The sequence below is a fragment of the Sphingobium sp. EP60837 genome (assembly GCF_001658005.1).
Taxonomy (GTDB): domain Bacteria; phylum Pseudomonadota; class Alphaproteobacteria; order Sphingomonadales; family Sphingomonadaceae; genus Sphingobium; species Sphingobium tyrosinilyticum.
In genome coordinates, this window is the sequence record NZ_CP015986.1 from 683788 (window position 1) to 909850 (window position 226063).

224 protein-coding genes, 3 tRNA genes, 1 other RNA gene and 1 pseudogene (2 of these 229 running past the window's edge) are annotated in these 226063 nt (G+C 62.5%); 100 read left to right on the forward strand and 129 right to left on the reverse strand.

Translation table 11 applies throughout. The features are described 5' to 3' along the window. Together EP837_RS03215 and EP837_RS03220 are read right to left on the reverse strand one after the other, a co-directional pair. Nucleotides 1–1330: the 5' portion of a hypothetical protein gene (locus EP837_RS03215; protein WP_066524407.1), read on the reverse strand. The gene continues 479 nt to the left of window position 1, outside the view; the window shows 1330 of its 1809 coding nt (coding positions 1–1330); its start codon is at nucleotides 1328–1330; its stop codon lies beyond the left edge, outside the window. Between the two features lie 4 nt (nucleotides 1331–1334). Then, nucleotides 1335–1523, reverse strand: a complete 189-nt coding sequence (locus tag EP837_RS03220) for a hypothetical protein (protein WP_066524409.1) — start codon at nucleotides 1521–1523, stop codon at nucleotides 1335–1337. Between the two features lie 82 nt (nucleotides 1524–1605). Here EP837_RS03220 and EP837_RS03225 point away from each other — a divergent pair, with 82 nt between their 5' ends. Further along, complete coding sequence (locus tag EP837_RS03225) at nucleotides 1606–2154, forward strand: shikimate kinase (protein ID WP_066524410.1); 549 nt, start codon at nucleotides 1606–1608, stop codon at nucleotides 2152–2154. Beyond that, nucleotides 2145–3251 (forward strand): 3-dehydroquinate synthase, encoded by a 1107-nt coding sequence (aroB, locus tag EP837_RS03230; protein WP_066524412.1) that lies wholly within the window; start codon nucleotides 2145–2147, stop codon nucleotides 3249–3251. The genes EP837_RS03225 and aroB overlap by 10 nt, the downstream gene beginning before the upstream one ends. Before the next feature lie 178 nt (nucleotides 3252–3429). Here the strand turns inward: aroB and rpmE are convergent, their stop codons facing one another. The 12 genes from rpmE to rpsB all read right to left on the reverse strand — a co-directional run bounded on the left by rpmE (nucleotide 3430) and on the right by rpsB (nucleotide 14894). Continuing rightward, nucleotides 3430–3654: a 50S ribosomal protein L31 gene (gene rpmE, locus EP837_RS03235; RefSeq protein ID WP_037461922.1), complete on the reverse strand. Its 225-nt coding sequence runs from the start codon at nucleotides 3652–3654 to the stop codon at nucleotides 3430–3432. A gap of 245 nt (nucleotides 3655–3899) precedes the next feature. Further along, nucleotides 3900–4382, reverse strand: a complete 483-nt coding sequence (gene fabZ / locus EP837_RS03240; protein ID WP_066524414.1) for a 3-hydroxyacyl-ACP dehydratase FabZ — start codon at nucleotides 4380–4382, stop codon at nucleotides 3900–3902. A 9-nt stretch (nucleotides 4383–4391) separates the two neighbouring features. Further along, the gene (locus tag EP837_RS03245) at nucleotides 4392–5054 is read right to left on the reverse strand and encodes an OmpH family outer membrane protein (protein ID WP_066524416.1); all 663 of its coding nucleotides are present in this window, start codon (nucleotides 5052–5054) and stop codon (nucleotides 4392–4394) included. Continuing rightward, nucleotides 5054–7696 carry an outer membrane protein assembly factor BamA gene (bamA, locus tag EP837_RS03250; protein WP_066524417.1) on the reverse strand — a complete coding sequence of 881 codons (2643 nt, stop codon included), beginning with the start codon at nucleotides 7694–7696 and terminating at the stop codon, nucleotides 5054–5056. The genes EP837_RS03245 and bamA overlap by 1 nt, the downstream gene beginning before the upstream one ends. Before the next feature lie 93 nt (nucleotides 7697–7789). After that, on the reverse strand, nucleotides 7790–8923 hold the full coding sequence (rseP, locus tag EP837_RS03255; protein WP_066524419.1) for an RIP metalloprotease RseP: 1134 nt from the start codon (nucleotides 8921–8923) through the stop codon (nucleotides 7790–7792). Further along, complete coding sequence (locus EP837_RS03260; protein ID WP_066524421.1) at nucleotides 8920–10077, reverse strand: 1-deoxy-D-xylulose-5-phosphate reductoisomerase; 1158 nt, start codon at nucleotides 10075–10077, stop codon at nucleotides 8920–8922. The genes rseP and EP837_RS03260 overlap by 4 nt, the downstream gene beginning before the upstream one ends. Beyond that, entirely contained in the window at nucleotides 10077–10853 is a 777-nt protein-coding gene (locus EP837_RS03265; RefSeq protein WP_066524423.1) for a phosphatidate cytidylyltransferase, read from the reverse strand. Before EP837_RS03265 ends, EP837_RS03260 begins: the two co-directional genes overlap by 1 nt. Nucleotides 10854–10856: 3 nt before the next feature. Continuing rightward, nucleotides 10857–11600 carry an isoprenyl transferase gene (locus tag EP837_RS03270; protein ID WP_066524424.1) on the reverse strand — a complete coding sequence of 248 codons (744 nt, stop codon included), beginning with the start codon at nucleotides 11598–11600 and terminating at the stop codon, nucleotides 10857–10859. Between the two features lie 44 nt (nucleotides 11601–11644). After that, complete coding sequence (gene frr, locus EP837_RS03275; RefSeq protein ID WP_066524426.1) at nucleotides 11645–12202, reverse strand: ribosome recycling factor; 558 nt, start codon at nucleotides 12200–12202, stop codon at nucleotides 11645–11647. Nucleotides 12203–12208: 6 nt separating this feature from the next. Beyond that, nucleotides 12209–12934 (reverse strand): UMP kinase, encoded by a 726-nt coding sequence (gene pyrH, locus EP837_RS03280; protein WP_066524428.1) that lies wholly within the window; start codon nucleotides 12932–12934, stop codon nucleotides 12209–12211. Nucleotides 12935–13092: 158 nt separating this feature from the next. After that, nucleotides 13093–14019, reverse strand: coding sequence for a translation elongation factor Ts (gene tsf, locus EP837_RS03285; RefSeq protein WP_066524429.1), 927 nt, complete (start codon nucleotides 14017–14019; stop codon nucleotides 13093–13095). A gap of 116 nt (nucleotides 14020–14135) precedes the next feature. Beyond that, the gene (gene rpsB, locus EP837_RS03290) at nucleotides 14136–14894 is read right to left on the reverse strand and encodes a 30S ribosomal protein S2 (RefSeq protein WP_066524430.1); all 759 of its coding nucleotides are present in this window, start codon (nucleotides 14892–14894) and stop codon (nucleotides 14136–14138) included. 248 nt (nucleotides 14895–15142) lie between these two features. Here rpsB and EP837_RS03295 point away from each other — a divergent pair, with 248 nt between their 5' ends. Next, nucleotides 15143–15370, forward strand: a complete 228-nt coding sequence (locus tag EP837_RS03295; protein WP_066524431.1) for a hypothetical protein — start codon at nucleotides 15143–15145, stop codon at nucleotides 15368–15370. Nucleotides 15371–15375: 5 nt separating this feature from the next. Here EP837_RS03295 and EP837_RS03300 read toward each other — a convergent pair whose 3' ends face one another. Next, complete coding sequence (locus EP837_RS03300) at nucleotides 15376–16155, reverse strand: CDP-alcohol phosphatidyltransferase family protein (protein WP_066524433.1); 780 nt, start codon at nucleotides 16153–16155, stop codon at nucleotides 15376–15378. Next, nucleotides 16152–16886 carry a phosphatidylserine decarboxylase gene (locus EP837_RS03305; RefSeq protein WP_066528596.1) on the reverse strand — a complete coding sequence of 245 codons (735 nt, stop codon included), beginning with the start codon at nucleotides 16884–16886 and terminating at the stop codon, nucleotides 16152–16154. The genes EP837_RS03300 and EP837_RS03305 overlap by 4 nt, the downstream gene beginning before the upstream one ends. Before the next feature lie 167 nt (nucleotides 16887–17053). Here EP837_RS03305 and EP837_RS03310 point away from each other — a divergent pair, with 167 nt between their 5' ends. Further along, entirely contained in the window at nucleotides 17054–18274 is a 1221-nt protein-coding gene (locus tag EP837_RS03310) for an NADP-dependent isocitrate dehydrogenase (protein WP_066524435.1), read from the forward strand. A 96-nt stretch (nucleotides 18275–18370) separates the two neighbouring features. Further along, complete coding sequence (locus EP837_RS03315) at nucleotides 18371–19984, forward strand: carbon-nitrogen hydrolase family protein (RefSeq protein ID WP_066524437.1); 1614 nt, start codon at nucleotides 18371–18373, stop codon at nucleotides 19982–19984. A gap of 120 nt (nucleotides 19985–20104) precedes the next feature. Here the strand turns inward: EP837_RS03315 and EP837_RS03320 are convergent, their stop codons facing one another. Continuing rightward, the gene (locus tag EP837_RS03320; RefSeq protein ID WP_066524438.1) at nucleotides 20105–21319 is read right to left on the reverse strand and encodes an FAD-dependent oxidoreductase; all 1215 of its coding nucleotides are present in this window, start codon (nucleotides 21317–21319) and stop codon (nucleotides 20105–20107) included. 53 nt (nucleotides 21320–21372) lie between these two features. Between EP837_RS03320 and EP837_RS03325 the strand changes: the two genes are divergently transcribed. Beyond that, the gene (locus tag EP837_RS03325) at nucleotides 21373–21570 is read left to right on the forward strand and encodes a KTSC domain-containing protein (RefSeq protein WP_066524439.1); all 198 of its coding nucleotides are present in this window, start codon (nucleotides 21373–21375) and stop codon (nucleotides 21568–21570) included. Between the two features lie 107 nt (nucleotides 21571–21677). Here EP837_RS03325 and glmS read toward each other — a convergent pair whose 3' ends face one another. The 3 genes from glmS to glmU form a co-directional block, all read right to left on the reverse strand. Next, nucleotides 21678–23501, reverse strand: coding sequence for a glutamine--fructose-6-phosphate transaminase (isomerizing) (glmS, locus tag EP837_RS03330; RefSeq protein ID WP_066524441.1), 1824 nt, complete (start codon nucleotides 23499–23501; stop codon nucleotides 21678–21680). A 93-nt stretch (nucleotides 23502–23594) separates the two neighbouring features. Then, on the reverse strand, nucleotides 23595–24452 hold the full coding sequence (locus tag EP837_RS03335; protein WP_066524443.1) for a metallophosphoesterase: 858 nt from the start codon (nucleotides 24450–24452) through the stop codon (nucleotides 23595–23597). Beyond that, the gene (gene glmU, locus EP837_RS03340; RefSeq protein ID WP_237234883.1) at nucleotides 24449–25741 is read right to left on the reverse strand and encodes a bifunctional UDP-N-acetylglucosamine diphosphorylase/glucosamine-1-phosphate N-acetyltransferase GlmU; all 1293 of its coding nucleotides are present in this window, start codon (nucleotides 25739–25741) and stop codon (nucleotides 24449–24451) included. The genes EP837_RS03335 and glmU overlap by 4 nt, the downstream gene beginning before the upstream one ends. A gap of 158 nt (nucleotides 25742–25899) precedes the next feature. Here glmU and EP837_RS03345 point away from each other — a divergent pair, with 158 nt between their 5' ends. Together EP837_RS03345 and EP837_RS03350 are read left to right on the forward strand one after the other, a co-directional pair. Beyond that, nucleotides 25900–26577 (forward strand): HAD family hydrolase, encoded by a 678-nt coding sequence (locus EP837_RS03345; RefSeq protein WP_066524447.1) that lies wholly within the window; start codon nucleotides 25900–25902, stop codon nucleotides 26575–26577. A gap of 130 nt (nucleotides 26578–26707) precedes the next feature. Further along, entirely contained in the window at nucleotides 26708–27880 is a 1173-nt protein-coding gene (locus tag EP837_RS03350; RefSeq protein ID WP_066524449.1) for a GGDEF domain-containing protein, read from the forward strand. Nucleotides 27881–27941: 61 nt separating this feature from the next. Here EP837_RS03350 and lpdA read toward each other — a convergent pair whose 3' ends face one another. From lpdA to EP837_RS03390, 8 genes are all read right to left on the reverse strand, one after another. Then, nucleotides 27942–29342: a dihydrolipoyl dehydrogenase gene (gene lpdA / locus EP837_RS03355; protein ID WP_066524451.1), complete on the reverse strand. Its 1401-nt coding sequence runs from the start codon at nucleotides 29340–29342 to the stop codon at nucleotides 27942–27944. 113 nt (nucleotides 29343–29455) lie between these two features. Further along, the gene (gene odhB, locus EP837_RS03360; protein ID WP_066524452.1) at nucleotides 29456–30697 is read right to left on the reverse strand and encodes a 2-oxoglutarate dehydrogenase complex dihydrolipoyllysine-residue succinyltransferase; all 1242 of its coding nucleotides are present in this window, start codon (nucleotides 30695–30697) and stop codon (nucleotides 29456–29458) included. Nucleotides 30698–30705: 8 nt separating this feature from the next. Then, entirely contained in the window at nucleotides 30706–33501 is a 2796-nt protein-coding gene (locus EP837_RS03365; RefSeq protein ID WP_066524453.1) for a 2-oxoglutarate dehydrogenase E1 component, read from the reverse strand. A gap of 87 nt (nucleotides 33502–33588) precedes the next feature. Next, the gene (sucD, locus tag EP837_RS03370) at nucleotides 33589–34473 is read right to left on the reverse strand and encodes a succinate--CoA ligase subunit alpha (RefSeq protein WP_066524454.1); all 885 of its coding nucleotides are present in this window, start codon (nucleotides 34471–34473) and stop codon (nucleotides 33589–33591) included. A gap of 98 nt (nucleotides 34474–34571) precedes the next feature. Then, the gene (gene mdh / locus EP837_RS03375) at nucleotides 34572–35534 is read right to left on the reverse strand and encodes a malate dehydrogenase (RefSeq protein ID WP_066524456.1); all 963 of its coding nucleotides are present in this window, start codon (nucleotides 35532–35534) and stop codon (nucleotides 34572–34574) included. Between the two features lie 277 nt (nucleotides 35535–35811). Continuing rightward, a complete protein-coding gene (gene zapE, locus EP837_RS03380; RefSeq protein WP_066524457.1) occupies nucleotides 35812–36924 on the reverse strand; it encodes a cell division protein ZapE in 1113 nt (370 codons plus the stop codon). Further along, entirely contained in the window at nucleotides 36921–37382 is a 462-nt protein-coding gene (locus tag EP837_RS03385) for a PaaI family thioesterase (RefSeq protein ID WP_066524458.1), read from the reverse strand. The genes zapE and EP837_RS03385 overlap by 4 nt, the downstream gene beginning before the upstream one ends. A 4-nt stretch (nucleotides 37383–37386) precedes the next feature. Beyond that, complete coding sequence (locus EP837_RS03390; protein ID WP_062115037.1) at nucleotides 37387–38175, reverse strand: succinate dehydrogenase iron-sulfur subunit; 789 nt, start codon at nucleotides 38173–38175, stop codon at nucleotides 37387–37389. A gap of 134 nt (nucleotides 38176–38309) precedes the next feature. Between EP837_RS03390 and EP837_RS03395 the strand changes: the two genes are divergently transcribed. The 4 genes from EP837_RS03395 (at nucleotide 38310) to EP837_RS21755 (ending at nucleotide 42301) form a co-directional block, all read left to right on the forward strand. Beyond that, on the forward strand, nucleotides 38310–39542 hold the full coding sequence (locus EP837_RS03395; RefSeq protein ID WP_225870585.1) for a glycosyltransferase: 1233 nt from the start codon (nucleotides 38310–38312) through the stop codon (nucleotides 39540–39542). Nucleotides 39543–39627: 85 nt separating this feature from the next. Continuing rightward, complete coding sequence (locus EP837_RS03400; protein WP_066524461.1) at nucleotides 39628–40770, forward strand: glycosyltransferase; 1143 nt, start codon at nucleotides 39628–39630, stop codon at nucleotides 40768–40770. Nucleotides 40771–40835: 65 nt separating this feature from the next. Continuing rightward, a complete protein-coding gene (locus EP837_RS03405) occupies nucleotides 40836–41876 on the forward strand; it encodes a CDP-alcohol phosphatidyltransferase family protein (RefSeq protein WP_225870586.1) in 1041 nt (346 codons plus the stop codon). Further along, nucleotides 41873–42301 (forward strand): HIT family protein, encoded by a 429-nt coding sequence (locus EP837_RS21755; RefSeq protein ID WP_066524464.1) that lies wholly within the window; start codon nucleotides 41873–41875, stop codon nucleotides 42299–42301. The genes EP837_RS03405 and EP837_RS21755 overlap by 4 nt, the downstream gene beginning before the upstream one ends. Here the strand turns inward: EP837_RS21755 and EP837_RS03415 are convergent. Further along, on the reverse strand, nucleotides 42289–43053 hold the full coding sequence (locus EP837_RS03415) for a phosphocholine cytidylyltransferase family protein (protein ID WP_066524465.1): 765 nt from the start codon (nucleotides 43051–43053) through the stop codon (nucleotides 42289–42291). The two genes, EP837_RS21755 and EP837_RS03415, sit on opposite strands and share 13 nt — an antisense overlap. 117 nt (nucleotides 43054–43170) lie before the next feature. On the opposite strand from EP837_RS03415, the gene EP837_RS03420 reads away from it, so the two are divergent. Next, nucleotides 43171–44499, forward strand: coding sequence for a lipopolysaccharide biosynthesis protein (locus EP837_RS03420; RefSeq protein ID WP_066524466.1), 1329 nt, complete (start codon nucleotides 43171–43173; stop codon nucleotides 44497–44499). Nucleotides 44500–45053: 554 nt separating this feature from the next. Here EP837_RS03420 and EP837_RS03430 read toward each other — a convergent pair. Continuing rightward, entirely contained in the window at nucleotides 45054–45602 is a 549-nt protein-coding gene (locus tag EP837_RS03430) for a hypothetical protein (RefSeq protein WP_066524471.1), read from the reverse strand. A gap of 775 nt (nucleotides 45603–46377) precedes the next feature. Between EP837_RS03430 and EP837_RS03440 the strand changes: the two genes are divergently transcribed. Further along, a complete protein-coding gene (locus tag EP837_RS03440; protein WP_156518377.1) occupies nucleotides 46378–46767 on the forward strand; it encodes a hypothetical protein in 390 nt (129 codons plus the stop codon). Between the two features lie 1115 nt (nucleotides 46768–47882). Here EP837_RS03440 and EP837_RS20915 read toward each other — a convergent pair. The 3 genes from EP837_RS20915 to EP837_RS03465 all read right to left on the reverse strand — a co-directional run bounded on the left by EP837_RS20915 (nucleotide 47883) and on the right by EP837_RS03465 (nucleotide 50650). Then, a complete protein-coding gene (locus tag EP837_RS20915; protein ID WP_156518379.1) occupies nucleotides 47883–48146 on the reverse strand; it encodes a hypothetical protein in 264 nt (87 codons plus the stop codon). A 110-nt stretch (nucleotides 48147–48256) separates the two neighbouring features. Next, nucleotides 48257–49069: a nucleotidyltransferase family protein gene (locus tag EP837_RS03460; protein ID WP_066524490.1), complete on the reverse strand. Its 813-nt coding sequence runs from the start codon at nucleotides 49067–49069 to the stop codon at nucleotides 48257–48259. 39 nt (nucleotides 49070–49108) lie between these two features. Then, a complete protein-coding gene (locus EP837_RS03465; protein WP_066524492.1) occupies nucleotides 49109–50650 on the reverse strand; it encodes a M23 family metallopeptidase in 1542 nt (513 codons plus the stop codon). A 226-nt stretch (nucleotides 50651–50876) separates the two neighbouring features. Between EP837_RS03465 and EP837_RS03470 the strand changes: the two genes are divergently transcribed. From EP837_RS03470 to EP837_RS03485, 4 genes are all read left to right on the forward strand, one after another. Further along, entirely contained in the window at nucleotides 50877–53483 is a 2607-nt protein-coding gene (locus EP837_RS03470) for a helicase-related protein (protein ID WP_197486304.1), read from the forward strand. Continuing rightward, nucleotides 53476–53772, forward strand: a complete 297-nt coding sequence (locus EP837_RS03475) for an RNA-binding S4 domain-containing protein (RefSeq protein ID WP_066524494.1) — start codon at nucleotides 53476–53478, stop codon at nucleotides 53770–53772. Before EP837_RS03470 ends, EP837_RS03475 begins: the two co-directional genes overlap by 8 nt. 83 nt (nucleotides 53773–53855) lie before the next feature. Then, nucleotides 53856–54194, forward strand: coding sequence for a ferredoxin FdxA (gene fdxA / locus EP837_RS03480; protein ID WP_066524495.1), 339 nt, complete (start codon nucleotides 53856–53858; stop codon nucleotides 54192–54194). Between the two features lie 303 nt (nucleotides 54195–54497). Beyond that, nucleotides 54498–55025, forward strand: coding sequence for a CarD family transcriptional regulator (locus EP837_RS03485; protein WP_066524496.1), 528 nt, complete (start codon nucleotides 54498–54500; stop codon nucleotides 55023–55025). Between the two features lie 116 nt (nucleotides 55026–55141). On the opposite strand, the gene EP837_RS03490 is transcribed toward EP837_RS03485, so the two are convergent. From EP837_RS03490 to EP837_RS03535, 10 genes are all read right to left on the reverse strand, one after another. After that, on the reverse strand, nucleotides 55142–55375 hold the full coding sequence (locus tag EP837_RS03490; protein WP_066524497.1) for a hypothetical protein: 234 nt from the start codon (nucleotides 55373–55375) through the stop codon (nucleotides 55142–55144). Between the two features lie 287 nt (nucleotides 55376–55662). After that, on the reverse strand, nucleotides 55663–56166 hold the full coding sequence (locus tag EP837_RS03495; protein ID WP_066524499.1) for an asparaginase domain-containing protein: 504 nt from the start codon (nucleotides 56164–56166) through the stop codon (nucleotides 55663–55665). Nucleotides 56167–56235: 69 nt separating this feature from the next. Beyond that, complete coding sequence (gene proC, locus EP837_RS03500; RefSeq protein WP_066524501.1) at nucleotides 56236–57048, reverse strand: pyrroline-5-carboxylate reductase; 813 nt, start codon at nucleotides 57046–57048, stop codon at nucleotides 56236–56238. A gap of 11 nt (nucleotides 57049–57059) precedes the next feature. Next, nucleotides 57060–57566: a YbjN domain-containing protein gene (locus EP837_RS03505; protein WP_066528600.1), complete on the reverse strand. Its 507-nt coding sequence runs from the start codon at nucleotides 57564–57566 to the stop codon at nucleotides 57060–57062. Nucleotides 57567–57675: 109 nt separating this feature from the next. Then, the gene (locus EP837_RS03510) at nucleotides 57676–57975 is read right to left on the reverse strand and encodes an accessory factor UbiK family protein (protein ID WP_066524502.1); all 300 of its coding nucleotides are present in this window, start codon (nucleotides 57973–57975) and stop codon (nucleotides 57676–57678) included. Between the two features lie 47 nt (nucleotides 57976–58022). Beyond that, a complete protein-coding gene (locus EP837_RS03515) occupies nucleotides 58023–58571 on the reverse strand; it encodes a TspO/MBR family protein (protein WP_066524503.1) in 549 nt (182 codons plus the stop codon). Nucleotides 58572–58594: 23 nt separating this feature from the next. Further along, nucleotides 58595–61699, reverse strand: a complete 3105-nt coding sequence (locus tag EP837_RS03520) for an efflux RND transporter permease subunit (RefSeq protein ID WP_066524504.1) — start codon at nucleotides 61697–61699, stop codon at nucleotides 58595–58597. A gap of 12 nt (nucleotides 61700–61711) precedes the next feature. Then, nucleotides 61712–62776, reverse strand: a complete 1065-nt coding sequence (locus EP837_RS03525; RefSeq protein WP_066524507.1) for an efflux RND transporter periplasmic adaptor subunit — start codon at nucleotides 62774–62776, stop codon at nucleotides 61712–61714. Nucleotides 62777–62865: 89 nt separating this feature from the next. Next, nucleotides 62866–63603, reverse strand: coding sequence for a TlyA family RNA methyltransferase (locus tag EP837_RS03530; RefSeq protein ID WP_066524509.1), 738 nt, complete (start codon nucleotides 63601–63603; stop codon nucleotides 62866–62868). Further along, nucleotides 63603–65624 (reverse strand): protein-disulfide reductase DsbD family protein, encoded by a 2022-nt coding sequence (locus EP837_RS03535; protein ID WP_066524510.1) that lies wholly within the window; start codon nucleotides 65622–65624, stop codon nucleotides 63603–63605. The genes EP837_RS03530 and EP837_RS03535 overlap by 1 nt, the downstream gene beginning before the upstream one ends. A 78-nt stretch (nucleotides 65625–65702) precedes the next feature. Between EP837_RS03535 and EP837_RS03540 the strand changes: the two genes are divergently transcribed. Continuing rightward, the gene (locus EP837_RS03540) at nucleotides 65703–67352 is read left to right on the forward strand and encodes an alkaline phosphatase family protein (RefSeq protein WP_066528602.1); all 1650 of its coding nucleotides are present in this window, start codon (nucleotides 65703–65705) and stop codon (nucleotides 67350–67352) included. A gap of 32 nt (nucleotides 67353–67384) precedes the next feature. Here the strand turns inward: EP837_RS03540 and epsC are convergent, their stop codons facing one another. From epsC to EP837_RS03585, 9 genes are all read right to left on the reverse strand, one after another. Further along, nucleotides 67385–68383, reverse strand: coding sequence for a serine O-acetyltransferase EpsC (gene epsC, locus EP837_RS03545; protein ID WP_066524512.1), 999 nt, complete (start codon nucleotides 68381–68383; stop codon nucleotides 67385–67387). Between the two features lie 111 nt (nucleotides 68384–68494). After that, complete coding sequence (locus tag EP837_RS03550) at nucleotides 68495–69826, reverse strand: ATP-binding protein (protein WP_066524514.1); 1332 nt, start codon at nucleotides 69824–69826, stop codon at nucleotides 68495–68497. Next, nucleotides 69823–70533 (reverse strand): response regulator, encoded by a 711-nt coding sequence (locus tag EP837_RS03555; protein ID WP_066524515.1) that lies wholly within the window; start codon nucleotides 70531–70533, stop codon nucleotides 69823–69825. The genes EP837_RS03550 and EP837_RS03555 overlap by 4 nt, the downstream gene beginning before the upstream one ends. A 196-nt stretch (nucleotides 70534–70729) precedes the next feature. Beyond that, nucleotides 70730–71578: a TorF family putative porin gene (locus EP837_RS03560; RefSeq protein ID WP_066524517.1), complete on the reverse strand. Its 849-nt coding sequence runs from the start codon at nucleotides 71576–71578 to the stop codon at nucleotides 70730–70732. A 300-nt stretch (nucleotides 71579–71878) separates the two neighbouring features. Then, nucleotides 71879–73375, reverse strand: a complete 1497-nt coding sequence (locus EP837_RS03565) for a SulP family inorganic anion transporter (protein ID WP_066524518.1) — start codon at nucleotides 73373–73375, stop codon at nucleotides 71879–71881. Nucleotides 73376–73378: 3 nt separating this feature from the next. Further along, entirely contained in the window at nucleotides 73379–74077 is a 699-nt protein-coding gene (locus EP837_RS03570; protein ID WP_066524521.1) for a carbonic anhydrase, read from the reverse strand. Between the two features lie 128 nt (nucleotides 74078–74205). Beyond that, nucleotides 74206–74916 (reverse strand): response regulator transcription factor, encoded by a 711-nt coding sequence (locus EP837_RS03575; protein ID WP_066524523.1) that lies wholly within the window; start codon nucleotides 74914–74916, stop codon nucleotides 74206–74208. Beyond that, nucleotides 74913–75350: a hypothetical protein gene (locus EP837_RS03580; protein ID WP_066524524.1), complete on the reverse strand. Its 438-nt coding sequence runs from the start codon at nucleotides 75348–75350 to the stop codon at nucleotides 74913–74915. The genes EP837_RS03575 and EP837_RS03580 overlap by 4 nt, the downstream gene beginning before the upstream one ends. Before the next feature lie 77 nt (nucleotides 75351–75427). Then, nucleotides 75428–75991, reverse strand: a complete 564-nt coding sequence (locus EP837_RS03585) for a 3'-5' exonuclease (RefSeq protein WP_066524528.1) — start codon at nucleotides 75989–75991, stop codon at nucleotides 75428–75430. Nucleotides 75992–76262: 271 nt separating this feature from the next. On the opposite strand from EP837_RS03585, the gene EP837_RS03590 reads away from it, so the two are divergent. The 7 genes from EP837_RS03590 to EP837_RS03625 all read left to right on the forward strand — a co-directional run bounded on the left by EP837_RS03590 (nucleotide 76263) and on the right by EP837_RS03625 (nucleotide 85304). Then, nucleotides 76263–77363, forward strand: coding sequence for a glycosyltransferase family 4 protein (locus EP837_RS03590; protein WP_066524529.1), 1101 nt, complete (start codon nucleotides 76263–76265; stop codon nucleotides 77361–77363). 10 nt (nucleotides 77364–77373) lie between these two features. Then, on the forward strand, nucleotides 77374–79593 hold the full coding sequence (locus EP837_RS03595) for an amylo-alpha-1,6-glucosidase (protein WP_066524531.1): 2220 nt from the start codon (nucleotides 77374–77376) through the stop codon (nucleotides 79591–79593). A gap of 959 nt (nucleotides 79594–80552) precedes the next feature. Next, on the forward strand, nucleotides 80553–81311 hold the full coding sequence (locus EP837_RS03605; protein ID WP_066524535.1) for a TetR/AcrR family transcriptional regulator C-terminal domain-containing protein: 759 nt from the start codon (nucleotides 80553–80555) through the stop codon (nucleotides 81309–81311). Between the two features lie 107 nt (nucleotides 81312–81418). After that, nucleotides 81419–83155, forward strand: a complete 1737-nt coding sequence (locus EP837_RS03610) for an N-acyl-D-amino-acid deacylase family protein (protein WP_066528604.1) — start codon at nucleotides 81419–81421, stop codon at nucleotides 83153–83155. A gap of 29 nt (nucleotides 83156–83184) precedes the next feature. Beyond that, complete coding sequence (locus EP837_RS03615) at nucleotides 83185–84240, forward strand: hypothetical protein (RefSeq protein WP_197486305.1); 1056 nt, start codon at nucleotides 83185–83187, stop codon at nucleotides 84238–84240. A gap of 285 nt (nucleotides 84241–84525) precedes the next feature. Beyond that, complete coding sequence (locus EP837_RS03620; RefSeq protein WP_066524537.1) at nucleotides 84526–84924, forward strand: hypothetical protein; 399 nt, start codon at nucleotides 84526–84528, stop codon at nucleotides 84922–84924. A gap of 155 nt (nucleotides 84925–85079) precedes the next feature. Then, nucleotides 85080–85304: a hypothetical protein gene (locus tag EP837_RS03625; protein WP_066524539.1), complete on the forward strand. Its 225-nt coding sequence runs from the start codon at nucleotides 85080–85082 to the stop codon at nucleotides 85302–85304. A gap of 62 nt (nucleotides 85305–85366) precedes the next feature. Here EP837_RS03625 and EP837_RS03630 read toward each other — a convergent pair whose 3' ends face one another. Further along, a complete protein-coding gene (locus tag EP837_RS03630) occupies nucleotides 85367–85648 on the reverse strand; it encodes a hypothetical protein (protein WP_066524541.1) in 282 nt (93 codons plus the stop codon). A 127-nt stretch (nucleotides 85649–85775) separates the two neighbouring features. Between EP837_RS03630 and EP837_RS03635 the strand changes: the two genes are divergently transcribed. Further along, the gene (locus EP837_RS03635) at nucleotides 85776–86150 is read left to right on the forward strand and encodes an HIRAN domain-containing protein (RefSeq protein ID WP_197486306.1); all 375 of its coding nucleotides are present in this window, start codon (nucleotides 85776–85778) and stop codon (nucleotides 86148–86150) included. A 790-nt stretch (nucleotides 86151–86940) separates the two neighbouring features. Here the strand turns inward: EP837_RS03635 and EP837_RS03640 are convergent. The 5 genes from EP837_RS03640 to EP837_RS03660 all read right to left on the reverse strand — a co-directional run bounded on the left by EP837_RS03640 (nucleotide 86941) and on the right by EP837_RS03660 (nucleotide 89412). Further along, nucleotides 86941–87017: transfer RNA gene (locus tag EP837_RS03640), tRNA-Arg, on the reverse strand. Between the two features lie 34 nt (nucleotides 87018–87051). Then, nucleotides 87052–87528, reverse strand: a complete 477-nt coding sequence (locus EP837_RS03645) for a DUF1178 family protein (RefSeq protein ID WP_066524547.1) — start codon at nucleotides 87526–87528, stop codon at nucleotides 87052–87054. Continuing rightward, complete coding sequence (locus EP837_RS03650) at nucleotides 87525–88355, reverse strand: carbon-nitrogen hydrolase family protein (RefSeq protein ID WP_066528609.1); 831 nt, start codon at nucleotides 88353–88355, stop codon at nucleotides 87525–87527. The genes EP837_RS03645 and EP837_RS03650 overlap by 4 nt, the downstream gene beginning before the upstream one ends. Nucleotides 88356–88360: 5 nt before the next feature. Then, entirely contained in the window at nucleotides 88361–88618 is a 258-nt protein-coding gene (gene grxC / locus EP837_RS03655) for a glutaredoxin 3 (protein ID WP_066524549.1), read from the reverse strand. Between the two features lie 44 nt (nucleotides 88619–88662). Beyond that, nucleotides 88663–89412, reverse strand: a complete 750-nt coding sequence (locus EP837_RS03660; RefSeq protein WP_380802520.1) for a ComF family protein — start codon at nucleotides 89410–89412, stop codon at nucleotides 88663–88665. A gap of 44 nt (nucleotides 89413–89456) precedes the next feature. On the opposite strand from EP837_RS03660, the gene EP837_RS03665 reads away from it, so the two are divergent. Continuing rightward, nucleotides 89457–90305: a methyltransferase domain-containing protein gene (locus EP837_RS03665; protein WP_066524550.1), complete on the forward strand. Its 849-nt coding sequence runs from the start codon at nucleotides 89457–89459 to the stop codon at nucleotides 90303–90305. 100 nt (nucleotides 90306–90405) lie between these two features. Here EP837_RS03665 and EP837_RS03670 read toward each other — a convergent pair whose 3' ends face one another. Then, complete coding sequence (locus EP837_RS03670) at nucleotides 90406–91374, reverse strand: acylglycerol kinase family protein (protein WP_066524551.1); 969 nt, start codon at nucleotides 91372–91374, stop codon at nucleotides 90406–90408. A gap of 4 nt (nucleotides 91375–91378) precedes the next feature. Beyond that, complete coding sequence (locus EP837_RS03675; protein ID WP_066524552.1) at nucleotides 91379–91876, reverse strand: DUF2141 domain-containing protein; 498 nt, start codon at nucleotides 91874–91876, stop codon at nucleotides 91379–91381. Between the two features lie 136 nt (nucleotides 91877–92012). On the opposite strand from EP837_RS03675, the gene lptF reads away from it, so the two are divergent. Together lptF and lptG are read left to right on the forward strand one after the other, a co-directional pair. Continuing rightward, nucleotides 92013–93224 carry an LPS export ABC transporter permease LptF gene (lptF, locus tag EP837_RS03680; protein ID WP_066524554.1) on the forward strand — a complete coding sequence of 404 codons (1212 nt, stop codon included), beginning with the start codon at nucleotides 92013–92015 and terminating at the stop codon, nucleotides 93222–93224. Between the two features lie 4 nt (nucleotides 93225–93228). Continuing rightward, on the forward strand, nucleotides 93229–94329 hold the full coding sequence (lptG, locus tag EP837_RS03685; protein WP_066524556.1) for an LPS export ABC transporter permease LptG: 1101 nt from the start codon (nucleotides 93229–93231) through the stop codon (nucleotides 94327–94329). Between the two features lie 96 nt (nucleotides 94330–94425). On the opposite strand, the gene EP837_RS03690 is transcribed toward lptG, so the two are convergent. Then, nucleotides 94426–95493, reverse strand: a complete 1068-nt coding sequence (locus tag EP837_RS03690; protein WP_066524558.1) for a fatty acid desaturase family protein — start codon at nucleotides 95491–95493, stop codon at nucleotides 94426–94428. Between the two features lie 142 nt (nucleotides 95494–95635). On the opposite strand from EP837_RS03690, the gene EP837_RS03695 reads away from it, so the two are divergent. Next, complete coding sequence (locus tag EP837_RS03695) at nucleotides 95636–96793, forward strand: hypothetical protein (protein ID WP_066528613.1); 1158 nt, start codon at nucleotides 95636–95638, stop codon at nucleotides 96791–96793. A gap of 51 nt (nucleotides 96794–96844) precedes the next feature. Here the strand turns inward: EP837_RS03695 and EP837_RS03700 are convergent, their stop codons facing one another. Further along, a complete protein-coding gene (locus tag EP837_RS03700) occupies nucleotides 96845–97735 on the reverse strand; it encodes a diacylglycerol/lipid kinase family protein (RefSeq protein ID WP_066528616.1) in 891 nt (296 codons plus the stop codon). 72 nt (nucleotides 97736–97807) lie between these two features. Here EP837_RS03700 and EP837_RS03705 point away from each other — a divergent pair, with 72 nt between their 5' ends. Further along, nucleotides 97808–98689: a metallophosphoesterase family protein gene (locus EP837_RS03705; RefSeq protein ID WP_066524559.1), complete on the forward strand. Its 882-nt coding sequence runs from the start codon at nucleotides 97808–97810 to the stop codon at nucleotides 98687–98689. A 4-nt stretch (nucleotides 98690–98693) separates the two neighbouring features. On the opposite strand, the gene EP837_RS03710 is transcribed toward EP837_RS03705, so the two are convergent. From EP837_RS03710 to EP837_RS03740, 7 genes are all read right to left on the reverse strand, one after another. Beyond that, the gene (locus EP837_RS03710; protein ID WP_066524560.1) at nucleotides 98694–99203 is read right to left on the reverse strand and encodes a DUF2239 family protein; all 510 of its coding nucleotides are present in this window, start codon (nucleotides 99201–99203) and stop codon (nucleotides 98694–98696) included. Nucleotides 99204–99269: 66 nt separating this feature from the next. Continuing rightward, nucleotides 99270–100043, reverse strand: coding sequence for an exodeoxyribonuclease III (gene xth, locus EP837_RS03715; RefSeq protein WP_066524562.1), 774 nt, complete (start codon nucleotides 100041–100043; stop codon nucleotides 99270–99272). A 65-nt stretch (nucleotides 100044–100108) separates the two neighbouring features. Continuing rightward, nucleotides 100109–100435: an iron-sulfur cluster insertion protein ErpA gene (gene erpA, locus EP837_RS03720; protein WP_066524564.1), complete on the reverse strand. Its 327-nt coding sequence runs from the start codon at nucleotides 100433–100435 to the stop codon at nucleotides 100109–100111. Between the two features lie 81 nt (nucleotides 100436–100516). Further along, nucleotides 100517–101239 (reverse strand): M23 family metallopeptidase, encoded by a 723-nt coding sequence (locus EP837_RS03725; RefSeq protein ID WP_197486307.1) that lies wholly within the window; start codon nucleotides 101237–101239, stop codon nucleotides 100517–100519. Between the two features lie 107 nt (nucleotides 101240–101346). Further along, nucleotides 101347–102156: a ferritin-like domain-containing protein gene (locus EP837_RS03730; protein WP_066524566.1), complete on the reverse strand. Its 810-nt coding sequence runs from the start codon at nucleotides 102154–102156 to the stop codon at nucleotides 101347–101349. Further along, a complete protein-coding gene (gene bcp / locus EP837_RS03735; RefSeq protein WP_066524570.1) occupies nucleotides 102153–102614 on the reverse strand; it encodes a thioredoxin-dependent thiol peroxidase in 462 nt (153 codons plus the stop codon). The genes EP837_RS03730 and bcp overlap by 4 nt, the downstream gene beginning before the upstream one ends. Then, nucleotides 102598–105318 carry a bifunctional [glutamine synthetase] adenylyltransferase/[glutamine synthetase]-adenylyl-L-tyrosine phosphorylase gene (locus EP837_RS03740; RefSeq protein ID WP_197486308.1) on the reverse strand — a complete coding sequence of 907 codons (2721 nt, stop codon included), beginning with the start codon at nucleotides 105316–105318 and terminating at the stop codon, nucleotides 102598–102600. The genes bcp and EP837_RS03740 overlap by 17 nt, the downstream gene beginning before the upstream one ends. A 68-nt stretch (nucleotides 105319–105386) precedes the next feature. Here EP837_RS03740 and EP837_RS03745 point away from each other — a divergent pair, with 68 nt between their 5' ends. Then, entirely contained in the window at nucleotides 105387–105578 is a 192-nt protein-coding gene (locus EP837_RS03745; RefSeq protein ID WP_066524572.1) for a hypothetical protein, read from the forward strand. Nucleotides 105579–105644: 66 nt separating this feature from the next. Further along, nucleotides 105645–105980, forward strand: coding sequence for a hypothetical protein (locus EP837_RS03750; RefSeq protein WP_066524574.1), 336 nt, complete (start codon nucleotides 105645–105647; stop codon nucleotides 105978–105980). 20 nt (nucleotides 105981–106000) lie between these two features. Here the strand turns inward: EP837_RS03750 and ypfJ are convergent, their stop codons facing one another. Next, a complete protein-coding gene (gene ypfJ, locus EP837_RS03755; protein WP_066528619.1) occupies nucleotides 106001–106876 on the reverse strand; it encodes a KPN_02809 family neutral zinc metallopeptidase in 876 nt (291 codons plus the stop codon). A 145-nt stretch (nucleotides 106877–107021) separates the two neighbouring features. Here ypfJ and EP837_RS03760 point away from each other — a divergent pair, with 145 nt between their 5' ends. The 5 genes and pseudogenes from EP837_RS03760 to EP837_RS03780 all read left to right on the forward strand — a co-directional run bounded on the left by EP837_RS03760 (nucleotide 107022) and on the right by EP837_RS03780 (nucleotide 111543). Continuing rightward, complete coding sequence (locus tag EP837_RS03760; protein ID WP_066524576.1) at nucleotides 107022–108200, forward strand: patatin-like phospholipase family protein; 1179 nt, start codon at nucleotides 107022–107024, stop codon at nucleotides 108198–108200. Beyond that, nucleotides 108197–108988, forward strand: a complete 792-nt coding sequence (locus EP837_RS03765) for a 3-hydroxybutyrate dehydrogenase (RefSeq protein WP_066524580.1) — start codon at nucleotides 108197–108199, stop codon at nucleotides 108986–108988. The genes EP837_RS03760 and EP837_RS03765 overlap by 4 nt, the downstream gene beginning before the upstream one ends. 91 nt (nucleotides 108989–109079) lie before the next feature. Further along, nucleotides 109080–109330: pseudogene (locus tag EP837_RS03770) on the forward strand (opacity protein); the annotation flags it as partial. 263 nt (nucleotides 109331–109593) lie between these two features. Beyond that, entirely contained in the window at nucleotides 109594–110949 is a 1356-nt protein-coding gene (locus EP837_RS03775) for an amidohydrolase (RefSeq protein WP_066524582.1), read from the forward strand. A 21-nt stretch (nucleotides 110950–110970) separates the two neighbouring features. Next, nucleotides 110971–111543 carry an arsinothricin resistance N-acetyltransferase ArsN1 family B gene (locus EP837_RS03780; RefSeq protein WP_066524583.1) on the forward strand — a complete coding sequence of 191 codons (573 nt, stop codon included), beginning with the start codon at nucleotides 110971–110973 and terminating at the stop codon, nucleotides 111541–111543. A gap of 69 nt (nucleotides 111544–111612) precedes the next feature. On the opposite strand, the gene EP837_RS03785 is transcribed toward EP837_RS03780, so the two are convergent. From EP837_RS03785 to EP837_RS03800, 4 genes are read right to left on the reverse strand one after another with little or no spacing between them, the layout of a single operon-like run. Beyond that, entirely contained in the window at nucleotides 111613–112599 is a 987-nt protein-coding gene (locus tag EP837_RS03785) for a nucleotidyltransferase domain-containing protein (RefSeq protein WP_066524585.1), read from the reverse strand. Then, on the reverse strand, nucleotides 112596–113459 hold the full coding sequence (locus tag EP837_RS03790) for an HprK-related kinase A (protein WP_066524587.1): 864 nt from the start codon (nucleotides 113457–113459) through the stop codon (nucleotides 112596–112598). The genes EP837_RS03785 and EP837_RS03790 overlap by 4 nt, the downstream gene beginning before the upstream one ends. Continuing rightward, the gene (locus EP837_RS03795; protein ID WP_066524588.1) at nucleotides 113456–113740 is read right to left on the reverse strand and encodes an HPr-rel-A system PqqD family peptide chaperone; all 285 of its coding nucleotides are present in this window, start codon (nucleotides 113738–113740) and stop codon (nucleotides 113456–113458) included. Before EP837_RS03795 ends, EP837_RS03790 begins: the two co-directional genes overlap by 4 nt. Before the next feature lie 59 nt (nucleotides 113741–113799). After that, nucleotides 113800–114234, reverse strand: a complete 435-nt coding sequence (locus tag EP837_RS03800) for a hypothetical protein (RefSeq protein WP_066524589.1) — start codon at nucleotides 114232–114234, stop codon at nucleotides 113800–113802. Between the two features lie 98 nt (nucleotides 114235–114332). On the opposite strand from EP837_RS03800, the gene EP837_RS03805 reads away from it, so the two are divergent. The 7 genes from EP837_RS03805 to phoB all read left to right on the forward strand — a co-directional run bounded on the left by EP837_RS03805 (nucleotide 114333) and on the right by phoB (nucleotide 121657). After that, nucleotides 114333–115586 carry an ATP-binding protein gene (locus EP837_RS03805; RefSeq protein ID WP_066524591.1) on the forward strand — a complete coding sequence of 418 codons (1254 nt, stop codon included), beginning with the start codon at nucleotides 114333–114335 and terminating at the stop codon, nucleotides 115584–115586. Nucleotides 115587–115739: 153 nt separating this feature from the next. Further along, complete coding sequence (locus EP837_RS03810) at nucleotides 115740–116798, forward strand: substrate-binding domain-containing protein (protein WP_066524592.1); 1059 nt, start codon at nucleotides 115740–115742, stop codon at nucleotides 116796–116798. Nucleotides 116799–116807: 9 nt separating this feature from the next. After that, nucleotides 116808–118202, forward strand: coding sequence for a phosphate ABC transporter permease subunit PstC (gene pstC / locus EP837_RS03815; protein WP_066524594.1), 1395 nt, complete (start codon nucleotides 116808–116810; stop codon nucleotides 118200–118202). After that, the gene (gene pstA, locus EP837_RS03820; RefSeq protein WP_066524595.1) at nucleotides 118199–119443 is read left to right on the forward strand and encodes a phosphate ABC transporter permease PstA; all 1245 of its coding nucleotides are present in this window, start codon (nucleotides 118199–118201) and stop codon (nucleotides 119441–119443) included. The genes pstC and pstA overlap by 4 nt, the downstream gene beginning before the upstream one ends. Nucleotides 119444–119448: 5 nt before the next feature. Beyond that, nucleotides 119449–120237, forward strand: a complete 789-nt coding sequence (pstB, locus tag EP837_RS03825) for a phosphate ABC transporter ATP-binding protein PstB (RefSeq protein WP_066528620.1) — start codon at nucleotides 119449–119451, stop codon at nucleotides 120235–120237. A gap of 20 nt (nucleotides 120238–120257) precedes the next feature. Then, nucleotides 120258–120953: a phosphate signaling complex protein PhoU gene (gene phoU / locus EP837_RS03830; protein ID WP_066524598.1), complete on the forward strand. Its 696-nt coding sequence runs from the start codon at nucleotides 120258–120260 to the stop codon at nucleotides 120951–120953. A 2-nt stretch (nucleotides 120954–120955) separates the two neighbouring features. Next, nucleotides 120956–121657 carry a phosphate regulon transcriptional regulator PhoB gene (gene phoB, locus EP837_RS03835; RefSeq protein ID WP_066524599.1) on the forward strand — a complete coding sequence of 234 codons (702 nt, stop codon included), beginning with the start codon at nucleotides 120956–120958 and terminating at the stop codon, nucleotides 121655–121657. 208 nt (nucleotides 121658–121865) lie between these two features. On the opposite strand, the gene def is transcribed toward phoB, so the two are convergent. Further along, nucleotides 121866–122396, reverse strand: coding sequence for a peptide deformylase (def, locus tag EP837_RS03840; protein WP_066524602.1), 531 nt, complete (start codon nucleotides 122394–122396; stop codon nucleotides 121866–121868). 31 nt (nucleotides 122397–122427) lie between these two features. Beyond that, nucleotides 122428–123024 (reverse strand): recombination mediator RecR, encoded by a 597-nt coding sequence (recR, locus tag EP837_RS03845; protein WP_066524604.1) that lies wholly within the window; start codon nucleotides 123022–123024, stop codon nucleotides 122428–122430. A 117-nt stretch (nucleotides 123025–123141) separates the two neighbouring features. Here recR and fmt point away from each other — a divergent pair, with 117 nt between their 5' ends. Then, on the forward strand, nucleotides 123142–124050 hold the full coding sequence (gene fmt, locus EP837_RS03850) for a methionyl-tRNA formyltransferase (RefSeq protein ID WP_066524606.1): 909 nt from the start codon (nucleotides 123142–123144) through the stop codon (nucleotides 124048–124050). Between the two features lie 94 nt (nucleotides 124051–124144). Further along, complete coding sequence (gene truA, locus EP837_RS03855; RefSeq protein WP_066524607.1) at nucleotides 124145–124888, forward strand: tRNA pseudouridine(38-40) synthase TruA; 744 nt, start codon at nucleotides 124145–124147, stop codon at nucleotides 124886–124888. Nucleotides 124889–124960: 72 nt separating this feature from the next. Here the strand turns inward: truA and EP837_RS03860 are convergent, their stop codons facing one another. Then, entirely contained in the window at nucleotides 124961–125680 is a 720-nt protein-coding gene (locus tag EP837_RS03860) for a queuosine precursor transporter (protein ID WP_066528622.1), read from the reverse strand. Between the two features lie 87 nt (nucleotides 125681–125767). Here EP837_RS03860 and EP837_RS03865 point away from each other — a divergent pair. Beyond that, nucleotides 125768–125844: transfer RNA gene (locus EP837_RS03865), tRNA-Arg, on the forward strand. Between the two features lie 89 nt (nucleotides 125845–125933). Here EP837_RS03865 and EP837_RS03870 read toward each other — a convergent pair. Continuing rightward, complete coding sequence (locus EP837_RS03870) at nucleotides 125934–126284, reverse strand: antibiotic biosynthesis monooxygenase family protein (RefSeq protein ID WP_066524611.1); 351 nt, start codon at nucleotides 126282–126284, stop codon at nucleotides 125934–125936. A gap of 109 nt (nucleotides 126285–126393) precedes the next feature. Further along, on the reverse strand, nucleotides 126394–127047 hold the full coding sequence (fsa, locus tag EP837_RS03875; protein ID WP_066524612.1) for a fructose-6-phosphate aldolase: 654 nt from the start codon (nucleotides 127045–127047) through the stop codon (nucleotides 126394–126396). Between the two features lie 143 nt (nucleotides 127048–127190). On the opposite strand from fsa, the gene EP837_RS03880 reads away from it, so the two are divergent. The 3 genes from EP837_RS03880 to EP837_RS03890 are packed head-to-tail and all read left to right on the forward strand — an operon-like array spanning nucleotide 127191 to nucleotide 130244. Beyond that, nucleotides 127191–127856: a DUF2490 domain-containing protein gene (locus tag EP837_RS03880; RefSeq protein ID WP_066524613.1), complete on the forward strand. Its 666-nt coding sequence runs from the start codon at nucleotides 127191–127193 to the stop codon at nucleotides 127854–127856. Between the two features lie 45 nt (nucleotides 127857–127901). Next, a complete protein-coding gene (locus EP837_RS03885; protein ID WP_066524616.1) occupies nucleotides 127902–130073 on the forward strand; it encodes a primosomal protein N' in 2172 nt (723 codons plus the stop codon). 15 nt (nucleotides 130074–130088) lie between these two features. Next, nucleotides 130089–130244, forward strand: coding sequence for a DUF1289 domain-containing protein (locus EP837_RS03890; RefSeq protein WP_066524617.1), 156 nt, complete (start codon nucleotides 130089–130091; stop codon nucleotides 130242–130244). A 327-nt stretch (nucleotides 130245–130571) separates the two neighbouring features. Here EP837_RS03890 and ada read toward each other — a convergent pair whose 3' ends face one another. Beyond that, nucleotides 130572–131633: a bifunctional DNA-binding transcriptional regulator/O6-methylguanine-DNA methyltransferase Ada gene (gene ada, locus EP837_RS03895; protein WP_066524619.1), complete on the reverse strand. Its 1062-nt coding sequence runs from the start codon at nucleotides 131631–131633 to the stop codon at nucleotides 130572–130574. 104 nt (nucleotides 131634–131737) lie between these two features. Here ada and EP837_RS03900 point away from each other — a divergent pair, with 104 nt between their 5' ends. The 9 genes from EP837_RS03900 to EP837_RS03940 all read left to right on the forward strand — a co-directional run bounded on the left by EP837_RS03900 (nucleotide 131738) and on the right by EP837_RS03940 (nucleotide 142087). After that, a complete protein-coding gene (locus tag EP837_RS03900; RefSeq protein ID WP_066528625.1) occupies nucleotides 131738–133285 on the forward strand; it encodes a S1C family serine protease in 1548 nt (515 codons plus the stop codon). A 197-nt stretch (nucleotides 133286–133482) separates the two neighbouring features. Beyond that, nucleotides 133483–134037 (forward strand): F0F1 ATP synthase subunit delta, encoded by a 555-nt coding sequence (locus EP837_RS03905; RefSeq protein WP_066528628.1) that lies wholly within the window; start codon nucleotides 133483–133485, stop codon nucleotides 134035–134037. A gap of 2 nt (nucleotides 134038–134039) precedes the next feature. Next, nucleotides 134040–135569, forward strand: a complete 1530-nt coding sequence (atpA, locus tag EP837_RS03910; protein ID WP_066524621.1) for a F0F1 ATP synthase subunit alpha — start codon at nucleotides 134040–134042, stop codon at nucleotides 135567–135569. Nucleotides 135570–135683: 114 nt separating this feature from the next. Beyond that, a complete protein-coding gene (locus EP837_RS03915) occupies nucleotides 135684–136568 on the forward strand; it encodes a F0F1 ATP synthase subunit gamma (RefSeq protein ID WP_066524622.1) in 885 nt (294 codons plus the stop codon). A 24-nt stretch (nucleotides 136569–136592) separates the two neighbouring features. After that, nucleotides 136593–138038, forward strand: coding sequence for a F0F1 ATP synthase subunit beta (gene atpD / locus EP837_RS03920; protein ID WP_066524623.1), 1446 nt, complete (start codon nucleotides 136593–136595; stop codon nucleotides 138036–138038). 149 nt (nucleotides 138039–138187) lie between these two features. Further along, on the forward strand, nucleotides 138188–138442 hold the full coding sequence (locus EP837_RS03925) for an ATP synthase F1 subunit epsilon (RefSeq protein ID WP_066524624.1): 255 nt from the start codon (nucleotides 138188–138190) through the stop codon (nucleotides 138440–138442). A gap of 214 nt (nucleotides 138443–138656) precedes the next feature. Next, nucleotides 138657–140183 (forward strand): CpaF family protein, encoded by a 1527-nt coding sequence (locus EP837_RS03930; protein WP_066524625.1) that lies wholly within the window; start codon nucleotides 138657–138659, stop codon nucleotides 140181–140183. Nucleotides 140184–140281: 98 nt separating this feature from the next. Beyond that, nucleotides 140282–141103 carry a class I SAM-dependent methyltransferase gene (locus tag EP837_RS03935; RefSeq protein WP_066524629.1) on the forward strand — a complete coding sequence of 274 codons (822 nt, stop codon included), beginning with the start codon at nucleotides 140282–140284 and terminating at the stop codon, nucleotides 141101–141103. A 45-nt stretch (nucleotides 141104–141148) separates the two neighbouring features. Continuing rightward, nucleotides 141149–142087 carry a DMT family transporter gene (locus EP837_RS03940; RefSeq protein WP_082919540.1) on the forward strand — a complete coding sequence of 313 codons (939 nt, stop codon included), beginning with the start codon at nucleotides 141149–141151 and terminating at the stop codon, nucleotides 142085–142087. Here EP837_RS03940 and EP837_RS03945 read toward each other — a convergent pair. Continuing rightward, nucleotides 142079–142510, reverse strand: coding sequence for an OsmC family protein (locus EP837_RS03945; RefSeq protein WP_066528633.1), 432 nt, complete (start codon nucleotides 142508–142510; stop codon nucleotides 142079–142081). The genes EP837_RS03940 and EP837_RS03945 overlap by 9 nt on opposite strands. A gap of 86 nt (nucleotides 142511–142596) precedes the next feature. On the opposite strand from EP837_RS03945, the gene EP837_RS03950 reads away from it, so the two are divergent. The 11 genes from EP837_RS03950 to EP837_RS04000 all read left to right on the forward strand — a co-directional run bounded on the left by EP837_RS03950 (nucleotide 142597) and on the right by EP837_RS04000 (nucleotide 153113). Continuing rightward, complete coding sequence (locus tag EP837_RS03950) at nucleotides 142597–142962, forward strand: PRC-barrel domain-containing protein (protein WP_066524633.1); 366 nt, start codon at nucleotides 142597–142599, stop codon at nucleotides 142960–142962. A gap of 152 nt (nucleotides 142963–143114) precedes the next feature. Then, nucleotides 143115–143783: an RBBP9/YdeN family alpha/beta hydrolase gene (locus EP837_RS03955; RefSeq protein ID WP_066528637.1), complete on the forward strand. Its 669-nt coding sequence runs from the start codon at nucleotides 143115–143117 to the stop codon at nucleotides 143781–143783. A 95-nt stretch (nucleotides 143784–143878) separates the two neighbouring features. Further along, nucleotides 143879–144070: a YezD family protein gene (locus EP837_RS03960; RefSeq protein WP_066524634.1), complete on the forward strand. Its 192-nt coding sequence runs from the start codon at nucleotides 143879–143881 to the stop codon at nucleotides 144068–144070. A 172-nt stretch (nucleotides 144071–144242) separates the two neighbouring features. Beyond that, nucleotides 144243–146696: a TonB-dependent receptor gene (locus EP837_RS03965; RefSeq protein ID WP_066524637.1), complete on the forward strand. Its 2454-nt coding sequence runs from the start codon at nucleotides 144243–144245 to the stop codon at nucleotides 146694–146696. A 151-nt stretch (nucleotides 146697–146847) separates the two neighbouring features. Then, entirely contained in the window at nucleotides 146848–147720 is an 873-nt protein-coding gene (gene panB, locus EP837_RS03970) for a 3-methyl-2-oxobutanoate hydroxymethyltransferase (RefSeq protein WP_066524639.1), read from the forward strand. A 74-nt stretch (nucleotides 147721–147794) separates the two neighbouring features. Beyond that, a complete protein-coding gene (locus tag EP837_RS03975; protein ID WP_066524641.1) occupies nucleotides 147795–148493 on the forward strand; it encodes a tetratricopeptide repeat protein in 699 nt (232 codons plus the stop codon). A gap of 10 nt (nucleotides 148494–148503) precedes the next feature. Further along, on the forward strand, nucleotides 148504–149853 hold the full coding sequence (locus EP837_RS03980; RefSeq protein WP_066528640.1) for a PQQ-like beta-propeller repeat protein: 1350 nt from the start codon (nucleotides 148504–148506) through the stop codon (nucleotides 149851–149853). 116 nt (nucleotides 149854–149969) lie between these two features. Beyond that, on the forward strand, nucleotides 149970–151340 hold the full coding sequence (gene der, locus EP837_RS03985; RefSeq protein WP_066524642.1) for a ribosome biogenesis GTPase Der: 1371 nt from the start codon (nucleotides 149970–149972) through the stop codon (nucleotides 151338–151340). Continuing rightward, nucleotides 151327–151536 (forward strand): sulfurtransferase TusA family protein, encoded by a 210-nt coding sequence (locus tag EP837_RS03990; protein ID WP_066524643.1) that lies wholly within the window; start codon nucleotides 151327–151329, stop codon nucleotides 151534–151536. The genes der and EP837_RS03990 overlap by 14 nt, the downstream gene beginning before the upstream one ends. A 90-nt stretch (nucleotides 151537–151626) precedes the next feature. Next, nucleotides 151627–152064 carry an Hpt domain-containing protein gene (locus EP837_RS03995; RefSeq protein WP_066524644.1) on the forward strand — a complete coding sequence of 146 codons (438 nt, stop codon included), beginning with the start codon at nucleotides 151627–151629 and terminating at the stop codon, nucleotides 152062–152064. A gap of 56 nt (nucleotides 152065–152120) precedes the next feature. Beyond that, the gene (locus EP837_RS04000) at nucleotides 152121–153113 is read left to right on the forward strand and encodes an LLM class flavin-dependent oxidoreductase (protein WP_066528642.1); all 993 of its coding nucleotides are present in this window, start codon (nucleotides 152121–152123) and stop codon (nucleotides 153111–153113) included. A gap of 3 nt (nucleotides 153114–153116) precedes the next feature. Here the strand turns inward: EP837_RS04000 and EP837_RS04005 are convergent, their stop codons facing one another. After that, a complete protein-coding gene (locus tag EP837_RS04005; RefSeq protein ID WP_066528644.1) occupies nucleotides 153117–154184 on the reverse strand; it encodes an acyltransferase family protein in 1068 nt (355 codons plus the stop codon). Between the two features lie 247 nt (nucleotides 154185–154431). On the opposite strand from EP837_RS04005, the gene EP837_RS04010 reads away from it, so the two are divergent. Then, the gene (locus tag EP837_RS04010; protein ID WP_066524646.1) at nucleotides 154432–156090 is read left to right on the forward strand and encodes an ATP-binding protein; all 1659 of its coding nucleotides are present in this window, start codon (nucleotides 154432–154434) and stop codon (nucleotides 156088–156090) included. Between the two features lie 4 nt (nucleotides 156091–156094). On the opposite strand, the gene EP837_RS04015 is transcribed toward EP837_RS04010, so the two are convergent. The 5 genes from EP837_RS04015 to EP837_RS04035 form a co-directional block, all read right to left on the reverse strand. After that, nucleotides 156095–157549 (reverse strand): MATE family efflux transporter, encoded by a 1455-nt coding sequence (locus tag EP837_RS04015; protein WP_066524647.1) that lies wholly within the window; start codon nucleotides 157547–157549, stop codon nucleotides 156095–156097. 33 nt (nucleotides 157550–157582) lie between these two features. After that, complete coding sequence (locus tag EP837_RS04020; protein WP_066524649.1) at nucleotides 157583–160282, reverse strand: valine--tRNA ligase; 2700 nt, start codon at nucleotides 160280–160282, stop codon at nucleotides 157583–157585. A 114-nt stretch (nucleotides 160283–160396) separates the two neighbouring features. Continuing rightward, nucleotides 160397–160873, reverse strand: a complete 477-nt coding sequence (locus EP837_RS04025) for a DUF2497 domain-containing protein (RefSeq protein WP_066524650.1) — start codon at nucleotides 160871–160873, stop codon at nucleotides 160397–160399. Nucleotides 160874–160889: 16 nt separating this feature from the next. Next, entirely contained in the window at nucleotides 160890–162356 is a 1467-nt protein-coding gene (locus tag EP837_RS04030) for a TolC family outer membrane protein (protein WP_066524652.1), read from the reverse strand. A 15-nt stretch (nucleotides 162357–162371) separates the two neighbouring features. Then, nucleotides 162372–163004 (reverse strand): protein-L-isoaspartate O-methyltransferase family protein, encoded by a 633-nt coding sequence (locus tag EP837_RS04035; protein ID WP_066524653.1) that lies wholly within the window; start codon nucleotides 163002–163004, stop codon nucleotides 162372–162374. Between the two features lie 191 nt (nucleotides 163005–163195). Between EP837_RS04035 and EP837_RS04040 the strand changes: the two genes are divergently transcribed. Continuing rightward, nucleotides 163196–163269 (forward strand) — tRNA-Cys (locus EP837_RS04040). 19 nt (nucleotides 163270–163288) lie between these two features. Here EP837_RS04040 and EP837_RS04045 read toward each other — a convergent pair. Continuing rightward, a complete protein-coding gene (locus tag EP837_RS04045) occupies nucleotides 163289–164080 on the reverse strand; it encodes a sulfite exporter TauE/SafE family protein (RefSeq protein ID WP_066524655.1) in 792 nt (263 codons plus the stop codon). Between the two features lie 163 nt (nucleotides 164081–164243). Between EP837_RS04045 and EP837_RS04050 the strand changes: the two genes are divergently transcribed. Continuing rightward, complete coding sequence (locus EP837_RS04050) at nucleotides 164244–164918, forward strand: glutathione S-transferase family protein (RefSeq protein WP_082919541.1); 675 nt, start codon at nucleotides 164244–164246, stop codon at nucleotides 164916–164918. Nucleotides 164919–165108: 190 nt separating this feature from the next. Here EP837_RS04050 and ndk read toward each other — a convergent pair whose 3' ends face one another. From ndk to EP837_RS04065, 3 genes are all read right to left on the reverse strand, one after another. Continuing rightward, a complete protein-coding gene (ndk, locus tag EP837_RS04055; protein ID WP_066524658.1) occupies nucleotides 165109–165531 on the reverse strand; it encodes a nucleoside-diphosphate kinase in 423 nt (140 codons plus the stop codon). Between the two features lie 90 nt (nucleotides 165532–165621). After that, nucleotides 165622–166059 (reverse strand): DNA polymerase III subunit chi, encoded by a 438-nt coding sequence (locus tag EP837_RS04060; protein ID WP_066524660.1) that lies wholly within the window; start codon nucleotides 166057–166059, stop codon nucleotides 165622–165624. Further along, nucleotides 166059–167504 carry a leucyl aminopeptidase gene (locus EP837_RS04065; protein WP_066524662.1) on the reverse strand — a complete coding sequence of 482 codons (1446 nt, stop codon included), beginning with the start codon at nucleotides 167502–167504 and terminating at the stop codon, nucleotides 166059–166061. The genes EP837_RS04060 and EP837_RS04065 overlap by 1 nt, the downstream gene beginning before the upstream one ends. 222 nt (nucleotides 167505–167726) lie before the next feature. On the opposite strand from EP837_RS04065, the gene EP837_RS04070 reads away from it, so the two are divergent. The 4 genes from EP837_RS04070 to rsmA all read left to right on the forward strand — a co-directional run bounded on the left by EP837_RS04070 (nucleotide 167727) and on the right by rsmA (nucleotide 173278). Beyond that, nucleotides 167727–169961: an LPS-assembly protein LptD gene (locus EP837_RS04070; RefSeq protein WP_066524664.1), complete on the forward strand. Its 2235-nt coding sequence runs from the start codon at nucleotides 167727–167729 to the stop codon at nucleotides 169959–169961. A gap of 87 nt (nucleotides 169962–170048) precedes the next feature. Continuing rightward, the gene (locus EP837_RS04075; protein WP_066524666.1) at nucleotides 170049–171434 is read left to right on the forward strand and encodes a peptidylprolyl isomerase; all 1386 of its coding nucleotides are present in this window, start codon (nucleotides 170049–170051) and stop codon (nucleotides 171432–171434) included. Then, nucleotides 171412–172449 carry a 4-hydroxythreonine-4-phosphate dehydrogenase PdxA gene (pdxA, locus tag EP837_RS04080; RefSeq protein WP_066524669.1) on the forward strand — a complete coding sequence of 346 codons (1038 nt, stop codon included), beginning with the start codon at nucleotides 171412–171414 and terminating at the stop codon, nucleotides 172447–172449. Before EP837_RS04075 ends, pdxA begins: the two co-directional genes overlap by 23 nt. Continuing rightward, nucleotides 172439–173278 carry a 16S rRNA (adenine(1518)-N(6)/adenine(1519)-N(6))-dimethyltransferase RsmA gene (gene rsmA / locus EP837_RS04085; RefSeq protein ID WP_066524670.1) on the forward strand — a complete coding sequence of 280 codons (840 nt, stop codon included), beginning with the start codon at nucleotides 172439–172441 and terminating at the stop codon, nucleotides 173276–173278. Before pdxA ends, rsmA begins: the two co-directional genes overlap by 11 nt. Before the next feature lie 101 nt (nucleotides 173279–173379). Here the strand turns inward: rsmA and EP837_RS04090 are convergent, their stop codons facing one another. From EP837_RS04090 to ptsP, 9 genes are all read right to left on the reverse strand, one after another. Next, nucleotides 173380–173898 (reverse strand): tetratricopeptide repeat protein, encoded by a 519-nt coding sequence (locus EP837_RS04090; RefSeq protein WP_066528649.1) that lies wholly within the window; start codon nucleotides 173896–173898, stop codon nucleotides 173380–173382. Nucleotides 173899–173975: 77 nt separating this feature from the next. Next, on the reverse strand, nucleotides 173976–175151 hold the full coding sequence (locus EP837_RS04095) for an RsmB/NOP family class I SAM-dependent RNA methyltransferase (RefSeq protein ID WP_066524672.1): 1176 nt from the start codon (nucleotides 175149–175151) through the stop codon (nucleotides 173976–173978). Between the two features lie 111 nt (nucleotides 175152–175262). After that, entirely contained in the window at nucleotides 175263–176720 is a 1458-nt protein-coding gene (gene guaB, locus EP837_RS04100; RefSeq protein ID WP_066524674.1) for an IMP dehydrogenase, read from the reverse strand. 295 nt (nucleotides 176721–177015) lie between these two features. After that, on the reverse strand, nucleotides 177016–178965 hold the full coding sequence (gene ftsH, locus EP837_RS04105; protein ID WP_066528657.1) for an ATP-dependent zinc metalloprotease FtsH: 1950 nt from the start codon (nucleotides 178963–178965) through the stop codon (nucleotides 177016–177018). A 75-nt stretch (nucleotides 178966–179040) separates the two neighbouring features. Continuing rightward, nucleotides 179041–179232: a hypothetical protein gene (locus EP837_RS04110; protein WP_066524676.1), complete on the reverse strand. Its 192-nt coding sequence runs from the start codon at nucleotides 179230–179232 to the stop codon at nucleotides 179041–179043. 143 nt (nucleotides 179233–179375) lie between these two features. Beyond that, on the reverse strand, nucleotides 179376–180323 hold the full coding sequence (gene tilS / locus EP837_RS04115; protein WP_066524678.1) for a tRNA lysidine(34) synthetase TilS: 948 nt from the start codon (nucleotides 180321–180323) through the stop codon (nucleotides 179376–179378). A 6-nt stretch (nucleotides 180324–180329) separates the two neighbouring features. Next, on the reverse strand, nucleotides 180330–181241 hold the full coding sequence (locus tag EP837_RS04120) for a tetratricopeptide repeat protein (RefSeq protein ID WP_066528660.1): 912 nt from the start codon (nucleotides 181239–181241) through the stop codon (nucleotides 180330–180332). A 135-nt stretch (nucleotides 181242–181376) separates the two neighbouring features. After that, the gene (locus EP837_RS04125) at nucleotides 181377–182288 is read right to left on the reverse strand and encodes a helix-turn-helix domain-containing protein (protein ID WP_066524680.1); all 912 of its coding nucleotides are present in this window, start codon (nucleotides 182286–182288) and stop codon (nucleotides 181377–181379) included. Between the two features lie 90 nt (nucleotides 182289–182378). Next, the gene (gene ptsP / locus EP837_RS04130) at nucleotides 182379–184652 is read right to left on the reverse strand and encodes a phosphoenolpyruvate--protein phosphotransferase (protein WP_066524682.1); all 2274 of its coding nucleotides are present in this window, start codon (nucleotides 184650–184652) and stop codon (nucleotides 182379–182381) included. 173 nt (nucleotides 184653–184825) lie between these two features. Between ptsP and EP837_RS04135 the strand changes: the two genes are divergently transcribed. After that, entirely contained in the window at nucleotides 184826–185992 is a 1167-nt protein-coding gene (locus EP837_RS04135; protein WP_066524684.1) for a pyridoxal phosphate-dependent aminotransferase, read from the forward strand. A 45-nt stretch (nucleotides 185993–186037) separates the two neighbouring features. Here EP837_RS04135 and EP837_RS04140 read toward each other — a convergent pair whose 3' ends face one another. The 5 genes from EP837_RS04140 to EP837_RS04160 are packed head-to-tail and all read right to left on the reverse strand — an operon-like array spanning nucleotide 186038 to nucleotide 188658. After that, complete coding sequence (locus EP837_RS04140) at nucleotides 186038–186505, reverse strand: SRPBCC domain-containing protein (protein WP_066524685.1); 468 nt, start codon at nucleotides 186503–186505, stop codon at nucleotides 186038–186040. After that, nucleotides 186502–186993: a VOC family protein gene (locus EP837_RS04145; protein ID WP_066524686.1), complete on the reverse strand. Its 492-nt coding sequence runs from the start codon at nucleotides 186991–186993 to the stop codon at nucleotides 186502–186504. Before EP837_RS04145 ends, EP837_RS04140 begins: the two co-directional genes overlap by 4 nt. A gap of 17 nt (nucleotides 186994–187010) precedes the next feature. Next, a complete protein-coding gene (locus EP837_RS04150; RefSeq protein ID WP_066524687.1) occupies nucleotides 187011–187808 on the reverse strand; it encodes a VOC family protein in 798 nt (265 codons plus the stop codon). Between the two features lie 13 nt (nucleotides 187809–187821). Then, nucleotides 187822–188184, reverse strand: coding sequence for a DUF1428 domain-containing protein (locus EP837_RS04155; RefSeq protein WP_066524689.1), 363 nt, complete (start codon nucleotides 188182–188184; stop codon nucleotides 187822–187824). Nucleotides 188185–188223: 39 nt separating this feature from the next. Beyond that, nucleotides 188224–188658, reverse strand: a complete 435-nt coding sequence (locus EP837_RS04160) for a VOC family protein (RefSeq protein WP_066524690.1) — start codon at nucleotides 188656–188658, stop codon at nucleotides 188224–188226. 137 nt (nucleotides 188659–188795) lie between these two features. Here EP837_RS04160 and EP837_RS04165 point away from each other — a divergent pair, with 137 nt between their 5' ends. After that, a complete protein-coding gene (locus EP837_RS04165) occupies nucleotides 188796–189464 on the forward strand; it encodes a winged helix-turn-helix transcriptional regulator (protein ID WP_066524691.1) in 669 nt (222 codons plus the stop codon). Between the two features lie 94 nt (nucleotides 189465–189558). Here the strand turns inward: EP837_RS04165 and EP837_RS04170 are convergent, their stop codons facing one another. The 3 genes from EP837_RS04170 to EP837_RS04180 form a co-directional block, all read right to left on the reverse strand. Further along, a complete protein-coding gene (locus tag EP837_RS04170) occupies nucleotides 189559–190440 on the reverse strand; it encodes a hypothetical protein (RefSeq protein WP_443019124.1) in 882 nt (293 codons plus the stop codon). Nucleotides 190441–190534: 94 nt separating this feature from the next. Then, the gene (locus EP837_RS04175) at nucleotides 190535–191548 is read right to left on the reverse strand and encodes an NAD(P)H-dependent flavin oxidoreductase (protein ID WP_066528666.1); all 1014 of its coding nucleotides are present in this window, start codon (nucleotides 191546–191548) and stop codon (nucleotides 190535–190537) included. A 131-nt stretch (nucleotides 191549–191679) separates the two neighbouring features. Further along, the gene (locus tag EP837_RS04180; protein WP_066524693.1) at nucleotides 191680–192945 is read right to left on the reverse strand and encodes an aspartate kinase; all 1266 of its coding nucleotides are present in this window, start codon (nucleotides 192943–192945) and stop codon (nucleotides 191680–191682) included. Between the two features lie 151 nt (nucleotides 192946–193096). Between EP837_RS04180 and EP837_RS04185 the strand changes: the two genes are divergently transcribed. From EP837_RS04185 to EP837_RS04195, 3 genes are all read left to right on the forward strand, one after another. Next, complete coding sequence (locus tag EP837_RS04185; RefSeq protein ID WP_225870572.1) at nucleotides 193097–193303, forward strand: hypothetical protein; 207 nt, start codon at nucleotides 193097–193099, stop codon at nucleotides 193301–193303. A gap of 41 nt (nucleotides 193304–193344) precedes the next feature. After that, the gene (ubiG, locus tag EP837_RS04190) at nucleotides 193345–194082 is read left to right on the forward strand and encodes a bifunctional 2-polyprenyl-6-hydroxyphenol methylase/3-demethylubiquinol 3-O-methyltransferase UbiG (protein WP_066524696.1); all 738 of its coding nucleotides are present in this window, start codon (nucleotides 193345–193347) and stop codon (nucleotides 194080–194082) included. A 102-nt stretch (nucleotides 194083–194184) separates the two neighbouring features. Beyond that, nucleotides 194185–195186 carry an alpha/beta hydrolase gene (locus tag EP837_RS04195; RefSeq protein ID WP_066524698.1) on the forward strand — a complete coding sequence of 334 codons (1002 nt, stop codon included), beginning with the start codon at nucleotides 194185–194187 and terminating at the stop codon, nucleotides 195184–195186. Nucleotides 195187–195203: 17 nt separating this feature from the next. Here EP837_RS04195 and EP837_RS04200 read toward each other — a convergent pair whose 3' ends face one another. Beyond that, entirely contained in the window at nucleotides 195204–196019 is an 816-nt protein-coding gene (locus EP837_RS04200; protein ID WP_066524699.1) for an HpcH/HpaI aldolase/citrate lyase family protein, read from the reverse strand. A gap of 97 nt (nucleotides 196020–196116) precedes the next feature. Between EP837_RS04200 and EP837_RS04205 the strand changes: the two genes are divergently transcribed. Both EP837_RS04205 and EP837_RS04210 read left to right on the forward strand, forming a co-directional pair. Next, nucleotides 196117–197088, forward strand: coding sequence for an SPFH domain-containing protein (locus EP837_RS04205; protein ID WP_066528669.1), 972 nt, complete (start codon nucleotides 196117–196119; stop codon nucleotides 197086–197088). Then, on the forward strand, nucleotides 197088–197531 hold the full coding sequence (locus tag EP837_RS04210) for an NfeD family protein (RefSeq protein ID WP_066524700.1): 444 nt from the start codon (nucleotides 197088–197090) through the stop codon (nucleotides 197529–197531). Before EP837_RS04205 ends, EP837_RS04210 begins: the two co-directional genes overlap by 1 nt. Nucleotides 197532–197708: 177 nt before the next feature. Here EP837_RS04210 and EP837_RS04215 read toward each other — a convergent pair whose 3' ends face one another. The 4 genes from EP837_RS04215 to EP837_RS04230 form a co-directional block, all read right to left on the reverse strand. Then, on the reverse strand, nucleotides 197709–199583 hold the full coding sequence (locus EP837_RS04215) for a sulfatase-like hydrolase/transferase (RefSeq protein ID WP_066528671.1): 1875 nt from the start codon (nucleotides 199581–199583) through the stop codon (nucleotides 197709–197711). A 280-nt stretch (nucleotides 199584–199863) separates the two neighbouring features. Beyond that, nucleotides 199864–200679 (reverse strand): ferredoxin--NADP reductase, encoded by an 816-nt coding sequence (locus tag EP837_RS04220; RefSeq protein ID WP_066528672.1) that lies wholly within the window; start codon nucleotides 200677–200679, stop codon nucleotides 199864–199866. Between the two features lie 175 nt (nucleotides 200680–200854). After that, nucleotides 200855–201166 (reverse strand): hypothetical protein, encoded by a 312-nt coding sequence (locus EP837_RS04225; RefSeq protein ID WP_066524701.1) that lies wholly within the window; start codon nucleotides 201164–201166, stop codon nucleotides 200855–200857. A 117-nt stretch (nucleotides 201167–201283) separates the two neighbouring features. Next, nucleotides 201284–202879, reverse strand: coding sequence for a phosphoenolpyruvate carboxykinase (locus tag EP837_RS04230; RefSeq protein ID WP_066524702.1), 1596 nt, complete (start codon nucleotides 202877–202879; stop codon nucleotides 201284–201286). Between the two features lie 286 nt (nucleotides 202880–203165). Between EP837_RS04230 and EP837_RS04235 the strand changes: the two genes are divergently transcribed. The 8 genes from EP837_RS04235 to EP837_RS04270 all read left to right on the forward strand — a co-directional run bounded on the left by EP837_RS04235 (nucleotide 203166) and on the right by EP837_RS04270 (nucleotide 209776). Continuing rightward, nucleotides 203166–203870: a response regulator transcription factor gene (locus tag EP837_RS04235; RefSeq protein ID WP_066524703.1), complete on the forward strand. Its 705-nt coding sequence runs from the start codon at nucleotides 203166–203168 to the stop codon at nucleotides 203868–203870. Next, complete coding sequence (locus EP837_RS04240) at nucleotides 203839–205434, forward strand: ATP-binding protein (protein ID WP_066524704.1); 1596 nt, start codon at nucleotides 203839–203841, stop codon at nucleotides 205432–205434. Before EP837_RS04235 ends, EP837_RS04240 begins: the two co-directional genes overlap by 32 nt. 95 nt (nucleotides 205435–205529) lie before the next feature. Further along, nucleotides 205530–205964, forward strand: a complete 435-nt coding sequence (locus EP837_RS04245) for an HPr kinase/phosphorylase (RefSeq protein WP_066528676.1) — start codon at nucleotides 205530–205532, stop codon at nucleotides 205962–205964. After that, complete coding sequence (gene rapZ / locus EP837_RS04250) at nucleotides 205961–206899, forward strand: RNase adapter RapZ (protein WP_066524706.1); 939 nt, start codon at nucleotides 205961–205963, stop codon at nucleotides 206897–206899. Before EP837_RS04245 ends, rapZ begins: the two co-directional genes overlap by 4 nt. 22 nt (nucleotides 206900–206921) lie before the next feature. Further along, entirely contained in the window at nucleotides 206922–207326 is a 405-nt protein-coding gene (locus EP837_RS04255) for a PTS sugar transporter subunit IIA (RefSeq protein WP_066524707.1), read from the forward strand. Then, nucleotides 207323–207595, forward strand: coding sequence for an HPr family phosphocarrier protein (locus tag EP837_RS04260; protein WP_066524709.1), 273 nt, complete (start codon nucleotides 207323–207325; stop codon nucleotides 207593–207595). The genes EP837_RS04255 and EP837_RS04260 overlap by 4 nt, the downstream gene beginning before the upstream one ends. Nucleotides 207596–207662: 67 nt before the next feature. Next, complete coding sequence (locus EP837_RS04265; protein WP_066524710.1) at nucleotides 207663–208460, forward strand: TrmH family RNA methyltransferase; 798 nt, start codon at nucleotides 207663–207665, stop codon at nucleotides 208458–208460. A 2-nt stretch (nucleotides 208461–208462) separates the two neighbouring features. Beyond that, nucleotides 208463–209776 (forward strand): MFS transporter, encoded by a 1314-nt coding sequence (locus tag EP837_RS04270; protein WP_066524711.1) that lies wholly within the window; start codon nucleotides 208463–208465, stop codon nucleotides 209774–209776. Between the two features lie 283 nt (nucleotides 209777–210059). On the opposite strand, the gene rplS is transcribed toward EP837_RS04270, so the two are convergent. Genes rplS through ffh form a run of 6 tightly spaced genes read right to left on the reverse strand, consistent with a single transcriptional unit; the run spans nucleotide 210060 to nucleotide 213925 of the window. Beyond that, a complete protein-coding gene (gene rplS, locus EP837_RS04275; RefSeq protein WP_066524712.1) occupies nucleotides 210060–210428 on the reverse strand; it encodes a 50S ribosomal protein L19 in 369 nt (122 codons plus the stop codon). 4 nt (nucleotides 210429–210432) lie between these two features. Further along, entirely contained in the window at nucleotides 210433–211170 is a 738-nt protein-coding gene (trmD, locus tag EP837_RS04280; RefSeq protein ID WP_066524714.1) for a tRNA (guanosine(37)-N1)-methyltransferase TrmD, read from the reverse strand. Further along, the gene (locus tag EP837_RS04285) at nucleotides 211167–211439 is read right to left on the reverse strand and encodes a hypothetical protein (RefSeq protein ID WP_066524717.1); all 273 of its coding nucleotides are present in this window, start codon (nucleotides 211437–211439) and stop codon (nucleotides 211167–211169) included. Before EP837_RS04285 ends, trmD begins: the two co-directional genes overlap by 4 nt. A 15-nt stretch (nucleotides 211440–211454) precedes the next feature. Then, a complete protein-coding gene (gene rimM, locus EP837_RS04290) occupies nucleotides 211455–211949 on the reverse strand; it encodes a ribosome maturation factor RimM (protein WP_066524719.1) in 495 nt (164 codons plus the stop codon). Nucleotides 211950–211954: 5 nt separating this feature from the next. Further along, nucleotides 211955–212425, reverse strand: coding sequence for a 30S ribosomal protein S16 (gene rpsP / locus EP837_RS04295; RefSeq protein WP_066524720.1), 471 nt, complete (start codon nucleotides 212423–212425; stop codon nucleotides 211955–211957). 48 nt (nucleotides 212426–212473) lie between these two features. Further along, nucleotides 212474–213925 carry a signal recognition particle protein gene (ffh, locus tag EP837_RS04300; protein ID WP_066524721.1) on the reverse strand — a complete coding sequence of 484 codons (1452 nt, stop codon included), beginning with the start codon at nucleotides 213923–213925 and terminating at the stop codon, nucleotides 212474–212476. Between the two features lie 369 nt (nucleotides 213926–214294). Here ffh and dapF point away from each other — a divergent pair, with 369 nt between their 5' ends. The 4 genes from dapF (at nucleotide 214295) to ispZ (ending at nucleotide 218117) form a co-directional block, all read left to right on the forward strand. Beyond that, nucleotides 214295–215095, forward strand: coding sequence for a diaminopimelate epimerase (gene dapF / locus EP837_RS04305; protein WP_066524722.1), 801 nt, complete (start codon nucleotides 214295–214297; stop codon nucleotides 215093–215095). A gap of 2 nt (nucleotides 215096–215097) precedes the next feature. Next, on the forward strand, nucleotides 215098–216432 hold the full coding sequence (mtaB, locus tag EP837_RS04310) for a tRNA (N(6)-L-threonylcarbamoyladenosine(37)-C(2))-methylthiotransferase MtaB (RefSeq protein WP_066524724.1): 1335 nt from the start codon (nucleotides 215098–215100) through the stop codon (nucleotides 216430–216432). Next, nucleotides 216425–217366: a signal recognition particle-docking protein FtsY gene (gene ftsY, locus EP837_RS04315; protein ID WP_066524727.1), complete on the forward strand. Its 942-nt coding sequence runs from the start codon at nucleotides 216425–216427 to the stop codon at nucleotides 217364–217366. Before mtaB ends, ftsY begins: the two co-directional genes overlap by 8 nt. Nucleotides 217367–217469: 103 nt before the next feature. Then, nucleotides 217470–218117, forward strand: coding sequence for a septation protein IspZ (gene ispZ, locus EP837_RS04320; protein WP_066524730.1), 648 nt, complete (start codon nucleotides 217470–217472; stop codon nucleotides 218115–218117). 78 nt (nucleotides 218118–218195) lie between these two features. On the opposite strand, the gene EP837_RS04325 is transcribed toward ispZ, so the two are convergent. After that, a complete protein-coding gene (locus EP837_RS04325; protein WP_066524734.1) occupies nucleotides 218196–218759 on the reverse strand; it encodes a urate hydroxylase PuuD in 564 nt (187 codons plus the stop codon). Nucleotides 218760–218968: 209 nt separating this feature from the next. Between EP837_RS04325 and EP837_RS04330 the strand changes: the two genes are divergently transcribed. Both EP837_RS04330 and EP837_RS04335 read left to right on the forward strand, forming a co-directional pair. Next, the gene (locus tag EP837_RS04330) at nucleotides 218969–219580 is read left to right on the forward strand and encodes a superoxide dismutase (RefSeq protein WP_066524738.1); all 612 of its coding nucleotides are present in this window, start codon (nucleotides 218969–218971) and stop codon (nucleotides 219578–219580) included. Between the two features lie 124 nt (nucleotides 219581–219704). After that, the gene (locus EP837_RS04335) at nucleotides 219705–220139 is read left to right on the forward strand and encodes a hemerythrin domain-containing protein (protein ID WP_066524741.1); all 435 of its coding nucleotides are present in this window, start codon (nucleotides 219705–219707) and stop codon (nucleotides 220137–220139) included. On the opposite strand, the gene EP837_RS04340 is transcribed toward EP837_RS04335, so the two are convergent. From EP837_RS04340 to EP837_RS04380, 9 genes are all read right to left on the reverse strand, one after another. Continuing rightward, nucleotides 220123–220476, reverse strand: coding sequence for a hypothetical protein (locus EP837_RS04340; protein ID WP_066524742.1), 354 nt, complete (start codon nucleotides 220474–220476; stop codon nucleotides 220123–220125). The two genes, EP837_RS04335 and EP837_RS04340, sit on opposite strands and share 17 nt — an antisense overlap. Beyond that, complete coding sequence (locus tag EP837_RS04345; protein ID WP_066524747.1) at nucleotides 220449–220997, reverse strand: J domain-containing protein; 549 nt, start codon at nucleotides 220995–220997, stop codon at nucleotides 220449–220451. Before EP837_RS04345 ends, EP837_RS04340 begins: the two co-directional genes overlap by 28 nt. A gap of 106 nt (nucleotides 220998–221103) precedes the next feature. Beyond that, nucleotides 221104–221488, reverse strand: an RNA gene (rnpB, locus tag EP837_RS04350) — RNase P RNA component class A. A 29-nt stretch (nucleotides 221489–221517) separates the two neighbouring features. Further along, nucleotides 221518–222216: an N-acetylmuramoyl-L-alanine amidase gene (locus EP837_RS04355; protein WP_066528679.1), complete on the reverse strand. Its 699-nt coding sequence runs from the start codon at nucleotides 222214–222216 to the stop codon at nucleotides 221518–221520. A 144-nt stretch (nucleotides 222217–222360) separates the two neighbouring features. Next, entirely contained in the window at nucleotides 222361–223227 is an 867-nt protein-coding gene (locus tag EP837_RS04360; RefSeq protein ID WP_066524749.1) for a CheR family methyltransferase, read from the reverse strand. Then, on the reverse strand, nucleotides 223224–224306 hold the full coding sequence (locus tag EP837_RS04365; RefSeq protein WP_066524750.1) for a chemotaxis protein CheB: 1083 nt from the start codon (nucleotides 224304–224306) through the stop codon (nucleotides 223224–223226). Before EP837_RS04365 ends, EP837_RS04360 begins: the two co-directional genes overlap by 4 nt. Nucleotides 224307–224358: 52 nt before the next feature. Next, complete coding sequence (locus EP837_RS04370) at nucleotides 224359–224724, reverse strand: response regulator (RefSeq protein ID WP_066524752.1); 366 nt, start codon at nucleotides 224722–224724, stop codon at nucleotides 224359–224361. Nucleotides 224725–224802: 78 nt separating this feature from the next. Further along, nucleotides 224803–225240, reverse strand: a complete 438-nt coding sequence (locus EP837_RS04375) for a chemotaxis protein CheW (protein WP_066524753.1) — start codon at nucleotides 225238–225240, stop codon at nucleotides 224803–224805. 10 nt (nucleotides 225241–225250) lie between these two features. Beyond that, a protein-coding gene (locus EP837_RS04380) for a chemotaxis protein CheA (protein ID WP_066528681.1) crosses the window boundary here: on the reverse strand, nucleotides 225251–226063 show its end. 1551 nt of this gene lie beyond the right edge of the window; only the last 813 of its 2364 coding nucleotides appear in the window; its start codon lies beyond the right edge, outside the window; the stop codon is at nucleotides 225251–225253.

Consider the following 226063-nt stretch of genomic DNA (forward strand, 5'->3'; position numbering starts at 1 on the left):
TGGCGGCGATGAGATTGGCGGCGTCGCGCGCCTCGACGGCGGTGATCGGCAAGGCTGCGGCAGCACGCGCGGTGGCGATCAATCCGACAAAATCAGGCCTGGCATTGTCGCGCCAAATGGTGCGCATCGCCTGCAACCGTTCTTCGGCCGACGGGCCCCGATAGGCGGTTCGCAGAGCTTCGATCCGGTCGGCGACCTCCGGAGCGGCATCGCCATCCGCACCAAGCTGGCTGTAGAAGCCGACCAGCGCCTTGTTCGAAAAGACACCCAGCCGCGCTGCAGCCTCAGCCCCCGGCAAGCGGCGAACCGCGCTCAACGCAGGCGCGCGCGCCTCCCACGCCCGTACATGCTGACCGGCGGTCGCGTAGAGCGGCTCGGGGATTTCGACGTTGAGGGCGGTCGCCAAGCCAAAGCGCCATGCCGTCAGCCGATCGACCGCGTCCCATTCGATCTTCACCGACCGCCGGGCATTGAAGCCGGTGCCGACGACCTTCTCCGCAAGTCGATAGTCGATGCCGCGAACCACCCCTCGCCGCTGCGCCTGATTGAGCGCAGCGCTGGACGAGCCCTGATCCCCGGACAAAGCAGGGCAGATGGCCCGGGTCATATCCCAGCCCGGCTCTTTGCTGTAGCGCAGCGCGCCGGCCGAAAGAGGACAAAGGCCGGCCGGGTCCGCCGTCGCAAGGTAGGTTTGCATCGCCACCGCATAGAGACGGGGCGTAAATTGATCGGAATCGACGCTTTGCACCAACAGGCGCGCGCTGTCGGCCTCGCCCATGCGAAGCAACAGCCATGCGCGCTCGGCTACCCAATCCGCGCCATTGATGTCACGCGGCGTGTCTGTGGCGGACAACAGAGCGCGGCGCAGCAGGATGGAGGCCCAGCGCGACGTGATTGGCGCGCGCGTTTCCTTCATCAGAGTTGCAAGAAAAAGACCTGATCGGCCACCAAAGGCGTCAGATCCGAAGCCGAGTTGCTCCGGCTTCAGCGGGCCTACGCGGTCCAGCGACCTATGCGCATCTTCGGGCAGGTCATATTTCTGCTTCTGCGCCGCCAGCTCTTCTTCGGACAGAGCCTCATCCGCCGCATTCATCACCGCATTGTCAGCCGGAGCCTCGACGCTCGGCGGCAATGGCTGGATCATCGGCGTAGGGCTGGCCGGACCCGTTGGCCGGGCAGGCTGCGGCCCGGAGGAAGGCGGCGCTTCGGGCGCTTCGCCGAAACCCGGCGGCAGGAGCGATTCCGGAGCTTCCTGCGCGATCACCGGCAGCGCGAGAGCGAGCGTGAGCGTACCCAGCGCCCATTTCGCATTCACCCGGCTTTGACGCATAATTTTATTTGCCCAGCTTTTCGGCGGGAATGGCTTTTTCCACGCGCTGCTGCGGGCGTTCCCCGCCGCGCGACCATAGCAGCGCGACCAGGCCGATAAGCAGGACGATCAGGATGATGGGAATGATGGGAAGGCGCGACCCCCGACGGCGTGAACTGCTATCGAAGGTGCTGAAGGAACGATTGCTTCTCATGGATCCTTGTGCGGCCGAGCCGGAAAGTTGAGGAAAGATGCGATTTGCCTCTGCGACGGGGGGATGTATAGCCCCCTCCGCCATGCAGCGAAACAGCAAATCCGTGTCCCCTCAGTCTAAGCGCGGCCCGATCGTCCTGATCGGCATGATGGGCGTGGGAAAATCGACCGTCGGACGGCGGCTCGCGGCGCGCCTCGGCCTTGCGTTCGTGGACGCTGACGAGGAGATCGAAAGGGCTGCGGGCATGACGATCACCGAAATGTTCGGACGCTATGGCGAATCCTATTTCCGCAATGGCGAGCGGCGCGTAATCGCCCGACTGCTGGATGATGAGCCCAAGGTGATCGCGACCGGCGGCGGCGCTTTCATGCAGGAAGAGACGCGCACGTTGATCCTGGAGCGGGCGACGGCCGTGTGGTTGGACGCCGACATCGACACATTGGTCGATCGCGTCTCCAGGCGAGAGGGTCGTCCCCTACTGAAAGGCAAGGACCCGCGCGTAGTGCTGACCGAACTCGCCGCCGCGCGCAATCCTTTCTACGCACTCGCCCCCATTCATGTGAAGAGCATCGCCGCGCCCCATGAAGTGGCGGTCGAGCGCATCCTGGAGAAACTGGTCGCATGGCATTAGTCCGCGTCGCGCTGGATGCGCGCAGTTACGATATCGTCATCGAACAGGATGCGCTGGGCCGGGCCGGTGAGCACCTGGCGCGATATGCGCGCAACGGGCGGCTGGTGGTGGTGACCGACGCGAATGTGGCGAAGGCGCAGCTGCCGCGCCTGGAGGGCGCATTGCGCGCCGTCGGGATCGCTGTAGAGCCGATCATCCTGCCAGCGGGTGAACAGACGAAGAGCTGGCGGCATCTGGAGCAACTGCTCGACCAGTTGCTGACGCTGGAAGTCGAGCGCGGCGATCATGTCGTGGCGCTCGGCGGTGGCGTCATCGGCGATTTGGTGGGTTTTGCTGCTTCAATCCTGAAGCGTGGCTGTCACTTCATACAACTGCCCACCACCCTGCTTGCCCAGGTTGATAGTTCGGTGGGCGGCAAGACAGCGATCAACGCCCGCGCGGGCAAGAACCTGGTCGGCAGCTTTTACCAGCCCAGCCTCGTGCTGATCGATCCATCGACGCTCGACAGTCTGCCGCGGCGGGAGACGCGAGCGGGCTATGCCGAAGTCGTTAAATATGGACTGATCGACGATCCGGACTTTTTCGCCTGGTGCGAGACTGAAGGCGCGCGCCTGCTGGCAGGTGACCGCGCCGCACGGGAATTTGCGATCGAACGCAGCGTGCAGGCAAAGGCGGCGATCGTCGCCGATGACGAGCGAGAGACGTCCGGACGCCGCGCCCTGCTCAACCTCGGCCACACCTTCGGTCACGCGCTGGAGGCCGACACCGGCTTTTCCGACAGGCTTCTGCACGGAGAAGGCGTTGCGGCCGGAATGGCTCTCGCCTTCCGCTATTCGGCACGCCTCGGGCTCTGTGCTCCCGACGATGCCGAGCGGGTGACGGAACATTTGAAAGCCGTGGGCCTGCCCTACGACCTCGCCAGCGCTCATGTCACAGGTGATGGCGCAGCACTGGTCGCGCATATGCTGCATGACAAGAAGATGGCGGCGGGCACGCTGCCCTTCCTGCTTGCACGAGGCATCGGACAGACGTTCCTGTCGAAGGATGTCGTGCTGGCGGATGTGGCCGCGTTTCTGGATGAAGATCGGGCGGGCTGACAGCGGCGGTTCACTCCGGAGAACCTGAGGCTTTCCCGCTCATCCGTTCGCTTCAAGCGAAGTCGAGAAGCGGCACGCGCTAACCGACGTTCTCACCTGACCTCCAACATTGCGCTTCCTGCAAACAAAAAGGGCGCCCCGGAGGGCGCCCTTCTCATTCGTCCGTCGAACGGAGCGATTACTTCTTCAGCGTCAGGCCGCCGAAACGCTTGTTGAAGCGCGCCACCTGGCCGCCCTGCTCCAGCTGACGCTGACCACCCGTCCAGGCCGGGTGCGACTTGGGATCGATGTCGAGAGCCAGCGTGTCGCCTTCCTTGCCCCAGGTCGAGCGGGTACGGAAGGTGGTGCCGTCGGTCATCTGGACGGTGATGAAGTGGTAATCGGGATGCGTATCGGCCTTCATGAATCTGCTCCGTCGATGGGCCGGTTTCCGACCGGCCATGGATGCGAAAAATAGCGAAGGCGCGCGGTTACATGGGATTTCCCACGAACGCAAGCCTTCTCATCGGCGCAACCTTCGCCTCCGTTCGGGATGAGCTTGTCGAAGCTCATCCACCTTCGTTCAAGACGTGCCCTTCGACAAGCTCAGGGCGAACAGAGGTGGGTTGATGCCCGTTCCATGTGAGGACCCCAAACTGACGGCTCGGGTCAATCCACCGGCGGGTCGGCGATCATCGCGACGAAATTCGCTTCGGCACAAAGCTTGCCATCCACCGAAGCCTTGCCGAGGAACTTGCAGACGCGCCCCCGAATCTGAAGCAGTTCGACATGAAGGTCGAGCAGGCAACCCGGCTCCACCGGATTGCGGAACTTCGCCCCGTCGATGCTCATGAAATAGACGAGCTTGCCCGAGCCACGAAGATCGAGCGTCTCGACCGTCAGCACGCCCGCGGCCTGCGCCATCGCCTCGACGATCAGCACGCCCGGCATGATCGGCCGTCCAGGGAAATGTCCCTGGAAAAAGGACTCGTTGATCGACACGGCCTTGACCGCGTGGATCTTCTCATTGGGTATGAGAGCAACCACGCGATCGACGAGCAGCATCGGATAGCGGTGCGGCAGCGCCGCCATGATCCCACGAATATCGATGGAACCAGTGGCGGCGGGTGCCGCGTCAACTTCCCCCGTCATCGGCTGCTATCAGCGCGAAGTCGGCTGCTGCGACGGGTTGGCGGGAGCCGCGGCGGCAGGCACCGGGGCCTGACCCCGGGCACCACCGGGCTGCCAGCCAGCGGGCGGCGTGATGCCTACGCTGGGCACCAGCGCGTTGAGTTCGGTCACGACCTGCTGAGTGATATCGACGGTCGGCTGATAGGATACGGTAGCATCCGGCGCGAGGATCAGATCCACCTTCGACTTTGTCATGGCGGACTTGAGCGCGTCGGACAGCTTGGCCGAAATCTGCTCTTCGACATAGGCGTTGGCGAGCGCGATCGGCTGACCCAGCCGCTGCAGTTCGGCCTGGCCGTTCTGGCCAGCCTTTTGATAGGCGTCATATTGCGTTTGGATAGCCGGGGTCGGCTTGCCGCCAGCCGCCTTCATCGCGGCTTCCAGGGCCGTGCCCTTCGCCTTCAGGTCGGCATCGATCGCGTTCTTGCGAGCGGTGAAGCTGTCGATCTGTGCCTTGTAAGTGGTCTGGATCTGCGTCCGCGCAGTCGTGTAGGCCGAACTGGTAGCGACGGCGCGCTGCAGATCGACGACAGCGATGCCGGTCTTGGACTGAGCGGCAGCAGGCGCGCTGGTCAGCACGATGGCAGTCATGGGCGCAAGAGCGAGCGCCGCAGCCTTGATAATCGTCTTCATTAGAATTGAGTCCCTACGTTGAAGCTGATGAGCTGAGTGTCGTCCCCTGGTTCCTTGAGCAGGGCCTTGGCGATGTCGATGCGGAACGGCCCGAAAGGCGAGTTCCAGTTGATGCCAAACCCCACGGAAACACGCGGCTTGAGCGTGTCGCCGAGATATACTTCCTCAAATCCGGTGCCATCCAGATAGGCGGCGTCAAAACCCGTTGGTGGAGCATTACAATTACCCAGCGACGCTGCGCGAACGGTGCTCGCGCTGCCCGTGGTGCCTGTTTGAGGAGTTACGGAGCAGTAGCCGGGGAAGTTCGTGGGGATCGGATCGCGCAATCCCGCGACAGCACCAGCATCTACGAAAATAGAAGGACGCAATCCCATTTCACGGGCGCCCGAACCAAGCGGAATTTCGACTTCTGCGCGAGCAAGATAGTAGATTCTACCACCCAGCGCGTCATCCCTGACATTGTTGTCGCCAGTACTGCGAATGAAGCTGCCCGCGTTGTCCGGATCTTCCACTAGGTAGAAACGCTTCACACGCGGCCCGATACCGCGGATATCAAAGCCGCGAATCTGCGGATTGCCCAGGAAGAAGCGATCGGTCAGGCGGACTTTGTCCACCAACTCGCCGGAGGCGTCGCGACGCTCACCTTCAAGGCTGTGGATATAGCCACCTTCCGCAGACAGCGAGAAGATGAAGCCCCCGCCCAAAGGCCAGTATTTCGATCCGTTTAGACGCGTGCGGATATATTTGACGCTGCCGCCTAGGCCAGCGAAGTCCTGGCTGACCACGACATTATGCCCACGCGTTGGACGGATGCGATTATCACGATTATCGTAGATCAGCGAGTAGCCGAGCGAGGATGTCGTCCGCTTTCCAATGGCGTCGCACAAATAGCGCCCAGCCAGGATCGGATCGCAAACCCCATTGGTGTAGTAGGTGTCCTTATCCAGGCTCACATCATCCAGGTTGAGGCTGTAGCGCAGCGCCAACGACATATATTCCGTGATCGGCACGCCAGCCCGGATCTGGAAGCCGGTCGTGGTCTGCTTGTAGGTTGTGTCACGATCGTTATTGTTCAGATAACGGAAGCTGTTGAGGTCGCGGCGATAGATGTCGCCGCCCAGCGCGATATTCTTGTCCATGAAATAGGGCTCGGTGAAGCCCAGTTCAACGGACTTGGAATAGCTGGAATAGTTGACGCTCGCCCGCAGTTCCTGTCCCTTGCCCCGGAAGTTGCGCTGGGTAATCGACGCCGCGACGATGAAGCGCTCAAGCGAAGAGAAGCCGGCCGACAGCGACAGTTCACCGGTCGATTTTTCCTGGACATTGGTTTCCAGCACGATGCGGTCGGGCGCGGACCCGGGCTTCTGTTCGATATCCAGCTTTTCCTGGAAGAAGCCTAGCGAGTTGATGCGGTCCTTCGAACGCTTGACGAGGAAGCTGTTGAACGCGTCGCCTTCCGCCAGACGGAATTCGCGGCGAACCACCTTATCCTGCGTCAGCGTATTGCCGTTGATATCGACGCGTTCGACATAGACGCGCGGCGCATTGGCGATGCGGAAATTAATCCCCATCGTCAGGCTGTCCTTGTCGCGATTGAAGTCCGGCTGCACTTCCGCAAAGGCATAGCCGAACAGGCCCGCCGTCTCGCTCAACGTATCGACCGTGTCCTCGACCTGCTTGGCGTTGTACCAATCGCCCTTCTTCATCGGCAGCGTCTTGGTGAGCGACGCGCTCGACAGGTCACGAATGTCGGACTCGACCTTTACGTCGCCGAACTTGTAGCGCTTTCCTTCCTCGACCACATAGGTGATGATGAAGTCCTGCTTGTCGGGCGTGAGTTCCGCGACTGCCGAAATCACACGGAAGTCCGCATAGCCTTCGGTCAGGTAGAATTGGCGCAGCTTCTGCTGGTCATAGGCCAGGCGATCCGGGTCATAGCTGGTGCCCGAGGAGAAAACGCGGAACCACCGCGACTGCTTCGTCACCATCTGGCTGCGCAGTTCGCCGTCGCTGAACTTGTCATTGCCGATCACGTTGATCTGGCGGACCTTGGACTTGGGCCCTTCCGAAATTTCAAAGACGATATCGACGCGGTTCTGGTCGAGCTGAACCATCTTCGGCTCGACGGTCGCGGCGAATCGACCTTGGCGGCGATAAAGCTCGATGATGCGGGCGACGTCGGCACGGACCTTAGACCGCGTATATATCTGGCGCGGGGCGAGCCTGATTTCCGGCCGGATCTTGTCTTCCTTCAGCCGCTTGTTGCCTTCCAGCACGATGCGGTTGATGACCGGATTTTCCTTCACCTCGATGGTGAGCGCGCCATTGTCATTGCGGATCTGAACATCCGCGAACAGCTCCGTCTCGTAAAGGTCGCGCAGGGCCTGATCGAGAGATTCCTGGGTAAAGGGCTGACCAATGCGCAGCTTGGTGTAGGACAGGACCGTGTCGGGCTCCAAGCGCTGCTGGCCCACGACATTGATGCTACGGACTGTGCCCGCGGTCGGCAGCGCAGCAGCAGGAGCGGGCGCTGCCGGGACGGCGGCTTCCTGCGCCAGCACGGGAACCGCAGACAGGCCGCCGAACATCGTCGTTGCCAGAAGGGCCGCGACAACCGGGCGCTGTCTCTTGCTGCTCATCATCGCTGTCACCCGCTCTACCCTTTTACAAAAAAGCAAATCTTCGTTCACGCCGGGAAAGACGACGCTAAATCGCGTCTCCCTGCCCGATACGGCTTAGCCGATCAAGCCGGACAGGCGTTCCCAGAGACCGAAAGAAGATAAATCGTTGAAAGTAACCAGCATCATCATGGCCAGGAGCACCGCCAGGCCCGAACGATAAGCCCATTCCTGCACGCGCGGACTGACCGGCCTGCGCTGCACTGCCTCCACCCCGTAAAATAAAAGATGCCCGCCATCGAGCATGGGGATTGGCAACAGGTTGATGAACCCCAAGTTAATCGAAATGAGCGCCATGAAGAAGACGAAGCTTTCGATGCCCAGCGTCGCCGCCTGACCCGAAACCTCGGCAATCTTGAGCGGCCCGCCAAGTTCCTTCACCGAGCGGCCGCCGCCCAATATCTGGCCCAGCGTCTCCACCATAGTGCGGATGATCTGGCCCGTCTGCTTGATAGCGACGATGGGCGCGCGCCAGAGCGCGACCGGCTCAACCACGGGCTCCCCCGGAGCGATACCCAGCCGACCGATCCGGTAGCTGTTCCCAAAGCCGTCTCGCTCCTGCACCGCGCCGACGTGGCCCTGCTTCTCGATACTTCTGCCTGCGCGTTCGATCAGGATCTTCACCGGCTCATCGGGACGGATCTGCGCATAGAGCCGGATATCGTCGAATGTCGCCACTTCCCGGCCGTTGAGCGAGACGATGCGGTCGCCTGGCTGAATCCCCGCCGCAGCGGCCGCGCTGCCCGGCTGAACCTGACCGGCTACCGCTGGCGTGCGGCTTTCCCCATGGGCGAAGGCGAAGGCGGCAAGGATCAAGATAGCGAAGAGGAAGTTGATGAACGGCCCCGCCGCCACGATTGCCGCCCGCTGCCACAGCGGCTTGGCGGGGAAGCTTTCCGCACGCTCGGCGGCAGGAAGCTGCAGCCAGGCCGGATCGGTCTGGCTGGAGGCGTTCATATCACCCTTGAAACGGACATAGCCTCCCAGCGGCAGCGCGCCGATCCGCCAGCGTGTGCCGCGGCGGTCCACCCATGCGGCGATTTCCGGACCGAAGCCGATCGAAAAAGCCTCCGCCTTCACCCCGCACCAGCGGCCAACCAGATAGTGGCCCAGCTCATGCACGAAAACGAGCGGTCCGATGACCGCTACAAAGGCTAGGACGGTCAACAGAAAACCGGGGTTCTGGATCAAGCAGTCAATCTTTCCATCACATGTCGCGCCATGCTTCGCGCCTGCGCATCCGCTTCCAGCACATCGTCGATCCCGCTTGGCACAGGCGCGCTATAGCGGTTCAGAACGTCCTCCACAATCATGGCGATATCAAGGAAGCCGATGGCACCTTTAAGGAAGGCCGCGACGGCCACTTCATTGGCGGCATTGAGAATCGCCGGAGCCGCGCCACCTGCTTCCGCGGTGTGCCGCGCCAGACGAAGTGCCGGGAAGCGATCTTCGTCCGGAGCCTCAAAGTCCAGCCGTCCCGCCTGCGCGAGGTTCAGCGGCTGACACGGCGTCTCCATCCGCTTGGGCCAGGCAAGCGCGCTCGCAATGGGGATGCGCATGTCAGGCGATCCAAGCTGAGCTAAGGTCGAACGGTCCCGATATTCGACCATGCTGTGAATAATCGATTGGGGGTGGACCAATATCTCGATCCGGTCGAGCCCGACGGGGAAGAGATGAGCTGCCTCGATCAGCTCCAGCCCCTTGTTCATCATAGTCGCGCTATCGACGCTGATCTTCGCGCCCATCGACCAATTGGGATGCGCCACCGCCTGAGCAGGCGTGATGTCGCGCATCTCTTCCCGGCTGCGGGTGCGGAAGGGACCGCCGCTCGCGGTCAAAATAATCCTTGCCACATCTTCCAAGCGGCTTCCGGCAAGGCACTGGAAAATAGCATTATGTTCGCTATCGACCGGCAGCAGCGTCGCGCCCGAATGCTCCACCGCATCCATCATGAGCGCGCCTGCCGAAACCAGCGACTCCTTGTTGGCGAGCGCAACCGTGCCGCCTGCCTTCAACGCCGCCATTGTAGGGCGCAGGCCCGCACAGCCAACGATCGCCGCCATGCTCCAGTCCGCGCCAGCCTCAGCCGCTTCCACTAGAGCCCCTTCGCCCGCGGCAGCTATAACGCCCGATCCTTCAAGCGCGGCCTTGAGTGCGTCATAGCGCGCTTCATCCCCGATCACCGCCATGCGCGCGCCGAACTGGCGCGCCAGCGCGGCCAGGCCATCGACGTCACTGTGGGCGGTGAGCGCGACGACTTCAAATGCGCCGGGGTCGCGCTGAATGAGGTCGAGCGTCGACATGCCGACAGAGCCGGTCGCGCCGAAGATTGAAACTTTACGCATCAGGAAAATACCAGAAAAAGATAGAGGAGCGCCGCCAATGGAGCGGCGGTGGCAACGCCATCCAGGCGGTCCATCACCCCGCCATGGCCGGGTAGCAGGCTCCCGCTGTCCTTGACCCCCGCGCGCCGCTTCATCGCGCTTTCAAGCAGGTCGCCAAGCTGGGCCGCCACCGCCAGCAGCCCGCTCGCGGCGGCAAGCTGGATCGGCAGGCCCGCGAACCGGTGCAGCACAAAGCCGAGGACCAGCGCGGCAAGCACGCCGCCGCCCAGTCCAGCCCAGGTCTTGGACGGGCTGACCCGGGGAGCCAGCTTGGGGCCGCCGATCGCGCGCCCCGAGAAATAAGCCCCAATGTCCGTCGCCCAGACGAGCGCCAGCGCCCAGAAGGCCAGCAGCAGGCCGAAATTGTCCGGCTCTTGCTGCCGCAGGAAGATGAGCGCCATCACCGGCACGCACACGTAAAAGACGCCCATCGCCAGCCGCAGCGAGCGCGTAATCAATGCAACGAAGAAAAAGGCCGCCACCATAAGCGTGAAGGCTGTCCAGGACACTCCAGCCGCCAACGGACAAAGCAGCGCCAGCGGGACGGATACGGCAAACATCGACAAGCGCCGGTGCTCAGGCGTCGCTCCCGCCAGGTCAGCCCACTCCCCCTGCATCAGCACGCCCGCGATAACGAGCAACAGCCAGAAGAAAAATCCGCCGAAATAGAGTCCCGCCGAAGCCAGAAATACAAGGAGAATGCCGACGATCGTGCGGGTACGAAGCTCGCTCGACATAGATCACAGCCCGCCGAAACGGCGGTCCCTCAAGCGGAAGGCATCAAGGGCCTCGGCAAGCGCCCCCGCATCAAAATCGGGCCAGAGCGTATCGGTGAAATAGAGTTCGGCATAGGCCGCCTGCCACAGCATGAAGTTGCTGAGCCGCTGCTCTCCCGAGGTCCGGATCAAAAGGTCGAGCGGCGGCAGGCCGACAGTATCGAGGCCCGCTTCCACATCGCCGATGCCGATTGCATCCGGGTCGATTTCGCCCGCCTGAACACGCTGAACGATGCTTTGCGCCGCCCGCACCAGTTCGTCCTGCGCGCCATAATTGAGTGCGATGGCGATGATCGGCCCAGTATTGGCCGCGGTCCGCGCCACCGCCCGTTCGATGAGATCGACGAGCGCGGGATCAAGCGCCTGATAATTGCCGATGACGCGCAGCCGGACACCGTTCGCGTGAAATTCGTCCAGGTCGGATTCGATAAAGCGCCGCAGCAACCCCATGAGGTCTGCCACCTCGCTCGCGGGCCGCTTCCAATTTTCAGAGGAAAAGGCGTAGAGCGTCAGGCACTCCAATCCCAACTCGCGCGCCGCGCGCGAAACCCGGCGCACAGCCTCCACGCCAGCGCGATGTCCGGCGATGCGGGGCAGGAACCGCTTCTTCGCCCATCGGCCATTGCCATCCATGATGATGGCGACATGACGCGCGCCATGACCGGACGCATCGCCATGGGCGAGGTCGGACTGGGCTTGGCTTGCCATCAGAAGTGCGCGCGAGCGGTGGACACGGGGCGGAGCGTCCCGGCTCAGTGGCCGAGAATTTCCTTCTCCTTGGCGGCCGTCACCGCATCGATATCGGCGATGGTGCTGTCGGTCAGCTTCTGCACCTCGGTTTCGAGGCGCTTGCGCTCATCCTCGCTGATCTCACCCTTCTTTTCGTCGGTCTTGAGATGGTCCATGCCGTCGCGGCGGACATTGCGGACCGCAACACGCGCGCCTTCCGCATATTTGCTGGCGAGCTTGGCCAGTTCCTTGCGCCGCTCCTCGGTCAGATCGGGGATGGGCAGGCGTAGCGTCTGACCGTCAACGATCGGGTTCAGGCCCAGGCCCGCCGAACGGATAGCCTTGTCGGCCGGGCCAACATTGGTCTTATCCCACACCTGAACTGACAACATGCGCGGCTCGGGCGCGGAAACGGTAGCAATCTGGTTCAGCGGCATGTGCGCGCCATAAACCTCAACCGTCACCGGATCGAGCAGCTGGATATTGGCGCGGCCGGTGCGCAGACCCGCCAGGTCGCCCTTCAGCGATTCGACGGCCCCGTGCATCCGGCGTTCGAGGTCGGCCTTGTCATATTGAGCCATGGTCTTTCAGCGCTCCTGATTTTGCACGATCGTCGCAACACCGTCACCGGCCAGCACCTTGGCCAGATTGCCGGTTTCGCGGATGTTGAACACGACGATGGGAATATTGTTTTCGCGGCAGAGCGCAATGGCGCTCGCGTCCATGACCTTCAGATTGTCGTTCAGCACCCGGTCGAAGCTGATCTGGTCATAACGCGCTGCATCCGGCACCTGCTTGGGATCGGCATCATAGATGCCATCGACGCTGGTACCCTTGAACAGCGCGTTGCAATTCATTTCGGCCGCACGCAGCGCCGCAGTGGTATCAGTGGTGAAGAAGGGACTGCCGGTCCCCGCCGCGAAGATGACGATCCGGCCCTTTTCCATGTGCCGCACCGCCTTGCGCCGGATATAAGGCTCGCAGACCGAGGCCATCGGGATCGCCGACTGGACGCGCGTGTCGTAGCCGATCTTTTCCAGCGCATTCTGCACCGCCAGCGCGTTCATCACGGTGGCGAGCATGCCCATATAGTCGGCGCTGGTGCGGTCGAAGCCCTTCGCGGCGCCCGCCAGACCCCGGAAGATATTGCCGCCGCCGACCACGACGCAGATTTCGAAGCCCGCATCCTTCGCCGCAGCGATCTCGGACGCGACGCGGTTCACGGTCTCTGGCTCGATGCCGAACTGCCCCTGCCCCATCAGCACTTCGCCCGAGAGTTTCAGCAATATGCGCTTGAACGGCGGACGGGTCATGCGGGGCAAAATTCCTCTAGAGGCAGACAAGGAAATGGCGCGCACCTTAGGCAGCGCGCGCCACTCTGTGAAGTCCTTAGCGTCCTTGGGCGGCTTGTCGAGAAGCCTTGCTTCCCGCGCGCCGCCCGAACCGAACGCTTTGTCAGATCACGGCCGGATCAAACGCCCGCAGCCGCGGCGACTTCGGCAGCGAAGTCGCTCGTTTCCTTCTCGATGCCTTCACCGAGCTGGAAGCGGACATAATTTTTCAGCGTGATCGACTTGCCTGCATCCTTCGCCGCCTTGGCGACGACGTCGGCCACCGGGGTCTTGTTGTCCATGACGAACAGCTGCGACAGCAGGGCGTTCTCCTTCGCGTACTTAGCCACGGCGCCATCGACCATCTTCGCGACGATCTCGGCGGGCTTGCCCGATTCGGCAGCCTTTTCAGCGGCGATGGCGCGCTCACGCTCCAGCAGGGCCGGATCGATGTCGGCCGCAGACAGCGCCAGCGGGAAAGCCGCGGCAATGTGCATCGCGATCTGCTTGCCCAGCGGCTCCAGGACGTCAGCAGGCGCATCACCTTCCAGCGCGACGAGAACGCCGATCTTGCCAAGGCCCGGCGCAGCCGCGTTGTGGACGTAGGGGACGACCACGCCCTGGCTTACTTCCACCTGGCCGACGCGGCGCAGGGTCTGGTTCTCGCCGATGGTAGCGATGTTCGACACCAGCTTTTCCGAAATGGTGCCGCCAGCGGGGTGGGCCTGAGCCGACAGCGCTTCGGCGTCGGACGCGCCGCTGTTCAGAGCCACCTGCGCCACGGTGCGGACGAAATCCTGGAACTGGTCGTTCTTGGCGACGAAGTCCGTTTCGCTGTTCACCTCGACGGCAACGCCCTTGGTGCCAGCGACAGCGACGCCAACCAGACCTTCGGCGGCGGTGCGGCTGGACTTCTTCTGCGCGGCGGCAAGCCCCTTGGCGCGCAGCCAATCGACGGCGGCTTCCATGTCGCCATTGGCTTCGGCGAGCGCCTTCTTGCAGTCCATCATGCCCGCGCCCGAACGGTCGCGCAGTTCCTTGACGGCGGCAGCGGTAATCTCGGCCATGTTTCGGCTCCTAAATGTTCGATGGGTTCAAATATGAATGGTTCAAACAAGCAGTAGGGCGCGTTCCGGTGGAGCGCGCCCTAGCCTGTCAATCTTGCAGTTCGAAGACCGCGGGATCAGGCCTGCGCAACGACCTCTTCAACCTCGGGCTCATCGAGAGCGCCCAGGTCAACGCCCGAAGCCTGCTGCGCCCCACGGTTGCCCTTGGTGGCGGCGGCGGCGATAGCGTCGCAGTAGAGGCGGATCGCGCGGCTGGCGTCATCGTTCGCGGGAACCGGGAAAGCGATGCCGTCGGGCGAGACGTTCGAATCGAGGATCGCAACGACCGGGATGCCCAGCGTGTTGGCTTCCTTGATCGCCAGCTCTTCCTTGTTGGCGTCGATCACGAACATGACATCGGGGATGCCGTTCATGTCGCGGATGCCGCCCAGCGACAGTTCGAGCTTCTCGCGCTCGCGGGTCATCTGAAGGACTTCCTTCTTGGTGAAGCCGTGGGTGTCGCCCGACAGCTTCTCTTCGAGGGTCTTCAGGCGCTTGATCGAGCCCGAGATGGTCTTCCAGTTGGTGAGCATGCCGCCCAACCAGCGGTGGTTGACGAAATGCTGGCCCGACTTGCGCGCGGCTTCAGCGATCGGGTCCTGCGCCTGGCGCTTGGTGCCGACGAACAGCACCTTGCCACCGGCTGCGACGGTCCCCGATACGAAATCCAGTGCGCGGCCGAAGAGCGGCACGGTCTGCGACAGGTCGAGAATGTGGATGCCATTGCGCTCGCCGAAGATGTACGGCTTCATGCGCGGGTTCCAGCGGTGGGTCTGGTGGCCGAAGTGAGCGCCGGCCTCGATCAATTGGTGCATGGTGACGACAGGAGCCGCCATAATATTTCTCCTTCCGGTTGATGCCTCTGGGAATCAGGAACTGAAACGCGAACGCCGCAGCACCGGATATGTGCGATTCCCATGTGGAATGGCGCGGCCCTTAGCCCCTACCACGCAGCGATGCAAGGGGTTGACTCGCTGAGAGATTGAGAACATAAAGTGAACATGTGGAACAAACAGGCGCTCCGGCCGGTTTGCTGCCTTCATTCGGGACTTTGGTTCCCTAGCACAGAAAAGTGAGCGGCCTCATGTTCACCCTTGTTGCAGCTACCGTTTTCTTCGCGGCCTTCTTGCTGGCCGCTGGCACGATCCTGGGCATGTTCGCACTCTATCGCGACAAGATGATCGCCGCTCTGCTGTTCGAACCTATCCCGCAGGAGGCGCCGGTTTACCGCCTGCGGATCAGCCGCCGCCGGGCAGAGCCGCGTTCCACCGTCTCCGTCCGCCCGATAGCTGCCGGCATCCTCACCGCCTGATCGGATCAAGCGTTGGCGGCTGGCGCTTGCTGCCGGCGCACCCGCGCATAGGACATCATCCCGAACGGTATGGTGGTCAGATAGATGGCGCATATGAAGAGCAATGTGAGCCACGGATCGGTGATCAGCAGCGCAGCTAGCAGCCCTGCAACTGCAATTGCTTCCAGCCGGATCCGCTTGCGCAAGCGGAGCGCCGACCAGCTATAGGTGGCGATGTTGGATATCATCAGGAAGGCCGTGAAGGCGGTCCATGGCGCGACGACATACCAGGCCCGGAATATCTCCTGCCCCGTCACCAGCCACAGATAGAGCGGCACGAATGCCAGGCCAGCGCCCGCTGGAGCCGGCACGCCGGTCAGGAAACCTGCGGACTTATGGGGCTGCTCGTCCGCATCAATGTTCGCGTTGAACCGCGCCAGCCGCAGCGCGCAGGACAAAGCATGGGCCAGCGCGAAGATCCAGCCGAACTTGGGCATAGCGTGCAACGACCATAGATAAAGGGTCAGGGCCGGCGCGACGCCAAAGGCGATCGAATCAGACAGCGAATCCAGTTCTGCCCCGAATCGGCTTTCTCCACGAAGCAGCCGGGCGATCCGCCCATCCAGCCCGTCCAGAACTCCGGCGATCAGGATGGACAGTACCGCCCTCTCCCACTCGCCCGATATGCCGTAGCGAACGCCGGTCAGGCCAAAGCAGAGCGCCATCGCCGTAACAGCATTGGGCGCGACCATCCGCAACGTGATGCCCCGGCGAAGCCCTCGCGGAATGGTGCGCCGCTGCCTCATTGCTGGATGCCCGAAATGACGCGCATGTCGCCAATCTGGCCCAGGATGGTTTCGCCCGCCACCGTCCTCTGCCCCAGCACCACACGCGGTGCGGTTCCTGCGGGCAGATAGACATCGACGCGACTGCCGAAACGGATCAGGCCGATACGCTGCCCCGCCGCGATCATGTCGCCAGGTTTCACGAACGGCACGATCCGACGCGCCACCAGCCCCGCAATCTGGGTAAAGCCGACCCGCAACCCATCATGCCGCTCGACCAGGATATGCTGCCGTTCGTTATCCTCGCTCGCCTTGTCGAGGTCGGCGTTCAAGAACTTACCGGAGATATAAACGACCGACTTCACGGTCCCGCCGATCGGCGTGCGGTTGATGTGGACATCGAACACACTCATGAAGATCGAAACGCGGACCATCGGCTGATCGCCCAGTCCGTCCGCTCCCGCCATCTCGCGGGGCGGCGGCACGCGCTGGATCAGCGTCACAAGCCCATCGGCAGGCGCGACGATCGCGCGCTCATCCTGCGGCACCGCGCGCACCGGATCGCGGAAGAAGGCGAACACCCAAATCGTCACCATCACCATCAGCCAACCGGGAATCTCCCAGCCCACCAGGAACAGCACCAGTGTGATCGCCGCAGCGATCAGGCCAAATTTCATCCCTTCGGCATGCACCGAAGGGAAGCGCCACTTCACATTGCCGCCCAAAGCGACGGTGATTTCGTCATTTTCCATGGCATCCGTCTTTAGGCACAGTCCCATGCGGTGACAACGGCCGATACCGCCTCTGGTGCCGGTGGACACGGATGCTCGGCAAAAGCCATTGCGCAGTTGAACATTGCCGCCGCTTTCCCTAGGGCGTGTCGCAAATTCCAACCGAACCAAGAAGGCGAAAGAGGCGCATGGCGAAGATCAAGGTCAAAAACCCTGTCGTGGAGATCGACGGCGACGAAATGACGCGGATCATCTGGCAATGGATCCGTGAGCGCCTTATCCTTCCCTATCTCGACATCGACCTGAAATATTACGACCTCAGCGTCGAAAAGCGCGACGAGACCAACGATCAGATCACCGTCGATTGCGCCAATGCGATCAAGCAATATGGCGTCGGCGTGAAGTGCGCCACCATCACCCCCGACGAAGCACGCGTCGAGGAATTCAACCTCAAGCAGATGTGGAAGTCGCCCAACGGCACGATCCGCAACATCCTGGGCGGCGTCGTCTTCCGCGAACCGATCGTCATCAAGAACGTCCCTCGCCTGGTTCCGGGCTGGACCGATCCGATCGTGATCGGCCGTCACGCGTTCGGCGACCAGTACCGCGCCACCGACTTCCTCGTCCCCGGCCCCGGCAAGCTGCGCATGGTGTGGGACGGCGAAAATGGCGAGAAGATCGAGAAGGACGTCTTCACCTTCCCCAGCCCCGGCGTCGCCATGGGCATGTACAACCTTGACGATTCGATCCGCGATTTCGCCCGCGCCAGCATGAACTATGCGCTCGATCGGGGATGGCCGCTGTATCTCTCGACCAAGAACACCATCCTCAAGGCCTATGACGGCCGCTTCAAGGATCTGTTCCAGGAAGTGTTCGACGCCGAATTCGCCGACCAGTTCAAGGCGAAGGACATCGTCTATGAGCACCGCCTGATCGACGACATGGTTGCGTCCGCGCTCAAGTGGAGCGGCAAGTTCGTCTGGGCCTGCAAGAATTACGACGGCGACGTCCAGTCGGACACCGTCGCGCAGGGCTTCGGCTCGCTCGGCCTCATGACTTCGGTCCTGCTCTCGCCCGACGGCAAGACGGTCGAAGCGGAGGCCGCGCACGGCACCGTCACCCGCCACTATCGCCAGCATCAGCAGGGCAAGTCGACCTCGACCAACCCGATCGCGTCGATCTTCGCCTGGACCCAGGGCCTGTCCTTCCGCGGCAAGTTCGACGACACGCCGGAAGTGACCAAGTTCGCCGAAACGCTGGAAAAGGTCTGCATCGAAACCGTTGAAAGCGGCGCGATGACCAAGGATCTGGCGCTGCTGATCGGCCCCGATCAGGCGTGGATGACGACGGAACAGTTCTTCGAACAGATCCGCGTCAACCTCGAAGCTGAAATGGCCAAGTGGAACTGAGAATGCGGAACTGATCCGCTTCTCGGGAATTTCAGTACGGTAACGGAATGAAGGCGGCGCCCCAAGCGCCGCCTTTTTCCATGACGGGAGATCTGAATGACGACCGCGACCAGAAAACGCCTGGAGGTCCGCACCGCGGTCCCATCCGACGTACGCGGCATTCAGCGGCTGATCGCCCGCGTCTATCCCGGCATGTCCAATTATTCGCTGGCCACGCTCCGGGGTCAGATCAACAATTTTCCGGATGGCTGCTTCGTCGCCCTCTACGATAACCGGATCGTCGGCTATTGCGCGACCATGCGCGTCAGCAGGACGATGGCCTTTTCGTTCCATGATTGGGAGGAGATCACGGCCAACGGTTTCGGCACCCGACACAGCGCGGCGGGTGAATGGCTGTACGGCTATGAAATGGCCGTCGATCCCAAATTACGTGGCCTGCGCATCGGCCAGCGCCTCTATGACGAACGCAAGGAACTGGCCGAACAGCTCGACCTGCACGGCATCATCATCGCTGGCCGCATGCCCGGCTACGCGCGCGCTAAACGCCGCGTCGATGGTCCCACCGACTATCTGGACAAGGTGGTCCACGGCAAGCTGCGTGACCAGGTCATCAGCTTCCAGCTCAAGAACCAGTTCGAACCCTTGGGCGTCCTCGAAAATTACCTGCCCGAGGACAAGCAGTCGGACGGTCACGCCGCCCACCTCGTTTGGCGCAATCCTTATGTCGATCCGGATGAAGCCCCCGAAATGCGGGTCCCGCGCGGCGTCGAAAGCGTCCGCCTCGCCACCTGCCAGCTTCAGGCGCGCGCGGTCGAGGATTTCGACGCTTTCATCCGCAACATCGAATATTTCGTCGATGTGGCGGCGGATTACAGGTCCGACTTCATCGTCTTTCCGGAGCTATTCACCCTTCCCCTGCTCTCTTTCGAAACGAAGAAGCTCTCGCCGCTTGAAGCGATCGACAAGCTCACCGGCTATACCCCGCGCCTGACCAAGGAGCTAACGCGGATGGCTCTGGAATATAATATCAACATCATCGGCGGGTCTCACCCGACGCGAGCCGATGATGGCGATATCCAGAATATCGCCTATGTCGCCCTGCGCGACGGTTCGGTTCACACGCAGGAAAAGATCCATCCCACGCCCAACGAAGCCTTCTGGTGGAACATCAAGGGCGGCGATTCGCTGGACGTTATCCAGACCGACTGCGGCCCGATCGGCGTCCTCATCTGCTACGACAGTGAATTCCCCGAACTGGCCCGTCGCCTCGTCGATCAGGGCGCGCGCATTATTTTCGTGCCCTTCTGCACCGACTCTCGCCTGGGCTATATGCGCGTCCGCTACTGTGCGCAGGCCCGCGCGATCGAGAACCAATGCTATGTCGTGATGTCCGGCAATGTCGGCAATCTGCCCAATGTCGATAATATGGACATTCAATATGCACAGAGCGCGATCCTGACGCCCTGCGACCTCCCTTTCGCGCGCGACGGCATCGCGGCGGAATCGACCGAGAATGTCGAAACGCTGACCATGGCCGACGTGAACCTCGCGGACCTCAGCTGGGCCCGCGCGGAAGGCACGGTACGCAACCTGCGCGACCGGCGGTTCGACCTTTACCATATCGATTGGGACAGCAGCCCCGATCACGCTCACGCCCCCAGCGGTGGCCCCGTCCCGGCAGGCGGGCACAATGCGCCGGGCGGTGGGTGATCAGTCGCAAGACGCCTCTCACCGTCACCAACTACCTCAGCAATGCAAGAAGCCGCCCACCACCGTTCGGGCTGAGCCTGTCGAAGCCCCATTCTTCACACCCCGACAAGCCCAAAGCTGCTAAATCCGTCCTCCGGCATCGGGCGACCGGATATGCTCGCGCCGGAATCCCAATCCCACCAGCCGCGCCGGGATCCGCCGCAAAAGCGCAAAGCGATCCAGCAACTTGACCGGCCAGGGCGGCGCGGTCAGCCGCGCATCCGGGTCCAGCAGCGCCCCGATAATCCGGTCATGGGCCATCTTCTGCATCCGCTGGATAATCCGCGTCGGCAGCAGTCGCCGCCGCTGCACCAGAGGCGCGATAGCGTCCACATCCCGCCCCTCGGCCATTGCGCCCGCCATCAAATTCGCCGCCGCCACCGCATCCTGAATAGCTAGGTTGATCCCCACACCGCCAACCGGCGACATGGCGTGGGCCGCATCTCCGATCGCCAGCAGCCCCGGCCGATACCAGCGCGTCAGGCGGTCGAGTGCCACCGACAGCAATTTCACCTGATCCCAGTTCGTCAGGTCCCGCGCCGCTTCCGCCATATCCGGCGCCAGCGTTCCGATCTCGTTCCGAAACGCTTCCAACCCTCTGGCGCGCACGGCATCCGCCTGCCCCTTAGCAAAGACATAGGCGCACTGCCAATAATCGCCCCGGTCGATCTGAACGAACAGCCGCCCGGCTTCGAACACGCCCATGCTTTGATTTTCCGCCGTCTCCCGCTTCGGCAAACCGAACCAGAAAACGTCCATGGGTGCACCGATATCCTCCAGCGGCAGCGCTGCCCCCTCTCGCAACACCGACCGGCGCCCATCCGCCGCAATCACATATTGGGCGGCCACCCTCTCGCCGCCGGCGAGCAGCACGGCATTGACGCGCCCGCTGCCGTCATAGCCAAGCCCTATCGCCTCCGCATTCATGCGCAGGGCAAAACCTGAATAGTGCCGCGCCTCGTCCGCCACGAAATCCAGGAAATCCCACTGCGGCATTAGCGCAATGAAGCGGCTTTCCACCGGCAAACGGCGGAAATCGGCTATGCGCATCCGCCGCCCGGCAATGCGCCCCGACAGTTCGCTGACCTTGTTGTGCGGCCGTTCCAGCAAGCGGTCGCGCAGGCCGAGTTCGCGAAACAGTTCCAGCGTGGAGGGGTGAACCGTATCGCCACGAAAATCGCGCAGGAAATCGCCATGCTTTTCCAGCACAGTGACCGGGACCCCCGCTCGCGCGAACAGCAGGCCAGCCATCATCCCCGCAGGGCCGCCGCCGACGATCACCAGATGAGCGGCCATTGCCCCTCCTGCTTTCAGGAAACATCCGTCCTGCCACAGGGGTTATAACCTGCATGCCTTCGACCGTCATCCGCCGCTTCGATTATGATGCCGCGCAACACCGGCTGGATGTGCAGTTCGTCAGCGGTAGGCGCTATAGCTATCATGACGTGCCGGAAAAGCTGGTCGCCGACATGCGGAAGGCCACGTCGAAGGGCGGCTTCTTCAACCGCCGCATTCGCGACCATTTCCGCTTCACCCGTGAGGAATGAACGAACCGCGTTGGGTCGAGATCGCCTTGAAACCGTTCGCCCTGAGCTTGTCAGAGGGCTTTCTTGGCGAACGGAAAGGCCCTCCGACTGCTTCCGTAGGCTTTACCTCACTCCACCGTCACCGATTTCGCCAGGTTACGCGGCTGATCGACATCCGTGCCCTTCGCGACCGCCACATGATAGGCAAGCAACTGCACCGGCACCGCATAAATCATCGGCGCGATCAGCGGGTGGACCTTGGGCATGGTGATGGTCGCGATGCAGCCCTCGCCCGCAGCCTGAACCCCGTCATAATCGGAAATCAAAATAACCTTGCCGCCGCGCGCCTGCACTTCCTGCATATTGCTGACGGTCTTTTCAAACAGCGGCCCGCTCGGCGCCAGCACGATCACCGGCACCTTGTCGTCGATCAGGGCGATCGGCCCATGCTTCATCTCGCCAGCGGCATAGCCTTCGGCGTGGATATAGCTGATTTCCTTGAGCTTCAGCGCCCCTTCCAGCGCCAGCGGATAGTCCGGGCCACGCCCCAGATACAGCACATCGCGCGCACCCGCGACCAGATGCGCCATATCCTCGATCGACTCGTCATAGGCCAGCGCCCCATTCAGCGCAGCCGGCGCTTCGGACAGGTGCCGCACCAGTTCCTTCTCCGCCTTGGCGTCGAGCCGACCCTTGGCGCGCGCAAGGTTGGCGGCGAACGCGGCCAGCACCGCCAGCTGGCAGGTGAAGGCCTTGGTTGAAGCGACGCCGATTTCCGGCCCCGCATGGGTGGGCAGCAGCAGGTCAGCCTCCCGCGCCATGGTGCTGGTCGGCACGTTGACGACGGCGGCGATCTTCTGCCCCTCCGCGCGGGCATGACGCAGCGCGGCCAGCGTATCAGCCGTCTCCCCGGACTGACTGATGACGATCATCAACCCGCCATCCTCCATCACCGGCGCGCGATAGCGGAACTCGCTCGCCACATCGATATCGACGGGGACGCGGGCGAACTGCTCGATCCAATATTTCGCGACCATCCCCGCATAATAGCTGGTGCCGCAGGCGACGATGGTGACGCGGCGGATCGTTCCCAGGTCGAAATCCGGTATCGGCAGCGAGACCCGGTCCTCCATCCGCTGAAGGTAAGACTTCAGCGTCTGCGCCACCACGACCGGCTGCTCGTAAATCTCCTTGAGCATATAGTGACGATGATTGCCCTTGGAGATCAGCTCGCCAGTGACGCCGGAAATGGTGATGGGTCGCTCGGCGGGGTTGTTGTCCTTGTCGAAAATCTCCGCGCCATCGGCCGTGACGATGACCCAATCGCCCTCCTCCAGATAGGCGATGCGCTGCGTCAGCGGAGCCAGCGCCAGCGCGTCGGAGCCGAGATAGGTCTCGCCCTCGCCATAACCGACCACCAGGGGCGACCCGAGCCGCGCGCCGATCAGCATGTCCGGATGGCTGCGGAACAGGATCGCCAAGGCAAAAGCGCCATGCAGGCGCGGCAGCACTTGGCGGACGGCCTCCTGCGGCGAAGCGCCCTGCTCGACCAGTTCACTCACCAGATGGGCCACGACTTCGGTATCCGTTTCGCTATCGAAACGACGCCCGCGCGCCATCAGTTCCTCACGCAGCGGCTTGAAATTCTCGATGATCCCATTGTGCACCAGCGCCACTTCCTGCGTGGCATGCGGATGCGCATTGTTGGTCGTCGGCGCCCCATGCGTCGCCCAGCGGGTATGTGCGATGCCCGTCGTTCCCGGCAGCGGACAATTCGCTAATTCCTTCACCAGATTGGCAAGCTTGCCTTCCGCCCGCCGCCGCTCGATCGCGCCCTCATAGACCGTCGCAACGCCCGCGCTGTCATAGCCGCGATATTCCAACCTGCGCAGCCCTTCGACAAGTCGCTCCGCCACATCGTCCTTACCGATGATTCCGATGATACCGCACATGAATCCTGAGCCTCAAAGCCATGCAAAGAAAAGAGAAGCGCTGCCTTCCGCCCACCTATGCCATGATCGGCATTCCAGCGACAGGGGCCAGTGTCATTCTGGACGAATTGTCACCAGCCAGACATCCGGCGGTGAGAGCATCCGGATCGGCAGCCCGCTGGTGCCGACGCCAGCCGACACGATCATCGATTTCGCGCCCTCGCGATATAGGCCACAGGCATAGCGCGTACCGAAGCGGGACGGTACATAGACGATTCCGGCAAACGGCAGCGCCACCTGACCACAATGTGTATGCCCCACCAGCGTCAGCAGCGGCCTGTCCGGCAGGGCGGGAAACACATCCGGTCCGTGCGACAGGACGACCTGCGCGCCGCCCAGCTCCTCCATTGCTTGCAAGGTGTCAGGGATGTCAGGCCGGCTCGTATAGATGTCCCGCAGCCCGCCGATCACCAGCGGCCCTCGCCGGACGGCCTCGTTGAGTAGCAACGGGATACCAAGCCGCGCGAACAACTGACGCCATTGCTTGCCATTGATCTTGGCATGACGTTTCGCGTCATGGTTGCCCAGCACCGCCAGCACCCCCAACGGAGCGCGCAGCCCGGCAAAGGGCGCAATGCTCGCTGCTGCGTCGTACGTCGCGCCACCCTTAGGGTCTCCGATATAGTCCCCGCCCAGCAGGATGAGATCGGGCTTTAGTTGGTTTACCTGCCGCACGATCCTTGTCATCCGTTCGGGGCTGTTGTCCGGCCCGGACAGGTGACTGTCCGTCAACAATGCTACTGTCACGGGCTGCCGCATCGCACCCGCGGGATAGGGCAGCGCGATCTCCATGCGCCGCACCACCGGCATGACGCGGGCATTGTCGAAAAGCCACAAGGCAAAGCCGGTCAGCAGCAGGCAGGGCAGCAGCAAGGCCCAGACGCAGCCCCGGCGGCTAAAAAGACGCGTCACTTGGCGGCTTTGCGCGCCTGCATTTTTGCCCGGAAGCGTGCTGCCCAGCCTGGCTTCCCCTCCTGCACAGGACGAACAAGACAGAGCGCGTCGGCCTCTACCTCCTGCGTCACGACGCTGCCTGCGCCCACGATTGCCCCCTCGCCGATCTTCACCGGCGCGACCAGCGCGCTGTTCGAGCCGATGAAGGCGCCTGCGCCAATCTCCGTTTTATATTTGAAGAAGCCATCATAATTGCAGGTGATCGTACCCGCCCCAATGTTCGCGCCGGTCCCAATGCTGGCATCGCCGATATAGGACAGGTGGTTGACCTTCGCGCCCTCGCCCAGTTCCGCCTTTTTGACTTCGACGAAATTGCCGACCTTCGCCTTGGCGCCGATCTTCGCTCCTGGGCGCAGCCGTGCATAAGGGCCGATCTCCGCGCCCGTCCCGATTGTCGCCCCTTCAAGGTGCGAAAAGGCGCGGATCACCACATTATCGGCGACCGTTACACTGGGTCCAAACACGACATTGGGCTCGATCACCACATCGCGGCCCAGCGCCGTATCATAGGCGAAAAACACGGTCTCTGGTGCGATCAGCGTCGCGCCGTCGCGCATAGCCTCACTGCGCCGCCGGTCCTGCCACGCAGCCTCGATCACCGCCTGCTCCGCCCGGCTATTGACGCCAGCCACCTCCCACGCCTCCGTTTCGATGACTGCGCTTTGCGTTCCGGGCAGCATGATGATGTCGGGCAGATAATATTCACCCGCCGCATTGTTGTTGCCGATCTTGTCCAGCAACACGAAGAGATCGGTCGATCGCACCGCCATCAGGCCGGAGTTGCACAGCGTCACCGCACGCTCAGCAGCGTCTGCATCCTTATATTCGACCATCTTGCCGATGATGCCCTGACCATTGGTGATGATCCGGCCATAGGCCCCGGCATCTTCCGGCCGGAAGCCCAGAACCACGGCGCGCAGTTCATCCCCCAGGTTCAGCCGGTCCAGCATCGCCCGCATCGTCTCAGGCCGGACCAGCGGCACATCGCCATAGAGGATCAGGATATCGCCCGCAAAACCAGCGAGCGCGTCATGCGCCTGCGCGACGGCATGGCCCGTGCCCAGTTGATGCTCCTGCACCGCGATCACCGCACCGGTGCCTGCCACAGCCGCTTCCACCTGATCACGGCCAGCCCCGACAACCACCACCTGCCGCTCGGGGTCAAGCTCTGCGATACTGCTGAGCAGGTGCAGCAGCATCGGCCGGCCCGCGACGGGGTGCAGCACCTTGTGCTTGGCCGATTTCATTCGCGTACCCTGCCCGGCGGCAAGGATGATGACGGCGAGTGGGCGGGTGGCGGTCACGGCGGACGCGTCCTCTTCTTGGGTGAAAAGATCGATAAATCTCATCGCTCTCTGCCACGTTTGACTTGCCTTTGCCACCGCGCAGACCGCATGAGCCGCCGATGACCAGCATTCCTTTTGACATAGTAGGCTTCGACCTTGACGGCACCTTGCTCGACACCAGCGGCGACCTGGCGGCTGCCGTCAATTATGCGATCGCGACGGATGGCCGCCCGCCCTTTCCCGTCGATGCGATCCGCCCTTTCGTTGGCAAGGGCGCGAAGGTCATGCTGGAGCGCGCGCTGACGGCGTCCGGCGGCTATGATGATGATCTGCTGGCGAGGATGCTGCCGATCCTGCTCGATTATTATGAGCAAAACCTCGCCATCCATTCCATACCCTATCCGGGTTTGTTGGAAGCGATGACGGCGCTAGAGCAGGCAGGCTTGAAGCTCGCCATTTGCACGAACAAGGCGGAACGCTTCACCATTCCACTGCTTCACCAGATCGGCCTGTCAGACCGTTTCGCCAGCGTCGTGGGCGGCGACACGCTAGGTGTAGCAAAGCCTGATCCTGCCCCCATTCACGAAATGATCGCACGCGCGGGCGGCGGCCGCACCATCTTCCTGGGCGACACGATCAACGACATCGCGGGCGCGCGCAATGCGGGCATTCCCAGTATCGCGGTCAGCTTCGGTTTCCTCGATGGCCCTGTCGAACAACTGAAGGCGGACGCCGTCATCCATCATTTCGATGAGTTGCTGCCGCTCCTGAAAAACTGGCTGGGTGGACCTGCGTGACGGCCGTTAGTCCAACGGACCAACATCTCATCGATTTTGGAAGTATTTGTTAAGTCAGGCCTTATACCGCGTCCCGCACGGCAGCCTTGTGCCCGGCATCTTACCGTCAACCAGATAGAGGGCAGACAGCATGGGCGAGAACTACGCTTTCTTCCTGCCGGTGATGATGGCGAGCTTCGGGGTCGTTTTCCTGATCGTCTGGGGTTGGCATGTGCGTGCGGCAGGCTGGTGGAGCGCGGCTTTTTTCTGCATCGCCGCGGGCTTTTCCGCGCCTGCCGGCTTCGCGGCGATCCCTACACCGCTGGGGAGCATTATCGCCGATCTGCTGTTCGCGACCGGCTTTTTGCTTTTCAGCCAGGCGCTATTGCAACGCTGGCGGCCATCCTGGCTCTTGCCGGTTCGGCTAAGTATCTGGGGCGGTTCGCTACTGCTCTGTGTCATCGCGAATATTGTCGATAATTTGCCCCTTGAGCTGGTTGCATCGGACTTCGGATGCTTCCTCCTTATCGCACTCCCGCTCATCGCCGCGAAAGGCCATTTGCGTGGGGGTGCGGATCGAGCGCTGTTCGCTGCGGCATGTCTTGTCGCCTTGGACAATCTTGTGCGCGGCAGCACCGTCCCCCTTACTCTTTCTGCCGGCAGTGACTTCCTCACCAGCAATTATGCCTATCTGATGCAAGCGCTGGCCTGCATTTTCGGACTGTTTCTAGCGCTTTCCGCGCTGGCGACGCAGGTGATTGATTTGCTGGGCCGCTATCAACGCGAGGCGATGATCGATCCTCTTTCGGGTTTGTTCGACCGCCGCGGCTTTGATGACGCAGTCGCCAGGATCGAAGCGGAAGGTGGGCATGGTGGTAGCCTCATCGTCTGCGACATCGATCATTTTAAAGCCGTCAACGACGAATATGGACACGCACTCGGCGACTCGGTGATCAGCGCGCTGTCTCAACTGATCATCGCGGCCGCACCGCCCGGCGCCATTGCCGCGCGCTTTGGCGGGGAGGAATTTGTCCTGTTCCTCCCGGGCACGAACGCGGCCCGGGCTGCGGAGGTCGCCAACGACCTGCGGGAAAGCTTTACTCGAACGGTGGCGGTTACGCTGCAACTTGCGCATGTGCTGACCGCCAGCTTCGGGCTTTCCACCGTGCAGCGGAGCGACCGATCGATCCACGACGCTATCGCGCGCGCTGACGAGGCACTCTACGAAGCGAAATCACGCGGTCGCAACCGGGTCTGCGTTCGGCGCGCCCTCTCTTCGCCGGCTGCGGAACCCGTCTTCCCTCAGCGGATCGTCAGCGCTTGAAAAAGAAAAGGGCCACCCGAAAGGCGGCCCTTTAACCTCGACTGAGAGGTCGAGACAGCGATCACATGTGGATCGGCTTGCCCGTCACCGCCATCGCGGCTTCCTTGATCGCTTCGCTATGCGTTGGGTGCGCGTGGCAGGTATAGGCGATGTCCTCGCTCGAAGCGCCGAACTCCATAGCCTGCGCCGCCTGCGCGATCATCGTGCCGGCTACCGTCGCGATCACCCACACGCCCAGAACCTTGTCGGTTTCAGCGTCGGCAATGACCTTCACGAAGCCATCAGGCTCATGATTGGTCTTGGCCCGGCTGTTCGCCAGCATCGGGAACTTACCGACCTTGATCGCGCCACGCTCCTTGGCGGCTTCCTCGGTCAGGCCCACGCCCGCTATTTCAGGCTTGGTATAGACGACCGAGGGGATCACATCATGATTCACGATGCCGGTCAGGCCCGCGATATTCTCCGCGACGGCAATGCCTTCGTCCTCGGCTTTGTGCGCCAGCATTGGCCCGGGGATCACGTCGCCGATCGCCCAGACGCCGGGCGCCTTGGTCGCGAAATCATGATCGGTCTCAATTTGGCCGCGAGCGTTCAGTTCTAGGCCGATCTTGTCGAGGCCCAGGCCATCCGTATTCGGGCGACGACCGATCGACACCAGCACGACATCCGCTTCGATCGTTTCCGAAGCACCACCGGCGGCGGGCTCGACCGTTAAGGTGACGCCCTTCTTGTGCGCCTCCGCGCCGGTCACCTTGGTGCCAAGCTTATATTCAAAGCCCTGCTTCTTGAATATCTTGTTCGCCTCTTTGCGAACTTCACCATCCATGCCGGGCAGGATCTGGTCGAGAAACTCGACCACTGTGACCTTCGAACCCAGCCGACGCCACACGGAACCCAGTTCCAGCCCGATGACGCCGCCGCCGATGACGACAAGATGATCAGGGACTTTGTCGAGTTCCAGTGCGCCAGTGGAATCGACGATCAGGCCCTTCTGGTTATCGACTTCAACGCCCGGCAGCGGTGTGACGGATGAGCCGGTCGCGATGATAATGTTCTTGGCGGTCACGGACTTGCCCGCGACGTCAACAGTGTTCGGTCCAATGAAGCTGGCGAGCCCCTTCAACCAATCGACCTTGTTCTTCTTGAACAGGAATTCGACGCCGCCGGTCAGACCCTTCACCGCATCCTTGCGCTGGCCCTGCATGGTGTCGAGGTCCAGGCTCATCTTGTCGATCTTGACGCCCAGCTTGGCGAGCGCGCCGCCGGCCGCTTCCTCATATAGTTCCGAAGCGTGCAGCAGCGCCTTGGACGGGATGCAGCCGACATTGAGGCAGGTGCCGCCAAGCGTGTTGCGGCTCTCGGCGCAAGCGGTCTTGAGGCCCAACTGTGCCGCGCGGATCGCAGCGACATAGCCGCCCGGGCCAGCGCCGATCACCAGAACGTCGTAATCGAAGTCTGCCATAACAATCTCCGTTCGCCCCGAGCCTGTCGAAGGGCCTCACTTCTTCTTTTGTCCTTCGCAAAAAGGACGGGGCTTCGACAGGCTCAGCCCGAACGGAACGATAGGGCTGCCCCTTACAGGTCGATCAGCAGGCGGGTCGGATCCTCGATCGCATTCTTGACCGCAACCAGGAAGGTCACGGCTTCACGACCATCGATCAGGCGATGATCATAGCTGAGCGCCAGATACATCATCGGACGGATGACGATCTCACCGTTGCGGACGACCGGACGGTCCTCGATCCGGTGAAGGCCCAGCACCGCCGATTGCGGGGGATTGATGATCGGGCTCGACAAGAGCGACCCGAACACGCCGCCATTGGAGATGGTGAAGGTGCCCCCCTTCATATCTTCCATGGTCAGCGCGCCTTCCTTGGCCTTCTTGCCGAAGTTGCCAATCGTCTTTTCAATATCTGCGACGCTCAGGCTTTCCGCATTACGGATGACCGGCACGACCAGACCGTTCGGCGCCGACACAGCCACCGAAATGTCGGCAAAGTTGTTATAGACGATCTCGTCGCCCTCGATCTGTGCGTTGACGCCGGGAATGTCGCGCAGCGCCATGCAGACGGCCTTGGTGAAGAAGCCCATGAAGCCGAGGCGAACGCCGTGCTTCTTTTCGAACAGATCCTTATATTTCGCGCGCGCCTCGATGACGTTGGTCATATCGACGTCATTATAGGTGGTGAGGAGCGCCGCGTTGTTCTGGGCTTCCTTGAGACGCTTGGCGACGGTCTGGCGCAAGCGGGTCATCTTGACGCGCTCCTGCTTGCGGCTGGGGCCAGCAGCCGGTGCTTCAGCAGCGGGCGCGGGGGCAGAAACCGAAGCGGTCGCCTTGGCCGTGCCCGCGGCAACGGCGGCCATGACATCGTCCTTGGTCAGGCGACCGTCCTTGCCGGTGCCCTTGATCTTGCTGGGATCGAGACCATGCTCCAGCACCAGCCGGCGCACGGCAGGTGAAAGCGTCAGGTTGCCACCCTCATCGTCGTCTGCGGAGGCCGAAGCGGTAGGCGCTGGCATTGCAGCTTCCGCCTTCGCGGCGGGAGCCGGAGCAGCCGCCGAGGGGGGAGCTGCTGAAGCGCCCTCATTGATCATCGCCAGCAATGCGCCGACATTCACCGTATCGCCTTCTTTGGCGATGATGTCGCCTAGCGTACCAGCGACCGGCGCAGGCACGTCAACCGCAACCTTGTCGGTTTCCAGGCTGACGATCGGCTCGTCGGCTTTGACGGCCTCACCGGGTTTCTTAAGCCACTGGCCAACGGTTGCTTCGGTGACGGATTCGCCCAGGGTGGGAACTTTGACTTCGGTTGCCATGAGCTGTGTCAGCCTTTCTTCTGGCGGCGGATTTCTTCACGAACGCTGTGGCCCAGCGCATCGGCGACGAGGGCGCCCTGCTCGGCGACATGGCGCTTGGCGAGGCCCGTGGCGGGCGAAGCGGCAGCCTTGCGGCCCGCATAGCGCGCGCGCATCGGCGCCTTGCCAGCCTGCGCCAACGCTTCCTCGACATAGGGTTCCACGAAGAACCAGGCGCCATTGTTGCGCGGCTCTTCCTGGCACCAAACCACATCTTCCAGGCTGGTCATGCGTTTGATGCGCGTGGCCAGCGCTTCGGTGGCGAACGGATAGATTTGTTCGATACGAACAATCTGAACATCCGTGTCACCGGCCGCGTCGCGCGCTTCGAGCAGGTCATAGAAGACCTTCCCCGAGCAGAGCACCAGGCGGCGGGTATCCGCATCAGCCGCCCCGTTAGGGTCCGACAGGATCCGCTTGAAGTGCGTCTCGCCCAGGAAGTCCTCGGCCTTGCTCACCGCCAGCTTGTGACGCAGCAGCGACTTGGGCGCCATGATGATCAACGGCTTGCGGAAAGGCCGCAGCATCTGACGACGCAGGACATGGAAATAGTTCGCAGGGGTCGTGATGTTCGCGACCTGGATATTTCCCTCGGCGCAAAGCTGCAGGAAGCGTTCCAGACGCGCCGAGCTATGTTCCGGACCCTGCCCTTCATAGCCATGCGGCAACAGGCAAACGAGACCATTGGAACGCAGCCACTTGGTTTCCGACGAAGCGATATACTGATCGAACACGATCTGCGCACCGTTGGCGAAATCGCCGAACTGAGCTTCCCAGAGCACGAGACTCTTGGGATCGGCCAGCGCAAAGCCATATTCAAAGCCTAGCACGCCATATTCGGAAAGCGGCGAATCCAGCACTTCGAAGCGGCCGTGCGGCACGGTCGAGAGCGGGATATATTTATTCTCGCTGTCCTGATCGATCCAGACGGCGTGACGCTGGCTGAACGTGCCGCGACCGGAGTCCTGGCCCGACAGGCGAACGCCATAGCCTTCCGACAGCAGCGAGCCAAACGCCAACGCTTCGCCGGTCGCCCAGTCGAAGTTCACACCGTTCTTGAACATCTCGGCTTTGGCTTCGATCACGCGCTTCAGCGTCTTGTGGACGTTGAGCCCTTCGGGAACCGTGGTCAGCGTCTTGCCCAGGCTATCGAACAGTTTCTGGCTGATCGCGCTTTCGACATTCTGCCGCGCGGTTTCGGCGTCGGCGGGCTTGTGCAGGCCCGACCAGCGACCCGCGAACCAGTCAGCCTTATTGGCCTTGTAGCTCTTTGCCGCTTCGAACTCTTCCTCAAGCTGGTTGACGAAATCGCCCGTTACCTTGTTGACGAAATCATCATCAACCACGCCTTCCGCCTTCAGCCGAGCCGAATAGACATCGCTGACGGGAGGATGCTGGCGGATCTTCGCGTACATCTGCGGTTGGGTGAAGCTCGGCTCGTCGCCTTCATTGTGACCGAAGCGGCGATAGCACCACATGTCGATCACGATGTCGCGATGGAAGGTCTGGCGATATTCGATTGCCAGCTTGCATGCGAAGGTCACAGCTTCCGGATCGTCGCCATTGACGTGCAGGATCGGCGCCTGGACGCCCTTCGCCACGTCGCTCGGATAGGGAGATCCGCGCGAAAATTGGGGCGAGGTCGTAAAGCCGATCTGGTTGTTGACGATGAAGTGGATGCAGCCGCCGGTATTGTAGCCGGAAACCCCCGAAAAGCCCAGGCATTCCCAAACGATGCCCTGCCCGGCGAAAGCAGCGTCGCCGTGGATCAGCACGGGCAGAACCTGCTCATGCTTGCCCAAGTCGTCACGGAAGGTCTGCTGCGCACGGACCTTGCCCAGAACCACCGGATCGACCGTTTCCAAGTGCGACGGGTTGGGCACCAGCGACATATGCACCTTGATGCCGTCGAACTCACGGTCGGTCGATGTGCCGAGGTGATATTTGACGTCGCCCGAACCACCAACATCCTCGGGATTGGCCGTACCACCGGAAAATTCATGGAAGATGACGCGGAAGCCCTTGGCCATCACATTGGCGAGCACGTTCAGGCGGCCCCGATGGGCCATGCCGTAAACAATCTCGCGCACGCCCAGCGCGCCGCCATGTTTGATGATCGCTTCGAGCGCGGGAATCATGGACTCGCCGCCATCCAGGCCGAAACGCTTGGTGCCGACATATTTGCGGCCCAGGAATTTTTCGTACTGCTCGCCCTGAATCACCTTCGACAGGATCGCCTTCTTGCCCTCAGGCGTGAAGTGGATCTCCTTGTCCTTGCCTTCCAGCCGGTCCTGGAGGAACACGCGTTCCTCGACATCGGCGATGTGCATATATTCCAGGCCAACATTGCCGCAATAATTGGCGCGCAGGATGGCAACGATTTCGCGCACGGTCGCATATTGCAGGCCCAGCGTACCGCCGAGATAGATCTTCTTCTCTAAGTCGGTAAGGCCGTGATATTCGGGCGTCAGGTCGGCCGGAAGTTCACGATGGGTCAGCCCCAGGGGATCGAGATTAGCCGCCAGGTGGCCACGCACGCGATAAGTGCGGATCAGCAGCTGCGCCCGGATAGCATCGTCAGCCGCGCTGACCGCGTCCGCATCTGACACCGCCTTGCCCGATGCCTTGGCGGCGGCCTTCACCGCCACCTGCATCTGCGTCGGGTCAAGCGCGCCGGTCAGATCATCCGTGTCCGTCAGCGGCCAGTTCGGGCGCGCCCAGCTAGGCCCGCGCTCCGTCTCAAAATCCTGGTTTTCGTAACCCATCTCATGCGTCCCATGCCGACCGCGTGCAGTCGCGGAGCGGGGTAACGAGCGGCCGGGGTGCAGCCCGGCCGCCCTGTCTGCTTTGACTTAGCCCTTGAGCACTTCGACGAGCGTCGAGCCCAGTTCGGACGGGCTGGCCGCAACCTTGATGCCAGCCGCTTCCATTGCCGCGATCTTGCTCTCAGCGTCGCCCTTGCCGCCCGATACGATCGCGCCAGCATGGCCCATGCGGCGGCCCGGAGGCGCCGTACGGCCAGCGATGAAGCCAGCCATCGGCTTCTTGCGGCCGCGCTTAGCTTCGTCGATCAAGAACTGAGCAGCCTGCTCTTCAGCATCGCCGCCGATTTCGCCGATCATGATGATCGATTCGGTCGCGTCGTCGGCCAGGAACAGCTCAAGGACGTCGATGAAGTTGGTGCCGTTGACAGGGTCACCGCCGATGCCGACCGCCGTGGTCTGGCCCAGGCCAGCGTTCGAGGTCTGGAACACCGCTTCATAGGTCAGGGTGCCGGATCGCGACACGACGCCAACCGAGCCCTTCTTGAAGATGCTGCCGGGCATGATGCCGATCTTGCATTCATCGGGGGTGAGAACGCCAGGGCAGTTCGGACCGATGAGGCGCGACTTGCTGCCGGACAGGGCGCGCTTCACGCGGACCATGTCGAGCACCGGAATACCTTCGGTGATGCAGACGATCAGCGGGATTTCGGCATCGATCGCTTCCAGGATCGAGTCAGCCGCGAACGGCGGCGGAACATAGATGACCGACGCATCGGCGCCCGTCTTCGACTTGGCTTCCGCGACGGTGTCGTACATTGGCAGGCCGATATGGCTCGTGCCGCCCTTACCCGGCGTGACGCCCGCAACCATCTGCGTACCATAGGCCAACGCCTGTTCGGTGTGGAAGGTGCCGGTGGCGCCGGTCATACCCTGAGTGATGACCTTGGTGTTCTTGTTCACCAGAATGGACATGTCAGTCCCTTTACATTCTGTGGACGTGGCACTTCAGATGGAAGGCAGCATGCCCCAGGCTGCTCACTCACCTGGGGCGCACTGGTGCAGCTCTTGGCTCAGGCGAGCGAGGAGTCGATGCCCTTGCAGGCTTCCAGCAGTTCCTTGACCGCGTCGACCGACACCTGGAGGTTGGCCTTGGCCTCGTCGTTCAGCTCGATCTCGACGATCTGCTCGACGCCGTCCTTGCCGATGATCACCGGCACGCCGACATAGAGATTGTCGACACCATACTGGCCGGTCAGGTTCGCGGCGCAGGGCAGCAGGCGCTTCTGGTCGAACAGATAGGCTTCGGCCATCGCGATGCCGCTGGTGGCGGGCGCATAGAAGGCCGAACCGGTCTTGAGCAGCGCGACGATCTCGCCGCCGCCCGAACGGGTGCGCTGGACGATGGCGTCGATGCGCTCTTTGGTGGAGCGGCCCTGCTTGATGAGGTCGGGGATGGGGATCCCCGCAACGGTCGAATATTCGACGACGGGAACCATCGTGTCGCCATGGCCACCGAGCACGAAGCTGTTCACTTCCTTCACCGACACCTGGAACTCTTCAGCCAGGAAGTGGCTGAAGCGCGCGGAGTCAAGGACGCCCGCCATGCCGACGACCTTGTTGTGCGGCAGGCCGGAGAATTCGCGCAGCGCCCATACCATCGCGTCGAGCGGGTTGGTGATGCAGATGACGAAAGCGTTGGGGGCGTTGTTCTTGATGCCCTCACCCACGGCCTTCATGACCTTGAGGTTGATGCCGAGAAGATCGTCGCGGCTCATGCCCGGCTTGCGGGCGACGCCGGCAGTGACGATGATGACGTCTGCGTCCTTGATGTCGGCATAGTCATTGGTGCCGGTGATCTTGGCGTCGAAACCTTCGACCGGGCCGCACTGAGAAAGGTCGAGCGCCTTACCCTGGGGCACGCCTTCGACGACATCGAAGAGGACGATATCGCCCAGACCCTTAAGTGCAGCGAGATGCGCGAGCGTACCACCGATATTGCCAGCGCCGATGAGCGCGATCTTCTTGCGGGCCATAAACAATCATCCTCCAAGCACGGAAAATTGGAATTGCTGGCTCGCTTAAGCCGATCTCATGAAGGATTCAACCAACTAAAAGCCTCCTAGCGGATTTATCTTTGCAACTTATTCGCAATTGCATTAATGCTTTCAAAGCCCTTGTCGGCCGCGCGCTCCTACCCTGGCGCCGGCCTTTCCCGCAGCGGCCACCTGCCGGACGCTTCCCTTTCCGGGGGAAGCGTCCGGGCCATTTTTGACCGGAATGCGCGAATTTTGGGGACGCCCAAACAAGGCGCTATTTGGGTCCGTGACCCATCGCCAGATAATCGTCCGACTGCATTTCCATGAGGCGCGAGACCGTTCGTTCGAACTCGAACGCCCCGTCCCCTTCGGGATAAAGCCGGACCGGCTCCGCGTCAGCGGACGCAAGTAGCTTCACCTTATATTCGTACAGCGCGTCGATGAGCGTCACGAAACGGGCGGCTTCGTTGCGTTTCTCCGGACCTAGCACCGGAATGCCGACAAGGATCACCGTGTGGAAACGCCGGGCGATCGCCAGATAATCGGGTGCGCCCCGCGCTTCGGCGCAAAGGCGCTTGAACGAGAAGACCGCCACGCCCTTCAGGCTCTTGGGCACATGCAGCGTCCTGCCACCTTGCACCTGTATGTCCTCGGCCGGAACCTTAGCCCTATCCTCCACCGGATAATCGGTCAGGCGGAAAAAGGCCTCCGAAAGGTCCCTGGTCGCCTCTGGCCCGTTAGGCGCATGCCACAGCTTTGCGTCGCCCAATCGGTCAAGCCGGTAATCAGTCGGACCGTTGAGGGTCATCACATCCAGCTTGCTCTTGATCAATTCGATGAAGGGCAGGAAAAGCTGGCGGTTGAGGCCGTTTTTGTAGAGTTCGTCCGGCTCCCGGTTCGAGGTGGTGACGATCGTCACCCGCTTGTCGAGAAGCCCGGTGAACAGGCGCGACATGATCGCGGCGTCGGCCATATTGTTGACGACCATTTCGTCGAAACAGAGCAGCCGTGCTTCTTCCGCCAGAGACTCCACGACGGGTGGAATCGGGTCGCCCTTCTCCGCTTTGCGCGCTTCGGCCAGCCGCGCATGGACGTCGATCATGAATTCATGGAAATGCGCGCGCTTTTTGCGCTGGACCTTCACCGTGTCGAAGAACAGGTCCATCAGCATCGATTTGCCGCGCCCGACGCCGCCCCACATGTAAAGCCCGCGCGGCGGTTCGGGGGGCTTGCGCAGCAATTTCCAGAGCGTCGAGCCGCGCGGGGGGGCTGCTTCCAGTTCCTGCTGCAGACTATCCAGTCGCTGCGCCGCTGCTTCCTGGTCGAGGTCGGCGCGCAATTCCCCTGCCGCGACGAGCGCGCGATAACGCTCGATCACGCTGCTCATTTGGGAGTGAGAACCTTGCGCACCGTCGCCGTCGATGAAGCGACCAGCTTGTCATCCTGATGGATCGTCAGGCGCATGAACATGAGCCGCCCCGTTTCATGCAGCAACTCGACCTCAGCCTGAAGCGGGGAACCCACCTCGCCCGATCCGCAATATTGCATGGAAAGGTCCACCGTCACCGCAGCAGCCTGTTCCGGCCGTCCCATCGCGGTAAGCCCTGCGAAATAGGCATGATCCGCAAAGCCCGCGAGAAAGCCGCCGTGCAACGCGCCCAGCCGGTTGGCATGCGACGGCTGCGTTTCCAGCATCACCGTCGCCCTGCCCTGACCGTTACCGCGCGAATAGCTCCGACCGATCGATGCGTCGAGGAAGGTCCCCGCCACCGGATCGGTCCAGACCAGCCAGCCAGCCCACGGCCCATCGGGCGCGCGGCTCACATGACCCGCATCGTCGCTCACGCGATCAGAGCTGCCGTTCGACCATCATCTTCTTGGTCTCCGCGATCGCCTTCGCCGGGCTCAGGCCCTTGGGACAGACATTCGCGCAGTTCATGATGGTGTGGCAGCGATAGAGGCGGAACGGATCTTCCAGCTCATCCAAGCGCTCGCCGGTATATTCGTCGCGGCTGTCGGCCAGCCAGCGATAAGCCTGGAGCAGGATGGCCGGACCCAAGAACTTGTCGGAGTTCCACCAGTAGCTGGGGCAGCTGGTCGAACAGCAGGCGCACAGGATGCACTCATAGAGGCCGTCCAGCTTCTCGCGATCGGCGGGCGACTGCAGCCGCTCCTTGCCGCTCGGCGGCGGGCTGACGGTTTGCAGCCACGGCTTGATGCTATTGTACTGCGCGTAGAAGTGCGTGAAGTCGGGAACCAGATCCTTGATCACGTCCATGTGCGGCAGCGGCGTGATGCGCACTTCCTTGCCGGCGCATTCCTCGATCGAGGTGGTGCAGGCGAGGCCATTCTTGCCGTTCATGTTCATCGAACAGGAACCGCAAATGCCTTCACGGCAGGACCGGCGGAAGGTCAGCGTCGGATCATATTCATTCTTGATCTTCAGCAGCGCGTCCAGGACCATCGGTCCGCAATTGTCGAGATCGATCTCGAACGTGTCATAGCGCGGATTCTGACCCGAGTCGGGATCATAGCGATAGACCTTGAAGCTCTTGACGTTGCTCGCCCCGTCCGGCGCCTTATGGGCAACGCCCTTACCGGAAATCTTGCTGTTCTTGGGCAGAGAGAATTCGGCCATGGGATAAGATGTCCTCCGTCCGCGCCGATAATCGATCGGGGCGCGCGAGCGAAGCCCTTAGCGCCTCGTCCAGCCATTTGCTACCCTTCAAAGAAGCAAAAGCAAAAGGCTGGCACGCCGCCCTTTCCGCGCCTATGAACAGGCGTCCCAGAGTTGAGCCGCAGTTGCAGAATAACAATCCCATCATCGCCATCGGCAATTACGACTTCCGGCCCAGCGGCACAGTCGTGAAATCCATCGAGATCGCAGCAGCCTGTGCAAAAGCGGGCCTGCCGGTCGAACTATGGGTAGTTCGGGACGAAGGCGCTTTGCGCGCACGCGTACCGGCCGGCGTGCCGGTTTTCGAGACGGGATCAGCGATGCGCCTGCACAACCGCGGTCTTGATCTGGCGCTTAATATTCCCGCCCTCGCCGCGGCCTTGCGCCGCCGCCGTCCTACGCTGTTCCTGAGCGGTGGCAATCACCTCCACCTCGCCGCGCGAATTGCCCTTGGCCTGAGTGGCCGAAGGCGATCCATCCAGTTGGGCGCTCGCGCCAGCAATTCGGCGCATCATGGCAAGGCGACACGATGGCAGGCGCTGATCGGCACTTGGAGCAATCGCCTTAAATTCGGCGGTGCAGACTTTATCGTAGCTGTGTCTCACGCCCTGGCAGCGGAAATTCAAACCGCATTGCCCAAAAAGAGCGTGGGCATTATCGCCAATGGGGTTGATCTGGCGAAAGTCGATCGGCTTGTTTCTGCACCCTTCGCTCATCATTTCCTGGACGAACAGTGCGACCGTCCTCCACTGCTCGTCACCATCGGAAGAATCGTGCGGCAGAAGGGCTTCGATCTGCTCGTATCCGCTCTTGGCCGTCTGGACGATATTGGTGCTCGGTTAATGATCATTGGGGATGGTGACTCAACCAAGATAGCCGCACTCAAGAGCTTGGCCGAGGCAGAAGGCGTTGCCCATAGGGTTGCGTTGCTGGGCTATCAGGACAATCCGTTCGCTATCCTATCCAGAGCCGATCTCTTCGTCAGCGCGTCACGCTGGGAGGGCGCAAGCAACGCATTGATCGAAGCACTCGCTTGCGGGCTTCCGATCGTCGCCACCGATTGTCCCACCGGCAATCGCGAAGTGGTTGAAGCCGGTCCTTACGGGACGCTCGCACCTGTGGAGAACGTGGAAGGACTGGCCAATGCCATTCGAGCCGAACTGAAAACGAAACGCTCAAAAAACGAGCAGCGTGCTGGGGCTCACAGCCGATCGCTTGATCGCTGTTTGGAGAGCTGGGTGAAATTGCTAGAAGCCTGGCCGGAAAAGTTCGTAGATCAGTTCCCTTCCCATTTAGCTGACACTTGTGAGCAACCTTGGGGCAGATGAACTTGCTTGCTAAAACCCCTAACCTTAAGGCGTATGAGTTGTTCCCGGCTCCGGCACGCCGCGCCCCTTCGAGTAAGATTACGGCATGAAGATTGCGTTTGTAACCTATGGCTTCGGACTGGGCGGCACGGATCGCGTATGCTGCCATCTTGCCCAGGGATTTCACGATATGGGAGATGAGGTAACGATTTTAGCCTGCGCCCGTGGGGGTAAGGGCGAACCGGCGTTGAGAGACATCATAAAGGGCGGCCCGCCTGTCGCATTCCTTACAAATCGGAAATGGGGACATCGTCAGGCGCAAAAAATCATGTCGATGCTGGCCTATATACGCTGGCTCAGACGGGAACGTCCCGACTTTGTCGTCGCTACCGGAAATAACATCTGCCGTTTCACGGCACTGGGCTTCAGGCTCGCAGGCATGAAACGCACGAGCCGTCTCATCATTAAAACAACTAATCCGGTTCTACGCCCAAGAAAAAGTCTAGCTGAAAAAATTAGGCGCCGAGCGTTCGGCCGGGCATTTCTCGATGCATCCGCGGTGCTAACATTAAGTGAGGAGGAATCGCTGCTGCTTGCGCGAACTTTCCCGAAGTCGGCCACGCAATTTCGCGCGGTATATAATCCCTATCTCACGGCGGCCTTCGCGCAGGATCCCGCTGAAGGCCACGTCAACGAAGCACCAAGTAGCTGGGACGATAAAAAGACGGTGATGCTGGCCGTTGGCCGGCTTCATCATCAAAAAAATTATCCCCGTATGCTCCGGGCTTTCGCGGCTCTTATCCAGGCGGGAAGAAGCAATTTGATGCTTCGAATCAGTGGCGATGGACCTGACCGCGAAGCCATAATCAGGTTAATTCAGAAGCTGAATATCGCCGACAATGTAGAATTGCTTGGCTACACAAATGATATCCGCGGATTGATGGCAGCAGCAGATGTCCTGCTATTGTCATCAGATTATGAAGGTCTGCCGGCCGTCGTAATCGAAGCGCTCGCCTGCAACTGCCCGGTAATTTCCACCAACTGCTTCCCAATGGCAAAGACGCTGCTGGGGTCTCTGCCACGTTGCGTTGTCGTTGAAGAGGGGAGCGCCGATGCTTTTACGGCCGCTTTAACTCAATGGCTGGACGGAGCACGGGAACGCCCCTCATTACGGCCCTATGCTTTACGCTATTCCACTGCCAGTGCGATACAAAGCCATCGCGCTGCCATATTAGAGAGCTCTCTGTGAAAGTCGCACGAACCAATATTGACCGCCTCGTTTTGCTCGGTACGAATGATACCCTGATCTGGGGCATGACTAACGCTGAACGTATAGAGCGCATGGTGGTAGAGTCCGCTCAAAAAGGTTTGCGCGTTGCGGCTGACAACAGCTTAGCGGTAAATCTTGGGTTCGTATTTGATCCAATATTATTACGTGAGGTCTTACGGAACCCCCATCTAACCTTCGTTCAGAATGGTGAATTGCTAGTCGGGCAGATGCCGCCTAATGAAGTTGATATTCATCCCCTTCAGCAGGGCGGTCTTCAAATAATCGAACTTCGCGACGGGCATAAGGTGTACAATGAACAGCTACGGAAGCTTGAGACGCCCTATGCTGAACGGCTGACCCCGCAGACCCGCCGATCTATTGAGCGACGCAGTTATTATGGCGCGTATAAAGGCGTAACGGATATTTTGACCAAGTATCTTTGGCCTGAACTGGCGCTGTGGTTAACCCGTGGAGCAGCTCAGATCGGAATGACCCCAAATATGATCACCGCCATTGGAGCTATACTGTGCATAGCTGCAACATTCTTGTTTTCGCAGGGGCTCTACTGGACCGGAATGCTAGCTGGCTTTGGCTTCATGGTACTTGATACCGTTGATGGAAAGCTGGCCCGCTGCACTATCACTTCTTCGAAATGGGGAAATATATTCGATCATGGCATTGATCTCATCCACCCGCCATTCTGGTGGTATGCTTGGGCCGTCGGACTCTCAGCATGGGGACAACAATTGTCCGTTTCCATTTTCTGGGCCGTCATGGGCATTATCGTGGGAGGATATGTAGTCCAGCGCTTGATCGAAGGTGTATTCATGCGATCGTTCGAGGGCATGCATATCCATGTGTGGCAGCGGTTCGATACTTGGTTCCGGCTGATCACCGCGCGGCGCAATCCCAATATGGTGATCCTGTTCGTCTCGCTCCTGGCTGGGCGGCCAGATCTGGGGCTGATCGCGCTTGCCTGGTGGACAGTGATTTCGCTGATCGTACATGCGGTGCGGTTGCTGCAAGCTTATGGTGAAAAGCGCGCGGGGCGGCCTATCGTCAGCTGGATGGAGGCGAGAGCATGAATGAAACCATCAGAAGATTCGGATTCCCGCAAACGCTGGTGGCCGAGTTCGATCATTGGGTAGTGCTGCTGCGTCCGGCCCAGCCAACCTTGGGAGCGCTGGTGCTGGCGGCCAAGTCTGACGCCAGGGCTTTCGGGGCTCTTGAGGCGGCGGCCCATGCCGAACTGGCCGAGGTGACCAAGGCGATCGAGACAGCGCTTTCAGAAGCGATCGGTTATGAGAAGATCAATTATCTGATGCTGATGATGGTCGATCCGCATGTCCATTTCCATGTCCTGCCCCGATATGAGGGCAGCAGGGAGCATGCCGGCATCGGCATAGCCGACGCAGGCTGGCCCGGGCAGCCCGACCTTGGCCAGGCGGTCAAGCTGGACAGCGACCAGGTCGCGGCACTGACCGGCTGGCTCAAACCCTATTTCGCGTAGCGGCCTTCCGCCAGCCAGCGGGCGGTGAGCGCGTTGGCGGCATCGACATCCTGCGGGAAATCGACTTCCTGCCACTCCATGCCCTGAATCGATACCGTGCCGACGCGGTTGCCCTTCGCAATCAGATCGATCGCGCGGAGATACCAGCGCTCAACGCCCTCTGGCGTGCGCATCATCTGGTCGATCTGACTGCGGAAGATGGCGGGCCCCTCGCCCCGGAATGCGAGCATGCCGATCGATTCGGCATTGGTGTCGGGAGGCAGCAGACGCTTGCCGATGGCGTGCAGACGGCCGCTCGCGTCGCGGTTCACCTTCATGTCATCGTCATCATAGTCGCTTTTCACATCGACGGTGACGGTGATCGCATCCTGCGCGCCGCCGATCAGCTTCGCGACGATCTCGTCCGAAACGATCGTGTCGCCGTTGAGGATGATGAAGTCCCGGTCCATTTCCTCCCGAGCGATCCAGCATGTGCCAAGATTGTCGGCGACCTGGAAGAAGGGGTTGAACAGCGTCCGGATGCGCGCGCCCGTTTCGCGATAGAGCTGCAGCGCATGATCCTCCACGCGCTCCGTGCGAAAGCCGGTGACCACGACGATGTCGCTCACCCCATTGGCGACCAGCGCCGCCACCTGCCAGCTGATGAGAGTGCGACCATTGAAGTCGATCATGCATTTGGGCACGTCGCGCGTCAGTGGAAGGAGGCGCGAACCCTGGCCGGCGGAGAGGATGATGGCTTTGCTGATGCTCATGGCATGGCGCCTTAATGCGTTTGCCTTGACTAGGGAAGCCGAGGAGATAATTGCCCTTCGCCCCACAAATCCCTAGATAGCGCCCGGCAGGCGGCGAGCGAAAGGCGCAGGACACAAGTGGACAGCAAGGACGGGTCGAGCGGGGCCAAGGAAGGCTTTGCCCGCATCCTGGCAAATACCGGCTGGCTGCTGGGCGGCAAGGGCGTGGGCGCGGTGCTTAGCCTTGCTTATCTGGCGATCGTCACACGGACGCTGGGCGTGGCCGATTTTGGTCGCTTCGCCCTGATCCTGAGCGCCGCGACGATCGTCAAGACGCTGGTTAGCTTCGAAAGCTGGCAGATTGTCGTGCGATACGGCCAACCGCATCTGATGAGCGCCAATCATGATGCGCTGAACCGCGTGCTGCGCTTTTGCATCCTGATCGATCTTGCGTCCGCGGCAGCGGGAGGCGTGATCGCGGCGATTATCCTGGTGGCCTTTGGGCCGATGATGGAGCTGTCTTCCGCGATGGCGTGGCAGACATGGTTCTTCTGCATGGTAATGCTGATCACCATCCGCTCCTCCCCCACGGGCGTGCTACGCCTGTTCGACCGCTTCGATTCAGCGGCGGCGGCCGAAACCATGATACCGATCGGACGCATGATAGGCGCGGCGATCGCCTGGGCACTGATGCCCAATATCACTGGTTATCTTATTGCCTGGGGCGTAGCCGAACTGCTGTGCGCGGCTGTCTATTGGTCGCTGGCGCTGAAGGTGGGCGGGAACAAGCTGGGTGATTGGCGCACAGGGCGGGCGATGGAAGCGCGGCTGGAGAATCCCGGCATCGTCACCTTTCTGACGGCGACCAACATTCAGACCACGCTGGTTTCGACCGGTCAGCAGCTGGCCGTGGTGGTTGTGGGCCTCTTCGCGGGGCCCGCGGGCGCGGGGCTCTATCGCCTGGCGAATCAGCTTGCCCAAGCGCTGACGAAGATTTCCGGCCTTCTCTCGCGCAGCATCTTCGTGGAACTGAGCCGGACCCACTCCAGCCATGGGACGGATGAGCTACGGACGCTCTTCCGGCGCACCAATCGGCTGGCCTATGTCGCAGGGGCGGTGATTATCGCGTTGATCCTGACAGTTGGCCATCCGCTGCTTGGGCTGATCGCTGGCAAGCCGTTCCTGCCCGCCTATCCGTTGCTGCTGTTATTGGGGATCGCGGCGTGCATCGACCTGCTAGGGGTAAGCTATAGGCCGTTATTGATGGCTACAGACCGTTCAGCGCTATCACTGCGGATCACGCTGATCACAACGCTGCTGCTACTCACGCTTCAAGCGGTTCTGCTGTCGATCCATGGCACGATCGGTGCAGCGAGCGCAAATGTGATCGCATCAGCGGCGGGGTTCATCATGATGGGGTTGGCGAGCCGGAAGGCGATGAGGCGGGACGAGGCTCATCAAGGGTGACGGGGCTGTGTTTTAGGTCGATGAGAGGCGTGCCCTTGGTGAATAGCGGATGCCGTCGGGCTGCTCACGATCAAGGCCGGTCGCTAGTTTTCCGTCACCCCCGACTTGATCCAGGGTCCCGCTTAACATTGCAATCAGAACAAGCGGGATGCCGGCTCAAGGCCGGCATGACGGTAGAGTTGTCGGCTAACGACCAGAAATCGCCGTTCAATGTGCTGCCGTTATTTCTTAAAAGCCGACAACGGGATTAGACGTTGCCGCCGCCAGCACATCGCTGCAAATTCACGATCATGAGTGACGCAGAATACGAATGGAAACCCCGCCCTCCAAATTTGCGCGAGCGAATCATTGCGGGCGTTTTCGTGGCGGTTCTTCTTTTTACCCTGGCCAGTGAGTACGCGGGATGGGACCTGTTCGCAGGCTACGAGAAGCAGGCCATAGCCCTGTTGATATTGATTGGATTGATCCTGCTTAGGTTCGCGCCATCGGTTCACCGCCGTTAGCGACCAGTTTTTGCCGCTTAGGTCAGTAATCCGGGTTCCCGATTGCCGCAATTAAACGACTTGGCCATTCGGTAATCGATACGGCACATGCAAAGCAGGATCGGGACTTTCGTGCCACTTTACGAGAAAATCCCAAGCTGCCTTTTCATGTGGGTGCGCCAGCCATCCCAGTTCCTCCCGATTTTTTCGATAGGTTTCGAGTAGCCCAGTTAAGGATTGCGGTACGCGATCAAGCCGGTCCTTGATGAGTCCGACCCACAGGTCAGCCGGAACCGGCAGGCCGTGTTCGACTTGAAAACCGCCCAGTACATCGTCATTCGCTGTGTAATAGCCGACGAAGCCTCCTTGAAAAATACCGCTCTCCGTTCCCGGCTTATGTTGGTTCAACCACTGCCGAAGAGCGGGAATGTCGATGCCCACAACGCCGAAAAGTCGAAACCCCCAAGGCCTGCGTCGCGCATCGGGGGCGAAATAGGACGCGATCTCGGAAGACGATTGTTGCATCCAAACTTTATTCGCACCTTTGAACAGGCGCTTTTCGATAAAGCCTTCTGATTGAAACGCTTGAGACAACTCCGCCCGAAAACTGCGAATGTCCATCGCCTCCACCTATTCTACCGAAGCTGAGCTACGGATAGCTTCCTATGCCGACTGTCCAGAATTTCAAATGGATCGTCCGCAATCGGGGGAAATTCCGCCAAAGCAGACCGTCCCCAATCCACCCCTCAGCGTCGTTCCCAGCCCGCGAAATACCCCGCGCCGCTGATAACCCGCTGGTCGGGTTCGGGATGGGAAAGCGGCCCAGCGGCAGGCGACCATATGCGGTCCATTGGTTTGCGTTCGCTCGATCCCCATTGCAGACGCAAACACCGTGAGGCAGGATACACCAATTGGCGACCGGATCGGTCTTGCTACTTGGAAAATGGCATATGAACGTCAACAAAAAGCTACGATTGATAGAGTGGACGCTATTTGCTGCTTTATTGGTGTCTATAACCGGCGCAGGATTTTTCTATGAGTTATATAAAGAACAGATAGATGAAATATTTTTGGTCGTTTTGATCTTAGTTTACGTTCTGATATGTTACGCTTTTTATAGTTTTTCTCTCCATGCCCTTATAAAACGGGTTAAACACTAGGCGAGCGAAGTGCTGCTCCAACGTCCGAGATCAATTTTACGCTGCACAAAGCAGACAGATCGCTACCCAACCGCCACCGTCGCAGGTGACCCCGCGAAGCATTCCATGCTGCCCTTAACCTGCTGTTCCGTTGAAGGGGAGCTAGCTGCCCAGCGGCAAGCCACCATTTGCGGGCATTCCGTTCCGCTGTATCGTCCCTCTAAAGCTGACATTCACATGATGAAACGCGGGGCAATATGCAGCAGACGAAGCCGAACTTACGAAAAGCCTTAAGGGCATTCATAGCGTTTGTAATCTTTGTCGTGACATGTCCGGCCCCTGCCGCTTCCGCCGCGTCAGACCATTGTATGCGTGCGGGTGAACCCACAAAGCCATTGGTCAACAAGGCTGAGACCGCCGCAGCTATCTTTTTGGCTGTAGAGGGGGACTTTTTCCCAACAGCAGATCGAATTTTTTATCCCGACATCGATGTAGAAGATGATGGCGCGCGCTGGTCCGTCAGTCGGGGGAAATCGCCGGAGGTTAATGCGGAGGGAGATGTCGCGGTCACGCATGGCGGCGGCCAGCTGGCCCTCAGCATCGCTAAGTGCGATGGCCGTATCTCCGATGTTTGGTTCGATAAATAGCGACCACAAGCGGGCATTTACGACGCTGTAGCATCCTGCCAAAATCAGACTCCCCGGAGGGAGGCACGGGCCGCGTTATGTTCCGACTTTTGCTTGGCGAGATGGTCCGGAGAGTGATGTTACCCCTCCTTCCGTTTCAATTCCTGATCGTTGCGCTCAATCTCGCGGGGTACGTGGAGAACGAAACGTTTATATCGTCGATGAGGATGATAGCGTTTGCGTACATCATCTCCGTCTTATTGGAAGCGGTGTACGGCGTACGGAAATGGTGAGACTACTCATCGGTGCTCGCCATGGGCCCTTTACGCTTTCGTAAGGCAACGGTGAGCACCCGACCAGAAGCCACCATTCTGTCGGCTTGAAGGGAGCTATCGCCATTTTATTTTGTTCGAAAACTTACCTGCTGTTAGTTGTCCATTCGCGTCCAGAGCGGGCAAAAAGCGGGCCCGTGTAGACAGAAGATTGCATGCTATTGCGTTCCATTCTTGCGGGGCATCGCTTGATGTCACTTCACACCGCACAACTTTCCCCTCTGCGTCGATATGGAGCGTGTACTTGGTCGTCCCATTAACGCTATTAAAGCGTGGAAACAGATCGCTGTCTTCGGGGGTGATCCAGGAGAATGGGCTCGATCGCGGTATGGGTTTGCTCCGGTCTAATTTTGACGGAGGAATTATCTTTGCGCCTTTCGGCATGTCCGAAGCGAAGGTCGGCAGAGCGGCGAGCCAGATGACGAAGACTGTCGTCGTGAATATACTTTTGTTCATGGCCCAATTTTCCGCTCGGAGAAGGACTTGATATTTAGGTGCTGTGGGCTTGTTGGGCGGGGAGTGTCAACTCCGGAAGGTTGCCCTAACTCTTTGTGCCAATCTAGTCGGAGAGAGGATGCCCTTGAAGCGCGTTGACAGCGGCAGTCATGGCAGCTTCGAAGAAAATTTGTCCGTGAGCCGACAGTCTGTTCACCACCCGGCATCGTCGTTCGGAGCCTGCAAATCGGAGCACGCCGCCTGTAACCTGCTGGTCCGGTGCGGTGCGAAAGCCGCCGAGCGGCAGGCGACCAAGCGCCGTCATAATGATTGGCCGGACGACCTTTAAAAAGCAGGTGCTGGCGCATCTTACCTTTCAGCGCTTAAAACCTGATAGATCGTCCTTAGAATATCATCTCCGGAGTCCGAATCAGATATGAAGCAAGGCTCATCCCATTCGCCTTGAAAAGTAAAGCTGCTGCCTCCGAAACGGTATTCTGCTGAGAAGCCATATTGCTGTATTTCTGGTCGGCCAAACTGATCAAGAATTGTTGCTTTCACCGACGGCATATCGGAAGGTTCAAATTCCAGTGAGTAGTGGCCTGTCGAAAGAGCGAGCAATGATGCGGTCATGCCCTATCGATGCAGCGGTGGCGTTCATTGTGCAAGGTAGTTCGAACGTCTGCTATCGGTCGCCGTCGCATCTATACCCGACAGTCCGCAATCCACCCATTTCCGTCCATTCAGATGGAGTCTCTCACCGAGCTGACAGCGCTTGTTTTCCCGCGCAATATGTCTTCGATCAGCGTTACATCTTCACCTTTGTCGGCGTCGATGCAGGCTTCGGCCTTTTGCATAGCGACCAGTTTGGCGCTTAGGCCAAAACGGCGGCCTATCCGGGCTATGCCGCTGCGCAGTGCCAAGAGCCGCAGCAGGGCGCCGAGCAGCACCAAGGGGCCGAAGGCGGCAAGGATCTTCCATCCCTTTTTGCGGTCCTGTTCGACTTCCTGCCAGAGCGAGATGACGGCATGTGCCTTAGCGCTGCCGAACCAGAAGAGGTTGGCGCCCGACCACCAGCCGTCACGGAATTTGAGCCAAGTGCGGCGGGAGGCGGGGTAGCGCGCGAGCAGCGTCGCGCGCTCCACCATGGCGACGGCGATGTCAGCCCCCTGCCCTTCCGTCAGGAACTGGTCGAGCATATCCGTGTCGAGGAGGACATGGTCCGCCGTGGTCACGAGCAGTGGGAAAGGCAAATCCGGGCGATCGAGCAGGCCAAGCAGCGTGGAGGCAATGCCGCTGTTGCTCGCTTCGAAGCGGACCTGCGGATGATCGCCGAGCCATGCTGTGGCGGGCTCTGCCTTATATAGCTCTGGCGTCTGAGTCAGGATGACAAGCTGCCCAATCGACGGGTGGGCCAGCAAGGCCCGCGCGGGATAGTTGATCATCGGTTCGCCTGCGACCGGAGCCAGCGGCTTCACGGGAACGCCTGCGGCAAGCGCAAGCGGATCGGAACCGGGGCGCGATCCGGCGAGCAACAGGGCGGTGATCTTCGTCATGAGCGGGGGTTAGCGAAGCAACCCCGCGACGGAAAGCGGCTAATTGACAGCCTGAGCCAAGGCCGATGAGGGCGCGCTCGCCTGAGCAATCTTGACGGGGAGCCCGGCACGCAGGCTCTTGAGCTGGCGCAGGCGGTCGCGGAATGCGGCGAGTTCGCGGCCGGCTAGCTGCGCGGTCGTGGTGAACTTGACCGACAGGGGATTGATGGTGCGGCCGCTGCGGTAGAGTTCATAATGAAGATGCGGGCCGGTCGACAGGCCGCTGGAGCCGACATAGCCGATCACCTGCCCCTGCCGGACGCGCTGGCCGTAGCGGGCGGCGATGCGGCTCATATGCGCATAGCCGGTGGCGAGGCCGCTGCCATGTTCCAGGCGGACATAATTGCCATGGCCGCCATGCCGCCCGGCATAGGACACGACGCCATCGGTCGCCGCATAGATGGGCGAGCCATAAGCGGCGGCAAAGTCTATGCCCGCGTGCATGCGCGTATAGCCCAGGATCGGGTGGCGGCGCATGCCGAAGCCCGAGGACATCCGGCCTTGAACCGGGGCGGACAGGACGCCGCGCCGTTCGCCGACGCCCGAAGCCTCGAACCATTGGCTGCGGCCGTCGCTCGTCCATTTCAGCATGTCGATGCCGCGGCCGCTGGGCCGGTGGAGGCCCGCGAAGAGCAGGTCGCCCACTTCCACATCGCCCGTTTCGGCGCGCCGATATTCGGTGATGATGTCGTAGCGGTCCCCGGCGTGGATTGAGCCAAGATCGACCTGTTGGGCGACGACGCGGAGGAATGTCTGGATCGCCTTGGGCGGCGCTCCGGCCGCACGAGCCGATTGGTAGATGCTGTCGCCGATCACGCCCTGGATGCGCAGCGGCGTGTCATCGACGCGGATCGGCGTGCGCTTGACCTGCAGTACACCGCCTACGCGGTTGATCTCCAGCGCGAGATCGAGCCGGGCGCGGAAGGCGAGATGGTCGAGCGGCCGGGGCATGTCGCGGCTGGCGCGACGGCCAAGAATGATGTCGAGCGGCGTGCCGGACTTCATGCCCTTGCCAATGTCGCCGCTGGCCAGGGTCATGACCTGGGCGACGTCGCTGTTGCTTACCCCGGCGCGAGACAAAGCGCGGCCGAGCGAATCGCTGCCCCCAATCTGCGCGCGCAGTTCGATCTGCGGACGTTCAGGGGTTTCGCGCAAAGGCTGCACCGCATCGGTCGGCCCCATGCGCCTGCCGCTGTCCGCGCCCATGGCGAGCGGGGTGATCATCTGGCTGCGCACTTCGTCGAACTGGGGCTGCGCGAGCAAGGGCTGCGGTTCGCCAGGGAGCGGGTGAAAGCCCGGAGAGAGATAGAGGGCGGCAGCGCAAAGCACGAAACAGGTGGCAAGGCCGCGAAACCAGGTGCGGCTGCCGACGCGCTGGCCAAGGTCGGGGACCAGCTCGACATCTTCGGCCCAGTCGCGCAGGCGGGTGCGCCAGTCGCGCGCATCGGCCGGCGCAGCGGCGCCCTTGCCGATGGCGTCCGTCAACCAGAGGGATGCGGACGCGCCCCCCTGTTGAGGACTGAGCTGGCTACCATGAAACACGTTTGAAGGCCCCCCGCGGGCAAAATACGCTCGGCCCCCGCCGCGCGTTCGTGGGCATTGTTGTGAACGCATAGGGTTAAAGTCAAATAAAGACGGATTTTTTAACCCTTAATGCGCGACGAAACGTGCCCTTCAGCCGTTAAGCAACTTGAACTTATCCGATGAAGGAGAATCCGGACCACTTCCCCTTGCTCTTGCCGCGTCCATCCCCGACATAGAGAGGATCATGGCCCAGTTCGCCCGTTCGCCCGTCACAGCCGTGCTGGGTCCTACCAACACCGGCAAGACGCACCTGGCCGTCGAGCGCATGTGCGGCCATTCCAGCGGCATGATGGGCTTTCCCCTGCGATTGCTTGCGCGTGAGGTCTATGACCGGGTCGTCGCGATCAAGGGGGCGAACCAGGTCGCGCTGATTACCGGCGAAGAGAAAATCGTGCCGCCGGGCGCGCTCTATTATCTGTGCACCGCCGAATCGATGCCGGTCGATGGCGATTATGCCTTTGTCGGGCTGGACGAGGCGCAGTTGGGCTCGGACCCCGAGCGGGGGCATGTCTTTACCGACCGCCTGCTGCGCGCGCGGGGCCGGGAAGAAACGATGATCCTGGGGTCTGCCAGCATCGGCCGGGTCGTCAAGGCGCTGGTGCCCGAGGCGGAAATCATCAGCCGTCCCCGCTTTTCCACCCTTTCCTATGCGGGCGCCAAGAAGCTGTCGCGCCTGCCCAAGCGGTCGGCCGTCGTCGCCTTCTCGGCCGAGGAAGTCTATGCCGTGGCGGAAATGCTGCGGCGGTTCCGGGGTGGTGCTGCGGTGGTGATGGGCGCGCTATCGCCCCGCACCCGCAATGCGCAGGTGCAGATGTTCCTGAACGGCGAGGTCGATTATCTGGTCGCGACCGATGCGATCGGCATGGGGCTGAACCTGGACGTAGCCCATGTCGCCTTCGCCTCGCTGCGCAAGTTCGACGGCCGAAGGACGCGGCGGCTAACCGTATCGGAAATGGCGCAGATCGCGGGGCGCGCGGGACGGCATCATAAGGACGGCACCTTCGGGAGTCTGGGCCATGAGGATGGCGACGCGGCCTTCACTCCCGAAGAGATAGAGGCGATCGAGGCGCACCGCTTCCCCCCCGTCGATCAGCTTTTCTGGCGCGAAGGGCAGCCGCGGATGGACAGCGTTAACCGGCTGATCCTGGAACTGGAAACGCGGCCCGATCTCGACCAGCTCCGCGCGGCCCCAGAGGCGATCGACCTCGCGGTGCTGAAGCGGCTGGCCGACGATCCGCTGGTCGTCGATCGGGTCAAGGGCAAGAAGCAAGTCGAACGGCTGTGGGCGGCGTGCGGCCTGCCCGATTTCCAAAAAGTGGGGGCTGAGCATCATGCCCGCACGGTCAGCCGCATCTGGCGGTTCCTGTCTGAAGGAATGGGCCATATCCCGCGCGACTGGTTCGCCCAGCAACTGGCGCGACTCGATTCGGTGCAGGGGGACATCGACACGCTATCGGCCCGGATCGCGGCGGCGCGCACCTGGTCCTACATCGCCCATCGCGCCGACTGGCTGGCGCATCCGGCGGAAATGGCGGAGCGGACGCGGGCGCTGGAGGAAAGGCTGTCCGACGCGCTGCACACGGCGCTGACGCAGCGGTTTGTGGACCGCCGCACCGCCGTTCTGCTGCGCGATATGGGGCAGGATGCGAGCAATTTGCCCGTCGAAGTGGAGCAGGACGGGACGGTCTGCGTCGATGGTGAGACGATCGGGCGACTTGACGGATTTCGTTTCTCGGTCGATCCGGCTACGCGGCATCAGGATAGGAAGATGCTGCTGGCGGCGGCGGAACGCCGCCTTGGAAGGATATTGCGAGTGAAGGCTGACGAATTGCTGGGCGCGCCCGACACAGATTTCGCGCTCATGGACGAGGCGGGACAGGCGCCGGGGATCAGCTGGCAGGGCAATGCCGTGGCGGCGCTGCTGCCCGGCCCCTCATTGCTGACGCCCGAAATCCGGCTGGATCGCGGCCTGTTGGCGCTGGGGCAGGATGTGCAGAAGCAGGTGATCGGCCGCCTCGCCACCTGGGTGGAAGCGCAGAAGGAAAAGCATCTGCTGCCGCTGACCAAGATGGTGGCCAGCTCTGCCGACCCGGAAGTTCCCGCCGTTGTCCGCGCCGTCTTTGCGCAGTTGGCCGACGCTGGCGGGGTTATCGCACGGACAGAGCTTGATTCGGCGCTTGGTCATCTCGACAAGGATCAGCGTCACCTGCTGAGGCGGGCGGGCATCGATATCGGCGTGCTCGACATTTATCATCCGGGCCTGCTGAAGCCAGGCGCGGCGCGCTGGCGGGCGGCATTGCTGGCGGCGCGGATCGCAAAGCCTTGCCTGCCCCTGCCCCAAGCGGGCCTGACGTTGATTCCCGCTGGCGAAAAGCCGGAGCAGATGGGGGCGCGGATCGCCGGTTTCCGGGGCTTTGGCGACCAGATGCTGCGCATTGATATGGCAGAGCGCATGGCGCGCACCGCTCATGAGGCTATCGCCAAGGGCGAATCCTTCACGGCGCAGAGCCCGCAGATCGTGTCGCTGGGATTGAATGAAGCCGCCTTCCTGCAGCTGATGCGCCTAGCTGGCTTCCGGCCGGTCGAAACGCCCGCGGAGGGCGGCGTCAACTGGGCCTTCCGGGGGCGGCAAAAACCACGGCCCGACCAGCAGCAGTCCCGCGGCCCTGCGCGGCGTGGGGCGCCCTCGCGCGGCGCGCCGTCGCGGTCTGGCGCAGCCGCACCGGCCGTAGCGCCTGCGGGCAATCACGCCTTTGCCGGTCTTGCCGAGCTGCTCGGCCGCAATGGCTGACAGCGCGCCTGCCGGCAATCATGGGCCGAGCCTGCGCATCGACAAATTCCTGTGGTTCGCCCGGCTCGCCAAAAGCCGGTCAATGGCGCAGAAAATGGCGGAAGACGGGCACATCCGCCTGAACGGCCGCCGCATCGAACGGGCTCATTCGCCGGTGCGCGCGGGCGATCTGATCACCTTTCCTCATCCAAGCGGCGTGCGCGTCGTGCGCGTCGTGCAGCTCCCCGGGCGGCGCGGACCGGCTCCCGAAGCGCAGACCTGTTACGAGGAACTGAAGCTAGGCAATTAGCCGCGCAAAAATATCCTCATTGACCTTCTCGCCCGCCGGGCATAGCAGGGCCGCCGCTGTCGAAACCCTATGAGTGCTGACCCATGACCTATGTCGTGACCGACAACTGCATCCGCTGCAAATATATGGATTGCGTCGAGGTCTGTCCCGTGGACTGTTTCTACGAGGGCGAGAACATGCTGGTCATCAATCCCAATGAATGTATCGACTGCGGCGTGTGCGAGCCTGAATGCCCGGCCGAAGCCATTCTGCCCGATACGGAGAATGGCCTGGAAAAGTGGCTGGAACTCAACACGAAATTCTCCGCCGAATGGCCCAACATCACCGTCAAGGGCGAAGCGCCTGCCGACGCGGACGATATGAAGGGCGTGGAGAATAAGCTGGAGAAATTCTTCTCCCCCGAACCGGGCTCGGGAAGCTAATCAGCCGCAAGGGGGCTTGCCCCTTTTTTGGAGCGTGGGACCCGCCGCTAAGTTGGCCTCAACATGCGCCCGCGACTATCCCTAGCGTGTCATTCGCACGCTCACTCCCGGATTTTGCGTCTGGGGGTGGCAATTTTGTTACGAATCTGCTAAATAGGCGGCAAGAGGCGGAAACGGTCGCATCCGTCCTGGAGTATTTGCTCATGTCCTGACGGTGGCGCCGCGGAATCCCCGGCTTGTGCCCTATTTGCGCATCTGTGACGCGGCGCGTATTCGTCCCCGGTAGAATTAGAAAGGTTTCAAATGGCTGCCAAGGCGCTGTCCTTTGACGTTGGTGATTATGTTGTTTACCCCAAGCACGGCGTGGGCCGCGTCGTCGAGCTGCAGAAGGAGCAGATCGCGGGCATGGAATTGGAGCTGTATGTGCTCCGGTTCGAAAAGGAGCGCATGACGCTTCGCGTGCCGACTAACAAGGCCGAAGGGGTGGGCATGCGCAAGCTGTCCTCCAACAAGACCCTGGAAGAGGCGATCGAAACGCTGAAGGGCAAGCCCAAGGTGAAGCGGACCATGTGGTCGCGCCGCGCGCAGGAATATGAAGCGAAGATCAACTCGGGCGACCTGGTGTCGATCGCCGAAGTGACGCGCGACCTGTTCCGTGCCGACGACCAGCCGGAGCAGAGCTATTCCGAGCGTCAGATCTTCGAAGCAGCGTCGAGCCGCCTCGCCCGCGAACTCGCGGCAATGGAAGAGACGGATGAGCCGAGCGCTCTCAAGAAGATCCTGCGCATTCTGAACGAAGCCGCGCCCAAGCATGCGAAGGTGGAAGTCTGAAACCCGCTACAGCCGAGCCGACAACGGCAGGTTGATAGACAGAAAGGGCGTCCCGGCCGGGGCGCCCTTTCTTTGTCCTGGCAAGCATCGAAGACCAATTCGCCGGACTACAATCCCTATTCGCCCTTGGCCGCATCCTTCGCAGCGTCGCTGACATCGCTCGCGGCCTGACCGACCTGGGTGGCGGCGCCTTCGACCGCGTTGTCCTTGCGCGTCTGGCTGCTGATCAGGAAGAAGGCGGCAATCGCCACCACTATCACCAACAGCAGCACCGCGATCGCCGTCCCGCCACCGCCGCGCTTTTCAATCACCGTGGTCGTCGTTGCCGGACGCTCCTGATAATCGGCCATGAATGTCCTCCTCATCGTTACGCCACCCGCACGAATAATGCTCATCGGGCGGCTGGGTTCCTGATGAGACTGCGGGCTGGATTTGAAGCGGTTGGCGTCAAGGTGCAGAATTGGGGAGGAAGGGATTGAAGCGAGCGCGATTTTCATCTCTCCGCTCGGGCTGTCGAATGGGTCATTCGCCTCATCTGAATGGTGAAACCCGCTACTTTCTGGAGAGGAAGAAATCCTTCGACAAGCTCGGAGCGAACGGGTCTCAATAAGCGCCGTTGCTGCCATAACTCCGCTCACTATCGACTCCGCAGCACGAAGGCGCCCTTGGCCCGGTCCTTGATGACCTGATCAGCAGGGAACACCGATCCGCTCATGGTGATGTAAACGCCGGGACCCGCCACTTGCGCCGTGGCGAAGGCCATGCCGAGGTTAAAGCTCGCGTCGCTTTCCCCGAAGCGCGCCGGGGCCAGTGCACCGACCAGCACTATCGTCTTGCCGGCGATGCCATCCAACATCTTGGCCGTGTCCGTCATCGTATCGGTGCCATGGGTGATGATGATGTGGCTTTCCGGGGCCGCCATGACGCGATCCCGGATCAGCGCGCGGTCCGCGTCGTCCAGTTCCAGACTGTCCTTGCGCGTGACTTCTTCGATGCGGAAAGGCCGTTTGACTCGCGCGATGTGCAGTAGCTTCGCCATCACCGTTTCGCCGACCTGATAGTCGGACAGGGCATCGAAATAGATTTTATCGATGGTCCCGCCGGTGGTTAGAAGAAGGATCGGCGTGTCGGCGGATAGCATGGCAAGCTCCGGAAGGCTGGAGGATCAGCCCTGCATTTAGGAGCTATCCAGTCCGATAGGAACCGCTGGCTAGCCGCCCCGCGCCATTTCTTCGCCCCGGTCTCTGGCTGCGCTTAACGTGTCGGTGAGGAGCTTTAGGAGCCGATCGTCGGCATCGAGTATGTTCAGTCCCTCGCGCGTCATGCCGCCAGGACTCGCAACGCGGTCCGCCAGCACGGCCGGGCTATCGCTCGCCTGCGCTGCCATATTTGCGGAGCCGTGGACGGTCGCGAGCGCCATGCGGGCGGCCTGGTCCGCTGGCAGGCCGATCGCCTCCCCCGCGCGCGCAAGGGCATCGACGAAGCGGAACAGGAAAGCGGGGCCGCATCCCGACAGTGCCGTGACTTCGTTGAACTGCCCTTCATCGGCGATCCATTCCGCAAGGCCAAGCGGCGCGATGAGCGCGTCGATCGCCGTCCGCGCGGCCTCGGAACTCGCCGCCTCGGCATGCAGGGCAGTGACGCCCTGCCCCAGGCCAACGGGGAGGTTGGGCATGGCGCGGACGATCGGGCCTGCTTTGGGGAATTGTCGCCTGAGGTCCGCCAACGGCGTGCCCGCCAATATGGAAAGGAGCGTCGTCCCTTCTCCGCATTGGGGGGCCAAGGCGGTTGCCACATCGCCAAGCTGATAGGGCTTCATGCCAAGCAACACGGTTGTGCCGGGGGCGAGCGAAGCGGGATAGGTTGTTACGACCTGCACCCCATCCACCACCGCGCGGCCGCTGGGGCGCAGCACGGTGACACGCGCCGGGTCCAGCCCGCAGGCCAGCCAGCGGGTCAGCATTTGCCCTGCCATATTGCCGCAGCCGACGAGGAACAGCTTCTTCGGCCAGATATCATTCATGGGGATGCCCCTCAGGCTTCGCCGCGCGTCTCGATCAGGCTGGCGGAAATGGCCTCGGTCGGGCTCTTTCCGCCCCATAGGACGAACTGGAAAACGGGGTAGAAGCGTTCGCACTCATCGATCGCCGTTTCGACGAGGATCTGCGCCTGGTCCAGCGTCAGGACGCCGCCTGCGCCCAGCAGCGCGCCGTGGCGGAACAAGACGATGCCGCTCGACGACCAGAGTTCGAAATGGCCGAGCCACAGCTGTTCATTGATGAGACCCAATGTCTCGTAAACCGCGGCGCGCTTATCCTCCGTCACGCGAATGTCGGGGAGCGCCAGCAATTGCAGCACCTGATCTTCATCGCGCCAGATGCCGCGCAGTTCATATTGCGCCCAGGAACCTTGGGTGCTTGCGACGATCTCATCCTCGCCGACCTGATCGAAACTCCAGCCATTCGCCTCGAAATAGGCGGCCAGCATGTCGATCGGCGCGGCTTCCTGACCGCCATTTTCAAATTCGTCGCTGTCCATCATCTGCTGGCCATAGAGCATTTCCCGATGGCAGGGAAACCATCCGAATCGGGAAAAGGCGTCAAATTAGGGCATCGTTGCAGAAATAAAACGGACAGGCGGCAAGGCCCACTTATTCTGCGCCCGGCGTCCCGCCCTTGGGTGAGCGAACGGTCTTTGTCACCGGTTCAGCCGACCTCCCCTCCAGCGCGTCGATGCGGGCCTTCAGCAGTTCGACCTCTTCACGGGCCGCCGCGGCCAGCGCCTTCACCGCGTCAAACTCGTCGCGACTGACGAAATCCATGCCGCCGATCCACTGCTTGGCCTTTTCGCGGGCATTGGTTTCAAATTCCCGGCTCATGCCAGCCACCGTTCCAGCGGCGCCATTCACCAGCTTGGCGAGGTCGTCGAAAAAGCGGTTTTCGCTCTGCATGTCCTAATTCCTTGATTGGCGGCGCATGTGAGACGCGCCCTTCATATCTATATTTGGGTCTTGAGTGCGGGCGCCACAAGGGTTTCCGCGTCGGGATTAAGGCGGCCGATCTCATAATTGAGCGCGGATGCAAAGCCCAGCCAGGCGAGATAGGGCAGCAGCAGCAGCCCCGCCACGCGGCGGATGCGCCAAAAGAGGAATGTGGTGAGCGCCACCAGGACGAACAGCAGAAGGATCAAGGCAAGCGCATTATCCACCTGATGCGCGCGAAAGAAGAGCGGCGACCAGAGGAGGTTGAGTAGCAATTGAGCGAAGAATATGGCGATGGCTAGGCCCCGCCCCCGCGCACCGCGAGCATGGATGATGATCGCCAGGGCCAGTCCCATGAAGATGTAGAGGATCGTCCACGCCACGCCGAACGCCCAGCCCGGCGGCATGAAGTCGGGTTTGATGAGGGCGTCGAACCAGCGATTGCCATAGCCGCTATTGGCGAGCTTGCCGGACAGGAAACCCAGGAAGACGATCGCCGGGACCGTGACCAATGCCCAGCGGAGATAATCCAGGCGCAACTGACCTGGGGACGCGATCTCGTTCATCGTCGGCGCAGCTCCACTATTCCTCACTCGGCGGCTTCGGGCGAATCCTTCAAAGCCGTGTCAAGCCGCCGTCCTACGGTTTGCGGTGAAACGGTTCGTCCCGCAACCCGCGAATAGAGGATAGGGATCAGGAACAGTGTGATCAGCGTGGCCAGGGACACACCGAACACCACCACGACGCCGATCGACTGGCGCGCGGCAGCCCCAGCCCCGCCTCGAATGACCAGCGGCACCGCACCGATTACGGTGGCGATCGATGTCATGAGGATTGCGCGCAGGCGGCGGGCGGCGGCCTGGCGAATGGCCTCGGCGACCTCCAACCCTTCGTCGCGCAGCTGGTTGGCGAACTCCACGATCAGGATGCCGTTTTTGGCGGCGAGACCCACCAGCATGACGATGCCGATCTGGCTGTAAAGATTGACCGATCCGCCGGTCAGCGCCAGCCCAAGCACGCCGCCCGCGACAGCCAGCGGGACGGTCGCGATGATCACGCCGGGATGGATGAAGCTTTCGAACTGCGCAGCGAGCAGCAGATAGACGATGAGGATGGTGAGGCCGAAAACCAGCCAGATGGATCCCCCGGTTTCCCGCAGCGATTGGCTTTCCCCGCGATAGCCGATCGCAAGCACCTCTGGCGACTGGCGGGCCTGCGCCTCCAGATAGGACAAGGCTTCGCCCAGCGAATAGCCGGGTGCAAGCGCCGCCGTCAGGGTGATCGCGCGCAGTTTGTTGAAGCGGTTGAGTTGGCGCGGCCCGGCGACTTCGCGCATGGTCACCACCGACGAGAGGGGGACAAGCAGGCCGGTGCGGCTGCGGACCTGGATGCGTTCAAGGTCTGCTTGCGTCTGCCGTCCTTCCCGCTCGGCCTGGATCAGCACGCGATATTCCTCGCCGCGATCGACATAGGTGGTGACGCGGCGCGACCCGAGCAGCGTTTGCAGCGCCTGGCTGATGTCGTTAGCAGACACGCCAAGATCGCCCGCGCGCTGCTGATCCACCTCGATCCGCATCTGCGGCTTGGTTTCCTTATAGTCGCTGTCGAGGTTGACGAGGCCCGGATTGCTCGCCGCCGCCGCCATGATCCGGTCCCGCGCGGCGACCAGCCCTTCATAGGTTGAACCAGCCAGCACCAGGTTGACTGGAAGTCCCCTGCCCCGGCCCAAGCCGGATCGCGGCGCGACATTGCCGCGCACGCCGGTCTGATTGGCGAGGACCTTGTTGATCGCATCGGCCACTTGGGCGGTGGTGACGCTGCGTTCTTCCCAGGGACGGAGGAAGGCGATGATATTGCCGCCGTTGAAATCATCGCTGGCGCCAAAGCCGCCGGGCGTCCGGATGTTCAGCACCTTCAGTCTGCCGTCTTTGAGCAGCGGCTGAAGATCATCCTCGATGCCGCGCATATAGGCTTTCATCCGGTCGAAACCGGTGCCTTCAGGCGCGCTGACCTGGCCGTCCACCACGCCAGTGTCTTCGGCCGGGGCAAGTTCGGTCGGCAGCGTCATGAAAAGCGCGCCAGCCGCGCCCAGGAAAAGGACCAGCGCGACCAGCGCCAAGGCGGGCCGCCGCAGCACGCGGTCGAGCAAGCGTGCATAGCCGCCTTCGAGCCGCTGAAACCGTTTATCGACCCAACGCGCCAGCCGTCCGCGCTCGCTGTGGCGCAGCAGCTTCGAACAGAGCATCGGCGCGAGGCTCAAGGAGATGAAGCCGGAAAAGGCGATGGCAGCGATCATCGCGATGGCGAGTTCGCGGAACAGGAGCCCCGTCTGGCCGGCGAGGAACATGACCGGCACGAACACGGCACAGACGACCAGCGTGGTCGAGATGATCGCAAAGCCGACCTGCCGGGTGCCGCGATAGGCGGCAAGCAGCGGATCTTCGCCCTGTTCGATCCGGTGATAGACATTTTCCAGCACCACGATCGCGTCATCGACGACCAGCCCGATCGCCAGCACGAAGGCGAGAAGCGTCAGCAGGTTGATCGACAGGCCGAGCAGCCACATGACGGCGCAGGTCGCGAGCAGGCAGATCGGCACGGTGATCGACGGGATGATGGTCGCGCGCAGTGATCCGAGGAACAGGAAGATAACAAGGATGACCAGGATCGCGGCTTCGAGCAGAGTGTCATAAACATTGTCGATCGCGCGGCTGATGAAGAGGGATTCGTCTGAGCCGATATTGACGCTCATCCCCTGCGGCAGGTCCGGCCGTAATTCTTCGATCAGCGCCTTGGCCCGCTCAGCGACTTCCAGCGTATTTGCGCCGGACTGGCGAACGATGCCGACGCCGATGCCGGTGCCGCCATTGGAGCGAAAGGAGGTATAGGGATTTTCGGCGGCCTGTTCGATCCGGGCGACATCCCCAAGCTTTACCTGATAGCCGTCCTGCCCGCGCCCAACGACAAGCTGCGCGAACTGCTCGGGCGTTGAAAAAGCACGCTCTACGCGAAGGGTCTGGTTCTGATCCTTCGATTCAAAACGGCCCGCAGGCAGTTCGACATTCTGCGCGCGCAGGGCGTTTTCAATGTCGGCGGGCGTCAGGGCGAAGGCCGCAAGCTTCTCGGCATTAAGCCATATCCGAGTGGCAGGCCGCTCATCCCGGCCGCCATTGACGCGGGCGACGCCGTCAATGGCGGAAAATCGGTCGATGACGTTGCGGTCAAGATAGTCGGCGATCTGGGTGGGGGTCCAGCCGGGGCGGGTAAAGACGATGAACAGGATCGCGCGCGCGTCGGCATCCACTTTGCGGATTTCGGGGGCGAGCGCGTCTTCGGGCAGGTCTTCGGTGACCGATCCGACGCGGTCGCGCACATCATTGGCCGCGGAATCAATGTCGCGCGAAGGATCAAATTCGATGCTGATCGCCGACGTGCCGTCACGCGAGGTCGAGCTGATAGTCTGGATGCCCTGAACGCCTGCTACCGCATCCTCTATGATCTGCGTGATGCGCGTTTCCACGACAGAGGCCGCAGCGCCGGTGTAGTTGGTTTCCACCGAGACGATCGGGGGATCCGTGTCGGGATATTCGCGAACCGACAGGCTGAGATAACCGACCACGCCGACGATGCAGAGCAGCACCGCAATGACCGCTGCGAAGACCGGGCGGCGGACGGAAAGGTCGGAAAGCTGCATCGCCCGCGCCGATCAGGCGCCAGTGGCGGCGCGGTCCGCCATTTTGGCGGTGGGACCCGACTTGTCGCCAGGCAGGCGCACCGGGACGCCGTCAGTCAGCTTCACGACGCCGTCGGTCACGACCTTTGACCCAGGTTGCACGCCACCCAGGATTTCGACCAAACCATTTTGCCGGATGCCGGTTTCCACCTTCACCCGCTTGGCCTTGCGGTCCTGGACCAGGAACAGAAAGCGCTCCTCCCCGTCCCCGATCAGCGCCAGTTCCGGCGCGGCGAGAGATTGGCGCTGGCGGGCGATGACGCTGACGGTCAGCAGCATGCCCGGTTTCAAGGCGCGATCGGGATTGGGCAAAATCGCCCGCACCTTGACCGCGCGTGTGGCCGGGTCGATCACCGGGTCAATGGTGGCGATGGTGCCGGTGAATGGCCGGTCGGGATAAGCGGACGACACGGCCTTGATCGACTGCCCTTGGCGGATCATCGACAGCCGGGTTTCGGGCACCGTAAAATCCAGCTTTATCCGCGAAATATCACTGACCGTTGCGATCGCCGTCCCGGCCGAGACGATCGCGCCAGGCGAGACGGTACGCAGGCTGACCCAACCGGCAAAAGGCGCGCGAATAACCCGATCGCCGATCGAGGCGCGCGCCAGTTGCGCATTGGCGCGCGCCGAATTGGCGGCAGCGACCTGCTGGTCGAGACTGGCGCCGGTCGCGAAGCCGCGTTTCTTGAGCGCCTGTATCCGTTCGAGCTGCTGCGTGGCCTGCAAAGCCTGCGCTTCGGCCGCCGCGAGTTCCGCCCGTTCCTGCCCGACGGCCAGGGTGGCGATAACCTGACCGCGGCTAACGAAACCGCCATCGGCAAAGTTGATCGATGTGATCCGCTCCGTCACGGGCGCGGACAATATGACCTGTTCATTGGCGAGTGCGGTGCCGACGGCCTCCAGTTCATCGGTGAAGGTCGCAAGCCGGATCAGCGCAGCCTCAACGAGAGCGGGCGGGCGCGCTTTCTTCTCCTTTTCCGCGCCGCAACCGGCGAGCGTCAGCGCAAGAAGGCACAAGGTCAGGGATGAGCGCATGAGGAAGGGCTATCGGGCCTTTGCAAAGGATACAATGGGGGCATTTGTCGCGAAATGTAACTGCACTCGGAATAACGAATGCGACGGCATTATCCGCCAAGCGAGGCGTGGATCAAAAACTCGACATTGCCTTGCGGTCCGGTGATCGGACTGGTGGTCAGGCCGTTGACGGTCCAACCCTGCGCCGTCAGCCACTCACGCACTTCCTGACAGACCCGAGTATGAATAACGGGATCTCGCACGACGCCGCCCTTCCCCACCTCTTCCCGTCCCGCTTCGAACTGCGGCTTGATAAGGGCGACCAGATGCGCGCCGGGCCGGGCGAAGCTGATCGGCCGCTCCAGCACCTTGGCAAGCGAGATGAAGCTGGCGTCGCATACGATGATGTCCACCGGTTCCGGGATATGATCGGCGGTCAGGATGCGCGCACTCGTCTGTTCATGAACGATGACGCGCGGGTCCGATCGCAGCTTCCAGGCGAGCTGGTTGGTGCCGCTATCCACGGCATAGACGCGCACGGCGCCGTTGGTCAGCAGGACGTCGGTAAAGCCGCCGGTCGAGCTGCCGACATCGATGGCGGTCATGCCGGTGACGTCCAGCGCGAAATCTTCGATGGCATGGGCAAGCTTGATGCCGCCGCGCGATACCCAAGGGTGATCCCGGCCCTTCACCTCCAGTTCCGCATCCTGCGCGACCTGCTGGCCAGCCTTGTCGATCTTCCTGTCGCCCAGGAAGACGAGGCCGGCGAGGATCAGGGCCTGCGCCCGCGCCCGGCTTTCAGCGAGGCCGCTATCGACGAGCAGCTGGTCGGCGCGAATTTTCGCCATCAGCGAACCAGCGCCGTGAGGGTGGAGACGGTCAGCAGTTGCGGCAATGTCTGCGGCTGTTTCCCCGGCGCGTACCAGAGATAGAGCGGCACGCCCGACCGGCCTTGCGCTTCCAGAAACCGGGTGATCGCCGGATCGGCGTTGGTCCAATCGCCGACCATCACCGTGACCCCCGCCTTGGCGAAGGTTTCGCGTGTCTCGGCGCGATCGATGGCGGCGGCTTCATTCGCCTTGCATGTCAGGCACCAATCGGCGGTGAAATAGAGGAAGACCGGCTTTCCCGCCGCACGCAGGCTGGCGAGCCGGGCTTCGTCGAAAGGCACGGCCCCATCCTGCGCCTGGGCGACGCTGGCGGCACGCGCGGGCAGCAGGACCGCCCCTGCGCCGAGCAGAAGCAGCGAAAGTAGGCCCACGACACGCCCGCCCCGCTTGCCGCGATGCTGGCGCACGCCCAGCCACCAGAGCAACAACGCCAGCAGCAACGCGGCGCCCAGGCCGATCGTCATCGCCGCAACGCCCCGCTGCTGGCCGAGCAGCCAGGCGAGCCCAAGCGCGGTCAGGAACATGGGCAGGGACAGGATCTTCTGGAACGTGCCCATCCACGGTCCAGGAAGCGGCAGACGGGTGCGCAGTGCGGGAATGTAGGCGAGCAGCAGGAAGGGGAGAGCAAGGCCCAAGCCAAGGCCCGCGAACAGCGCAAGCGCGGCGGCGACCGGCAGGACCAGCGCCGCGCCCATCGCAGCGCCCATGAAAGGGCCGGTGCAGGGCGTCGCGACAAAGGCGACGAGAGCGCCCGTCCAGAATGCGCCCGTCACGCCCGCCTTGCCCGCGAGCTTCTCGCCGCCGCCAAAGACGCTCAGTTCGAACAGCCCGGCGAGGTTGAAGGCCACCGCCGTGACCAGCAGCAGCAGCAGCAGGATGACGCGCGGGTCCTGAAGCTGGAACGCCCAGCCCACGGCCACACCCGCCGCCCGGATGGCCAGCAGCAGCGCGCCAAGCGCTAGGCATGTTAGAATGACCCCGGCTGCATAGGCAAGCGCCTCCCGCCGGACGCTCCGCTCATCACCCCCCGCGCGTGCAAGTTTCAACGCCTTGAGGCCCAGGATCGGGAAAACGCAGGGCATGATGTTGAGCAGCAGCCCGCCAAGGATCGCGCCGCCCAAGGCGATCAACGTTGTCCGCAGCACTCGGCTATCCGCGGCATCGACCACGCCGGGATCAGCCGTGAGCAGGAAGCCGACATGGTCGCCGGTGCGCAGAACCGCCTGCACTGCGCCGCCTTTGAAGCCCTGCCCTGCCTCGGTTTCTATCAGCAGGCGATCGCCCTGGCGGCTGACGGTCTGCGGCGCAGCGTAGCGGGTTAAGCCTTCTTTCAGCGGGAACAGATGAACATCAGCCGCCGTAGCATCCGCAGGAAAGGGGACGGACAGCCGCAGCTTCCCATCCTTGATCGCGTAGCTCGCACGGCTGCCAAGCGGCCTAGGTAGATGGGCACGCCAGCCATCGAAACGCGCTTGCGTAGCGGGCGTTATCACGCCATCGCCCGCCACCAGATCGAGCGAAAGGTCCGCGCTTTCCGGCACGCAGATCTTGTCGGTGCAGGCAAGCCATTCCGCCCGCCCTCTTATGGGCAGACGCATGCCGTTCGCGACGTCCGGCGCGATCGTCACCGGCGCCAGGATCGCATAGGGGCCTTCATAGACATGGTTCATCAGGCCCGAGATGAGCAACGTTTCGGGCACCGGATAGCGCAGTTCACCTATGCTGACGCCTTTGGGCAGCACCCATTTGACCGTCATGCCAAGCCCTGCGTCGCCGGGGTTCTGCCAATAGCCATGCCAGCCCGCTTCCGGGGTCATTGCAAAGGCGATGTTGATCGTCCGGCCAGGGGCAGGCGCATCGCTTTCGGGGACCAGCCGCGCGGCAATGTGTGGCGCGCCCGTTCCGAACGCCCCCTGGGCCTCTACGGCGGGCGCGAAAAAGAGCGCCAGCGTCATCAGAAAGGCATGGAAAATCCGCATCGGGCCTCTGGTCGGGTGGATCAGAGCGGGCTAGGTCCGGCTGCACCCGCCGTCAAGGCATCAGAAGGGGTCGGAATGATGTTCAAGAAAGCGCTCGCTGCCCTGATGCTGGCGGCACCGCTGACCGTACTGGCTCAACCGCCTGCTCCGGCGGCCTCGTCAGGGGCGGCACCCCGGCTGATCATCGCCATTTCGGTCGATCAATTTTCCGGTGATCTATTCAATGAATATCGCCCCTATTATAGCGGCGGCCTGAAGCGCCTGAGCGAAGGCGCGGTGTTCCCGAGTGGCTATCAGAGCCATGCCGCGACCGAGACCTGCCCTGGTCATAGCACTATCCTGACCGGCAGCCGTCCGTCGCGCACCGGGATCATCGCCAACAGCTGGATAGACCTGAACGCCGCGCGGGCGGACAAGATGATCTACTGCGCCGAGGATGAAAGCCATCCGGGCAGCAGCAGCGGCAACTATGTCGCCTCGCCAATTCATCTGCGCGTACCGACGCTTGGCGGACGCATGAAGGCGGCCAATCCGGCGACGCGGGTCGTTTCCATCGCGGGCAAGGATCGCGCGGCGATCATGATGGGCGGCAGCAAGGCGGATCAGGTCTGGTGGCTGGGGCCGAAGGGCTATGTAAGCTATCCCAATGTGCCCACCCCGCCGCTGGTCGATCGCGTGAACCAGATTTTTGCGCAACGGCTCGCCACGACCAATCCGGGCTTTGACCTGCCGCAGCAGTGCGGACCGAAGGATTTCCCCGTCGGCACTGGACCAGGCAAGAGCGTCGGCACTGGCCGCTTCGCCCGCCCCGCCGACAGTTTCAGCGCTTTTCGCGCCTCGCCCGAACAGGATGCGATGACGCTCGCCTTTGCCGCTGCGGCGATCGACAGCATGGGATTGGGCAAGCAGGGGCAGACCGACATTATTTCCATCGGACTTTCCGCCACTGACCTCATCGGCCATGCCTCTGGTACAGAAGGCACCGAAAGCTGCATCCAGATCGATCGGCTGGACCGGGAACTAGGGTCGTTCTTCGATCAGTTGGACAAGCAGGGCATCGACTATGTGGTTGTCCTCACCGCAGACCACGGCGGCCATGACCTGCCCGAGCGGCACCGCCAAAATGCGATGCCGATGGAACAGCGGGTGGACCGCGCGCTGATGCCGCGCGCCTTGTCGGAGGCTGTTGCGGCACGGACTGGCATTGGCGGCAAGGATTTGATCCGGGGAGACGGCCCGGCGGGCGATCTTTATTTCGACCATAGCCTGTCCCGTGCGCAGCGCGCCAAGGTAGAGGCGGCCACGCTCGCCCTGCTGCGTGCGCATCCGCAGGTCGAAACGGTGTTCACCAAGGCGCAGATCGCGGCCGCCCCCTCCCCCTCAGGTCCGCCCGAAAGCTGGAGCCTGCTGCAGGAAGCGCGCGCGAGTTTTGATGCGGAACGGTCCGGCGATTTGCTCCTGTTGCTCAAGCCGCGCGTCACACCCATCGCTGACCCCATTAAGGGGGCGGTCGCTACCCATGGATCCCCCTGGGACACTGATCGCAGGGTGCCGATCCTGTTTTGGCGCAAGGGGCTCCGGCATTTCGAACAGCCGCTTGGCGTGGAAACGGCCGATATCATGCCGACCCTCGCCGCGCTGATCCATTTGCCGGTTCCCAAGGGCGAGATTGATGGACGGTGCCTGGACCTGATCGCGGGCGAAGGTGACAGCTGCGAAGGGAATTAGCCAGCAACAGCCGGAATGGGTTGGATTGCCGCTCAGATATTCTCCGCAAACCCATCGCGCAGCGCATGGACGCGATGCGGGGCGGAGACCTCCACTCGGCTGGTTACTTCATATTGCGCCTTCGCCTGGCGCACATTGCTGTCGGCAGGCACGCTGTCCGTCAGCCAGACATTGCCGCCGATCACCGAACGGCTGCCGATGATGATGCGCCCCAATATGGTCGCGCCAGCATAGATGACGACATCATCCTCGATGATCGGGTGGCGCGGCAGGGCCTTTGCCAGTGCGCCCTTCTCATCGGCGGGGAAGCTTCGCGCGCCCAGCGTGACGCCCTGATACAGCCGCACCCTGTTCCCGACGATCGCCGTTTCGCCGATAACGACGCCCGTTCCATGATCGACGAAGAAGCTGTGACCGATCCTGGCGCCCGGATGAATGTCGATGCCGGTGCGAGAATGGGCGATTTCAGATGTGACCCGCGCCACCAAAGGCGCGCCGAGTCCATAAAGCTGATGGGCGAGACGATGATGGATGATAGCCAGCATCGACGGATAGCATATCAGCACTTCGTCAACGCTGCGCGCAGCCGGATCGCCGAGGAAAGCTGCTTCCACATCGGTATCAAGCAGTTCGCGCACGCTAGGCAGGCTGCTGGCGAAAGCGCCGATGATGCGGGCGGCTTCCGCATCGACCTCTGCTGGCTGACTGTCATGCATGGCGTAGAGCAGTTCGAGGCGGATCTGGCCGTAAAGGCGGCTGAGCGCCGTCTGCAAGGTCTGCGTGACGAAGGCGTCCTCATTATGGATGCGCACGAAGCTCGGCCCCAGCCGCAGGGGAAACAGCGCGCCGCAGAGCGACGTCATGATCTTCGTCAGATTGGCCCGCGAAGGAAAGCCTTCCGCTCCATATTCCGCATGATGCTGCTGGGCCTCCCGCCACCGGCCACGGACCGCGCCCAGATCGCTCACCAGGCGGCCGATATCCCAATAGCCTTCCAGAAGCTGATCTTCGCCTTCACCGTCTGCCGTCATATGCGCCTCTTGTTCAACGGGAAACCGGCATAGACCGGCTTGGCGCCATCCGATAAACGAGTTTTGCTTGGACCCTGACAGTTTCTCTTTTGTCGGGTGTGTGGTGGCGGATCAGCGCTTTTCCGCTGCGGGCGGGATATGAAGGCGGATTTCCACGCGCAGACCGCCCTCCGGACGGTTAGTCAGGGTCAACGCCCCCTCTTCCTGCTCCACCGCCTTTGCCACGATGGCGAGGCCAAGGCCCAGCCCGCGCGTATTCCGCTGTCTTGCTTCATCCAGGCGGGCAAAGGGCTTCAGCACTTCCTGCAACTTGTCGTCAGGAATGCCGGGGCCGTCATCCTCGACACAGATCAGCACCTCCCCACTGCGCCGCTCCACGCTCACATCGGCGCGATGACCATAGTGCAGGGCATTTTCGACAAGGTTCATCACCGCGCGGCGAAGCAGCATCGGACGGGCGTCCATTTCCAGATGATCGGGCCCTTCATAGGTGACGTCCGCGCCTTGGTCCTGAAAAGCATCGACGACTGTCGCCACCGTCACCGCCACGTCGGTGCGAACGACAGGCTCGCCATTTTTCTCGCCGACAAGAAAGGCCAGAAGGGAATCGATCATCGCACCCATTTCGGCCAAATCTCCCGCCATGGCCTCCTGCGCTTCGGCATCGCCGATCCCCTCCAGCCGCAATTGCAACCGGGCGAGCGGGGTTCGCAGGTCATGCCCCACCGCCGCCAGCGTCTCGGTGCGCTCCGTGATCAGGCGGTGGATACGCTTCTGCATCGCGTTGAATGCGCGGATCAGGTCTCGCACGTCGCTGGTGCCGCCTTCCGCGACAATCACCTCGTCGCTTAGGCCGATATGCTCGGTGGCCTTCGTCAGGTCCTTCAGCGGCGCGAGCGTCCGCCGGATCAGCATCCCACCCGCCAGCATCAGCGCGACGACGGGGATGAGCGCTAGGCCCATGCGGCCGATGGTGAAGGTCCATTGACCTCCGCTATGCCGCATGCCGAAATAGAGCCAGCTCCTGTCCGGCAGCTGCAACCCGCCATTGATTTGCGATACGCGTCCGGGCGAAGCGAGCCGCAGCCACAGCCGTGACCGTTCCAGGCTGGGTTCCCAAGTAATGATCTGCCGACGCATCCGCTCTAGTTCGGGAGCCAGCGTAGGTGGCGGCGGCGATGCCGGGGTCCAGTGGACATCGTAGCGATCGGTGGTCAGCTGGATAGCCATCGCATGCCGGTCGCCTGCGGGCTGCTCCGCCACGAGCTTGCGTGCGATGACGAGATGCTCGGCGAGCCGCCGCGCTTCGTCATCCTGCAAGGAGAGATGGCCCGCACGCTCATAGATCAGCGTGCCGACCGCAAATTCCAGGGTCAGCGCGAGCAGCAGGATCGCCAGCAGCCGGCCGACCAGACCCAGCGACCGGCTGACATGCAATCTCAAGCGCGGCTGACTTCTGCGTTGAACATGTAGCCGACGCCGCGCACCGTCGTGATCGGCGCTGACTTGCCCTCGGTCGAAAGCTTGCGGCGCAGGCGGCTCACCAGCACATCGATGCTGCGGTCGGAGCTGTCGCCCATGCGCGTGCGCGACAGTTCGATCAGCCGCTCGCGGGCGATGACGCGCTGCGGGTGGCTGAGGAAGGAGCCGAGCAGATCGAACTCCGCGCCGGTGAGGTCCACGATCGCGCCGGTGGGCGAACGCAGCTCACGGCGGGGAAAGTTGACGATCCACCCGTCGAAGCGAGCCTCATTTTCCCGATGGTCGTCGGGCCCGCGCTCCACGCCGACACGACGCAGGATGGCGCGGATGCGGGCAATCAGTTCGCGCGTGCCGAAGGGCTTTGGGAGATAATCGTCGGCGCCCAGTTCCAGGCCGACGATCCGGTCGGTTTCGCTGCCCTTGGCGCTGATGAAGATGATCGGGACGTCGCTGTTGCGCCGGATCTGACGGCAAAGGTCGATGCCGTTGGTGCCAGGGAGCATGACGTCGAGTACGACAAGGTCAACCGGGCCAGCATCGAACGCGACCCACATTTCCGGCCCCGATGAAGCGGGCCGGACCTGATAACCATGTTCCTGAAGCGCCCGCGCCGTCAGCGTGCGCAGCGGCGGGTCGTCCTCTACCAGGATGATCGTGGGAGCGGTCATCCCAGCAATTTCACGCAACGAAAACAGCTCATGTGTCGCGGGATAAGGGGGGCTGATGGAAGGGTCAACCGGACGTTGCCACAGAAACCCGTTGAAACCAGATCAGCAACAATTTGTCATGCGAGGGACAATCCGGGGCTCTCCCCAGCAAGATTGTCATGCCGGGCCCGGCGTAGCGAGGCCCGGCATGATCAACTTAGAAAGCAGCCGTCAGAGAGAAGACCACCTGACCGCGCGCGATCGATTCACCGAAGTCATCGGCATCCTGAACCATGAAGTTCGGACGGATGTAGGTTTCGTCCGAACGCTTGATGTCGGTATCGACATAGGCGACGCCCAGGGTCAGCGGCGTGCCCGGGATCGCAACGTCCGCGCCCACCAGCCAGTCAAGATATTTGCCGGTCGGAGCGACCGAGGTGCCGTTCGGGCCAAGGCCGGGGTTGCCGTCCGAATAGCCCAGATGGGCCTTCAGCGAAACCGGGGTTCCAGGCACAGCGCCGCTCACATCGCCCCAGATATAAAGGTTATCTTCCTTATCGCCCGGACGATCAGGGATGCCGGTCGCATTGCTGGCTGCAGTGCTATACCAGTTGCCCAGAGCCTGCTGCTTGGGCGCATAGGCGACGCCGAGCAGACCCTTGACCGGACCGAATTCGCTCGACAGCTTCACATAGGGTTCGGCGAAGTCGGTCTTGTCCGCGCCCGACGGGTACATGTACCAGGTAAGGCCGACGTCCAGCGTCGCGCCGCCCAGCGGGATGGCGTAACCGGCGAACAGGTCGAGTTCCATGTTGGAGCCGCCGAACTGGCCCCAGCCAGCCAGGTTCGAAGCCCAGGTGCCCGCATAGAGGCCGCTTTCATGCGTGGCGGTGATGCCGCCCTGAATGGCCATGCCCTTGTCGGTCTGCGACACGCCGCGGAAACGGTAGTCGGAAACCAGCGCGACGCTGCCCGATACGGTGACGGGACCTTCGGCTTCTTCCTGAGCGAATGCCGGCGCGCTCGACATCAAGGCGAGGGCAGCACAGGCGATCTGATATTTCATGAAACATTCCCCTTATTGGTAAGAATGTTCCGTCCTGCGTCCGCGCCGGCTCGAAGGTCTGTGCGCCTTCGATTACCCGCGGATTGAGCCCAAGCTATGGTGCGCCTGCACAAAGAGAAATGGGCTTTTGCCGCAAGTGCGAAGGCGACCTGCAGGCTGTGCCGTGCAGGCCACGGTTATTGTCTAAGTGACTTCCAGATGTGTCTAATTGATTTCCAATTTGGGAATGAACGCAAAAAAGAGCCGCCGCGCCATCGGGAACTGGCGCGGCGGCTCACGTCGCCTGGAGGGGATTAGGGATCAGGCGACGAGGTTGCGTAACCGTCCTGTGGCGCCCGACAGCTCAACGCTGACGCCTGTGCCGCGACGGCGGTCGATCCACTCCCGCACCATCTCGGCGCAGGTATGGTCGATATGGGATAGCCGCTCGACATTCAGGATTACCCGGCGCTCGGCGGGAACCGATTCCAACTTTGCCGATAATTTGGGCAGGGTGAGGAAGGTGGCGGTGCCATGCAGCGCCACTTCATGGGCATCGTCGCGATGATCTTCGTCGAGACCCAGCCCAAGACGGCGCGCATGGGGCACGAGTTCGAGCAGCGACAGGCCGATGCCGACCAGGACGCCGGTGAGAAGATCAGTGGTCACCACCATGATCAGCGTCACCGCCCACACTACGGCCGGGAGCGGGCCGTAACGATGCAGCAGATGCTTTACATGATCGACGCTGACCAGCCGCACGCCGGTCACGACTAGAATGCCCGCCAGAGCCGCCATCGGAATCTCGCGCAGTAGCCAGGGCAGCAGCGCGACGAAGCCCAATATCCAGATGCCGTGCAGGATGGCGGACAGACGCGTCTTCGCACCCGCTTGGACGTTCGCGGAACTGCGGACGATAACGCCGGTCATCGGCAGCGCACCGGCAAAGCCGCAAAGCAGATTGCCGACGCCCTGGGCGCTCAATTCCCGGTTGTAGTTGGTGCGCGCACCGTCATGCATCCGATCGACTGCTGCCGCCGACAGCAATGTTTCGGCGCTGGCGATGAAGGCGATCGCGACGGCGGTGGTCAGGATGGCGGGATTCATCAGCTGCTGGAGCAATCCCTGTTCGGGCAAGGAGACCGCCGCAACGATGGACTCGGGCACCACGACACGCGCAACCGGCAGGCCCAGGATGAACGCCACCAGCGTCGCCAGCACGACGCCGACGAGAGCGCCAGGCAGTAACTTCATCGACGCGGGCCGAAGCTTTTCCCAGCCCAGCATGCCGCCGATCGTGACAAGGCCGATCGCAAAGGCCGTCGCGGCATCCTGATTGCTAAGGCCGAAGATCTGCCCCGGCATAGCCAAAAGGTTCGCAAGACCGCTGGACAGCGGCTTGTCATCGAACAGCACATGGAACTGGCCGACCACGATCAGCACGCCGATACCGGCGAGCATGCCATGAACCACCGCGGGCGAGATGGCGCGGAACCAGCCGCCGACCCTCAGCAATCCCGCGACGACCTGGATCGCACCCGCCAGGATCAAGATAGGTCCGAGCGCGGAAAGCCCCTGTTCCCGCACGATTTCGAAGACGATGACGGCAAGGCCCGCCGCCGGGCCGCTGACCTGCAGCGGCGAACCAGCCAGGAGGCCAACAACGATGCCGCCGATGATGCCGGTGATCAGCCCCTTTTCCGGTGGTACGCCGGATGCGACGGCGATGCCCATGCAAAGAGGCATCGCCACCAGGAACACGACGATCGAAGCGGTGAAATCTCGGCTAAACGTGCCGCCGGAAAGCGCTTTCAACATGGCTTACTCCGCCGCCTGGGCGTAAACCGCTTCAGCAGCGAGGCGGCGGCCATGGGGCAGCGCGATCGGCATCGGCTGGCCTTCGCGCAGCGGCAGAAAGCGGCCGGTTTCGCCGTCGAGGCCGAGCACTTGACCTGCATGGATATCGACATACCAGCCGTGCAGCGCGATTTCGCCGCGAGCGATGCCTGACGCGACCGAGGGGTGGGTGCGCAAATGGGCAAGCTGCGTAACGACATTTTCCAGCGCCATGTTGCGCAGCTTTTCAGCGTCGGTGAGATCGTCGGGATAGCTTTCGCGGCAAACTTTCTGTGCGGCATGGCTGTGCCGCAACCAAGCCGCGACATTGGGCATGTTGGTCAGGTCGGCATTGGTGGACAGCGCCTTCATCGCGCCGCAGTCGCTATGGCCGCACACGATGATGTCGCGCACGCCCAGCACCATCACCGCATATTCGACGGTGGACGTTACCCCGCCATTCTGCGTGGCGTGCGGTGGCACGATATTGCCTGCATTACGGCAGACGAACAGGTCACCAGGCTGCGCCTGCATGATATGTTCCGGCACGATGCGGGAATCCGCGCAGGAGATCATCAGCGCCTTGGGGCTCTGACCATGGCTGGCCAGTTGATTGTAGAGCGCGCTCTCGTTCGGGAAGACCTGGGTCTCGAAGCTGAACACGCGACCGATAAGCTCGTTCATGGCTTCTCTATCCTTCTTGTTTCTCGCCGGTCAGGGGGCAGACCGGCCTGATCATGAAGGATAGGAAGTCGCTTTTGCTGCGTCGCAGCGGATTTGTTAAATAGTATGTCTGCTTGGTTTTTTTGGGCTTAGCGCCGTTCGACGGCTGCGCTCAGCATGTAACCCGCGCCGCGCACGGTGACGATCGGCGCGGCCCGCCCGCCCCGGCTCAGCTTTCGCCGCAGGCGGCTGACGAGCACATCCACGCTGCGGTCGGACGAAGGGGCGTCGCGAACGCCAGCCAATTCCATCAGCCGCGCGCGTGCGATCACCGTCTGGGCGTGATCCAGCAACACGGCCAGCAATGAAAACTCGGCAGCCGTCAGTTCGACAAGATCGCCTAGTTCGTCGCTCACCTCGCGCCGGGCGAAATCGACGCGCCAGCCATCGAACCGCGCCTCGCTGCGCGCGCGCAGTCCTATTGCCCGTTCATTTCTGCCGCGCCGCAGCACCGCGCGCAGCCGCGCGGCGAGTTCGCGATGGGAATAGGGCTTCGCGACGTAATCATCCGCGCCCAATTCCAGTCCGACGACGCGATCGACTTCACTGCTGTTGGCGCCGACCAGGATGATCGGCACGTCACTGCGCTCTCGCACGTCGCGGCACAGGTCCATGCCGTCCGGCCCGCGCAGCGCTGCATCGAGCACCAGCACGCCGACCGGCATGGCCTTAAGAGCATTCCATATGTCCGATGCCGAGGCGGCGGGGAGCGCGCGAAATCCGCTTCGCTCCAGATATTCGCGCACTTGATGGCGCAAATCCTGCTGTTCCTCGGCAATCAGGACCAGCGGTGGACTCATCCGCCCTTCACGGCCAGGCTGTTGATCCCGTCCAGTTCGTTCAGCAGGACGGCGCGGTCCTGCTGCGCCACGCTCAGCGCTTCGCCCGAACGGGCGCTGGAATAGCGGGCGATCTCAGCGCTCACCTGGCTGCGTGCGGCTTCACAGGAGCCGGCATGGCTGCCCGCGATGGGTGCGAAACGATGGATGGGCTTGGCGACCGCTGCCAGCGGGCGACCCTGCGCCGTCACCCCGCGGTTGACCACGAGTTCCGCCTGCCAGCGGCAGACCGGCGTGGCGGGGCGATTCGCGAAACGGGGCTCGACCTGCTGGAAGCGCACGGTCGAAACAGTCTCATAGCTTGCCTGATAGGCGGTCGCGGCGTGGCTGAGTTCGGCGGTATGAACAGGCGCGGCGGCCGACAGGGTCGCGGCCGAGGCAATGATGAGGAACATGGGAAGACGTCTCCTTCGCGTGCCAATGCACTGCGAAGGCTCTAGGCGCGACAAATGTCTCCGAAATTTGCCGGATGTTACAAATTATTGCTGAAGCCCATCGACGCCCGCTTACGCATCGCAGCTATCGGCAAGGCAGGCATGGCTTGCGCATCCCCTGCGACATGATCGAGCAAGGCAGACAGCCAGGCGGCATCTGCAGCGGCCCGGTGACGTTCAGGATGACGAAGGTCCGCATATGCGACGGCCGAGGCGATGCGACTTTCGCCCGCGCCATGTTCGTTCAGCAGAATGGACACATGATCGATCATGAACGGAGCTTGCTCTCCGGCGGCTTGGGCCAGCGTTTCCAGCCAATATTGATCGATGGTGCTGTCGGCGACCGCCCGGCGACCGTCCATTGCTGCAAACAGCCGGTCGAGCACGGCCTCCACGGGGAGCCCGTCGCGATAAAGCCTGTCGCGTGTGATGCCGTGCAATGCCTGAGCTTCGGCAGTCCAGTCCCATCCCGCCCAGCTTTCATGAGGACGGATGAGCCAGCTCTGGCTCCGGCCGAATGAAGCGACGCCTACCTCGATTGGGAAGGACCGCCCATGCCGGGGAAGGCACGACGCTTCGAAATCGATCGCCACGATGGTCAAGACATTCTCCTGCTTCTCATGACCGTGTCCGCCCCCTTACCCGGACGCCCAGCCAGTTCGGAACGTCTATGGCGACCGACTATGTCACTTCAAAGTCAGGGCTCATCGGAAACGACACAAGCCGCTCCCCTCCGGCGACGGGCCGAGCTTTCGATCAAATTATCCCGGCAAGAGCGAAACTCATGCAACCGGATCATCATTTGCGTTTTTAACCCACGTCAGTCGCGCCCCGAGGCGATGGTGACGTCCAATCCTGGATGAGGATCGCTGCATGAAAATCGCTCAAATCGCGCCGCTGGCTGAAAGCGTGCCGCCCAAGCTTTATGGCGGTACAGAACGTATCGTGTCTTATCTGACCGAGGCGCTCGTCGATCAGGGGCATGATGTGACGTTATTCGCCAGCGGGGATTCGGTCACCCGCGCGGAACTTGTCCCGGTGACGGAGATGGCATTGCGGCTCAACCCCAATGTGCGCGACCCGATCCCTTATCATGTGATGCTGCTGGAGGCCGTGCGGCGGCGGGCCGACGAGTTCGACGCTCTGCATTTCCACATCGACCTCATCCACATGCCGCTCGTCCAGGACATTATCGGGCGATGCGTGACGACGCTGCACGGGCGGCTGGACCTGCCCGATCTGCCCGCCTTCTATCGCACCTTCCCCCATCATAGCCTCGTCTCGATCTCCGATCATCAGCGTCTGCCGATGCCGCCGGTCAATTGGGCGGGCACTATCTATCATGGGCTGCCATCGGACCTGTTGCCGCCCCGGATCGGCGGGGACGAGGGTTATCTCGCGTTTCTCGGGCGCATATCGCCGGAAAAGCGGCCCGACCGCGCCATCCGCATCGCCGCCCGCTCGGGCAAGCCGCTCAAGATCGCCGCAAAGATCGACAATGTGGACCGGGACTATTGGGAGAAAGAGATAGCGCCTCTGATCAACCTCTATCCCAACATCGACTTCATCGGCGAAATCAACGAGGCGCAAAAGGCTGAGTTCCTGGGAGGCGCCAGCGCCCTCCTGTTCCCCATCGACTGGCCCGAACCGTTCGGCCTAGTGATGATAGAGGCGATGGCCTGCGCCACGCCGGTCATCGCCTTCCGCTGCGGATCGGTGCCAGAGGTCATAGATCATGGCGTCTCGGGCTTCATAGTCGATGGCGAAGACCAAGCTGTCGAAGCCGTCGCTCGCCTTGGCGATCTTGACCGCAGCCGGGTGCGCGCCGCTTTCGACGCACGCTTCACGGCAGAGCGGATGGCAGCCGATTATGTTGGGCTCTACCATGCTCTGCCCGGGGCCCGTACCGACGCGGCGCGGCTTCGACGCGAGCGCGGCGAAGAAAACGGGCTTCACCTGCAAGTGGTCGGATGAGGAGAGTCGCATGACGGCGAGCCAGTTGAAGCCAGAAGCCCTGGCCACCGAACCGGCAAAGTCCCTGTCCCAGCAGCAGACTCAGTTTTTCATTCCGGCGACGGCGTCACTGCATGAGCGGCGTCCGCGGACGTTGAAGCATGGGGACAGCTTTGCGGTCTTCGACCATAGCGGCGACGCGATCGCGGGCCCCGGCAGTCCAGAGGGGCTCTATCATCGCGACACGCGACATTTGTCGCACCTTTATCTGACGATCAACGGTTCCCGGCCCATCCTGCTCAGCTCGGCCTTGCGCGATGACAATGCCATGCTGACCTGCGACCTCACGAATCCCGATTTTGCGGGCGATGACGGCCGGGTCGCAGTGGAACATGACCTTATCCACCTGCGGCGCACCCGTTTCCTTTGGGAAAGCGCGATCCATGAGCGGATCACCATCCGCAACTTTGATACGGACTCCCGGACGGTAACGGTCAATATCGGCTTTGCCGCCGATTTTGCCGACCTGTTCGAAATTCGCGGGATGACCCGGCTGCGCAAGGGGGAAATGAAGACGCCGGTCATCGGCGCGACCGATGCGCTGCTGGCATATGAAGGCCGCGATGCACGCACGCGCGAGACCCATCTCTGCTTCGATCCCCCGCCGCAGGAGTTGACCGAAAGCCATGCGGCGTTCGAAGTCACGGTTCCCGCGGGTGAGCGGCGCACCCTCTATATGCGGATTGCGTGCGAACGGCTCGATCCCCAGCCCGGCCCTTTCTCGCGTCAGTTCCTGAAGGCTCTGCGCGAATCCATGCAGTCGCTGAAACAGGCGCGCGCGCGCGGGGCGACGGTGCGGTCGTCCAACCCCCTGTTCGATGAAGTGACGCGGCGGTCGGTGGCCGACATCACCATGCTATCGACCGACACCGAATATGGGCCCTATCCTTATGCGGGCATTCCATGGTTCAGCACCGTTTTTGGCCGCGACGCCATCATCACGGCGCTTGAGACGCTCTGGCTCGACCCTGCGATCAGCCGGGGGGTGCTAGGCTATCTGGCCGAACATCAGGCAACTGCGTTCGATCCGGCCGCAGATGCCGAGCCGGGCAAAATCCTGCACGAAGTACGCCATGGCGAAATGGCCGAATTGGGGGAAGTGCCGTTCCGCCATTATTATGGCAGCATCGATTCCACGCCCTTGTTCGTCATGCTTGCCGGGGCCTATCTGGAGCGGACGGCCGACACCGCTTTCATCACCAAATTGCTGCCCAATATCGACGCGGCGCTACGGTGGATTGACGAGCATGGCGACCGGGACGGCGATGGCTTCGTCGAATATGGGCGGCTGACCGATCAGGGGCTCGCCAACCAAGGCTGGAAGGACAGCCATGACTCCGTCTTCCATGCCGATGGGTCGATCGCGCGCGGCCCGATCGCGCTCGCCGAAGTGCAGGCTTATGTCTACGGCGCGTGGCGAGCGGCCGAAGCCATCCATTGCACCTTAGGCGACGCGGCCCGTGGCCTGGACTATGGCGCGCGGGCCGACCGCTTCCGCGACCTTTTCGACGCCGCCTTCTTCGACGCGCAACTAGGCACCTATGTGCTGGCGCTCGATGGAGAAAAGAAGGCCTGCCGGGTGCGATCTTCAAATGCAGGCCATGTGCTCTTCACCGGCCTTGCACTGGCGAAGCGCGCGGAACCTGTCGTGCGCACATTGATGGCGCCTGCCTCTTTTTCGGGATGGGGCGTGCGCACCATCGCATCCACCGAGGCGCGCTATAACCCGATGAGCTATCATAATGGCTCGATCTGGCCGCACGACAACGCACTGATCGCGTCGGGCTTTTCGCGCTATGGCTACAGGAAGGAGGCGGCGAAGATTTTCGAAGGGCTCTTCGCAGCGGCCACCTATGTCGATCTCATGCGCTTGCCGGAACTCTTCTGCGGTTTCCCCCGGCGGCGGGCGCAGGGGCCGACATTCTACCCGGTTGCCTGCAGCCCGCAGGCCTGGTCTGCCGCAGCCCCGCTGTCGCTGATCCAGTCCAGCCTGGGCATCGGCTTCGACGTTGCGGCGGCGGAAATTTCCCTGTGTGAACCAGCGCTGCCCCGCTTCCTCGACGAATTGCGGCTCTATGGCCTCCGCGTGGGTGACGCGTCGGTCGATATCGCCTTTGACCGCATGGGCGACAAGGTGGTGGTGAAGCCGCTCGACCGGACCGGCTCGGCGCGGGTGGTTACGATCGCCTGATCGCAATCCTCGCCGGCTGCCGGGAGGCCACCTGGCCATATTTGCTGAGACAGGGACACAGAACCGCACCGAACCGCGCGTTAGTCAAACGCTTGATTCAAAAAGCCCCGCCTCACTGAAAGGAAGGCAGGGGCAAGTTTGGGTCGCAATGCAGGAAACCTGCGAGTACATAAGCTGTGTCGCGGACGATGGTTGCGACCTACCCCTTTTGCCCATATCCTTACGAATTAGGGTTATACCTAAAGTTAGGTAGCGAAAAGCCCCGCGCCTGCCTGCAGCGCGGGGCCTCCCCGGAGCTTTCGCTCTTGGCGCATTCAATGAACCAGACCGCGAGCGCGATCTATCCGGCAGCGGTAGTAATCCGGAATAGATAGATGATTTAACGCCGCATCCATGTTGCAGGGACAGCAGGAACGAAAAATGGGAGGCACGGACGATACGGGGGCAGCCGCGCCGTCATCATGGCAGGGACAAGTATCTGAAATCTTTGCCAGTCCGAGCGGAGGCTTGCCAGTGGCGCGCCAATTACCGTAAGCTGTACGTTAGAATGCGGCAGCCTTTCAGCGGTGGTAGATCGATTTCCCGCCGCACCGTCGCGGTCGCTATCAGACGGTGCCCATAGGAGAAAATCACGTGCCCGAGTTGAGCCTGCCCCGGTTGGGATTCACGAAAATCATCGTGGCCGATGTTGATCGCGCATTCGATTTCTACGCGAGTGCTAGGGGTCGAGGAACGCAGCCGTGTGCGAGCAGGCGCGGGTGACGAAGCTCTAGAGGAGATTATCTCCCACCCGGTCGGCCATGCCGATGCACCGCGCGACGCGCCAGAGCACGGCGTCCGCGTAGCCTTCCTCAAAGATGTAGAGGGACACATGATCGAGATCGTGCAACTAATTTAAGTCCGACGCTGGTCGCGCCCCGATCGGTGGCTGTCCCATTCATAGCACGCAGGAGCAACAATTGGCCGAAATTGCACATGATGAGCCTGTTTTGGCGGCTCCCCGCCGCCGGGGCCGTCCCCGCCGCCTGTCGCGCGAAGCCGTCATCAATGCCGCGATCTCCCTTCTTAGCGAAGTCGGGTTGGAGGGTTTTTCCCTGGCACCTTTAGCCAAGCGGCTGGAGGCTGGCGTGATGTCGCTCTACACCTACTTTCCAAACCGCGAACTGCTGCTCCTTGCCGTTGCGGACGCTATCTACGCGCGGTTCGAACCGCCCGCGCCCGGCGCTGCCTGGCAAGACCAGCTTCGGGGTTGGATGTGGGCCGTCGTTGATCTGTTCGACCGTCACCCTGTCGCTGTCCAACTCAGCATGTGGAACGGCCATGTATCGCCTGCCTGGCTGCGTACCTGGGCTCCGCTCGCCACGCTGCTGAGACAGCAGAAGTTAGAAGGTCAACGCCTCGCTTTTGCGCTAAGCTGGTTTACTACCGCAACCCTTGGCTTCATCTCATCGCAGCGGCAATCGCCTGAAAACCGCCGTGCAGAAACGCTTGCCCACGCCGCAACGCTTGAGCCTTCACTCCAGCAGCTCGCATCGGAGCTTTGGGCGGATTTCGAGTCAGTCGACAGGGATGCCGCACTGACATTCGGGTTCGACAACATCATCAACGGAATGGAGCGCCTCATTCGGTCGGACCAGGTCCCGTTGCCATCTCGTAGTGGCCGTTGGTCGGTGTCGGAACGCGCCGCTGCTGCTGGTCCCAAGATAGAAGGCGATTGACGACAAGCCTCAGTCCATCTATTTCCGTACGGCGCACCGGAATTAAAGCGGGCATCATGTGTCAGGTGCCAGCATCGCGCCTTGAACGCGGAGAGGATGGATTGGCGATGGCGCATGACCTGGTCATTCGTGGCGGCAAGATTGTTGATGGCAGCGGAACAACTATGTTCGACGGTGACGTCGCGATCGATGCAGGTGTTATAGTTGCCGTTGGCACAGTCCCCGGCTGTGGGCGTGAAGAGATCGATGCATCCGGATGTATCGTCACGCCTGGCTTCGTCGATATTCATACTCATTATGACGGCCAGGTCATGTGGGAAAACCGCCTGTCTCCTTCATCAGGACATGGCGTTACCACCGTCGTGATGGGGAATTGCGGTGTTGGTTTTGCTCCCTGCCGAGCCGACCACCGAGCCATGCTGGTTGAGGTGATGGAGGGGGTGGAAGACATTCCCGAAGTCGTGATGACCGAGGGCTTACCCTGGAACTGGGAGACTTTCCCCGATTATCTCAATGCGCTGGACGAACGTCAGGCAGATGTTGATTTTGCAGCGCAGGTCCCGCACTCGGCGATCCGGGTCTATGTCATGGGTAGCAGGGGCGCAGCGCGCGAGCCCGCAACTGCTGATGACCTCTCAGCGATGACGAACATCGTTCATGAGGCTGTTGAGGCGGGCGCGCTTGGCGTGACCACCTCCCAAAGCCATGGTCACAGGACTGTGGCAGGCGAATGGGCGCCGTCCATTGGCGCCGCAGCTGATGAATTGATTGCACTGGCTGAAGGGCTGGCCCGCGCCGAGGCCGGGGTGTTTCAAATCATCCCCAATTCTCATTATGGTTGTGACCCGCACGACGAGATGGCTCTTTTCCGCCGCATCGTGGAGACTTCGGGCCGGCCGCTGTCATTCAGTCTTTTGGAAAAAAAGTATAATCCCAGCTTGCCCCAAGTCATGCTCGAGCTGGTAGAAGAAGCCAATCGCGATGGTCTTCCCATTAAAGCGCAAGTCTTCCCGCGCCCAATTGGCATGCTGTTCGGGCTGGAACTGTCCTTCCATCCCTTCCGTTTTCATCCAAGCTTCCGGGAAATCGAGCATCTGCCTCTGGCTGATAAGGTGGCCCGGCTAGGGGACCCCCTATTCCGGACAAGGTTGCTGAGCGAGGAACCTGTCACGACCAACCCGCTGTATGAGACGCTGGCGCGCGATGTTGGTGATCTTTATCCGATGGGAGATCCACCAAATTATGAGCCTGATTCTGCCGCCCGCCTGGACTTGCGCGCCGCAGCAACTGGCCGCCAGGCTTCGGAACTGGCCCTTGACGCGCTCCTTGAGCGTGATGGGCGCGGCATTCTGATGATGCCCTCTTCCAATTATGTTCAAGGCGATCTTGAAAATGTGCGCCGCATGATCGCTGATCCGCATAGTCTGATCGCTTTGGGCGATGGGGGCGCTCATTACGGTCTTATCTGCGATTCCAGCTTCCCCACTTTCGTCCTAACGCATTGGACCCGTGATCGAAGGGAAGGCCGGTTCCCCCTAGAATGGGCTATCGCCGAACTTAGCCGTAAACCAGCGCTCGCGGTGGGCCTTCATGATCGCGGGCTGGTGAGGCCGGGCTACAAAGCAGATATTAACGTCATAGACATGGACGCACTGCGGCTACACGCCCCTGAAATCGCCTATGATCTACCCGCAGGCGGGCGGCGGCTGAAGCAGCGCGCTGATGGATTTGCGGCTACAATTGTGAGCGGAACGGTGACTTATCGCGACGGGGTGGCGACTTCCGCGCTGCCCGGCCGCCTCGTGCGCGGCGCTCGCCAGGAGCCGGCAATCGCTGCCCTGTAATCTTCATCATAAAGCCCAGGAGTACAGCGATGACTGCTCATCCCATGACGCCTGTAAAACCGCCGACTTATCTTACTGACATTTTCACCGAAGATGAGACCGCCCGTCTGTTTGGCGTTATGCGCAACAAGGGCCCTTGGCGGCTCATCGCAGGCATTTACTTCAAGTCGGTAGAGGAACTGCTTGCCGTCAGCGGCGGGAGCGGCGACAATGAGGAGGAACTTGATCTTTCAGACTTTCTCACGCCTGCATTTCGCGGCTTCTTCGGCAACAACGGAATAGTGTACGAAGAAACGGTTCACGACATATTCTACAGTAAAAAACTACTTGATCTCGTCAAGAGCATGCACGGCGCGCAATATGGCGCTCCCTACCTGTTCCAGTTCAACATGCAGGGTCCATCGCCGGGCTACGACAATGGCCATTTCGATGGCCGCAGCTGGCGCGGCATGGACCCGACGAACACCCCTGCCTGGCTGACGAGCATCATGGCGAAATCCGGGCTATTCGACGCTTGGGAAGTGAAGGCCGGACAGGTCATCACATATCATTATGATTCCGACATTGACGGTGGGTTCACCTATTGGCCGGACGGGCCAGACGCCCCGCCCAGCCGGTTTGCACCCCCATTTCGAAATTCAGGCATCCTCACCGATAACCAGCGCATGTTCCATCGTGGCGAAGCCAGTGGGCCGCGCGACCGGCGGGGCGTTCCCGAAGGGATGGCGCTGCACTCGCTCCTCGAACCCGATGGGGAGGAAGACTGGAAGGTCACTACCGACGGCGTGGTGGTCAATCGCTTCAAGGCGAACGAGATGCGTGCCCTGTTCCATTACAGCGCCCATGTGTTCACCGACATGGCTGATGTGAAACGCTATTATGATCACACGGATGACCTCGACCGTGATCGTGTCTTCGAGATGTTGATCGCAGATCTGAGGGGGCGTGGAGTAGTTTTTGAAGTGCCGACAGACCCGATCGCTGATCGCGCCTTCATCGCGACGCTCACGCGGACTTATGCGATGTCGCCTACCATTTTTCCTGAAGAGGCCCCCTTGGAGCGACGGCGTCGCGTCAGCGCTTAGCTAAAGAGGAAACTATAGACCAAAGTGCCAGGCATTCTCGGCGGCCTGCCCCATGGCAGAAACGCGATCCTCATTCGCGCTATCATGGAGGTCACCGAGCATCCGTTGTAGAGGCTCGAATACGACAAGGATCATGGCACAAGCGCTGGCGTCTGCTGCTTCATATGGAAGCCCAGCGTTGAGTCGCTTTAACGGCGACGTCCAGCCACCTGCCTGTCGGAGCAGTTCCGGCATTGTTTAGCAGAAAATCGATAGACCCAAGGGCTTGGCGACTTCGGTAACGGCATGGGCATGTTGTTGGCGGGCCTCATGTCGATGTTGGGCGGCGGCATGGGTAGCGGCGCGCCGGGGACCGGGATATTCGGAGCGCTTGGCAGCATCATCTCTGGCGAAAACGTGTTCAAGAGCATCTTGGGCAATGCCATGACCGGCCTTCAGGTTCTCGGCGGCGGCATGGGTGGCGGCATGGGCAAATTGTTCGGCGGCGGTGCCAACATCATGCGGGCATCCAACGGCATCATGGTCAACCAGACGCGCATTCGCGGGGGCCTTTTCCGGGCTCCCCGGCTTCGCCAATGGCGGCACGATTGGCGGCTTTCCTGGAGTGGACCGCAATGTCCTGTCCATCAATGGAATCCCCCGCGTGCGGGTGAGCGCAAACGAGCGCATCCGCGTGGAGCCTAACGGTGCGGGCGGCCCACGCGCGGCCCCCGCGATCGGCAACCTTCAGATGACGTTCCCGGGCGTCACGAACGCCAGAGAGGCGCGCGAGGCTGGCAGGCAAGCCGCCACCGGGCTGCAAAACAAACTCGCAGCCGCCAAGAAACAAGGATATTGAAATGCTGCTGATTCACCAAGGCATGGCCCAAACCGAACTGATCCGCACCCTGATCGCGGCGGGTGCGCAGACCATCCTCATTGGCCTGCCGCCAGAAATGGCAGCGGAGGCTTTGCAGGTGGCGGCCTCATCCATCCATGAGCGCGGCCATGATCTTGAATGGTGCGCCACACGGGCGGCGCATCTCGGGCGCGCTGCAGGTCCCAAGCAGGCCAATGATGGATAAGCGATCAGCAGGTGCAGGCAAGCGACATATTCGGATGCCAATCAGCATAAGCCGAAAAGCCTTCAGCGAGCTCCACCTACCGCCGCCAGAGCGAGCAGGCCCGCGATTACTCGTTCCTGCCACGCAAAGCGCAGCGCCGTGTATAGACGCTTGCCGTTTAGGTAGGCGTTGCCCTCGTCATCGAGCCCTATCAGGGACAGCCCGTTTGCCGAGATCATTCTAACATTCTCAGGCCAGTGACGCGGCCAAATGTTGGTCCGCCAGTGTTTGAGGTCGGCGACAACCTCAGCCTCGGACACTTCATGAATCACTAGAGCCGCCTGCTCTCCCGATTGCGTCACCATATAGATCCCCCGTCCGATGCGGCAGCCTATAGCGCGCGCTGTGCTTAAACGCATCCTCTCGGGTATTCCCGACGAACAATTGACTCTGCATCAGTGTGGCGAGACCCTGACCGCTAGGGAGAGCGCTATGAGGTGGCTGAGTCGCTTGTTAGGTGGTGGCACGAAAGAGCCTAAGCCGTCATTTCGAACCTATACCTTGGGCATCGTCGGCGAGAGCCACAAAAATCCCGATGGGTCCTTTCAACAGGCTGAGATTAAGCGCTGTCGGGAAGGCGAAGCGGTGCAGCTGATTGCAGAGCCGCACAATCCCTCTGACCCCCTGGCTGTTGCCGTTCTATCCCGGCGGGGGACCTGCATCGGCTATATCAGCCGGGAGCATAATGAGTGGATCAGCGAGAAGCTCGCCACTGATGGAATAGCATCAGCCTGCATTGACATGATTGTGGGCGGCGGACGCGACAAACCATCCCGGGCCGTACTGCTCGAACTGAAGATGCTCTGACCGAGAGGGGGGCTGCGCGAGGGCCGCCTGCATAACGCTGATGGCACGACTGAATGATCGGATCGCGGCAGCGTGGAACTGCCTGCCATTTCAGTAATTTAATCAAAAAGCCCCGCCTCACTCAAAGGAAGGCAGGGCAGTTTGGGTCGCAATGCAGGCTAACCTGCATAGAGATAAGCGCCTTCGCGGGCATTGGTTGCTGCAAACCAGTTTGCTGCGTCCCGATAGCAACTGGGGCTATACCTAAGTTAGACAGCAAAAGCCCCGCGCTGCTGTCGGAGCGCGCGGGGCTTCTCGCAAGGGGGGTGGCGAGAGGATCCTTTTACGCCTCCGCCGACGAGTCGCCCATTTACCAACGGGCATACTCCTGAAGAAACGCCCACAAAGGAGTGCTACCCACCACTCACCCTACCTTTTTCGACAACCTCTATCGGCAAAAATCGCGGGAGAGCCGCAGAAATTATGGGCTTTCTGGCTGAAAGGCAGATCCGGCAGGTTGTGGTGGAGGGTAAGTAGCCGCCAATCATAGCATGCTGATCAGCGCAAACTGATCCAACACTCTTCCTGCATACTTCACGCAGTCTTCCTAGGCAGCGGAAGCTAAGCGTTTACGGGCTTTTGAAGGGCGATCCGGCCGATCCCATGTGGGATCCATGTGCCATGGAGCCGCCGACGCTCATAAGAAAAATGGCGGAAATGCTGGGGAAAACGCGTCACAAGAATGGCACACGGCTTCGCGGCGACATCGCGTCCGATGCGCCACAAACCGTTGATACTTCAGGAGAAAAAATGGTGCACCCGACGGGATTCGAACCCATGGCCCTCAGATTAGGAATCTGATGCTCTATCCTGCTGAGCTACGGGTGCCCGGTGATGGCTCTATGCTGCGCGGCAGGCGTGGTCAATTCTTCGCTTCAGGGGGCACGACCGGAAACAGCAGCGGCGCGACCTCCACGCCTTCCGAAAGCAGCGCATGCGCTTCTTCGGGCGCCACTTCGCCATGGATGCTCGCTCGGTCCTTCTCGCCATAATGCATGGCGCGCGCCTGTTCGGCGAAGCCTCTGCCGACCCAGGTCGATTCTTCCAGCACCTTTGCCTGCGCCTGTGCGAGGGACTGCATGATCTCGCGCATCCGGGCCTCGTCTCCGGCGAGCGCGACCGGCGCGGTGGGCGCGGCGGCGGGAGGAGCCTCAACGGACCGCTGGTTGCCTTTGGCCCCGACGGCGGGAGCCATCACCGCCTTGGTGATATCCGGATCGCCGCAGATCGGACAGATCAACAAACCGCGCGCAGATTGGTCCTCATAGTCCGCACTTGAACCGAACCAGGCTTCGAACACATGCTCATGGGCACGGCATTTAAGGTCGAAAACAATCACGAAAGCGTCACGTCCACAGGAAGGATGCGCCGGTTGGCGATCGCGGGCACCCGCCCGCGCACCTCCTCTACGCGCGACAGATCAAGTTCCGCAAGGGCAAGGCCAGCCTCCACCCCCATGTCCACCACTATCTCACCCCAAGGATCGACGATCAGGCTATGGCCGTAGGTTTCGCGCCCATCGTCATGCCGCCCCGTCTGCGCCGCAGAGATGACGAAGCAGCCCGCCTCGATCGCGCGGGCGCGCAGAAGGATGTGCCAATGCGCCTGTCCGGTCGGCACGGTGAAAGCCGCTGGCATCAGCAGCACCGTCGCCCCTGCATTGGTGAGCGCGCGATACAAGTCAGGAAAACGCATGTCGTAGCAGACGGAAAGGCCCATCCTTGCCCAGGGCGTATCTACCGCCACCACCCGCTCGCCCGGGCCATAGACCGAGGATTCCCGCCAACTCTCGCCCGTGGCCAGATCGACATCGAACAGGTGGATCTTGTCGTAACGGGCGCGAATGGCTCCGTCCGCGTCGATCATGAAGCTACGATTCGCCCATCGCCCGTCGCTGCGCTCATCCTTCAGCGGCAGCGATCCCAGATGCACCCAAAGTCCATGCTTCGCCGCCGCCTCACGCACCTGCGCAAGGACGGGATCGTCCGCTTCACAACGAAGGGTGGCCGCCGCGCGAGAACGGTCACGGTCCAGATACCCTGCCATTTCGGGGGTGAAGAGCATGTTCGCTCCCTCAGCCGTAGCACGCCCGATCATTTCCGCAATCGCTGCGCCATTGGTGGCGGGATCGATTCCGCTCGTCATCTGGAAGATTGCGGCCCGCATCTTGCTCACAGGCCGAGCAACGGGTCCAGCTTGCCCTGGCGATCCAGCGCCGCCATGTCGTCGCTGCCGCCAATATGCCTGCCGTCGATGAAGATCTGCGGCACGGTCGTGCCGCCATTGGCGCGCTCCAGCATCTCGGTGCGCTGGGGCCCACCCATCGTTATGTCATATTCGTCGAACGCGACGCCCTTGCTCTCCAGAAGCGCCTTCGCCCGCGAGCAATAGCCGCACCATGCCTTTGTGTAGATTTCGACCTTCGCCATTACATACTCCTTGCGGGCTGAAATTGTGGCTGAGCCATGCTTTGTCAATCGATGCCTTCACCCCCCTCCGGCAAGGCCCGCGCCCAGCACATCAGGTGAACGCTGGAAGCGCCGCCCCGTTTCAGCACGCGCGCACGGGCGGCGGCCGTCGCGCCGCTGGTATGCACATCATCGATCAGCAGCACCGATCGTCCCTTCACCTGATGGCCGGGCGCCAGGGCGAAAGCGCCGCGCACCGCCTTTGCCCGCTGCCCCGCGTGCATGCCTCGTAGTGGCTGGGTCGCACGGGTGCGCAGCAACCCATGCTTATCCACTGCCAGTCCCGACGCTCGCCCCAGATGATCAGCGATCAACGCCGCCTGGTTGAAGCCTCGCCACCATAGCCGCCAGCGATGGAGCGGCACCGGCATGATCAGCGGCAGCGCTTCGAAGTCGGGCAGGCGTCTTGCCATATGCCGCGCGATCAGCCGGGCAAGTCCAATGCGCTTCCCATATTTCAGCCGCAGAGCGACCTTGCGCGCGACATCGCCATAGGCAAGCACGGCCCGCGCACTGTCAAAGGGCGGCGGATCGGCAAGACAGGGGCCGCATGCCGCATCCCGGCCGCGGTCGTGGTCGAACGGCACGCCGCAGCGCGCGCAGCAAGGCTCGCTCAGAAAACGCATCCCGCCCCAGCACGAAAGGCAGAAAGCGTCGTCCGCTTCAACAATCGCGCCGCAGCCGGGGCAGCGCCGCGGCAGGGCGTAATCCAGCACGGAGCGTAATGCGCCCTTGAGAATGGTGGCAAGCGGCATGATCTCCCTTGTTCCCGTTCCGCCCCGGATGCACAAGGCCCGCCATGACCCAGCCTGATATCTTCGATCGATCCCTGCGCGCCCTGCGACGGGACCGCATGATGGCCAGATTTGCGGATCACGACTTCCTCTATCGGGCCATGCTGGACGAAATGCTTGACCGGCTGGCCGATGTTCAGCGCGAATTGCCGGAAGCGCTCGTCATCGGATGCCCCGACGCGACCGCCCGCGCCGCGCTGGAGGCGATGGGCAAGCGCGTCGCCTGCGTCGATCCCGGCTTTGCAGCCGCCCGCTTGCAGGGGGGCGTGCAGGCGGAAGAGGATGCGCTGCCCTTTGCGGACGACAGTTTCGACCTGGTGCTTGCCTGCGGAACGCTCGATAGCGTCAATGACCTGCCGGGCTCGCTCATTCTGATGCGGCGGGTCCTGCGACCTGATGGCCTGATGCTCGCCGCCTTCACGGGCGCAGGCACTCTGCCCCGTTTACGCGCCGCGTTAATGGCGGGCGAAGGCGACCGGCCACACCAGCATATTCACCCGCAGGTCGATGTGCGCGCGGCCGGCGATTTGCTGAGCAGGGCTGGCTTCGCCATGCCGGTGGCGGACAGCGAGACGCTGACCGTACGCTATGGCGACATGCTGCGCCTGATGCATGATCTGCGCGGCATGGGGGCGGGCAATATGCTTGCTTCGCACCCCCCTGCCCTGCGGCGCAATACGCTGATCGGCGCGGCCCAACATTTCGCCGCGGCCGCCGATCCCGATGGACGAACGGCGGAGCAGATGGCGATCCTTTACCTGAGCGGCTGGAAACCGGACCCGAGCCAGGCAAAGCCGGCGCGCCGTGGCAGCGCGACCGTATCGCTGGCCGAGGCGCTCAAACGGAAGGATTAAGGCCGCTCGTCATTCCAGCGACCCGAGGGCAGCGAGGCCAAGGCCGGAAGTCGAAATCCCAGTTCCGCAGCGGTGACGAACGAAATCGCTTACAGGGCGCTCAAGCGGCCAGCCGCAGGAACGGCACCGGCTCCGTCGATCGCAGCACGATCGGATTGCCTTCAGACGCCTCGAACAGTTCGCCGTCCAGGATGACGCTACTATGATCGCCTTCGATCCGGATGATGTCGCCCTGCTCCAGATGGACGCCTTGCACCTGCGCCTTGCCGACCCGGCGCGTAATGCTGGCCCAGCCAAGGCGCAGCAGCGCGGGTAGGCTCTGATCAACCGCCATCAGCTTCATGTTGCCCCGGCGGCTGTCGCCTGCCTGCACGCCCAAGAGCAGCCGGTCGAGCGTCGTTACTATCAGCACCGCAAAGCGCCCGGCGAGTTGTCCTTCGCGGATGAGGCTGATGCGCACCGGATGGCTCGACTGCGGAAGGAAGCGGGCGCGGATTCCGAAGATCAGCGACACCAGCACCGCGATCACCGTCAGGAAATGGCTGAGCCCATTGGACAGGCCGAGCGGATAAATCTGGTTCCGGCAATAGAGCATGTAATCGGCTAGGCCAGCGCCGCCCAGAAACATGCCCAGCACCGGACGCGATTCCGCCCGCCCATCCGACAGCGCGATCAGTTCGCGCGCGACCACATGATCATCGACACCGGCCTTGGCGATCTCGACGATCCTTTCCAGCGCCTTGATCGGATCGCCATGAATGCCAAGGTCCAGCGCGATCAGGTTCGTCTTGCCATTGGGCAGCACCGCGATCGGCGGCACGCGCCCGGTGAAATGTTCGCCCTGATAGAGTTCCGTCAGCGCGGCCTGCACCGTGCCATCGCCGCCATTGATGACAATGACGACCGGATCGACGCGAGCGATGGTCTGCAGCGCCCGCCCGATCTGCTCGACATGCTCCACCTCATAATGGAAAATGTCGGGATTGCTGGCGCAATAGCTGCGCACGCGCGGAAGCGTCTGCCGGTTGCCCGTCGACTTGGGATTGGACAGGAGCGCGACGCGGACCATCGGATCAGGACATATATTGAAGTTTGATGGTGATATGGGTCACGCCCGGCCCGACCTTGACCGCAGCCTTGTCTATCGACGGCTTGCCCAGGTTGAAGATGCTGATCGCCGGATTGTTGGAAAATCCGCCACCATCGTGCGAAATGCTGGTCTTGCCGTTGCCGTCGCGATCATGCCGCACCGCGATTGCATAGCGGCCCGGTTCAGGCACCGGCATGCAGAAACGCATGCCGCCATTGCTCGGCCGCACGACAGTATCGATGCGGTTGAGCCAGGCGCCCTTCGCCAGCCAGGCGCTCTTGGTAGCGGGATAGGATTGAACGCGCACCTTGCCGGTCGCGGCGGCAAAGCCACGCACATCGACCAGCAGCGCGGGGCCCTTGACCGATGCGCCGCACCGATCCAGATCGTTGCCGATTTCCTGTCCATGGGCCAACGCCGGAACAGCGGCAAACAGCGCCCCTGCCGACAACAGACCCATCGCAACTTTGAACATGACCATCCAACTCCGTGAAGCTATAGCCGCCCGAGAAAATCGGACGGCGAGCCCCTGTTCGCCCCCGCGAACTTCATTTCCGTGATTCTGCTATGAGCGGGGTTTGCGGCCAAATCATGGTGATGGGACGACCACATAGAGAATGCTGACCGCCACCGACCGATATCTCGCCCGCCTGATTGCGCTACCGATGCTCGGCACGCTGGTCATTTCCGCGATGCTGCTGGTGCTCGACAAGATGCTGAGCCTGTTCGACTTCGTGGCGGCGGAGGGCGGTCCCGTCAGCGTCGTGTGGCGCATGCTCGCCAACATGATGCCGGAATATCTCTCGCTCGGCATTCCGATCGGGCTGATGCTGGGCATATTGCTGGCCTTCAGAAAACTCGCTCTGTCGTCCGAACTGGACGTGATGCGCGGGGTCGGCCTGTCCTACGGGCGGCTGCTGCGCGTCCCCTATATGTATGCCATCGCGCTGGCGCTGCTCAATTTCGGCATCGTCGGCTTCGTCCAGCCGCTGTCCCGCCATGCCTATGAAGCGCTCCGCTTTGAACTGCGATCAGGCGCTCTGGGCGCATCGATCAAGGTCGGAGAGTTCACCAGCCTCGGCAAACGCATGACGCTGCGGATCGAGCGTAGCCTGGATGAAGGCCGGAACCTTCAGGGCATCTTCGTGCGCGCCGTTGGCAAAAACGGTCAGACCGTGGCTGTGACGGCGGCGCAGGGCAGCTTCCTTGCCACCGACGATCCCGACACCATCATCTTCCGCCTGCGCGACGGAGTACTGGTGAATGACGCGCCTCAATATAAATCGCCGCGCATTCTGTCCTTCTCCAGCCATGACCTGCCGATTGACTTGCCGCAGATTGAGCGGTTCCGCGGCCGCAATGTCGATCGCGAAAAGACGATCCCGGAACTGGCGGTCATTGGCCATGATCCCTCCACGCCTGAAAAGCTGCGCAACGAGATTCGCGCCAATTTCCATTTCCGCATGGTCGAAGTGGCAATGATGCTGTTGCTGCCGCTGGCCGCGCTTGCCTTCGCCATCCCGCCCAAAAGATCGACCTCGGCGCTGGGCGTCTTCCTGTCGATCGTCTTCATCGTGACCTATCACAAGATTAACGAATATGGCCAAGGCGTCGGTTCGCTGGGCAAGGTCGATCCGATCATCGCACTATGGGCGCCGTTCCTGCTGACCGCCGCGTTGATCTTCTGGATGTATCATGTCGTCGCGCACCGCCCGGGCGGACAGCCGATCGGCGCGCTGGAATACGCCTTCGCCAAGCTCGGAAAGCAGGTCGCGAAACTGCTGCGCTTCGGCCGGAAGCGCAGCCTGGCGGCGCAAGGAGCAGCCTGACCCCATGCAGTTCGACTTCTTCCCCTCGCGCCAGATCAGCTGGTATATGGTGCGCCTGTTCCTGACGCGAACATTCGCGGTGCTGGCGTTGCTGGTGGTCGTGCTCCAGACGCTCGATCTGCTCGGCCAGTCCGGTGACATCCTTTCTTATCCAGGGAATGGCGACGCGCAGCTGTGGCATTATGTCGGGCTTCGCGTGCCGCAAATCGTCGCGCGCTTCCTGCCCTTCTCCGTTCTGCTCGGTACGCTGATCATGCTCGCCAGCCTCAACCAGAATAGCGAGATCATCTCGATGAAGGCGGCGGGTCTGTCCGCGCACCAGATATTGGCGCCCCTGATTGCGGCAGCGCTTGGCGTGGTGCTGGTGAGCTACGCCTTCAACGAACGGGTCGTCGCCCGCTCCACCGCAGCGCTCAGCGCCTGGCAGGCGGTAGATTATGGCCCCGTGCCACCCAACAGCGGCATCAAGGCCAATCCATGGGTGCGCGACGGCAACAATCTTGTCACCGCCGCAATCGTCGCGGGCCGGGGCACCGCCGTGCAGTTACGCAAGGTCGAGATATTCAATCGCGTCAACAACAGCCTGACGACAATCGTGCAGGCGCCCAAGGGCCATTATGATGCCGCCAATAAGAGCTGGCTGTTGGAAGATGCGCGCCAGTTCGATGTCGCCCGCGGGACCGAACGACGGGTTGGCACTGTCCGTTTCGGCCATGCAATCCGGCCCGACCAGTTCACGTTGGCCAAGGTCGATCCCGACGCCATGACATTCAGCGAGCTGCGCGCCGCCATCAGCGACCTGCGCGACGCGGGTCGTCCGACCGCCGAGCTGGAAGGAAGCCTTTGGCATAAATTGTCCGGGCCGCTCTCTGCGTTGCTGATGCCGATCCTGGGCTCGGTCGCCGCCTTTGGCTTGGCCCGGTCGGGTCAGCTGTTCGTCAGGGCGGTGCTGGGCATGGCGCTGGGCTTTGCCTATTTCGTCGCCGACAATTTCTCGCTCGCCATGGGCAATCTCGGCGCCTACCCGCCCATCCTCGCCGCCTGGGCGCCTTTCTTCCTGTTCCTGCTGGTGGGCGAGACGGTCTTGTTCCGGACGGAAGAATAGACCCTAATTTGCTCGTTACTCAGAAAGCGGGGGGTCGGAGGCCCGCAGCGTACGCCCTTCTAAGATTCCAGCCTGCGCTGGGATGATAGGAGCGGATCAGCGCCGCCCCATCGTACTCCGCGCGATCTTACCAACCAACGGCCACATGCCGGTATAATTCCCCCGGTGATAGGGCGACTCTTCACCCAAAGCGGTGACCAACCGGGCGTGCGCCTTGCCCAGCGCATGATAGGGCACGCTCGGCAAAAGATGGTGCAGCGCATGATAGCGAAGGCCAACGGGCGCCCATATCGCCGCCAGCGGCGAGGGCGGCGGCACATTCACCGAATCCAGATATTGCGCCGTCACGGTCATCGCCTCGCCCTCATTCTCCCAAAGATGGGCGACCAACGTGCGCAGCTGGTTGATGACGGTCATCCCCGAATGCACTGCCATATAAACCAGCAGAGGCTTCCACCCGAGCAGGAAAACGCTTCCGACCAGCATCAGCGCGAACAGGCAGGCTCCCGCCTCCTGCCACATCCATTGGCGGCGAAACGCACCTTCCGGCGCACGGCGGCGATAAGCGGGGTTGATCGACAGCGCGGAAAGCTCGGCCACGACCTTGCGCCGCAGCCCGGGCAGGATCAGGCTGATCGGCGTCAGTAAACCAAAGCGCAGGATCAATCCCACCGGCGCCAGCGCCGCGACCAGGATGAACAGCGGCAACGACCAAGGCTTCATCAGCGCCAACGGCAGATATTCCGGATCATTGGCGGTGCCATAGCGTGTCCGCGCGTGGTGCTGCGTATGCACATCCTCATACATGAAGGATGGGATCATCAGCGGAATCCCCACCATCAGGTTCCAGCCGAGCCGAAAACCGGGCAACGCATCCTTGCGGATATGGGTCAACTCATGGATGAAGCTCGCCGCACGATACAGCGCCAACATCGCGACCAGTCCGCTGACGATCGCGAGCGGCACAGTGTCGATTAGAATTGCACCGGCCAGCCCAGCATAACCGACCAGCGCCGACGCCAGCATGTCCGGCCAGTAGATTTTGGGATTTGCCACCGCATATTCGCGCGCCAGGTCCGCGGCGGCGCGCAGCATCGCCGTATCGTCGGGAATCGCGAAGCGCTTGGCGGCTGCGCCTGCAATGATGGGATCATGCACAGTCATGCGGCGCTCCTATACCGTAATTGCGCTGAAATCGTGGCAGCGGCATGACAGGTCCGCCTTGGTCGCGCCAGAGGGCGAGGTCCCGATTGACAATCGCGAAACAAGCGCCGAACTGCTGCGATCCATTACCGAAAGCTCTGCCGTGGCTCATTCCGATCTGGTAATCACCCCCGTCACCTCCAAGGCCGACCGCAAGGCGTTTGTCGAGTTGCCCTGGCGGCTTTACGCCAATGACCCCAATTGGGTGCCGCCGCTCAAGGATGAAGTGTACGGCCTCATCACCCCGGGCAAAAACCCCTTCTTCGGTCATGCAGAAGCGCAATATTTTCTCGCACGCCGGGGCGACCGGATCGTCGGCCGCATCTCGGCGCATATCGATCATCTGGCGCTCGCCCAGCCCGCAGGACAGGGCATGGGCCCAGGAACCGGCAATTTCGGCCTGTTCGAAGCGGAGGATGCGGATACTGGAAAGGCGCTGATCGGCGCGGCGGAAGCCTGGCTTCGCGCCAAGGGCATGACCCGCGTTCTCGGGCCCATCTCCCTTTCCATCTGGGAAGAACCCGGCCTGCTGATCGAAGGGCATGACCATCCACCCACGGTGATGATGGGCCATAACAGCCCCGCCTATCAGGCGATGGTCGAAGGGTCCGGCTATCAGCCGATCAAGCAACTCAAAACCTATGAGTTGGACATCACCAAGCCCTTCCCTCCGCTTATCCAGCGCATCATCTCCTCGGGTGAGAAGAGCGACCGCATCCGCGTGCGCAAGGTCGACAAGTCGAAATTCGATGCGGAGGCGGCGATCATCCTCCACATCCTCAACGACGCCTGGGGCAAAAATTGGGGGTTCGTGCCGATCACCGACGCGGAGATCGCCTTTATCGGCAAGAAGCTGAAACCGTTGGTGTTTGAAGACCTGATCATGATCGCTGAACTGGAAGGCGAACCGGTGGCGTTCATGATGACGCTGCCCGACCTCAACGAAGCGACCGGGCCGCTTAACGGATCGCTCTTCCCCTTCGGCTGGGCGAAGCTGCTCTGGTGGTTGCGCAGGCCGCAGGTCCGCACCATGCGCGTGCCGTTGATGGGCGTCGTGCAGCGCCTGCAATCGTCCCGCATGGCGAGCCAGCTCGCCTTCATGATGATCGAATATATCCGTCGCAGGGCGACCGCCAACTATGGCGCGACGCGCGGGGAAATCGGCTGGGTGCTCGACGACAATCAGGGCATGAACGCCATTGCCGACGCGATCGATAGCAAGGTGAACAAGGTCTATCAGATCTACGAGAAGGATCTTTAAGCCGATCCATAGCCACCGTCACCCCCGCCTACGCGGGGATGATGGCGCAAATTACCCGGGCACAGCCACATCGATGGCCCCCGGCGCGACCGCGACGGTGACCGGGGTCTTGGCCAGCACCTCGCCATCGATCGAAATCCGCTGCCGGGGCCGCGTCTCGATCCGAAAGGAGCGCCCCCGAAATTCCTCCGTCTGCCCATCACGGTCGCGCAGCTTGAAGAATTTCGCATACCAGTCCCAAGCGAGTCGCGCATGGCTCCTTCCCACCACCGCCTGTATCACCAGTTCACCGCTCTGGACGTCCGCCTGTTCTGACAGTTCCACCCCGCCATGATAGGAACCGTTCAATATCCGTACTTCGGTGGACCACATGCGGCGCTGGCTCTGTCCGTCATCGATCATCAACCGAAACGCGCGAAATCCGATGGAGCATTTGACCGCCCAGATCAGATAGCCGATCCGCCCGAGATAGCGTTTCAGCTTGTGCGGCACTGTCCTGCCGATCATCGGCGACAGCCCCAGAGAGGCCGCGTTGACGAAATAATCATGGTCGATCACGCCAAGGTCGATACGCTGCCGCCGCCCCTTAGCGATCACCTCCACCGCACCTTCCAGATCGAGCGGGAGGCCAAGCGTGCGGGCAAAGCTGTTCGCCGTTCCGAGCGGCAGGACGCCGAACACGCAATTTTTCCCCACCAGTTCATCGACCGTTCCGGACAGCGATCCATCACCGCCGCCCACGATGACCATCGGCGCGCCGCTTGCCACAGCCTGGCGCACCAAGTCCTGCAATCGATCCGGGTCATGCACGGCATGGGCGGCGATCAACCGCACCCCGCCCTGCTCCAGCTTTTCCTTGGCCTGCGCGAATAAAGCCTCGCCCTTGCGGCTGTGGACATTGACGATCAGCACCGCCTCGCGCGGCAGGGGGTTTATTTCCATGCCCCAACAACACGCCAGGGCTTCATCGGCTCCTGCCCGCAACAAATCGGGCATTGCGGTCGTTGAAAAGCCATGGCCCGCATAGCTCACCTCTCCGACGTGCATTTCGGCGCGAATGACTCGAAGATCGTCTCCGCCACCGAAGCCTGGCTGCAACAGAGCCAGCCCGACCTCGTCATCATCAGCGGCGATTTCACTCAACGCGCGCGTGTGGAGCAGTTCCGTGCCGCGTCCACCTGGCTGAACCGCTTGCGAGCCGCGGGCATGCGTCTGCTCGTCATTCCGGGCAATCATGACGTGCCGCTCTATGACGTAATGCGCCGCTTCGCCGCCCCCCTCGGCCGCTACAAACGCTATATCAGCAACGACCTGTGCCCTTGGTATGAGGACGCGGAAGTCGCCATCCTCGGCCTGAACACCGCGCGATCGCTGACGATCAAGGACGGCCGCATCAATCATGAGCAAATGCGCCTCCTGCGGGAGCGATTTGCCCTGGTCGCGCCAGACAAGACGCGCATCCTCGTCACCCACCACCCGCTGTTCGCCATGCCGATCGGCAAGGGTGGCGAACTGAGCGAGGCGGTCGGCCGCCATGAGGACGCGGTCGAAGCGGCTACCGATGCGGGCATCCACATCGCACTGGCGGGCCATTTTCACCGCACCTACGCCGAAGCGGCGCAGAAGATGGTCGCCGACGCGGGCGGCGCGTTGGTGATCCAGGCGGGCACGGCCACATCAACACGCCTGCGCAATGCGGAGCCGCAGAGCTTCAACTGGCTCCATGTGCATCGCAACGACCGGATAGAGCTGCAGGTCGTCGTATGGGACGGAGCCAGCTTTCAGCGCGGCCACCATGTCGAATATCGTCGCGACGCCGCCGGATGGCAGGCGCATGAACTGCCCGACGTCTCGGCCCGCCCCGGCATCCGCGTCGCGCAGGCCGCCCGCGCCTGATCGCTCAGTCGAAGGCGGGGCTCGCCAGCGCCAGCGCATGTTCGCGAATGGCAGCGGGCCAGCCAGCCGTCTGCGCCTCGAACTGCGCACGATCCTTGGCATAAAGCGCTCGGATGGCCGCTTCATAGCCCGGCCGGTCGCCTGCCATCACGGTCAGGAAATGATAAGCCGCGTCCATGGCAGCGCGCGGCGTGACCTGCCCTTCTGAAGCCTTGCGCGCCTGTTCGACTAACCGCCGCAACGTGGCGGACGCGCCACCTGCCTGCGTCGCGAGCCATTCCCAATGGCGGGGCAGCAGCGTGACCTCCCGCGCCTGCACGCCCATCTTGGGCCGTCCTCGCCCCCGCTGCGCAGGTTCGCGCAGGTCAAGGTCGATCTGCCGGCCCGTCAGATCATCGAACAGCAGAAGATTTTGGGCATCATAACCCATCGCCCGCAACGCCGCGCGCACTTCATCCTCGTCGCCGGTGGCGATCCAAAGCTCGCCTGAAAATGCCGTATATGTCCGCGCCACGCCGAATCTCCTTCGACGCAAAGAATATTACCCGGATAATATATAGTCAATAAGACCCGGATAAATTTATTCGCTCAGCTTCACCCAGGTCGGCGCATGGTCGCTCGCTTTTTCCCGCCCGCGGAAATCCTTGTCCACTTGCGCATCGACCAGGCGGTCGGCGGCCGCCGGGCTCAACAGCAGATGATCGATCCGAAAGCCCGCGTCGCGCGGCCAGGCGTTCATCTGATAATCCCAATAGGTCCACACCCCGCCCGCAGGATGGCGGCTCGCGATAGCGTCGGTCCAGCCATCGCCCAGCAAACGCCGGTAGGCCGCGCGGCTTTCCGGCTGCATCAGCGCATCGTTGGCCATGGCCTTCACGGCATAAACGTCCCGGTCACGCGGGATCACATTATAGTCGCCCGCAAGGATGGCAGGCACTTCCTCCGCCCAAATCTGCGAAGCCCGATCGCGCAGTCGCTTCATCCAGCGCAGCTTATAGTCGAATTTGGGTCCCGGCTGAGGATTGCCATTGGGCAGGTAAATGCTGGCAACGCGTACCCCTTTCACATCGGCTTCGATATAGCGGCTATGCTCATCCTCGGGCTCACCCTCCAGGCCGCGACGTATCTCGGCAGGCGTTTCGCCGCGCGCCAATATGGCAACGCCGTTGAACCCCTTCTGCCCATGCCAGATCGCTCCATAGCCAACCTCCTCGATATCCTTGATCGGGAAGGTTTCGTCGGAAGTCTTGATCTCCTGCAGGCAGGCGACATCGGGCTGCGTTTCGTTCAGCCATTCCAGCAGGCGGGGCAGCCGCGCCTTGATGCCGTTGATGTTGAAGGTCGCGATGCGCATGGCCGGTTCTCCTCCCGCGCATCCCTAGAGAGAAGTGCAGCCCTTCGACAAGGGAGGGCCAGAGATTAAATCGAAAAGCTGGACCCGCAGCCGCATCCGGCTGTCGCGTTGGGGTTCGTCACCTTGAACGCCGCGCCGCCCAAGTCGGACACGAAATCCACCGCCGCGCCGCGCACCAAGTCCAGGCTGACGTCATCCACCACCAGCGTCACGCCGTCACGCTCCACCGCCACATCGTCAGCTTCGACCGTCTCGGCCAGCCCGAAGCGATATTGGAAGCCCGAACAGCCGCCGCCCTCGACGGCAAGGCGCAGGATCGCGGGTTTGCCCTGCTTGGCGGCAATGGCGGCGACCCGCGCGGCGGCGGAGGAGGTCAGGTCAATATCGGTCATGATGCCTAGATAGGATCAAGCAAAAGGCCCGGCAACCCATGGGCGCCGAGCCTTTGCAAAAGACGAACGGAGTGGGGTTGATTATTCAGCCACCTTTTCCTGCGCCTTGGTCGGGCCGCCCATGGCAACGGGAGGCTTGGTGTTCATCGCCACCAGAACATCGGGACCGACAACGAAGGGGATCGGGTTGATCGCCTGACCATCGACGCGCACTTCATAATGAAGATGGCTGCCGGTGGAACGGCCCGTCGAGCCCATCAGGCCGATCAGCTGGCCGCGATGCACATAGCTGTTCGGGGCAGCAATCAGCTTCGACATATGGCCGTAGCGGGTTTCAAGACCGCCGCCATGTGAGATCTGGACGAGATTGCCATAGCCGCTCGCCCAACCGGCGCGGCTGACGATACCATCGGCGGTCGCATAGATCGGCGTGCCGACCGGACCCGGAATATCGATGCCCTTGTGCATCCGCGCGCCGCCGTTGAACGGATCGGAACGGACGCCGAAATTGGAAGTCAGGGAAAGCTTCTGAACGGGGCGGCCAGAGGGGATGTTGTTCTCAACCTTGGCGTCGCCGTCCAGCCGCTGCAGGCTGGAGAAGAGATTGGAAAAGCCCACATCGGCCGGGCCAAGCGCGCTGCTGTTGATTTCCGACGCGTCGCCATAAGGATCGTCGGCATTATTTTTGGCCTGAGCCGGGACCGCGGCGCAAAGTGCGCCCGCCATGCCAACTACTCCCGCCATTTTAAACGCAGCCTGGAACCATCGCGCGCTGCGCGCATTCATTGAACGAAGAAACAACATGCCGACCCCGACTTATTCACCGGAGGCTTTAAGCCTCTCGGCGCTCCCCGTGTTGACCAATGCGACCACAAGTCGCCACCCGCATCACCAAAAGGACATCTCGCGCTTCATTGTGCAAGCGCGCTGTAAAAATCCAGCGTTAAACCGGCTTGCCGACGCGCCGAGTCGTTGAACGGAGGCTTCAAGCCCCCGCGAAAATGGCGTTTTACAAGGATTTGGTAATGATTTGCGGCGTTCAGCCCGGCTCGGTTCGTGGCGTGGCTGAACCATGTCGTCCCGGCCAAAACATGCCGAATCTCATCTGTCATAATGCGCTGCAACATTCGGGCTGATTGCCTGTCCCCTGCCCCTTCGAAACGCTCGATCGTGGCCGGTGTGATGTCGAGCGCACGGGCTTCCAGCACCATCGGCACGATCGCCAGCCGCGCCATCGCGTCATGCGCCGTCTCGCTCGCCGCTTGCCATAGCCCGTCATGCGCAGGCAGCGCGCCATATCCGCTACCCAGCTGCCGCAGCCGCCGATCCAGCAGCGCGAAATGCATCGCCTCTTCGGCGCCCACGCGCATCCAGTCACTAGTAAAGTCGCGCGGAAATTCTGCGCCGAACCGCCCGATCAGGTCGAAAGCAAGATCGATGGCGACGAATTCGATGTGAGCGAGCGCATGCAGCATGGCGATCCGCGCTCGCTCGGAACCGATCTTGCCCCGCTTGGGCATCTGGTTCGGCGGCAGCAACAGCGGCGTGCCCGGCCGGGCCGGGCGGTCAGGCATGACCACATCAAAGCGATGCGCAAGCCGCCCCTGCCGCCACGCACGCGCCACCGCGCGGGCCGCCATCAGCTTGGCCCGCGGGTCGGGCGTCGTCAGCACATGGGCGCAGGCTGCACCTACGCTTTCAATCTCATCCGGCAGGATCAAAGCGCCTTCGCCGCCTCCAGCACTTCGGCGGCGTGCCCCTTCACCTTCACCTTGGGCCAGACCCGCTGGATCTTCCCCTCTCCGTCCGCCAGGAAGGTCGCCCGCTCGATGCCCATATATTTACGACCGTAGAGCGACTTTTCGACCCAGGTGCCAAAGGCTTCGCAAGCATCGCCCGGCTCGTCCGAAGCCAGGGTGACCGACAGACCATATTTGTCGGCGAACTTCTTCAGCTTGGCCGGCTTATCCTTGGACACGCCGACCACCGGCACACCCAATGCAACGAACTCACTCGCCAATTCGGTGAAATCCTTCGCCTCATTGGTGCAGCCTGGCGTGTCCGCCTTGGGATAGAAATAAACGACAATGGGCTTGCCGCGATAGCGCGCCAGCGTGAGATCGCCGCCGTCGGCATCCTTCAGCGCTACGTCGGGCAGCGTGTCACCGACTTCCAGCATCATCTTCCTCCACATAGGGCGCGGCCAGCCCCGCCCAGGCATCTCGCACCCTTTGCCGGGCCTCGTCATAGCTTTCAAGCAGCGCGTCCCAGCTTTCGACGCCACAGGCGCGCGCGACCACCGGCCGCGTGGCTTCCGGCGGTTCAGTGGATTTGGGCGACACCAGCCGCGACACGATCAGGAAGCGCGTGATCAGATCATGCGCGGAGATCAGTTCTCCCGGCAAATGTCCCGCGGCCACCAATTGCTCCAGCGCGGCGCGAAGATCGGGGTTGAACGCCATATTGTGCCGGAACTGGGTCACATGGATCAGGAACTCCAGATCGACGAGCCCGCCAGGCACCATCTTGACGTCCAGCTCGCTGGCCGGCGGCTTGTGCTTGGCGATGTCGCCGCGCATCTTCACCGCATTGCGCGCCAGCTCCGGAAAATCGCGCGACCGCTCCAGCGTCTCGGTCAGGATAGCGCCCAGCGCCGCGCGCGCCTTGGTCGATCCGAATATCGGCCGCGCTCGCGTCAACGCCAGATGCTCCCAGGTCCAGGCTTCCTCGCGCTGATATTTGGCGAAGCTGTCCAGGCTGACCGCGAGCAAGCCCTGCGCACCCGAAGGCCGCAGCCGCGTATCCACCTCATATAGCGGCCCCGCAGCCGTCTGCACCGACAGCGCGTTGGTGATCCTCTGCCCCAGCCGGTTGAAATATTGCGTGGCGCCGAGTGGCTTGGGACCATCGGACTCGGTCAGGAAATCGCCGGTGAAGAGATAGACCAGATCCAGGTCCGACGCATGGGTCAGAACACCGCCGCCCAGCCGCCCCAGCGCCAATATGACCATCTCGCCACCTGACACCTTGCCATGCGCAGTTTCAAACTCCGCGATCGTCGCGCTGACCAGCGCCTCGATCGCCGCTTCCGCCACGCGCGAATAGCCCCGCCCCGCTTCCAGCGGATCGCCGCCACGAATGATCTGCGCGCCCAACGCAAAGCGCCGATCATTCACCCGCTGCCGCACCCGGTCCAGCAGCGCCTGATAATCCTCACCCTTTTCGAGTTGAGAGAATTGCTCGGCCAGCTGCGCCACCGGCGGCGGCGGATCAAAGGCCGACGTATCGATCAGGCCGTCGAGCAGTTCCGCTCGCCGCCCCAGCGCATCGGCCAGCGTCGGCGCGTGACTGAGCAGTTCGACCATCAGTTCGGCCAGCCCCGGCCTCGCAGCGAGCAGCTTGAAAAAGTTGATCGCGCTCGGCAACCGCCCGATCAGGTCGTCCAGCCGGTTAAGCGCGCGCACCGGATCGGGCGCGGCGGCAAGCGTGCGCATCAGGCCGGGCAGTAATTCCTCCAGCGCCTCACGCGCTGCCGCGCTGCGCAGCGCCCGAATCTTGCCCGTGCGCCAGCCGCCTATGCGCGCAACCGGCGCTTGCGGATCGGCGAAACCGATCTCGGTAAGCTGCTCCGCCAGCCGTTCCTCATCATGCGGAAGGGACTCGTCCTTCTCCGCAGGGGTCAATTGATCATAATTGGTCCCGACCCAGACGACATGCGGCCGCAACAGGTCAAGCAGCGCCGCGCCATCATCCAACCCATGCAGCCGCGCGACATTGTCCATCGCTTCGGCTGTCTTGGGCAACTCATGCGTCTGCCTATCCTCCACCATCTGAAGCCGGTGCTCCACGGTGCGGAACAGCACATAGGCTTCGTCCAGCCTGCGCGCCACATCCTCATCGAACACCCCCGCCGCCGCCAGCGCGCGCAACGCCTCGCGCGTGTTGCCCGACCTCAGCGCCGGATCGCGGCCGCCATGGATCAATTGGTGCACCTGCGCGAAAAACTCGACTTCGCGAATACCGCCCCGGCCTCGCTTCAAGTCATATCCCGGCCCGAACGCCTGTCCCTGCGCATAATGGTCGCGGATGCGGCGCGAAATATCGGTGATCGCATCGATCGCGCCAAAATCCAGACTCCGCCGCCAAACAAAGGGGCGAATCTGCTGCATGAAATAGTCGCCCAGGGCCAGGTCGCCCGCCGCCGGACGCGCACGGATGAAGGCCGCCTGCTCCCATCCCAGGGCCATCGTCTCATAATAGCCGATCGCCGCTTCCACCGGCAGCGCGATCGGCGTCGCTTCAGGAGAAGGCCGCAGCCGCAGATCAACGCGGAACACATAGCCGTCGCCATCGCGCGCGTTCAGCAATTCGCTGACCCGCCGCCCGATCCGCACCGCTGCGTCAGCCGGGTCCTCCCGCTCGCCATGCGGCAGGCTGGTAGGGTCGTAGAGCAGGATCGGATCGATATCGGATGAATAATTCAGTTCGCGGCTGCCATGCTTGCCCAGCGCCAGCACGACGAACCCCCTGGGCTCGGCTCCAGGATAGCGTTCGGCAAAGGCCGCGCTTATCGCTTGGTCCAGCGCCTGATCTGCAAAGTCGGATAGCGTCCGCGTCACCCGGTCGAGATCCCACGCACCTGACAGGTCTGCCGCCGCCGTGACAAGCGCCAGCGCGCCTTTGCGCCGCCGCAGCGACTGTGCGATGCCGTCTTCCGGCGCAGCCACCGTGTGCGCGGCAGCCAGCGCTGCGTCGAAATCGCCGCTCGACAGCAGATCGGTGACTGCCGGAAAACGATCCATCTGCCTCGCGAGGAAAGGCGAATGCGCCCGTATCCGCCCCGCCACCGCCGTCCAGTCCGTCACGCCATTCTCTCCCGTCATATCGGCGCTATCGCTTGGGCGTGCGATGAACGCCAGAAACTTTTCCCTGATCCGCCCGTTGTACGAGTATGGAAATGCAGCGCAAATCGGTCGGCCGGTCGGCGGACAGGCGGGATGGTGCCCATCGTCGCCTGCTGACGGTCGGCTTGCCCCAGCCTTATGAAGGTGTTGGCAACGCGCTGCGATCCACTTTTCGCGCGGGGCGTGACAGTCTGCCCGACGACATGCTGGATCTTTTAAACCAGCTCGATGGCAACTGATAACCGCAGCATTTTATTTACCAGCCAATATTAGGATCGGCGCGTCATTTTTCAGGATGCGTCCGCATGCACTACAAGGCTTTCGCCGCCATCACCCTGATCGCCGCGCCTATTATCGTTCTGGCGGTTCAGGGTATCGCCCCGCACGCGCCTGTGCAGCCTTCCGCCGCTCCTTCGGCTGTCCTCCCATCACCAGTGCAGGCGCCCCCCGTCGTGCAGCCCGCCCCCATGCCTGTCCCGGCTGCTCCGGAGCCCGATGCCGCCGCCTTCGGTCAGCCTATGCCCGACGCGGGGAAGCCCTTCCTCTCCCCCGGCAACGGCCTCCCGGCAGTCGCCGCTCCTGCTGCAGGCGCAAGCGGCGACGGCGCGGTCGAAGCAACTTCCGACAGCACGCCATCCTGATCTAGCCAGAACCCGCGTGCTTAACGCGCCGTGGCGAAGGTATCACATTGCGCCGGATCACCGGTCGCCAGCCCCTTGCGAAGCCAGATCATCCGCTGCTCGCTCGACCCATGGGTGAAGCTCTCCGGCACCGGTCGGCGGCCCGCCGCCTTCTGCAGGGTGTCATCCCCGATCGCCTGCGCTGCGGTCATGCCTTCCTCCAGGTCCCCTGCTTCCATAAGGCCGGTGCGCTTGGCCCAAACGCCCGCATAGCAGTCCGCCTGCAGTTCGACTCGAACCTGCATCGCATTGCCTTCTTCTTCACCAACGCTCCGCTGCCGTTGCTGCACCTTGCCCAGCGTGCCCTCCAGGTCCTGCACATGATGGCCGACCTCATGCGCAATCACATAGGCTTGGGCAAAATCCCCAGGCGCGCCGAAACGCTGGCGCAATTCGGTGAAAAAGTCGGTGTCCAGATAGACTTTCTGGTCATTGGGACAGTAAAAGGGCCCCATGGCGCTTTGCGCCGCGCCACATCCTGACGCGCCCGCCTGCGAATAGAAAGACAGGACCGTCGGCCGATATTGCTGGCCCGCTTCCTGGAACACCTGCCCCCAAACCCGCTCGGTCGAACCCAACACCTTGAGCGACCAATGCTGGATTTCATTCAGCTTTTGCGGATCGCGATCGACCGAGACATTCTGTTGCGGCCCGCCACCGCCGCCTATCAGGCTCAGCGGATTGACCCCCATCACCGCCAGGATGATCAGCGCCACCACGATTCCGCCACAGCCGAAACGGCTGCCGATGAAGGGCAGCAGCATGCCCAGGCCACCCCCCAGACCGCCGCCGAAACCGCCGCCGCGGCCGCTCTGCACTTCAAAGTTGGAGCTTTCCCGTTCGTCGTCCAATCGCATGGCGCTCTCGCTTTCCTCACCTGACATACCGCATGAGCGGGACGGTTGGAACGGTTGCGATATGGCATTGGTTGCCTCGGTTCGACCGATTGTTACAGCACATTAAGTTGGCACCCGCCGACACATCACTATATTGCACTGCGTCATGGCCGATATCGATCCCACCATCCCCCGTCGCGCGGGCACGCCGCTTCCCCTGCCGCGCGAAGTCGCATTGCTGCTGCAGGGCGGCGGCGCGCTCGGTTCCTTTCAGGCCGGTGTATATCAGCGCCTCGACGAACTCGGCATCGACGTCACTTGGGTTGCGGGCATTTCGATCGGCGCAATCAATGCCGCAATCATCGCGGGCAACCCTCCGCACCGTCGCCTCGGTCGCCTCAAGAAATTCTGGCTCACGGTCTCGGGCGGGCTCCCCAATGTCATCCTGCCCGAAATCGACCATATCCGCGAAGCCGCCCATCTGATGGCGGCAGGAGCCGTCGCGACCTTCGGCGTCCCCGGCATGTTCCGCCCGCGCCTCTGGCCCAGCATGATGATGCCGGAGGGCTCGTCGGGCGCGATCAGCTTCTATGACAGCGCACCACTGAAGGACACGCTCAATGCCTGTGTCGATTGGGACCTGCTGAATGACGGACCCGTCCGGCTATCGGTGGGCGCGGTCGATGTGGAAAGCGGCAACTTCGCCTATTGGGACACGCGCGATCCCCACGGCCCCACCCGCATCGACGCGCGCCATATCATGGCGTCGGGCGCCCTGCCGCCGGGCCTTCCCCCCATCGAGATTGACGGCCGCTGCTATTGGGATGGGGGCCTGGTGTCCAACACGCCGCTCGCCCATGTACTGGAACATCAGACCGACGACATGCTGGTCTTCCAGGTCGATCTCTTCCCCGCCGAAGGTCCCAAGCCGCGCCAGATGACAGACGTTTATTCGCGCGCGAAGGACATCCAATATTCCAGCCGGACGCGTCAGGTCACCGACCAATATCTGCGCCTCCGCCGCGAGCATAAGACGATCAAGACCCTGCTCGACAAGCTGCCGCCGGACTTGAAGGATGATCCAGACGCCCAGCGCCTGCGCCAATATCTGGAGCGCGGCTCCATCAACATCGTCCACCTCATCTACCGCAGCCGCGCCTGGGAAAGCGGCGCGCGCGACTTCGAATTTTCCCGTTCCACCATGCTCGACCATTGGAGCCAGGGCCGAGATTCGGTGGAGGAAGTGATGCACAAGGGCGACCTTATCGCCCGCAACATCATGAATGGAAAAAGCGCCGCTTTTGACCTCGATGCGCCCGATCACCTCAAGGAGAAAAATGCATGAGCAAGTCCCTCGCTGGAAAGACCGCCCTGATTACGGGCTCCACCTCCGGCATCGGCCTTGCCTATGCAAAGACGCTCGCGGCCGAAGGCGCGAACATCGTCATCAACGGCTTTGGCGATCCCCAGGCGGTCGAACAGGAACGGCAGGCGCTCGAACAGGCGAGCGGCGGGAAAGCCCTCTATAGCGGCCATGACCTGACCAAAGCCGTCGAGATCGAGGCGATGATGAAGGAAGCCGCCGACGCATTTGGCGGCGTCGATATCCTCATCAACAATGCGGGCATGCAGCATGTCGCCCCGGTGGAAGATTTTCCGGTCGAGAAGTGGGACCTCATCATCGCGCTCAACTTGACGAGCGCCTTCCACACCTCCCGCTTCGCCGTGCCTTATATGAAGTCGAAAAAATGGGGCCGCATCATCCAGACCGCCAGCGCCCATTCGCTGACCGCCTCGCCGTTCAAGAGCGCCTATGTAACCGCAAAGCATGGCCTTGCGGGCCTGACCAAGACACTGGCGCTGGAGCTCGCCACTTTCGGCATCACCGCCAACTGCATCTCCCCTGGCTATGTCTGGACGCCGCTCGTCGAAAATCAGATTCCCGACACGATGAAGGCGCGCGGCATGACGCGGGAGCAAGTGATGAATGATGTGCTGCTCGCCGGGCAGCCGACCAAGCAATTCGTGACGGTGGATCAAGTCGCCGCCATGGCATTGTTCCTTTGCAGCGATGCCGCCGCCAATATCACTGGCGCCAATATGAGCATAGACGGCGGCTGGACGGCCCAATAAGCAGCGTGGCAAATATGCCACGCCCGGAAGCTTTTGTTTTATTGGACGGAAACTATCCCCTGCGGCTCCATTTTCCTCGGGCAACTTGAAACAAGGCCGTTTCGGCGCGCGCGTTGGGGAAAGCAGCATGATCTTCGCGTCGGCTGCTATCAGTGGGTCAATGGTAAGCAAGGCTGGCCCAACCGCAAGGACTGGATGTACGGCGCTGGCGTGGAAGTCGGTCCCAAGGACATTGGCCTTGGCGGCATCATCGGCAACAGCGGCATCCGCTTGCGTTTTCAGACTGAAACCTATGATTTCGACAGCTTCCGTCCGACCGCTGGCGTAATCTTCCACTTCTAATCCTCCCATAGCGATCAGGGGAAAGCGTCCGTCCTGCACGGGACGGACGCTTTTTCGTTGCCGGAACATCGGCCCATTGCGGCCTGACCCTGAATTTCCCGTTCGCCCAGAGCTTCTCGAAGGACATTCCTCTCTCCAAACCCGTTCGGTCGAACGCGCCTCCGTCATGCCAGCAAAAGCTGGCACCTCGGCCCCCATCAGACACCCCCTTAACAGCCGGAAAATTCCCCCTATGCTCCCCTGCATAACAGGGAGAATAGCCAGTGCGTCACGCGTTGTGGATTATCATGGCCGCCGCCAGCCTTTCGTCCGCCGCCACGGCGCAGACCGGAACTTCGTCCGTTCCGGCTGCTGCCCCTGCGTCCTCCAGCGAAATCGCCGCCACCATCGCGCGCGACATGGATGGCATGATGGCGCTCTACCGCGATCTTCACGCCAATCCTGAATTATCAGAGCAGGAAAGCGCAACCGCCGCCAAGCTCGCCCGCCGGTTGAAGGCCCTGAAGTTCACCGTGACCGAAAAGGTCGGCGGCAACGGCGTGGTTGCCGTGATGAAAAATGGCGATGGGCCCGTCCTCCTCATCCGCGCCGACATGGACGGCCTTCCCGTCACCGAAGAGACCCGCCTTCCCTTCGCGTCGAAGGTCCGCACCAAAACGGCGGGTGGCGTGGAAACCGACGTCATGCACGCCTGCGGCCACGACACGCACATGACCGCCTTCATCGAAACCGCCCGCCTCCTCTCCTCGATGCAGGATCGGTGGCGGGGCACGCTCGTCATGATCCTTCAGCCTGCGGAGGAAGTCGGCCGCGGGGCGCGCCTGATGCTGGAGGATGGCTTATACACGCGCTTTCCCCGCCCCACCCATGCGCTCGCCTTCCACGACGCCGCTAATCTGGAGGCGGGCGTGATCGGCTACACGCCGGGTTACGCCCTCGCCAATGTCGATAGCGTGGACATAGTAGTGCGCGGCACCGGCGGCCATGGCGCCTATCCGCAGACCGCGAAGGACCCGATCGTGCTGGGCGCGCGTATCGTTGGCGCGCTGCAAACCCTGGTCAGCCGCGAACAGGACCCGCTCGACCCTGCAGTGGTAACTGTCGGCAGCTTCGTTGCCGGGGCCAAGCACAATATCATCCCCGATGAGGCGAAGCTGCTGCTCACCGTCCGGAGCTATTCGGACGAAACCCGCGAAAAGCTGATCCGGGGCATCGAACGCATCGCGCGGGGCGAGGCGATTGCCGCTGGCGTGCCTGACGATCGCATGCCCGTCATATCGGTGAAGGATGAATTCACCCCCGCCGCCTACAATCCGCCCGCTTTCGCCAACCAGATGGCCGCCCTTCTCACGACCCATTTCCCCGAAGGCCGGGTGGTTGAGGCCAAGCCCTCCATGGGCGGCGAAGACTTCGGCCGCTACTATCGGGCGGACAAGAGCATCAACAGCTTCATCTTCTGGGTCGGCGGCGTCCCGCCAGACCAGATGGCAAAAGCTGCCGCTGGCCAACTTACCCTGCCCTCACTTCACAGCCCCTTCTGGGCGCCTCAAGCGGACAAAGTCATAGCGACCGCCAGCGAAGCGATGACGGTTTTGGCGCTGAATATATTGGAGCGGTAATCAACGGCGGGGCAGATAGGGATGCTGACGATACGCAAGGCCGTTGTGGAGGATGGCGCGACCCTCGCGGCGATCTATGCGCCCTATGTCTCGCAAACCGTGATCTCGTTCGAAACCGTGCCTCCTACCGCAGAAGAGTTCAGTGCCAGGATCGCCAATTGCCTCCCCGCCTACCCCTGGCTCATCGCCGAGATGGGCGGCCAGACGGTCGGCTATGCCTATGCAGGACCACATATTGGCCGCGCGGCCTATAATTGGTCGGCGGACATATCGGTCTATCTCGCTGCCGATCATCACCGCCAGGGCATCGGCCGAAATTTGTACGACGCCTTGATCGCTCTATTGCGTCATCAGGGCTATCATGCGCTGTTCGCAGGCATAACCCTGCCCAACGAGGCGAGCGTCGCCATCCATAGCGCTATCGGCATGCGGGAAGTCGGCATTTATCGGGAAGTCGGTTTCAAATTCGGCCAGTGGCATGATGTGATGTGGATGGGCATGACCATCTCACCGCCCGCTCGACCCACGGCTCCGCCCACGCCCTTCTCGGCGCTGGCCAACATTCAGGACATCGTTCCCCATCTGGCCGGTTAAGGTGCTTCCGTTTGCCCTGAGCTTGTCGCGGGGGTGCTCACCAACCCCGCCTTAAGGCCCGGCACCATCCTAAACCGGCCGGTGCCCCTTGCGCCATTTCGTCACTAGATGCCGCGCCAGCATCATCGGCGGCATCCGCAGCCAGTGCGAGCGCACATAGAAGGCAAAGCGCAGCAGCTTGCGCGTCTCGCGCCCCCACCCATCCCGAGCGAGCAACCGCCACATCACCACATGATCCCAAAGCGTCAGCCGCTCACCCCGCTCGCGACCATAAAGCACCGCCGCCAGCCGCCGCGCCTGCGCAACATGGCGGCTGATCCCATGCCGCTCCGCCCGCTCTTCCAGCCGCCCCAGGTCCGCCTTCTCCAAGAGGCAATGGATATCCCACAGGTTCCGCAAGCCGCCCGCCATATCCCCATCCGCGAGCAGATGCGCGACCGAATGGCAGACCATGTCCTCGGGCGACAAAATAGATAATCGTTCTGTTATCGAAACGGAATCGGCCAACATCGCCTCGGCATCGGGGCTCTGCCGCGCCGTCAGCGGCAGGATCGTATGATGCACATCGATCATCCGGTCCCGCTCCCGATGGATCATCGGCGGCAGTTCATGCATCCACTGCCGGTAATAGGCATCGTCATAGGCATCCTCCTTTACCCATTCCCAGCCCGCCGCCTTCAATCTTTCCTCTATTTCATTCATCATTTCGCGGGGCGCCAGGATATCAAGGTCGCCAATGAACCGCCCCTCGCCCGCCGTCAGCCCCGCCGCAACATATGCGGTCCCTTTGAGCAACAGCACCGGCGCACCCAGCGCTTCGGCGGCTCGGTCAGCCTCCCACAATGCCTGCCGCGCTTCCCGCTCCGCATCCAGCCGCGCATCCGCCAGTATCGGCCGGACCGCTTGGGGTGCCTGCGCCGCATCAACCCTCACCGCCAGCGTTCCGATCAAGCGCTCCGCCCGCGCCGCCGCGATCAGCGCATTCCACGCCGTCGCATCCAGCCTGGCCACCGTTACAGGCTCCCGCAAAGCGCGCACCAGCGCCGCCCCGCTCATGCAAGCTCCTCCCAAAGCCGTTCGACCATGGCGATCGCCGCATCCCCGGAAGGAAAATCGATCGCCCGCGCCGGAACGCCCTGTACGAAGCGAGTGAGTGCGCCAAAGCCCGCCTCTCCCAGCGCGACATAATTGGTGGACGCTTGAGTCAGCCGCATGAAGACTTCCCCCTGCCCGACCGGCCGCACGTCCGCGCCATGACCAAAACGGGGAAACAGCAGCAGCGCAGGCTGCGCCCCTTCCCCCATCCGCCCCACCGCATCTGCGCGTGGCACGAGATGGCGTATGTCTCCCTTCGCCGTTCCGCCAAGCAACGGCCCCATCCGCTTGTCAGGCGCCTCTGCCGCGATCACCCTGATCGCGCCATTCTTCAGCGATACAAGGCGGGGGAAAGGAAACACTGCCCCGCTAACAAGGTCCAGCAAGGCAAACTCGTCACCCATCAGCCGCCAGCCCCGCTCGCCCAATTGCGCCGCCAGAGTCGATTTGCCGGAACCCGATTCGCCGGTCATCACCAGCGCGCGTCCGTCCTTCTCAACGCTCGACGCATGCAGCAGCAGATGCCGCCGCCACCCCAACGCCATCTGCAGGTTCATGCCCATCTCCGCCGCCAGCAGGCCATGGGCCAGGCTCATGGGCGCGGCATCGGCCAGGCCATGGTCGCCAGTGATGAAGATCGAAGGCCGCACCCACCGCCGCAGCAGGCTCGTCGGCTCCAGACGAACGGTAAAATCAGCCACATCGCCATCGACCTGGGGATAATCGTCATAAAGCGCCGCCAACAGCTCAACCGGCTGCCGCCAGGCGGAGCCGATGCGGAAGGACGCAGGCCCGATCTTCAGGGAAAGCTGATGCCTCATGCGCGCCGCACAACACCAAGGGCCGTCAGTCCGGCCAGATGCGCTTCGATCTCTGCAATCGCCTGCTCCGGTTCGCCCAGGTCATAGCGCCGCTCCAGCCGCGCATGCACCTGCGCAGCCGTTACGGGGGAGTCATCCTCGCCCAGCGCGTCCAATATCTCGGGAACCGGGCTGATCACCATATGCGTCTGCCCCGACGACCGATGGTAGAGGAGCGTGATATCCTCCAGCACGCACAAGGCGGCGTTGCTGTCCTGATGATAACGGCGCTCTGCGGTCACGACCTGCCCTTAAACTATCTGGCGTCGCTCCGCTGTAGCGCGAAGGAGTAAGCAGGTGCCTAACGCGGCATTTGCAACGATGCGTAGCAGGTAAAGCCGCTCGTACCCGACTGGAGCCGCCGAATATAATTCAGATAGGCCTGATTCTGTTCGTAGCTTGTGCCGGGCAGCCGCCCGCCGCGCAGCGCTTGCTTGACCTGCTCACCAGTATAGCTGCGGCCTTGGGCCGGGAATGCCCCTGCCGTCCCCGCAGGAACCAGCTGTCCATTAGGCGCGACATAATTGCCCGCCCGGCCCTGATCCGGCACGGGAATGGTGCAGTTGAGAACGGACGCCGCCGTATTGGCCAGCGCGGGGCGAATGGACACGATCGCCGAAGCAGCGACGGCTCCACCCATCAGCAACTGGCGACGCGAGGGCGCGCCACCATAGTCTTCCCCCGCACCAGCAGCGGCGGGATCGGAAACATGCGGTTCTGGCAATTGCTCGCTCATATCCTCTTGATCCGCTATCGCCCTTGCCAAAGCGTAAAGAATCCACGCTATTGCGCCAGCCATCGCAGCAAAGCGGCCAATAATCCAGCATGGTAACCATGAATCGACTGACCATTTCCCAAATCACCGCTTCGCTTGCCGTGCTGTTTCTGGCGACCGGAAGCGCGTTGCTGACAGGCGCAACCGTCTGGGCGATCGCCCTGCCTGTCCTCGCGGGACTGGCGATCCTCCTGATCACCTCGCAGGGGCCAGCGCCCAAGCCAAGCACGCCTTCGCCTGCTGAGGAGAGCGCGGACATCGTTGTCCACCCCGACTTTGCCGACCTGCTGGAGGGCATAGCCGATCCACTGATGCTGATCGAGCGCGGGCGGATCATCCGCGCCAACCGAGCCGCCCAACGGCTGCTCGGCGCGCATATCGAAGGGGAAGACGCACGCATCGCCATCCGCCACCCCGCCGCCGCCGAACGATTGGCGAGCCTCGCCCCAATGGCGGAGCCGGTGATGCTGGAGCTGGTGGGCCTGGGCACCCGCGATCAGCGTTGGCAGATGCGGATCGCGCCGGTGGGGAGCGACGGCTCCATTCGCCGCCTCGTCCACCTCGCCGATCATAGCGGCGCACATGCCGCCGAAAAAATGCGGGTCGATTTCGTCGCCAATGCCAGCCACGAACTGCGCACACCACTCGCCGGGATATTGGGCTTTATCGAAACGCTGGCCGACCCCGATCTCGGCCGCGACAACGAAACGCGCCAGCGCTTCCTGAAGATCATGGATGGGGAAGCGCGCCGGATGCAGCGACTGATCGACGACCTCATCTCCCTATCCCGCATCGAGGCGGAGAAATATCGTGTCCCCGACAGCCCGGTCGATCTGTCCGGGCTGGTGGCAGAAGTCGTCGGCGTGTTCCGCACCAGCCATGGCGATCGCGGCCGCGAGGTGGAAATGGAGATCGATCCCGCGCTCCCCTCGGTGGCCGGCGACCGGGCGCAGTTGTCGCAACTGCTCCACAATCTGATCGGCAACTCCGTCAAATATGGCAAGGCTGGCACGCCGATCCGCGTCAGCCTGACTGAAGGGCCAAGCGGCATGACCCGGCTCTGCGTCGCCGATGAAGGTGAAGGCATCGGACCGGATCACCTGCCGCGGCTGACGGAGCGCTTCTACCGCGTGGATTCGGGCCGCAGCCGCGCGATCGGGGGCACCGGACTCGGCTTAGCGATCGTCAAGCATATCGTGGAACGGCATCGCGGCCGGCTCGACATTGCCAGCATCTTGGGCAAGGGCACCAGCATCACCGTCCTGCTGCCGCCGATGGCCCCTGAAGAAAAAGTCGCCACATCAAAGCATTGACCAAAAATTTCCGCCTGCAGCCATGGCTCCAGGCCGCTATGTCATAAAAGTGCAATTGGACTGTCACAAAGGCGCGATGTACCGCGGCTACGGCGCGTGCCCAGAGGGGGGCGGCGACTGCGAATCGCGGCCTTTTGACAAAGGAGATTACCCGTGAAGCATTTCGCCTTGCTCGCCGCGACCGCCGCGGCCGCACTCACGCTCGCCGGCTGCGGCGATCAGTCCTCTGGTGGCGGCGCTGGCGGCACCCGTGACCAGATCCGGGCGGTTGGCTCATCCACCGTCTATCCGTTCGCCACGGCGATCGCGGAGATGTTTGTGCAGGGCAATCCCGGCATGAAATCCCCAATCATCGAATCGACTGGCACCGGCGGCGGCATGAAGCTCTTTTGTGCGGGCGTTGGCGCTCAATATCCCGATATCGAGAACGCCTCACGCCGCATCAAGAAGTCGGAGTTCGAGGACTGCCAGAAGAATGGCGTCAAGGACATCATCGAAATCCAGGTCGGCGTCGATGGCCTTGCCTTCGCCGAGGCGAAGAACGGCCCCGGCCTGAAGCTGACGCCCAAGATCGTCTATGAAGCGCTGGCCGCCAACCCCTATGGCAAGGGCCCGAACAAGGCAGAGACTTGGAAGGATGTGGACCCCAGCCTGCCCGCCACGCCGATCAGCGTGTTCGGCCCGCCGTCCACCAGCGGCACCCGCGATTCCTTGGCCGAGTTGATCCTGACGAAGGGCTGCGAAACCGATCCGGCCATGAAGGCGCTCAAGGAAAAGAGCGAGGACGAGTTCAAGGCCACCTGCACCCGCGTTCGCGAAGATGGCAAATATGTGGACTCGGGCGAGAATGACAATTTGATCGTCCAGAAGCTGGGCGCTAATCCCAACGCGCTCGGCGTCTTCGGATACAGCTTCCTGGAAGAGAATAAGGACACGCTGAAGGACGTCACGATCAACGGCGTCGAAGCGACCTACGAAACCGTCTCCACCGGCAAATATCCCGGCGCGCGCGCGCTCTACATCTATGTGAAAAAGGCGCACATGACAGCGATCCCGGGTCTTCAGGCGTTCCTCAACACCTTCGCTTCCAACTGGAATCCCGATGGCGCGCTCACCAAGCGGGGCATGGTCGCTGCGCCGGACGATGTTCGCAAGGCGAGCGCCGAAACGGTCAAGTCGCTTGCCGTTCTCGACGGTTCGCAGCTGAAATAAGAAAGACAGATGACAGGTCCTGCAATCCTCCTGCTGCTGGCGGGCCTTGGCGCAATCGCCTGGGTCAGCGCCCGCGCCCGCGCGCTGCGGCTACAAACCGGAGCCCGGGCGTCCGGCCGCCGCGACGCCGTGCATAGCCTGCCAGGCTATCATGGCTGGTATGTCGCGCTGTGGACACTGATCCCGGCCGCCATTTTCCTGGCGGTCTGGGCGAATGTCGCCCCCGGCCTCATTACCCAGGATGTGCTGAGCAGCCCGGCGGCGCAGAGCCTGCCCACCGATGATTTCTCGCGCTCCGCCATTCTGGGCGAGGCGCGGGCGATCGCGACGGGCAAGCAGGCTGGGGCGTTCAACCCGCTCTCGCAGGGCCTTGTTGATCCTTATAAAGCCGCCACCGGCAAATATGGCATGGCGGGCGCGGCCCTCGCGCTGGTCCTCGCCTTTGCCGGTGGCGCTTACGCCTTCACTCGGGTCCGTCCAGACTTTCGCGCCCGCACGCGGGTCGAGCGGCTCGTCATGGCGATGCTGCTGATCGCCTCGCTGCTCGCGATCATCACTACGCTCGGCATCGTCGCCTCGCTGCTGTGGGAAAGCTTCCGCTTCTTCTCGATGGTGAACCCCATCGACTTCCTCTTCGGCACCAAATGGAGCCCGCAATCCGCCGCCATGGGCTATGGCAATGAGGATGCGTTCGGTGCCGTACCGCTCTTCTGGGGCACGATCTTCATCGGCGCGATCATCGCCATGATCGTCGCCATCCCGCTGGGCCTCATGAGCGCCATCTACCTCACCCAATATGCGCAGCCGCGTGTACGCAAATGGATGAAGCCCATCCTTGAGGTGCTCGCGGGCGTACCAACGGTGGTCTATGGCTATTTCGCCGCGCTCACCATCGCGCCAGCCCTGCGCGACTTCGCCGTCGCCATCGGCATCCACAGCGCGAGTTCCGAAAGCGCGCTGGCCGCCGGTCTCGTCATGGGCGTGATGATCATCCCCTTCGTCTCCTCAATGGCCGACGACAGCATCGCCGCCGTGCCGCAGTCCATGCGCGACGGCAGCCTCGCCATGGGCGCAACCACCAGCGAGACCATTCGCAAAGTCCTCATCCCCGCCGCCCTGCCCGGCGTCGTCGGTGGCGTCCTGCTGGCCGTCAGCCGCGCCATCGGCGAGACGATGATCGTGGTGATGGCTGCGGGCCTGTCCGCCAACCTCACCTTAAACCCCTTCGCCAGCGTGACGACGGTCACGACCCAGATCGTCCAGCTACTGACCGGCGACCAGGAATTCGACAGCGCCAAGACGCTTGCCGCCTTCGCGCTCGGCCTCGTCCTGTTCATCGTCACCCTGCTGCTCAACATCGTGGCCCTGCGGGTCGTGAAGAAATATCGCGAGGCTTACGAATGACCGCCACCCGCACCCCCACCGACTGGAAGTCGGACGCGATGCGCAAGCGGATCGCCCGGCGCTACGCCGCCGAGCGCCGCTTCAAGCTGGCCGGTCTCTTTGCCGTACTGCTCTCCGCCGCATTCCTGGCCTTCCTGCTCTTCACGATGCTGGGCAACGGCCTGCGCGGTTTTACTCGCACAGAGATCGCGGTGAAGATCGACTTCCCTGCCTCTCCGCTGCTGCTCGATCCCGACGCCATCACCGATCAGTCGCTCGCCAACGCGAACCTGCCGATGGTGACGGGCGAGACGGTAAAGAAGGCGCTGGGCGCGGACGCAGAGGAATGGGTTTCCTCCACCGCCTGGACCGTCCTGCGCGACAGGATCAAGGCGGACCCCAAGATCCTCTCGCGCACCGAAACGATCGCGCTGCCCGCTTCCACAGCGATCGACCTTGCCGCCAAGAGCAACGCGTCGCCGGAGGCCGAAGCTGCCGTGGATCGCCTCAACAAGGCTGGCCTGCTCTCCACCGGGATCAACTGGAACTTCCTGTCCGCCAGCGACGGCACCGATCCGACCCAAGTCGGCATCTGGGGCGCGTTCAAGGGTTCGCTGCTGACGATGCTCGTCACCCTGGCGCTCAGCTTCCCGATCGGTGTCGCGACCGCGCTCTATCTGGAAGAATATGCCCGCAAGAACTGGCTGACCGACATCATCGAAGTGTCGATCAACAATCTTGCCGCCGTTCCCTCGATCATCTTCGGCCTGCTGGGGCTATCGATCTTCCTCAACTTCCTGCACCTGCCGCGCTCTGCGGCGCTGGTCGGCGGCATGACGCTGGCGCTGATGACCATGCCCGTGATCGTCATCGCCGGACGCAACGCCATCAAGTCGGTGCCGCCCAGTATTCGCGACGCTGCGCTCGGCATCGGCGCTTCGCCGGTTCAGGTCGTATTTCACCACGTCCTTCCCCTCGCCCTGCCCGGCATTCTCACCGGCACCATCATCGGCATGGCGCGCGCGCTCGGGGAGACGGCTCCGCTGCTCATGATCGGCATGCGCGCCTTCATCGCCACGCCGCCGGGCGGCATCACCGATCCTGCGACCGTCCTCCCCGTCCAGATCTTCCTCTGGTCGGACGAAGTCTCCAAGGGCTTCGTCGAAAAGACCTCCGCCGCCATCATCGTCCTGCTGGTGTTCCTGCTCGCGATGAACGGCCTCGCCATCTACCTGCGCAACAAGTTCGAAAAACGGTGGTAAATATGATGCACGAACCACAAACCCTGGTGCCTGCCACCGAAACCAAGATGACCGCGCGCGATGTAAAGGTCTTCTATGGCGAGAAACAGGCGATCAAGGGCGTCTCCATCGACGTCGATATGGACAATGTCACCGCCTTCATCGGCCCGTCGGGCTGCGGAAAGTCGACCTTCCTGCGCACATTGAACCGCATGAACGACACCGTGGCGAGCGCCCGCACCGAAGGCACGATCACGCTCGACGGCGAGGATATCTACGCCCCCAGCATGGACGTGGTGCAACTGCGCGCCCGTGTCGGCATGGTGTTTCAAAAGCCCAATCCGTTCCCCAAGTCGATCTACGAAAATATCGCCTACGGCCCGCGCATCCACGGCCTGGCCCATGGCAAGGCAGACCTCGACGTCATCGTCGAAAAGTCGCTCCGCCGCGCTGGTCTCTGGGACGAAGTGAAGGATCGCCTCCACGACAGCGGCACCGCGCTTTCGGGCGGCCAGCAGCAGCGCCTTTGCATCGGCCGCGCGATCGCGGTCGAGCCCGAAGTCATCCTGATGGACGAGCCCTGCTCAGCGCTCGACCCAATCGCAACGGCCAAGATCGAGGAACTGATCCACGAACTGCGCGGCCGCTACGCGATCGTCATCGTCACCCACAATATGCAGCAGGCCGCCCGCGTGTCGCAGCGCACGGCCTTTTTCCACCTGGGCGAACTGGTCGAATATGGCGTGACGTCGGACATCTTCACCAATCCGAAGCAGGAACGGACCAAGGACTACATCACCGGACGCTACGGCTGATCGGAGCGGAGAGAAAAGACATGGCTGAACATACGATCAAGGCGTTCGACGAGGAAATCGACAAGCTGCGCGGCCTCATCGCTGAAATGGGCGGCCGCGCCGAAGCAGCCATCGAAAGCGCGATGCTGGCCCTCCAGCGCCAGGACAAAACCCTCGCCGCGCAAGTGGTGGCCGACGACAAGCGCATCGACGCGATCGAGGCGGAGGTTGAAAAGCTGGTGATCCAAGTCATCGCCCTGCGCGCGCCCATGGCCAACGACCTGCGCGACGTGATCGCCGCGCTTAAGATCGTGGGCGTGGTCGAGCGGATCGGCGATTACGCCAAAAATATCGCCAAACGCGTACCGCTGATCACCGCCAATCAGCGCACGCTGGAGCCGGTCTCGCTTCTCCCCTCCATGGGGCAGGTCGCAGCCGAAATGGTGCATGACGCGCTCAACGCCTTCGCCGCGCGCGACGCCGATCTGGCGCTGGCCGTGATCGAGCGCGACACGGTCGTTGATGATTTCTACAATAGCGTCTTCCGCACGCTCGTCACCTATATGGTCGAAAATCCCAAGACCATCAGCGAGTGCGCGCACCTGCTCTTCGTCGCCAAGAATATCGAACGGATCGGCGACCACGCCACCAACGTCGCCGAGATGGTCTATTACGCCGCCACCGGCCAGACCGCGCCGGACCGCGAACGCGGCGGCTCCCAACCGCTGGAGGATTGAGCATGGCGAGAGCCAAGATGCTTCTGGTCGAAGATGACGCGGCGCTCGCAGAACTTCTCATCTGGCATTTCAAGCGAGAGGATTTCGAGGTCGCCCACACCGTCGATGGCGAGGAGGCTCTGCTCCTCGCCCAGGAAAATGTCCCCGACATCGTCCTGCTCGACTGGATGGTGGAAAGCCTGTCCGGCATCGAAGTCTGCCGCCGCCTGCGCCGCATGAACGGCACGGCGAACGTCCCTATCATCATGCTGACGGCGCGCGGCGAGGAAGAAGATCGCGTCCGCGGCCTAGAAACGGGCGCGGACGACTATGTCACCAAGCCATTCTCTCCCCGCGAACTCGTCGCCCGCGTCGGCGCGGTCCTGCGCCGCGTCCGGCCAGCCCTTGCTGGAGAAACGCTGACCTTCGCGGATGTCGAGATGGACACGGTAGGCCACAAGGTCCGCCGCGGCGGCCAGGTCATCCCGCTCGGCCCCACCGAATTCCGCCTGCTCAAACATTTCCTGGAGCATCCCGGCTGGGTCTTTTCGCGCGAGCGCCTGCTCGACAGCGTTTGGGGACAGGATAGCGACATCGAGCTACGCACCGTGGACGTCCACATCCGTCGCCTGCGCAAGGCGATCAACGCGGACGGCAAATATCGCGACATCATCCGCACGGTGCGCTCGGCGGGCTATGCGCTGGATACGGATGGGGTGGGCTGACTTGCCCTGCTCTTGAGGGAAAGGGAGCAGAGCCAGACTTAAATAAGCGGACATTCAGCTTCCCTCTCCCGCAGGCGGGAGAGGGAGGGGTCCGCCGCGAAGCGGTGGGAAGGTGAGGGTCGGTCACGCAGAACACCCTCGTGCAACTGCGCCTAGCCAGCAAGCTGGCAAGCTTCGTATCCTTCTCCCGCCAGCGGAAGAAGGATGTTCAAGCCGCCTTGCGCGCCTTGCTCAGCTTCTTCAGCAGCATATCCCGCTTCAGCCGCGACAGGTGATCGACGAACAGAACGCCCTGCAAGTGATCCATCTCATGCTGCAGGCAGGTCGCGAGCAGGCCTTCCAGCCGCTCCTCATGAATGCGCCCATCGCGGTCCATCCAGCTGGCGCGAATCGTCGCGGGCCGTTCCACCTCAGCGAACTGTTCGGGCACCGACAGGCAGCCTTCATTATAGACCGACAGGTCTTCCGACGTTTCAAGAATTTCGGGATTGATGAACACCATCGGCTTCTTGACCCCCGGTGCGCCCTCTTCGTCCGATTCGGGTTCCTGCAGGTCGATCACGAGCACCCGCTTGGGAACACCAACCTGAATCGCCGCCAAACCAATGCCCGGCGCGTCATACATGGTCTCGAACATGTCATCGATCAGACGCTGCAGATCGTCGTCGATCGCCTCCACCGGTGACGAAATGGTACGCAGGCGCGGATCGGGCGCCTCTAGGATCGGAAGAATGGCCATGACCGTAAAATAATCCGACAGCGCCGAAAATTCAAGCGACCGGGCGCCTGGCCCGCAATGCTTGCGCCAAAGTGCCCTCGTCCAGATAGTCCAACTCGCCGCCCACCGGCACGCCATGGGCCAGTTGCGTCAGCCGCACCGGAAAACGCTCCAGCCGTTCGGCCAGATAATGCGCGGTCGTCTGCCCCTCCAGCGTCGCATTCATCGCCAGCACGACCTCGTCGATCCCGCCCGCCTCAACGCGGGACACCAGCGCATCAATGCTCAAATCCTCCGGCCGCACGCCCTCAAGCGCCGACAGGCGACCGCCCAGCACATGGAAGCGACCGGGGAACAGCCGCGATTTGTCCAACGCCCACAGGTCCGCCACATCCTCCACCACGCACAGCGCCCGTGCATCGCGGCGGGCATCGACACAGATGCCGCAAGGATCAACCGTATCGACATTTCCGCATATACCGCATGTCACGAGCCGGTCATTCACCGCGTCCAACGCGCGCAGCAGCGGCTCCAGCGCGCTCTCGCGCTTCTTAAGCAGATGCAGCACGGCGCGCCGCGCGGAACGCGGGCCAAGGCCGGGCAGGCGGGACAGCGCCTGCGTCAGCGCTTCGATCTCGGGAGAAGCCATGGAACCGAGATAGGGGCTTGCAAGTCCGGGGTCAAAAGAGTTGAGAGACGTCCTTGGAAATACGCCTTAAGCCTATTCCCGAGGCGGCTCCGGCCGGAACCCAACAAAAGGCCCGCCATGCGCATCATCTATATGGGAACCCCCGATTTCGCCGTCCCCGCGCTCACCGCGCTGGCAAAGGCTGGCCATGAAATCGTGGCGGTCTATAGCCAGCCGCCCCGCCCCGCCGGACGCGGAAAGGCGCTGCGCCCCTCACCCGTTCACAGCCAAGCCGAACAGATGGGCATTGAGGTGCACACGCCGCTCTCCCTGAAAGACGCGGAGGTCCAGGCCGCCTTCGCCGCGCTCAAGGCCGACGTTGCGGTGGTCGCCGCCTATGGCCTGATCCTCCCCCGCCCGATATTGGAAGCGCCTCGCTTCGGCTGCCTCAACATCCACGCCTCCCTGCTTCCCCGCTGGCGCGGCGCAGCGCCGATCCAACGCGCGATCCTGTCAGGCGACAATCTTAGCGGCGTCACGATCATGGATATGGAAGCCGGGCTCGACACAGGCCCCATGCGCGCCAAGCATGTCACGCCGATCGAGGACAAGACCGCAGGCACGCTTACGGACGAACTGGCGCAGGCAGGGGCGAAACTGATGGTCGAAGTGCTGGAGGACCTTCCCGCCCATCCGCCCATGCCCCAACCGGAGGAAGGCGTCACCTACGCATCAAAGATCGACAAGGCCGAATCCCGCATAGACTTTACCCGCGATGCACATCAGGTCGAACGACAGGTCCGCGCCTTCAATCCCTTTCCAGGCGCCTTCTTCGAATATCGCGGCGAACGCTTCCGCATTCTCGCTGCTCATGTGGAGGAACATGGCGGCGCGCCGGGCGAATTGCTCGACAACAGCCTGCTCATCGGCTGCGGCCACGGGGCCATCCGTCCCACCCTCATCCAGCGCGCAGGCAAGGGCGCAATGTCACCCGGAGAACTGCTCCGCGGTTATGACATGCCAGCGGGCAGCCGCGTCGATGGCTAGCCCCTCAATAAGCCCCCTCCCTTTCAAGGGAGGGGGAAGGGGTGGGTGCGAGCGCAGCGAGCCCAAACGCCAACAGCTTCACAAACATGATCATATGACCCGCTTCGCCTTCACCGTAGAATTTGATGGCCGCCCCTTCATGGGCTGGCAGCGCCAGGCGCATGGCCCCAGCGTCCAGCAGGCACTGGAAGACGCCATTCACGCCATCACCGGCGAACAGGCCATCATCCACGCAGCTGGCCGCACCGACGCGGGCGTTCACGGCCTCGCGATGCGCGCGCACGCCGACATAGAAAAGCCCCTCACTCCCTTCCGCCTCATGGAGGCGATGAACGCGCGCCTGCGCCCCAATCCGGTCGCCATCCTCGCCTGCGAGACTGTGCCCGATGATTGGCACGCCCGCTTCTCCTGCACCGGCCGGGCCTATATCTACCGGATCGCCAACCGCCGCGCCCCTCTGACGTTGGAAAGCGGCCTCATATGGCGCGTCATCCAGCCGCTCGACACGGACGCGATGCAGGAAGCGGCCCAACTCCTCGTTGGCCGCCATGACTTCACCACCTTCCGCTCGGCCCATTGCCAGGCCGAAAGCCCCCTAAAGTCTCTAGACCGCCTTGATGTCGCGCGCGAGGGCGACCGCATCGCCATCCATGCCGCAGCGCGCTCCTTCCTCCATCATCAGGTCCGCTCAATGGTAGGCTGCCTCGCCCTGGTCGGCATGGGCCGCTGGTCGGTCGAAGACATGTGCGCCGCCCGAGACGCCAAGAACCGCGCTGCACTAGGGCTAAACGCGCCGCCTGACGGCCTCTATTTCGTGAAGGCGCAATATCCCGAATGACGCTTTTCGTTCCGTCCGTGCCGAGTAGGGACTGAGAACGAAGGGGGTGTTTTGGTATCAAGGTAGAGGCGCTTAAAGCCGCGTCCGGAACGGCGTGAAATCCGTTCCCTCATCATAGACGTCCAGCCCTTCGGCCCGCTTCAGCCCATTGACCACCATATAAGTCACCGGCGTCAGAACCGCTTCCCAAAGCACTTTCAGCATCCAATTGGTGACCATCACCGTTAGCACCTGATCCGTCGTCCAGGTGCCATAGAAGGCAAGCGGATAGAAAAGCAGGCTATCCACCCCCTGCCCGACGATCGTCGATCCGATCGTCCGCATCCACAGATGCTTGCCCTGCGTCAGCAGTTTCATCTTCGCCAGCACGAAACTGTTGGCGAACTCCCCCGCCCAGAAAGCCGCCAGCGAAGCGAAGACGATGCGCCATGTGCTGCCGAACACCGCCTCATAGGCTTTCTGGTCAGGCCAGCCTTCCGCCGGAGGCAGCTTCACCACCACCCAGCTCATCAGCGCCATGAACAGCATCGCGCCGAACCCCGCCCAGACGCAGCGCCGCGCCCGCGCATAGCCATAAACCTCGGTCAGCACGTCCCCAAGCACATAGCCCAACGGGAAAAACAGGATGCCTGCGCCAAAGGTAAAGCCAAACAATGTCGATAGCTTCGCCGCCCCAATCAGGTTGGACAGCAGCAGGATCGCGACGAACGCTGCAATGAAGAAATCGAAATAGCGCATGGGCCGCTCGGAGAGCGCCTGCGCATCGATTTTCCGAACCCCCATCTCGGTCATGCGCCCCTGCATATCCGCCCCCCGCGCAAATGCAATGCCGCGCATGATTGCGCGCGCCCGCAACCCTCGCTATCGAAGCGCTCACATGGCCCCGTAGCTCAGCTGGATAGAGCATTCGCCTTCTAAGCGAATGGTCGCAGGTTCGAATCCTGCCGGGGTCGCCACCTATAAACGCCAGCCCAGCAGCAGCATGACCAGCCCCGCGATCAGGATCGCGAAGGCCAGAAAGCCAAAGCCCCAGTCCGGGCCATCCCTATTCGCCATCGAGCGCGCTATCGAACGGCCTTCCCCGCATCAGCAGGTCGTCCGTCACGGTCATCGTGAAAATGGGGTCCGCATCGGGCGGCACTTCTGCGATGGCATCGACAAAGGCCGCACGCGTCTCCGGCTCGTCATAGACCATCTTCTGATCAAACGCCGCGCGCCATGTCGCCTCGTCCGGCCATTCCGCATAGCCGACGAAGCGCCCCTCCGCATCACGATGCAAGCGGGAGCCGTAGCTCCCATATTTTTCGCGGATCAGATCAGTCCCGCGCCGCCACGCCGCGCGGAACTGCTCTTCTTTACCTGGATGCACTCGCCACCAATAGACCGCGACGAACATCGCCTCTCTCCTTCAAGGATGAAAGAATGATGCGCGCGGCCAGAGGTTGCAGCAATCCCTTCCCCTACCCCGTTCGTTTCGAGCGAACGGGTGGGTAGCTGGGCCTAAATCAAAGAACCGACTGCCCGGTCTTCTCCCAATCCGCCAGGAAGCCCGCGATGCCCTTTTCGGTCAGCACATGATTGAACAGCGCCTTGATGACCGAAGGCGGCGCAGTCATCACGTCCGCGCCGATCTTCGCGCTCTCCAACACATGGATCGGGTGCCGCACGCTCGCCACCAGGATTTCCGTGTCGAACGAATAATTGTCGTAGATCAGGCGGATGTCCTCGATCAGCTTCATGCCGTCAAAGCCATTATCGTCATGCCGCCCGACGAAGGGCGAAATGAAGCTCGCGCCCGCCTTCGCCGCCAAAAGCGCCTGATTGGCCGAGAAGCAGAGCGTCACATTGACCATCGTGCCTTCGCTGGTCAGCGCCTTGCAGGTCTTCAGGCCATCAATGGTCAGCGGCACCTTGATGCAGACATTGTCCGCGATCTTCCGCAGCACGGCCGCTTCCTTCATCATCGTCTCATGGTCGAGTGCGACCACCTCGGCCGACACCGGGCCATCGACGATGCCGCAGATTTCCTCGACGACTTCCACGAATTTGCGACCCGACTTGTGGATCAGCGACGGGTTGGTGGTGACGCCGTCCAGCAGGCCGGTGGCGGCAAGTTCGCGGATCTCATTGGTATCGGCGGTATCGACGAAGAACTTCATGGAAATGGCTCCGGAGCGGGGTGTGCGAATCGCCACCCCTTTAGCGGCTGATCCCGGCATTAGCCATTATTGCCAGCAGCAGGCTTTACGGAAACAGGGCTGTAACATTATGACGGCGGCACCTTTCCAAAGGACCCAACTCGATGCACCGCTTCCTGCGCCCACGCCACATCCCGGGCGCGCTCGCCATATTGGTGGCGACCGTTGCCATGCCCGCCGCTGCCGCTACCGGAGAAACGCAGGCATGGATCACTGAATCGCTCGTCATCGCCGCAACGCCTGCCGATACGATCTCGCTGGACCACAGCCAGCGTTTCCGCCGCGACAGTTCGAACGGCGATCAGCAGACCGCTCGCGTCCTGCTGGACCATCGCATCGCCAAGGGGGTGCAGCTTGGCGGCGGTCTCGCCTTCTTCCATTCCGGCCCGGAACAGGAGTTGCGCCTGTTTCAGCAGGCAACGCTCACGCGCGGCATCTTTCTCGCCCGCACGCGGATCGAGCAGCGCTTTTTCGACACCGCCAACCGCGCAAGCTGGCGTCTTCGTCAGCGCGTGCAGGCGTCCCTCCCATTGGGCTCTGCAAAAGGCCCGACCCTCGTCGCCGCCGCCGAACTTTTCTTCCACCTCAACCGCGCGCGGCCCAGCGACAAGACGGGCCTGGCCGTCATGCGCCAGCAGATCGGGCTGCGCCAGCCGCTCAGCAAGGCCATTGACGCCCAACTGCTCTACATGCGGCAACAGACCTTCCGCGACGGCCGCCCGGACGCTGTCGTCCATGTTCCCTGGCTATCGCTCAGCTGGAAAATCTGAACGCGCCGCCTTGCCTCACGCCTCGCAACCGATAGGGAGGGGCAGATGAGTTCGCGCGCCCGTGTCATCCTCCTGAACGCCGCCTTGGGCCCGCTCGATTATCGCGTGCCCCACGGGATGAGCGCCAAGCCCGGCAGCATCGTCGTCGCCCCGCTCGGCCCGCGCCAATTGATCGGCGTGGTGTGGGAAGAAGACGCCTTTCCCGACATCGAAACGGTCGGCGACAACCGCTTGCGCAACATCACCAGCGTCGTCGATGCGCCCCCGGTCCCGGAAACCCTGCGCCGCCTGATCGAATGGACGGCAGATTATTATCTCGCCCCCATCGCCGCCGTGCTACGCATGACGCTCGCGTCGTTGAGCGCGCTCGAAGGCGCCCGCACCGTCATAGAATATCGCGCTACCGGCGACCTGCCCGATCGCATGACCGATCAGCGCGTGCAGGCGATGGAGCGTATCGGCGAGCGACAGGGCCTGATCCGTGAACTGGCGATGATCGGCGGCGTCAGCGACGCCGTCATCCGTGGCCTGGTCAAGGCCGGGGCCTTCGAAGCGGTGGAGGTCAGCGTCGATACGCCCTTCCCCGCGCCCGATCCCGGCCATGCGCCGCCCGTCCTGTCAGACAATCAGGCGGCAGCGGCAGACCAGTTCGTCCAGGCCGTCAACGAACGCAACTTCGCGCCCTTCCTCCTCGATGGCGTTACCGGCTCCGGCAAGACCGAAGTCTATTTCGAAGCCATCGCCGCCGCCATCCGGCAGGGCCGCCAGGTCCTCGTCCTCCTCCCCGAAATCGCGCTGACCGAACCCTTTCTCGAACGCTTCGAAAAACGCTTCGGCACGGTCCCGGTTAACTGGCATAGCGGCCTGCGCCAGACCGAACGCCGCCGCGCCTGGCGCGCCATAGCTGCGGGTGAAGCCGCCGTGGTGGTTGGCGCCCGCTCCGCCCTCTTCCTGCCCTATCCCAATCTTGGCCTGATCGTCGTCGATGAAGCGCATGAGGCCAGCTTCAAGCAGGAGGATGGCGTCCATTATCACGCCCGCGACGTGGCGGTGATGCGCGGGCTGATCGAGAAATTCCCCGTCATCCTGGCCTCCGCCACGCCCGCGATCGAAACGCGCCATCAGGTCGAACTCGGCCGCTATCAGGAAATCAAGCTCCCCTCCCGCTTCGGCGGCGCGGAAATGCCGGGGATAGAGGGGATCAACCTCCTCACCGACCCACCTGAGCGCGGCCGCTGGATCGCGCCGCCTCTCGTCAAGGCCATCGATGAAACAATGGAAAAGGGCGAACAAAGCCTCCTCTTCCTCAACCGGCGCGGCTATGCCCCGCTGACGCTGTGCCGCCATTGCGGCTACCGCTTCCAATGCCCCAATTGCACCAGCTGGATGGTCGAGCACCGCCTGACGCGTCGCCTCGCCTGTCATCACTGCGGCCATGTCATCCCCTCGCCGCGCTTCTGCCCGGAATGCAAGGAGGAGGACAGCCTTGTCGCCTGCGGCCCCGGCGTCGAACGCATCGCGGATGAGGTAAAAGCGCTATGGCCACAGGCGCGCACCGCCATCGTCACCTCCGACACGCTCTGGTCCCCCGCCAAGGTCGCCGAGTTCGTGAAGTCGGTGGAGGCAGGCGCGGTCGATATCATCATCGGCACACAGCTCGTCACGAAGGGCTATCATTTCCCCAACCTGACGCTGGTCGGCGTGATCGACGCCGACCTCGGCCTGGAAGGCGGCGACCTGCGCGCTGCCGAGCGCACCTTCCAGCAGATCGTTCAGGTCGCGGGCCGCGCTGGCCGTGGTCAAAAACCCGGCCGCGTCTTCATCCAGACGCGGATGCTGGAAGCGGAGGTCATCAAAGCGCTCATCGCGGGCGATTCGGAACGCTTCTATGAAGTGGAGACTGAAAATCGCCGACGCGCCAACGCCCCGCCCTTCGGCCGCTTCGCCGCCATCATCGTATCCAGCGAGGATGCCGACGAGGCTGCTCAGGTCGCCCGGCTGATCGGCAAGTCCGCCCCGATGATAGACGGCATGCGCGTCTATGGGCCTGCGCCCGCACCCCTCTCGGTCCTGCGCGGCCGCCACCGCCACCGCCTGTTGATCCACGCCACAAGGGCGATGGACGTGCAGAGCGCCATCCGCGAATGGCTCGGCAATCTCACCTGGAAATCAGGCACCCGCGTCGCCGTGGACGTCGATCCCTACAGCTTCATGTGATGGCCAAAAACGCCCATGGAAAGCCCCTGCGTTAACATCTGCATGCTGGACAAGGCAGGCCGCCTCTGCACCGGCTGCGGCCGCACAAGAGACGAAATCAGACGCTGGCGCGGCATGAGCAAGGCCGAACGCCGCGCAATCATGGAGCGGCTGAAGCAAGCGGACCCGTGACGATAAAAACCGGCCGCGCAGCCCAGAATTGCAGTCCGGGGCCCGATCAATGTCGGTCGCCAGCTCTTCCTAACCGTCACCAGCTCTTCGTCACCCCGGACTCGATCCGGGGTCTCACTCAACTTCGCCAATCAAAGGAAGCGGGATTTCGATTTAAGGCCGGTATGTCGGGAGAGGTGTCCCTAACGGCCATTAGCGGACGTTGCGCAAGCCCCTCACCTCTTCCGCAAGCGGGAGGGGCCCGAGACTTGCCGAACTGCAGGTGAGGCTTAGTCGCAGCGGGATAGGCTGTGCGGCGTCCGCTAACCACCCAAAGCCGACACGCCCTCACCCCCGCCCTTCCCGCTCCAAAAGCGCCTTCTTCCGTTCCAACCCATAGGCATAGCCGCCCAAACTCCCGTCGCTCCGCAAGACGCGATGGCAGGGGATCAGCACCGCCAGCCCATTATCGCCGCAAGCCGTGCCCGCCGCCCGCACCGCACCCGGCTTGCCGATCGCCGCTGCAATCTCGCCATAACTGCGAGTCTCGCCCGGAGGTATCGCGCGCAATGCTTCCCACACCGCCTGCTGAAAAGCCGTGCCGCACACATCCAGCGGCAGATCAATCGGCCGCCCAGGCTCCTCGATCAAGCGGACGACTTGCGCCGCAAGCCCTTCCAACGCTGCGTCCCCGCCCATCAAATCCGCCTTGGGAAAGCGCCGCCGCAAATCCGCTTCATTCTCATCGAAGCTGATCCGGCACAGCCCCTTGGCGGTCGCGGCGACCAGCACCGGGCCAAGGCTCGACTCCACCACGACATGGCGGATCGTGACACCCCGACCGCCATCTTTCCACGCGCTGGGCGTCATCCCCAGATGCCGCTCCGCATCAGCATAGGCCCGGCTGGGCGCATTATAGCCCGCCTCATAGATCGCACTGGTGACGCTCCCGCCCTCCTCCAGCGCCGCTTTCAACCGTTCCGCCCGCAGCGACCTTGCATAAGCCGCGGGGGTAAGCCCGGTCTCCCGTTTAAACAGCCGATGAAAATGATGCGGCGCATAGCCGGCATGTGCTGCGACCTCCTCCAGCGAAGGGGGCGTCTCTGCCCCGCCGATAAAGAGTTTCGCCGCTTCCACTGCCAGTCTGTCCCGCCCCACTTCATCGGGGCGGCAGCGCAGGCAGGCCCGAAACCCCGCCGCCCGCGCCGCCTCCGGATCGGGCAGGAAGATCATATTCTCCCGCCGTGGGTGCCGCGCCGCACAGCTCGGCTTGCAATAGATGCCGGTCGTCAGCACCGCGCCGACGAACTGCCCGTCCAGGGCCCGGTCACGGCGCAGAAACGCGTCCCAGCAAGCATCAGGGTCGAGCGGCATCTGCGTCGAGGCGGAAAGGTCGGTCATCTGGTTCATGCTTATGGAATAGCAGAGCGGCTCCGGCCAGCCTTCCCGCCGCTTGCGTTCAAAGCATTTCTCGATTGCCTAAGTCCGGGCTTCGCATATGAATGCGCCCAACCATGGTCGCTCGTCTTCGCCGCCTCTGCCTTCTGCTCGCGCTCGCTTTGCCCGCTACGGCATTGGCGGAACAGCAGGATATCGCCGCCGCCGCCCGTGGCGTGGTCCGCATCGCCATCGTCGCAACAGATGGCAGCGAAGCCTATTTCGTCGGGCATGGCAGCGGCTTTGCCGTTGCGCCGGACAAGGTCATCACCAATGCCCATGTCGTCGAGCTGACGCGCGAGGAGAAAAATCTCGTCATCGGCGTGATCCCGTCCGAAGGCCGCAAAAGCTATGGCGGCCGCGTCATCGCCTATTCGCCCGGCAATGATCTTGCGCTCATCCAGCTGGAGGAAGGGCATCTTCCCGTTAGCACCTTCTATGCAGGCGCGGTCAGCGATGGGCAGCATGTGACAGCCATCGGCTATCCCGGCACCGTCGATCGCGCGCAGGGCCTCGGCCTCAGGCAAATGGTCGAGCCGCTCAGCACGGTAAAGACCAGCGGCAACATATCCTCCGGCCGCTCCAGCCAGAGCTTCGACACCATCCTCCACACCGCACCTCTCGCCGCCGGGAACAGCGGCGGGCCATTGGTCGACGACTGTGGCCGCGTGCTGGGGGTCAACAGCTTCGGCTCCGTGTCGGATGGCAATGACGCCGAATTCGGGTTCGCGGTCTCATGGCGTGAAGTGGCCTCCTTCCTCCGCCAGGCCGGAGTTTCCTCACTCCACACTGTCATCCCCTGCCGCTCCATGGCGGAAGCCGACGCGGCCGAAGCCGGGCTGTCCCAGCGGGAAGCGCAGCAGAGCGAACAATCCGAACGCGCCAAGGCCGACGCGCGGGAGGCAGCCATCGAAAAAGCTCGCGACACCGCCGAGCGCGACATCATCTCCGCCCGCGAAAACGCCATGGCGGGGGCGGCGGTCCTCCTCGCCTTCGCCGTGCTGGGGCTGGGCGCTGGCGGGCTTTTCTACAGCCAGGGCCGCGAACGCCGCGCCACCTGGTTTCTCGCTGGCGGCGGTCTGCTGCTGCTTGGCGCCTTCGCTCTTTTCTTCCTCAAACCGAGCTTTTCCAGCATCGATGAACGGGTGAAGCTGCCCGATGACGGTCGCGTCACCGGCAACAACGCCTATGCGTGGGAAGGCGACAATATCTGCCGCGTCGATTTTGACCGCAGCCGCCTTACCATCTCCGAAGCCAACGACATCCCGTTCAACTGGACCCAAAGCGGCTGCGTCAATGGCAGCAGTCAATATGTCAGCGCCGGCAGTGAATGGGAACGTGCGACCGTCCCCGATTCCGGCAATATTATAACAGTCAGCCGCTTCAGTCCCGCGACCGGCACATTGCGCATTCAGCGCTGGCTGCCCGATGCCGACACGATGGACAAGGCGCGGGCGTTGCTGAAGGATGGCCCGATCAGGGCGTGCGGCAGCGACTCCGACCTGCTCGGCAGGATCGCGGGACTGCGATCCGGTCTCGCCGCCCTCTTGCCCGCCCAGCCGAATGAACGGCTCGTCTATCATTGCCGCAAGGGCCGCCTCGCTCCTCCTGATCCGTCCAACTGACCGGAATCCGGCGGCAGGATGCGCCGTCAAATCGACTTGATTCCATCCTTATGACGGAATCGCGTTCCATGGCTTGCATAGTCATAATCCCGCTGCTAACCGGCCCGGCAACAGGGGAACGGGACGGCAAGACCGCGCCCCTCTTTTTGCATGACCGGCAATCAAGTGCCAGTAACCCAATGGAGGACGGTAAGCGCGTGGAGACTACCGGCGGCATTCAGGCTAGCCTCAGCGGCCGCTACGCGGTTGCGCTGTTCGATCTGGCTCGCGACGGCAACGCCCTCGATACCGTGGCGAACAGCCTCGGCGCGATCAAGGCGGCGATCGCCGAATCGGCGGATTTCAAGGGCCTCATCAACAACCCGGTGCTGAGCCGCGACACGGCGAGCAAGACTGTTGCAGCTGTCGCCGCTTCGATGGGCCTCGATTCGCTCACGACCAAGTTTCTGGGCGTGCTGGCCGAGAACCGCCGCCTGGCGCAGCTCCCCGCGATCATCCGCGCTTATGAAACCCTGCTGTCGAATCACAAGGGCGAGACCCGCGCCGAAGTGACGAGCGCGCATCCCCTCGACGCAAATCAGGTCACCGCCCTGCAGCAGAGCCTGCGCGCGCGCGTCGGCCGCGAAGTCGCGGTCGATGCCAAGGTCGATCCCGCGATCCTCGGTGGGTTGGTCGTCAAGATCGGCAGCCAGATGATCGATTCCTCCATCCGCACCCGTTTGAATAGTCTCGCCCAGGCGATGAAAGGCTGAACATGGATATCAACGCCGCAGAAATTTCGAAGGTCATCAAGGACCAGATCGCCAATTTCGGCACCGAAGCGCAGGTGAGCGAAGTCGGTTCCGTGCTGACCGTGGGTGACGGCATCGCCCGCGTCCATGGCCTCGACAATGTCCAGGCGGGCGAAATGGTCGAGTTCGCCAATGGCGTGCAGGGCATGGCGCTCAACCTCGAAGCCGACAATGTCGGCGTCGTGATCTTCGGCTCGGACGCCGAGATCAAGGAAGGCGACACCGTCAAGCGCACCGGCACCATCGTCGATGTTCCGGTCGGCAAGGGCCTGCTCGGCCGCGTCGTGGACGGCCTCGGCAACCCGATCGATGGCAAGGGTCCGATCGCTTACACCGAGCGCAAGCGCGTCGAAACGAAGGCTCCGGGCATCATCCCCCGCAAGTCGGTGCACGAACCCGTGCAGACCGGCCTCAAGGCGATCGACGCCCTCGTCCCCGTCGGCCGTGGCCAGCGCGAGCTGATCATCGGCGACCGCCAGACCGGCAAGACCGCCGTCGCGATCGATACCTTCATCAACCAGAAGGGCATCAACGCGGGCGATGACGAGAGCAAGAAGCTCTACTGCATCTACGTCGCCATCGGCCAGAAGCGCTCGACCGTCGCGCAGATCGTCAAGCAGCTCGAGGAAAATGGCGCGATGGAATATTCCATCGTCGTCGCCGCGACCGCTTCGGAGCCCGCTCCGCTCCAGTATCTGGCGCCCTACACCGGCGTCACCATGGGCGAATATTTCCGCGACAACGGCATGCATGCCGTGATCGTCTATGATGACCTTTCCAAGCAGGCCGTCTCCTATCGCCAGATGTCGCTGCTGCTGCGTCGTCCTCCGGGCCGCGAAGCCTATCCCGGCGACGTTTTCTACCTGCACAGCCGCCTGCTGGAGCGTGCGGCGAAGATGAACGACGCCAATGGCGCAGGCTCGCTGACTGCGCTGCCGATCATCGAGACGCAGGCGGGCGACGTGTCGGCCTACATCCCGACCAACGTGATTTCGATCACCGACGGCCAGATCTTCCTCGAAACCAACCTATTCTACCAAGGCATCCGTCCGGCCATTAACGTCGGTCTGTCGGTGTCGCGCGTGGGCTCGGCCGCGCAGACCAAGGCGATGAAGAAGGTTTCGGGCTCGATCAAGCTGGAGCTGGCTCAGTATCGCGAAATGGCGGCCTTCGCCCAGTTCGGTTCGGACCTCGACGCTTCGACCCAGAAGCTGCTGAACCGTGGTGCGCGTCTGACTGAGCTGCTCAAGCAGGCCCAGTTCTCCCCGCTGCCCTTCGAAGAGCAGACCGCGTCGATCTTCGCTGGCACCAACGGTTATCTGGACAGCGTGCCGGTCAAGGACGTGACGCGTTATGAAGAGCTGATGCTCGCTTATCTGCGCCACGACCATGCCGATGTCCTCGCCGCGATCCGCGACAGCAAGGATTTGGGTGATGAGCCCAAGGCCAAGCTGAAGGCCGCGCTCGACAGCTTCGGCAAGACCTTCGCCTAATATTTAGCCGTCACCCCAGCGCAAGCTGGGGTCTCAGGCCGGATAGGTCCGACCTGGGGGCGTGAGATGCCAGCCTTCGCTGGCATGACGGAACAGGATTGAACGAGACGGTAAATGGCCAGCCTCAAGGAACTGAAGATCCGCATCGGGTCGGTGAAGTCGACCCAGAAGATCACCAAGGCGAAGCAGATGGTCGCCGCCGCGAAGCTGCGCAAGGCGCAGGCCGCGGCCGAAGCCGCGCGTCCCTATTCCAGCCGCTTGGAAGCGGTCGTCGCCAGTCTCGCTTCGAAGATCGCGGGCGGTTCGGGCGAAGGCGCTTCACCGCTACTCGCCGGCACCGGCAAGGATGACGTTCATCTGCTGGTGGTCGCCAACTCGGATCGTGGTCTTGCGGGCGCGTTCAACGCCAACATCGTGAAGGCCGCTCGCGCCAAGGCCGAGGAGCTGATCGAGCAGGGCAAGACCGTCCGCTTCTATCTGATCGGCCGCAAGGGCCGTCCGGTCATCAACCGGACTTTCCCCGGCATGATCGTCGCCCAGTTCGAAACCACCGGCGCGAAGGAACCGGGCTACTCGCAGGCTGAAGCGATCGCGCACGAGCTGACCGACATGTATCTGAACGGCAAATTCGACGTCGCGCACCTCTTCTTCTCGCGCTTCAAGTCGGCGCTGGCGCAGATCCCGACCGAACAGCAGATCATCCCGGTCAAAATCCCGGCGGACGCCGACCGCAACGCCATTGCCGCCACGGTGGAATATGAGCCGAGCGAGGAAGCGATCCTCGACGACCTGCTGCCGCGCAACGTGACGGTGCAGATCTTCAAGGCGCTGCTGGAAAACAACGCGTCCGAACAGGGCGCCTCGATGACCGCCATGGACAATGCGACCCGCAATGCCGGCGACCTCATCAACAAGCTGACCATTCAGTATAACCGCAGCCGTCAGGCCGCGATCACCACCGAACTGGTCGAAATCATCTCGGGCGCCGAAGCCCTCTAAGATCACGCACGCAAGGAAGCAGTCATGGCAACCACCAACAATGTAGGCCGCATCTCGCAGGTCATCGGCGCTGTCGTCGACGTGACCTTCCCCGATGCGGTCCCGTTCATCCTCTCGGCGCTGGAAACCAGCAACAACGGCCAGCGCCTGGTGCTGGAAGTCGCCCAGCATCTGGGTGAGAACACCGTCCGCACCATCGCGATGGACTCGACCGACGGCCTGACCCGTGGCCAGGAAGTGACCGACACCGGCGCGCAGATCTGCGTTCCCGTCGGCCCGGCCACGCTCGGCCGCATCCTGAACGTCGTCGGCGAGCCGATCGACGAGCGCGGCCCGGTCGCCACCACCCTCTCCGCCCCGATCCACGCCAAGGCTCCCGAGTTCGTCGACCAGTCGACCGAAAGCTCGATCCTGGTCACCGGCATCAAGGTCATCGACCTTCTCGCCCCCTATGCGAAGGGCGGCAAGATCGGCCTGTTCGGCGGCGCGGGCGTCGGCAAGACCGTGCTCATCCAGGAACTGATCAACAACATCGCGAAGGGCCATGGCGGCACCTCCGTGTTCGCGGGCGTCGGTGAGCGGACCCGCGAAGGCAACGATCTCTATCACGAATTCCTCGACGCCGGCGTTATCGCCAAGGACGCCGACGGCAATGCGATCAGCGAAGGTTCGAAAGTGGCCCTGGTTTATGGCCAGATGAACGAGCCGCCGGGCGCCCGCGCACGCGTCGCCCTGTCGGGCCTCACCATCGCGGAATATTTCCGCGACCAGGAAGGCCAGGACGTGCTGTTCTTCGTCGACAACATCTTCCGCTTCACCCAGGCGGGCGCGGAAGTGTCGGCTCTGCTCGGCCGTATTCCTTCGGCGGTGGGCTATCAGCCGACCCTGGCGACCGACATGGGCGCGCTGCAGGAGCGCATCACCTCGACCAACAAGGGTTCGATCACCTCGGTGCAGGCCGTGTACGTCCCCGCGGACGACTTGACCGACCCGGCGCCGGCAACCTCCTTCGCGCACTTGGACGCCACCACCGTTCTTAACCGTGCGATCTCGGAGCTGGGCATCTACCCCGCGGTCGATCCGCTCGACTCCACCAGCCGCGTCCTTGAGCCGCGCACCGTGGGCCAGGAACATTACGACACGGCCCGCGCGGTCCAGTCGATCCTGCAGAAGTACAAGTCGTTGCAGGACATCATCGCGATCCTGGGCATGGACGAGCTGTCCGAAGAGGACAAGCTGACCGTCGCCCGCGCGCGCAAGATCCAGAAGTTCCTGTCGCAGCCCTTCCACGTCGCCGAAGTCTTCACCGGCATCTCGGGCAAGTTCGTCCAGATCGAAGACACGGTGAAGTCGTTCAAGGCCGTGGTCGAAGGCGAATATGACCATCTGCCCGAAAACGCCTTTTACATGGTCGGCGGCATCGACGAAGCCGTCGAAAAGGCGAAGAAGCTGGCCGCCGAAGCGGCGTAAAAGAGCTTCCCCTCCCGCAAGCGGGAGGGGATTGAGGGGTGGGCAGCGAGCGAAGCGAGCAGCGACATACCCTGACAAGCTGCAACGATTGCTACGCAATCGACCCACCCCAACCCCTCCCTTGAAAGGGAGGGGCTAAGGAAGCGAAAATGGCACTGCATTTCGAACTCGTGACCCCCGAAAAGCTCGTCCGCTCGGAAGAGGTCTATCAGGTCGTCGTCCCCGGCACCGATGGCGACTTCGGCGTGCTGGAAGGCCACGCCCCCTTCATGTCCACCGTCCGCGACGGCGCGATCCAGATCTTCGCCAGCGCCGGTTCGGCCCCCGAAGTCATCCCCGTCCAGGGCGGCTTTGCGGAAGTGAATGAAAAGGGCCTAACCGTCCTTGCGGAGCATGCTGGCTGATCGCAACGACGACAGCTATCCGATAAATATAAGAAGGCCGCGCTCCGCATCGGGGCGCGGCCTTTTTGTTGTGCCACACGCTGCGGTCTCGCCATGCCCTGCCCGGCTCCATTAGCCATTTGTCAAAGTTTCCGCCCTATTCACCATTTCCAGGCATATTTGATCGGTCTCCTCGTGGTTGGCTGGACCGATTGGAACATTCCGGCGGAGAATTATGAGCGCGTTTGGACGGAAAAATGGACCTGCCGGCATTAAGCCGGGATTCGGCGTCGCCCGGCCGATGCAGGGCGGAGCGCCTCGCGAGGAAGTGCGCGGAGGCGAGCAATTTCCGCCGCTCGACATGGCGCCCTTGCCGGCGGAAACGCTGGCCGATCCGCTTTCCGCACCTACCGGCCAGATGCAGCGCAACGCCGACGCGCTGCAGCGGCTCTCCGACCGCGCCAATGCGGAACATGTGCCCGATGCAGGGCCGCAGGGCTTTGAGGCGTCGGTCCACAAGATCAAGGAACAGGTTCTTCCACGCCTCCTGGAGCGCGTCGATCCCGAAGCCGCCGCAACCCTCAGCAAGGATGAGTTGGCGGAGGAATTCCGTCCCATCATCATGGAGGTGCTGGCCGAACTGAAGCTCACCCTCAACCGGCGCGAACAGTTCGCGCTGGAAAAGGTGCTGGTCGATGAACTGCTCGGCCTCGGCCCGCTCGAAGAACTGCTGGCCGATCCGGACGTCAGCGACATCATGGTCAACGGCCCGGAACAGACCTATATCGAAAAAAAGGGCAAGCTCCAGATCGCCCCGATCAAGTTCCGCGACGAGGAGCATCTGTTCCAGATCGCGCAGCGCATCGTGAACAAGGTCGGTCGCCGCGTCGATCAGACCACACCGCTGGCCGACGCCCGCCTGCCCGACGGCAGCCGCGTCAACGTCATCGTGCCGCCCCTTTCGCTCCGCGGCACCGCCATCTCCATCCGTAAATTCTCCGCCAAGCCGATCACGCTCGACATGCTGGCGCAATGGGGCGCGATGAGCCCGCAAATGTGCACGGCGCTGAAGATCGCGGGCGCCTGCCGCATGAACATCGTCATTTCGGGCGGCACCGGCTCGGGCAAGACGACCATGCTCAATGCCCTATCGAAGATGATCGATCCGGGCGAGCGCGTACTGACCATCGAGGACGCGGCCGAACTCCGCCTGCAGCAGCCGCATTGGCTACCGCTCGAAACCCGCCCGCCGAACTTGGAAGGGCAAGGCGCGATCACCATCGGCGACCTCGTCAAGAACGCCCTGCGTATGCGCCCGGACCGCATCATCCTGGGCGAAATCCGTGGCGCGGAGTGTTTCGACCTGCTTGCCGCCATGAACACCGGACATGACGGCTCCATGTGCACGCTGCACAGCAACTCGCCCCGCGAGTGCCTGGGCCGTATGGAAAACATGATCCTGATGGGCGACATCAAGATCCCGAAAGAAGCCATTTCCAAGCAGATCGCCGACTCGGTCGATCTCATCGTGCAGGTCAAGCGCCTGCGCGACGGCTCGCGCCGCGTCACCAATGTAACCGAGGTCATCGGCATGGAGGGCGACGTCATCGTCACCCAGGAACTGTTCAAGTTCGAATATCATGACGAGGACGACAGCGGCCGTATCGTCGGCGAATATCGCTCCATGGGCCTGCGTCCCTACACGCTGGACAAGGCGCGGCAGTTCGGTTTCGACCAGCCGTTCCTGGAAGCCTGCCTCTAACAATCTCGGCTGGCGGAGCTTTACGCCTCGCCAGCCGCTTGCGCTCCGCCATCGCAAACGGCACATCTGTTTCCTCGCCGATAAAGAGAGGATCCCTGATGAACCGTCTCGCGCGCGCCGGTCTGTTGCTGACCGCCATCGCTGTTCCCGCCCTGCCGCTCGCCGCGCAGCATGCCGGTCATGCAAGCCACAAGCCTGCCCAGGCGGCCGATCCGATCGCCGCCGCAGTCGCTGCGCCAAGCCGCAGCGCCGCCAACACGGCCCGCGATAAATATCGGCACCCCGCGCAAACGCTCGCCTTCTTCGGCGTCGCGCCCGGCCAGACCGTGGTGGAATATAGTCCCAGCGGCGGCTGGTACACGGAGATCCTCGCTCCGCTGCTGCGCGAGAAGGGTACTCTCTATGCGCTCCAGCCTTCGGGCCGTTATCTGGACGGTTACCGCAAATTTCTCGCCGCGAAGCCCGATGTCTATGACAGGGTGAAGCTGGTTGCCTTTCCGGAGCAAGCCGCAATGATCCCGGTGGGCAGCGTCGATACGCTGCTCACTTTCCGCAACGTCCATAATATGGTGATGGCTGGAACGGAAACGGCAACCTTCAAGGCGTTCTACGATCTTCTGAAGCCCGGCGGGACGCTGGGCATCGTCGATCACCGCTTGCCGGAGGACCGGGACGCCGCGCTGGAAAAGAGCAGCGGCTATCTCAAGGTATCGACTATCCGCCGCCTGGCCGAGGCGGCGGGCTTCGAATATGTCGGCGCTTCGGAAATCAACGCCAATCCCAAGGACACGGCCGACTGGCCAAAGGGTGTCTGGACCCTGCCCCCCACCCTAACCAATGGCGATGTGGACAAAGCCAAATATGTAGCGGTCGGCGAAAGCGATCGAATGACGCTGAAATTCCGCAAACCCGGGCGATAGCATATCGGCGGTTGCCTCCTCGCGGCGCATGTCTAAAGCGGGCGCGTGCAACCGCCTGCCCCCACGAGCCCCCCGGAGGAGCTTCCGCCGCCTCCCCCTCTGCGGGAGGAACGACCGCTCACCGGCATCGGACTGCGCCTTGTCGCCATGGCCTTCCTGGCAGCGATGTTCGCGCTGGGCAAAGTCGTCGGCACGCGCGGGGTGCATCTCGGCGAGTTGCTCTTCTACCGTCAGGCGCTGGCCCTGCCGATCATCGTCGCATGGGTCGCGCTGACCGACGGATTGCCCTCAGTACGGACCAACCGGCTTGGCATTCATGTCAGCCGGACAGCACTCGGCCTCACCGGCATGGCGCTCAACTTCGGCTCCTACATGCTGTTGCCATTGACGGAGGCGACCACGATCGGCTTCACCATGCCGATCTTCGCCACGCTGCTGTCCGCGCTGCTGCTAAGGGAGGCGACCGGCCCGCACCGCTGGGCGGCCATCCTGTCGGGCTTTGTAGGCATATTGATCATGATCCGCCCGGATAGCGCCCATTTCCCGCCGCTGGGGCTCGCAGTGGCTCTGTCCGCCGCCGTCATGACCGCCTGCATCAGCCTTTTGCTCCGCGATTTGGGGCGAACGGAAAAGGCGGGCGTCATCGTCTTCTGGTTTACGGCCCTATCCATCCCGCCGCTCGGCCTGCTGATGCTGTTCGTCGGACAGGCGCATGATCCGCTGACCTGGGCGCTGCTCGCCGGCGTCGGCATCACCGGCGGCTGCGCACAGCTTTGCATGACCGGATCGCTACGCTGCGCGCCTGTCTCCGTCGTCCTGCCGATGGACTACAGCACCATCATCTGGTCAACGATGCTGGGCCTCATCATCTGGGGCGAATGGCCGATCGGCACCACCTGGATCGGCGCCATGCTTATCATCGCCAGCGGCCTTTATATCGCTTGGCGGGAGCATGCGCGCGCCCGCCGCTTCGCTTCAGCCTAGCAGTTCCGCGTCCAGGCTGATCTCCGCATTCAACAGCTTGGATACGGGGCAATTGGCCTTCGCCTTCCCGGCCAGTTCCTGGAACTGCGCGTCCGACGCTCCCGGAATTTTCGCCTTCAGCGTCAGCTTGCTCGCGGTAATCGCAAAGCCGCCCTCCTGCTGCTCCAACGTGACCACGGCATTGGTCTCCATCTTCTCCGCCGTCAGCCCGGCCTCGCCCAGAATCAGCGACAGCGCCATGGTGAAGCAAGACGCATGGGCAGCCGCGATCAATTCTTCGGGATTTGTGCCCGGCACGCCTTCGAACCGCATCGCAAAGCCATAGGGATGCGCGTCCAGCGCCCCGCTTTGGGTGGTTATCGCGCCCTTTCCGTCCTTAAGGCCACCGCTCCAAACCGCTGATCCGCTACGATTGATCTTCATATGATCCTCCTGCCTGAAGAAACGGGAACCCCGCCGATCCTGCCCGGTTTCCTCTCTATAGCGCATAACGGTACAGGAGCGTGACAATGAGCGGCCCAGAAGCAGAAAATCCCGGCGACCTGATCGCATCGGATCGGGTGGAAGGCACGGCCGTCTATAATCGCGCAGGCGACAGGCTCGGCCACATTTCCAACTTCATGGTGGACAAGCGCAGCGGCCAGGTGCGCTACGCCGTCCTGTCCTTTGGCGGCTTCCTTGGCCTCGGCAACGATCGTTACCCGCTGCCCTGGTCCATACTGAACTATAATAAGGACAAGGGCGGCTACGTGGTGGATTTGGACAGGGAAAAGCTGGACGAAGCTCCCCGCCATCTGCCGGGCGTTCAGCCCGACTATGACGAAGCCTATGGCCGCAGCGTCTTTTCCTATTACGGGCTCATCTATCCTTGGTGAGAGGCGCTGCCCAACCATCTGGCAAGGTCCGCCAGAAGCTGAACCCCTGATGAATCCAATCGCCTAAATTTGAACACATTTGGTCGCTGAACCATTGTCTATTCAAAAACTAGAGTTATGTCTGTTCGAGTAAATTGGACGAGGATCAGGCCATGGATCGATTCGGACATCTGGGTGACGCACGCCTTCCGACCGTGCTGACCATCCCGGGTCTCAATAATAGCGGGCCAGGTCATTGGCAGACCCTATGGGAAGGATCGCGCGGCGATTGCCAGCGGGTCGATCTTGGCAGTTGGGCCAGCCCCAATCGCAATGCCTGGGTCACGCGCCTGGACGCCGCCATCCGGGAAGCGAACGGCCCCATCATCCTTGCCGCCCACAGCCTTGGGTGCCTGGCGGTCGCATGGTGGGGCGCGTTGCAGAGCCAGGCTTATGGCTGGCCGGTGACAGGAGCGCTTCTGGTCGCCCCGCCCGACTGCGACAGGATGGAAACGCCCGAGACGATCGGCGGATTCGGCCCGACGCCGCGCGCGCAACTGCCCTTCCCCTCCTATGTCGTCGCCAGCCGCAACGATCCCTATATCTTCTTCGAACGGGCTCACAGCGTCGCGAAAAATTGGGGAAGCACTTTCGTCGATGCGGGCTTCAGCGGCCATATCAATGCCGAATCGGGCTTGGGCGAATGGGACTTCGGCCAAGCGCTGCTCGACCAGCTGATCGACAATGCCCATGAACAGGCGTCGGTCATGCGCCAGATGCGGCCAGCCATCCCCCTCCAACATAATGAAAGAAGAATGAGCGCAATGCGGTTGATCAGTTGAACTGATGGGGCGCTGCAAGACAAACTTGGGCGCCCTATATATTTGCTTTTTTGTCTATTGAATTAGTTGAGATAAAAGCGGGCACAGAGGTGTTTATGAGTGACCATCGACCGATTGAATTTGCCCGCAATGGCCGCGCAGACGGCCAGCGGCACGATATTTCCGTAAGCATCGACAAGGTTCGCGGGGTGCTTGAAGCGCTGCGTTTCGGGTCGATCACCTTGACCGTGCATGATGCGCGCGTCGTCCAGATCGATGTAACGGAAAAGACTCGCCTCACCGCCTGAACAAAGCGGGGGCAACAAAGGGTCGTGAAATAAGCCGCCGGACAGGCGGTGAATAACAGGCGGCAAGGGGTGGGCCGCTCACTGTCCGTACCATTCCCAGACCATCGGCTTTGACCGGGCGAACCGGAAAAGTCGCGATCAACATTCACCGGACATCCGGAAGGGGAATTCTATGATTGCGCGTTCTCTGTTGCTCGCCACCGTGGCGAGCGCATCCTTTATTGCGTCCAATGCTTATGCAGAGGACGTGCCTCAGCCCGCCACAGATGCTGCCGAACAAGCCAGCAGCCCGCGCGCCGAGGTGATCATCGTCACCGCACGCCGTCGCCAGGAAACCGCGCAGGAAGTGCCCCTGGCGATCTCCGTGATCCGTGGCGACAGCATCGAAGCCACCGGCAACTTCAACGTCGTGAAGCTCCAGCAGCTGGCGCCGACGTTGCAGGTCTATACCACCAATCCGCGCAACACCTCGGTCAACATTCGTGGCCTGGGCGTTCCGTTCGGTTTGACCAGCGACGGATTTGAACAGGGCGTCGGCATCTATGTCGATGACGTTTATAATTCGCGCGTCGCCGCCGCGACCTTCGACTTCCTCGACGTTTCGCAGGTTGAAGTGCTGCGTGGGCCGCAGGGCTCGCTCTACGGCAAGAACACCACGGCCGGCGCGATCAACATCACCACCAACCAGCCGACCTTCGATTTCGAAGGCCGCGCCGAACTGACCGTGGGCAACCTCAACTACAGGCAGGCAAAGGCCGCCATATCCGGGCCGCTGTCGGACACCATCGCTGCCCGCCTCGCAATCGCTTCGACCAGCCGCCGTGGCACGATCTACAATGTGACGACGAACCGCTGGATCAACGAACAGGACAATCTGGGCCTCCGTGGCCAGCTGCTGTTCAAGCCGAACGACGACTTCAGCATCACCTTGTCGGGCGACTATAGCAAGCAGGACCCGGAATGCTGCGGCACCGTGTTCGTTCGTGTCGGCCGCACCCAGCGCCCGCTCAACCGTCAGTATGACGCGCTCGCCGCTGCCCAGAATTATGTCGTTCCCAGCCGCAATCCTTATGACCGGCTGACCGATCTCGACAGCAACCTCAATGCTGGTAACAAGATCGGCGGCGTGTCCGCGCGCATCAAGTGGGACATCGGTCCCGGCACGCTGACTTCCGTCACCGCCTGGCGCTTCTGGGACTGGAAGCCGGAAAATGACCGCGACTTCACCGGTCTGCCGATCGTGTCCAAGTCGCAGAACCCCTCGCAGCAGGACCAGTATAGCCAGGAATTCCGCTACAATTACGAAGGAGACAAGATAGACTTCGTCGTCGGCTTGTTCGGCTTCAAGCAGCGGATCGACACGCAGGGTACGGAGCAGCAGGGCGCAGCGGCGAGCAAGTGGAGCCTGACCCCGTCCACCTCACCCACCAATATCGCCAACAACCCTGCGACGCTGGCCGGTTTGACCGCGAGCAACACGCAGTGGCTCAAGAGCACCAGCGCCGCTCTTTTCGGCCAGGTGAGCTGGCATGTGAACGACGCCCTGACCATCCAGCCGGGCGCGCGGCTCAACTATGACAAGAAGTCCGGCTTCTATCAGCGCGTGGTGACCAACGGACAGGGTCAAGTCATCAGTTGCACCCCGGCTCCGGCCGCAGGCACTGTGCTGGCGGCACAGTGCGGCGTATATCAGCCGCAGGTCAGCGCGCCGTCCGACAGCGCCTGGAACTTCACCTATGACCTGAACGTCAACTACAAGATCGCGCGCGACATCCTCGCCTATGCGACCTATGCCAAGAGCTTCAAGACGCTGGGCATCAACCAGAACGGCTTGCCGCTCAACGCCGACAATACGGTCAACTTCGATGCGGGCACGGTGAAGCCGGAATCGGTCAACCATTATGAAATCGGCCTGAAGACCCAGTTCTGGGATCGCCGGGCGACCTTCAACCTCACCGCTTACCGCACCGACATCAAGAATTTCCAGGCGACGGTGAACGGCGGCCAGTTCGGCACCGTGCGCGGTTATTTGGCAAACGCTGGAAAGGTCCGGTCGCAGGGTATCGAGGCCGACTTCAAGGTCGTCGCCAGCGATCGCTTCACCGCCTATGCCAACGGCGCCTACACCGACGCGAAGTACAAGAAGTTCGTCGATGCGCCCTGCCCGCCTGAACTGTCCGGCGGCACGTTCCAATCGGCTACGGCGACGCCTGACTATTCACAGCCCGGTGTTCCTGGCGCCCTCAGCCCGCGTCAGTGCGACATCTCCGGTCAACGCCTGCCCGGCGTATCGCACTGGGCCTTCTCCTACGGCGCGGAATATAACATTCCGGTCACGCTGCTGGACAAGGAAGGTCAGGCGTATCTGGGCGTCGATGGCAATTATCGTTCGCACTGGAATTCGAACGCCTCGCCGTCGATCTATACGGAGGTGAAGGGCTATGCCCTCACCAACTTCCGCGCCGGCTTCCGTGGCGAAGGCTTTGATGTCTTCGGCTGGGTCCGCAACGCCTTCGACGTCAACTATATCGAAAATCTGCAGGTCGCACCCGGCAACACCGGCTTGATCGCTGGTCAGCCCGGCGACCCACGGACCTGGGGCGGGACGATTAAATTCTCGTTCTGATCCCGTAACGATGTTCACCCCTGCGGGAGCGGCACAGGCCCGCCGCTCCCGTTCTTTTTCAACTCGCTATTTTCTTCATTGAATACCGCTTCGACAAAACTGGACCGGCCCCTGATTTGCGCCCGCGACCCCGCTGGGCTACAGCCAACCCATGTCCACCACCTTCACGCTCGACACTTCCACCAGCCGCGCCAATCCCACCCCCGCGCCGATGAAGCGGCTGACCGTTCCCGCCATTCAGCGCCGCAAGGCGGAAGGCAAAACGGCCGAACCGCTGGTGATGTTGACCGCCTACACCGCCCGGCAGGCGCAGCTTCTCGATCCGCATTGCGACATGCTACTGGTCGGCGATTCGCTCGGTCAGGTCATTTACGGCCTGCCTTCGACGCTCCCCGTCACGCTCGACATGATGATCGCCCATGGCGCGGCCGTGGTGCGCGGCAGCTATCATAGCCTCGTCCTCGTCGATATGCCCTTCGGCAGTTACGAAGCATCCCCTGCCCATGCCTTCGCCAGCGCCAGCCGCGTCATGGCCGAAACCGGCTGCGCCGCCGTCAAACTGGAAGGCGGTCAGGCGATGTCCGAAACCATTGCCTTCCTCACCCAGCGCGGCATCCCGGTGATGGCCCATGTCGGCCTCACGCCCCAGGCCGTAAATGCGCTCGGCGGCTATGGCGCGCGCGGCAAAAGCCAGGAAGAACATGCCAAGATCATGGATGACGCCCGCGCCGTCGCCCAGGCTGGAGCCTTCGCTATAGTGCTGGAAGGCGTCATGGAAGACCTCGCCGTCGCCATCACCGACAGCCTGGACATACCCGTCATCGGCATCGGGGCGTCTGCCCATTGCGATGGCCAGGTGCTGGTCGCCGAAGACATGCTCGGCATGTTCGAACGCACCCCCCGCTTCGTCAAACGCTATGAAAATATCGCCGACACCATCAGCGGCGCGGCCGAGCGTTACGCCGCTGAAGTGCGCAATCGCAGCTTTCCCACCCCAGATCAGGTCTATCGGCCCAAAAAGTGATTTGCGCTAAGCTCCGCCGCCGCTATTGATCGCGCCTTCCGCGAGCTTTTTCTGACGCCTATCTGGAGACCCAAGTGGCCCTGACGCCGCAAAACAGCGAAGCCTTCATGCGCGAGGTCGATGAGGCCGTCCGCCAGGATCAGCTGCTGACCTTCTGGCAGCGCTTCGGCCGCTGGATCGTCGCGGCCGTCGTCATTGGCCTCGTGGCGTTCGCCGGCTGGCTCTACTGGCAGCATCATAGCGCCACCCGATCGCAAGCCGTTTCGGAAGAGATGGACAAGGTGATCGCCACGGCAGTGGGCGGCGGAACGCCCGACGCCAAGCAGCTCGACGCCCTTGCCGACGCCAGCCAGCCCGGCTTCCGCGCCTCGGCCCTTTTGGTGAAGGCTGGGACCGCGGCACGCAAGGGCGACAGCAAGGCTGCCATCGCCGCCTACAAGGCGATGGCGCAGGACAGCTCCCTGGATCAGCCCTATCGCGACCTCGCCCTGATCCGCCAGACGACGCTGGAATTTGAAGCGCTACAGCCCCAGCAGGTGGTCGATCGCTTGAAGCCCCTTGCGGTGGAAGGCGCGCCATGGTTCGGCAGCGCGGGCGAAATGGTCGCGATCGCCTATATGAAAATGCGCAAGCCCGATCTCGCCGGCCCGCTGTTCGCGGCTATGGCGAAGGATGCGAGCGTGCCTCAGTCGATCCGTTCACGCGCGCGACAGATGGCGGGACTATTGGGGATTGATGCGGTCGAAACGCCGGCTGAGCCTGGACAGGGATGAAGATAAGCGCATGGGGATGCACAGCATGACGAAATTTGCGGGCACGCGCCGCGCCCTGACCGTGGCTGCGATGGTCGCCCTCTTGGCGGGCTGCGGCATCATCGGCGGCAAGAAGGGCGGGCCCAAGACACCCGTGGTCGGCAACCGCATGTCAATCCTGACCAACGAACAGGGCGTGGAGGTTGATCCAACCTTGGCTGATGTGCCTGTGTCGCTGCCGGAAGCCTACGCCAATGATCAATGGTCGCAGCCGGGCGGCTCCCCGGCGAAGGCTATGGGCCATCTTGCCCTTGGCGCATCGCCCGCAACCAGCTGGACCACGTCGATCGAGGGCAGCACGCCCAGGGCGCGCCTCGCCTCGTCGCCGGTCGTGGCCAACGGCAAGCTCTATGTCATCGATGCCGGCGCCCATGTCTTGGCATTCGACGCCGCCAGCGGCGCCAAGCTGTGGCAGACCTCGCTCCCGGCCGAGGGTAGCGGCCGCTCCCTGTTCGGCGGCGGTGTCAGCATTGTCGATGACAAACTTTATGCGAGCACAGGCGTCGGCGACGTAGCCGCTCTTAATGCCGCGAACGGCTCGATCCTGTGGAAGAAGCGTCCCGGCGGCCCGCTCCGCGGCGCGCCGACGCTCGCCAACGGTCATGTCTATGTCATGGGCCAGGACAATCAGATTTTCGCTCTGAACCAAACCGATGGCGAAGTGCAATGGACCGATAGCGGAACGCTGCAGGTGACCGGCGTGTTCGGCGTCGCGGCTCCCGCCGCCGCGCAGGGCACTGTGATCGCGGGCTACAGCTCGGGCGAACTGACTGCCTATCGCTATGAAAATGGCCGTACCCTGTGGGGCGACGCCCTTTCCCGCACCAGCATTTCGACGGCAGTCGCCAGCCTCACCGACATCGACGCCAATCCGGTGATCGACCGCGGCCGCGTATTCGCCATAGGTCAGGGCGGCCGCATGGCCTCCTATGAATTGGTAAGTGGCCAGCGCCTGTGGGAAATCAACGTCGCAGGCATTTCGACCCCATGGGTCGCGGGCGAATGGGTGTTTGTCGTCACCAGCGACGCCAAGCTGCTCTGCGTCGCCCGCGCGACCGGCAAGATCCGCTGGATCAGCCAACTGCGCCGCTGGGAAAAGGAAAAGAAGAAGGCCAATGCGATCCGCTGGACCGGCCCTGTGCTGGCGGGGGGACGGCTGATCCTTGTATCCACGCATGGCGATCTGAACTATGTCGATCCGGCGACCGGGGCGGTCCAGAGCACGGTCGATATGGATCGGTCCATGTCGCTGTCGCCCGTCGTCGCCAACAACATGCTCTATATTCTGGCTGATGACGGCCGCCTGACGGCGCTTCGTTAACGCCCATAATGATGTTAGATAAGCGTGCTCCCGCGAAGGCAGGAGCCCAGCTCCGCTGTCTGGACTGGGCTTCTGCCGTCGCGGGAGCAGCGGTATTTTAAAGGAAACGGGCCATAATGCTGCCCACTGTTGCCATTGTCGGACGGCCCAATGTGGGCAAGTCCACCCTTTTCAACCGGCTCGTCGGCAAGAAGCTGGCGCTGGTCGATGACCAGCCCGGCGTCACGCGCGACCGGCGCGAGGGGCAGGCGAACCTGCTCGGCGTCGATTTCACGATCATCGACACTGCGGGCTATGAGGATGAGGATCCTCAGACCCTCCCCGGCCGTATGCGCCTTCAGACGCAGGCGGCGGTTGAAAGCGCTGACGTAGCCCTTTTCCTGATGGACGCCCGCGCGGGCGTCACCCCGCTCGACGAGGAGATCGCCCGCTGGCTGCGCGAAGGCGATCTACCGGTGGTGCTGGTCGCCAACAAGGCGGAAGGCAGGCAGGGCAATGATGGCGTCATGGAGGCATTCAGCCTCGGCCTCGGCGAACCTGTTCCCCTTTCGGCGGAACATGGCCAGGGCATGGCCGATCTGTTCCAGGCTCTCCTTCCCTATGTCGATCGCGAGGAAGAGGAAGTAGAGGAAGCGGAGCCGAGCGAGGCCGACCTGGAGGCCGCGCCGCTCAAGCTCGCCATCGTTGGCCGCCCAAACGCGGGCAAATCGACGCTCATCAACCGCCTGCTTGGCGAGAACCGCCTGCTCACCGGCCCCGAAGCCGGGATCACGCGTGACAGCATCGCGGTCGATTGGAAATGGACGAGTCCGGACGGCGAAGAACGGCCGGTCAGGCTGATCGATACGGCCGGCATGCGCAAGCGCGCCAAGGTGCAGGACAAGCTGGAAAAGCTCGCCGTTTCGGACGGTCTGAACGCTGTGAACTTCGCTGAAGTCGTCGTTCTTCTGCTCGACTCCACACGCGGCCTGGAGGCGCAGGACCTGCGCATCGCGGATAAGGTGATCGAGGAAGGGCGCGCACTCGTCGTCGCGCTCAACAAATGGGACACGGTGGAAAACGGATCGGCCCTTTATCAGGGCATCAAGCAGGCGCTCTCGGACGGACTAGCGCAGATACGCGGCGTTCCCATCATGACCGTCTCGGGCGCCACGGGTAAGGGGCTGGACGACCTGATCCGCGTCGCCTTCGAAACCCGCACCTCCTGGTCGCAGCGCGTGTCCACCGGCATCCTCAATCGCTGGTTCGAACGCGCGCTGGAAGCCAATCCACCCCCTGCTCCCGGCGGCAAGCGGATCAAGCTGCGCTACATTACGCAGAACAAGACACGGCCGCCCACCTTCGTGCTGTTTGGCACTCGCCTCGATGAACTGCCGGAAAGCTATCGCCGCTATCTCGTCAACGGCATTCGCAAGGAACTGGGCTTCGGGGCTGTGCCAGTGCGGCTGACCCTGCGCAGCGCGCGCAATCCTTATGCCACCAAGTGAGCCCCTTCATGTCGATGCCAGAGGCATGAAATGTCCCTGGCCCGCCCTGCGCGCCGCCCGCGCAATGCGCGCGGCCGATGCGGTGACGATCGAAGCCGACGATCCCAACGCCGCTTACGAGCTGGAGGCGCTGACCCAGCAACAAGGCTGGAAGTTCCTAGCGATCGCAACACATCGCTTTGAACTGACGCGATAATCTTGAAGCCCGGTCGTTCCTGACCTGGCGGCTTAACCTGCTGTTTACGCTCGGCTTCTATGGTAAGGCCATAACAAGGAGTGTCGCGGCGTGTCATATCAAGAGGCAGAACTGGTCAATCAGGCCGATCTCGCCAAGTCGAGGTCGGAGCTCGGCAGCGCATTTCTGCGAATTCTCGGCTATTTCCGGGAAGATGGCGACAAGGCTATCAGCGCGATCGAAAAGGCGATCCGCGAACGCAGCGCCGTCGCGCTTGTAACGCCTGCTCATACACTGAAGGGTGAATCGGCGCAGTTCGGCGCTCACCGGCTCAGCAGCATGGCCGAACGGATCGAGATGGTCGCGCGGCGCTGCGTGGAAACACGAGAAGGGCCGGATGAACTGATCGAAATCGTCGTCGGCCTGCGCCCCTGCTTTACCGAGACGATGTCCCTGCTTGATCGGGACTCCAATCCGCTGGTCGCGCGCCGCCCTGCCACTTTCGGCCGCCGTGGTGATGCGCCGCAGGGTTTCGGCCGGGCAATCTAACCCTTTCCGATCATCAAGTATTGAAATAAAACGGATCATCGCCCCATATGCAGGCGATGATCCGTTTTTCCGTTCTGGACCTCGTCCCCGTTGTCGAAGGAGGCAGCGTTAGCGACGCACTGGCCAAAGCAGCGAGCTTCGCCGCGCATGCCGAAAGCCTGGGTTTCCATCGCTATTGGGTGGCGGAGCATCACGGCATGCCTGGCATTGCGTCGGCCGCCACGTCTGTCGTGCTGGCGCATATTGGGCACGCGACATCCACCATTCGGATCGGAGCGGGAGGCATCATGCTGCCCAATCACGCGCCGCTGCTGATTGCCGAGCAGTTTGGCACGCTCGCAGCGCTGTTTCCGGGCCGCGTGGACCTGGGGCTGGGACGGGCACCGGGGTCCGACCAGCGTGTGGCTCAGGCGATGCGGCGGACGCTGTCCGGCGCGCCGGACGAGTTTCCGCGCGATGTTATGGAGCTTCAAGCCTATTTCGCCGGTGACCAGCGCCTCGGCTTTCAAGCGACGCCCGGGGCTGGCGAAACGGTGCCGCTTTGGATTCTGGGATCCAGCCTCTACGGCGCGCAACTCGCGGCGGCGCTGGGGCTGCCCTACGCCTTCGCTTCGCATTTCGCGCCTGGCGCCCTCAACGAAGCGATCGCCATCTACCGCCGCGACTTTCGCCCATCGGCGCAGCTTGAGCGCCCCTATGTCATGGCCGGTTTCAATATATTCGCTGCGGATACGATGGACGAAGCTCGGCTTCTGGCCACATCGATGCAGCAGGCATTCGTGCGTCTGCGGACTGGCCAACCGGGCAAGCTGCAACCGCCGGTCCCAGGCTATCTCGAAAGCCTGCCTCCCGGCGCGCAAGCCATGTTGTCCGATGTTCTGAGCGCCACCAGCATCGGCGATCAGGCCAAGGTGGGGCGCGATATGGCCCGCTTCATCGAACACACCGGCGTGGATGAATTGATCATCGGCGGGCAGATATATGATTTTGAAGCCCGCAAACGCAGCCTTGAAATCGCCATGGCCGCCGCCAAAGCGATAGCTGGTTAGACTTCAGGTCCGCTGCAATCGTCCACCGCTCAGCACCTTGGCCATGCCCGGCCATGCGCGGCTCAGCATCGACCCCAGCAGCAGAACCGCAACCAGCACCAGCAGCGGCTGGATCAACAGATAGGCAGGATAAAGCGGCGAACCTAGCTTGCCGAACAACGCCCCAAGCACTGGACCGCCCAGCCAGATCAAGATGAGGTGCGAACAGAAGAGCAGAAAGGCGAAGGGCTCGATCCGCAGCAGCATGCCGCGGACAGGACTGCCCGCGAGCGCCCATGATAGACGCCAAAAGCAGGCGGCGGCCGCGACTCGAACCGCCAGGTCCAGTACGCCGATTTCTATCGCTGCCCCCTGGGTTGCCTGCAGGGAGAAATGAAGTTGTACCGCCATGAGCAGCAGGAATGGCAGCCCCGCTATAGGCAAGCCCAGCGCCGCCACCCGTTCGGCCAGTCCGATCCGCCGCGCCATCATGCCGATCACGAAGAAGAACAGGATCGCAGGCCGCATCAACACCGGCGGCCCCCAACCCATCAACTGCGCCAGCGCCGCAGCGCCCGCAACGCTCACCAGCAGCCAGGCGGGCGAACGGACGAGCAGCGGCGCTGCGCACATGCATAGGAACAGATCGCGCAGGAACGGCATCTGCACGTTGATGTCAGGATTACGGCTGACGATGAACAGTTCCTGGAACAACCAGTCGAACGACACGGGGACCGGAGCGGAAAGGCCGAGCAGCCACGCCGCGCCGGAAACGAGCAGGATCCCCAGCCCATTCCACAGCACCATCGGCAACAGGATCGTCCGCGCCTTGCGCAGGACATGCGCAAACCAGTTCTGCGTCCGCGATGACCCGCCGACCAGCCATCCCGAAATGACGCCGAGCAGCGGTACGGCGCTGCGCCCGAAAATCTCCATCAAAAGCCAGCGCAAATTTTCTTGTGGCGTGCCGCGGGCGACTTCCAAATCATGGCCATTGAGGCCCGTCCACGCATGAACATACACGACGCCCAAAATGCAGATCACGCGGGCGATAGAGATTGCATCCGATCTGCGCGCTGCATTGGCCGTCATGATATGAGACAAGCGAAAATCCTGATGATGCCGCAATCAACGGGCCGATACGGATGGCAAATGATTCGCGCCAGAGCCGGTGCCGCTGCGCGCGGCGGATAGTGGCTGCGCCGGGGCAAGCAGGTCAAATTGAAAAGAGACCCGCAGTTGGACGCCCTTCCGATAGCCAATTCTTTACCTCTCACAAGCTAAACCCAGGCGAGGCTCCGGCAATATGTGCCGGCGGCAGGGGATTTAAGAGGGGCGTATGAGCCACATGCCAGGAGCAGCTGAATTCACTCAGGCCCATGCTTATGCGCAGCCCGCTCCAGCGGCCGCCATGGGTGCCGTGTTCCAAATCGCCGGTTCCAGCTCAAAGATACTTATCGACGCCGGCTGCATAGCCGCTCTGGCGCACGAAGCCGATCCGTGCATCGCCATGGCGGGGCAAGTGGGCAGCCAAGTCAAGATGCGCGTCGGCAACAGTTGGCTGATCGCCAGCGTACGGTCCATGGCGCTCGATCGACAGGACAGCGGCATGATCGTCGCCGATGTCGATTTCCTCGGCGAAGGCGATGAGGAAAAGCTCACCGGCCGCATCTATCACTTCCGCCGCGGCGTCACCCGCTATCCGGCGCCTGGCACGGAGATATTCCCTGTCTCCAGCGCCGATATGCAGCAAATCTACGCCGCCGACGACAGACCACACGTGCAGATCGGCACGGTGTACCCCACCGCAGACACGCGCGCAGCGCTTTATGTGGACTCCATGTTGGGAAAGCATTTCGCCCTGCTGGGTTCGACAGGTACTGGTAAATCGACCAGCGCCGCACTCATCCTTCACCGCATCTGCAACCTGTCGCCCGAAGGTCACATCGTGATGATCGACCCCCACGGCGAATATGGCGCAGCTTTCGCCCAAAATGGCGCGGTGTTCGACGTCGGCAATCTCGCCCTGCCCTATTGGCTGATGAATTTCGAAGAGCATTGCGAGGTGTTCGTCACCTCCGAAGGGTCCGACCGGACGGTGGATTGCGACATCCTCGCCAAGTGCCTGCTGGCCGCCCGGCAGAAGAATCGGCTGGCGGAGAGCATCGGTCGCCTGACAGTCGATTCGCCTGTCCCCTATCTTCTGTCGGACCTGACCAACATCCTGCAGAATGAGATGGGCAAGCTCGACAAGGGCACCGGTGCACTACCCTATATGCGGCTCAAGACCAAGATCGACGAGATCAAGACTGACCCGCGCTACAGCTTCATGTTCTCTGGCATGCTCGTCGCGGACACGATGCAGGAGTTTCTGGCGAAGATCTTTCGCCTGCCCTCCGGTGGGAAGCCGATCTCCATTATCGATGTGTCCGCCATGCCCTCGGACATCACTTCAGTCGTGGTATCGGTGCTGTCGCGGCTGGTGTTCGACTATGCCATCTGGGCTCGCGACGAGGCACAACGGCCCATCCTGCTCGTCTGCGAGGAAGCGCATCGCTACATTCCCAGCACCACCACAGGCGGCGGCCAGGCCGTGCGCCGCATCCTGGAGCGGATCGCCAAGGAAGGCCGTAAATATGGCGTGTCGCTTGGCCTCATCACCCAGCGCCCGTCCGACCTTGCCGAAGGCGTGCTGTCGCAGTGCGGCACGATCATCTCGATGCGCCTCAACAATGATCGCGACCAAGCCTTCGTAAAGGCGGCAATGCCCGAAGGCGCGCGTGGTTTCCTTGATTCCATCCCTGCGCTGCGAAACCGAGAGGCGATCATCTGCGGCGAAGGTGTCGCGGTGCCGATCCGTGTTGCCCTCGACAATCTCGAAGAAGAACGGCGTCCCGCATCGAGCGACCCCAGCTTCACAGAATTATGGCGTCAATCCGGCGGCGAAGCCGACATTCTCGATCGCACCATCACGCGCTGGCGCAGCCAGGGCCGTTAAGGAGTCATCCCGTGGGCGCCAAACGTCCCGCGGGCTCACTTTCCGCATTGATGCTTTCGCGGCACTCTTCCTCATGGACGGGCACCAGCAGCTTCGCTTTGCGCCAGCCACCCTGCCGATAGACCAGCGCAGCAAGCAGCAAGGATGAGCCGGAGCTGATTGGGAAGCTCAGCCATAGCGCGTCCGCGCCGAGATGCGGGTAGGCCCAATGGTAGAAGGCGAGCCGAACGCCAAAAAGCGTCGTTATCAAGATCAAAAGCGGCTTAACGACCACGCCGTTCGCGCGCATCACGCCGAACAGAATCATAGTGCAGCCAAACAGCATGAAACTCCAGCTAGCCAGCAGTTGCATATGCCAGGCGGCCTGTATCGCCATTTCATTATCGCCGAGAAAAAGCGATAAAATCGGCGCGTGAAACAACAGGATAACGCCGACCATGGTGCCGGTAATCAGCAACAGGTAACCCATGCCGAAGCCGGTGATCCGCCCGATCCGGTCCCAGCGTTCCGCACCGACATTTTGTGCGACCATGGCACTTACCGCGCCGCCCATGGCCATCGAGGGCATTTGCAAATAGGTCCAGATCTGCTGCGCCGCGCCATAGGCAGCGGTGACCAGGAAACCTTCCCGGTTGACTAGCCCAATCATCACCAATCCGGTAGCAGACATGACGATCATCTGCAGGCCCATGGGCAACCCCTTCCCCAATAAGAGGCGGATCTGGGTGGGATCTGGCCACAAATAGGCCAACTCCGGCCCGCGCAGGCGCAGAGGCAGGTCCTTGGCGTAGATGTAGAGAATGACTCCGATCATGCTGATGAAGCCTGCCGCCGCCGTGGCCGCCGCGGATCCGCCGATGCCCATTGCCGGTATGGGTCCAAGGCCGAGGATCAGCACTGGATTGAGGACAAGATCAACGCCGACGCTTACGAACATGAAGATCAGGGGCGTGCGCGCATCACCAGTGCCCCGCAGGCCCATCATGATCATGACGCCGATCAGCGTGGCCGGCATCGCGATGAAGATCACGCGCAAATAGGTGAGCGCCAGCCCGGATGCCTCGGGCGGGGTCGCCAACATGCGCAGCATAGCAGGCGCACCGATCCAGCCTCCCCCCGCCACCACTAGGCCCAGCAGCGTACAAAACCCGACAGCCGAACCAAAAGCTCGCCGCGCCGCGTCCATGTCGCCTCGCCCCGCCGCCTGCGCGATCATGACTGTCGATGCCATGCCGAAGCCGAAGACGATGGAGAACATCAGGAACATGGTGATATTCGCGTTGGCGGTGGCGGCAAGCGCCTGCGCGCCCAGAAAACGGCCGATCCAAATCGCGTTGATCGATCCGTTTAGCGATTGAAGGATGTTGGACGCCAAAGTCGGGATAGCAAAGAGCAGCAGTGTCGATGCGATAGGCCCCTGCGTAAGATCCTTCGCACCGCGCTTTTCAGCCGCCATCATTTCACCCTCCCCTTACGGGGTCACAGTAGCCGATCAGGCGAGCCGGTCCAGCGCCGCCTTCAGCCTTTCCGCCTCAGCGGCTTTTTCCGCATGATCCTCACGCGCCTTCGCCACGGCTTCGGGTTTCGCCTTTTCAACGAAACTCGGATTGGACAGCCGGCCGGACAAGGAGTCGCGCTCCTTCTCCGCACTGGCGAGCGCCTTGGCGAGACGAGCTTGCTCCGCACCGATGTCGATGACGCCCTCCAGCGGCAGGATGAACGTCGCCTCATCGACAACGACCTGCGCCGCTCCACCCTCGACGGCGTCGCCAAAGGACAGGCTTTCAACCCGGCCAAGGCGGGCTAGCGCCGCGCCCTGTCGGTCGATACGGCGGCGGGTCTCCTCGGAAGCATCACGCGCAATGACGCGCAGCTTGGCCCCCGGTGGCACGTTCAGCTCGGTGCGCGCAGTGCGCATCGCGCTGATCAGACGGATGAGCCAATCGATCTCCGCCTGCGCTTGCGCATCGACGGCGTAGAGCGCCTGGGGCCAGCGCGCGACAATCAGCTCGCTCTCCCGCTCGCCGGTGAGATTCCATAACTCCTCGGTAATGAAGGGCATGAAGGGATGCAGCATGACCAATATCTGGTCGAACGCCCAACCCGCAACAGCACGGGTCTCTTCGTCCATCGAGCCCTTGGTCAACTCGATATACCAGTCGCAGAACTGGTCCCAGACGAAGTGGTAGATGGCGTTGGCCGCTGCGTCGAAGCGCAGTTCGGCCATGGCGGTGTCTATCGCCTGCACGGTCGCAACCGTCTCGGCAATGATCCAGCGATTGACCGGCGCTTCGGCATGAGGCGCTTCGTGCGTTGTCGAAGCCGTGACGCCGTTGGATTGCAGGAAGCGCGCCGCGTTCCACAGCTTGGTCGCGAAGTTGCGATAGCCCTCGACCCGCTTCTCATCCATCTTCACGTCGCGGCCCTGGCTTTCCATGGCGCTCATGAAGAAACGCAGCGCGTCGGCGCCGAACTTGTCGATCAGGCCGAGCGGATCGACGACATTGCCCTTGGACTTGGACATTTTCTGCCCGTCCGCGGCGCGTACCAGCCCATGCAGGTAAAGCTTGCGCCACGGCACATCGCTCATGAACTCCAGCCCTTGCATCGCCATGCGCGCGTCCCAGAAGAACAGGATGTCAAAGCCGGAGATCAGCAGATCGTTTGGATAATGACGCTTGAGCGTTTCGGTCTGCTCAGGCCAGCCAAGCGTACCGAAGGGCCAGAGCGCCGAGGAGAACCAGGTGTCGAGCACATCCGGGTCGCGGGTCAGCTTCTTGTTACCGGCGAGGGCCTGCGCCTCCTCCTCGCTTTCAGCGACGTAGGGATTGCCGTCTTCGTCATACCAAGCGGGAATCTGATGCCCCCACCACAGTTGGCGCGACACGCACCAGGGTTGGATATTCTCCATCCAGTTGAAGAAAGTCTTTTCCCACGTCTTGGGCACGATCTCGATCCGCCCGTCGCGCACGGCCTGCATCGGCGCGATGCTCAGCTTTTCGGCATCGACATACCATTGATCGGTCAGCCATGGTTCAATCACCACCCCCGAGCGGTCGCCAAAGGGCGTCTGGATGGTCCGCGGCTCGGCATCGGCCTCGATTTCCTCACCTTCCTTGTTCTTCGTGACATATGGAACAAGCAGGCCCAGCGCCTTCATCTCAGCGACAACCAACTCACGCGCGCCATCGACGCCATCGCGGCAGAAGCGGTGGAGACCCAGGAAACGGTCGGGGATAAGTCCGTCAGCGCTCTGGATAACATTGGCGTCGGCATCGAACATGTTGAGCATGTCGGCCGCCTTGAAGCCCGCCCGTTTGCCCACTTCAAAGTCGTTGAAGTCGTGCCCCGGCGTAATCTTGACCGCACCCGATCCGAGTTCAGGATCAGCATAATCATCCGCGACCACCTTGAACCGGCGGCCGGTAATCGGCTGAAGGATATCCTTGCCGATGACATCCTTGTAGCGGGGATCTTCGGGATGCACGGCGACCGCCATGTCCGCCAGCATGGTCTCCGGCCGAGTGGTCGCAACGACGATATGATCTGCTCCGTTCGCCAGCTTGACGCCATCGGCCAGCGGATAACGGAAATGCCAGAAGCCGCCTTTTACTTCCTTTGTCTCCACCTCCAGGTCCGAGATGGCAGACCGGAAATGCGGGTCCCAATTCACCAAGCGCTTGTCGCGATAGAGCAGCCCCCGTTTGTGCAACTCCACGAAGACCTTCAACACAGCCTTCGAAAAGCCCTCATCCATGGTGAAACGCTCATTGGCCCAATCCATCGAACAGCCAAGACGCCGCAGCTGGCGTGTGATCGCGCCGCCGCTTTCCGCCTTCCATTCCCAGACCTTGGCGACGAAGTCATCGCGCGAAAAATCGGTGCGCTTCTGTCCGACAGCGTTCAACTGCCGTTCCACCACCATCTGGGTCGCGATGCCCGCATGGTCGGTGCCAACCACCCACAGCGCATCCTTGCCGCGCAACCGCTCGTAACGGATCACGATGTCCTGCAGCGTATTGTCGAGGGCATGCCCAATATGCAGGCTGCCCGTCACGTTCGGCGGCGGGTTGACGATCGTGAAGGGCTCAGCGCCGGGCCGCTCGGGCCGGAACAGGCCCTTGCTTTCCCAATGGGCGTACCAGCGGGATTCGATTTCGGCGGGGTCGAAGGTTTTAGGCAATTCGGTCATGGAAAGGCGCCTTAATGCCCCTTCCCTGACCATTCCAGCGCTTTTACCGCTTCATCCAGCGGTCGAACCAAGCGTCAAAGCAAGTCATGACGATCCGTTTCGGCCCGCGCCCGATCAGCGGGCAGTGATCCGGGCGATTTCCTTGGCGACCATATCTTCGACCAGCGCGGGCAGGCGCGCGTCGAGCCACTCCTTGAGCATCGGCTTCAACATCGCGCGGACTAGCCCGTCCAATGTGTTATCCTCGCCATCTTTGGGTGTCACCAGCATGGAAGACAAGGTGGACAGGGAATGACGCGCCGCGACCTCGCTTTCGACCGAAAGAATGGAGTTATCCTCCACCGCCGCTTCGATCCGGGGTGCACGAGACGTCTTATGGGCAGGCATCGGCTCCTCCGCTCCAACCTCGTCAGTCAGTTCCAGCACTTCTTCCACCGCCGGATCGGTGGTTTCTGCTGCCTGCTTGGGCGCAGCGTCGGACTTGCCGCGGCGCGACACAGGCTGCACGGCCTCCTCGCCTTCCTCCGCAATGATGCGCTTGATGGACGAGAGAATGTCCTCCATCGAGGGTTCCTTGCTCATGTCGCCCATGAATGTCCCTGTTAACCTAAGGTTGTTGCCCCAACCCAGCAGGCACATTGGCATTTTGTACAGGCGTGTCAACGGTTCGCGTTGCTTGGGGCTTGGGCGCGGGGTCGAAATCCCAATCGAACCACTTGCCTTTGACCCGGTCGTAATTAACCATGGGGTTATAAAGCGCGCCCGTTTCCAGGCTTAGGTCGTCCGCTTCCGCGTGCCCCATGGCGGCGAGCAGGCTGAAGCCCGCGACATAGGCATTGCGGCGCGCCGAAACCAACTGAACCTTGGCGTTCAGCGCTTCCTGCTCGGCATTCAATATGTCGATGATGGTGCGGCTGCCGACCGAATTTTCGGCGCGCACGCCTTCCAACGATAAATTGGCGGCTTCCACCGCTTTCTGGTTGGATTCGATGCTTTGCAGAGATGCCTGCCAGCTTGCATAGGCGGAGCGGGTCTGAGCGATGATGCCGCGTTCGACCTCGATTTCCTGTTCGATCGCTTGCGATTCCAGCGCCTGGTTCTGGCGCACCTGCGCGCCGGGACGGCCACCCTGATAGAGCGGCAGACGCAGCGTTGCGCCCGCTACCACCTGCTTGTTGGTCTGCGACGGATCGGGATTGCCCGCCTCATGCAGCGATCCCAGATAATGGGTATAGCTGCCCTGCGCGAAACCGGACAGCGTCGGCAGGACGCCTGCCTTCGCGACCCTCACGTCATACCGCGCCGCCTCCCGCAGCTTGCGCGCGGCGATAATGTCGGGATTGTCGGCAAGCGCCACCTGCACAGCCGTTTCTGGGGACGCAGGCAGGCCGGGCAATGGCGGGGGCGGCTGCAGGTCATCGGGCGCAGCGCCAACCAGAGCGATGTAATTTTCCCGGCTGGTGATGAGGTTGGCCCGGGCCGTCTGCAGGTCCGATCGGGCAAGCGCCAGCCGCGACTCGGACTGGGCAACGTCAGTGCGGGTCAGATCGCCCACCTCGAACCGGTCGCTGGACGCCTGAAGGTTGACCTCCAGCGCATTCACATTGCCCATATTGAAGGAGACGATGGCGCTGTCCCGGATAACGTCCATATAGGCCGCGACGACCTGGGAGAAGATCGACGCTTCTGTCCCGCGCAGATTGGCCTGCCCCGCTTCGACGCGGACCTTTGCCGCCTTGACCCCGTTGCGCACCGCGCCGCCCTGATAGATGGGCACGCTGACGTTGGCGGTCCCCGCCAGCGACCGGTCGGGCGCCAGGAAGGAGCGTGCCGGTTTGACGATCAGTTCCTGAAACTCTGCGGTAGTGCCTACGGCGGGACGGCCATCGGCCTTGCGAAGCGGCACATTTTCATCCGTTGCGCGCTGCTGCGCACGCGTACCGGTGAGGGTGGGATTGGATCGATAGGCTTTGGCGAGCGCACCCTGGAGGGTCTCCGCGCTTGCCATGCCAGCGTTAAGGAGCAGCAAAACCGTGGCGGCGGAGTACCGAAGAAACACCTGCTTCGCTGTCATGACCCCCCCGGCCTGTTAAAAAACAAAACGCTCCGGCGCAGAAAAACCGGGCAGCACCACCATCTCCAGATCGGCAAGGCTTGCAAGGCCCAGCACTCCCGAAATTACGCGCCCGCTGCACAGGCGTGTGACGCCGCGCTCCACCAGACCCGTCACGACCCGCGCGCCATCGGCAAGTTGCTGAACGAGCGCGGCGGGCACTTCCTCCACGGCCCCGTCGATGAACAGCAGGTCATATGGCGCGCCTTCAGGAGCGCCCGCGGCGAGCGCACCGCGCACGACTTTGGCAGCGCCGTCCAGAAGCTGCGGCCCGTCTTCGGCCTCCACCGCCGTCACCTTCGCGCCCAGCGCTGTCAGGAGCGCCGCGCTATATCCTGTCGCAGCCCCGATGAGCAGGACGCGATCGCCCTCCTCAACCCGGCCTTCCTTGAGCAAGCGCCCAGTCGCCAAGGGAGGATTAAGCGCGCGGCCGTTCGAAAGCGGAACCGCGCGGTCGATATAGGCCATCGCCCGGCGCTCGGCGGGTACAAAATCTTCCCGCGGCACCTTTGCCATCGCCGCGATTACGCGCTGGTCATCGACATCGCTGGTACGAAGCTGGCTTTCGACCATGGCGGCCCGCATCGATGAAAAATTCTGCTCGGTCACGACACTTCCTCGATTGGCACAACTGTATTGGGAAGGCAACACAGTGCTGACGTTAACGGACCTCTAAATCACGGGGCTTGCAACGCCAAGCGGCTTTCCGCGCCCATGAGCGAGAATCTTGAAGGGGAGCGCCACCCGCGTGCTTGACTTTGAAACAAAAGCCTCACATTTGCGGCGTCCCACATGCGCAAGGCCCGATGGCGGAGTGGTGACGCAGCGGACTGCAAATCCGTATACGCCGGTTCGATTCCGGCTCGGGCCTCCAAGCGCGCCTTTGTCAGCATTCATGCGATCAGGCGCCAGCCGACCACCGCCAGAATAACCGCCAGCAGCGGCTGAAGCACGCGGTCCGATGCGCGCGTCGCAAGCAGTGAGCCGATGATGATGCCCGGAATTGACCCGAGCAGCAGGTTGAGCAGCAGTTCGGAATTGACGTTCCCGATCCACAAATGCCCCAATCCCGCCACCAGAGTTAGCGGGACGGCATGAACGATATCCGTCGCTACCAGCCTCTGCATGCGCATGCGTATGGGATAGAGCGCCAAGAGCAATGTCGCGCCGATCGCCCCAGCACCAACGGAAGTCAGCGTCACCATGCCCCCCAGCAGCGCCCCTGCCGCCACCGTCAGCGCAGGCTGCCAGCGCGTGAAGCTGTCGGCTGTCCCTACGCGCCGCGCCAGCGCCCAGCGGTGGAAACGACCACGGAGCAGCATCGCAACCGCCGTGGCGATCAACACGAACCCAAGGCCCATGGTCACGATGCCGCCCTTGATCTGCTCAACATGCGTCTGCGAAAGAATCAGCAGCATGATCAGGGCGGCAGGCAGGCTGCCAAGGCAAAGCCGCTTCACCACCTCATAGTCAGGCCCGCCGTCAGGGCCGCCATGGCGATGATGGATCGTGCCACCCACGGACTTGGTGATGGCCGCAAACCACAAGTCGGTGCCAACCGCCGTCGCGGGCGCGACGCCGAACAACAGGATGAGGATAGGCGCCATCAATGACCCGCCGCCTACGCCCGTCAGGCCGACCATCAACCCGACGAACAGGCCCGCGATCCCATGCAGCCAATCCATATCATGCCCCCGGCTTCTCGATGCAGGCGACGGCTTACGACCCTGCGCACGGTGCATCCAGCCCTGCCGGAGAGAAATTTTCACCTGCAAAAGAGGCGTATGACCAGATTCGCCGCGCGCGCCGGTCTCGACTTCCCTTCCCGCCCCCGTCTAAAGAGGAGCGATGATGAAGCTGTTCATAGGCAATAAGGCTTATTCGAGTTGGTCGCTGCGCGGTTGGCTCGCTTGCAAGCTGAGCGGTTTGCCGTTCGAGGAAGTCGTGGTTCCGCTCTATGATGAGGTTTGGGAGAAGCGGCGCGAAGGCGATGAGTTCGCGCCGTCCTCGGGTAAGGTGCCGATCCTGTGGGACGGGGACGACACGGTGGTCTGGGACAGCCTGGCGATCATCGAATATCTCAATGAAAAAACGGGTGGCGACAAATTCTGGCCCGCCGACACTGCCGCCCGCGCGATGGCGCGTTCAATGGCGGCGGAAATGCATTCAAGCTTCGCCGCGCTGCGCCGAGAGCACAGCATGAACATCCGTCAGATCTACGCTGCCGTGCCGCCCTCCGAAGCGGTTGCCCAGGATATTGCGCGGATTATGCAGCTCTGGGCGCAGGCGCGCGCACGTTATGGCGGAATCGGCGACTTTCTGTTCGGCGAGTTCAGCGCAGCCGACGTCATGTTCGCGCCGGTCGTGACGCGCTTCATTACCTACCAACTCCCCGTCGCCCGCTTTGCTGACGCCTATATGCAGGCGATCATCGCCCACCCGTGGATGCAGGAATGGATCGGCGGGGCTCAGGCTGAGGAATGGGTGATCGACCGCTTCGAGGCTCCACCGCAAGCGGGGTGAGTTGCTTTAGCTCACTCCCCGTCATTCCAGCGAAAGCTGGAATCTGAGAAGACGCCCGACACAGCCTGAGACCTCAGCTTCCGCTGGAGTGATGAATTGTTGGGAGCGGCGTCTTCTCACCTACAACCGACACAAAAATGGGCCGGAAGGACAATGTCCCGCCGGCCCATTTTATTTTTCTGTCGTTCGATCAGCCGACGATTTCGTCCGACTTGAAGAAATAAGCGATTTCGATCGCCGCATTTTCCTCGCTGTCCGAACCATGGACCGAATTGGCTTCGATCGACTCGGCATATTCCTTGCGGATCGTGCCTTCGTCGGCATTGGCGGGGTTGGTAGCGCCCATGATGTCGCGGTTGCGCTTCACGGCGTCTTCGCCTTCCAGAACCTGGACGACGACAGGGCCCGAAATCATGAAGGCGACCAGGTCAGCGAAGAACGGGCGTTCCTTGTGAACGGCGTAGAAGCCTTCGGCCTGCTCGCGGCTCATGCGGATGCGCTTGGATGCGACGACGCGCAGGCCCGCTTCTTCCAGCTTCTTGGTCACGGCGCCGGTCAGATTGCGGCGCGTGGCGTCGGGCTTGATGATCGAAAAGGTGCGGGTCACAGCCATGAGGCTCAAAAGCTCCGGATTGTTGGAATTGGCGCGCCCTTTAGACCGCGCTGTCCCGCACTGCAAGGGGGCGCGGACAGGTGGAGGCACTTACGGCCCCTGCACCCATTTGCCCTGCTCTTGCCGCCAAAAGCGGGAAGTGACGCCGTCGCGCTTCGAAAGTGAGCGCCAGCTTTCGCGCGCCCCGTCAATGGTGACCGCGTCGAAGAAGTAGAAGGCTCGGTCGAAATCCAGCGCTTCCTCACGCCAGAGGCCATCGGCCAGCGCTATATGTCGGGCGCCATTTGCAGGCACGCAATCCTGCGCCAGCAGCACGGGTTGGAGGGAGTCCTTCCCCTCCCCCGCACGACCATGGGCGATGAAACTCTCCGGCGGCCCGGCCCATAGTCCCGTGGAAATACGCCCCAGCTGCGCCTCATCCTGCGCCACCACCAATAGCCGCTCCCCTAGCCCCAGGATGCGCGCGGCAATGGCGGGCAGCACCTGATCGACGGGATCGCGGCTCAGCTGGTAGAAATCGACTTGCATCAGCGCTCGAACTTGTCGCTCACGAGCCGGTCGATGAGGCGGACGCCATAGCCGGTCGCGCCCTTGTCCCAGGTCGCGCCGGGCTTGTCGGCCCAGACCATTCCCGCAATGTCGAGATGCGCCCATTTGACGCCTTCATCGACGAAGCGCTTGATGAACTGCGCCGCGGTGATCGATCCGGCGTAGCGCGCGCCCATATTCTTCATGTCGGCGATCGGGCTGTCGATCAGCTTGTTATAGGCGTCGGACAGCGGGAAGCGCCACAGTTGGTCCCCGCTCGCCTTGCCTGCGGCGATCAGATCCTCGGCCAGCCCATCGTCATTGGCGAAGATGCCCGCATATTGATCGCCCAACGCGACAATCATAGCGCCGGTCAGCGTTGCAAGATCAATGATAACCTCCGGCGCATAGGTCTTCTGCGCCCAGGTGATGACATCGCACAGCACCAGGCGGCCTTCGGCATCAGTATTGATGACCTCGATCGTCTGACCCGACATGGATGTGACGATGTCGCCCGGCCGCTGCGCGTTGCCGTCGGGCATATTTTCCACCAAGCCGCAGATGCCCACGACGCGCGCCTTCGCCTTGCGGCCCGCAAACGCCTTCATTGCGCCCGCGACCGCACCCGCGCCGCCCATGTCCCACTTCATGTCTTCCATGCCCGCGCCAGGCTTCAGGGAAATGCCGCCCGTATCGAAGGTCACACCCTTCCCGACGAAGACGATGGGCTTGCTTTCCGCTCCGCCGGTGCCGTCCCATTCCATCGCCAGCAGGCGCGGCTCACGCACCGATCCCTGCGCCACGCCGAGCAGCGCGCCCATACCGAGTTCGGCCATCGCCGCCTTGTCGAGAACGGTGATCTTGACGCCCATCTGTTCAAGATGGCGGCAGCGTTCGACGAAGCTCTCCGGATACAAGATGTTCGCGGGCTCTGACACCAGCTCGCGCGTAAAGGCGACGCCTTCGGCCACGGCGGCCAGCCGCTGCCATTCCGCTTCTGCGCCGTTGGCGACCAGGCTGATCTTGGTGAGCGTCGGCTTCGCCTTTTCCGGCTGCCGGGTACGGTAGGTATCGATCCGCCAAGCGCGCAGCAGAGCACCGAAAGCGAAATGCGCCGCCTTCTCGCCGCTTGCCCCGCCAAAAAATTCTACTGCCGCATGGGTAGCGCCGCTCGTCAGCAGGCGGGCCGTCAGCGCAGCGCCCGCGCGCTCCATATCCGTGTCGGCGCCTGCGCCCGTGCCGACCAGCACCACGCGCAGCACCTTGCCGCCCTCCTCCGCGAAGCTCTCAAAGCTCGCCCCTGCCTCGCCCGTGAATCGCGCCGCCACCGCGCCCGCCGCCAAAGTCGCCGCCGCCGCGACCGGCAGGGCGTCGAAACCGCCCTTGGGCACGGCAAAGACCAGGGTGTCGGCGTCTGGACGCACCGGGCTGAACGCGATTTCCATCGAGGGTCCTTCTTCTTTTCTGATCGTCGAGCGCAAGGAACGCGCCAAGTCAGATAATGTCGCTTGCTCCATCTGGCAAAGCCGTTCGACCGATTTCCGGCAAAAGAAGCGTGACGAAAGATTGCGGCGCAGGCAAAGCAATGCGATAGGCGGGCAACGAAGCGCCCCCGAAGAGGCACGATCCCCTTGCAGATTTTCACCCGTTCCGCGCATCTGAAACATATGCTTGCCGCTGGCGTGGCGCTCGTCTGTATGGGCGCAATGCCCTATGCGGCGGCGCAGGATCTGCAGCAGCCACCGGCCCCTGTCAGCACGCCCGACGCCCCCGTTCCCGCCAGCGACGAGCAGATCGGCTTTGCCGCCGACAGCTTGGAATATGACAGCAACACGGAAATCGTAACGGCCAGCGGCAACGTCCAGTTGCTGCGGCAGGGCAACCGCCTGCGCGCGGACAAGGTGGTCTGGAACCGCACGACCGGACAGGTCGAAGCGCGCGGCAATGTCTCTGCGACCGATCCCGAAGGCAATATCGCCTATGGCGACCGTTTCCAGGTTACCGACACGCTGAAGGACGGCACTGTCGAGAATATGCTGCTGGTGCTGCAGTCCGGCGGTCGGCTGGCGGCGGCCCAGGGCGTGCGCGTGAACGGCGTGTATACGCTCCACAAGGCGGCCTATACCGGCTGCAAGGTGGAGGACAGCCACGGCTGTCCCAAGGAGCCGACCTGGCAGATCAAGGCGGTGAAGGTCGTCTATGATCCGGTCGCCGCTCGGGTCAAATATCGCAACGCCAATATCGAACTGTTCGGCCTGCCGCTGATCCCGCTGCCGGGCTTTTCCCATCCGGTGGGCGATACCGGGGGCTCCGGTTTGCTGGTGCCCAATCTCCGGTACGACCGCACCAACGGGCTGGAAGTAGCGCTTCCCTATTATCTGAAGCTCGCCCCCAACCGCGATCTGACGATTACGCCGCACATCTATTCCGAAACGCTGCCGATGCTGGAGGCGAACTTCCGCCATCGTTGGGATCGCGGCGCCTACCAGATCACCGGCTACGCAACCCATGCCAGCCGGTCGGCGGCCAGCAGCACCTTGCCCGGATCGACCACGCCTGCGGGAACGGAAAAAGACTTTCGCGGCTATATCGACGCCAGCGGCGGCATGCAGCTGACGCCGGAATGGAGCATCAACGGATCGATCCGCGTCGCCAGCGACCGCACCTTCCTGCGCCGCTACGACATCAGCCGCGATGACCGGCTGCGGTCGACCCTGGGGGCGCAGCGGATCGGCGAGAACAGCTACTTCTCCATCGCCGGCTGGGCGGTGCAGACGTTGCGCAGCGGCGACCCGCAAGGCCAGACCCCGATCGCCCTTCCCGTCATCGATTATCGTCTCCGTCTGCTCGACCCTTTGCTGGGCGGCCGTATCCAACTGCAAGCCAACAGCCTGGCCATCACCCGCACCGATGGGCAGGATACGCAGCGCGCCTTTGCCGCGTTCGAATGGAACCTGCGCAAGCTGACAGGCATGGGCCAGGAGGTGAACTTCACCACCTATCTGCGCGGCGACGTTTATCACAGCAGCGACAATCTGCTGAACAACATCCCCCGCTATGCTGGTGATCCGGGCTGGAAGGCGCGCGGCATCGCGGCGGCGGCGATGGATGTCCGCTGGCCCTTCATCGGCGAGGCGTTCGGTGGCGTGCAGCGTATCGCCCCGCGCGTTCAGATCGTCGCAGCGCCTCGGCTCGCCAACCTGTCCGTACCCAATGAGGACGCGCGCGCGATCGATCTGGAGGACAGCAACCTCTTCGCCCTCAATCGTTTCGCGGGCTATGACCGGTTCGAGGATTCAAGCCGCATCACCTACGGCCTGGAATATAACCTCTCACTGCCCGGCTTCTCGCTCGACACGGTGGTCGGGCAAAGCTATCGGCTCGACAATCGCGAAAGCATCCTGCCCGACGGCACCGGATTATCGGACCGCATGTCCGATATCGTCGGCCGTACAACCGTGCGCTACAAGGATTTCATCAGCCTCATTCACCGCTTCCGTCTCGACAAGGATGGCCTGTCCGTGCGGCGCAATGAGGTTGATGCCACCATCGGCAGTCGCAAAACCTATGCAATGGTGGGCTATCTGCGTCTGAACCGCAACGCCGCGACCGGCTTGGAGGATCTTCAGGACCGCGAGGAACTGCGGCTGGGCGGCCGCGTCCAGTTTGCCCGCTTCTGGTCCGTCTTCGGCTCGACTGTTGTCGATTTGACCGATGGGAAGGAAGATCCGCTGAGCGTTGCCGACGGCTATGAACCCGTCCGTCACCGGCTTGGCGTCGCCTATGAGGATGACTGCCTGACGCTGGGCCTCACCTGGCGGCGCGACTATCTGGCGGCCGGCGACGCGCGAAAGGGCAACAGCTTCCAACTACGGCTGGCTTTTCGGAATATCGGCATATAAGGATCAGCCTTCCCGCCCTTCCGCTCAGGACCGGTTAAGGCGGATCGGCGCATCAGCGCCGGACCGTATTGGAGAGTTTTGCCGACGATGCAGCCTGTCGTTTCCCCGTCTTACCGCCTTGGCCAGTCCTTCCGGACCAGCGTGCGCGCCCTGCTTCTGTCCTCGATCCTGCTCGGGTCCAGCGTCAATCATGTCGCGGCCCAGACCGTCGGCGACGATGACAAGGTCGCGACGCAGCAGCTCAATCTGCCGAAGGACGTGACCATCTTTGGCAAGAGTGATCCTAATGTTCGCAAGGCGACAGCGATCGTCAACGGCCGCATCATCACCGGCACCGATGTCGATCAGCGCCTCGCGCTTATCATCACCGCCAATGGCGGCAAGGTGTCGGCGGAGGAAAAGGAGCGGCTGCGCGTCCAGGTGCTGCGCAACCTAATCGACGAAACGCTGCAGATTCAGGAGGCCGCCGCCCACGACATCAAAGTCGACAAGGCGGAGATCGACCAGAGCTATGAGCGCGTCGCGGCGAATTTCCGCCAATCCCCCGCGCAATTCGACCAATATCTGCGTACGCAGGGCAGCGCGCCCGCCAGCATCCGGCGGCAGATCGAAGGCGAGCTGGCCTGGAGCCGCCTGCTCCGCCGCAACATCCAACCCTTCGTCAATGTGTCCGCCGACGAAGTGAAGTCGGTCGTCGATCGCATGAACGCTGCCAAGGGTAGCGACGAATATCGCATCGGCGAAATCTACCTGTCGGCCACCCCTGAAAATCAGGCGCAGATTGTCACCAACGCCCGCAATATCATCGAGCAGATCAAGCAGGGCGGCAGCTTCGCGGCCTACGCACGGCAATTCTCCGAAGCATCGACCGCAGCGGTGGGCGGTGACCTTGGCTGGGTTCGCCCAGGCCAGTTGCCCGATGAGCTGGCCAAGGCGGCGACCGAGATGCAGGTTGGCCAGATTGCTGGCCCCATACCGGTTCCGGGCGGCGTCTCGCTCATCTATGTCATGGACAAGCGCAAAGTGCTGACGGCCGATCCGCGTGACGCGCTGCTCAGCCTCAAGCAGCTGTCGATCAGCTTCCCTGCCGGCACTACGAAGGAACAGGCAAGCAGCCGGGCGGCGGCCTTCGCTGCGCAGACCAAGTCGATTAAGGGATGCGGCCAGGCCAATGAACTGGGCGGCAAGGTCGGCGCTGATGTAGTCGATAATGACAATGTGAAGGTGCGCGACCTTCCCCCTCAGTTGCAGGACATCCTGCTGGGCCTGCAGGTCGGGCAGGCCACGCCGCCATTCGGGTCGATCAATGATGGCGTGCGCGTACTGGTCGTTTGCGGCCGTGACGAGGCGAGCGGAGCAGCCGCGCCTAATGCCGAGCAGATCATGGCGCAGTTGGAGGAAGAGAGAGTCAACAAACGTGCGCGCATCTACCTGCGCGATCTTCGTCGCGATGCCGTCATCGACTATAACTGATCCCGCCTCGGCTCGTCCGGAGCTGGCACCTTTCGCGGTGCCGCTCGGCGACCCGGCGGGAATCGGACCTGAAATCGTCGCGAAAAGTTGGGTTATGCGCGAAGCGCGCGGACTGCCCGTTTTCTTCGCCGTTGGGGATGCGGCATCGCTGCGCCGCGTCTGGCAAGGGCCCGTCGCGCCCATCGCTACGCCTGAAGAAGCGGCAGAGCTTTTCGACACCGCCCTGCCCTGCCTTCAAGTCGCCGATGCTGGCGAGATCGTGCCGGGAACGCCAAGCATCGATGGCGCGCGCACCGCCTTCCAGGCACTGGAAGCTGCCGTGGGCCTGGCGCGGACAGGATCGGCGGCAGGGATCGTGACAGCCCCTGTCGGCAAGGAACAGCTATATGGCGTCGGCTTCACCCACCCCGGCCAGACGGAGTTCGTGGCGGAACGCTGCGGCGTAGCGCCGCATAATGCCGTGATGATGCTCGCCGGCCCGACGCTGAAAGTCGTGCCGGTCACCATTCACATTCCGCTTGCCGAGGTGCCGTCCGTTTTGACGATCGACCTCATCCGGGCGCGAGCAATCACCACGGTGAAGGGGCTGCAACGCAATTTCGGCGTGGCCCGCCCGCGCATCGTCGTCGCGGGGCTCAACCCCCACGCAGGAGAAGGCGGGGCGCTGGGCCGCGAGGAAATAGAGATTATCGGGCCCGCGATCGAATCGCTGCGCGAGGAAGGCATGGACATTGTCGGCCCCCTGTCCGCCGATGGACTGTTCCATACCCGCGCGCGCGAAACCTACGATGCGGTGCTGTGCATGTATCATGATCAAGCGCTGATCCCCTTGAAGACGCTGCATTTCGATGAGGGCGTCAACATCACGCTCGGCCTGCCGATCGTCCGCACCTCACCCGATCATGGCACGGCCTTCGGCATTGCCGGGACCGACAGCGCCAATCCCGGCGCGATGATGGGGGCCCTCAAGATGGCGGCGGAAGCAGCCCGGTCGCGGCTCACCTATGGGAACTGAAGCACGGCCGATCTTGCCACCGCTACGTGAAGTCATCGCCGCGCACGGTCTGCAGGCGAGCAAGGCGTTGGGACAGAACTTCCTGTTGGACGAGCAACTGCTCGACCGCATCGCCGCCATTCCCGGATCGCTCAAGGATCAGCCCGCCTTCGAAGTCGGTCCCGGCCCCGGCGGCCTGACTCGCGCGATCCTGCGAGCGGGCGCGCGGCTGGTCGCCGTTGAACGGGACAATCGCTGCCTTCCCGCGCTCGCCGAGTTGTCCGATGCCTTTCCAGGGCAGCTGCGCGTCATATCCGGCGACGCCATGCAGGTGGATGCGCGTGCGGAGGCAGGCGAGAAGGCCCATATCATCGCCAATCTGCCCTATAATGTTGGGACGGCGCTACTGATCGGCTGGCTTTCGGCGGATTGGGAACCGCTACCCTGGTGGTCGTCCCTCACCCTCATGTTCCAGATGGAGGTAGCCGAGCGTATCGTCGCAAAGCCTAACGGCGACCATTATGGCCGCCTGGCCGTCCTGTCCCAATGGCGCAGCGACGCCCGCATCGCGATGAAGGTTCACCGCAGCGCCTTCACCCCGCCGCCCAAGGTCATGTCGGCCGTAGTCCACATAACGCCCAAGCCAGCACCCGAAGCTGTGCAGCTCAAGCATCTCGAACGCCTCACCGCAGCCGCCTTCGGTCAACGCCGTAAGATGCTGCGGCAAAGCCTGAAGGGTCTGCCGGGCGCTCTTGATGCGCTTGAGACCGTCGGCATCGATCCGCAACGACGCGCGGAAACGGTCAGTGTGGAAGAGTTCGTCGAACTCGCGCGGGTGATCGGGCGGTAGCAGCCCGAATCCTTCCTTTATGCGCACGGATTGGAAACAAGTTCTCCAGCCCTTTCCGCTCCATGGCCTACCCAAAAACAGGCCGGATAATGCAGAAAAACTTAGGGCGTCTCAGTCACCGGAACCTTCGGCACCGCCACGCCTTCCTTCGCGCTCAGCACCGTCGCAGGCGGGCCCTTCTCGATCGCTGCAGCCAGCTTGCCCACGGCAGCACAGTCCGACTTGCAGGCATTCCGAGCCTGGACAAGATTCTCCTTCGCCTTCGCGATAGCGCCCTTTTCCACCATCGCTTCACCCTGGCCGACCAATGCGCCCACATCGGACGGATCGAGCAGCAGCGCCTCGCGATAGAGGCGGATCGCCTTGCCCTGCAGCCCCTGTGCGCGCGCGACTTCGGCGAGTTCGACATAAGCTGTGCGGTTGCGCGGATCGACCGCCAGAGCGGTCTCCAGCGCGTCGTTTGCTCCTTCGAAATTGCCAGCCTTGCGCGCAGCCACGCCGGCATGCTGCCATTCGATCGACAGGGGTGAAATCTGCGTGTCGGGCCGCTGTGTCAGCCCGACGCTGGACACGGTGGTCAAAAGGGCGGCCAGGGCGATCGAAGCAGGGGTAAAGCGCATGCACAACTCCAGCCATGTTTCAGGCGTTGATTCTGCCCAACTGTCGTCATTTTGGCTGGGCTTGTCCATCGCCTCTTTCATGCCATGCGCCGCAGCCGCGCGAAATAGAAACCGTCTGTCGCATCATGACCCGGCGTCAGCAGCCGCCCACCGCCATGATCGCGGCCCTGCTCGATCCGGATCTGCTCGGCTTCCCATCCATGATGCCGATCAAGGAAGCCGCGCACCTGCCCCGCCCCCTCCCGGTCCGTCAGCGCACAGGTCGCGTAGATCAGCGCACCACCCGGCGCGAGGAGCGGCGCGGCGAAATCCAAAATCCGCGCCTGTTCCTGCACCAGCCGATCAAGCCGGGCAGGCGTCAACCGCCAACGCGCCTCGGGATTGCGCCGCCATGTGCCAGTGCCCGAGCAAGGCGCATCGACCAACACGACATCCGCCCGCCCGTTGAGGCTTTCCAGCGCACCCGCCTCATGCCCCTGATCAAGCAGCAGCGTTTCGATGAACGTCGCCCCCGCCCGCTCTGCACGCGGCGCAAGGCGGGCGAGCCGCGATCGGATCGTGTCAGCCGCAATCAGCGTCCCCTCGCCCGCCAACGCCGCGGCAAGCGCCAGCGTCTTGCCGCCTGCACCAGCGCACAGGTCGATGACGGTCATGCCGGGTTCTACTGCGCAAGCGGCGGAGATCAGCTGACTCCCGGCATCCTGCACCTCAATCAACCCCTGCTTCCACGCATCGCTCTGCTCGACAGGCCAGCCTTCAGACAGGCGCAGTCCATCCAGCAGTCCATCGATCGCGACAGCGTCGGGGAACAAGGGCGCAACCTTGTCCGGCGTGGCCTTCAGCCGGTTTACACGCAGATCGACGGGCGCCCGGCCCAGCAGTTCCTGTTGTTCGACCGGATTGGCGAGGAGCGGCGCAAGCCATGCAGGCACGGCTCCGCCAGCAGCCCCCGGCTCCTCCGGCGCAATGGGCGCAGGCCCATGGGGCGATCCATCGAACAATACAGCGATCTCAGTCCGCTCACGCGCAAGGCCGATCATCGCCGCGCGACCGCTCTCCGGACGCTCCGCCGTGCGGCGCACCGCATCATAGACATGATCGCGCACCGCTCGCCGGTCGCGCGATCCGGCGTAGCGTCGTTCCTTGAAGTAGCGCGCTATCAGCGTGTCTGCCGCCGGCCCGCCATCCCGTGCCGAAGCGATGATGGCGTCCAGCAGCTCGACCGCAGCCTGGACGCGAGCGGATGGCGTCATGGCGCGAAAAGCCCCTCCCCTTCAGGGGAGGGGACGCGCCTCAAGCGCGGCGCCCAGCCTTGATCCCCCGGCCCAACCCCGCCGCTGAAAGGAAGGGGCTTAAGGAAGAGATTAACGCGTCGGATAATTGGGAGCCTCTCGCGTAATCGTCACGTCATGCACATGGCTCTCCGAAAGCCCTGCATTGGTGATCTGGACGAAGCGCGCGCGTTCCTGAAGATCCTTGATCGTGCGGCTGCCGGTATAACCCATCGCCGCCTTCACGCCGCCGACCAACTGATGAATGACATCCTTCGCCGGTCCCTTAAACGGCACCTGGCCCTCAATGCCTTCGGGCACCAGCTTCATCTGGTCCTTGATATCCGCCTGGAAATAGCGGTCCGCCGAGCCACGCGCCATCGCGCCGACGCTGCCCATGCCGCGATAGCTCTTATAGGCGCGGCCCTGGTAGAGGAAGGTTTCGCCCGGCGCCTCGGCCGTGCCCGCCAGCAGCGATCCGACCATGACGCAGCCAGCACCGGCCGCCAGCGCCTTCGCCACGTCGCCGGAGGTGCGCAGGCCACCGTCCGCGATGACTGGAACGCCCTGCTTCGCGGCTTCATTGGCAGCATCCATGACGGCGGTAAGCTGCGGCACGCCCACGCCTGCCACCACGCGGGTGGTGCAGATAGAACCAGGTCCGATGCCGACCTTTACGCAATCCGCCCCAGCGTCGATCAACGCCTTGGTGGCCTCTGCAGTGGCGACATTACCCGCCACCACCTGGACATGGTTGGACAGGCGCTTCACCGCCTCGACAGCGACGGCGACCTGCTTGCTGTGACCATGCGCCGTGTCGATGACGATCAGGTCGCATTCGGCATCGATCAGCGCTTCGCTCCGCTCCAGCCCCTTGTCGCCCACGGTCGTCGCCGCCGCGACGCGCAGGCGGCCGGAGCCGTCCTTCGTCGCCTGCGGATAAGTGACCGCCTTCTCGATATCCTTGACGGTGATCAGGCCGACGCAATGATAATCATCGTCCACCACCAACAGCTTCTCGATACGGCGCTGGTGCAGGAGCCGCCTCGCCTCCTCCTGACCCACGCCCGCCTTGACGGTGGCCAGATTGTCCTTGGTCATCAGCTCGCTGACCGGCTGAGCCGGATTTTCGGCGAAGCGTACGTCGCGATGGGTGAGGATTCCGACCAGCTTGCCCGAATCCTCGACCACCGGAATGCCGCTGATCCTGTGGCGGTCCATCAGCATCTGCGCGTCTGCCAACGTGGCGCGAGGCGTAATGGTGATCGGGTTCACCACCATGCCGCTTTCGAACCGCTTGACCGCCCGGACCGCCGCTGCCTGCTCCTCGATCGAAAGGTTGCGGTGAAGCACGCCGATGCCGCCGAGCTGCGCCATGACAATCGCCATGTCCGCTTCCGTTACCGTATCCATTGCGGACGACAGGACCGGAATGTTGAGCTTGATCTGCTTGGTTACAAAAGTGCTGGTGTCCGCCTGGCTGGGCAGCACATCGGATTCGCCGGGCTGCAACAGCACGTCGTCAAAGGTGAGGCCGAGGCGGATATCCATGTGAAAGCCACTTTCTGCTGCGCGTGTCGGCGAGGACCGCTGGGGATTCGTGGCGGCCCATGTAACCATTAACCAGCGAAACGGCCAGACCCTTGGGGGCATTTTGTTGGCAAGGTGCGGATCAGCGAGAAGCTAACGCCTGCAACCCACCTCCGTTCGTGCTGAGCCTGTCGAAGCCCGCGGCCAAAGGTCGAGACGTCTCGTGCCCTTCCGCAGACTCGGGGCAAAGCGGGGTAGAGCGTAAACTCACTGAAAAAGGGCGGAACCTCCCGGCTCCGCCCTCTGTCTCGTCCTATCAGATCCCTGCAGGCGAAGGTTCCCCAAACGGCCCCTTGCGCTTGCGCGTCTTGGGAATTGAGGAGCCCGCCGCCGGGATCACCGACGGCTTGATCGTCGTCCCGTCGTCGCGAGTAATTTCGCCCTTATCGAGCAGCGTCTTGATCTCTTCACCGCTCAGCGTCTCATATTCGAGCATCGCGTTGGCGAGCAGGTGCAGCTGATCCTCATGACCTTTAAGGATTTCCTGAGCCCGCGTATAACCCTGCTCGACCAGGCCGCGAATTTCCTTGTCGATCAGCTTCGCCGTCTCGTCCGACATGTGGACGCGCTGGCTCTGCGAATAGCCGAGGAAGGTTTCGCCCTGCTGCTCTTCATATTGCAGCGGACCCAGCTTGTCGGACATGCCCCATTGCGTGACCATGTCGCGCGCCAGCTTGGTGGCATATTGGATATCGCCCGAAGCGCCCGAGGACACCTTATCATATCCGAAGATGATCTCTTCGGCGACGCGCCCGCCCATGGCGACGGCCATGTTCGCATGCATCTTGTCACGGTGATAGCTGTAGCTGTCCCGCTCGGGCAGGCGCATCACCATACCCAGCGCACGGCCGCGCGGGATGATCGTCGCCTTGTGGATTGGGTCGGACGCCGGTTCATGGACCGCAACGATGGCATGGCCCGCCTCATGATAAGCGGTCATCTTTTTCTCATCGTCGGTCATGACCATCGAGCGGCGCTCGCTGCCCATCATGACCTTGTCCTTGGCCGCCTCAAACTCGTCCATGGCGACCAGACGCTTGCCCCGCCGCGCCGCCATCAGCGCCGCTTCGTTGACGAGGTTGGCGAGATCAGCGCCCGAGAAACCAGGCGTGCCCCGCGCGATGGTGCGCGGATTGACGTCGGGCGCCAGTGGCACCTTCTTCATATGCACCGCCAGGATCTTCTCGCGGCCCTCGATGTCAGGGCGCGGCACCACGACCTGGCGGTCGAACCGGCCCGGACGCAACAGCGCGGGGTCCAGCACGTCGGGGCGGTTGGTCGCCGCGACGATGATGATGCCCTCATTCGCCTCGAAACCGTCCATCTCAACCAGCAGCTGGTTCAGCGTCTGCTCGCGCTCGTCATTGCCATTGCCCAGGCCCGCGCCGCGATGCCGGCCGACCGCGTCGATTTCGTCGATGAAGACGATGCAGGGCGCGTTCTTCTTGGCCTGTTCGAACATGTCGCGCACGCGGCTCGCGCCGACGCCGACGAACATTTCGACGAAGTCGGAGCCGGAAATGGTGAAGAAGGGCACGCCCGCCTCCCCCGCGATCGCGCGGGCGAGCAGCGTCTTGCCGGTGCCGGGCGAGCCGACCAGCAGCGCGCCCTTGGGAATCTTGCCGCCCAGACGCGCGAACTTCGTCGGGTCCTTCAGGAACTCGACGATTTCCTGCAGTTCCTCGCGCGCTTCGTCGATGCCGGCGACGTCATCGAACGTAACCTTGCCATGCTTTTCGGTAAGCAGCTTGGCCTTGGACTTGCCAAAGCCCATCGCGCCGCCCGCGCCGCCACCCTTCTGCATCTGGCGCAGCACGAAGAAGGCGATGCCCAGGATCAGCAGGAAAGGAAGCGACTGATAGATAAGGATCATCCAGAAGCTGGGCTGTTCCTCGGTCTGGCCGGAATATTTGACATTATAATCGTCGAGCAGGCCAGTCAGGCCCGGATCATTGACAGGCACGGTGTTAAACCGCTGCCCGCTGCTCAGTGTGCCGCTGATCTTGTCGGGAGCGATAGCGACGTCCTTAACCTGCCCTTCCTGCACCTTCGAGCGGAATTCGGAATAGGCAATGCCGGTGCCCGCCTGCGAAGCGGTCCGGCTGTCGAACATGGAGACGAAGAGTAACAGGGCGATAATGACCCCCGCCCAAATCATCGCGCTCTTGATCCAGGGATTACCCTGCGGGTCCTTCTCGTCGTTCATCATCACTCTCTTTCACCGGGCAAGATAGGATGCCCCGGCGAAATCGCAAGTTGGGGCGGTCACACCGCCGGTCGTTCACCCGCCAGCGAACTGCGACAAGGCGATATAGGCCAGGATCACCGCGACGCCCGCTGACATGCCGCAAAGCAGATAACCGGCATAAAGAAGCATCGGCGGATGCGGCTTGGCCAGTTTCCGGTTACGTTGCGCTGCCGAAAGGATGATGCTGGCGAGCACACCATAAGTCAGTGCCGCGAATTCGAACATAACTCACTTTCTGTGGATAGAGGGCAGGCTCAATAAGCATGCAGGCTATTAAGGAAAGGTCATTGCGCTGCAACATTTCGACGGGACGAGGGTAACACGCGCCGACCCGTGGAACCTTTCCGTAACGATCTCGAAGGGGGGTGTCAGCGTCGCGGTGGCGCCAAGCTTACGGTCCATTCGCTTCCCCCCCTGAGCAAGGCCGTACCGATGCTAGCCTGTCTTCCCTGCAAAGCAGCGGCGATCGCGCGGTCCAGCGCTTCCCCGCGCGGTGCCTCGGTTCCCACCCTGGCCAGCATCCGTAGCAGCAGCCGCCTGAGAAGTTCACGCGGCAAATCCGTACGATTCAGCGCCCAAGTCGCCCCTTCCCCACGCACATGCTGCTCCTCCAAGGCACTCACGCTCCAATCCAGCGCCTCTTCGCACTCCGCCAGCGCCGCTGCGCTTCGCACCGCCGACTGCGAGTCGATCCAATCGACCGCAGCAAGGTTTTGGCGAATCACCGCGCGATCAAACCGGGGATCGCTGTTGGAAGGATCGTTCATAAAGGGTAGCTGCCGTAGCCGCGCATAGTCCAACAACTGCGCCCGCCGCACCCCAAGCAAAGGACGCAAGATGTGCCCCTGCCGCGCCCGGATCCCGGCTAACCCATTGACGCCGGCCCCGCGATTCAGCCGCATCAGCATGGTTTCCAACTGATCGTCGGCATGATGCGCGGTGAAGATCCAGTCGATGCCTTGCTCGGCGCGCCATTCCTCCAAAGCTGCATAGCGCTGGCTCCGTGCCCATTGCTGGACATTGCCGGCCAAAGGCTCCGCGGGGTGCAGCACCTCATGTACGATGCCCTGATCGCGGCACCATTCCGCCACCATCGCCGCTTCGTCCGCAGAAGCGCTCCGCAGCCCATGATCGACCGTTGCCGCCTTCACCCGCCCTGGAAAGACACGAGCGGCGAGGTCCAGCAAAGCCATGCTGTCCGGACCACCGGACACCGCGACACCGAAACGCAGCGCATCACCCTCGCCCGCCAGCGCCTGAACGCTCTGCGCCAGCAGGGTCTCCAGACCAGCCTCAACCGATGGCGGCCGGGCCATGCCGCCCTAGCTGCACTTCGCCTTGGCGCGGCCCTTGTCCATCATGCCCCGCTGGCTGGCCGACAAGCTCGCGCCATAGACCTGCTCCAGCTCTGCATAGACCTTGCACGCATCGGCGGGCTTCTTCAGTTGGATCAGCGCTTCGCCGAGCCAGGCAAGGCTGTCGGCCGCGCGGTCGCCTTTGGGCCGCTTCTGATAATTTTCATAGAAGGTGACCGACGCGAGCGCAGGCTTGCCGTCGTCGAGATAGGCGCGGCCAAGTAGGTTCGCGGCGCGGCTTGCAACCGAGGCGGTCCCATATTTGTCAACGGTCGCCTTTAACTGGCTCTGCGCTTCAGGATAGAATTTGGCGTCCCAAAGCCGGTAGCCATAGCTGTAGGCATCAGCGGCCGCATCGCCGGTGGATGGGCGCTCGACCGCCGCGACCGCCGCTTTACGTGCCTCGCTAGCCGCGCCATTGGTGCCGGGGGTAGGCTTTGGAGGAGTAGCAGCCGGATCGGCGGCTGGCGCGCTTGGCCGCACAGGAGGCGGAGCAACGACCTCAGCGCGGCTCTGCTGTTCGGCCTTATATTTGTTGAACGCTTCTTCCAGCTGCCGGATCTTGAAGCTGTTTTCCTCGACCTGTCCGGTCATGGAGGCAAGCTGCGATTCCAGCGCTCCGACGCGTGCGGTCAAGTCGGCAATAGGGGAGGAGGACGGCGTGCCTGGCGGCGGGGCGGACGTCGCTGGGCGATTGATCTCCGCTTCCAGGGGCGCGCCTGCCGGGAACACCTTGCGCTGCACCGCGCGCATTTCCTTTTCCAGCCGGTCCACGCGCACGTCCAGCGCTACATTCTGCGCCGCAGCAGACGGCGCGAGCGCAACCAGCCCCGGCGCCCCCAGCAACAGGGCGGTCGTCGCAAATAAGGCGTAACGCATGATGATCCCCGACTTGAACATTTCCCCGGACAATGCGGCCACACATGACCGCACCTCTTCTCTTTAACCATAAGGCGATAATCGCCGCCGTAAAGCGCGACGTGCGGCGGCTCAAGGCCGTGCGGGATGCCACACTTACTCTGTGGCGGGCGGCGACCCCGGTGCAGGCGCGGCGGCAGGGACGGCAGGGGCAACGCTTCCGGTCACCGGCTGCGCGGGATGCGTTTGCGCCGCCGACGGCGTGGTCGGCGACACAGCGGCGGGCGCTGCGCGAGCCAATAGCGCCGCTGCGGAGACGGGCACATCGGAAATCGTGCGATCGGGCGCGCCCAGCGGGGCGACCGGCTTGCCGCCGACCGAGACAGTCAGTGCTTGCGGCCGTCCGGTCAGGATCATCGGGTTGCGCGCGTTCGCAGGCAGGGTGAAGCTCTCACCCTTTTTCATGAGGCCGTCTTTCAGACGCTCGCCCGCCTCATCATAGATGCGCAGCCAGACATCGTCATTAGCGGTAAACACCACCGTCTGCACCACCGGCGCAGCAGCACGAACACCTGCGGCGGGCTTGGGCGCAGCGGCAGGCTTGGCCTGGTGGGCGGCGATTTCCTGCCCGGTGGGCGGCGTCAAAAATTGCGTGCGCCAGATTGTGAAGCCCGCCACCAGGATGATGACGATCGCCGCCGCCGTCCAGGCCAGCACGCGCGAAGGCACCCGCGCCGGATCGGCTGGCTCAAAGCTTTCGTAGCGATTGGCGCCCAGTTGCGATCCATGCACGGCGTTACGAACGTCGGCTGCAATCTCAACCTCGTCCAGACCGACCGCCCGCGCATAGGCACGCGCAAAGCCCACCGCATAGGGAATGCCCGGCAAGGCGGAATAATCGTCACGCTCTATCGCTTCCAGTTGACGCTGTGCGATGCGGGTGCGGGTCGCCACATCCTGCATCGACAGGCCCTGCGCCTCACGCCCGGCGCGCAGTTTCGCGCCGGGGGTGCTGGACTGCACATCCGGCACTGCTGCGCCGGTTTCCAGTTCGGGTTGTTCTGCCATGCTGCTCCGCGATCTTATAAGCCGGTCTTGTCTCATTCCGGCACAGGGATTGTCAACGCCGCCGCGGCGGCTCGCTCCCCATTTCCCCGTTCAATTCAGTTCGATGGCCCGCTCATTGGCCCAACCCGTCAGCGCGCCCCGCACATCGACGACGCCATCGTCGAGTAGCCCCCGCATCAATGCCTGCAATTCGGCTGCGTCGATGGCGCGGATCATCGCCTTGACGGGTCCAACGGACGCGGGCGTGATCGACAACCGCCGCACGCCCAGGCCCACCAGCGCCATCGCCTCCAGCGTCCGTCCGCCCATTTCGCCGCACACGCCGACCGGCACTTGATAGGCCTCGCAAGTCCGCACCACCCGATCGAGGAAGCGCAATATCGCGATGCTCAGCCAATCATAGCGCTCCGCCAGTCTCGGATGCGCCCGGTCGGCGGCAAAAAGGAACTGCGTCAGGTCATTGGTGCCGATCGACAGAAAATCCAGTTTCGGCAGCAGGATATCCAACACCTCGGCCAGTGCAGGCACCTCCAGCATCGCGCCATAACGGACCCCCGAGGGGACCTTCTTGCGCTGGGACAGCAGCCATTCGCGCTGATGCTCGACCAGTGCGCGCGCCTGCTCATATTCCCAGGGTTCCGACACCATCGGAAACATGATGTTGAGTATCTTGCCCGCCGAAGCTTCCAGCAGTGCCCGCGCCTGCGCCTTCATCAGGCCATCGCGATCCAGAGCCAGGCGCAACGCACGCCAACCCATCGCCGGATTATCCTCCAGCTCATCATCGTCACGCTGCATATAGGGCAGGGCCTTGTCGCCGCCGATGTCGACGGTGCGGAAGATGACCGGCCGATCCCCCGCCGCGTCCAGCACATCCTTGTAAAGCCGCTGCTGCTTCTCCCGCTGCGGCAGGGTGGCGGAAACGAGGAACTGGAACTCGGTGCGAAACAGCCCGATACCATCCGCACCCACCAGGTCGAGCGCCTGCGCATCTTCCCGCAAACCCGCATTGACCATCAACTCGATGCGCTGCCCGTCGGCCGTCACCGAAGGCAGGTCGCGCATCGCGGCAAATTCCGCGCGGCGCTTTTGCGTCACATGCAGCTTGTTCTCGAACGCCTCGTCCATGTCGGGCGTCGGGCGGATAAGCAGAGTATTGGATGTCACGTCCATCAGGATGAGGTCGCCCTCATTCACCTGATGGCGGATTTCGCGCACGCGGCCCAGCACAGGCACGCCCATGGCGCGCGCGACGATGGTGACATGGGCCGTCAGCGACCCTTCCTCCAGGATCACGCCCTTCAGCCGCCGGCGATCATATTCCAGCAGTTCGGCAGGCCCCAGGTTGCGAGCGATCAGGATCGCGTCCTGCCGCAGCCCAAGCTGCGCCGCCGTGCCAAGCTGGCCCGACACGATGCGCAGCAGCCGGTTCGCCAGATCCTCCAGATCGTGCATCCGATCCTGCAACAGAGCATCGTCGATCTGCCGCATCCGCATCCGCGTGCGCTGCTGCACCCGCTCGATCGCGGCTTCTGCGGTCAGGCCGCTGTCGATCGCCTCGTTGATGCGCCGGATCCAGCCTTCGTCATAGGCGAACATCTTGTAGGTTTCGAGAACCTCCTGATGCTCGCCCTCGGTGCCGAACTCGGCCGTGCCGGTCATGCGGTCGATCTGCTCGCGCATCTTGGTGAAGGCGGAAATGACGCGCTGCCGTTCGGCCTCCGTATCCTCCGCGACCGTATGTTCGACATGGACGCGCGGCTGATGGAAGACGGCATGGCCACGCGCCATGCCCATCACCAGCTGCAGGCCGCCCAGCATGATCGTGCCGGTATCCTGCACGCGTGAATCCGCCGGGCCATCGTCGGCCAGCTCGGCATTGGCGATCAGTTCAGACAGGACCATGGCCACCGTCTGCAACGCCTCAATCTCGACCTCTTCATAGCGGCGCGGCTCCACATGCTGCACGCACAAGACGCCGATCGCCCGCTCGCGCCGTACGATCGGCACGCCCGCAAAACTGTGGAACAGTTCCTCGCCCGTTTCCGGCCGATAGCTATAATCAGGATGCGCCGCCGCCTCGTCCAGGTTCAGCGTCTCCACATTGGTGGCGATCAGGCCGACAAGCCCCTCTCCCATCGCCATGCGGGTGACATGCACGGCTTCCTGCTTCAGGCCGCGGGTCGCGAACAGTTCCAGCACGCCCTCGCGCACCAGATAGATGGAGCATACTTCGCTGGAGAGCGCCTGGCCGATAATATCGACCACCTTGTTCAGCTTCGCCTGCGCGCTCGTTCGCGCGGCCATCACCTCCTGCAAACTGGTCAGGATTTGGCGGGCGGCGGCGGCGGGCGTCGTGGACATATACCAGCGCTAACAGATCGCAGGGCTCCTTTCCAAGGGGAAGTCAGGGTTAATCAGAGCCGAAATCCATCAAAATGATCAAAAAACGCCAGGACACATTGTGGAAATGGAGCGGCGCTTCGTCTCCCCCATCGGAAATACATGCGGTTGGATGAAACAAGGGGACAGACGAAATGACCTTGATGTTGGAAAAGGACGCTCGCGAAGACCTGCTCGATCGCGGATATTCGCGCCGTAACCTCGGCAAGATCGCCGCCCTGCTGGGCGCAGGCGCCGCTGTGAATTCGATGCTGCTTCAGCCCGCCTTCGCGCAGCAGCAGGCGGCGCGCGGGATCAAGGGCGCGGTTCGGATCGGATCGAACGAATGTTGGGCAGGCCCCTTCCCCTCGGGCGTGGAAGCCGCCGCGCATGCCGCCTCCTTCGGCAACTGGTATGATCCCGACAATTATAAGGGCGACCTCATCTCTACCGTCGCCAAGGTCGAAGGTATTCCGGACTCGCACGTCATGCTGTGGCCAGGGTCCGGCGGCCCGCTGGTCAGCATCGTCGCGGCCTATTGCTCGCCGACCAAGGGACTGGTCACGGCCGACCCAACCTTCGAATCCGCTTGGCGTACTGCCGATTACATGAAAGCGCCAATCGCCAAGGCCGCCCAGCCCGTCGGCAAGGGCAGCGACGTCAAGGCGATGCTCGCCGCCAATCCCAATGCGGGCCTCTATTATGTCTGCACGCCCAACAATCCGACCGGCACGATCACGCCGCTATCCGACATCAAATGGCTGCTCGACAACAAGCCGGCCGATGCGATGCTGCTGGTCGATGAAGCCTACATCCACTTCTCCGAAGCGCCCAGCGCCGTCAGCCTGATGGCCGGGCGCAAGGACATCATCGTCATGCGCACCTTCTCGAAGCTGTTCGGCATGGCGGGCATGCGCCTCGGCCTCACCTTCGCCGATCCTGAGGTGCAGAAGCGTATCATGCTGTTCGGCCCCAGCGCGGGCGGCCTGTCGATCACGGCCATGGCCTGCGGCAATGCCGTCTATACCGAGGCGGGACTCATCAAGGCACGCCGTGACGAATGCGCCGCCAACCGGGCCGAAACCATCGCCTGGCTCACCAAGAAGGGCATCCCCGTTCAGCCTGGTAGCCAAGCCAATATGTTCATGATGGACTGGAAAAAGCCCGCCAAGGACATGCAGACCGCTCTGCTCGGCACCCCGGAAAAGGTTCAGATCGGCCGCGCCTGGCCCATCTGGCCGACCGTATCGCGCGTCACGGTCGGCTCGTCCGACGACATGGCCAAGTTCCGCGCAGCCGTGGAGAAGGTCATCAAGGCATAAGCCAACAAATCCTCCCCATCGCCGGATGGGGAGGATTACCCTCCTTCAAGCCGTAGCCGCTGAAGTCTCGCACAATTCCTTGAACTGCGCCGCCATCTGATCCCAGCCCGGATGAAACCCCATCTCCTCATGGCGCTTCATCCCCTCGGCATCCCAATGCCGGGCCGTCGCGGTAAAGCGCGTGCCCTCCCCCTCATCGGCGAAGCTCCACAGATGAGTCATGAACGGCGTCTGCGGCACCCAGCCAGCGGCATAGGCATCGGTCGAAACCACCCGCTCGCCCGGCACCACCTCCAGGATGATGCCTTCCATCGGCCCGGTATCTTCGCCATCGGGACCAAACATGCGCACAGCACTACGGCCACCGGGGCGCAAATCCTCTTCAATGACTTCCGCGCGCCAGGGCTTTGGGCAGAACCACTGGTCCTTCAGGTCCGTCCAGACCTTCCACGCAATCTCGCGCGGGGCGTCGATGTGACAACTGACCGACAGCTCAAACTCTGCGCCGCTCATCGCGTTTCTCCCTTAAAGGCCGCCTTCATCCTGGCGGTATCCAGCTTCTGCATGGTCATCATCTCCGCCATCATCCGCTGGATGCCGGGTCCATCGCCGGTCTTGTAAAGGTCCATGATGTCCTGCGTCACCAATTGCCAGGACAGGCCATATTTATCCTTCAGCCAGCCGCACGGCCCCGGCGAACCGCCCTCGGCGGTAAGGGCGTCGAAATAGCGATCGATCTCCGCCTGATCCTTGCAGGCGACGGAGAGCGAAACCGCCTCGGTAAAGCGGAATTCCGGCCCACCGTTCAACGCCTGATAGCTGTCGCCGAACAGGGTGAATTCGACCATCAGCACATCACCGCCTTTAAAGGGGGCCGGAACAGGCGGGTTCTCCGGATAACGGCTGATGAAATCCACCGATCCGCCAAAGACCGATACATAGAAGCGCGCAGCTTCCTCGGCCTGCCCATTATACCACAGGCAGGGTGAAATCCTGGACATGAGGCCTTCTCCTACGTTCAGCCGTTGCGCATGCCGACCAGCGCGAACATCGCGCCTTGCGGATCGCTACCCTGAATGATCCAGGCGCCGCCTGGCACTTCCATCGGCCCGTTCAGCACGGTGCCGCCGCCCGCCTTCACTCTCTCGACCGCCTCATCGATGTCAGGCACGACGAAGTAGAAAAGCCACAGCGGCATGGGCATTTCCGTGGGCCGCGCCATCATGCCGCCCGCCATCTCGTTGAACTCGGTCGCGCCGGACATGGAGAAAAGCTGATAGCTGCCCATCGGCCCCATATCCATCGCCTCGCCCTTCCCCCAGCCGAACTGCGACGTGTAGAAGGCGAGGTCCTTGTCGAAGTCGCCGCTATACAATTCGTGCCAGCCCACATGGCCATTCGCCATGGGCGGGGCAGCCTGCATCTCGCCTGGGCCTTCGCCCTTCAGCAGCATGAAGATCGCGCCGCCCGGATCGCCCATCACCGCAAAGCGCCCCACGCCAGGAATATCTTCCGGCGCGCGCTTCACGCTGCCTCCGGCCTCGGTCAGCCGTTTGGCATCGGCATCCACATCGGCCGAACCGATATAGCCGCCCCACCAGGGCCGCATGCCATGATCCTTGAGCGGAGCCGGGATCGCCATGATGCCGCCCATCTCTCCCGCGCTGGCGGAAATCACATGATAGGTGTCGCCCTGCAGATCCTCGCCAAATGGCTCCGTGGTCCAGCCGACAACGTCGCTATAAAAGCGGATCGCGCCCTCCGGGTCGCTGGTCATCAGTTCATACCAAAAGAATTTGCCGTTCAGATCGGTCATCGTCCGTCTCCTGTCAGGCCCGCTCGTCGAGCAACACCTCAAAGCCGCCGTAGATAAGCCGCGCGCCGGAAAAGGGCATGTCCTCGCCCTCCTTGGGCTGCATACGAGGATCTTTCATGACCTTCTCCGCGCCTGCATCGCGCGTTTCCTTGTCAGGCCATTCTACCCAGGAGAAGACGACATCCTCATCGTCCTCCGCGATGACGGCGGTGCGGAAGTCGTTGACCTTGCCGGGCTTGATGTCGTTCGCCCAGCATTCGACGACCCTCAGCGCGCCATGTTCAAGGAAGATAGGGGCGGCATAGGCCGCGACCTCCTTGTATCTCTGCTTGTTGCCCTTGGGCACGGGGATTACGAAACCGTCCATATAGGCCATCGTCTCTCTCCTCTTGGACCAGATCTAATCGTGCCAGAGTCAGGCGGCCGCCTCCTCGTGCGCCGCCATGGCCGCATCCATGTCCATCCATGACACTTCCCAAATATGGCCATCCAGATCGGCGAAGCTGCGGCCGTACATGAAGCCATAATCCTGTCGCGGATTGGGCTCGGTTCCACCTGCGGCCAACGCCTTTTCCGCGGTGGCATCCACGTCCCCCCGGCTTACCTCGCTTAGCGCCAGCAGGACCTGCGCGGTTTCATGCGCATCGGGAATCTTGCGCGGCGTGAAGCTCGCGAAACGCTCATGCGTCATGATCATCACATGAATCGTGTCGGAAAAACTGACCATCTGCGTACTGTCATCCGCAAACTCATTATTCCTGACCGCGCCCACCGCTTCATAGAAGCCGATCGACGCAGCCAAATCCTTCACCGGCAGATTGATGAAAATCATCTTCGGAGCGTCTGGCATCACATATCTCCTTAGGATTTTGGGCGGGCAGCGCTTCGAACAAAGGTGGCGGAGCGACTCACCGGCTTGATCTTTCTGCACCTCTAACTTATCTTATGCAACATCAAAGTTAGAAAATATAACCAAGGACTCGGGACGTGAAGAAGCGGGCATATCAGGACGGCTGCGCCGTCGCCCATGCGCTGGACCTGATCGGCGATCGGTGGGCGATGCCCATCATGCGGGAATTGATGCTGGGGCCCAAGCGCTTCACTGATTTGCGCGCCAGCCTGCCCGGAATCAGCGCCAATGTGCTAACGCAGAGACTGGAGGAGTTGGAGGCCGCCAGCGTCCTCGTCCGCCGCCGCCTGCCGCCGCCCGCGGCCAGCCAAATCTACGAGCTGACCGACTGGGGCCGCGAGTCGGAAATACTGTTCCAAGTCCTTGGCCGCTGGGCCTGCCGCTCACCCACGATGCAGCCGGGCATGCCCATGAGCAACGTGTCGGTCGTCCTCTCGATGCGCACCATGATCGATCGCGGCCGCATTGGCGATCTCGACGCCACCATCGGTTTCCGCTTCGGCGAAGAGGAGTTCCGCGCGTTCCTGAAGGATGGCGACTTCACCATCGACCGGGGCCCCGCCGAAGGGGCGGACGCGATCATAAGCGGCGACCAGAACGCCTTGGTAGCGGTGGTCTATGGCGGCCAACAATTTGACGACATGGGTTCCGCTCTACAGGTCGAAGGCGACTGCGCCCTAGCCGAACGCTTTGTGAGCCTCTTCCCCCTGCCCCCCAAGGCCCCATCAACCTACGTTGCCACCTAACGCACCCGCCTCCCCTCGGGCTGAGCCTGTCGCAGCGCCTTTTCTTCGAACGGTTGAGCGGCCCCATTTGGCGGCCGTTTGCCCCCCAAACGCGCTACTTCGCCGGCTTCGTCAGCGGAAATGTCGGCACAATCACACGGGTCGTCGGCGGCACCAGCGGCGCGCCGCTCCCCTCTTGCGGCCTTGGAATCGATGCAACGCTGGGCGGCGGCACAAACCCTGCGCCTAGTTCCTTGGGCGGCGTGGGCGGAGGCGGCAGCGGCGTCGGAGACACCACTACGGTCACCGTCCCGCCAAAGCGCGACTGCCATTCGGCCAACCGCCGCAGATAATCGGCATAGGCTTCGTAAAATTCCTGGAACGGCTTCTCCAGGGCAGTCAGCGCCTCGGGCGCATAGGCCAGCAACTGATTGGACGGCATCGCCAGGATCTTCGCGCCCACTTCGATCGCGACGGGGCAGAAGCTCTTCGTCACCGGCGGCAGCGAGAAGAAATTATAGACGACCGTATTCAGCAGCTCCCGCGATTGCAGCCCGCCGCTGCCATAAGCCGCCGTATAGTTGCGGTCCACGGCCGCATTGGCCTCCCGCAGCACCGCCTGATGCACATGCAATATCTGATTATATTGCAGTCGCGCCGGTTCGTTCACGCCATGACAGGAAAGCGCCGCCACGTTCAGCGCCATCCGCACATGCCAGAGTGCCGTGTTAGCCGTCACGCCGCGATTGGGGGTCAGATATGAGCCGCTAGCATCGACATCAGGAATGCTCATGCCTTCTACCGCGCCCATGGGCGGTAAGGGCTTGATCGTCCGCACAAGCGGCGGCGGCGGCGTGGGTGGAGCCTTTTTAGGTGTCGAACAACCAGCGACCAGCGCCAATGTGGTCAAGCAAGCAAGCTGCCATGAACGGCGATAAGCGGCACGCGACAGCAACTTCAAGTCCCTCTGCGATGAGTATCGGTCAGGAAAACTCATGGCAAAGGCCAGCGTTCCTGGCGATGGATGCGGGACTCAGTTCAGCGGGAAAGGGATTCCGCTCGTCCCATTGAGCAAAGCGTGCGCGGAGCGATCAGGCCACCCGCCGTTCCAACGCCACAGCGGCCTCGTCCATCAACTGCGCGATGATCTCGCTGACTGGCTCTTCCTTGGTGACCATGCCGACCGACTGACCCGCCATGAGCGATCCGCCCTCGATGTCGCCGTCGATCACTGCCCGTCGCAGCGCCCCCGCCCAATAATGTTCGATCTGCAACTGCGCCTCACTCATATCCACCGCGCCACTGTCGAGCAGGTTGGCGACCTCACGCTGCTTGGCGGTGAAGGCTTCGGTGCCCGTATTCTTCAGTGCGCGAACCGGAATGACGGGCAGGCGCGGATCGATCTGCACGCTGGCGATGGCATCACGGGCAGAGGCTCGGAAGAAGGCCTTCTTGAAATTGGGATGCGCGATGCTCTCTGCCGCGCAGGCAAAGCGGGTGCCGAGCTGAACCCCGGCCGCGCCCATTTCCAGATAGGCCGCGATCGCCTCGCCCCGGCCGATGCCGCCCGCGACGAATACCGGCACTTGGCTCGCCATTTCGGGCAGGATTTCCTGCGCCAGAACGCTGGTCGCAACCGGGCCGATATGGCCGCCCGCTTCCATCCCCTCGACCACCAGAGCATCTACGCCGGAGCGAACCAGCTTCTTCGCCAGGCTCAGCGCCGGGGCGAAGCAGATGAGCTTCGCGCCATTGGCCTTGATCGCCTCAATGCTGCCCTTGGGGGGCAGGCCACCGGCCAGCACGACATGCCCCACACCATGCCGTGCGCACACATCAATCAGCTCAAACAGCTGCGGATGCATGGTGATGAGGTTCACGCCAAAAGGCTTGTCCGTCAGCGCATTGGTCGCCGCAATTTCCTTGTCGAGCAACTCGGGCGTCATCGCGCCGCAGGCGATCACCCCGAACCCGCCCGCATTGGAGATGGCCGCGACCAGGTTGCGCTCCGACACCCAACTCATCGCCCCGCACATGATCGCGACCTCGCAGCCGAGAAATTCGGCGCCGCGGGCCATCAGGGAAGCGAGTTTGGCGTTGGTCATAATCATGTCCCTAGAATCACAAAGCCCCTCCCCTTCAGGGGAGGGGTTGGGGTGGGGCATCGCCCCAACCGCTATTCTGTGGGGACAAGCCCCACCCCTGGTCCCTCCCCTGAAGAGGAGGGAAGAAAAGGTCAAGCGACCGGCGCGTCCAGCCCATAGGCTGTGTGCAGCACGCGCACCGCCAGTTCGGTCTCGTCCTCGTCGATCAGCACGCTGACCTTGATCTCGCTCGTCGAGATGGCGAGGATATTGATGCCGCGATCCGCCAGCGACTGGAACATGGTCGAAGCAACGCCCGCATGGCTCTTCATGCCGACGCCGACGACGCTGATCTTCGCGACCTTCGTGTCGGGGATCACGCGGTTGAAGCCGATCGCTTCCTTCTGGCTTTCCAGCACGTCCAGCGCGCGGGCCAGGTCAGCGCCCGGCACGGTGAAGGTCACGTCCGTCTCGCCTTTGTCGCGGCCGACATTCTGGATGATCATGTCGACGTTGATCGCCGCATCGGCCAGCGGACCGAAGATGTGCGCCACCGCGCCCGGACGGTCCGGCACGCGGGTCAGGGTGATCTTCGCCTCATTCTTGTCATGGGCGATGCCGGTGATGAGCTGACGTTCCATCTTGTCTTCCTTGAGCTTGGCTTCCAGTTCCTCTTCGCTGACGATCAGCGTGCCGGGGAGGTCCTGCTGGGTGGGATCATCGAAGGAGGAAAGCACCTGCACGACCACGCCTTCCTTCATGGCGAGGCCGACCGAGCGGGTCTGGAGCACCTTGGCCCCGACCGAAGCCAGTTCCAGCATTTCCTCATAGGTGACGAGGTCGAGCTTGCGCGCCCGCGCCACAATGCGGGGATCGGTCGTATAGACCCCATCGACGTCGGTATAGATGTCGCAGCGATCGGCCTTGAGCGCCGCCGCCACCGCGACCGCCGAAGTGTCAGACCCCCCCCGACCCAAGGTCGAGATGCGGCCATCCTCCATCATGCCCTGGAAACCGGGAATCACCGCCACGGTGCCACCGCGCATCGACGACAGCAGGTCGATCGTGTGGATTTCCCCGATGCGCGCCTTGCTGTGCGCTTCGTTAGTGCGGATCGGAAGCTGCCAGCCGAGCCAGCTGCGCGCGTCCACACCCATGGCCTTGAGCGTCATGGCAAGCAGGCCGCTCGTCACCTGCTCGCCGGATGCGACGACCACATCATATTCGGCCGGATCGTACAGCGGCGAGGCTTCCTTGCAGAAGCCCACGAGCCGGTCGGTCTCGCCCGCCATGGCGGACACGACGACGGCGACCTCATGGCCCTGTTCCACGACATGTTTGACGCGCGCGGCCACGTTGCGAATTCGCTCCATCCCCGCCATGGAGGTGCCGCCGAATTTCATCACGATGCGCGCCATTTGCCTGTCGAACCTGCCTGCTGATCTGGAAAAAGCTCTGCCCTCGGGGGCAAAAACGGCGCCGCTATAGCAGCAGCGGCGAATATGGCAAGCAAAGGGAACTCGGCCCCGCCGTCGCTCATTCCTTTCCGACGAAGGAATGGAGGACGCCATGGACGGAAGCATCTGGGCGCTGGTGACGATCGGTGGACCGATCCTGCTCGGCATCGTGCTTATCTATGTGATGATGAGCAACAGGCGGCACAGGACGCCGGAGGAACTAGCGCGCACTGAAGCCGCGACACGCGAATTGCACCGCCAACTCGACGCGGAAGACAAATATCTCGATGGCGAAGGACCGCCGCCGCGCAACAAGTAAATGTCCGTGGCGCGGCGACGCGGAGATTGTTAGTCAGCCCCATGGCAAACACAACTTCCAGCACGATCGACCCACGCGAAGCGGCGCATTTCGGCGCCATGGCCGCGGACTGGTGGGACCCCAATGGCAGCAGCGCCATGCTGCACAAGCTGAACCCCGTTCGCCTGCGCTACGTCCGCGATGCAATCGACCGTCACTGGCTGGCCGACGAAAGCAGCTTTCGGCCACTTGAAGGAAAGCGCGCGCTCGACGTGGGATGCGGCGCCGGTCTGCTGACCGAACCCTTGGCGCGGCTAGGGGCCACGGCGACAGGATTGGACGCGGCAGAAGAAAATATAGCCGTCGCCCGCACCCACGCCGCAGGCCAGGGCTTGTTGATCGATTATCAGGCGACCCCGGTCGAACATATCGATGCAAGCGGCTTCGATCTGATCACCTCTATGGAGGTGGTCGAACATGTCACCGATCCGGCACAGTTCATAAAGGCGCTCGCGGCCAAGCTCGCGCCCGGCGGCTTGCTGATCATGTCCACGCCCAACCGCACGCCATTGTCGCGCCTCGCGATGATCGGCATCGGGGAAAGCATCGGCGGCATTCCAAAGGGAACGCATGATTGGGGCAAATTCCTGACCCCCGAGGAGCTTTCGCGCATGGTCACCGATGCTGGACTGGAGGTCACGGACGTTACGGGTCTTTCCTTCGATCCGCGCAAGGGCTTCGTCCTCTCGTCCAACAAGGCGATCAACTATCTCCTGACCGCCCGTCACCCAGCGGGCTAACCGGCGGCCCTGCATCCTGCTCAGCAAAGCCGGTCACCAACCCCTTGCCTCGCGCGCGTCCACCGCTCATCATCCTCCAATAAGCAAGGAGAGGCATGATCGATGGACGATCCCAAAGGCGTGACCATATGCGGCCGAACCGTGCCCTTCCCCAAATCCATCAGCCCGCAGGCGCGCGCCTTCCTTGCGTCCTTGGTGGGGCCTGACGGTCTGCCCTTGAACGCCATGCCACAGCCAGCGCCCGATGATCTGGAAGGCTGGGCCAAATCCAAGGAAACGGCTGGCAAGTTCATGACGGACCTCTCGTCCGCCTTGTCGCCTCATCTGCGTTCAAGCGTAGAAAGCATCGAAGTGGCGGGCGTCCGCGTCCATCTGGCGACCCCTGCCGACCCTTTTCCAGACGACCGCGCCTATCTCGACATACATGGCGGCGGGCTCGTCCATGGCGAAGGCGAATTTTGCCGGACAGGCGCGCGCCGCGTCGCCGACCAGCATGGCGTTTCCTGCTATGCCGTGGATTACCGCATGCCGCCCGAACATCCCTATCCCGCACCGCTGGACGACTGCGTCGCGGTCTATCGGGAGCTTCTCAACCAATATGCGCCGGAGAATATCATCATCGGCGGCGCTTCGGCGGGCGGCAATCTGGCTGCCGCGGCGGTGCTGCGCGCTCGCGACGAGGGCTTACCCCTACCCGCCGCCGTGATACTGCTGACACCAGAACTGGACCTCACCGAAACCGGCGACAGTTTCGAAACCAATCAGTTGGTGGACGTCATGCTGCCCAGGCCGCTGATGAACGCCAATCTCCTTTACGCCGCCGGGCACGACTTGGCCGACCCCTATCTCTCACCTTTGTTCGGCGACTTTTCAGCAGGCTTCCCACCCACCTTTCTCCAGGCGGGAACGCGCGACCTGTTCTTGTCCAATGCGGTCAGGATGCACCGCGCACTCCTGCGCGCGGGCATGCCAGTCGAACTGCACATCTTCGAAGGCATGCCCCATGGTGGCTTCGGCGGCAGCACAGTGGAAGACCTCGAATTGTCGTGCGAGCTACAACGCTTCGTACGGGCTCATTGGGGAGCAACACCTCAAAGTGGCTGAACCTGTGACGCAACCCGTCAGGAGATGACCGCCTCGGCTCTCGCCACCAGCGCCTTGGCTTCCTCGACATGCATGCTCTCGATCATGCGTCCTTCAAAGCGCTCCGCCCCGCCGGTCGCCGCTTCGATCAGCCGCCGCGCATCCGCCACCGCCTGCGCATCCGGCCCGAACACCTGGTTCGCGACAGGCACCTGACTCGGGTGGATCAGCGTCTTGCCATCGAAGCCGATCGCATGGCCCGCGGCGCACTCCGCTTCGAAGCCCGCCTCGTCATCCAGCCGGTTGAACACGCCGTCGAACACCGCGATACGTGCCGCACGGGCGCTCAGGATCACGGACTGCAGGGCGAAGGATAACCCTTCCCGTCCGGCCGATGGCGGAATGCCCAGATCCTGCCGCAGGTCATTGGTGCCCATGAACAGGCCGGCAGCCCCCTCTGCCGAAGCGATCGACGCGGCGGCAATCACCCCTGTGGCGCTCTCGATCATGGCGATGACCGGCTTTTGGCAAACGCTGAAGACGTCCTTCACCTGCTTTAGGTTCTCGACCTTGGGCAGCACGACATAATCAGCGCGCGACCGCTTGATCGCGACCATTTCCGGCCCGTGCCAAGGCGTGCCTTCCACATTGATCCGGACCGCGCACAGCCGCCCGCCGAAACCTTCGCCCGCCGCTTCGATCGCATTGGCCCGCGCCTCTTCCTTCCGGTCATCGGGCACGGCATCTTCCAGGTCGAGGATCACCATGTCGCACGGCAAGGTGCGCGCCTTGGTGATCGCCCGCCTGTTCGATGCGGGCAGGAACAGCAGCGATCGGGCGTGGCGCAGCAACATGGCAAATCTCCTGGATCGGCCGATCGGCCTGGTGACGGTTTGACTTTTCCCGTTAACGATTCCGCGTCATAGTCAAGTTTCTTAGGGGGAGAAAATGATGCTGACGACCTTTGCGCTGACGGTGACGTTCCTAGTGCTCTTCTACCTGGCCGTAAGCGTCAAGGTGGTACGCCAGGGCTATCAATATACTATAGAACGCTTCGGCCGCTTTACCGAGGTGGCGCGCCCCGGCCTCAATTTCTACCCCGCCTTTTTCTACGCGGTTGGCCGCAAGATCAACATGATGGAACAGGTCGTCGATATTCCGGGGCAGGAGATCATCACCAAGGACAATGCCATGGTGTCTGTCGATGGCGTGGTGTTCTTCCAAGTGCTGGACGCGGCCAAGGCGGCCTATGAAGTGTCGGAGCTCTATGTCGCCATCATGCAGCTAGCCACCACCAACCTCCGCACGGTCATGGGCTCCATGGACCTAGACGAAACCCTGTCCAAACGCGACGAGATCAACGCCCGCCTCCTGTCGGTCGTGGATCACGCCACCAACGCCTGGGGCATCAAGATCACGCGCGTCGAGTTGAAGGACATCCGCCCGCCTGCCGACATCGTCAACGCCATGGGCCGCCAGATGAAGGCGGAGCGCGAAAAGCGCGCGCTGATCCTCGAATCCGAAGGACTTCGCGCCTCCGAAATCCTGAAGGCGGAAGGTCAGAAGCAAAGCCAGATCCTGGAAGCCGAAGGCCGCCGCGAAGCCGCCTTCCGCGACGCCGAAGCCCGCGAACGCGAAGCCGAGGCCGAAGCCAAGGCGACGCAAATGGTCTCCGACGCCATCGCCAACGGCAATGCGCAAGCCATCAACTATTTCGTCGCCCAGAAATATGTCGAAGCGGTGAGCCAGTTCGCCAACTCGCCCAATGCCAAGACCATCCTCTTCCCCGTAGAAGCGACGCAGCTCATCGGCACGCTGGGCGGCATCGGGGCCCTGGCCAAGGAAGCATTGGGCGACGGCGATACTCCGCCCGCACCCCCCGCCCCACCGCGCCGCAGCCCCTTCGCCCAAGGTCAAGGCTGATGGACTGGCTCGGCATGCTGGACGATCATTGGGGCTGGCTGGTCTTCGCCGCGTTGCTCGGCGTGGCAGAGGTCCTGATGCCCGGCGTGTTCCTGATATGGGTCGCACTGGCTGCGGCGGTGACCGGCCTCATAGCGCTGCTCCTGCCGGTGTCAGTCCCTGTCCAGCTGCTGATCTTCGCCCTGCTCTGCCTCGCCTCCGTCTGGGGCGGCCGACGCTGGTACGCCGCCAATCCGGTCGCGTCGCAGGACCCAATGCTCAACGACCGCACCGCCCGGCTCGTGGGAGAGATCGTCACCGTCGTCGAACCCATCGACAACGGCCGCGGCCGAGTAAAGGTGGGCGACAGCGTCTGGTCCTGCCGCGGCCCAGATGCCCCCGCTGGCACCCGCGTGCGCGTGGTGGGGGCCGATGCGTCGGTACTGAAGGTTGAGTTGGCCTGACACTATTTTCGGGTCACGTAACGCACAGCCTCCCCTCCCGCTATGCCAGCAAAGGCTGGTATCCCCCGAGCGCTCATTCCTATTGATCCCCGCGTCCACTGGGACGACGGGGAATGGGTGGGCAGGAGATTGACGGCTTTTGCGCCGCGTTCCGCCTAATCCAGACATAAGGGAGGCTCAACCTTTCGGCGAGCGCCCATACGCGGCAAAGGTATCCACCTGCGGTTGGTATTCGCCGGACATGATCAGTATTTGGTAGATCGCGGCACGTGGCACATATTCATCGTCGAGCTTCAGCGCCTCTTTTAGAACCGCTAGCGTAGCGTCACTCTTTGCGCCGATATGAGTAAGTGCATTCACCACTTGAAGCTTTACCCGGAGGGAGGCGGTTTCTTCCAGGAGGCGGAGCAAAATGCTTTCTGCTCTTGAGATCGACCCTACATAGCCCATCGCCTCGGCGAGAGCGACGCGGACCTGAGCAGATGGCTCAACCTCAAGTCGGGCTTGCAACGCTCCCATTGCTGGCGAAGCACTCGCGCCCAGCATCGCTAGGGCGTTTGCATTCCAGTAGCGCACCACCTCGTTCCGGTCGTTAAGGCCCGCTACGAAAGCGGAAAGATTGCCAGCGTCGCGCCTGGCCGCCTTCGCGCCCAAAGCCATCAGGGAGCGCAGCGGGTACGCACCGGCCCTCCGGCTCGATGAATAGCCCTCCAGCGGTGAACCTTCCGGTATGAAGCCATTGTCGTTGATGGCCAGCATATGTTGGTCAAGACCAGTCCTCAGTTCCTTAAGTTTTTCACGGCCGCTGGGATGAGCTGCCAAATTGCTCAGTTCGTGTGGATCACTGGAGAGGTCGTAGAGTTCCTCGAACGGGCGCGGCTTGAAGAAGCGCGCCTGTTCCTCGGTCAGCCGGCCCGCCAGATATTCACGCTCCAGAGACTGATAACTTTTCGCTTGCCACTCATAGGCTCCGTGCTGACCCGAGGGGAGGTGAGGAAGATAATTGCGGGTATAGCGCCATCGGCCGTCGGTCACTGAGCGGACAAAATCGTAGCGCTCGTCCATGCGGTTGAGCATGCCAAAGGCATAGCGTGGGAGGGAGGCGCCCTTCACCAGCGGGCGACCTTCCATCTGTGAAGGCACCAAATGCCCCGCAATACGCAGGATCGTCGGCGGCAGGTCCATCAGGGTCACCGGCGCGGTAAGGGCCTGACCGGGACCAGCGGGCGCCAAATGTTGCCATTTGGGCGGATAATAGGCGACCAAAGCCACTCGCAGTCCGGCGTCGGAGCAATATCGTTTCGATTTGGGAAGGCAGCCACCATTGTCTGAATAATAAAAGACGATCGTGTCCTCGCTGAGGCCCGCTGCTTCGAGAGCGGCAAGATGCTTGGCGACTTGGCCGTCCATCTTCTCGATCAGATTATAATAGCTCGCGATATCGAGGCGCACTTCAGGCGTGTCTGGCAGGTGCGGAGGCACCGTAACATCTTGCGGTCTCAGTCGACCTGCCGTAGCCCGGAACATCTGAGATTCATGCGTCGTCATGAAGTTGAAGATGCTGAAGAAGGGCTTTCCCTCCGGCCGGTTCGACCAGTGGGCTTTGCTGCTGTTATCGTCCCAGATAGCCTTCTCGTCTATCTCGCAGTTGTAATCCGTCTTGAAATTGTTCGTGGTGTAGTAGCCCGCCTCTCGCATGAATTCGGGCGTCGTGCGCCACCCCTCGGGCAGCTTCGCTTGAGCGCGCATATGGTTCGCCGGGGCATTTCCTTCCGGCGAAGCCCCGGTGATAAGCGCGTAGCGAGACGGAGCACATACCGGCGCGGTAGAATAGACGTTGCGAAAGAGGACACCTTTGGCTGCAAGTGCATCGATCGCCGGTGTGTGGGCCTGCCGGTCACCATAGGCTCCAATAAAGGGATTATTATCCTCGCTGACCAGCCACAAGATGTTCGGACGAGGCGTGGGCTTGGGGCGAGCGCCGATAGCGGACGCTGCAATGCCGAACGCTGCAGTTGCGGCCATCAGCCCCCTACGCGAAATATCGACCATGTTCACTCCTGCGTCTAGTAGCGGGTCCAGCGTTGCGATGCTTACGCGGATGCAGTCTGGATATGTAGCAGACCGCCTGCTCGACTAGCGATCAATAGGAAGGGCACCAAGGCAATGCAAATTAAAGGACGGAATCGTTCTTTAATATCAGCGTGATTGTCTTCTTTCGGCGATGCACACGGGCCGATAAAGGTCCGTATGTGGTCGCTAATAGACGCCTCCAAACAAAAAGGGCCAGCGTCGCCGCCAGCCCTTTCGTTCTTCCCATTATCAGCAGCGATCAGCCGACAAACGCCCGCTCGATCACGAAAGCGCCCGGCGCGGCGTTAGAGCCTTCCACAAAGCCTTCGCCCTCGAAATAGGCGGCGAACTGCTTGATCATCTCCATGCTGCCGCACATCATGATGCGGTCAGTCTCGGGATTGAACTTCTTGTCGCCCGAAATGCCTTCGAACAGCGCACCGTTTTCGACCAGCTTGTCGATCCGCACATTGTTGCGGAACGCTTCGCGGGTGACAGTCGGTACGTAATGGAACTGGTTGGCCGCCTGTTCGGACACCAGCGGGTCTCCCGCCAGCTTGCCTTCCAGTTCGTCATGAAATGCAAGATCGCTGACCCGGCGAACCGAATGGACGACCACTACTTCCTCATAAAAGTCATAGACGTCCGGATCACGCGCCAGGCTGAGGAAGGGCGCAAGGCCCGTGCCCGTGGACAGCATGAACAGCCGCTTGCCCGGCAGCAGTGCGTCGGTGACGAGCGTGCCGGTCGGCTTGCGGCCGAGATAGAGTTGGTCGCCGGGCTGGATCAGCTGCAGCTTGGAGGTCAGCGGACCGTCCTGCACCTTGATCGACAGGAACTCCAGTTCCTCGTCCCAGGCGGGGCTGGCCACCGAATAGGCGCGCAACAGCGGCTTGCCATTGTCGCCCTGCAAGCCGATCATGACGAACTCGCCCGAACGGAAGCGGAAGCTTGCCGGGCGGCTGATGCGGAAGCTGAACAGATGTTCGTTCCAGTGCCGCACCGACAGCACGGTTTCCACGCTCAGGGCGCCGGTCGGTTCCAGCACCGGCTTTTCGATCGTCACGTCGCTCAAAACCTTCGTCTCCTGCCAAATCCAATCCGCCAACGTCCCGGCTGAGACGCTAGTTGCGTGGCTTTCGCAATAAGTGATGGAGCGCGAAATGCCTTTTCACCCCGCCAAAGGCAAGGTGAAAAAACTTGTCCCCTCGATAGCTGATGATCATGGCCTGCCCGCACAGGGCAGAAGTTCAGCCGAACAGTCCCTTGGCGAGGCGGCTGAGTTCACCGAACGGATTGCCGTCGCCATCGCGGTCAAACAGCCCGCCGATCTTGCTCATCACCGCTTCCGGCCCGCCAAACTGCGCGAACAATTCCTGCAGCTTGTCCGCCGACACGCCATGTTCTGCAGCCGTGGTCGCCAGAGCCGCCACATCCGTCTCGCCGGACGCGATCTTGCCGCCGATCTCCGACAGGAGCGCCTGCATCTGCTCGGCCGACACGCCAAGCTTGGCGGCAACCGCCTCCAGCCCGCCCACAGAATTCAGAAGTTGGTCTAACATGGCCGTGATCCTATCGTACTTTGCGCCAGAATAGCATCGCGCGGCCGCCGCCGAAAGCAAAAGAGCCGACGGGTGCGCCCCGCCGACTCCTGCATTATTTTGAAGTCGCTTGGCTCGTCAGGCTGCGGTCAGGGCCGCCTGGCGCACCGACGCATCGACATGCTCTTCAAACTGGGCGAAATTATCGACAAACTGCTTCACTAGCTTGGCTGCGGTTTCGTCGTAAGCCGCCTTGTCGGCCCAGGTCGCACGCGGGTCGAGGATCGTCGTATCAACGCCCGGAACCGCCACCGGAACCTGGAAGCCGAAGTTCGGATCGGTCCGGAATTCGGCATTGTTCAGGCTGCCGTCCAAAGCCGCATTAAGCAGCGCGCGTGTGACCTTGATCGGCATGCGCTTGCCAACGCCATATTTGCCGCCAGTCCAGCCGGTATTGACCAGCCAGCAGGTGACCCCGCCCTTATTGATGCGTTCCTTCAGCAAATTGCCATAAACCGACGGATGACGCGGCATGAACGGCGCGCCAAAGCAGGTGGAGAAGGTCGCGGTCGGCTCGGTCACGCCGATCTCGGTGCCCGCGACGCGCGCGGTATAGCCGGACAGGAAGTGATACATCGCCTGATCCGGCGTCAGCCGCGAAATCGGGGGCAACACGCCATAAGCGTCCGCGGTCAGGAAGATGATGTTCTTCGGCACCGGACCCAGATTCTTTTCCGACGCGTTCGGGATGAAGTCGATCGGATAAGAGCCACGGCTGTTTTCAGCGAGGCTGTTGTCGTCCAAGTCGATCTCGCGCGTGTCCTCGTCGATAACGACGTTTTCCAGAACCGTGCCGAACCGCTTGGTCGTCGCGAAGATCTCGGGCTCCGCCTCAGCCGACAGGTTGATCATCTTGGCATAGCAACCGCCTTCGAAGTTGAAGACAGCGGTATCCGACCAGCCATGCTCATCGTCACCGATCAGCGTGCGGCTGGCATCGGCCGACAGCGTGGTCTTGCCGGTGCCCGACAGACCGAAGAAGACGGCGGTGTCGCCATCAGGGCCGATATTGGCCGAGCAGTGCATCGGCATCACGCCCTTGGTCGGCAGCAGATAGTTCAGAATGCCGAAAACGGACTTCTTCATCTCGCCGGCATATTTGGTGCCGCCGATCAGGATCAGCTTTTCGCTGAAATTGACGGCGATCACGGTCTCGCTGCGCGTGCCGTGACGGGCCGGATCAGCCTGGAAGGTCGGCAGGTCGATGATCGTATATTCGGGCGCAAAACCGCTCAGTTCGTCCTGGCGAGGACGCACAAGCAGCGTGCGGATGAAGAGATTGTGCCACGCCAGTTCGTTGATGACGCGCACCTTGACGCGATGTTCGGGCTGCGAGCCGCCGAACAGGTCAGCGACATAGAGCTTGTCCTTCTGGCCCAGCGCCTTCAGGAAATCTGCCTTGAGCGCAGCGAAATGCTCTGGCGTCATCGGGACGTTCGTCTTGCCCCACCAAACGGTGGATTCGGTTTCGGCGTCCTTGACGATGAACTTGTCGCTGGCCGAACGGCCGGTGTGCTTGCCCGTCTTGACCACCAGCGGGCCATCTTTCGACAGGATACCTTCGCCATTGGCGATTGCAGCTTCAACGAGCGGCGCGGTGCCAAGATTCCAGTATTGTTCAGCGTTCGTCGAAATGCCCTGCTGATCCAGGGTGATAGAGGATTTGGCCTGCACGCCTTAGCTCCTGATGTGATAATCCCGGTTCGCCAGCAACAACCGCTCGCAACCGATCCGCCCCTCAGCGCCGCGATCCCTTTGCGCGGCGTCATTCTTGCAGATTGGAGGGGCAATAAGCTTTTGCACCCCCAGCGTCAAACCCCGGCGACGAGCCGATTATCCCAAATTAAGAGGCGAAAACCGCATTTACCGCTTCCTACCCCTTTCTTGCGGGCGGCGCGGGCATCGTCTAACGCTTGAAAGGACGGCCTTGATATAGGGGCCACGACCTTTGGAAAGACGCATGACGCCAACCATCGCCCTTGTGGATGATGACAAGAATATCCTGACCTCCGTATCCATCGCGCTGCAGGCCGAAGGCTTCCTGACGCGCCTCTATTCCGACCCGGAGGCGGCGCTGAAGGCGCTTATCGACAATCCTGCCGATCTTGCGGTCTTCGATATCAAGATGCCGGGCATGGATGGGCTGGAACTACTGCGCCGCCTTCGGGAAAAGAGCCATATGCCGGTGATCTTCCTGACGTCCAAGACGGACGAACTGGATGAAGCGCTTGGCCTTGCCATGGGCGCGGATGACTATATCGCCAAGCCCTTTTCCCAGCGCCTGCTGATCGCCCGAATCCGCGCCATTCTCCGCCGTTCGGAAGCGAACCGCATGCCCGAATCCGCTGACGAGCCTGCCGCCGACCCGATCGTGCGCGGGCGCCTGGAAATGGACCCGGCTCGTCATCGGGTGAAATGGACGGGGCAGGACGTCACGCTCACCGTCACGGAATTTTTGATCCTCGAAACCCTTGCGATGCGTCCCGGCGTGGTCAAAAACCGCAACCAGCTGATGGACGCCGCTTATCAGGATGACGTCTATGTCGACGACCGCACCATCGACAGCCACATCAAGCGTCTCCGCCGCAAATTCCGCGAGGTTGACCCTGAATTCAACGCAATCGACACCCTCTATGGCGCCGGATATCGCTTCTCGGAAGAATGATTCGCGCGACACGGGGTTGCGCTGGTCTGGCCGCATCAGCCTGACCCCGCGCATCCTTGCGGTCAACGTGTTCGCGCTCGCCCTGCTGGCGGGCGGCTTCTTCTATCTGGACAGCTATCGCACGCGCATCGTCGATGCACGCCTGGAGCAATCCGCGCGGGAGCTGAAGCTGCTCGCGATTGGGCTCGAAACCGCTCCGCCCGATCGGCAGGATCGCCTGATTGCCGCCTATGCCCGGCAGACTGGCGACCGGGTCCGCCGCTATGGACCCGACGGCCAATTGATCGCCGACAGCTTCACCATGGATGCTCCGCGCTATCGCCTGCGCCTGCCATCGGAAGAAGGGTGGCAGCGCCATATCGCCCGCTTCCTGGACAAGGCTGTCGATCGCATTGTGTTCGCCGACCGGCCCGCCAATTTCGAAGAGCCTGCAAAGGATCAGGCGGACGCTTGGCCCGAACTGGTGCTGGCGCGCAAGACGGGTCGCCCCCAGGCGATGAACCGCTATGCCCCTGATCGCACCTTCATGATTTCGGCCACTGCTGATGTGAAAGATGGCAGCAGCCTTCTCGCCACCGAAAATGCACGCGATATCACCCGGATCGTCAGGGCCGAGCGATTGCGGCTGGGTATCGTCATCGCCGCTGCGGTGCTGGCGTCGGTGCTCCTCTCGCTCTTCCTTGCCCGCACCATAGTGCAGCCGCTTCAACGCCTTGCTCGCGCCGCCGTCCGCGTTCGTCTCGGCCGCGCGCGCGAAGTGACGGTGCCGCGCCTGCCCGAGCGGCGTGACGAGATCGGCATGCTGGCGCGCGCGCTCTCCGACATGAGCCATGCGCTGCGCCAGCGCATCGACGCCACCGACGCGTTCGCCGCCGATGTAAGCCATGAACTGAAGAACCCGATCGCCTCGCTGCGCTCCGCTCTCGATGCGCTGGACCGGGTTGATAAGCCGGAGCTCCGAGCTCAGCTCATGGCCATCGCCCAGGATGACGTGCGTCGATTGGACCGCCTGGTCACCGACATCGCCGAAGCCTCCCGCATCGACGCTCAGTTGTCCCGCACCCGCTTCGAACCGATCGATCTCGGACTGTTGATCGAACGGATGGTGGTCGCCCGCGAAGCGCGGGGCGTTCCCAGGGGCATCCGCCTCGCCTTCGCCCGTCCGCGCAAGGATGTGGCCGTCGTGCTGGGCGAGGAGCAGCGGCTGATGCGCGTACTCGACAATCTGATCGACAACGCCATCTCCTTCTCGCCCGACGGCGGCCTCGTCCAGATCGTTGCCACGGTCGCCGACCATGAAGTGTTGGTCAGTGTCGAGGATGAAGGACCGGGCGTGCCCGAACCCCAGCGGGAACATGTCTTCCGCCGCTTCCACAGCGTCCGTCCGGAGACGGAAAGTTTTGGCAAGCATTCGGGCTTGGGCCTCGCCATCGCGCGCTCCATTGTCGAAGGACATCAGGGCAAGATCAGCATTGCCGACCGCGAAGACAATCAGAGCGGTGCCTGCTTCATGCTGCGCTTGCCGATGGGCGTGGAGCGCGATCCTGGCATTGTCTCGGAATAGGACGTCTGCACCGCCAAATTTTTTGACGCGATGGCCCCAGCGTCCCTTCAATTCGTTTCCCACCAGCCCGGACAAGGTCTAAGAAGAGAGTGGGTATGGTGCGGGAAGAAACAAGCGAAACATTGCACGCGACGAGCGTCGCCATCGGCGGCCGCGCGGTGCTGCTGTGCGGGCCGAGCGGCATGGGCAAGTCGGACCTCGCCCTGCGCCTCATCGACCGCGGCGCCATCCTGGTCAGCGATGATTATACCCTGCTGAAATGGGTCGATGGGCGGCTGGAAGCCACCGCGCCGCAGACCATCACCGGCAAGATGGAAGTACGCGGACTTGGCGTGGTGGACATGCCTTGCATAGATTATGCCCGCGTGGCCCTGATCGTCGATCTGTCCGATGACATCGACCGCATGCCGGCCGATCCGGAAAAACGTGTGATCGCTGGCGCAAAGATACCGGTGGTGCGCCTCGCCGCGCTTGAACCCTCCGCCCCAATCAAGGTCGAACTGGCGCTCAAGACGGTGGGCCTCGCGTGAACGCGCCAACTCCCAAGACCATCCTCCTCGTTTCCGGCCTCTCCGGCGCAGGCAAGACGACTGCGCTCAAGACGCTCGAGGACATGGGCTGGGAAGTTGTGGACAACCTCCCTCTCCTCCTCCTCGAACGGCTGCTCGACACGCCAGTGCCCGCAGGCCACGAGGAGCTCGACGATCGCCCGCTGGCGCTGGGCATCGACGCGCGCACCCGGGGCTTCGACGCTCAGGCGATTGTGCAACGGATAAAAGCGCTACGCACCCGCCGCGGGCATGATGTCGAAACGCTCTTCCTCGATTGTTCCGACATGGAGCTGGAACGCCGCTTCGCCGAAACCAGACGCCGCCATCCGCTGGCATCGGATCGCCCCGCGGCGCACGGCCTCGCGCGCGAACGCGAACTCACCGATCCGCTGCGGCGCTGGGCTACCCATGTCATCGATACGACCAGCCTGACCAGCAACGGTCTGCAGCAGGAGATCCGCAACCGCTTTTCGCGCGATGGCCTGTCCGCGCCGGTGCTGACGATCATGTCCTTCGGCTTTTCGCGCGGCGTTCCGCTCAACGCCGATCTCGTCTTCGACATGCGCTTTTTGCGCAATCCCCATTGGGAACCCGACTTGCGGCCAAAGACCGGCCTCGATGCGGATGTGTCAGCCTATATCGTGGACGACCCCGCTTATGAGGAATCGCTCAGCCGTATAGAGGAATTGCTGGCCCTGCTGCTCCCACGATATGCTGACAGCGGTAAAAGCTATGTCACGGTTGCTTTCGGCTGCACCGGCGGGCGTCACCGATCGGTCCATGTTGCCGAACGCGTAGCCAAATACTTGCAAGACGCGGGCTTTTCGCCCACGGTCTCGCACCGCAATATGGAATCAGCGCCGCAGGACAGCCTGGAGAAGCGCGAACCGGGAGGCCCGAAAGCACAATCATGAAACAAGTTGGGCCGGCAAATAAATGATTGGACTGGTACTCGTCACCCATGGGTCGCTTGCGACGGAATTTGTCGTGGCGATGGAGCATGTGGTCGGTCCGCAGCAGCAGATCGAAACCATCTGCATCGGTCCGGAAGATGATATGGAAGTGCGCCGCGCCGACATCGCCTCTGCGGTCGCGCGTGTGAATGACGGATCGGGCGTCATCCTGCTGACCGACCTGTTCGGCGGCACTCCCTCCAATCTCGCCATATCATTGTTGAAGGCGGGTGAGATTGAGGTCATCGCGGGCATCAACCTGCCTATGCTCATCCGCTTGGAAAGCGCGCGCAAGGTGATGGACGTGCGCCAGGCCGTCGCCGCGGCGCGGGAAGCGGGGCAGAAATATATCAGCGTTGCATCGGAACTATTGGGTAGCACTACATGAGCGAAATCAGCCAGGAAGTCCGGATCAGCAACAAGCGCGGCCTTCATGCCCGCGCCAGTGCGAAATTCGTGACCTTGGCAAGCGGCCTCCCCGCACAGATCACCGTGCGCAAGGATGGCAGCGAAGTGACCGGCACGTCCATCATGGGTCTGATGATGCTCGGCGCGGCCTTAGGCGATTCCATCGTCATCAGCGCCACGGGGCCGGAAGCGGCGGATTCTCTAGGCAAGCTGGTAACGCTGGTCGAAGATAAGTTCGGCGAAGAATAAACCTTTTACCACCCGCCCCGGCTCGATAGAGAGGCCGCTTCGTTCCCCAACAGGAAGCAAGGCGCAAGTGGCACGCGAAATCACCGGATTTTCCAACCCGCTGGTGAAGCGCGTCCGCAGCTTGCGTGAAAAGAAGTTCCGCAAGGCTGAAGGACTGTTCCTGGCCGAGGGGCTACGCATACTGACCGAAGCGCGCGAGGAAGGCGTGCTGCCAGAAATGCTTTTCCATGCAGGTTCCAGCCACCCCCTCGCCGCCGACCTGATCGCCGCCATGGAGGACGCCGGGGCGGACGTCATCGAAACAACGCCCGACATTCTCTCCAAGATTTCGGGCAAGGACAATCCGCAGGCCGTCGTGGGCGTCTATCGCGACCGGCTGACCCCCTTGGCCAAGCTCGACCGGACCAAAGCGGACATCTGGGTCGTCGCCCAATCGCTGCGCGATCCCGGCAATCTCGGCACCATCCTGCGCACCGGCGACGCGGTCGGCGCGGGCGGGCTCATCCTGATCGATGATTGCGTTGATCCTTTTTCGGTGGAGTCCGTGCGGGCGAGCATGGGCGCGCTCTTCACCCAGTCGATCACCCAGGCACGCTGGAGCGAGTTCATGCACTGGCTGCGCGAAGGCCCGGGTGAACTGATCGGCACCAGCCTCAAGGCCACGCATGATTATCAGGAGCCACGCTATCAGAGCCCAAGCTTCCTGCTCGTCGGCAATGAAGCCCAGGGCCTACCGGAAGCCTATGAGGCTGAATGCGACCTGCTGGTGAAGATGCCGATGCTCGGCAAGGCCGACAGCTTGAACGCTGCCGTCGCCTGCGCCGTGATGGCTTATGAACTGCTCAACCAGAAAAGAAAGGCATGACAATGGCGCGAGGGGGCGTGCAGGTAATGGAAGCAGCTGTTGGGGAAACGGGCGGAATCGATGCGATGCTGCGCCACAAGCGGGTGCTGGCAGCCAGCCTGATCGGCACGGCGGTCGAATTCTACGACTTCTACATCTACGCGACCGCGGCCAGCCTGGTGTTCGGCCCCCTCTTCTTCCCCGCCACGTCGCCTTCCGCGCAGTTGATGGCGGCCTATGGCAGCCTCGCCCTCGCCTTCTTCGCGCGGCCCCTGGGCGCGGCGGTGTTCGGCCATTATGGCGACCGGATTGGGCGCAAGGCGACGCTCGTCACCTCGCTGATGCTGATGGGCGGGTCGACTTTGGCGATCGGATTCCTGCCGACTTATCAGATGATCGGCTGGTGGGCGCCGCTGATCCTCTGCATCCTGCGCTTCGGCCAGGGTTTTGGCCTCGGCGGCGAATGGGGCGGCGCGGCGCTGCTGGCGGTAGAAAATGCGCCGCCCGGATGGCGCGCGCGTTTCGGCATGTTCCCGCAGCTGGGCGCTCCCGTCGGCTTCCTCGCCGCCAACGGCCTGTTCCTGATCCTCGGCATGTTCCTCACCGACAAGGATTTCTTCGCCTGGGGCTGGCGCCTGCCCTTCCTCGGCAGCGCGGTGCTGGTGTTCTTGGGCCTGTGGGTGCGGCTCAAGCTCACCGAGACGCCGGAATTTGCCGCCGCCCAAGCCGAAGCCCCGCCGCCCGCCGTACCGCTTGCCGCGCTTTTTTCCGGCCATCTTGGCGCGGCGGTCGCGGGCACCTTCGCGGTCGTCGCCTGCTTTGCGGTCTATTATATCGCGACCGCCTTCGCCCTCGGCTACGGCACCACCACGCTCAAGATCAACCGCGAGACCTTCCTCGCCATTCAGCTGGGCGCGATCCTGTTCATGGCGCTCAGCATCATCATCGCCGGCTGGTGGGCGGACAAGACCAGCCCGACCCGCGTGCTGGTCGTCGGCTGCATCGGCACGGTGGCGATGGGCGTGATCTTCGGCCCCGCCATGGGCACCGGGCAATTGCTGCCGATCTTCCTGATCCTCAGCCTCGCGCTGTTCCTGATGGGCTTCGTCTATGGCCCGCTCGGCGCCTATCTGCCGCACCTCTTCCCGGTGCAGCTGCGCTATACGGGCGCCTCCTTCAGCTTCAACCTGGGCGGCATCATCGGTGGCGCACTGGCGCCGATCGTAGCCACCTGGCTGATTCAGGTGCAGGGGGTCGAGCTGGTCGGCCTCTATATGTCGGCGGCGGCGGCGATCAGCCTCGGCGGACTGTGGTTTACCAGCCGGAAGCCAGCCTGACCCGCGCGCCAGCGGCCCAGCTGGCTGCGTGATTGGCGGACGTTCCCCCTAGAACCCGTTCGGTTCGAGTAGGCTTCGAGCTTGTCGAGCAGCCGTATCGAGAACATGTTGGGTAGCGCCATTTTCTCGACTTCGGTTCTCGACAGGCTCGGACCTCCGCTCGAACCAAAGGGGAATTTAATTACGCCAGCCGTTGGTCATAGCCCCCCAAACAGAAAAAGGCGGCGTCCCACCGGACACCGCCTTTCCGTTTTCATGTCCCGTCAGCGACAGGAACCGAAGATCAACCCTCGGTGCGGACGTCGCGGCGCTCGGCGATGCGAGCGCGCTTGCCGGTGCGGCCGCGCAGATAATAAAGCTTCGCACGACGCACGACGCCACGACGGACGACGGTGATCGAATCGATGTTCGGCGAATAGAGCGGGAAGACGCGTTCCACACCCTCACCGAACGAAATCTTGCGCACGGTGAAGTTGCTGCCCATGCCCTTGTTTGAGCGGGCGATGCAGACGCCTTCATAATTCTGGACGCGGCTACGGTCACCTTCGATGACCTTCACGCCGACGCGCAGCGTATCACCCGGACGGAATTCCGGAATATCCTTGGCGAGAGCCGCGATGTTCTCGGCCTCGATCTGCTGGATCAAGTTCATGATCTTAGTCCTGTTTTTCGCGTTGCGCACCAGAGGGCGGCTGGTCCCGAACGCCGATATGACGTTCCCAAAGGTCCGGCCGCCTTAGCCGTGTGTCATCCTCCGCCCTTTGTTTCCGCCAGGCGGCGATCTTCGCATGATCCCCCGATCGCAACACTTCAGGGATCGTGCGCCCTTCCCATTCAACAGGTCGGGTATAGTGCGGATATTCGAGAAGGCCGCTTTCGAAGCTCTCTTCATCCCCACTTGAAGCCGCGCCCATTACTCCGGGAAGCAAGCGAATGCAAGCATCCAGCAGCATCAACGCGCCCATCTCTCCGCCGGACAGAATGATGTCACCCATGCTGATCTGCTCGACCGGGCGAGCCTCGAAAATACGCTCGTCAAAGCCTTCGAACCGGCCGCATAGCAGGGTCGCACCGGGGCCGGCGGCCAACTCGCGCACGCGGGCCTGCGTGATCGGCGCGCCGCGCGGCGTCATGGCGATGACGGGCAGGTCGGGGCCTGTCTCCAACGCCTGATCAATGGCTAGGCCAAGGATGTCGGCGCGCAGCACCATGCCTGCGCCACCACCCGCAGGCGTATCATCAACGGTCCGATGCTTATCCGTGGCAAAGTCGCGGATGTGGATAGGATCGCAGCTCCACTTGCCCTCGGCCAGTGCACGCCCCGCGAGCGACACGCCAAGCGGGCCGGGAAACATCTCCGGGTAGAGGGTCAGTATCTGCGCGCGAAAGTTCAAGCCTTACGCGCCTTGAGCCATGCCCCCGCCATGCCGCCGAGCAGCGAGACCCCTCCTCCGACGATCAGGGCAATGCCGATCGCGCGCAGCAGGTCGGCGAAAGGTCGCTCGGGGTGCATCAGCGAGGGCAACAGGAAGAACATCGGAATGGGGATGATCAAAGCGATCGCTGCGGCGATCTTCAAACCGCGCGACCAAGCCATGGTAAAAAGCCGCCACCCGGCGGCAACCATCAGAAGCAGATAGAGAGCAGCAAGAATTTTCGGCATCAGTTCGACCTGCTGTCAGACGGCAAAAGCGGCATCGATGACGGCCTGCTCGTCCGTGATGGTCACGGCGTGCATCGGCACCATGAAGCGCTTGCCCCTTTTCCCATCCGCCGCTGGCCGCTCGACCTCGATGATGTCACCCGCGCCGAAATTCTCGACCGCGACGATATGGCCCAGCCCTTCGCCCTCGGTGGACGAACAGGGAAGGCCGATCAGGTCAGCATGATAATACTCGCCCTCCCCCAAGGGAGGCAGAGCAGACCGCGGCACCGTAAGCTCGGTCCCACGCAGGGCTTCGGCCAAGGAGCGGTCGCCAATCTCGGCAAATCGCGCGACGGCGCCGTTCGGGCCGGGGCGCACCGACTTCAAGGTCAGCGTGCGCCCCGCCGCATCGAAGCTCCCATAGGATTTAAGGGCCTCAGACCCCTCTCCAAAGAGCTTCAGACGGACGTCGCCCGCCACCCCATGAGCGCCGATGACGACGGCGAGAGTGACGGGCTTGTCAGTCAAGGGGTTCAGCCCTCGGCCTGCTCTTCGGCAGCAGCAGCTTCGGGAGCAGCTTCTTCAGCGACCGGAGCTTCTTCCACGGCCGGAGCGGCAGCGGCTTCAGCAGCGGCGGCCTTGGCAGCTTCAGCAGCTTCGGCGGCTTCCGCAGCCTTGGCAGCACGGTCTTCGGCGCGATCCTTGGCCTTCTGGCCCGGCTCAGCCTTGTTCGGGTTGTTGCGGGCAGGACGTTCCTTCACGCCAGCGGCGTCGAGGAAGCGTGCAACGCGGTCGGTCGGCTGGGCACCGGCGGCAACCCAATGCTTCGCGCGCTCGACGTCCAGAACGACGCGCTTTTCGTCGCCCTTGGGCAGGACGGGGTTGTAGCTGCCGATGCGCTCGATGAACTTGCCGTCACGCGGCGCGCGGCTGTCGGCCACGACGATGCGGTAATAGGGACGCTTCTTGGAACCACCGCGCGAAAGACGAATGGACGTTGCCATGGATACCTGACCTTACCTTTCTGACTTGATATAATTAATTGAAAACGCTTATTTCTTCATGAAATTTTGAAATCCGGGCGGAAGATTGGGCATGTTGCCGCCCAGCCCCGGCAGTCCCTGTGGAGGCGCGCCGCCACCGCCCAGCATGCCGTCAAGGCCACCCCCGGTGAACATCTTGGCCAGCCCCTTGAGACCGCCCATCTTGCGGATTTTCTTCATCGCCGTTTCCATCTCCTGATGCATTTTCAGGAGCTTGTTGACTTCCTGCACCGTGGTGCCGGAGCCCTTGGCGATACGTATCTTGCGCTTGGCGTTGATCAGCGCGGGCTTCTCGCGCTCCTTCAGCGTCATCGATCCGATCATTGCGTCGAGATGGATCAGCGTCTTGTCGTTCGCGCCGCTATTGGCCATCGCCTGTTGCGCCTTCTTGAGGCCGGGCAACATGCCAGCGAGCGCGCCAAGACCGCCCATGCGGCGCATCTGGTTGAGCTGCGAACGCAGGTCGTTCATGTCGAACTGACCTTTGGCCATCTTCTTGGCGAGCTTGTCGGCTTCCTCGGCGTCGATGCTCTCGGCCGCTTTCTCGACCAGCGAGACGACGTCGCCCATGCCCAGGATGCGCTGCGCGACACGCGCTGGATGGAAGGGCTCGATTGCGTCGAGCTTTTCGCCAGTGCCCGCGAACTTGATCGGACGGCCGGTAACCGCGCGCATCGACAGCGCCGCACCACCGCGCGCATCGCCGTCCATGCGGGTCAACACCACGCCGGTCAGCGGCACCTGCGCGGTAAAGCTGGTCGCGACATTGACTGCGTCCTGGCCGGTCAACGAGTCGACCACCAGCAGGATTTCCGCCGGGTTGGAGACTTCAGCGACCGCCTTCATCTCGTCCATCAGCGCCTGATCGACGTGCAGACGGCCGGCGGTGTCGAGCATCACCACATCGAAGCCCTGAAGCTTCGCGGACTGGAGCGCGCGCTTGGCGATCTCGACCGGCTGCTGGCCCGGCACGATCGGCAGGGTCGCCACATCGGTCTGGGTGCCCAGCACCGCCAGCTGCTCCTGCGCAGCCGGGCGCTGGACGTCGAGCGACGCCATCAGCACCTTCTTGCGCTCTTTTTCCTTAAGGCGCTTGGCGATCTTCGCGGTGGAGGTGGTCTTACCGGAGCCCTGAAGGCCGACCATCATGATGACCGCAGGCGGGTTCACATCGATCAGCAGCTCGGACGTTTCAGCGCCCAGCGTTTCGGTGAGCGTGTCCGAGACGATCTTGACGACCATCTGCCCCGGAGTGACCGATCGCAGCACATCGCTGCCAACCGCTCGCTCGGTCGCCTGATCGACGAACTGACGGACGACGGGAAGCGCGACGTCGGCTTCGAGAAGCGCGATTCGCACCTCGCGCATCGCGGCGCGGACATCGTCCTCCGTCAGCGCACCGCGCCCACGCAGCTTGTCGAATACCCCACTGAGACGATCGCTTAGCGAATCGAACATCATCACCTCATTTGGGCCGAAAAGCCCGGAAAACCGCGCCTACCCCGCCAAACGACAAAATCGCCGGCGGGCGAAAACTCGCCGGCCAGCGTCCATCCGGTGCTCCCCTATGAGCGCCATGGATCTGTCAGGGTATCGGACGGCAAGCCGCCTGATTGCGAGGAGGCCTTTAGCGCATGGTGGGTCAGGACGCAACTATCCGTTCCCTTGTCACCCCGGGCTTGACCCGGGGTCCCGCTTTCTTGCTTCTCCACTGCAGCAGTCGAATGAAGCTGGACCCCGGATCAAGTCCTGGGTGACGGAAGTTGGCAAAAATCCGGTCAAGCGCTGCTCTGGCCTTTTCCCCCCGCACCCCCTACATGCGCGCGCATTATGGGACGCTTTTCAAAGATGCACGGCCTCGGCAACGATTTCGTCGTGATCGACGCGCGTGAGGCTGCGCTCGACATGACCCAGGCGCGCGCGCAGGCGATTGCCGACCGTCACGCCGGGATCGGCTGCGACCAGCTGATCCTGATCGGCCAGTCGGACAAGGCAGATGTGTCGATGCGCATCTTCAACAGCGACGGCAGCGAAGTGGAAGCGTGCGGCAACGCCACGCGCTGTGTTCCCCTGTTCCTCGGGCGCGACGTGCTGATCGAAACGAAGGCCGGGCTGCTCGATGCAAAGGGGGTCGAAGGCGGCGCAAGCGTCGATATGGGCGAGCCCCGGCTGGAATGGGGCGCCATCCCCCTCGCCTACGCCATGGATACACTGGCTATGCCCGTCAGCTGGGAAGACCTGCCCGCGCCAGTTGCCGTCAATGTCGGCAACCCGCATGTCATCTTTTTCTGTGACGATATGAACGGTGTGAACTTCGAGCGTTTGGGACCGATGATCGAGACCGATCCGCTGTTCCCCGCGCGTGTAAATGTGAACTTCGCGCAGGTCGTAGGCGAGAACCACATCCGCCTGATCGTCTGGGAACGGGGCGCAGGATTGACCCGCGCGTGCGGCACGGGCGCCTGCGCAACAGCGGTAGCAGCGGTGCGGCGCAAGCTGGTGAGCGGATCGACCCGGGTCACCTTGCCCGGCGGCGATCTGCTGATCGAATGGGCTCCGGGCGGCTCGATCCGCATGACAGGCCCTGCCACTCATGTCTTCGATGGCGAGGCTGACTGGGCGCGCTTTTGAAGATGAGCGGGCCGCAGATCATCACCCTGGGCTGCCGCCTCAACATCGCCGAGAGCGAGGCGATCCGCGAAATGGCGGCCGATGAGGATGACCTGGTGGTCGTCAACAGCTGCGCCGTCACGGCGGAGGCGGTTCGGCAAACGCGCCAGGCGATAAGGCGGGCGCGGCGTGAACGGCCCCGTGCCCGCGTCATCGTGACAGGCTGCGCGGCGCAAACGGAACCGGAAACCTTCGCAAACATGGCCGAGGTGGATGCCGTCATCGGCAATCGGGAGAAGATGGCGGCCCATCACTATTCGTCAGTCCAGCGAAAGCTGGGATCTCAGGCAGCAGTTCTTGACTCCCGACGCGAGACCCCAGCTTTCACTGGGGTGACGAATGGGCTTGAGATGACGGACAAGGTCCAAGTCTCCGACATCATGGCCGTGCGCGAAACCGCCCCCCATATGGCGAGCGCCTTCGCCGAACATGCCCGCGCCTTTCTGGAGGTGCAGAATGGCTGCGACCACCGCTGCACCTTCTGCATCATCCCTTATGGGCGCGGGAACAGCCGCTCGGTCCCGGCAGGCGCAGTGATCGACAAAGCCCGCGAACTGGTGGACGCGGGCTATAAGGAAATCGTGCTGACGGGCGTGGATGTCACCAGCTATGGGCCCGATCTGCCGGGATCGCCCTCGCTAGGACTCCTGATAGAACGCATCCTCAACGCCGTGCCGGACCTGCCGCGCCTGCGCCTTTCCTCACTCGACAGCGTCGAAATCGATGATCGGCTCTTCGACCTGCTTGCGCGCGAGCCTCGCATGATGCCGCACCTGCACCTGTCGCTGCAGGCAGGCGACGACATGATCCTCAAACGCATGAAGCGCCGCCACAGCCGGGCCGACGCGATCCACATCGTAGAACGGCTGAAGGCGGTCCGGCCGGACATCAGCATCGGCGCTGACATCATCGCAGGCTTCCCGACAGAAGATGACGCAATGTTCGAAAACAGCCTCAGACTGGTCGAACAGTGCTCCATCGTGCACGGCCATATCTTCCCCTATTCGCCGCGAGAAGGTACGCCAGCAGCGCGCATGCCGCAGGTCGATCGCGCCATCGTCAAGGCACGCGCCACCCGCCTGCGAACCGCTTGCGAGGTGCAGCGGCAAAGCTGGCTTGGCGACCTCGTCGGCTCGGTGCAATCCGTGCTGGTGGAGCGGAACGGCCTTTCAGGACATGCCGAAAATTTCGCCCCGGTACGCTTCGCCGAGCCGCAATCCCCTTCGTCCATCATATCCGCGCGCATCATAGCCCTTGAGAATGGCGTCCTGATCGCGCAAGAGGCCGCCAATGACTGATGAACCCGGCAGCAGCTGGCGCGACCGCCTGTTCGGCGGGCTGAAGCGCACATCCGACAAGCTCGGCGAGAATCTGACCGGCCTTTTCACCAAGGCGGCACTCGATGAACAGACATTGGACGAGATTGAGGAAGCGCTCATCGTCAGCGACCTTGGCCCCGCCATGGCTGCACGCGTGCGGGACCGCCTTTCCGAAGGCCGCTACAACAGGGAACTGACCGAAGAATATCTGCGCGAGATCATCGCGGAGGAGATCGAGAAGGTTCTCGCCCCTGTTGCCCGCCCCCTGGAGATCGAGGCTTTTCCCCGCCCCCAGGTCATTCTCGTCATCGGTGTCAACGGCTCCGGCAAAACCACGACCATCGCCAAGCTCGCCAACCTATTTCTTGAGCAGGATTATGGCGTGATGCTGGCGGCGGGCGACACCTTCCGCGCCGCGGCGATCGGTCAACTCAGGGTCTGGGCCGATCGGTTGGGCATCCCCATCGTCGCGGGCAAGGAAGGCGGAGACGCGGCCGGCATCGTCTTCGATGCGGTGAAGCAGGCTACGGCAACCGGCATCGACGTACTGATCGTCGATACGGCAGGCCGCCTGCAAAACAAGACCGAGCTGATGGACGAACTGTCGAAGATCAGGCGCGTCCTTGGCCGATTGAACCCGGCAGCCCCGCATGACGTTGTCCTGGTGCTGGATGCCACGACCGGACAGAACGCGTTGAGCCAGATCGAGGTGTTCAAAGAATTTGCGCAGGTGACCGGCCTGGTCATGACCAAGCTGGACGGCACTGCGCGCGGCGGCGTCCTAGTGGCGGCGGCCGAGAAATATCGCCTGCCCATCCACGCGATCGGCGTCGGCGAAAGGATCGAGGATTTGCGGCCGTTCGATCCCAGCGACATGGCGCGGGCTATCGCCGGGACGGCTTATGCACGTTAAACCCATGGTCGTGACGCTAGCGGAGGCCGTGACCTCGCGCCTCTTGGGCACAATCCAGCCTCACGAGATCCCAGATTCCGCTGGGATGACGGAGTAAGCACATATGGCCGATACCAAGCCCACCCATGGCGGCAATCTCAGCCTCGCGCTGGACTTCGGGCCCCTTCTCGTCTTCTTCCTGACCTACAAGGGCGCAGGCTGGCTCTGGGGCGCCAACAATCCGATCACCGCCATGTCGATCGGCACCGCCGCCTTCATGGCCGCGATCGTCATCGCCGTCATCATCTCCAAGGTTAAGCTGGGCCGCGTATCGCCCATGCTGTGGCTTTCGGCGATGCTGATCCTCTTCTTCGGCGGGCTCACCATCTATTTCCACGATCAGCGCTTCATTCAGATCAAGCCCACGATCATCTACAGCTTCTTCGCACTGATGCTGTTCGGCGGGCTGCTGCGCGGCAAGGCGCTGCTCAAATATCTGCTTCAGGCGGCCTATGATGGTCTGACCGATGAAGGCTGGCGCAAGCTGTCGCGCAACTGGGCGTTCTTCTTCGTCGCCATGGCGATCGTCAATGAAGCCATGCGCCGGTCGATGAGCTTCGATGCCTGGCTGGCGATCAAGGTGTGGGGCGTCACGATCGTATCGATCCTCTTCGCCGCTGCTAACATTCCCATGCTGATGCGGCACGGCCTCGCGCTCGGCAAGACACTCGACAGCGAAGAAATCGGCGAAACCACTCCTCCGCAGGGTTGAGAAACGCTCAGGTCATTCAAGTCGGGCGAGGTCAGACATATTGCCGACCTCGCCCGCAGTGAACGGGAGCGACTCCCGTCAACCGCCGTTGAAGTTGACCATGCAATAGAGCATCGGCAGCGACAGCAGCGTGTTGGTGCGTGAAAAGATCATCGCGGTAGTCGCGGCCTTCGCCTTCACCGCATCTTCAGCGGGAACGATGCCCAACGCCTTCTTCTGGTTCGGCCAGATGATGAACCAGACGTTGAAGGCCATGATCAGCGCCAGCCACATGCCGATGCCGATGAGCACGAAGCCGGTGGTAAGCGTCAGCGCTTCCACCAGATAGGCGCTGCGCCACGCAATGATGGCCCCTGTCAGCACCGTGAACGCCGCGCCCCAACGGAAGAAGAACAGAGCTGAGGGCGCGATGAATTTGGATACGCCAGGCTTCAGTTCCGCCGGGACTTTCGGCATCGTCGGGATCTGAACGAAGTTGAAATAATAAAGCAGCCCGATCCACGTAATGCCGAAGAACAGGTGGAGCCAGCGCAGGATCGCCTGTTCCGGAATGGTGTTCGCGGGCACCGCGAAAATCACCGCCAGCGCGAGCACGAGCCCGACGACAAGCACGAGATGCAAATTGCCGAAGAATTTTGCCATTTATCCTACCCCCATTTCGGGCGGCCGTTTGCAGGCTGCCTGACCGGCGATGCTAAGTCATCATTACGCCCCTGTCACATGGATAATTCCGTCCATTTAAAAGAAAATATGCTGTTTTCTGCAGCGCGATAAGGCTGCTAGGGGCGAGGAGCTTTCCGGCCGCCCTATCGTTGAGCGGCCATCCATCCAAGAGCCCGAGGAGTTCCGACATGGCCTTTGTTCTGCCCGACCTTCCCTATACCAGGGACGCCTTTGGCGACATTCTTTCCGCAGAAACCTTCGACTATCACCATGGCAAACACCATAATGCCTATGTGACCAAGGCCAATGAACTGGTCGCCGCCGACCCTGCACTTCAGGGCAAGTCGCTGGTCGAACTAATCCGCACCAGTAAGGGCGCGCTGTTCAACCAGGTTGGCCAGATCTGGAATCACAGCTTCTACTGGCTGTCGCTCTCGCCCCAAAAGAAGCAGCCGACCGGCACGCTGCTCAACCTCATCAACGAAGGCTTCGGTTCGGTCGATGCCTTGATCGAGAAGCTTAAGGCGGAAGCCGTCGGCCATTTCGCCAGCGGTTGGGCTGCGCTGATCCTGAACGAAGGCAAGCTGGAAGTGACCAGCTATCATGACGCCGACACGCCCGTCGCACATGGCCATACGCCGCTGCTGATCCTCGATGTGTGGGAACATGCCTATTATATCGACTATCGCAACCTGCGCCCCAACTATGCCGATCGGGTGCTGAAGGAAGCGATCGATTGGGACTTCGTCGCGCAGAACCTTGATGGCGAAGGCGTGAGCCGCGCCGATCAGCCCGGCTGATCCCTGCTGCCGCCCTCCGCTTATGACGAGCGGTGGGCGGCCTTGCTCGCCAAATCGGCCTTTTCCAACCTTTTCTTAACGCGCTTGGCCGACAAGGCTTCATGACGAAGCATGGAAGCGGCAAATGGACCTTGAGCTATTACAGAGTCAGCATGACGCAGTCGATGTACTGGCTGAACGGCTCCTCCTGGCGGTTACGGACGAAAGCAATCCGCAACCTCTAGGCACTTTGCGCTGGCAATTCGCTCGCCAGCTTATGGCGCATCTCGCGCTTGAAGATAAGATCTTCTATCCGTCGATGCAGCGGCAGGCCCACAGTTCACTGCGTGATACTGCAGCAAGATTGCAGGTCGAAATGGAGCCTTTGGCGCTATCATTCTCGCATTATATGGCGCGGTGGAGCGACGACCGGATTGCCCGCGAATGGCGCGACTTTTGCCGTGAAACCCGCCACATGATCGAGGCGATAACCCATCGCATGCGGAAAGAAGAGCGGCTGCTGATGCCTCTCATCGTTGAAGCTGGACTAGAGCCGCCCCAAGCTAGACGCGTGGGCTGATCTCGCCCGGCTTCGGAGTGAGCCCCAACGCCTCCGCCAGTTCATCCAGATCAGCGCCGCGCCGCACCAGCAGCCAGTCACGCGCCTGCGCCCCATTCACCACTGTCACAGCGCCCTTCGGGCAAGCGCCTAGGCAGTTCACCTCGATTATGCCCGCCGCAGCCTTACGCCCCTTTTTAAGCGAAAGCTGCCTACGCAGCGCCTTGGCCAAGCGTTCGCCACCATCAGGACCGAAGCCGCCATCCAGCTTTTTGGAGCATTTGCGGCAGATCAGTACCGCATTTTGCCAATTCGACCTGACATGATCCTTCAATCCGCCGGCTCCCGGGGCTTCCAGCTGCGCCGCTCCTCAGCCGAGCGCAACACCTCATAAGCGGCCTGGATAGTGTGAAAGCGGATCGCAGCCTCCGCATCGCCGGGTTTCACATCCGGATGATTTTCCTTCGCCAGCCGTCGCCAGCTTTTCTTCACTGCTTCGAAATCGGCGTCATCCTCAAGTTCCAGCGCTTTTAGCGCATGCAACTCGTCCCGCGACCGGCTGCCGTCGCCCGGTCCACCCCAGCCATGATAGGCGCTGCTCTGAAATCCGCTGGAGTCGCGGCGCTCCGCCCTCTCTCGTTGCTCTCGTTCTTCCTGATCCAGGCCCTGAAAATAGTCCCAGTTCCGGTTATATTCGGCCGCATGGTCGGTGCAGAAATACCAGCGCTCGCGGCTGTTGGGGGACTTGGGGGCGGGGCAATCGCCGGGCCTGTCGCAACCATGCCGATCGCAGAGGCGCACCTGCTGCGCCTCACGCGATGAGCCGTAGCTGCGCCAGCGGGGAAAGCCCCAGTCATTTGATCGGCTGCTTCTTGCCATCGTTCCAAATTAGGCAGGCCGCAGGCGGAACGCCACCCCGGCAGTTGATTTTTCGGCCGCATGGGCCCGCTTCAATCCTCCCTGAGCGAAGCATCGGGCAGATTGAAATGCCAGAGGGCCTGTAAGCCGGGTTCTGTTCTCTCCTTGCGGGGAGTGGCGACCATTCCTCTAGGGGACGGATTGCTCCGTCCCTCAAGCAACCAACCCGGGCGGTCTCAGCCGAAATCAGCCTAGCAGTCAAGCTGCGCGCCGCCCCTATTCGGTCTTGCTCCCGGTGGGGTTTACCGTGCCGCCTTCCGTTGCCGGAGACGCGGTGCGCTCTTACCGCACCCTTTCAATTTCGCTGGACCGAAGTCTTAGCGACCTGCTTTCTGTTGCACTGTCCCTTGGATCACTCCAGCCGGCCGTTAGCCGGCACCGTTATTTCGTGGAGCCCGGACTTTCCTCGCCGTGGAAGTTACCCGCCACGCCGCGGCCGCCCGGCCCTCTGGCATCACGGTCTATACAGACAGTTAGGGCGTCAGTCATCCCCCCTCGGCTTGGGTAGCAGCAGGGCCAGCAGGATGGCTCGGCACTCCCCGTCGATGACTCCATCGATCAGTTCGGGGCGGAAGCGTCGCTGGAAGGCCACGACAGCCGCTTCGGGCTCCGCAATGTCATAGCCGAAGCGTTCGAGCGCCAGCATGAAGGCGCTGTCGCTCCAAAGCGGATCCATGAGATTCTTGGTCGGACGAGGCAGCGCCAACCGCAGCCGGGAAAGCTGTCCCCACGGGAAAAGCTCGCCCGGGTCTTGCTTGCGGGCAGGAGCGACATCGCTGTGGCCCACGATATTGCCGCGCGTGATGCCATGGCGCTGCACAATCTCATGCATCAGCGGGATCAGCGATCCGATCTGCGCGTCGGGGAATCCCCGATATCCCCATTCATGGCCGGGATTGACGATCTCGATCCCGATGCTCGCCGAATTTACGTCATCGATACCGCGCCAGTGCGACCGGCCCGCATGCCAGGCGCGCTTGGCTTCATCGACCATGCGGACGATTTCGCCCTCTTCCGTAACGACATAATGAGCGGACACCTTGGATTCCGGGCTCGCCAGCCAGTGTATTGCGCTCTGCGCGTCCGGCATGCCGGTATAGTGCAGCACCAGCATGGATATGGGCAGCTTGCGATCGTCGAAATTAGGCGACGGCGTGTCGATCATCGGAATGTCGCTCATCGGAAAGCCAGTCACCACCATCTGTCTTCGTTGCAGCGCGTCAGTCCGCAACAGCTGACAGACAATGGCCGAGAGCGCTCGGCCGATCAAGCGCAAGCGGATCTGTCCTGTGTCGATGGCGGCCAGTGCGCCGAGTGCAGTTGGTCAGATTGCGCGGCGGAGGGCCTCGCTACAGCTCCGCTCCTGACGGCGGGCATATGCGCCGCGGAAGTCGGGATGGGGTATGAAATCGTCGCTGTGGCCGATTACTGTCTCCCCTGCTCCCAGCAGAAGGACAGATTGTTCATGGCTGTGACGAGTCAGCAGCCGGAACACATGCTGCCGACGCTCCTGCGTGAAATAAAGGAGCACGTTGCGGCAAAGCAGTAGATCATATTCGCCTGACGGAGCCTTGGCATCGAACAGATTGTCGGTCCGAAAATCGATCGTCCGGCGCAACTCCGGACTGGCGCGCCAATTCTCTCCGACCGGCTCGAACCATTTGATGAGGTCGCCCACCGCCAGCCCACGCTGCACGTCCATTTGGGAAAAGATGCCGTTACGGGCCTGCTCTATGGCTGCGGTCGAAATGTCGGTCGCCAGAATTTCGATACGCCAGCCGCGCCACCGCGCCATGTCGTTGCGCAGCTGGATCGCCAGAGAATAGACTTCCTGACCGGTGGAACAGCCGGCACTCCAAACCCGCAATACCCTGTCGCGCCGATCCGCATGAATCGCAGGCAAAACTTGGCGATGGATCATGTCGAAGATCTGGAGATCGCGGAAAAAGCTGCTTTCATTGTTGAGCAGCGCATTGACCACCTGGTCCTCCAAGGCGGAGTCGCGATTACTCAGCAGGCGCGCCGCCAGATCGTCCATATCGGCAAGGCCGTTGGCGCGTATCACGGGCTTCAGCGCAGTCTCCATGCGCCACGCCCGGCTTTCGGACAGGATTTGGCCGGTACGCGCCTCCAGCAACGCGGAAAAGATGCGAGCCGCGCCGCGAGAGGATGATTCAGTCGAAAGGGTCAATGTTTCAAACCTCTGCTCTTTCCGCGCCGCGCGACGAAATCCATGATGGCATAGGGGTCCAGCAACGCGCAGCTCAGGCCCGCTGCAGCTACCGACCCGGGCATGCCCCAGACGACGCTGCTCGTTTCATTCTGCGCCACGATCCAGCCGCCCGCGGCGACGATGTCATGCCCGCCGACTGTGCCGTCGCGGCCCATGCCGGTGAGCACGATTCCCGCGGCCCCCGGCCCGTAGGCTTCAGCCATGCTGGTGAACATCGGATCAACGCCCGGCAAATTGCCCGCGGCCGTCCGCTGAGGGTTCAGCGTCACCATCACTCGCCCGTAAAGACCCCGGCGCACCTGCAAATTGGCGTCGCCCGGCGCGACATAGACCGTGTTGGGCGCCAGCAACTCTCCCTGCTCGCCGACCTTCACCCGCAGGCTGGTCATCCGGGCAAGCTGTTGCACGAAATAGGATGTGAAGCTGGCCGGCAGATGCTGTGTTAGCAGAATCGGCGCTCCTGGGGGCTCCGACATGCCCGCAAACAACTGTCCTAAAGCATGGATGCCCCCGGTCGACGCGCCGATGCCCAGGCAGGCCAGTGGAGCGCTTGCCTGTGTCGCCGCTCTCAGGACCGGCGGGCTGTTCTCAAGCGGAACGGAATTGGCGCTGAATAGGCGGGACAGCCGCTCGATCAGCGATCGGGGAAATGCCTCGCCGAAGCTGCCGCTGCCAGGCTTCGCGAATATATCGCTCGCGCCTAGCGCCAACGCCTCGATCGCCGCCCCGCTGCCTTCCTCGCAATTGCCCGACAGGATGACCACCTTCCCGTGCGGGTTGGCGCGCAGAAAGGCCGGCAGGGCCGATAGACCGCTTTGCCCCGGCAGTTCGATGTCCAGCAGGATCAGATCGACTTCGTGCCCGGCCAGATAGCACAGCGCATGTTCAGCGCTGTTGGTCTTGTGAACCACGGAAAAGGCGGGATCGCTGTTCAATATCCGCTCGATCACCGTTCGCACGACGACCGAATCATCGACAACCATCGCGCGGACCTGCGGTCTGCTGTGGCTTGCCATGATCGGCGTAACGGCGGCCATTGGGGAACTTTCGAACGGAATGAACAGGAGAAGCGGAAAAGCGGTACCGAAGCTAGATGACGCCGACGATCGCCAGCTTGCTTTCCAGCGTCTCGCGATCAAATGGCTTCATCACATATTCGTCGGCCCCGGCTTCCACCGCCGCCTTGATGTGGCTGATGCCATTCTCGGTGGTGCAGAAGATGATCTTCGGCCGCGCGGCGACCTTCGCGGTGGACAATGCCTGGAGAAATTCCATGCCGCTCATGACCGGCATGTTCCAGTCGAGCAGGACCACGTCCGGTGCCGCCGCTTCGCACTGGGTCAACGCATCTTGTCCATCGACGGCCTCGCTCACCGACAGATCGAGCGATTCCAATATGTGCCGCGCAACTTTACGAATGACCTTGGAATCATCCACTACCAGGCAGTTTTTCATGAAGCGTCCCTTAGATTTTTCTTCCTGTGAAGAAGTGATTAGTCGCCAAAGCCGAGTAATTCGTAAACGGCTTGAAAATTATGCAGCCTGCGCCAGCAAACCCGTTTCGATAAAGCTGGCGAGTGAAACGAGCAGGTGCGGGTGCCCATATTGTTCGACGATCGCCAGCGCGTAAGGCGCCCAGGCGCGATCAAGCTGGCCACGGAGGGGCAGGTTGCCTTCGGGCACCTGGCAGATGTCGTGCACGGCATCGACCATCAGGCCATAGCTGTGCCCGCTAATGTCGGCGATGATCGCCAAGCCTCGCTGAAGCAACGGCGTGGGTGCGCCACAGATCAGGGCGGGAACGTCGATGATCGTGAGCACGCGGCTGCGCAGGGCCGAAAGTCCCGCCACATGCGCGGGCATGCCTGGTACGGGTGAGATGTCGGCAAGCTTCACTACCGCCTCCACCTCTTGAGCGGCGACGGCGACGCGTGTGCCCGCCAGGGTCGCCAGAAGATAAAGCTGGTCCATGGCCGTCTCCTTAACGCCGCGCGCCGCTGATGGCCGCCATCAACGCGTCCTGATCATAGCGGTAGATACTGCTGTCTTTCGGCCCAGCCGGTCTCGGCGAAGCGCGCAACTGCACGACCCGGCAGCCCAATGTCTCGGCCGCCTGCGACATCTCACCTTCCGAACACAGCACCACATCGGCCGGATCGACGGCAGCTTCCTCGGGCAGGCCAAGAACGACCTCATGCCCCGCCTGCCGCAACAGGGGCGCCAATATCTCACGCGTCCAGCCATCCTGGCTATCCACCAACACGCATCGGCCTCGCGCCCGCTCCACAATTGGGCCGTCAGGCAAGGCGGCGAACAAGGCGAAGGGATTGAGCACCTCCAGATGTTCTCCATCGATCACCGCGACACCGCTAAGCAGTCCATGCATAGCGACCATGTCGGGGACGACCGGCATTTCCACGATGTCGAGGACCGCCGCGACTGGATAACAGGCTTCCTGCCTGTCATCGCGAAGGCGCAGCGCAGATACATGATCGGTCGCAAAGCTATGCGCTCCATTGACGACCGGCACCAGCCTGCCGTCGAGCCGTACGAAGGCATGACCGCCCGACCGCCCGAACAGCGCCGCATCGATATCCTCGACCCTTTCGACCAGTGACAGCTTGATGAGCCGCTTCTCACCCGACAATTCCTCGAAGCGGAGAGCCGGGACCATCTCGACCCTGGCAGCCCGATCGTCATCCTCCTCCACCTCACGGGCCGCCCGTTCATCGATAATGTTCGGCAAACAGGCAGCGTTGGCCAGGCCCGCCGCATCTAGCAGCAGCATCGGCTT

Excerpts from the sequence above, each read along its gene's own strand:
- EP837_RS20915 (WP_156518379.1), bottom strand. The coding sequence starts at position 48,146 with ATGACCGCATCATTGCTCGCTCTTTCGACAGGCCACTACTCACTGGAA.
- der (WP_066524642.1), top strand. The coding sequence starts at position 149,970 with ATGCTGCCCACTGTTGCCATTGTCGGACGGCCCAATGTGGGCAAGTCC.
- EP837_RS03305 (WP_066528596.1), bottom strand. The coding sequence starts at position 16,886 with ATGGAAAATGACGAAATCACCGTCGCTTTGGGCGGCAATGTGAAGTGG.
- EP837_RS04120 (WP_066528660.1), bottom strand. The coding sequence starts at position 181,241 with ATGCGTTACGCCTTATTTGCGACGACCGCCCTGTTGCTGGGGGCGCCG.
- EP837_RS03570 (WP_066524521.1), bottom strand. The coding sequence starts at position 74,077 with ATGAACGAGCTTATCGGTCGCGTGTTCAGCTTCGAGACCCAGGTCTTC.
- EP837_RS04260 (WP_066524709.1), top strand. The coding sequence starts at position 207,323 with ATGAGCGAAATCAGCCAGGAAGTCCGGATCAGCAACAAGCGCGGCCTT.
- EP837_RS04095 (WP_066524672.1), bottom strand. The coding sequence starts at position 175,151 with ATGACGCCATCCGCTCGCGTCCAGGCTGCGGTCGAGCTGCTGGACGCC.
- EP837_RS03225 (WP_066524410.1), top strand. The coding sequence starts at position 1,606 with ATGCAGCGAAACAGCAAATCCGTGTCCCCTCAGTCTAAGCGCGGCCCG.
- EP837_RS03615 (WP_197486305.1), top strand. The coding sequence starts at position 83,185 with ATGACTGCTCATCCCATGACGCCTGTAAAACCGCCGACTTATCTTACT.
- EP837_RS04195 (WP_066524698.1), top strand. The coding sequence starts at position 194,185 with ATGGACGATCCCAAAGGCGTGACCATATGCGGCCGAACCGTGCCCTTC.
- EP837_RS03395 (WP_225870585.1), top strand. The coding sequence starts at position 38,310 with ATGAACAGGCGTCCCAGAGTTGAGCCGCAGTTGCAGAATAACAATCCC.
- ptsP (WP_066524682.1), bottom strand. The coding sequence starts at position 184,652 with ATGTCCACGACGCCCGCCGCCGCCGCCCGCCAAATCCTGACCAGTTTG.
- frr (WP_066524426.1), bottom strand. The coding sequence starts at position 12,202 with ATGGCTCAATATGACAAGGCCGACCTCGAACGCCGGATGCACGGGGCC.
- rpsP (WP_066524720.1), bottom strand. The coding sequence starts at position 212,425 with ATGGCAACGTCCATTCGTCTTTCGCGCGGTGGTTCCAAGAAGCGTCCC.
- EP837_RS03965 (WP_066524637.1), top strand. The coding sequence starts at position 144,243 with ATGATTGCGCGTTCTCTGTTGCTCGCCACCGTGGCGAGCGCATCCTTT.
- EP837_RS03515 (WP_066524503.1), bottom strand. The coding sequence starts at position 58,571 with ATGAACGAGATCGCGTCCCCAGGTCAGTTGCGCCTGGATTATCTCCGC.
- phoB (WP_066524599.1), top strand. The coding sequence starts at position 120,956 with ATGGCGAGAGCCAAGATGCTTCTGGTCGAAGATGACGCGGCGCTCGCA.
- EP837_RS03880 (WP_066524613.1), top strand. The coding sequence starts at position 127,191 with ATGCACCGCTTCCTGCGCCCACGCCACATCCCGGGCGCGCTCGCCATA.
- EP837_RS04050 (WP_082919541.1), top strand. The coding sequence starts at position 164,244 with ATGATGAAGCTGTTCATAGGCAATAAGGCTTATTCGAGTTGGTCGCTG.
- EP837_RS04145 (WP_066524686.1), bottom strand. The coding sequence starts at position 186,993 with ATGTCCAGGATTTCACCCTGCCTGTGGTATAATGGGCAGGCCGAGGAA.
- EP837_RS04325 (WP_066524734.1), bottom strand. The coding sequence starts at position 218,759 with ATGGCAAAATTCTTCGGCAATTTGCATCTCGTGCTTGTCGTCGGGCTC.
- EP837_RS03885 (WP_066524616.1), top strand. The coding sequence starts at position 127,902 with ATGAGTTCGCGCGCCCGTGTCATCCTCCTGAACGCCGCCTTGGGCCCG.
- EP837_RS03740 (WP_197486308.1), bottom strand. The coding sequence starts at position 105,318 with ATGACGGGAGAGAATGGCGTGACGGACTGGACGGCGGTGGCGGGGCGG.
- EP837_RS04150 (WP_066524687.1), bottom strand. The coding sequence starts at position 187,808 with ATGACCGATCTGAACGGCAAATTCTTTTGGTATGAACTGATGACCAGC.
- tsf (WP_066524429.1), bottom strand. The coding sequence starts at position 14,019 with ATGGCCGAGATTACCGCTGCCGCCGTCAAGGAACTGCGCGACCGTTCG.
- EP837_RS03365 (WP_066524453.1), bottom strand. The coding sequence starts at position 33,501 with ATGGGTTACGAAAACCAGGATTTTGAGACGGAGCGCGGGCCTAGCTGG.
- EP837_RS04015 (WP_066524647.1), bottom strand. The coding sequence starts at position 157,549 with ATGATGGCGGCTGAAAAGCGCGGTGCGAAGGATCTTACGCAGGGGCCT.
- EP837_RS04240 (WP_066524704.1), top strand. The coding sequence starts at position 203,839 with ATGGCGCCGGATATCGCTTCTCGGAAGAATGATTCGCGCGACACGGGG.
- xth (WP_066524562.1), bottom strand. The coding sequence starts at position 100,043 with ATGCGCATCGCGACCTTCAACATCAACGGCATCAAGGCGCGGCTGCCC.
- EP837_RS03620 (WP_066524537.1), top strand. The coding sequence starts at position 84,526 with ATGGGCATGTTGTTGGCGGGCCTCATGTCGATGTTGGGCGGCGGCATG.
- ada (WP_066524619.1), bottom strand. The coding sequence starts at position 131,633 with ATGAACCAGATGACCGACCTTTCCGCCTCGACGCAGATGCCGCTCGAC.
- EP837_RS03635 (WP_197486306.1), top strand. The coding sequence starts at position 85,776 with ATGAGGTGGCTGAGTCGCTTGTTAGGTGGTGGCACGAAAGAGCCTAAG.
- EP837_RS03955 (WP_066528637.1), top strand. The coding sequence starts at position 143,115 with ATGGATCGATTCGGACATCTGGGTGACGCACGCCTTCCGACCGTGCTG.
- ndk (WP_066524658.1), bottom strand. The coding sequence starts at position 165,531 with ATGGCTGTGACCCGCACCTTTTCGATCATCAAGCCCGACGCCACGCGC.
- EP837_RS03670 (WP_066524551.1), bottom strand. The coding sequence starts at position 91,374 with ATGGTCCGCGTCGCGCTCCTGTCCAATCCCAAGTCGACGGGCAACCGG.
- EP837_RS04365 (WP_066524750.1), bottom strand. The coding sequence starts at position 224,306 with ATGGCCGCCGTTACGCCGATCATGGCAAGCCACAGCAGACCGCAGGTC.
- EP837_RS03650 (WP_066528609.1), bottom strand. The coding sequence starts at position 88,355 with ATGCGGGCCGCAATCTTCCAGATGACGAGCGGAATCGATCCCGCCACC.
- EP837_RS03750 (WP_066524574.1), top strand. The coding sequence starts at position 105,645 with ATGCACTACAAGGCTTTCGCCGCCATCACCCTGATCGCCGCGCCTATT.
- EP837_RS04025 (WP_066524650.1), bottom strand. The coding sequence starts at position 160,873 with ATGGGCGACATGAGCAAGGAACCCTCGATGGAGGACATTCTCTCGTCC.
- pstA (WP_066524595.1), top strand. The coding sequence starts at position 118,199 with ATGACCGCCACCCGCACCCCCACCGACTGGAAGTCGGACGCGATGCGC.
- phoU (WP_066524598.1), top strand. The coding sequence starts at position 120,258 with ATGGCTGAACATACGATCAAGGCGTTCGACGAGGAAATCGACAAGCTG.
- EP837_RS04060 (WP_066524660.1), bottom strand. The coding sequence starts at position 166,059 with ATGCAAGTCGATTTCTACCAGCTGAGCCGCGATCCCGTCGATCAGGTG.
- EP837_RS03765 (WP_066524580.1), top strand. The coding sequence starts at position 108,197 with ATGAGCAAGTCCCTCGCTGGAAAGACCGCCCTGATTACGGGCTCCACC.
- EP837_RS03915 (WP_066524622.1), top strand. The coding sequence starts at position 135,684 with ATGGCCAGCCTCAAGGAACTGAAGATCCGCATCGGGTCGGTGAAGTCG.
- rsmA (WP_066524670.1), top strand. The coding sequence starts at position 172,439 with ATGGGAACTGAAGCACGGCCGATCTTGCCACCGCTACGTGAAGTCATC.
- lptG (WP_066524556.1), top strand. The coding sequence starts at position 93,229 with ATGCAGTTCGACTTCTTCCCCTCGCGCCAGATCAGCTGGTATATGGTG.
- pstB (WP_066528620.1), top strand. The coding sequence starts at position 119,449 with ATGCACGAACCACAAACCCTGGTGCCTGCCACCGAAACCAAGATGACC.
- EP837_RS03535 (WP_066524510.1), bottom strand. The coding sequence starts at position 65,624 with ATGCGGATTTTCCATGCCTTTCTGATGACGCTGGCGCTCTTTTTCGCG.
- EP837_RS04335 (WP_066524741.1), top strand. The coding sequence starts at position 219,705 with ATGGACCTTGAGCTATTACAGAGTCAGCATGACGCAGTCGATGTACTG.
- EP837_RS03780 (WP_066524583.1), top strand. The coding sequence starts at position 110,971 with ATGCTGACGATACGCAAGGCCGTTGTGGAGGATGGCGCGACCCTCGCG.
- EP837_RS04245 (WP_066528676.1), top strand. The coding sequence starts at position 205,530 with ATGGTGCGGGAAGAAACAAGCGAAACATTGCACGCGACGAGCGTCGCC.
- EP837_RS04045 (WP_066524655.1), bottom strand. The coding sequence starts at position 164,080 with ATGGATTGGCTGCATGGGATCGCGGGCCTGTTCGTCGGGTTGATGGTC.
- EP837_RS03300 (WP_066524433.1), bottom strand. The coding sequence starts at position 16,155 with ATGAGGCAGCGGCGCACCATTCCGCGAGGGCTTCGCCGGGGCATCACG.
- EP837_RS04270 (WP_066524711.1), top strand. The coding sequence starts at position 208,463 with ATGGCGCGAGGGGGCGTGCAGGTAATGGAAGCAGCTGTTGGGGAAACG.
- EP837_RS03860 (WP_066528622.1), bottom strand. The coding sequence starts at position 125,680 with ATGACCGAGATGGGGGTTCGGAAAATCGATGCGCAGGCGCTCTCCGAG.
- EP837_RS03870 (WP_066524611.1), bottom strand. The coding sequence starts at position 126,284 with ATGTTCGTCGCGGTCTATTGGTGGCGAGTGCATCCAGGTAAAGAAGAG.
- EP837_RS03935 (WP_066524629.1), top strand. The coding sequence starts at position 140,282 with ATGAACCGTCTCGCGCGCGCCGGTCTGTTGCTGACCGCCATCGCTGTT.
- EP837_RS04210 (WP_066524700.1), top strand. The coding sequence starts at position 197,088 with ATGGACTGGCTCGGCATGCTGGACGATCATTGGGGCTGGCTGGTCTTC.
- EP837_RS03485 (WP_066524496.1), top strand. The coding sequence starts at position 54,498 with ATGGCTGCCAAGGCGCTGTCCTTTGACGTTGGTGATTATGTTGTTTAC.
- EP837_RS03265 (WP_066524423.1), bottom strand. The coding sequence starts at position 10,853 with ATGTCGAGCGAGCTTCGTACCCGCACGATCGTCGGCATTCTCCTTGTA.
- glmS (WP_066524441.1), bottom strand. The coding sequence starts at position 23,501 with ATGTGCGGTATCATCGGAATCATCGGTAAGGACGATGTGGCGGAGCGA.
- zapE (WP_066524457.1), bottom strand. The coding sequence starts at position 36,924 with ATGAGCAGCGTGATCGAGCGTTATCGCGCGCTCGTCGCGGCAGGGGAA.
- EP837_RS04065 (WP_066524662.1), bottom strand. The coding sequence starts at position 167,504 with ATGGAAATCGCGTTCAGCCCGGTGCGTCCAGACGCCGACACCCTGGTC.
- EP837_RS04020 (WP_066524649.1), bottom strand. The coding sequence starts at position 160,282 with ATGACCGAATTGCCTAAAACCTTCGACCCCGCCGAAATCGAATCCCGC.
- EP837_RS03990 (WP_066524643.1), top strand. The coding sequence starts at position 151,327 with ATGCCACCAAGTGAGCCCCTTCATGTCGATGCCAGAGGCATGAAATGT.
- EP837_RS04000 (WP_066528642.1), top strand. The coding sequence starts at position 152,121 with ATGATCCGTTTTTCCGTTCTGGACCTCGTCCCCGTTGTCGAAGGAGGC.
- EP837_RS03505 (WP_066528600.1), bottom strand. The coding sequence starts at position 57,566 with ATGATGGACAGCGACGAATTTGAAAATGGCGGTCAGGAAGCCGCGCCG.
- EP837_RS03800 (WP_066524589.1), bottom strand. The coding sequence starts at position 114,234 with ATGAGCGAGCAATTGCCAGAACCGCATGTTTCCGATCCCGCCGCTGCT.
- EP837_RS03295 (WP_066524431.1), top strand. The coding sequence starts at position 15,143 with ATGTTCACCCTTGTTGCAGCTACCGTTTTCTTCGCGGCCTTCTTGCTG.
- odhB (WP_066524452.1), bottom strand. The coding sequence starts at position 30,697 with ATGGCAACCGAAGTCAAAGTTCCCACCCTGGGCGAATCCGTCACCGAA.
- EP837_RS03400 (WP_066524461.1), top strand. The coding sequence starts at position 39,628 with ATGAAGATTGCGTTTGTAACCTATGGCTTCGGACTGGGCGGCACGGAT.
- proC (WP_066524501.1), bottom strand. The coding sequence starts at position 57,048 with ATGAATGATATCTGGCCGAAGAAGCTGTTCCTCGTCGGCTGCGGCAAT.
- EP837_RS03440 (WP_156518377.1), top strand. The coding sequence starts at position 46,378 with ATGCAGCAGACGAAGCCGAACTTACGAAAAGCCTTAAGGGCATTCATA.
- EP837_RS03725 (WP_197486307.1), bottom strand. The coding sequence starts at position 101,239 with ATGTTGTTTCTTCGTTCAATGAATGCGCGCAGCGCGCGATGGTTCCAG.
- EP837_RS03310 (WP_066524435.1), top strand. The coding sequence starts at position 17,054 with ATGGCGAAGATCAAGGTCAAAAACCCTGTCGTGGAGATCGACGGCGAC.
- EP837_RS03470 (WP_197486304.1), top strand. The coding sequence starts at position 50,877 with ATGGCCCAGTTCGCCCGTTCGCCCGTCACAGCCGTGCTGGGTCCTACC.
- EP837_RS04070 (WP_066524664.1), top strand. The coding sequence starts at position 167,727 with ATGCTTGCCGCTGGCGTGGCGCTCGTCTGTATGGGCGCAATGCCCTAT.
- pdxA (WP_066524669.1), top strand. The coding sequence starts at position 171,412 with ATGCCGTCATCGACTATAACTGATCCCGCCTCGGCTCGTCCGGAGCTG.
- EP837_RS03220 (WP_066524409.1), bottom strand. The coding sequence starts at position 1,523 with ATGAGAAGCAATCGTTCCTTCAGCACCTTCGATAGCAGTTCACGCCGT.
- EP837_RS03350 (WP_066524449.1), top strand. The coding sequence starts at position 26,708 with ATGGGCGAGAACTACGCTTTCTTCCTGCCGGTGATGATGGCGAGCTTC.
- EP837_RS03495 (WP_066524499.1), bottom strand. The coding sequence starts at position 56,166 with ATGCTATCCGCCGACACGCCGATCCTTCTTCTAACCACCGGCGGGACC.
- EP837_RS04375 (WP_066524753.1), bottom strand. The coding sequence starts at position 225,240 with ATGGACCAGCTTTATCTTCTGGCGACCCTGGCGGGCACACGCGTCGCC.
- EP837_RS03900 (WP_066528625.1), top strand. The coding sequence starts at position 131,738 with ATGGTCGCTCGTCTTCGCCGCCTCTGCCTTCTGCTCGCGCTCGCTTTG.
- rpsB (WP_066524430.1), bottom strand. The coding sequence starts at position 14,894 with ATGGCGGCTCCTGTCGTCACCATGCACCAATTGATCGAGGCCGGCGCT.
- fabZ (WP_066524414.1), bottom strand. The coding sequence starts at position 4,382 with ATGACGGGGGAAGTTGACGCGGCACCCGCCGCCACTGGTTCCATCGAT.
- EP837_RS03790 (WP_066524587.1), bottom strand. The coding sequence starts at position 113,459 with ATGAGGCATCAGCTTTCCCTGAAGATCGGGCCTGCGTCCTTCCGCATC.
- EP837_RS03260 (WP_066524421.1), bottom strand. The coding sequence starts at position 10,077 with ATGCGTAAAGTTTCAATCTTCGGCGCGACCGGCTCTGTCGGCATGTCG.
- lpdA (WP_066524451.1), bottom strand. The coding sequence starts at position 29,342 with ATGGCAGACTTCGATTACGACGTTCTGGTGATCGGCGCTGGCCCGGGC.
- ubiG (WP_066524696.1), top strand. The coding sequence starts at position 193,345 with ATGGCAAACACAACTTCCAGCACGATCGACCCACGCGAAGCGGCGCAT.
- EP837_RS04330 (WP_066524738.1), top strand. The coding sequence starts at position 218,969 with ATGGCCTTTGTTCTGCCCGACCTTCCCTATACCAGGGACGCCTTTGGC.
- grxC (WP_066524549.1), bottom strand. The coding sequence starts at position 88,618 with ATGGCGAAGGTCGAAATCTACACAAAGGCATGGTGCGGCTATTGCTCG.
- EP837_RS03945 (WP_066528633.1), bottom strand. The coding sequence starts at position 142,510 with ATGAAGATCAATCGTAGCGGATCAGCGGTTTGGAGCGGTGGCCTTAAG.
- EP837_RS03805 (WP_066524591.1), top strand. The coding sequence starts at position 114,333 with ATGAATCGACTGACCATTTCCCAAATCACCGCTTCGCTTGCCGTGCTG.
- panB (WP_066524639.1), top strand. The coding sequence starts at position 146,848 with ATGTCCACCACCTTCACGCTCGACACTTCCACCAGCCGCGCCAATCCC.
- tilS (WP_066524678.1), bottom strand. The coding sequence starts at position 180,323 with ATGGCCCGGCCGCCATCGGTTGAGGCTGGTCTGGAGACCCTGCTGGCG.
- EP837_RS03980 (WP_066528640.1), top strand. The coding sequence starts at position 148,504 with ATGGGGATGCACAGCATGACGAAATTTGCGGGCACGCGCCGCGCCCTG.
- EP837_RS04010 (WP_066524646.1), top strand. The coding sequence starts at position 154,432 with ATGAGCCACATGCCAGGAGCAGCTGAATTCACTCAGGCCCATGCTTAT.
- EP837_RS03325 (WP_066524439.1), top strand. The coding sequence starts at position 21,373 with ATGCCTTCGACCGTCATCCGCCGCTTCGATTATGATGCCGCGCAACAC.
- EP837_RS03540 (WP_066528602.1), top strand. The coding sequence starts at position 65,703 with ATGTTCAAGAAAGCGCTCGCTGCCCTGATGCTGGCGGCACCGCTGACC.
- EP837_RS04185 (WP_225870572.1), top strand. The coding sequence starts at position 193,097 with ATGGACGGAAGCATCTGGGCGCTGGTGACGATCGGTGGACCGATCCTG.
- ftsY (WP_066524727.1), top strand. The coding sequence starts at position 216,425 with ATGACTGATGAACCCGGCAGCAGCTGGCGCGACCGCCTGTTCGGCGGG.
- EP837_RS03625 (WP_066524539.1), top strand. The coding sequence starts at position 85,080 with ATGCTGCTGATTCACCAAGGCATGGCCCAAACCGAACTGATCCGCACC.
- EP837_RS03705 (WP_066524559.1), top strand. The coding sequence starts at position 97,808 with ATGGCCCGCATAGCTCACCTCTCCGACGTGCATTTCGGCGCGAATGAC.
- EP837_RS03665 (WP_066524550.1), top strand. The coding sequence starts at position 89,457 with ATGACCCAGCCTGATATCTTCGATCGATCCCTGCGCGCCCTGCGACGG.
- EP837_RS03345 (WP_066524447.1), top strand. The coding sequence starts at position 25,900 with ATGACCAGCATTCCTTTTGACATAGTAGGCTTCGACCTTGACGGCACC.
- EP837_RS03510 (WP_066524502.1), bottom strand. The coding sequence starts at position 57,975 with ATGCAGAGCGAAAACCGCTTTTTCGACGACCTCGCCAAGCTGGTGAAT.
- EP837_RS04160 (WP_066524690.1), bottom strand. The coding sequence starts at position 188,658 with ATGCCAGACGCTCCGAAGATGATTTTCATCAATCTGCCGGTGAAGGAT.
- fsa (WP_066524612.1), bottom strand. The coding sequence starts at position 127,047 with ATGAAGTTCTTCGTCGATACCGCCGATACCAATGAGATCCGCGAACTT.
- EP837_RS04155 (WP_066524689.1), bottom strand. The coding sequence starts at position 188,184 with ATGGCCTATATGGACGGTTTCGTAATCCCCGTGCCCAAGGGCAACAAG.
- EP837_RS04140 (WP_066524685.1), bottom strand. The coding sequence starts at position 186,505 with ATGAGCGGCGCAGAGTTTGAGCTGTCGGTCAGTTGTCACATCGACGCC.
- EP837_RS04215 (WP_066528671.1), bottom strand. The coding sequence starts at position 199,583 with ATGGTCGATATTTCGCGTAGGGGGCTGATGGCCGCAACTGCAGCGTTC.
- EP837_RS03430 (WP_066524471.1), bottom strand. The coding sequence starts at position 45,602 with ATGGACATTCGCAGTTTTCGGGCGGAGTTGTCTCAAGCGTTTCAATCA.
- atpA (WP_066524621.1), top strand. The coding sequence starts at position 134,040 with ATGGATATCAACGCCGCAGAAATTTCGAAGGTCATCAAGGACCAGATC.
- glmU (WP_237234883.1), bottom strand. The coding sequence starts at position 25,741 with ATGAAATCGGCCAAGCACAAGGTGCTGCACCCCGTCGCGGGCCGGCCG.
- epsC (WP_066524512.1), bottom strand. The coding sequence starts at position 68,383 with ATGACGGCAGACGGTGAAGGCGAAGATCAGCTTCTGGAAGGCTATTGG.
- fmt (WP_066524606.1), top strand. The coding sequence starts at position 123,142 with ATGCGCATCATCTATATGGGAACCCCCGATTTCGCCGTCCCCGCGCTC.
- ftsH (WP_066528657.1), bottom strand. The coding sequence starts at position 178,965 with ATGAACGACGAGAAGGACCCGCAGGGTAATCCCTGGATCAAGAGCGCG.
- EP837_RS03320 (WP_066524438.1), bottom strand. The coding sequence starts at position 21,319 with ATGGCCGCTCATCTGGTGATCGTCGGCGGCGGCCCTGCGGGGATGATG.
- mtaB (WP_066524724.1), top strand. The coding sequence starts at position 215,098 with ATGAGCGGGCCGCAGATCATCACCCTGGGCTGCCGCCTCAACATCGCC.
- EP837_RS04235 (WP_066524703.1), top strand. The coding sequence starts at position 203,166 with ATGACGCCAACCATCGCCCTTGTGGATGATGACAAGAATATCCTGACC.
- EP837_RS03595 (WP_066524531.1), top strand. The coding sequence starts at position 77,374 with ATGACGGCGAGCCAGTTGAAGCCAGAAGCCCTGGCCACCGAACCGGCA.
- dapF (WP_066524722.1), top strand. The coding sequence starts at position 214,295 with ATGGGACGCTTTTCAAAGATGCACGGCCTCGGCAACGATTTCGTCGTG.
- EP837_RS03630 (WP_066524541.1), bottom strand. The coding sequence starts at position 85,648 with ATGGTGACGCAATCGGGAGAGCAGGCGGCTCTAGTGATTCATGAAGTG.
- erpA (WP_066524564.1), bottom strand. The coding sequence starts at position 100,435 with ATGACCGATATTGACCTGACCTCCTCCGCCGCCGCGCGGGTCGCCGCC.
- EP837_RS04345 (WP_066524747.1), bottom strand. The coding sequence starts at position 220,997 with ATGGCAAGAAGCAGCCGATCAAATGACTGGGGCTTTCCCCGCTGGCGC.
- fdxA (WP_066524495.1), top strand. The coding sequence starts at position 53,856 with ATGACCTATGTCGTGACCGACAACTGCATCCGCTGCAAATATATGGAT.
- bamA (WP_066524417.1), bottom strand. The coding sequence starts at position 7,696 with ATGATGAGCAGCAAGAGACAGCGCCCGGTTGTCGCGGCCCTTCTGGCA.
- EP837_RS03925 (WP_066524624.1), top strand. The coding sequence starts at position 138,188 with ATGGCACTGCATTTCGAACTCGTGACCCCCGAAAAGCTCGTCCGCTCG.
- EP837_RS03960 (WP_066524634.1), top strand. The coding sequence starts at position 143,879 with ATGAGTGACCATCGACCGATTGAATTTGCCCGCAATGGCCGCGCAGAC.
- EP837_RS03590 (WP_066524529.1), top strand. The coding sequence starts at position 76,263 with ATGAAAATCGCTCAAATCGCGCCGCTGGCTGAAAGCGTGCCGCCCAAG.
- EP837_RS03460 (WP_066524490.1), bottom strand. The coding sequence starts at position 49,069 with ATGACGAAGATCACCGCCCTGTTGCTCGCCGGATCGCGCCCCGGTTCC.
- EP837_RS03565 (WP_066524518.1), bottom strand. The coding sequence starts at position 73,375 with ATGTTGAAAGCGCTTTCCGGCGGCACGTTTAGCCGAGATTTCACCGCT.
- EP837_RS03745 (WP_066524572.1), top strand. The coding sequence starts at position 105,387 with ATGGAAATGCAGCGCAAATCGGTCGGCCGGTCGGCGGACAGGCGGGAT.
- aroB (WP_066524412.1), top strand. The coding sequence starts at position 2,145 with ATGGCATTAGTCCGCGTCGCGCTGGATGCGCGCAGTTACGATATCGTC.
- EP837_RS03525 (WP_066524507.1), bottom strand. The coding sequence starts at position 62,776 with ATGCGCTCATCCCTGACCTTGTGCCTTCTTGCGCTGACGCTCGCCGGT.
- guaB (WP_066524674.1), bottom strand. The coding sequence starts at position 176,720 with ATGGATATCCGCCTCGGCCTCACCTTTGACGACGTGCTGTTGCAGCCC.
- EP837_RS04175 (WP_066528666.1), bottom strand. The coding sequence starts at position 191,548 with ATGACCAACGCCAAACTCGCTTCCCTGATGGCCCGCGGCGCCGAATTT.
- EP837_RS04090 (WP_066528649.1), bottom strand. The coding sequence starts at position 173,898 with ATGCGCTTTACCCCTGCTTCGATCGCCCTGGCCGCCCTTTTGACCACC.
- EP837_RS03700 (WP_066528616.1), bottom strand. The coding sequence starts at position 97,735 with ATGGAAATAAACCCCCTGCCGCGCGAGGCGGTGCTGATCGTCAATGTC.
- EP837_RS03785 (WP_066524585.1), bottom strand. The coding sequence starts at position 112,599 with ATGAGCGGGGCGGCGCTGGTGCGCGCTTTGCGGGAGCCTGTAACGGTG.
- def (WP_066524602.1), bottom strand. The coding sequence starts at position 122,396 with ATGGCCATTCTTCCGATCCTAGAGGCGCCCGATCCGCGCCTGCGTACC.
- EP837_RS03520 (WP_066524504.1), bottom strand. The coding sequence starts at position 61,699 with ATGCAGCTTTCCGACCTTTCCGTCCGCCGCCCGGTCTTCGCAGCGGTC.
- EP837_RS04005 (WP_066528644.1), bottom strand. The coding sequence starts at position 154,184 with ATGACGGCCAATGCAGCGCGCAGATCGGATGCAATCTCTATCGCCCGC.
- EP837_RS04075 (WP_066524666.1), top strand. The coding sequence starts at position 170,049 with ATGCAGCCTGTCGTTTCCCCGTCTTACCGCCTTGGCCAGTCCTTCCGG.
- recR (WP_066524604.1), bottom strand. The coding sequence starts at position 123,024 with ATGGCTTCTCCCGAGATCGAAGCGCTGACGCAGGCGCTGTCCCGCCTG.
- ffh (WP_066524721.1), bottom strand. The coding sequence starts at position 213,925 with ATGATGTTCGATTCGCTAAGCGATCGTCTCAGTGGGGTATTCGACAAG.
- EP837_RS03415 (WP_066524465.1), bottom strand. The coding sequence starts at position 43,053 with ATGAGCATCAGCAAAGCCATCATCCTCTCCGCCGGCCAGGGTTCGCGC.
- EP837_RS03390 (WP_062115037.1), bottom strand. The coding sequence starts at position 38,175 with ATGGCCGAATTCTCTCTGCCCAAGAACAGCAAGATTTCCGGTAAGGGC.
- EP837_RS03405 (WP_225870586.1), top strand. The coding sequence starts at position 40,836 with ATGACTAACGCTGAACGTATAGAGCGCATGGTGGTAGAGTCCGCTCAA.
- EP837_RS03490 (WP_066524497.1), bottom strand. The coding sequence starts at position 55,375 with ATGGCCGATTATCAGGAGCGTCCGGCAACGACGACCACGGTGATTGAA.
- EP837_RS03315 (WP_066524437.1), top strand. The coding sequence starts at position 18,371 with ATGACGACCGCGACCAGAAAACGCCTGGAGGTCCGCACCGCGGTCCCA.
- rplS (WP_066524712.1), bottom strand. The coding sequence starts at position 210,428 with ATGAACTTGATCCAGCAGATCGAGGCCGAGAACATCGCGGCTCTCGCC.
- pyrH (WP_066524428.1), bottom strand. The coding sequence starts at position 12,934 with ATGACCCGTCCGCCGTTCAAGCGCATATTGCTGAAACTCTCGGGCGAA.
- EP837_RS03930 (WP_066524625.1), top strand. The coding sequence starts at position 138,657 with ATGAGCGCGTTTGGACGGAAAAATGGACCTGCCGGCATTAAGCCGGGA.
- EP837_RS04170 (WP_443019124.1), bottom strand. The coding sequence starts at position 190,440 with ATGAGTTTTCCTGACCGATACTCATCGCAGAGGGACTTGAAGTTGCTG.
- EP837_RS03660 (WP_380802520.1), bottom strand. The coding sequence starts at position 89,412 with ATGCCGCTTGCCACCATTCTCAAGGGCGCATTACGCTCCGTGCTGGAT.
- EP837_RS03530 (WP_066524509.1), bottom strand. The coding sequence starts at position 63,603 with ATGGCGAAAATTCGCGCCGACCAGCTGCTCGTCGATAGCGGCCTCGCT.
- EP837_RS03555 (WP_066524515.1), bottom strand. The coding sequence starts at position 70,533 with ATGACCGCTCCCACGATCATCCTGGTAGAGGACGACCCGCCGCTGCGC.
- EP837_RS03610 (WP_066528604.1), top strand. The coding sequence starts at position 81,419 with ATGGCGCATGACCTGGTCATTCGTGGCGGCAAGATTGTTGATGGCAGC.
- EP837_RS04225 (WP_066524701.1), bottom strand. The coding sequence starts at position 201,166 with ATGTTAGACCAACTTCTGAATTCTGTGGGCGGGCTGGAGGCGGTTGCC.
- EP837_RS03580 (WP_066524524.1), bottom strand. The coding sequence starts at position 75,350 with ATGTTCCTCATCATTGCCTCGGCCGCGACCCTGTCGGCCGCCGCGCCT.
- EP837_RS03245 (WP_066524416.1), bottom strand. The coding sequence starts at position 5,054 with ATGAAGACGATTATCAAGGCTGCGGCGCTCGCTCTTGCGCCCATGACT.
- truA (WP_066524607.1), top strand. The coding sequence starts at position 124,145 with ATGACCCGCTTCGCCTTCACCGTAGAATTTGATGGCCGCCCCTTCATG.
- EP837_RS04205 (WP_066528669.1), top strand. The coding sequence starts at position 196,117 with ATGCTGACGACCTTTGCGCTGACGGTGACGTTCCTAGTGCTCTTCTAC.
- EP837_RS04370 (WP_066524752.1), bottom strand. The coding sequence starts at position 224,724 with ATGAAAAACTGCCTGGTAGTGGATGATTCCAAGGTCATTCGTAAAGTT.
- ypfJ (WP_066528619.1), bottom strand. The coding sequence starts at position 106,876 with ATGCGATTGGACGACGAACGGGAAAGCTCCAACTTTGAAGTGCAGAGC.
- EP837_RS04125 (WP_066524680.1), bottom strand. The coding sequence starts at position 182,288 with ATGGCAGAACAACCCGAACTGGAAACCGGCGCAGCAGTGCCGGATGTG.
- EP837_RS03675 (WP_066524552.1), bottom strand. The coding sequence starts at position 91,876 with ATGGTCATGTTCAAAGTTGCGATGGGTCTGTTGTCGGCAGGGGCGCTG.
- ispZ (WP_066524730.1), top strand. The coding sequence starts at position 217,470 with ATGGCCGATACCAAGCCCACCCATGGCGGCAATCTCAGCCTCGCGCTG.
- EP837_RS03575 (WP_066524523.1), bottom strand. The coding sequence starts at position 74,916 with ATGAGTCCACCGCTGGTCCTGATTGCCGAGGAACAGCAGGATTTGCGC.
- sucD (WP_066524454.1), bottom strand. The coding sequence starts at position 34,473 with ATGTCCATTCTGGTGAACAAGAACACCAAGGTCATCACTCAGGGTATG.
- EP837_RS04180 (WP_066524693.1), bottom strand. The coding sequence starts at position 192,945 with ATGGCGCGCATCGTGATGAAATTCGGCGGCACCTCCATGGCGGGGATG.
- lptF (WP_066524554.1), top strand. The coding sequence starts at position 92,013 with ATGCTGACCGCCACCGACCGATATCTCGCCCGCCTGATTGCGCTACCG.
- EP837_RS03690 (WP_066524558.1), bottom strand. The coding sequence starts at position 95,493 with ATGACTGTGCATGATCCCATCATTGCAGGCGCAGCCGCCAAGCGCTTC.
- mdh (WP_066524456.1), bottom strand. The coding sequence starts at position 35,534 with ATGGCCCGCAAGAAGATCGCGCTCATCGGCGCTGGCAATATCGGTGGT.
- EP837_RS03760 (WP_066524576.1), top strand. The coding sequence starts at position 107,022 with ATGGCCGATATCGATCCCACCATCCCCCGTCGCGCGGGCACGCCGCTT.
- EP837_RS03890 (WP_066524617.1), top strand. The coding sequence starts at position 130,089 with ATGGAAAGCCCCTGCGTTAACATCTGCATGCTGGACAAGGCAGGCCGC.
- pstC (WP_066524594.1), top strand. The coding sequence starts at position 116,808 with ATGACAGGTCCTGCAATCCTCCTGCTGCTGGCGGGCCTTGGCGCAATC.
- EP837_RS04200 (WP_066524699.1), bottom strand. The coding sequence starts at position 196,019 with ATGTTGCTGCGCCACGCCCGATCGCTGCTGTTCCTGCCCGCATCGAAC.
- bcp (WP_066524570.1), bottom strand. The coding sequence starts at position 102,614 with ATGCTGGAAGTCGGTGACACGCTGCCCGACGTAGCGCTGAAGGATGCC.
- EP837_RS03475 (WP_066524494.1), top strand. The coding sequence starts at position 53,476 with ATGGCTGACAGCGCGCCTGCCGGCAATCATGGGCCGAGCCTGCGCATC.
- EP837_RS03270 (WP_066524424.1), bottom strand. The coding sequence starts at position 11,600 with ATGGCAAGCCAAGCCCAGTCCGACCTCGCCCATGGCGATGCGTCCGGT.
- EP837_RS04255 (WP_066524707.1), top strand. The coding sequence starts at position 206,922 with ATGATTGGACTGGTACTCGTCACCCATGGGTCGCTTGCGACGGAATTT.
- EP837_RS04355 (WP_066528679.1), bottom strand. The coding sequence starts at position 222,216 with ATGAGCGACATTCCGATGATCGACACGCCGTCGCCTAATTTCGACGAT.
- EP837_RS04135 (WP_066524684.1), top strand. The coding sequence starts at position 184,826 with ATGACCTTGATGTTGGAAAAGGACGCTCGCGAAGACCTGCTCGATCGC.
- EP837_RS03560 (WP_066524517.1), bottom strand. The coding sequence starts at position 71,578 with ATGAAATATCAGATCGCCTGTGCTGCCCTCGCCTTGATGTCGAGCGCG.
- EP837_RS04285 (WP_066524717.1), bottom strand. The coding sequence starts at position 211,439 with ATGCCGAAAATTCTTGCTGCTCTCTATCTGCTTCTGATGGTTGCCGCC.
- atpD (WP_066524623.1), top strand. The coding sequence starts at position 136,593 with ATGGCAACCACCAACAATGTAGGCCGCATCTCGCAGGTCATCGGCGCT.
- EP837_RS04030 (WP_066524652.1), bottom strand. The coding sequence starts at position 162,356 with ATGACAGCGAAGCAGGTGTTTCTTCGGTACTCCGCCGCCACGGTTTTG.
- rpmE (WP_037461922.1), bottom strand. The coding sequence starts at position 3,654 with ATGAAGGCCGATACGCATCCCGATTACCACTTCATCACCGTCCAGATG.
- EP837_RS04110 (WP_066524676.1), bottom strand. The coding sequence starts at position 179,232 with ATGTTCGAATTCGCGGCACTGACTTATGGTGTGCTCGCCAGCATCATC.
- EP837_RS03950 (WP_066524633.1), top strand. The coding sequence starts at position 142,597 with ATGAGCGGCCCAGAAGCAGAAAATCCCGGCGACCTGATCGCATCGGAT.
- EP837_RS21755 (WP_066524464.1), top strand. The coding sequence starts at position 41,873 with ATGAATGAAACCATCAGAAGATTCGGATTCCCGCAAACGCTGGTGGCC.